This is a genomic window from Nocardia sp. XZ_19_369 (genome assembly GCF_015355715.1).
Lineage (GTDB): Bacteria > Actinomycetota > Actinomycetes > Mycobacteriales > Mycobacteriaceae > Nocardia.
This window is the reverse complement of sequence record NZ_JACVED010000005.1, coordinates 514,712-690,914: the sequence shown is the minus strand read 5'-3', so window position 1 is coordinate 690,914 and position 176,203 is coordinate 514,712. Positions and strand designations below refer to the sequence as shown.

Sequence of the window (176,203 nt, the reverse complement as noted above, 5' to 3'; positions counted from 1 at the left end):
GGGGGTATGAGAAGCCGGAACCAATTAAATAATTGGCACTGACATTCATCGACACACTATTGAGTTCTCAAAGAACACACGCACACACTTCATCCCCGGCGCTAACCGGTTCGTCCGTGAGGCAACTGTTCCAGCCTAAACGGCTTCTCTCACGGAGTCAAGTCCGTGTGATCGCCCTAGACGTCTTACTAATGGCCAGGCGCACCCCGTACTACCTCGTTTCCCAGTCCATCCGCTCAGCGTTTCCGCTGGGCTTCTCGGCTCCGGGTCGGTGTCCGTGTCGCTCTGACTTGGATAAAGTTACGCGGCGGATAACGCAGAGTCAAATCCGCTGTTCACGCCGGTGTTTCCCCAGGTCAGAGCCGCAGACCCGGGGCGAACGCGGGCTTGAATCACACGGATGTGACTCAAGCCACCGCGATCTTCATGCACCTGCCCGCAGTACCCCGGCGAGGTTCTTCTTTCCGCGCCGCAAGACCAACCACCGTCCGTGCAGGTAGTCGCTGTCGGAGGGGGTCCACTCGAGGTCGGCGACGCGCTCGTTGTTCACCGATGCCCCCCCTTCGTTCACCGCACGCCGGGCAGCACCGCGACTTTCGCTCAGCCCGGTGGCGACGAGCAGATCGACGATCGTGCTCGGCTCCCCCGCCGCCAGCTCGGCCACCGCGGCTTCCCGCAATGCGGCACCCAAGGTCGGCTCATCCAGTTCGCGCAGCTCGCCGCGACCGAACAAGGCCTGACTCGCCAACTGCACCGCGCGGGTGTTCGCCTCGCCGTGCACCAGCGTGGTCATCTCCGCCGCCAGCTTGCGCTGCGCTTCCCGCGCATGCGGGCGCTCAGCCGTTGCGACTTCGAGTTCGGCCAGTTCCTCGCGCGAGAGGAAGGTGAACCAGCGCAGGTACCGCAGCACGTCGGCGTCGGCGGTGTTCACGAAGTACTGGTACCAGGCGTACGGGCTGGTCATCTCGGGATCGAGCCACAGGCTGCCGCCGCCGGTCGACTTGCCGAACTTCTTGCCGTCGGCCGACGTCACCAGCGGAACAGTGAGTGCATGCACCGCGGCACCGTCGACGCGGCGGTTCAGTTCGACGCCCGCGATGATGTTGCCCCACTGATCGGAACCGCCGACCTGCAACGTGCAGTCGTAGTTGCGACGCAGCTGCAAGTAGTCGTTGGCCTGCAGCAGCATGTAGCTGAACTCGGTGTAGGAGATGCCCTCACCGTCGAGGCGGCGCTTGATGGTGTCGCGGGCCAGCATGACGTTCACCGAGAAGTGCTTGCCGATATCGCGCAGGAAGTCGATGGTGGACAGCTGCCCGGTCCACTCCATGTTGTTCGCGAGCACCGCGCCCGTCGGCGAATCGTCCAGGTCGACGAACCGTTCCAGCTGCGAACGGATCCGGGTGGCCCACTCCTGCACGGTGTCGGTGGAGTTCATGGTGCGCTCGCCGACGTCGCGCGGGTCGCCGATGAGTCCGGTGGCGCCGCCGGCCAGCACGATCGGCCGGTTGCCCGCGCGCTGGAACCGCTTCAGCGCGAGCAACGGCACCAGATGTCCGGCGTGCAGGCTGGGCCCGGTGGGATCGAAACCGGCATAGACGGTCAACCGTCCCGCGTCCAGGGCCGCACGCAGCGCGTCCAGGTCGGTGGATTGCGCGATCAGTCCGCGCCAGGTCAATTCGTCGATGATGTCGCCGCTCACGCTGTCCCATCTTTCCGCACGGGTAATTGGTGGCTCGAGTGCGCCTCAGTGTGTCGGCCGTACCCGCCGCTGGTCGAGCGAATTACGCGCCTTGCCGAACTTCAGGACGCCTCGGCGCGCGGTGCACGGGGACTGCGCCGGTAGGTGGAGACCGCGGGCGAGGACGGTAGCCAGAACCGCCACGGCAGGTCCGCGGCTGTGCTCACGCCGACCCGGGGACCGCTGGCAACTTCCTCGTCGAGGTCGCCGGCGAGTTCCAACCGAATCGGCGAGGACGGGTCGAACAGCGGAGTTCCGTAGTCGTTCAGAGTGATTCCCAGCGCGCTGCCGAGATTGCCCGGCCCCTTCGCCAAATCGGCATCGGTCCGCGCGGGCAGCCGCCGAGCGCGGGCCTCCTCGAGCCCGGCGACCACCTCACCCGACCTGATCAGCACCGCACTCGCCGACCCGTCCGGACCGCTGGTCACGTTGATGCACATGTGCATGCCGTAGCTCAGGTACACGTACAGCACCCCCGCCGGACCGAACATCACCGTGTTGCGCTTGGTCCGCCCGCGCCCGGAATGCGACGCCGGGTCCGGCCACGGTCCGGCCGGATCACCCCCATAAGCCTCGACCTCGACGATCCGGACGCCGACCGGCCCGGACCAGAGGGTGGCGCCCAGAACACGGCGGGCGGCGGCGGGCGGATCGACGTTCAGCTCATCGGCACACACGACCACCATTGTCCAAGACAGCTACGACAGCTTTCGATCAGCCACTGCGCCAGCTTTCGATCAGCCACTGCGCCGTCCCGTTGAGCTACAGGTAGGAGCTGTGCTGACCACTCCGCAAGGTGATCAGGTCGTCGACGATCACCGCGAGATAGCCGACCGCAACCAGCGCCGCCAGCTGTGCCCACGACACCCACACGACGCCGATCGGAGTGGTCGCCGCGACGGCGGCGGCCGCGATCAACCGGATCCACGGCCGTGGCAAATTCAAGGCCAGGCGGAAGAAGAACTGCCCGAGGAAATACAGCGCGACACCACCGGACAGCGCGGCCGCGGCGGCCAGACTGACAGATTCGTTGCCGTGCCCGATGCTCATCTGCAGACCCGCCGAGGTCACGGTGACGCCGATGAGCAGCGGATACAACGCGTAACCGTAGGCAAGGACCGCAGGCCGGGAGCGCTCCCGATCGGGTAGCGCGGCCAACGCGTGCTCGCCGCGTTCGTCGTCGAAGCCGAAGTACGCCCACCACAGCACGTAGGCCAGGCACAGCGCGAGCGACACCGTGACGATCAGCTGCGGCGTGATTTTCACCCCGGCCAGTCCGGCGCCGATCGCGACGATGGACTCACCGATCGCGACGATCACGACCAAACCGTGCCGCTCGCAGAAATGGCTCGCCCGGATGACGAAATCGCCGGTATCGGTCAGATAGGGGCTGGCGACCTGAACCGCGAACGCCAGGCCCCAGCAGGCGTATTGCGCCCAACCGTGCAGAAATCCGCCGGCCAGCACCAACCCCGCGGCCAGCAGGTTGAACGGCGCGATGTGCTTGATGGCCCGCGCAGCGGACGCGCCACCGCCGGAGGCGAACAGCGCGGTGTGCACGGCGGTCACCAGGACGTAGCCGAAGCCGAAGGCGAGCCCGGTGCCGTGGAACGCGTCCGGGATGGCCAGTGCGAGCACGAAGAAGGAGAACATCCCGATCAGCAACCAGGTTCGGCGAGCCGAGCTGTTCGGTGCCACCTCGTTGGTGAGCCACACATACCCGCTGTACATCCACCAGATGAGGCCGAACAGCAGCGCCACCTGGCCCAGAGCCTGCCAGCCCGGATGGTGGGTGAAGACGTGGGTCAGCTGGGTGATGGTGAAAACGAAGACGAGATCGAAGAAGAGCTCCAGTGTCGAAGCCCGCAGCTGGCCGCCTTCGGCGGATAGCTCTGCGCTCTGGTTGGTCACCGCAGGAGCCTAGAACGATCACCGACGACAACAGCCGACCTCGGTGCGGGCGCGCCGAGGTCATCCGACGAGGTCGGGACCCAGCGAAAGGCCTTTGAGCTTGCCCGGATTCACCTGCAGTCGCAGGTTCTGGATGCGGCCGTCGACGATGTCGTAGGTGAAAGCCGCGACCGGGTGGCCACCGATCCGGGCCACGGCGCCGAGTTCACCGTTGATGAAGGTGGGCTCGAGCTCGTAACCAGCGACGATCGGCTTGGCGAAGACGCCGAGGGTCCAGCGGGCCACATGATCCGGACCGTGCAGCGGTCGTCGGGCCGCGGTCACCACACCGCCGCCGTCGGACCAGCAGGTCACGTCGGGGGCGAGCAGATCCATCAGCGCGTTGAGGTCACCGCCGGAACAGGCCGCCATGAACCGCGCGGTGATGTGATCGCGCTGGTCTTTGTCGGTGTCGAAGCGTGGCCGGCGGGCCTGCACGTGGGCGCGGGCCCGGTGCGCGATCTGGCGGATGGTCGGTTCGGGCCGGTCGAGGGTGTCGGCGATCTCGGCATGGGTGTAGCCGAACACCTCACGCAGCACCAGGACCGCGCGTTCGATCGGGCTCAGGGTTTCCAGCACCACCAGCATCGCGGTGGAGACGGTGTCGGCCAATTCGGTCTCCTCGGCGATGTTCGGTGTGGTGAGCAGCGGCTCGGGAAGCCAAGGGCCGACGTAGCTTTCGCGGGTGGCCCGGGCGGAGGTGAGTCGGTTCAGCGCCAGGTTGGTGACGGTGCGGACCAGGTAGGACTTCGGGTGCCGCACCGTCGTCTGATCGGTGTCGTGCCATTTGAGCCAGGTGTCCTGGAGGATGTCCTCCGCGTCGGTGACGGTGCCCAGCATCCGGTACGCGGTGGCGAACAGGAGTCGCCGGTGTTCGAGGAACGGATCTTGCGCGGGCGTCGGATTCACCATCGGGTCATGCTCCTCAATGATGTACAGGTTTGCCAAGCACCACCCGGTCCTGGGTGCTGGCCTGGCGGCCTGCCCGCAGCTTGACCGGGGGATTCATTCGCCTGCTGAGCCGGAACATCGGCAGTGGGCTGGCGCTGACCGATTCCTTGTAGGCGGCCGCCAGGCGTCCGGTCAGGTAGAAACGTCCGGGGGTGTCGTCCGAGCGGGTGAACTGGATGACGCCGTCTGTGCGGCCGAGGCTGACCGGCTGGTGAAAGTAGCCGAAGCGGAACGGTTTCGGCTGCTTGCCGCGCAGCTGCCGGACGATGGCCGCGGCGGTGTAGGCGGCCGTCGGCATGCCGCTCTGGCAGGTGCCGTGAATCTGCCCCCAGGGCAAGCGGATCGAGGCGGCGTCGCCGATGGCGCGGATATTCGGATGCGAGACCGAGCGCAGGGTCTCGTCGACCACGATGCGGCCGCGCGCGTCGGTGTCGATGCCGGCCTGCGCGGCCAGTGGCGAGACGCGGACGCCGGTGGTCCACAGGGTCAGGTCGGCGGGAATCAGTGTGCCGTCAGCCAATTCGACGGCCTCGGGCAGCACCTTGGTGACGGCCTGGCCGATTTCACGGGTGACGCCGAGGCGGTCCAGCGCGCGGTGCAGGTAGGCGCGGGCCTTGTCGCCCATCATGGCGCCGGGTTCGGCGTTGCTGATCAGGGTGACGCGCAATCCCGGGTGGTCGGCGGCGATTTCGGCCGCGGCCTCGATGCCGGTCAAGCCTGCGCCGCAGACCGCGACCGTGCCGCCTTGGGCCGCAACGACATTCAGACGTTCCGCGAAGCGATGTGCGGTTTTCGGATCGTTGAGGGTCCAGGCGTGGTCGGCGGCGCCGGGGACGATGCTGGTGTCGGTGCTGCTACCGAGGGCGTAGATCAATTCGTCGTAGGGCAGCGTCATCGTGTCGTCGACCATGACCTGGTGGGCGGTCGGATCGATGGAAGTGGCCCAGCCCTGGACGAATTCGACGCCGGTGCCGCTGAGGATGTCGGTGATGCGGTGGTCGGGCAGTTCCTGGCCGGCGGCGATCTGGTGCATGCGGAGGCGTTCGGTGAACCGCGCCGACGGGTTGACCAGCGTGATCCGCATGTTCAGCGCACGGGTGCGGCGGGCGAGCGTCATGGCGGTCAACAGGCCGGTGTAGCCGGCGCCGAGGATGACGATCCGGTGTTCGGTGTTCATGGGGTTACTCCGATCATCGGGTCACCCGAGTTGGTGACGACCATGGGACAAACAACCCCGTGCCGACGTGACAGATAAGTGCTGTGACCTGAGTCACAGGAGCTGTCAGCCCTTTCCCAGCGCCTCGGTGCGGATCAACTGGAGCAGGCTGGGGTTGTCCGCCGTCGTCGCCACGCTGACGATCTTGCGCAGGAACTTGTCGTCATCGAGCAGTCGGAGCATGGCGGCCGCCAAGTCGACGCGGGCGGTGTAGCGCTTGTCGGCGTGGCCCTCGACCAGCAGGTAGTCGGTGACGGCGGGCAGTTCGTACAACCCGCCCGAACGCACGATGGTCCAGTCGAGATCCGTTGCTGCGAGCAGAGATTCCATCCGTCGCATGTCGTCGTACAGCGTTTTGCCCATCACCCGCGCGATGTAGGGCTGCAGCACGCGGTTGAACAGGAACCCGGCGTCGGTGAACGGCTGCGGATCCACCGCGCTCGACGACACCACCGCGATGCGCCGAATGTCGTTGCGGCGCATGGCGGCGACGATATTGGCGACGCCGACCGAGTAGGTGTCGATCGGATTCTTGCCGTACGGCACGCCCAGCGTGGAGAGCACCGCGTCGGCGCCCGCGACGGCGATGTGCACCGAATCCGCGTCCCGCACATCGCCACCGAAGACGGTCAGCCGGTCGTGGTCGATCGGGAACTCTTCGGGTCGGCGTGTGACCGCGACGACGTCATGGCCTGCGGCGAGCGCCTGATCGGCGAGTAGGCGGCCGGTGGGTCCGTTGGCTCCGAAAACAGTGATGTGCATGGTGGTCCTTCGCGGATTCAGGGTGCGACGCCGGCTCGTCCGAACGCCGTATCATATGAGGACCATATCAACTAATATGAGTTTCATACAATACGGAAGAGGTAGCAATGGCGGACGCTCGCCGTCGTCGGCGCTCGGCCAACGCGGTCAAGGAGTCGCTGCGCGACCTGAACACCCAGCTGGCGCTGCTCAACCGGAAGTTCGGCGGCAAAGTAGAACTCAAGGACGTCGATTGGACCTGCCTTGAACTGGTCGACCGGCACGGGCCGCTCAGCGCCAGCGCGCTCGCCAAGCTCGCGGGGCTGCATCCCGCGACGATGACCGGCGTGCTCGACCGTCTGCAGCGCGGCGGCTGGATCACCCGCGAGCGCGATCCGGCGGCGACCGACCGGCGCGCGGTCACCATTCGAGCCACCCGCGAGCGCAATACCGAGCTGTACCAGGTGCTTTCGGGCATGAACAGTCGGATGGACCAGCTGTGCGAGGGATACACCGAGTCCGAGCTCGAACTGATCGCGGACTTTCTGCGGCGCGCCGCCGCGGCCGGACACGAGTCGGCCGCCGAACTCGGCGGCGAGTGACCCTGGTGTGGCGGGGCGGAAGTCAAGGGTCGAAATAGGGACGCTTCCGGATGTGACGGGGTGGGCTCGATTCCTACCGTCAGGAGATGGTTTCGGTTTCCCGGCCGCGCAGGTGGCGGCGGTTGTTCCTGATTGTCGCTGGGCTCGTGGCATTGCTCGGGCTGGCGATCGGCGGCGGCGTCCGCCTGGTGTATGTCAACGCGGTGGTGAACACTGTCGGCCGCGCGGAATTCGGCAACGAGCTCGCGATTCCGCCGTTGGCGCCGTCGACGGTACGGCCGGATGGCACGCGGGAGTTCGAGCTCGAAATGCGCACGGGGGTTACGGAATTCCGGCCAGGACAGGCGACGGAGACCTGGGGGTTCAACGGTAACTACCTCGGGCCGACGCTGCGGGCCCGGCGTGGCGAGCAGGTCGCGGTCACCGTTCGCAATCAGCTGCCCGAGGCGTCGACGGTGCACTGGCACGGGATGCATTTACCGGCGGTGATGGATGGTGGGCCGCACCAGATGGTGCAGGCGGGTGCCGCGTGGACGCCTCGGTGGACGATCGATCAGCCCGCCGCGACGCTCTGGTATCACCCGCATCCGCACGGCGAAACCGAAAAGCATGTGCGGCGTGGGCTCGCGGGGATGTTCTTGCTCGACGACGAGGTATCCGAAAAGCTGCCGCTGCCAAGCACTTACGGCGTCGATGATCTGCCGGTCATTGTGCAGGATGTGCGATTCCGTCGGGGCGAGCTCGATATGTCGCATGCGATGTTCCGTGACGTCGGGTTTCTCGGGGATCAGACGATGGTCAACGGGACGCTGACGCCGTACCGCGAGGTCGGCGACGAGTTGATCCGCCTGCGACTGCTCAATGCGTCCACGGCGCGGGTCTACACCTTCGGCTTCGACGACGAGCGGCAGTTCTCGCTCGTCGCGACCGATGGCGGGTTACTGGAAGGCCCCCTCGCGCTTGATCGTTTGCAGCTTTCACCGGGCGAGCGCGCCGAGATCGTGGTGCGCGTGCGAGCCGGTGAACGAACGATGTTGCGCAGCAACAAACTCGACGTCGGATTGAACTTCTGGACCCAGCGTTTCGCCGGCGGTGACGACACTCTCGATATTCTCGAGCTTCGCGCCGCCGACACACTGCGCCCGTCACCGGAACTGCCTGCGGCCCTTGCCCGCCCGTCGACCCCGGACGGTTCGGACTCGGTCCAGGAACGCCGCTTCGACATCAATATGGCGGGGATCAACGGCAAGCCGATGGCCATGGACCGCATCGACCTGGCCGTCACGCGTGGCACGGCCGAGACGTGGATCGTGCACAACAACGACGGTATGCCGCACAACTTCCACATTCACGACGTGCAGTTCCGCGTGCTCGGGAGAAACGACGGCCCGCCGCCCGCGGAACTCACCGGACCGAAGGACACCGTTTTCATCCCGCCGAACAGCACCGTCCGGTTGGCTATGCGCTTCGACGGTCCCGCTGATCCGAACACGCCGTACATGTATCACTGCCATCTGCTGTGGCATGAGGATCAAGGGATGATGGGCCAATTCGTGGTGGTCGAGGCGGGTGGATCGGTAGGTGAGCCGCCGCGGCACGGGCATTGAGTGGCAGGTCAGCCGCTCATTCACGCGTCAATCGGCACACTCACTGACGCCCGCGCCAGGCAGTCAGCAGCACACACCTGCCGCCACGCGGCGCGCGCCAGTGCCCGCACGATCCGGTCGTCGCTGCAGGCGTCGCGTCATCGCCACAGACCGGACACGCGGGTCTTGCCCTCGCCGCACGGTCGCGCTAAATTCATCACACAGTGAATTCAACACTCGATGAATTGAGGCGACCATGTCGCAATCCACCTCATCAACCGCCGTCGAGGTCCGGAACCTGACGGTGCGGCGCGGCGGGCGGGAAGTTCTGCACGATGTGTCGTTGACGATTCCGCGCGGGTCGATCACCGGATTGCTCGGTCCGTCGGGGTGCGGGAAGACGACATTGATGCGGAGCATCGTCGGCACCCAGATCGTGCAGTCCGGGGAGATCTCGGCGCTGGGCCGGCCGGCCGGGGCGGCGGAGCTCCGGCGGCGCATCGGCTATGTCACGCAGGCGCCGAGCATCTACTCCGACATCAGCGTGCACGAGAACGTGGCGTATTTCGCCGCGCTCTACGGGCGCGAGCGCAGCGCCGTCGACGAGGCGATCAACGCTGTCGGGCTCACCGAGCACGCGCATCAACGCGGCGATGAACTGTCCGGTGGACAGAAGACCCGCGCCTCGCTGGCCTGCGCCCTGGTCGCTCAACCCGAGCTCTTGGTACTCGATGAGCCGACGGTCGGCCTGGATCCCGTGCTGCGCGTAGACCTTTGGAAGCAGTTCCACGAATTGGCCGCCAGCGGCACCACTTTGGTGGTCTCCAGCCATGTAATGGACGAGGCCGAGCACTGCGACCGGCTGTTGCTGATGCGCGACGGTCATCTCCTCGCCCAGCTGAGCCCCGACGAACTGCGCGCCGAAACCGGTGAGGACAACCTCGAACGAGCGTTCCTCACGCTGATCACCACGGGTCGCGCGGCATGAGCGCCGACCCGCCCCGAGACCGCAACGCATCGTCGAACACCAGGCAGGAACCATGACCACCACACTCGAGCCCGCCACCCGGCGGACGCCCACCCTTCGCACCTACGTCGCGACGACCACCCGCATTCTGCGCCAGCTGCGCAACGATCACCGCACCGTCGCGATGATCCTGGTGGTCCCCGCGCTGCTGATGACGTTGCTGTACTTCATCTATCGGGACACCCCGACCAACCCGCTGAATCCGGTGTCGCTGTTCGATCGCGTCGGCATCAGCATGCTCGGCATCCTGCCGTTCATCGTGATGTTCCTGATCACCGCCATCGCCATGCAGCGCGAACGCACCTCGGGCACGCTGGAGCGGTTGCTCACCACGCCGCTGGCGAAACTCGACCTGCTCGGCGGTTACGGCACCGCCTTCTCGTTGGCCGCGGCGGCGCAGGCTGCGGTCGCCTGCCTGGTGTCGTTCGGCCTCCTCGGGCTCGACTCGGCCGGTAACCCCGGCTGGGTGGTGTTGATCGCGGTGGTCGACGCGGTGTGCGGTGTCGCGCTCGGCCTGCTGGCAAGTGCGTTCGCGCGCACCGAGTTTCAAGCGGTGCAGTTCATGCCGGTGGTGGTGGCGCCGCAGATCTTCCTGTGCGGCTTGCTCGTTCCGCGCGGCGAGCTGCCCGGCTGGTTGGAGGCGATCAGCAATGTGCTGCCGTTGAGCTACGCCGTCGATGCGCTGCAACAGGTTTCGGTGCATCCGAATGCCACCGGTGCGATGTGGCGCGACCTGGCTGTCGTCGCCGGATTCGCGATCGTCGCGCTGTGCCTGGGCGCGGCGACGCTACGGCGGCGCACCCCGTGACGGCGACCAACGGATCACCCGGCGAGGATCGTCCCGCCCGCTCGGGTCGCAGGCCAGGACAGTCCGGTGCGCGCGAGGCGATCCTGGCGGCGGCGCGAGCGCGGTTCTCGGAGGCGGGCTTCGACAAGACGTCCATCCGCGCCGTCGCCTCCGACGCGGGAGTCGATCCCGCCTTGGTGCACCACTACTTCGGCACCAAACAGGAACTGTTCGGCGCGGTCGTCCAGCTACCGGTGAGCCCCGAACTCACCCTGTCCGCCGTCGACGCCGCCCCACTCGATCAACTCGGCGAAACCATCCTGCGTTCGGTGCTCGACGTCTGGGACTCCCCCGCAGGCCCCGGCATCGTCGCGATGGTCCGCAGCATCATCGCCGGCGGAGACGTCTCCCTAGCACGCTCGTTCATCCTGGAGGTCGTCCTCGAACGCGTCCGCCAACGCATCGCCACCCCCCACGACGACGGCCGCCTCCGAGTAGCCCTCGTCGGCTCCCAAATGATCGGCGTCCTGATGGCCCGCAAAATCGTCGCCATCGAACCCATGGCATCCTCCCCCGCCGAAGACCTCATCACCGCCATAGCCCCCACCCTCCAGCGCTACCTCACCGGCGAAATAACCACTCCCCCAACCGAACAGCCGGAACCAACCTGACCGGGACATACGGCAACAACATCGCGTTGGCCCCGCCAGCATGTCCCGCATGCCCCCGGTGTCTGCGCCCAACGGGACACGATTGCGGCAAACATCGAGTATGTCCATCGTCATGTCCCGCGCGACAACTCCGCATGCGTCGGACGGGACATGGTGGCAAGAAACACCGACGGAGCCCGCCCTGACGTCCCGCTCGGCATTTGTCTCTGGCCAGCGCCCGCGGTGACCCCGGCTCGACTCGTCATTCCCCTGGACGAAACCGGCTGTGCAAGCAATGGATAGCCGCTGGCATGTGCGCTGCACCACCGGCAGAAGGCCGTGAACACGACGAGGCGGCAAACCGTTCAGCGGGCCCACCGTCACGTCCCGCTCAATGACGGCCATCCGGAGGCCCGGCGCCGGACGGGACTATGTGGCGGCAAACATCGAGTAGGCCCATCGTCATGTCCCGCGCAACAACTCCGCATGCGCCGGACGGGACATGGTGGCAAGAAACGCCGAAGGAGCTCGCCCCCACGTCCCGCTCGGCAGCTGCCTCCGGCCTGCGCCGCCGGCCTGGCTCGGCTAGCTATGTACCGCGGACGAAACCTGCTGCGGCGACTAGTGGGTCGCCCTGGCGGCCGTCGCGCTCGACCACCGACAGTGGGCGCGAATGAGACCTAGCGGCAACCATCGAGTGGTCTTGCCGGCACAGCCGCTCGGCGGCGCCCTGTCCGAATGTCGGCTTCACACGAGACGTCAGGCGGAAAGCGTCGGGTAACGACCGCCAGCATGTCCCGCATGCCCGCGGTGTCTGCGCCCAACGGGACACGATTGCGGCAAACATCGGGTACGCCCACCGTCATGTCCCGCGCGACAACTCCGTAGGTGCTGAACGGGACGTAGTGGCGGGAAGCATCGAGTGGACCCGCCCTCATGTCCGGCTCGTCAACGCCCCGCCCTGGGTGTCCGCGCTTGGCGGGACATGGGGTGGGCAACGGCGGGTGGCTACGCCGCTACGTCCCAGAGGTCAGGCTTCTACTGGCTGTTCGATGAAGTCGGCGTGTTCGGCGTCGGTGGCGTCGCGGGCCTCGTCGATGAGCAGCACGGGGATGCCGTTGTCGATGGGGTAGGCGCGGCGGAGGCGGGGGTTGTAGAGGACGGGGCCCTCGGGGGCGCGGACCAGCAGTAGCGGGCCCTTGTCCTGGGGGCAGGCGAGCAGGCTCAGCAGGGTGGCGTCCAAGGTGTGCTCCGGCATGACCGAAAACCTACCCGACGGCGTGGTCTGCTTCGACCTGCGGGCGGCGGCGGAACGAGATGTGGCGGTGGCCGAAGTAGCTGGCGATGGCGACCAGGCCCATCACCACGACGGCGGCGGGCTTGTCGGGGAAGTGCCAGACCGAGACGGCCAGCTCGAGCAGTGCCATATTCAGCAGCAGGCCACCGGAATTGACGGCGACGAACCGCAGGAAGTCGCGCAGCAGGTGGCCGCGCACCCGGAATACCAGGGTGCGATGCAGCACGAACGCGATGACGATGCTGACGGCGTAGGCGGCCGCCACCGCGACCGACGGCGGCACATTGTCGCCGAGCACCGCGAGCCAGACCACGGTCAGCCCGATGCCCAACGCGGTATTGAACCCGCCGACCGCCGCGAACGCCACCTCCTGCCGCTGCACCAAACGCAGTAGCGGCCCAGGCTTCGCCTGCTCGGCGGTGCTGAGATCGACGGCAATCGGGTCGCTGCTCAGCACAGCGCGCCCGCTCTGCCCATCGCAGTCGTCCAACGAACGCGCGCCGCGAGTCGCCGTAGGCACGACCCCGTCGGCGCCCGCGGACACCTCACTTCGCTCATCGTTGAATTCCATCAGGTGCCCACCTCCAGTCGCGCCAGGCACTCTATCGCCCCGCCCCGTCGGCCGATCGACGGGCGCACCGATCGCGCCCGAGAACCTGCTCGCACTGGCCGTCCTGCACCCGATGTCGACACCTCGCGTCCACCGAATCTCGCCTCGGTAGGCGTGCCCACTATCAGCGTCGCAGGCCCAGCCGGTCGGCCCGAGCACGGCGACTGCACTGACCTCGATGCGTTGCGTCCACGAGATCAAGCTGCGAGCCGCCATCAGCGACAAACGCCGTCAGGTCGGCCCGAAACGGTTACTTCGCTGACCTCGGTGCGACGCCGGATCCAACTGCGCCGTCAGCTCTTCAGGTCCACCAAATCAGGCTCTGGTGTGTTCGGCTCACCCGGATCGGTACCAACCGACGCATCCACTCCATCACCGCGACGCCTGTTCCGCAGGAACACCCACTGCAGCACACCGACACCGAGCAGCCCGAGCAACGCTGCCGCCGCACCGATCTGCCAGCCGGGTGGCTGCCAGCTCAATTCCAGGTCACCATTCTTCGTCCCGGCCGGGATATCGACCGCGACAAACGTTTTCGCGACGAGTCGGGTGGGGATCTCGCGGCCGTCGAGGGTGGCGCGATACCCGGGCCAACCGAGGCGGGCGAAGACGACTTGGCCGCCGTTGTCGGAGTTCACCCGGACCTGGCTGGCCGTATCCGATTCCGACACAGAAGTGGCGGTGCTGCCTGTGGTGGCGGCGATGCGTCCGTTGCGGGTGGAGAGCAATCCGTCCACTCGTTCCAGCACGGAGATGGTTTGTTCGTGGCCGGGGTAGTCGACCCACTTCCAGCCGTCGGGGGCGGGCTGGTTGCGGGCGTCGGGGTAGAGCCTGCGCTGCAGGACCACTCGGTCGACTTTCATCAGGTCGACGATGGTCCGCCCGGTGGTCGGTTCGACCGCGAAGGCCCGGCGGTAGGCGTCGGGGCACACGCTGGTGTCCCAGAGCATGCACAGCATCTCGCCGAACCAGAAGTGTCCGTTGGGGGTGTAGCCGCTGACGTAGGTCAGCTCGAGATCCTTGGCGTAGTTCCCGAATACGAGCGATCCGTAGGCACCCTGCAGGTTTTTCTCGGCGGGCGGGATGGGCCCGCGGTCGGCGAGTTGCAGTGTGGTGCCGGGGAAGTCGGGGAAGGCGGCCTTCATGTCCGAGCGCTTCTCCGCCAGGTTCCAGCTCATCGGCGTCGGCTGGACCGCTCGCACCTGGATGTAGGCGATCGGGGACACCGCGACCAGCGTCAGCACGCAGGCCGCGACCATCCCCCTGGTCCGGCCGAGCCAGACCACCGCGGCACCGAGCGCGGCCACCGAAAGTGCCGCCAGCACATGCCAACCCAGCTCCCGCGGCGCCGCGGAGAACGAGCGCACGAACAACAATCCGATCAGCACCCCGGCGGCGATCCCGCGCCGCCGCCAGCCGTCGAAGGTGGCGTACCGCCCCAGCAGCACACAGACGAGCACCAACAGCCCGAGCGCCACCATCGGCAGCACCCGCGCGGGCCAGCGCAGCGGGCCGATGGTCCCCGGCCCGGCGGTCCACATCAGCGCCATGATCGCGAACAGCGCGATCGCAGTGAATTCCCGCCAGTTCTCCCGCGCCTTATGCCAATCGATGAAGGCGAGCGCCGGAATCAAGAACCAGGCGATGTAGACCACCGGCATCGGCTGCACATAACCCCACCAGGAGTTGTAGGCGGGCAACGTGCTCGGCAGACTCGCGTTGAGCGACTCCGACCACGGCACGGTCAAGAACTGGTCGTTGTTGATCTGCGCGGTGCCCCGCCAGGTCACCTTCGCCGACAGCATGCTCGGCAGATAGGTCGCCAGACCCGCCAGCGCCGCACCGGCGGCCGCCGCGAGCAACCGCAGCGACGGCGCCCACTTACGTTGGTAGACAACCTCTCCGACGGCCACCGCGCCGATCATCAGTCCGGCTTCGACCGCCGGAAAGATGTACTGCACCGAGATGGCCAGGTACAGGAAGACAAAAGTCGGGATCGGCCCGCTGCGCCCCCGCGCATAACGAACACCGGAGGCCCACGCGTGCGCCAGCCACGCGGTGCCGACGAACGCGGTGTACCAACTGGCTTCGTCGAAGAACAGCAGCCAGCCGGTGAACGGAATCGAGATGCCCGCTACCGCGGCCCACGGCGCGGATGCCCCGTATTCCAGGCAGATCCGGTACACCCCGAGCCCGAGGACGATCGCGAAGATCAGCTTGACGACGGTGGCGTAGAGCGCGACGTTGTCCACCGACGGCGCGATCAGATCGATCAGCAGCTGCGGCGGATTGAGCAGGCCCGCCTCTTCGATGGTGTAGTTACCGGCCATCCAGTGCTCGGGGATCATCGCCGGGAACTTGCCGTCTCGCAGGCGATTTCCGAGCATCACCCACAGCGGGGCGTACTGCGACTCGGTGTCGTCGGTGTAGAAGTGCCGGGCGTTGGCCAGCAGCACGGCCACATATCCGGCCAGCACACCGAGCGCGGTTATGCAGCCCCACTTGTACACGTCCCGCCGGGCGAGGGCGTTGCTTTCCACCACGAGTCCCAGACCCTACCCGGCGGCGGGCTGCGCTTTGGCACGCCGCCGCGACCGCACGTACAGCCACTGCAGCACGCCGGTGCCCACGACTCCGGCGGCCAGCGTGGCGATGCCGATCTTCCAGCCGGGCGGGCGCCAGGTCAGCACCAGCTCAGCGTTCTGGGTACCAGCGGGAACATCAACGGCGACAAAGGATTTCGCCACCGTGGTGATCGGAACCTGCTTGTCGTCGATGGTGACGCGGTAGCCGGGCCAGCCGAGCCGGGCGAACACCACCCGACCACCGTTCGGCGAGCTGACCCGCACCCGGCTGGTGGTGTCGGTCTCCGAGATCGACGTCGCCGTCACGTTCTTGGCGTCGGCGACCCGGCCGTTCACCGTGGAGATCGGCCCGTCCGCCCGTTCCAGCACCGAGATGTACTTCTCGTGGCCCGGATAGTCGACCCACTTCCAGCCGTCCGGCGCAGGCTGATTGCGCGCGTCCGGGAACAGGGCGCGTTGCAGCACCACCCGATCCAGCTTCATCAGATCGGCCAGGGTGCGCCCGGTGCTCGCTTCGGGGGCGAACATGCGCCGGAACGCGTCCGGGCAGACGCTGCTGTCCCAGCGCATGCACAGCAGCTCCCCGAAGTAGAAGTGACCGGTCGGGGTGTAGCCGTTGACGTAGGACAGCTCCAATGACTTGGCGTAGTTGCCGAAAACCAGCGAACCGTACGCGCCTGCGAGACTGTTGTCCCCCGGTTGCAGCAGTCCGCGCTCAGCGAGCTGCAGCGTGGTCCCGGGGAAGTCCGGGAACGCCGCCTTGGCCTCGGAGCGGTTGGTCGGCAGGTTCCACGTCATCGGCGTCGGCTGCGCGGCCTGCACCTGGAAGAACGCGATCGGGAACATCGCCACGATCACCAGCACACAGGCCGCCGCAATCCCCTTGATCCGGTCCACCCACAGCACCGCGACGCCGAGCGCGACGATCGCGGCGGCCGCCAGCACATGCCAGATCACATCGTGCGGATCGGCGGAGAACGACCGCACCCACAGCAGCAGCACCAGCACGCCCGCGGCGATACCGCGATTCTTCAGGTCCCTGGTCGTGCCGTAGCGCCCGAGCAACACGCACACCAGCACCAGCAGCCCGATGGCCAGCATCGGCAGCACCCGCACCGGCCAGCGCAGCGGACCGATCGAACCCGGCCCGGCCGCCCACATCAGCATCATCGTCGCGAAGAACGCGACCCCCGACAGTTCCCGCCAACTGTCCTTGGCCCGCCGCCAATCGATGAAGGCGAGCGCCGGAATCAGGAACCAGGCGATGTAGGTGACCGGCATCGGCTGCACATACCCCCACCAGGAGGTGAACGCGGGCAGCGAACTCGGCAGGCTGGCATTCAGCGATTCCGACCACGGCACCGTGAGGAACTGGTCGTTGTTGATCTCCATGGTGCCGCGCCAGGTCACCTTCGCCGACAGCATGCTCGGCAGGAAGGTCAGCAGCCCCGCGAGCCCGGCACAACCCCCGACCACCGCGAGCCGCGCGACCGGCCACCATTTGCGTTGGTAGACAAGCTCACCCACCGCGACCGCGAGCAGCATCAGCGCCGCCTCGACCGCCGGGAAGATGTACTGGGTGGAGATGGTCAGATAGAGGAAGACGAAAACCGGGATCGGCCCGCCCTGACCGCGCGTGTAGCGCACCGACGACGCCCACGCGTGCACCAGCCACGCCGTGCCGGTGAGCGCGGTCATCCAGCTGGCCTCGTCGAAGAACAGGAAGAACCCGGACAGCGGGAACGCGACACCCGCCACCGCCGACCACGCGGGCCGGCCACCGTAGGCGAGGCAGATACGGTAGACGCCCAGCGCCGCGATGATCGCGAAGATCAGTTTGACGACGGTGGCGTACAGCGCCATGTTGTCCACGGACGGCGCGATCAGATCGATCAGCAGCTGCGGCGGGTTGAACAGGCCCGCGTCGTCCATCGTGTTGTTGCCCGACATCCACCGCTCGGGCACCAGCACCGGGAAGGTGCCGTCGCGCAGGGCGTCGCCGAGGCCGACCCACAATCCGGTGTACTGCGACTCGGTGTCGTCGGTGTAGAAGTGCCTGGCGTTGGCGAGCAGCACCGCGAGGTAGCCGAGGACCACGCCGACGGCGGTGACCAGTCCCCAGCGGTAGACATCCCGGCGGTTCCCCTCGGGCGCGTCCGGAAGTGCGGCCCCGGCCGCCGACGCCTCGGCGACCTCGCTCGAGTCACCCCTCGTGACCTCGGCGGACCCCGGTCGCGTCACCCTCGACACTGCACTATCCGTCACGAGTTCCAAACCCTACACAGCAGTGTGGCGCTTGGCATCCGGCCGCCGACGCGTCGATGATGGGGGGATGCGCCGACCCGGAATCCGAAACCCGCACCATGCTAGAGTTCTGGGCGGCTCGGGCCCTGCTGTCCAGCGGGGAGTACCGGCACGCACCGTCATCGAAAGTCGATCCAGCTGATGCCGATTCCCTCCACCCGCACGCCCCGCCCCGCCGCGGTCACCTCGAACGGCGGGCCGTCCCGGCCGCATGCCGTGTCCGTGGTCGTGCCGATCTATCGCGGCGAGGACACCATCGGCGGGCTCGTCGCCGAACTGCACGAGTTCACCCGCCCCACCGAGACGCCGGGCGGCGCCACCTTCCAGATCGACGAGATCATCCTGGTGCACGACCGCGGCCCGGACCGTTCCGATGTGGTGCTGCAGGAACTCGAGCGGACTTACCCCGAGGTGCGCACCATCTGGTTGAGCCGCAACTTCGGCCAGGACGCCGCGACGATCGCGGGCATGTCGGCGGCCGGCGGCGACTGGATCGTCACCATGGACGAGGACGGCCAGCACGATCCCCGGTTCATCGGCAGCTTCCTCGACGCCGCGCTGACCGAGCGCGCCGAGCTGGTCTACTCCAAGCCGAGCAACACCCGTCCGCACGGCTTCCTGCGCAATCTCACCTCGCGCGGCGCGAAGCTGGTGCTCGCGACGGTGTTCGCGTTTCCCGACTCCACTCGCTTCGAGAGCTACCGGCTGATCCGCGGGGCCATCGGGCGTCAGCTCGCCGACGTCGCCTCCAACGGCGTGTATCTCGACGTCGCGCTGACCTGGGTGGTGGGTTCGGTCGCGCAGGTGCCGGTGGTGCTGCGCGCCGAGGGCCGCGAGGACTCCGGCTACAACTACCGCCGCCTGTTCTCGCTGTTCTGGAAGATGGTGCTGTGCAGCGGAACTCGCGGCCTGCGCCTGGTCAGCCTGCTGGGTGTGACGCTGGCGCTCTGCGGCGTCGTGATGGCGGGCGTCATCGTGTACGAGGCGCTCACCACCGACAATTGGGCGCCCGAAGGCTGGGCGTCGATGATCGTGGTGCTGCTGTTGGTGGCTGGCGCTATCTTGTTCTCACTCGGCCTGATCGCCGAATACCTCGGAGTGGCGTTGCATATCCTCGTGGGTAAGCCGCTCTATCTGACCGTCGATTCACCGACGCCGCGCCCGCTGACAGCGGCCGGCCCGGGGCAAGACCGGGAATTGACCACCACTACCAAGGGGAACGACCGGGTTGAGCACTGACCGCATCATCTTCAGCCGTCCGTTCCGCTCGCCACGCGAACTGGCCAACCTCGGCGCCGTGCTCGGCTCCGACCACAGCCACGGCGACGGACCGTTCACCGCGGCGGCCACCGCGAAGCTGAAGATGATCACCGGCGCACCGCACGCGCTGCTGACCACCTCGTGCACCTCCGCCCTGGAGATGGCGGGCCTGCTGCTGGAACTGGGCCCCGACGACGAGGTGATCGTTCCGAGCTTCGCGTTCACCTCCACCGCGACCGCCATGGCGTTGCGCGGGGCCACCTGCGTCTTCGCCGACATCGATCTCGCCACCGGCAATCTGGACCCCGAGTCGGTCGCGGCCGCTGTCACCGCACGGACCAAGGCCGTGGTGGTCATCCATTACGGTGGCGTCGCCGCCGACATGGAACAGCTACTGGCCCTCGCCAATACGCACGGCTTCGCCATCGTGGAGGACAACGCGCACGGACTCGGCGGCCGCTGGCGCGGGCGCCCGCTCGGCACCCTGGGCAGCCTCGGCACGCTCAGCTTCCACGACACCAAGAACGTGCACTGCGGCGAGGGCGGCGCGCTGCTGCTCACCGACGAGATCCTGATGGCGCGCGCGGAGATCATCCGGGAGAAGGGCACCGACCGGGCCCGGTTCCTGCGCGGCGCGGTGGACAAGTACTCCTGGCAGGACATCGGCTCCAGCTACCTGCCCAGCGAACTGAACGCGGCGGTGCTCGACGCGCAACTCGACGAGTTCGACACGATCCAGGCCGGTCGGCACCGGGTGTGGGACGCCTACGCCGCCGGACTGCCGGAATGGGCCGCCCGCAACGACGTTCGGCTGATGACCGTGCCGGCCGACCGCGAGCACACCGCGCACCTGTACTACCTGCGCACGCCCACCGAGGAACGCCGCGACGACCTGATCGCACACCTGCGGGCACGCAATATCGTGGCGCCGTTCCACTATGTGCCGCTGGATTCGAGCCCGGCCGGGCTGAAGTTGGGCCGCACACCACAGCCGTGCGTGCGCAGCGCCGAGTTCTCGGGAACCGTTGTGCGCCTGCCGTTGTGGCCGGATCTCACCGACGAGCAAGTCGCTCGCGTGGTCGAAGCGGTCACCGACTTCACGGTCTGAGGGTCACTCCCGACGGGTGCGCGGTCCCAGCTTTCGGCGCAACGCAAGGCGTCGAACCGGAATGTCGTCTGTGGTCGCGCCTTTCGCCGCAACGCTCACGCGTCGAGCACGTACAACTTCTCCCGGCCGCCCGCGATCAGCGACTGGCGCACCACCCGCGACTCGTACCCGCGGAACAGCTCGTCCAGCGTCTCCTCGGTGAACCGATGCGCCTGCGCGCCGTCCCCCGCATTGGTGAACCGCTGGCCGATCGCGGCGAGCACCCTGTTGTCACTGCTGGCGATATTGCGCACCGGTTCGGCGATGATCACCTGTTTACGAGCGGCCGTCAGCATCCGATCGAGCACCGGCGCGGGCTCGGGCAGGAAGTGGTACAGGCTGGCTTGCATCACCAGGTAGTCGGCCTCGGGCAGCGGGGTGTCGGAGTTCAGGTTCCAGACCATCCCGCGCCCGCCCGCCTCGGTGAGCTGGGCGACGAACTTGTCGTTGCGATCCAGTCCCGTGTAATCGACGGACTTGTCGCGCAGATACCGGGTGTACAAAGTCGCCGGCCCGCAGCACAGATCGACCACACTGGCGCCGTCGGGCACCAGCGCCTCGATCGCGCGGTACCGCGCCGTGTAGTGCCGGCCGTACAGCGCGCGAATAAGCAGCTCATACACGGTGGCGTTGCGGTAGATAAGGCTCGTACGCACCAAGGACCCCTGAAAATCGGACAGCAACGTCAGCGCTGGATGCTACGGCGCGGGCGCTCGGCGCGCGCGACCGGGTCGAGCCGCCGCACCCGGTGAATGCGGCGGCTCGACAACTGGATTCGTCGTCTCAGCTGTCGCCGAGGATGGTGGGCGCGTCGTCCTCGGTGAGAATTTCGTAGGCGTCGGAGGCTCGGTTGTACCACCAGGTGTCGGGGCCCGGCTGCGGACGACCCGCCGCCTGCACCGCCCGGGTGGACGGACGATAGGAGGAGCTACGCGGAATCTCCTCCACCACGTAAACCAGGTCGGGGCGCTGGGCCGGGTCGAGCGCGCGCAGCGCCTCGGTCACGTCCTTGGGCTCCAACCGGAAACCCTTGCGCACGCTGATCGCGGCGACGGCAATGCAGTGCTCACCCACCCCGCCGGCTCCGCCGTCTGCCGTCCCCAGGCGCTCACCGACCTCCAGGCCGTACGCGACCTCCATGTCGACCGCGGTGATGTCATTGAGGACATCGACGATCGGCTGCCCGAACACCGGTCCCCGCGGTGTGCGGATCACGGTGTCCTTGCGGTCGATCAGCCAGTAGTCGCCGTCGCTGTCGCGGCGGAACAGGTTCTCCGTCGGCATCCACGAGTCGCCGGGCGCGAACACCCCGCGCAAACCGCCCGCCGAGATGTCCACCCCGTCGGACGCCTTGCCGAGCAGCAGCCCGACCTCGTTGTCCACGCAGCGCCGGGCGTAACCGGAATCGTCGACCAGGATCTGCTCGGTGATCGGGTCGTAGCCGACCAGCTCCACCCTGGCGGTGCCCGGCACCGGCCTGCCCTTGCAGCCGCGCTTGACGCCCTTCACGTTGGCCAGCACCACGTCGCCCTCGATGGAGGCGTAGAACTCCAGCACCCTGGCCGGATCGAACTGCTCGGTGGTGCGCCGCCACAGGCCCGCGGGCATACCTGAGCCGATGAACAGCCGGATCGGGTGCCGGTGCCCGACCGGGAACACCTCGGCGTCGAGGATGTCGCGCAGCATCGTCCAGGTGTAGGTGACCACGGTGACGCCGTAGCGGTGCACCTCCTCGGCGAACTGCGCCGGATCCAGCGAACGCGCCAGCGCGATCCGGCTGCCGCCCGCGATCGCGCCGCCGAGACTCACCAGCAGGCCGGATGAATGATGCAGCGGTGCAAGGCAATACACCGTGTCCCTGCGGTTCAGGTCGGCGGTGGTCGCGGTACCGAAGGCGGACAACGCCCAGCGGTGGTTGGTGATGTATTTGGTTTCCAGCCGGTCACCGGTGCCGGTGACGAGCACGAACGCCAGCTCGCGCGCCAAGCCGGGATCGGGCCGGTACCAGGCCGGCAGTTTCACCTGAGCCGGATCGATCTGCTCGAGGTCGATCACCTGATCGCTCAACGGAATATCGAGCCGACGCGTGTCGCCGCCGCCGAGCACCAGTACCCGCGCGCCGACGGTCGAGGCGTGCCGCAGGTTCTCCGGATCCGTGACCACCGTGTCGACACCGGTGATCTCGAGCGCGCGGGCGAGCTCGCTGCCCGGGGCGAGCAGCACCGCCACCGCGCCGAGCCGGGACAGCGCGGCGACCGTGGCCAGCGCGCTCGGCCGGGTCTCCATGATGACGCCGACGCGCATCGCGGGCCGGATGCCGACCGAGATGAGCCCGCGCACCACATTGTCGATGCGGACATTGACCGCGGCGTTGGTGTGCACCCGATCCTCGAACAGGAACAGGTCTTTCAGTGGTGCGCGCCTGCCCTGTTCGGCGATCAACCGGCCCAGCGAAATACGCGTGTGCGGCTGAATCATGCCGAGCCGGGTCAGTCGCGGCAGCGCCCGTGCGGCCTCACCGGCCAGCTCGACCGAACCGCGAACGGTGTTGCTGGCAATGCCTTCCAGCGCTTTGCCGACGCCCGCGCCCGCTTCGGCCAGGGTCGCGGCGGTGTGCACCACGCGGGTAGCCGCCGACCGCGGCCGGTTGCTGTCGACGTGCTCGGCCATCGGGTGGATCTCCGGCGGCAGCGGCTTGTCGCGTTCGAGCCAGTCGACCCACTGGCGCACCAGCGGCCAGGTGTGGTTGGTCGCCGTGCTGCCCGCCACCAGGCCGAAATGCCCGGCGACCAGGGTCGCCTCGTACACCTCCGCGTTCGGCGCGGCCCGCACGATGCCGCGCACCGCGGCGGGCTGACCGATGTCGTCGACCTCGCCGACGAACGCAAGGATCGGGCACTTCAACTCGGCGAGGGAGACCGGCTGATCGCGAATCACGAAGCCGCCCAGCATCAATCGGTTGTGCGCGACGAACTGCTTGAGCAGATCCGCGGCGGCCGGACCCGCGTAGCCGACCCAGCCGTCGCTGTTGAGGAACCGGCGCTGACGCTCCTTGGGCAGCAACGCCTCCCGGTCGTGCAACTGCCGCAGGAAGTCGAACCTGGCCTTGGCGGTCTTCATCGGGTCGAGCAGCTGAAAGCCGATGCGCACCATGGAGTCGGTGATCGGCAGCCGGGTGACCACGTGATCGGCCAGGAAGTCGGCGACCTCGGACACCATCCCGTAGGGCAGGCCGAACGGCATGCCCGCGACCACGTCGACCGGGCTGCCGAACGTCACGATGCTCTGCACGCCCTTGCCGAACCGGTAGGCGGCGACCTGGTAGGCGAACATGCCGCCCTGCGAATAGCCCATCAGGTGCACGGCGCTGCCGGTCGCCTCGGTCACCGCGTCGATCGCGCTGCTGACCGCGAGGACATGGTCGGCGAGGTCACGCTGCCAGCCGCCCTCTTCGCTGGCGGGCGAGCCGAAATCGACGACCCAGCAATCGATTCCGCCGCGCTGCAGGATGCCGACGGCGCCGTCTTCGACGTTCACGTCCCAGATGTCGGCGTTCACCATGAGCGGCGGCACGAGCAGCGCGACCGGACGGCCCGGGGTGGGGTCGTCGGGGAAGTAGTGCCGCAGCCGGTACATCCGCCTTCTCTCGACCACCTCGAACGGGGACGACTCGACGTCATGGGTCAACCCACCGAAACGGATGACCTCCAGGCCGTTCTGCGCGGTTGCCATCAACCGCTGCGCCGATCCGACCAAATCCTTCGCACTGAACTTCAAGATCGCTCCTGGCCCTACCCTAGAACGTTGACCCTCATCATTCGCGTACCCGACCGAAGGGATAGCCCGCCGGCCCCCGGCAAGTACGCCGATGTGTTTGGAAGAGAGCTTCCCACACCGTGTGTCCATTATGTGTCCGCTGTGACACGATCCATGCACGTTGGCCGGGGTCAGCGCCCGATTTCGCACAGATTTCCGACGCCGCGATCGAACTCGAATCAGCGGCGGAATGCCGAGTCCGCGGAATTTCGGGTCACCGTCGAGCAGCCACATGGCGTCGCCACCGCGCAAAATAGTTATCCGGCAGCGAGCTGTCCGCTGTTCTGCGATTCCGGGCCGAAAGTTATGTCCCGGCTATTCGATCGGCGGCATGTCGTAACCATCCGCTCCGGCATCTCGTCGTTTCGCTGCACGTGACCCGCCACCCGTCCTACCATCGGTGCCAGCTCCGAACATGCTGTCGCGTAGACTATTTCGCCGGGTTCTGCGGGGACTTCTCCCGCGTCGTTTTGTGCAGAAGTAACTGATGCCGAATAACCATCGACCTTTGTCGAGGTCCGGTCGGTCTCACCTGTCGACCGCCGCGTGGACCGCCGGAAAACAGACACTGCCGCTTTGAGAGAGGGTGTATCCGACATGACCGTTCTCGAGCACGTGACCGACCTCACCGCAACCACCGTCCCGCACGGGCCGCTGCGCCCGAAAGCCGAGCTGGCGCGGCGTGCCGAGCAACCGTTCCGGACCGTGGACCAGGAGGGTTGCCGCAGCTACCCGCTGATCGCCGCCGATAAGGTGGAGAGGTGACCGAGACACTGGAGCACCCGATCACCGACCGCGAAGCCCTGCCCGTCGAGCTCGTCGACGACGCCGGACACGCGATCGGCACGTGCCCGGTGTCGCAGGCCCATCAGGCGCCCGGACAGCTGCATCGCGCGTTCTCGGTGCTGCTGTTCGACGACACCGGACGCGTACTGTTGCAGCAGCGGGCCGCGGTGAAAACACGCTTCCCGTCGCAGTGGGCCAACACCTGCTGCGGCCATCCCGCGCCCGGCGAACCCGTCGCGGCGGCGGCCGCGGTCCGCCTCGCCGAGGAGATGGGGCTCGCCACGACCCTGGCCGAGGTCGGTGTGTACCGCTACCACGCTGCGGACGCGACGACCGGGCGCGTCGAGTTCGAATGGGACCACGTGCTGGTCGGGCTGCTCAGTGCCGGTTCGCCGCACCCGGATCCGGACGAGGTCGCCGACTACGCCTGGATCCAGCCGGAGGCGCTGCGCGACGCGATGGCCGACGATCCGGACGCTTACACGCCGTGGCTGGCCGGAGTGCTCCAGGTAGCCGAACGGGCTCTCACAGAGCGGTAGTCGCGCTGAGCCGGCCGACACCGGTGCGCACACCGGGTCCGAGGCAGTCGCCGATCATCGCCGGGGTCATCATCTCGTAGTCGGCGGTGATCTGGACGCGACTGCCCTGCCCGAGCCCGTCGACGACGTCCAGCGTTCCGGTCGTCGGCTGCTGCATGGTCACCGACCAGGGTCCCGACAGCCTGCTCGTCGCGCCGTTGGACCAGAGGACATCGACGGTGATCGGGCCGTCGGCCGGGCGCAGACAGTCGGCGGTGGCGATGTGGGTGCCGGTGAAGGTGCCGCCGGTGATGCCCTCGGGTCCGCCCGTGCAGTCGCGGAGCACGCCGACGGAGGTGAAGGTGAGCACGTGCGGGGTCATGTCGATCGCGCCGTCCACCGCGGTCCAGCGGAAGTCGCCGTTCGCGCACCGGCCCGACGGCGGTAGCGCGGACGCGGGCGGGATTTCCAAGGGGATGAGCAATACGGCGGACAGCGTTGCTGTGCTGGCGATTTTCCCGAGCATCGACACCTTTTCTCGCGGAAGGTTTCCGAACGACCGATGCGCCGGCGTCGGAATGCGGACGTGCAGGTCGAGCAGGATGAGAATCCCATTCCGTCCTTGCTGTTTTGTTCCGACACGCTCAGGACCGGAGATCCCGCAATCGAGGCGACCACATATTTAGATGCGCATATCTACGTAAGACAATGTGGAGCAAACACTGAGAAAAATCAAAGGAAGGGCACAGGCTATGACCAGGTCCGCCTTGCATTGTGGGAGACGTCAGAGGTTCTCTCCCGACGTGAGGTGCGCGATGGTCGAAATCGAGGTCACGGGTACGACCGTGACGATCCAGGTGGTCGGCGGACATCAGGTACTCGCCCTGCGCGAGCACATCACCTTCGATCTAGCGAACATCACCGCGGCCACCTTGGCCGAGGTCGATCGCCGCCCGCCGTGGGTGCGCGCACCCGGCACCTTCTTCCCCGGCGTGATCGCCGCGGGGACGTTCCGCGGCAAGGGTCGTAAAGAGTTCTGGGACACCAGGTTCGACGGACGAGCACTGCGCATCGAGCTCTCCGGTGCCGACTTCACCAGGGTCGTCGTCGATGTCGACGATCCGGATGCCGTGCTGCAGACGCTGCACACCGCTGTCGCCGCGTGAGTTCTCGCCTATAGGCCGAACGAACGCAGCGGCCCCGAATACGGCTTGGGCGGCGGCGCCGCGAACTCTCCCCTACCCGACTTGCGCAGTCCGAGGGTGATCAGCGACTGCACGGTCAGCGTCGCCGCCGCCACCCCATCGATCACCGGTACCCCGATCTCGGCGCGGATGTGCGCGCACAGGTCCGCCATGCCCGCGCAGCCGAGCACGATCGCGTCGGAACCGTCCGCGTCCACCGCCGTTCGGCAGGCCTCGGTGACGATCTTGCGGGCGTCCGGGTCCGTGGCCAGCGCGAGCACCGGGAGCTCGCAGGCGTGGATGCCGCGGCAGAACCGTTGCCGCCCATACCGTTCCACCAGGTCGGCCGCGCGGCCGATGGTGCGGTGCAATGTCGTGACGACGCTGAACCCACGACCCAGGTGACTGGCCGCCTGCATGCCTGCCTCGGCGATGCCGATCACGGGGCCGCGGGCCAGTTCCCGCGCAGCGTCCAAACCCGGATCGCCGAAGCAGGCGATCACATAGCCGTCGACGCCCGCTTCCTCGCCACGTCTGATGGCGGCGAGAAGGCCTGGGACGCTGAGGGCTTCGTCATAGTGACTCTCGATCGAGGCGGGCCCCATCTCGGCGGTCACCGCATCGAGGAGGGTGCCGGGACCGGCGACGGCCCTGGCACATTCCTCGATGGTGTCGGTCATCGCCCGCGTCGTGTTCGGGTTGATCAAGCGGATCCGCATCAGGCGGGCACTCCGTGTACCGCCCACGGTGTTCTGGTGGCGACCACGTAGTACACCGCGAAGCCGAGGCCGCAGCCGATGAACCAGCTGTACTGCGCCGCCGTGTACATGCCGGGAATGTCCTTGGCCAGCACCGGGATCACCGCGACCAGCGCGCCGACCGCCGTCGCGAGCACGGCCGCAGGGTTGTATCCCTTGCTATACCAATAACTTCCGGCTTTCGACATGGTGAACAGGTCGTCGACCACCACGTGCTGTTTACGCACCAGGTAGTAGTCGGCGATGAGCACGCCGAACAGCGGGCCGATGAACGCGCCGAGCACCTCGAGGGTGTAGTGGATCACCTCGGGGTTGTTGTACAGATTCCACGGCGTGATCAGCACCGAGCCGACCGCGGCGATCATGCCGCCCGCGCGCCAGCTGATCCGCTGGGGGTCCACGTGCGAGAAGTCGAAGGCCGGGGAGATGAAGTTCGCCACGATATTGATGCCGATGGTGGCGACCGTGAAGGTCAACGCGCCCAGCACGATCGCGAAGGTGCTGTCGATGCGCGCGACCGTCGCCACCGGATCGGTGATCAGTTCGCCGTAGACCGGGACCGTCAGCGAGGCCGTGATCACCACCAGCAGCGAGAAGAGCAGGAAGTTGACCGGCAGGCCGAGCAGGTTGCCGCGGCGCACGGCGGCGAAAGTCTTTCCGTAGCGGGAGAAGTCGCCGAAGTTCAGCATCGGGCCGGAGAAGTAGGACACCACCAGCGCGATCGCGCCGAGCATTACCGGCACCGCGTCCCAGCCGGTGTACTTCACGTCGCCGAGGTTCAGATCGATGGCGCCCCAACCGGCTTTCGCGATCAGGTAGCCGCAGAGCAGGAACATCACCACGTAGACCGCGGGCCCGCAGAAGTCGATGAACTTGCGGATGGCTTCCATGCCGCGCCAGAACACGCACGCCTGCACGACCCACAGCAGGAGGTAACTGCCCCAGCCGAGGAGCGAAAGCCCCAGGAAGCCATAGTCATCGGCCACCGCGTACGGGGCGAGCCCCGGAAAGAGTTTCACCAGAACGACATCCAGCGCCGCGGAGGCAAGGAAGGTCTGGATCCCGTACCAGGCCACCGCGATCAAGCCTCGGATGATGGCCGGGATGTTCGCCCCGAGCACCCCGAAGGCGCTGCGGCACATGACTGGATACGGCACGCCGGTCACCTGGCTCGGCTTCGCCACCAGGTTGCAGAAGAAGTAGATGATGGTGATGCCGATCAGCAAGGCCGCCAACACCTGCCAGCTGGCCAGGCCCAGCGCGAACAGACTGCCCGCGGTGACATAGCCGCCGACGCTGTGCACGTCCGACATCCAGAAGGCGAAGAAGTTGTACGAGCCCCAAGTCTGCGTGCGTAACGGCGCGAGATCGGCGTTGGTGAGGCGTGGATCGTAGGCCGCAGCGACGGTGTGCGCCGGCGGCGCGATGCTCGGTGCCACAATTGTTTCGGTCATGGTTCTGCCCGTCCGGGAGGTGGAACTGTGCTCGAAACGACGGTATGGATGCGGCATTGCCCGACCATTGCCACGTTATTTCCCGGCTATTGCGCGGCCGATATATCTTCCGGCGCGAGCAACCCGGTATCCGTCGGCAATGTCGCGATGACGGTTTCCAACCTGCGGTGATGACGTTCGGCGGTGAGCAGCAGGCGATCCACGTCACGCGCGAGAAACGCGTCCATCATCAGTGCGTGGTCGGTGTGCAGGCGCACCCGGTCGCCGCGGCCGATGTGCACCATGGACTGCACCGGCTCGGTCACGTTCCAGGCCGACTCCAGCATGTGCAGCAGCCGGAACAGGCGCGACGGCCTGGTCAGCGCGACGTGGAAGTCGCGGGAACGACGGTGGTAGGCGGCCGGATCGTCGTCCCGGATCGCCTGTTCGAGCAGCGCGTTCACCGCGATCAGTTCCGCGCGGTCCGCGGCGCTCGCGTTGATCGCGGCCGCGGCCAGTGCGGCGTTCTCCAAGGTCTCCCGGACGATGTACATCTCGCGCAGCTCGGCGGCGGTCAGCTGGGCCACCACGTAACCGCCGTGCGGTTCATGGGTGACCAGCCCCTCCCCGATCAGCGTCTTCAACGCCTCACGGACCGGGATGTGGCTCACGCCGAACAGTACGGCCACCTCGCGCAGCGGTATGACGGTGCACGGCGGCACCGCACCGTCGAGGATTACCCGGCGCAGTTCGCCGAGGATGACTTGCGGTCGGCCGGGGGTGTCGACAACCAACCTCGCGAGTAGCGCCGAACGTCGTCTCGGGGGCATGCGGACACGCTAGGCCAGGCGTGTTGCGATCGAGGTCGGCTGTGTGACGCTCAGGAAACGTTCACCGAACCGACCGGTCGCGGGCTAGGCCTTGCGTCGGGGGTGTGCGTGCGGCTGCGGCGGCTCGTGCAATTCTGGAATGCGGACACGTACTACAGAGAGTTTCCGATGACGGTTTCGGCAGCACAGTTCGTAGATCGCCGGTTCGCGACCCTGGTCGCCGAGTTCGACCGGCTGTTCCGGCGACCCCTCGACGGTGGTGGGGCGCTCGCGGTCTATCTGCACGGCGAGCCGGTGGTCGACGTCTGGGCCGGCTACGCGCGGCCGGAGGTGCCGTGGGCGCACGACACCGTGGCCATGGCGTATTCGACCGGCAAAGGTGTGGCCAGTACGGTGCTGCACCGGCTCGCCGAGCGCGGCGAGCTCGGCTACGACGAGCCGGTCGCGACGTACTGGCCCGACTTCGGTGCCGCGGGCAAGGAGCGCATCACGGTGCGCGAATTGCTCAGCCACCGAGCAGGTTTGCATCGGTTGCGTGGGCTGCTGCCCGGTTCGTTCGATCGGTTCTTCGATGACGCGGCGGTGACGGCGGCCTTGGCCGCCGCGGCGCCGGACCCGCGCCACCTCGTCACCAGCGGCTATCACGGAATCACCTTCGGGCACTTGGTCGCCGAGCTGGTGCGGCAGGTCACCGGTAAGAAGTTCGCCGATGTACTGCGCACCGAGATCGCCGAACCGCTTGCCGCCGAAGAACTCTGGTTCGGGGTGCCGCAGGCGCAGCGCGAGCGGGTCGCGACGAACTTTCCCCGGCTGACCGTCGCCGGCATGAGTTGGGAGAACAGCTCCCGGCTGCTCGGCCGGACCAGGTTCTCGGCCGCGATGGACACCACACCGAAGGGCTTCGCCGACCTGGTTGCCGATCCGCGCCTGCATGATTCGGTGATGCCCGGCGTAAACGGCGTGTTCTCCGCCCGCGCGCTGGCCCGGCTCTACGGTGCTCTCGCCAACGGTGGCGAGCTCGACGGATTCCAGCTGCTCCGCCCCGACACCATCGCCGAGGTCAGTCGCCGTCAGATCTTTACCCCCGATTACGTTCTCGCCCTACGGATCCCGTGGGCGCTCGGCTATCACGGCGTGCCCATGCGTCCCTCCAAGGCGGATCCGATCTCCGCCTTCGGGCATTTCGGCCTCGGTGGCTCCGGCGCCTTCGCCGACCCCGCCACCCGCATGTCGCTAGGGTTCGTCACCAACCGTCTCGGCGGGCGCCTCACACCCCTGGGCGACGCTCGGTTAGCTCGCCTCGGCGCGCTCGCGCACAACCTCGCCAAGGCGGCCTGACCGCAGGTCCGGGTGCCTGCGGTGTGGCGTCGGCCGGAATCGTCGGACGTATTGCGGGCAGGATGGCAGCATGGGCGCCATGGAGTTGGTCGGTATGGAGCGAATCACGGCGGCGGCGGAATTACTGGCGCCGGTGATTCGGAAAACGCCCATCGTCGCTTCCCGGGTGCTGTCCGAGCGTGCGGGCACCGAAGTGTGGCTGAAGTGCGAGAACCTGCAGCGGACCGGGTCGTTCAAGCCGCGCGGCGCCTATAACCGGATTGCTAATCTGCCCGCCGAGGACCGGGCGCGCGGCGTGGTCGCCGCGAGTGCCGGCAACCACGCGCAGGGCGTGGCCTGGGCGGCGACCTCGCTGAATATCACCTCGACCGTTTTCATGCCGGTCGGTGCCTCGCTGCCGAAGCTGGCGGCCACCAAGGCCTACGGTGCCGAGGTGCGGCAGGTGGGTGAGACCATCGAAGACGCGTTGGACGCCGCCATCGAGTTCGCCGAGCGTACCGGTGCGACGCTGATCCATCCGTTCGACCACCCCGACGTCGTGGCCGGGCAGGCGACGGTGGCGCTGGAAATCCTGGAACAGATCCCCGACGTCGGCACCGTGCTCGTGCCGACCGGTGGCGGCGGACTGATCGCGGGCATCGCGGTGGCGCTGCACCATCTGGCCCCGCAGGTGCGGGTGATCGGGGTGCAGGCGAAAGAGGCGGCCGCCTGGCCGGGTTCGCTGGCGGCGGGCAAACCGGTGCGGGTCGGGAAGATGTCGACGATGGCCGACGGTATCGCCGTCGGGCAGCCGGGTCAGGTGCCGTTCGTCCATGTGGCCGAACACGTCTCGGCCATGGTGACCGTCGACGAGGATTCGCTGTCCAAGGCGCTGCTGCTGTGCCTGGAACGAGCCAAACTGATCGTCGAGCCCGCGGGGGCGGCGGCGGTTGCTGCCCTGATGAGTTGTGCCGCAGCGGATCTCGAACTGAAGGGTCCGGTGTGCGCGATCCTCTCGGGTGGCAATATCGATCCGCTGCTGCTGACCCGGCTGATCGGCCACGGCTTGAGCGCGGCGGGCCGCTATCTCGCTGTCCGCGTGACGATCTCGGATCAACCAGGCGGTTTGAGCGCACTGCTCGCCGTGGTCGGCAAAACCGGTGCCAGCGTCGTCGACGTGTGGCACGCCCGGACCGGAACCTGGCTGGCGCTAGATGAGGTCGAGGTCTCCCTCACTCTGGAAACCCGCGGACCCAACCACCGCGAAGATGTTCTCAACGCCCTGACCAACGCCGGTTACTCGGTCCGCGCGGCGGACTAGCGGCGGCGGCAACGCCGAGTAGATGCGCCACCAGGTCCGCACGAAGGCGGGCCAAACGCCAGTGCGCGCCACCTGGATTTGTGTGCCGACCGGGCGCTCGATCGCACCCGGTCGGCCCCTCATCCGGGTGTCAGCACTTGCGCTTGTAGAAGTACTTCGAGTTGGCGTCCGTGTCGGCCTGGGTGATGGCGATCATGTCGGTCTCGATCTTTCGGGTTACCGGCTTGCCTTCGATCGCCGCGGCGGCCTGGTCGACGCCCTTGGCGCCGATGCCGGCCGGGTCCTGGGCGATAAGTGCTTGCACGGTACCGGCTTTCAGGTCTTCGACCTGTTTGGGGCTGGCGTCGAAGCCGACCAGCTTCACCTGGCCGAGCTTGTTCGCGTTACGCAGGCCGGTCGCCGCGCCCTCGGCCGAGCTGAGGTTGGTGGCGAAGATTCCGGCGAGGTCGGGGTGCGCGGCCAGCGTCGCGGTGACGATCGAAGCCGCCTGGGCCGCTTCGTTGTTGTTGTATTGCACGCCGAGCGAGGTGATGCCGGGGAAGCTCTTGATCGCGTCCTCGAAGCCCTGCGCCCGCGCGTCGGTGGTGGACGTGCCCGCCTTGGTGTTGATCACCAGCACCGGCCCCTTGTCCCCCACCAGCTTGGCCAGGGTCCGCGCGGCGAGCGCGCCACCCTTCTTGTTGTCCGACGAAATCGACGACAACGCAACGGAAGTGTCGTCGAGGGCGGTGTCCACCTCGACAATCTTGATGCCCGAGTCCTTGGCCTGCTTGATCGGATTGGCCATCGCGGTGGCGTGCGTCGGCGCGATCAGGATGCCGCCTGGCTTGTTCGCCATCACGCCGGTCAGCACCGGCGTCTGCGATCCCGCGTCGAACTTCGTCGGCGCCTGGGTGTCGAGCTGGTAGCCGAGCTTGGTGGCCTGTTCCTGTGCGCCGCACTGCATCGAGATGTAGAACGGCTCGTCCGCGACGCCCGGAATCAGCACCAGCTTCTTGCTGTCGGTGCCGCCCGAATCGCCCACCTGCCCACTACAGGACACCAGCAGCGCGCCGACCGACACCATCGCGCCGATCATCACCGCCGTCCGCTTCGCCACCCTCATTCGGCTACCTCCGCCATCTTGTTTGTCACTGTCGACTCCTATTTCCGATCGCGGGCGCGGCGGCGCAGCTGGTCGAACCAGACCGCCGCGACGAGCACCACACTCACCGCGATCGGCTGCCAGAACACCGGCACCTGCGCGATGACGAACCCCTTCTTCAGCACCGACGGAATGAACACGCCGATCACGGTGCCGACGACCGAGCCGACACCACCGAAAAGGCTGGTGCCACCGATCACCACGCCGGCGATGGCATCCAGGTTGTCGGTGGTGTGCCCGCCGATGGTGGTGGTGCCGAAGTAGGCCAGGTTCATGAAACCCGCCAGGCCAGCGAGCACGCCGGTGAGCAGATACACCAGCACCAGATGCCGGGTGACCGCGATGCCGGAACGCCGGGCGGCCTCCTCGTTGGAGCCGATGGCGTAGGTGTAGCGGCCGAAGCGGGTGGTGTGCAGCACCCACGCGGCGACCACGGTGACCACGGTGGCGACCAGCACCAGATTGGGGATGCCGCCGAATGTGGTGCCGAAACCCAGTGTGTTACGCAGCTTTTCGGGCACCGTCCGTGTATCGACGCCGCCGGTGATCAGCTGGGCCGCGCCGAGGGCGGCACCGAACGAACCGAGCGTGACGATCAGCGGCGGAATCTTGGCCTTGGCCACCAGTAGTCCGTTGATCAGGCCCCAAATACCGCCGCCCACAACGGAAAGCAGGAAGCCGATACCGATGATGCCCCAGCCCGCGCCGGTCGCATCTTGGTCGGGACTCAGCGCTTCCATCGATTTGGCGCCGATCACGCCGGCGAAGATCAGCACCATGCCGACGGACAGATCGATGCCGGAGGTGATGATCACGAACGTCATGCCCACCGAAAGCACCAGCAGCACCGAGGTTTCGATCAGCAGGGTCTGAAAGGTGAAGCGGGTGGGGAACGCATCGGGCCGCACGACGCTGAACACGATGCACAGCGCGACCAGCACGACGCCGATCCAGACCGTGCTCGCGCCGAGGAGTCGCTGCAGGACAGTGCGTTCGGGTAACTCGGGGCCGCCGTTGCCGTCGACCGTCTTGACCTCGGTCATGCCCGCACCTCGCTCTGCTCCGGCATTGCTGGCGTGCTCATGCCGCGCCCTCCTGTGACAGCGCGCCGGTCATGGCGCCGACCAACTGTTCGAGGGTGGCCTCGGCCGCGGTGAACCGAGCCACCCGCCGGCCGAGCCGAAGCACCTCGATGCGGTCCGCGACGGCCAGCACCTCCGGCATGTTGTGGCTGATCAGCACCACCGCGATGCCCTCGTCGCGGACCCGGCGGATCACGTCGAGCACCCGCTCGCGCTGCACCACGCCGAGCGCGGCGGTCGGCTCGTCCATGAACACCACCTTGCTCGCCCACATCACCGCCCTGGCCACCGCGACGCTCTGCCGCTGGCCGCCCGACAGCGAGCCGATCGGCACGTCCGCGCTCTGCAGGGTGACGCCGAGACGCCGAAAGTGTTCTACCGCTTGGGCTCTCATCGCGGTCCGATCCAGCATGCCGAGCTTGCCCGCCAAGCCCTTGCGCACCAGTTCGCGGCCGAGGAAGAGGTTCGCGGCCGGGTCCAGGTCGGGGGCCACCGCGAGGTCCTGATACACCGTCTCCACGCCGAGTTTGCGTGCCGCCGTGGGCGTATTCAGCACCACCTGCTTGCCGTCGAGCAAAATCCGGCCGGAATCCGGCTGTTCGGCGCCGGAAAGGCATTTCACCAGAGTCGATTTACCCGCACCGTTGTCGCCGATCAAGGCGACCACTTCCCCCGCGCTCACCTGAAAGTTCGCGCCGCGCAACGCCTCCACCCCGCCGTAGCGCTTCACCAGTCCCTCGGCCCGCAGCGCGACGGCGGATTCGCCGGTCGGTTCGGCCTGTTTCGCGGCATCGTCCGAGGTCATCGGCCACATCCGTGCACGCACAGCTGAGCAAACGTCCAATCCATCGCCCGATGCTACGTTCGGGCTGAGGTCTCATGGGACGTATTCGGCAAAATGCGGGAGGCGCAACGCAATCCGGGTATTTAGGGTGAGAAAACAATGCACTGAACGTCCTCGGTGGCGGCTCGGCGAGTAGTGGATCTCCAGCACCCAGTTTCAGCACTGAAAGTCGCGGAGTTTTGCGGGAACCATTGGGCTGCGTCGCACGTCAAAGGAAATGCACAACGATCCCGTCGTCGAGTAGAAGGAGTTGCAGAGTGGAACGTAGCAGCCCGCGATCGAACCTCGGCTCCACATGAGCCCGCCGACCGCAGCGCGACACCTGCTGTTGGACGACCAGCAGACCGAACTCGCGCCACCTAGTTATCCTGGGGATATGAGCAGCATGGACGCCGATGTGACCCTCGCGGAGTTCGAGGTGCTGGAGCGCGCATCGTCCGAGGAAGTCGACGTCGAGCTGATCAATGGAAGGATTTACGTGGTTCCGGCGCCCGATGGCCAACACGACGCTTACGCGGTGCGTATCGGTGTCCAGATTCAATCTCACCATCCGAACCTGCACCTGTTTCACGAGCGCGGGCTGAAGATCCCCGCCTACCGCGAGGGGCGAGCGCGCGTCGACGGCGCCGTCGCGACGCTCGACTACCTCGAGGACCAGCCCTCCTGGGCCGATCCGGCCGGTGTCGTAATGGTCGTCGAGATTACCTCGGGCCGGGACCGAGACGCAGACGTGGACCGCTTCGAGAAGCGCGATGCCTACGCTCAGGCATCGATCCCGACCTATCTACTGGTCGATCGCCACCGGGCAGAAGTCACGGTCTATTGGGAGCCGGCGGACGGCACGTATCTACACACTGCTTCGGCACAGTTCGGTGCCCCGTTGACGTTGCCCGCCCCGCTCGATTTCGACTTGGATACCAGTAAGTTCCGTCGGTAGAACGATGTGCGGCTGTGTCGAGCGTCGTGCTCGGCACACCCACTCAGTGTGCGTCGTAGAACGTCGAACTCGGCGCAGCCGTCTCAGTGCGCGCCGCCGAGTTCCAGGGCGAGTACACCGATGATCACCAGAGCGATGCCGCCCACCTGGATCAGGGTCAGACGCTCGTCCAAAAACAGGACGCCGATGAGGGCGATGGCGGCTACGCCGACGGCGGACCAGATGCCGTAGGCAACGCCGATCTGCATGCCGCGCTTGAGGGCTTGGGAGAGGAACCAGAAGGCGCTGGCGTAGCCGATGACGACGATGATCGACGGGATGACCTTGCTGAATCCGTCGGAGAGTTTCAGCGAAACGGTTGCGGTCACCTCGGACGCGATGGCAATGGCGAGAAACAGCAGGGTCATGGCGGCAGCGTAACGAGTGCCGGAGAATGACGGGGCAGCGCGCTGTGGGTGGTGCGGTGGCCGGGGGGAACTCGGCGAGGGTGGGATGCGGCGGCGTCCGGCGACGAGGATGTAAGGATCGGGATGGATGTGGTGATGCTCGTCGGCGCGGCGGGGGCGTCGGTGGTTGTCGCGTTGATCGTGTTGCTCGTTGTCGCGGTCCAGCGGTCGATGCGTGCCGAGCGGGCGCGCAAGACTCAGCTGTGGGAATGGTCGCGGGCGCACGGGTGGTCGTATACCGAGCGTGCCCGCGCGGAGTGGACGACGCGGCTACCCGGCCGAAATCCGCGCGGCCTCGGCGTGGTGATGACCGGGCATCTCGGCGGCCGGTGGGTGACCGTGGCGGACTACAAGCACGAGACGTCGTCCTCGGACGGCAGTTCGACAACGCACCACTACATCGTCATCGTCGTACGCCTGGATCAGCCGCACCTGCCGGTCAGCGTGCTGTCCCGGGGCTCGCTCTCGCAACTGGGCCGCAGCCTGTTCGGCGATAAACCGACCGCCACCGGCAATCCGACGTTCGACTACCGGTACCGCGTGATCGCACCCGATCCGCACTACGCCCGCAGGTTGATCGGCCCTCAGTTGATCACCGCGCACCTCTACAACGCGGTCCCGCATTGGAGCCTCGCCGGCCAAGACCTGCTCACCTATCACAAGGGTCAGCTACGGCACCCCAAGGCGATCCCCGCCCTGGCCGCTCCCCTACTCCACGTTGCGGAACTACTTCCCCCGTGAGTGGCACACCATCGCGAGGTCTACTCGACGTTTGCCACCACCATGTGCCACTCGCCGAGGCTCAGCCCAACCAGCTGCGGAGCTGGGTTGTGGTACCGGCGATTTCGTCGAGTTGGCGGGCGACCTGGGTGCCCGCGGTGCCGCCGCGAGCGTTGCGGGAGGCGATGGAACCCTGGACGGTGAGGACCTCGCGGACATTCGGCGTGAGGGCGGGGTCGATGGCGGCGAATTCCTCGTCGGTGAGTTCGGCCAGGCCGACACCGCGGGATTCGGCGACCCGGACACAGGCGCCGGCCGCCTCGTGTGCGACCCGGAACGGAACACCCTGCCGGACCAGCCATTCGGCGATATCGGTGGCGAGAGTGAAACCGGCGGGGGCGAGTTCGGCCATCCGGTCGGTGTGGAAGGTGAGCGTCGAGACCAGGCCGGCGATGGCGGGCAGCAGCAGTTCGAGTTGCGCGACCGAGTCGAACAGGGGTTCCTTGTCCTCCTGCAGGTCTCGGTTGTAGGCCAGCGGCTGCGCCTTCAGGGTGGCCAGCAGCCCGGTGAGGTTGCCGATCAGCCTGCCCGCCTTGCCACGGGTGAGTTCGGAGACGTCCGGGTTCTTCTTCTGCGGCATGATCGACGAGCCGGTGGACCAGGCATCGGCGAGGGTGATGTAGCCGAATTCCGGTGTGCTCCAGAGGATTACCTCTTCGGCCATCCTGCTGAGGTCGACGCCGATCATGGCGAGCACGAACGCAGCCTCGGCGGCGAAGTCCCGCGAGGAGGTGGCGTCGATCGAATTGGCGGCGGACCCGTCGAAATCCAGTTCGGCGGCGATCGCCTCGGGATCGAGGCCGAGCGACGAACCGGCCAGCGCGCCGGAACCGTACGGCGACACCGCCGCCCGCTTGTCGAAGTCACGCAGCCGATCGATGTCGCGCAGCAGCGGATGCGCGTGCGCGAGCAGGTGATGGGCGAGCAACACCGGTTGCGCGGCCTGCAGGTGCGTCTTGCCCGGCATCACCGCGTCGGGATGCGCGGTCGCCTGCGCCACCAGCGCGTCGACCACGTCGAGCACACCGGCCGCGACCCGGCGCACACCGTCGCGCAACCACATCCGGAACAGCGTGGCCACCTGATCATTCCGCGACCGCCCCGCACGCAGCCGGCCGCCGAGCTCGGCGCCGACCCGCTCGATCAGCCCACGCTCCAGCGCACCGTGCACGTCCTCATCGGACTCGGCGGGACCGAACGCTCCCGAATCCACGTCGGCGGCAAGCTGTTCCAGCCCGGTGAGCATCCCGGCGAGATCGCTCTCCGACAGCAGCCCGGCCTTGTGCAGCACCCGCGCATGCGCCTTCGAAGCGCGAAAGTCGTACGGCGCCAGGACCCAATCGAACTGCGTCGACTTGCTCAGGGCCGCCATCGCCTCGGCCGGTCCGGACGCGAAACGCCCGCCCCAGAGCGCACCGGTGTTCGTGCTGCCGCTCTGCGTCATGGTGTCCTGTCTCCTCGGGTTGCGGTCATCAGTGGGTGATGTCTGTGCCGTGCCGCCGAACTCGCACACCGACCGGCCGCACCTCGCGCCACCTGCCTGCGGACGGGCCGAGAGCTGCTCGGCCCGCCACTTCAGCGCACGCGCTTACTTCTGGTTCAGATCCCGACGTGCCGCGACCTTCGAGGACAGCCCGTGGATCTGTACGAAACCCTTGGCCAGCGACTGGTCGAAGGTGTCGCCCTCGTCGTAGGTGGCAAGGTTGAAGTCGTAGAGGGACTGCTCGGAGCGGCGACCGTTGACAACCGCGTTGCCGCCGTGCAGCACCATCCGGATGTCGCCGGAGACGTGCTCCTGGGTTTCGCCGACGAACGCGTCCAGCGCGCGCTTGAGCGGGGAGAACCACAGGCCGTCGTAGACCAGCTCGCCCCAGCGCTGCTCGACCTGCCGCTTGTACCGGCCGAGTTCACGCTCGACGGTGACGGCCTCGAGCTCCTGGTGCGCGGTGATCAGCGCGATGGCGCCGGGCGCCTCGTAGATTTCCCGGCTCTTGATGCCGACGAGCCGGTCCTCGACCATGTCGAGGCGGCCGACGCCCTGCCGTCCGGCGCGGTGGTTCAGCTCGACGATGGCTTCCAGCACGCTCACCGGGCGGCCGTCGATGGCGACCGGGACACCCTTCTCGAAGGTGATGATGAGCTCGTCGGGGGCCTCGAAGTTGACCGTCGCGTCGGCGGTGTAGTCGTAGACGTCCTTGGTCGGCGCGTTCCAGAGGTCCTCGAGGAAGCCGGTTTCCACCGCACGACCCCAGACGTTCTGGTCGATGGAGAACGGGGACTTCTTGGTGACGTTGATCGGCAGCGCGTTCTCCTCGGCGAAGGCGATGGCCTTCTCCCGGGTCCACGCGTAGTCCCGGACCGGGGCGATCACGTTCAGGTCCGGCGCGAGCGCGCCGATGCCGACCTCGAAACGCACCTGGTCGTTGCCCTTGCCGGTGCAGCCGTGCGCGACGGTGGTCGCGCCGTGGAACTTGGCCGCCTCGACGAGGTGCTTGACGATGAGCGGCCGGCTGATCGCGGAGACCAGCGGGTAGCGGCCCATGTACATGGCGTTGGCCTGGATGGTCGGCAGGCAGTAGTCGTTGGCGAACTCGTCGCGCGCGTCCACCACGATGGCCTCGACCGCGCCGCAGTCCAGCGCTCGCTGGCGCACCACGTTCATGTCCTCGCCGCCCTGGCCGAGGTCGATGGCCACGGCCACCACCTCGGAACCGGTCTCCTTGGCGATCCAGCTGATCGCCACGGAGGTGTCCAGCCCACCTGAGTAGGCGAGTACGACGCGTTCGGACATGGTCTGTGTGCTCCTCGGTTTCGATGCTTGTGTTCGAAGTACGGACCGGCTTCCCGCCACAGCGGCCCGCACGTCCTACAAATGATTATGCACGATGATGCAAGCCCATTCACAACGGGGGTCCGGGAACCGCTCCCGCGGCCCCGGATCGTTCGCGAAAGTCACTGCCCATCAAGCGAATTACGTCCTTGGCGTGCCGTTCTCCGGTGTGCGACCCTGGAAACGGAATCGTCGGGCGGGTAGAAGGACGGACGTCATGAACGCACTGCTCCACCTCGTCGCGGGAGAGTTCAGCACCCTCGGCCACGGTGTCCTGGACGTCGGCCGCGCGGTCGTCGACCTCATTCAAGACATCATCGACGTGGCAACGCCGGACCATCGCACACCGCGTGGTGGCGGCGGGCAATACCCGTTCTCCTGACTGCGTCAGGCGATCTCCTCGATCTTCGCGGCCAGTTCGGCGCCGGTCAGCGGCTCGCGGGCGATGACGGCGATGGTGTCGTCGCCTGCGATGGTGCCGACGATATAAGGCAGCGCGGCGCGGTCGAGTGCGCTGGCCAGGTAGTGCGCGGCACCGGGCGGGGTGCGTAGAACCGCGATATTGCCGCTGTGATCGGTGGAGACCAGCAGGTCGCCGAGGAGCTTCGCGAGACGATCGGTGCCGCCGATGACGCCACGGATGGGATTGCCGTCCTCGGGAACGACGTAGACGCCGGCGCCACCGTCGGCGGCGCGCAGCTTCACCGCGCCGAGCTCGTCCAGGTCACGCGAGAGCGTTGCCTGCGTGGTCTCGATGCCCTCGGCGGCCAGCAGGGCCGCCAGTTCGGTCTGGCTGCGCACCGCGTGTGCGGTCAGCAGTTCGACAATGCGCGACTGGCGTCCGGCACGAGTGCGGGCGATTTCTGGTCCGGCCTTGCCCTGCTCCGGATGTGCGACGCTCACGACTGCACCTCGTCAACGCGCGCCATACCCGCGGACGCTGCGCGCCCCGTTCGCTTACTCACGACCGCACCTCGCCAACGCGCAACCGTCATGCCCACAGCCGCTGCGCCCATCGTTCGTTCGCTCACGACTGCACCTCGCCGATGCGCGCAACCGCCACAGCCGCTGCGCCTATCGTTCGCTCACTCGCGACTACTCGTCGCGGACGCTCACCTCTCATGCCGCACCATCACTTCGCTTGGCCAGTAACCACACCAGCAGCGCCTTCTGCGCGTGCAACCGATTCTCCGCCTCGTCCCACACCACACTGTGCGGACCGTCGAGCACCTCGTCGGTGACCTCCTCGCCGCGGTGGGCGGGTAGGCAGTGCAGCACCACGGCGTCGGGCTGGGCGTGCGCGAGCAGCTCGCTGTTCACCTGGAACGGGCGGAACGGGCCGACGCGGTCCAGGCCGTCGTTCTCCTGGCCCATTGAGGTCCAGGTGTCGGTGACCAGCGCGTCGGCGCCGTCGGCCGCGGCGATCGGGTCGGCGGTCAGGGTGATGGTGGCGCCGGTGTCGGCGGCCCGCTTGCGAGCGGCCTCCAGGATCCACGGCAGCGGCTCGAAACCCGTTGGCGCGGCGATGGTGACGTTGAGGCCCGCGGTGACACCGCCGAGCAGCAGCGAGTGCGACATGTTGTTGGCGCCGTCACCGAAGTAGGTGAGGTTGCGCCCCACCAGGTGTCCCTTGCGCTCGGCGAGGGTCTGCAGGTCGGCGAGCACCTGGCACGGGTGGAACTCGTTGGACAGCGCGTTCACCACCGGAACCGTTGCGGTGGCCGACATTTCGTCGAGCCGGTACTGCTCGAAGGTGCGCCACACGATCGCGTCGACGTAGCGGGAGAGCACCCGGCCGGTGTCGCCGAGGGTTTCCTCGCGGCCGAGCTGGGTGTCGCGCCCGTCCACCACCACCGCGTGCCCGCCGAGCTGAGCGATGCCCATCTCGAAGGAGAACCGGGTACGGGTGGAGTTCTTCTCGAAGATCACGCCGACCCCGCGCGGCCCCTCCAGCGGACGCTGGGAGAACGGCGCGTGCTTGAGTTCGGCGGCCAGGGTGAGGATTTCGGCCTGTTCGGCCGGGCTCACATCGTCGTCGCGGAGGAAATGCCGTACCTGCTGTGCTGAAGTCATTGCGCCGCAGCCTCCTTCGCATCTTGGGTGGCCGAGTCCAGGATCTCCGGCAGATCGGCGACGAAATTGTCGGCCTGGGTCTCGGTGAGGATCAGCGGTGGAGCGAGCCGAATAACGTTGGGCTTAGCCGGATTAATCAGATATCCGGCGGCCCGGGCCCGCGCTTCGACGTGGGCGGAGACGTCGTCGGTGAGCACGATGCCGAGCAGCAGCCCGGCCCCTCGCACGTGGTCGATCAGCGGATGCTCCAGCAGTTCGATGCCGTCGGCGAGCCGCTTGCCGACCGACTCCACATGCGCGAGCAGGTCTTGTTCGTCGATGGTGCGCAGCACAGCCAGCGCCGCCGCCGCGCACACCGGGTTGCCGCCGAAGGTCGTCCCGTGCAGGCCGGGGGTGAGCAGTTCGGCGGCCGCGCCGGTGGCCAGCACCGCGCCGATCGGCAGCCCGCCGCCGAGCCCCTTGGCCAGGGTGATCACGTCGGGCACGATGCCTGCGGCGTGGTGTGCGTAGAACTTTCCGGTCCGGCCGATGCCGGTCTGCACCTCGTCGAGGATGAGCAGCGCACCGTGGCGCGCGGTGATCTCGCGGGCCTTGACCAGGTAGTCGGTCGGCGGCACGACGACGCCGCTCTCCCCCATCATCGGCTCCAGGAACACCGCGGCGGTGTCCGCGTCGACCACGGCTTCCAGCGCGGCGGCGTCACCGTAGGGCACGTGCACGACGCCTGCGGGCATCGGCTCGAACGGCGTGCGCTTCGCGGCCTGTCCGGTGAGCGCGAGCGCGCCCATGGTCCGGCCGTGGAAGGCCTCTTCGCAGGCGATGATCTTGCGCCGTCCGGTCAGTCGCGCGATCTTGAACGCGGCCTCGTTGGCCTCGGTGCCCGAGTTGCAGAAGAAGGCACGCCCGCTGTGGCCGGCCTCGGAGGAGCCGTCGCCGAAGTGCGCGAGCAGGCGCTCGGCCAGTTCGATCACCGGTTCGTTGGCGTAGATGTTCGAGACATGCCCGAGCGTGCCGAGCTGCTCGGTGACCGCGGCCAGGATCGCCGGATGGGCGTGGCCGAGGCTGTTCACCGCGATGCCGCCGAGGAAGTCGACGTAGCGGTTGCCGTCCGCGTCGTAAACCACCGCGCCCGCCCCGCGGACCAGCGCGATCTTCGGCGTGCCGTAGTTGTTCATCATCGCAGCGGACCACCGCGCCTGGAGTTCTTGGTCTGTGCTCATTTTCTCGTTCCGTCCGGCGAGCCCGCCCCGTTCGAGGACGAGTCGGGCGTCACCATCGTTCCGATTCCTTCTCCGGTGAACAGTTCCAGCAGCACGGCGTGCGGCACGCGTCCGTCGATCACATGCGCTGTCGGCACCCCGCCCTGTACGGCGCGCAGGCAGGCTTCCATCTTCGGCACCATGCCCGCATCCAGGCGGGGCAGCAACTCCGCGAGCGCCGCCGTATCGATGCGGGTGATCAGCGAGGACCGGTCCGGCCAGTCGGTGTAGAGGCCTTCGACGTCGGTCAGCACCACCAGTTTCTCGGCGCCGATGCCCTCGGCGAGCGCGGCGGCGGCGGTGTCGGCGTTGATGTTGTGCACCACCCCGTCCGCGTCCGGCGCGATGGTGGACACCACCGGGATGCGGCCCGCGTAGATCAGGTCGAGCACCGCGTCCGGATTCACCGAGGTGACGTCGCCGACCAGCCCGATGTCAGTGGGCTCACCGTCGACCTCGACGGTGCGGCGGGTCGCGGTGAACAGCTGCGCGTCCTCACCGGAGATGCCGACGGCGTACGGGCCGTGCGCGTTGATCAAGCCGACCAGTTCGCGACCGACCTGCCCGAACAGCACCATGCGCACCACATCCATCACCTCCGGCGTGGTCACCCGGAAGCCGCCGCGGAACTCACCCTCGAGGCCGAGCTTCTTCAGCATGGCGCTGATCTGCGGACCACCGCCGTGCACCACCACCGGGTGCACGCCGACGGTGCGCAGGAACGCCATGTCGGCGGCGAACGCCCGCTCGAGTTCCGGGTCGACCATGGCGTTGCCGCCGAACTTCACCACCACGATCTTGTCCCGGAACTTCTGCAGCCAGGGCAGCGCGTCGGCCAGGATGTGCGCCTTGTCCAGCGCCGAAAGCTCGTGGCGGAGTTGGCTTGTCATGAGCTGTACGCCGAATTCTCTTCGACGTAACCGTGCGAGAGGTCGGTGGTGCGGATGGTGGCCGCGGCGGTGCCGACATTCAGCTCGATCAGCACCTCGATGTCGCCACCGGACAGGTCGACGTCGCGGGCGCCCGGTGCGCCGACGCCATCGATACAGACCGGATTTCCGTTGAACGACACCGAGATCCGGTTCGGGTCGAGGGTGACCGGCGCCATGCCGACCGCGGCGAGCACCCGGCCCCAGTTCGGGTCAGAGCCGAAAAGCGCTGTCTTGACCAGACTGTCGCGGGCGACGGTGCGCGCGGCGGCCACCGCCTCGTCCTCGCTGACCGCGCTCGCGACGGTGACCAGCACCCGCTTGGTGACGCCCTCCGCGTCGGCCATCAGCTGAGCGGCCAGGTCGTCGCAGACCGCGAGCACGGCGGCGTCGAGGTCTTCCTGGCTCGGGGTGACCTCGCTGGCGCCGTTGGCGAGCAGCAGCACGGTGTCGTTGGTCGAGCAGGAGCCGTCGACGTCGAGCCGGTCGAAGGTGCGCTCGGTGGCGTTGCGCAGCGCCTGATTCAGCTGGTCGGGGGTGGCGGCGGCGTCGGTGGTCAGCACCACCAGCATGGTGGCCAGCGAGGGGGCGAGCATGCCCGCGCCCTTGGCCATGCCGCCGACGTTCCACTTGTCGCGATGGTGGAACGCGGCCTCCTTGGGCACCGTGTCGGTGGTCATGATCGCGTGCGCCGCGTCGAGTCCGCCGGAGAGGCCGCCGCCCATCTCGTGCACGATCTCGGTGATCGCGGGGACGAGTTTGTCCATCGGCAGCCGGTCGCCGATCAACCCCGTCGAGCAGACGGCGATCTCACCGGCGCCGGTCTCGGAGCCCCAATTGCTCAGTGCCGCAGCGAGTTCCTCGGCGGTCTTGTGCGTGTCCTGGAAGCCGCCGGGGCCGGTGCAGGCGTTGGCGCCGCCGGAGTTCAGGATCACCGCGCGCAGTCGTCCGCCCGACAGCACCTGCTGCGACCACAGCACCGGCGCGGCCTTCACCTTGTTGCGGGTGAACACGCCCGCCGCCGCGCACTCCGGGCCCTCGTTGAAAACCAGTGCCAGGTCCGGCTTTCCGCTGGCCTTGATGCCTGCCGCGATACCGGCGGCACGGAAGCCGAGCGGGCCGGTGACGCCCTGGTTGCGCACCAGCTTGCCGTTGGCGGTCTGCGTCGCAGCGGATGTCGTCACGGTGCCACTCCTACGGTGGAAAGTCCTGCGGTCTCGTCGAATCCGACGGCCAGGTTCATCGATTGCACCGCGGCGCCCGCGGTGCCCTTGGTCAAGTTGTCGATCGCGCCGATCACCACGAGCAAGCCCGCGTCGGCATCCACCGCCACCTGCAGGGTGACGGCGTTGGAACCGAGCACCGCGCCGGTCTGCGGCAGTACGCCTTCCGGCAGCAGGTGCACGAATGGCTCATCGGCATAGGCTTTTTCGTAGACCGCGCGGGCCTGTTCGGCATCCACCGAGGTCGGTGCCGTGCAGGTCGCCAGGATGCCGCGCGGCATCGGTGCCAGCACCGGCGTGAACGACACAGCGACGTCGACTCCGCCCGCCGCCTTCAGGTTCTGCGCGATCTCCGGGGTGTGCCGGTGCGCGCCCGCGATGCTGTACGCCCGCACCGAACCCATCACCTCGGAGCCGAGAAGGCCGACGTCGAGCTTGCGTCCGGCACCGGAAGTACCGCTCACCGCAACGACATTCACGTTCGGCGCGACGATGCCTGCGGCGATCGCCGGTGCCATCGCCAGACTGGCCACGGTCGGGTAGCAGCCCGGCACCGCGATCCGGCGCGCGCCGCGCAGTTGCTCCCGCCCGCCCGGCAGTTCGGGCAGGCCGTACGGCCAACTGCCCGCGTGTGCGCTGCCGTAATACTTCTCCCACGCCTGCGCGTCGGTCAGCCGGAAGTCGGCGCCGCAGTCGATGATCACCGTCGACGCGGGCAGCTGCTCGGCGAGCGCCGCGGACTGTCCGTGCGGCAGGCCGAGGAACACCACATCGTGCCCGGCCAGCTCCTCGACGGTCGTCGGTGCGAGCACTCGATCCGCCAGCGGCAACAGGTGCGGCTGCAACGCGCCGAGCGGGGTTCCGGCATTCGATCCCGCCGTCAGCGCGCCGATCACCAGGCGGCCCTCGCGGTACGCCGGATGACCGAGCAGCAGTCGCAATACTTCCCCGCCCGCGTACCCACTCGCCCCGGCCACCGCAACCCGCAACGCGGGCCCTGCTGGCTCCGGCGCGTGCACCGAATCAACCATGTGATGATTATGCACGACTATGCAAGCTCATTCACCAGCTGGTCCCCTCTTGCTTGGATCCTGCTGGAAAAATCGGGGTTTCGCAGGGTTGGTACCCGACTTGGTGGGGTGCAAACGCCGGTTGGGCGCGGGCTCGTGCTGCGGCCTCGTCGCAAATTCCGGGCCGCACACACCGCTGGACGCGCACGAGTGCAGCGAGTGTTGCCGCAGGTTCTGACTCACCCTCCGATGAGGTGTGCTGCCAACACCACACCAGACGGTCCTGATTTGCAGGCATACCGCGCGGATTCGGTGGTAGTTCCCACGCGAAGGGTGCAGGCGGGCGACCGCCGCGCCACCGGAGTTATCGACCACAGGAGGATCATCATGCCGTTCACCAACCGCCGCAGCGGCTCCGACCTGCGCCGATTGACCGTCGGCGCGGCGCTGACCGTCGCGTTGATCGGCGGTGGCAGTGCGCTCGCCACCGCGGAACCCGTGAGTGAGCAGGAAGCCCTCGACGCGGCGCGGCAGGCGATGATGGGCGCGACCGTGGAATCCGTCGAGCTGGACACCGCGGACGGCGCCCCCAAGTGGGAGGTCGACGTCAAAACCCGCGACGGCAACGGGTACGAGGTGACGGTCGACGCGCGCACCGGGACGATTGTCTCGATCGACCGAGACAACGACTGACTCTCGCCCGTTCACAGAGCCCGACCCTCGCTTACCCCCAGGGCCGGGTGGCCTCTTCGAATTACATTGCTGGACAAGTGATCACGTGGAAATGGTGCAGGCGGCTTCTCGGCCGATGCCACCATCAGTTCCACGTGATCACTTGTCCAGCGGCCCTGAACCCGGACCTGGCGCCCCCTCCGCACCAGGTCCGGCAGCACCGCCGACAGTCATGATCCGGTAGCGCGGCACTCGATTGCTTGGACAAACCTGCTACGGATCAGGGGAACGCGGTAATGCGCATCGCTCGAGCGACTGCGCACGCGGCCTTGCCCGCACTACTCCAGATTCGTAGCTGCCGCGTCGTCGTTTCCGACGGATACGGCCCGCTACGCGGTTTACAACGGCGACCCCAAGTCCGGTCAGCTCCGAACAATGACGACGGATAGGCCGTCGATCTGCACCGCCGACTGCAAAAAAGCATTCAGGATTCCCGAGGAGCAACTGCGCCCGTCAGGAACGTTTCGAGTAACAACTGCGATTTGTCAGCGATGTGTTCCAGACAACAACTATTTCAGGAGGTTCGCAATGGTATCCACGAAACGGCTTGCCGCCAGCGCCGTCGTTGCCACCGCCGCCGCAGCCACCGTGCTCGCTGGCGCCGGCGTCGCACAGGCCGACGTCCCGGTATGGCAGGCCAACTGTCACGTTTACAACATCTTCAACACCGGCGGAATGGCCAATTGCGAGCTGCCGACCTGGCACCAGGTAAAGCTCACCTGCGTCGCCTGGCCCGTCCCCTTCACCTACTGGAAATACGGCCCGGTGCAATACGGACAGAATCAGTCCTGGGCCAGCTGCGACTCACTGAACGCCTTGGTCCACGTCGAGGTTATCCAAGCGTAGGTCCCGATCACCGAATTCCAGCTTTCTAAGAACCAGTCAGGATCTTGGCTTCCGGCGCGGCCGAAACTGCGTCTGTGACGGCGGATTGCGCGGTGGCTGCGTCAGTGGCCGGAGCGTGGGCGGGGTAATAGTCGGCGGTTCTGGTGCCGGTGAAAAAGTCGGTGGTCCAGCCGACTGCGAGGGTTTGCAGGGTTGAGATATTGACGGATTTCGGGTTGCCGCACAACAGGTTTCCCAACGTGTCACCGCTGTCACCTTCAGCGTCGGTGTGCACGCCGGTGCCGATGCGGACGCCGAGATAGCGACGGTGCAGCAGGCGTTGGGCGGCTGCGGTACCGACACCGAAGAGATTGCATTGCGAGGGTTTCGCGGCGATATCGAGAATCGGTAGGTCGGTGTGGTCGAGGTCGGTGAGGGCTTGATCTGTGTTGCCGCCGAGGAATGATTTCACCGGGTCGAGCAGGACGAGTCCGTGTAAGTCGGCGAAGGCGGCGGGGTGGTCGGCGTGCAGTCGGTGGGCGACATATTCGACGGCCTCGGCGCCGGCGGAGTGTCCGACGAACACGGTCTGCTGTGGCAGTCGCAGATCCGGACGGTGCGCCGCCGACGTGGCTGCGGCGAAGCTGCGGGCCAGCGGGCCGGCAGGGTCGGCTGAAGTGGCGAACAGTCCGGCGATGTTGTCGAGGAAGCCGGTGTTGTCGCCGAGGTTCTGCAGGGTGCAACCTGCCGGATCGAGGAACGGCAAGGACGGCGCGAAGACGACGTAGCCGGCGGCGGCGAAATGCTCGGCGAGACTTGCCACGTTCGCATTGCTTCGCGCGAAACCGTGTTGCAGCCAGACCAGACCGTTGGCGGGCGCCTCGGGCAGGTACCAGTCCGCGTTGCGGTGCCGGATTGCGCCCGCGCAGGCGATGTCGACAGTTTCGGGTACTCGATCGGATCCAGCATGCGCGACAGGTGTCGCGAGGGTCGCCACGGCGCAGGCGGCGGCGAACGTGGCAGTGAGCACGAGGCTCCGTAGGTTCATCTTCACTCCTGTGCGGAAACGCGCTGCTCCGAGGGGAGAGCCGAGGCTAACTGGTCACTTGACCAATTGAGACCCGCCAGCCGAGAGCTGTCAAACGGTGGGCCACAGATCACACGGCGAACGTCGTGATTGCGGCTTTTGCCTGATGACGCGGCACTTCGGCGCCCGAAACCGGCTACCCGAGGGGCGTTCGGAACACCAAAGAAGACCCGGCCCCAACAGGTTCCGGGTCTTCCGAGTGATGACGATCAGCCCGCGTTGGCGGTGCAGATCACCTCGCTGATCTCCGTCCCCGACCTGTCCGCGGATCCGACATTGGCCAGGAAGGCCGGCGGGTAATGCCGGGCAAGGCTGGCATGGGCAGCGAACAATGCGGCCGAGCGGTTGAAGCCCGCGCCGGTGGCGACCGCGCCGTCGGTGTAGACGAGCGCACCGCAGCCGTCCGCCCAGTCCACCAAAACGATGCAGTCGGCGAGGCCGCACGCGTCGAGCGCCTCGGCGATCGCTTCCTCGCGGCTCGGTGCATCGATACTGGTGCCGTAGCTCCAGTCATCACCACTGAATGCGATCGCACCGTGGAGACTGGCCGCGTTCGCCGTGCCGGCACCGATTACCGACCCGGCCGCAAGACCCATCGTCGCGATCGCGACTGCGGCCTTACTCATGAACCTCATCAAGCACTTTCCTTCGTGAGCACGTGCGTTGAACGTTGACCCGACGAATCATGGCGGACCGCTGTCCGATTCGCCCAATTCATTTCGAGAGGTCATGCTGCCGCCGACGGCTGCCGTTGAGCTGTCCGTCCGAACCGGAGCAGACGGCTGCGGGAGTTCGAAACACGCGGCACAGTGGATATATGGACGTATTGCGTGACTACGCGCTGCTCGCCCTGCGGGTCGATCGGCTGGTGGCCCAACACCCCACGGGAAGTTGGATTCTCGACTATCGGGGGCCGGCGCGGTGGCTGGACGAGGTGGCGAACGAGCCCTTGGCGAATCCGGCGGATCTGGTCCGGGCTGCGCAGGATATGGCGGTGACCGTCGCCGACAACGATCCCGCTATGGCGGAACAGGTGCGGGCGCTACACACCATCGCCCGAAGGCTGACCGGAGAGCAGTTGCCGTTTCCGGAACAGGTGCGCGGCATGCTGGGAATCGACGCCGAATGGATTCCCGATGAAGTCTTCGACGAGGCCTACCAACTGCTGGACGATGCCCTACCAGCGTCGAAAGGCACGCTCGCACAACGGTTGCACGCCTGGCGCGCCGCACACAGCCTGCCGCCCGGCCGACCAGAGCGCCTGTCCGAACTGATTCACCTGGCGCTGAGGGAAACCCGGCGGCGAACCGAGACGCTACTACCGCTGCCGAAAAAGCTAGATGTAACAGTGGAATTCGCCCCCGGACCCTTGCGTGGATTGCATCGAGGCGGAACCGCAGGCAGCGTGTTCGTCGATGCGAACCTGCCCTTCAACCTGGCCGATCTGTTCTATGTCGTTGCCCACGAGGCGATTCCCGGGCACATCTGCGAATTCATGATGAAGGAAATGCACCAGGGCCACCGCCCCGACATCCAGGTGCGATTCATGCCGTCACCGGCCTACGTGATATCCGAAGGCCTCGGCCTGCACGCCCCGCAGGTGCTGTTCCCCGACGACGAAGCCCAGCACTGGCTGCTCGACAATGTCGAAGAGCTCCAACCCGATTCGAGCAACTACGCCAAGATCCAGCGCGCCCGCAACATCCTCTGGGGCGCATATTGCAACGCCTCGCTACTGCTGGCCGAAGGGACACCATGGCCGAAGGTCCGCGACTACCTCGCCGACACCGCACTGGTAACCGACGACGAACTGACCTTCCTACAAGGCTTTCTCAGCACCCCGTTCACCGAGCCCTACATCTTCACCTACTACCACGGCTGGCGCCTGCTCCAATCGCACCTCGATGATCCGAGCTTCCTGAGGCGTGCGCTCACCGAACAACTCGCCGTCTCGTCACTGAAGGTCCGATAAATCAGGCCACACGGGCAGACCTCAACGCCTGGCCGAGCGCATCTTGTGGGTGGTGTGAGTGCCATATATGTTGGGTCGGTGAACTTCCTCTGCGGAAAGGACGCCATGCGTCCTTGCCGGTGATGCCCGGCAAGCGGCCGGTTTCCGATCGGCCGATGACAGCACGATCACCTATCGGCGACACACGTCGAGATACTGCACTACCGCAGCCCCGTGCCGATCCTTCGGCCAACCCGGATTCGACCATGGCCATCAATAACATTCGGTTCGACATGCAGGTCTGGGTCAACCGAACGCGCCCCTGGCTTCCCCCCGGCGCCCTTCCGTTCGTGCCCCGTCCACTGCCGATCGTACGAAGTGACACTGTCGTACCCCGCGTCGACGGTGTGCCGCTCACCGATCTGATCGACAGGTTCGAGCTCGCGGCAGGCATGCAGCCCGCGGGTGGCGCATACGGTGGCCTGCGTCCCGGGTCGGCGTGGAACTTTCGGATCGATGACCATTTTCACGGAAGGTCCAGCATGACAACGGGAACGAAGACACCCGTGCTCGTGTGTCAGTGCGGCGCGTGGGGCGACTGGCCGCTGCTGGCCGAGATCGTCGTCTCCGACAGCCTGGTGATCTGGCATCGCTTCGAACAGCCCTATCGTCAGGAACGCGACTATGACGCGTTCGGCCCATTCCGGTTCGACCGCAACCAATATGACGAAGCGCTGCAAGACCTGATAGACCGATCACCTCAGCCATTGCGCGGACACGATGCGCCGCCGCCGTGATCAACGCAAACGCCGACGAATCCGCCCGCGCGGCGCGTCACATCTAGACCCGCTACAAAACCTCGATCTGCGACGGGTCGGGCAGCGACTTCGGGCGCTCATCGGTGTACCAGGTGTACTCGATTCCGCCGAGCCTCCCGTCCTCGACCCACAGAATGACTTCGCCGATCGGTGCCCCGTTGCGGTCGGTGACACCTCCATCGATGAAGATCCCGTTGGTTGAATCAGATACGGCTGCCACACCAGGGGGAACCATCAGATCGACGCTCGGGGAACCCTCACCCCACGTGGCAATGACCTGTGTAAACGGGACCTGCGCCAGATAGTCACCAGCACCGGCTTTGCCCGACGAGGACAGCAGTTTGGTCACGACGCTCGTTTCGAGCTCGGTCAGCGCCCTCGGTTCTATCGGTGTAGTACCCATCGCCCTCTCCTCAGTTCTGGCGTTACGTCACGGAATGTACGCGGTGCCGATCTTGAAGACACCGTCGATCATGGCGCCGCGAATCTCGACAGTCTGGCCGTTGATCGTGCGGACCAGTGGATTCGCCCCGTTGTACACACCGTCCGGCACCCCTTGAACGCTCTCGATGAACTTCCGCATCGTCGCTTCCTGACCCCCCAGCGACTTCACCAGATCATCCAGTTTGTGCTTCGGTACGAAGACGTGACCCATCGCCTCCTTGTCGAGCGCATAGTCCAGCGAGCTCTTCAACTTGTCGCGGGCGACCCGGGCGATCTCAGCCGTGCGCTGCGCCATGAGGTCGGCGATGCGCTGCAGCGCGGCCCGTCTCGCTGCGAGGTCCTCGCCTGTCTCGGTGACCTTGTCGACGAATTTGGCGGCCCGCTTCGCAGCCAGCACTCGGTCGACGTACTTCTTCATCTTCACCGCAAGCTTGCCTGCCTTGGCAGCGGCCACCGCGGCTGCGCCGAACCCAGCTGTCAATGCACCGGCGATGACACCGAGGACGACGGTCTCGGCGACTTCTTGCGCCAGATCTTTGGCGAGATCGACCAGCAGCTGCCCTAATTGCGTCCGGAACTCCAGAATCGCGGAGCGGTGGTCACGGCAGGATTTAGCGAGATCTTTGTAGAGAGTGAGCACACCCTCTGCGGAGGCTTTCAGCTCCCGGATGTCCTCATCGACATGGGCGGCGTCGGGCGCGGTTTCGCTTTCGAATCTTTTCGCCAGCTGATCCAGCAATGTCGGAAGATTGCCTACCCCGGATTCGGAAGAAGCGAGCTTGTCCCAGGCATCGGCGGCGGTCAGCAGGTCGTGCGGCTCACCATCGGGCATCGAAACGCCGAAATTCTCGAGCGCCGACACCGCGAACCCGACATCGTCGAACAGGCCACTACCGGGCCCGCCCGCCGAGGGCGGTGGCACCAGACATGTCGACCAGGCGGGGTACAGATTCGCTGGCTTCGTCGGCTCCGGGCGCCCGGTTCCCTCGACGTAATCCGCGAGTGCGTGGTTGTATCCGAGCTGGTTCAGGATGCCGGCGTAGTTGCTCATCGCGGTGACGAGAAGCTGGGTCATACTCATCGCCGTTGTGACGGTGGAATCGTAGGACGTGGCCCATGCCTTGGATTCGCCGACATTCCCGCCCATATCGGCGGTTTCGCGCAGTGTGGCGATCTGCGTGGAGAACGTCCGATGGTATGTGGTGGCAAACGAGTACAGGGACGCTCCTGCCGAGGAATACACGGCGGGATCGACGATCAATTTCGCCATAGAGTCCTATGACCTGCCCAGCATCGCCAGGTTCGCGGCAATGGCGGCCGTATACCGATCGTGCGCAGCCTGCACGGCTCGGCGCATGGTGTCGATCCCCTCGGAAACATCGGTCGCCCCGGTGTGCCAGTCGCGATAAGCCTCGGCCTGCGCATCCGCGGCGGCACCGTTCCAGTTCTGCTGCACGGTGGAGATGCGCTGCTGCAACCCGTCGAGGCTTTCGTTGAGAAATCCGACAAACCCCGAGACCCGGGCCACCATCTGCTCGAGCTCGTCGAGATCGACACGGAACGGCTGTGCGTTCTCGACCATCACAACCCCGGCAGGTCTAGCGATCCGGTGAACTCGCGAGTTGTGCTCGCTCGCACCTGATCCTGGTCGTCGAGGGTTTTGCTCGTGACACCGAGCAGTTCAGCCATCTCGGCGAGGGCATCGAGGACAGTGTCCGCCCCTTGTTTGGTCTCGGTCCATCCCGCACTGAACGAATCGGCAGAGGTCCCGCGCCAATGGGACAGCAGCGCTGCGATATCCGTCTCCAAAGAGGTCAAGCCATTGATGAGCGATTCGGCGACCTGCTGGACATACCGGCCCGCGTCGGTGACTTCGTCGGGTACCAGGGCGAAGTCGCCCTGGGTGGAGCCGGGTTGGCCTGTCATTCAGCATCCTCGAAGATCGGTGCGGGTCAATAGGTTGGACGCCGCAGGTACCGGTTCGGTTCCATGGTCGGAGTATGTCGGCGGTCACAGGCTCGTCGGTCGCACTCGGAGAAGGGGTTGGCCGACACGGCGTCCGGCACAGCCATCCAAAACTCGATATCACTGCGGCCGAGTTCGGTCGTGATCATGGCGGGACCGGCGATTTGTGTCAGTCGGACGGCGGAGGGCTCCCCTGGACAATCCGGACCATCGGCGGCGAAGATGGCTGCATGTTCCGACGCGCCGGTGTCGACCCCGCGGTCGAACGCATCCGACAGCTGGCGATTTCGCTCGAGGTGCCGCGGCCGTGGGATCTGGCGACCTTCGTCGCGCACGTGGCCGAACGGGTGGGTAAGCCGATTCTGATTGTTCCGCAACAGGATCTGACCACGGGTGGGTTTCCGTGCGGGCTCGTCGTGGAACGCGCCGACGATATCGTCATCGCCTACGACGCGGCCAGCACCGGGTATCACACCGACCACATCGTGATGCACGAGATCGCCCATCTGTTGCTCGACCACGCCGGATTCGTGTCGCCGGGAGCTCAGCGCCGCACGCTCGCAGCACTGTTCCCCGACCTGGATATCGACAGTGTGCTGCGGGTGCTGGCCCGCAGCAATTACGACGATGTCGACGAGAACCAGGCCGAACTGTTCGCCTCGATGCTCATGTCCGACGTCGACCTCGAGGTTCAGCGGCCACGTTCGGTGCTCGGCCGCTTGGTCTTTCAACGCTGAGCGATGCTGACCTCGACGCTACCGACAGCGGTAACGCTGCCCACTGTGATCGCCGCCTGCCTGTTGCTCGCCGGTCGCCTCGTCGGCTTGCTCAACACCGAGCTCGACCGGCACGTCACCATCGCCTTCGGCTGTGTCGTCGCCACCGCGACCACCCGGGAACCGACAGTGCGCCGCCTCATCACCGATCTCTCGGGCGGATGGCTCTCTGAAGAGCTCATCCTCGAACTCGGGGCGATCGGTTTCAATGTCGGCTATGCGGCCGGGCTCCTGATCGGCGCGGCGCTGCTGTATCGCTTTCGCTCGCCGCGCGTCAGCTACGGGCTGGCCGCCGTATTCAGCGTCGCGGCACTGTGTTTCAGCACCTTCGGCGGCGGCACCGGCACGATCTTCGAACGCGCCGGGTGGGCACAGTTCGGATATTGGCTGTGCACGGCGCCGATCGGTGTCGCGATGGCGGTCCTCGTCATCCAGGCGGCCGGTGCCGAACTCCGTAACCGAGTCGGTCGCGGTGAAGCGGCGATGTACGTGGCGACCCTCCTCGCGGGCGTCGCGGTGCTCGGACGTATCGGCGCGACCATGGTGGCGTCCGCCTTTCGGATCACCGGTCAGCACAATGCTTTCACCGCCATCCAAGCCGAAATCGATCGCAACGGAGTGTTTTTCGATCTCGTGCTGTGCATGGGGCTGACGGTGATCGCCATAGTCAACCGGATGGGCGTAGACGATCTGACGCGCCACCGAAAAGCGCTGCGCCCCCTCTGGTCCGAACTGACCGCCGCCTGTCCAGAGATCGTGCACCACAGCCCCGTACCCGACGGCGCCCAGCCCAACCGATATCTCCTGCACCGCACCGTCATCGAGATCCGGGACAGCATCCTGGACCTGGGCCGCTACGCGACACCGCATCCGCCCGACATCGCGGCGGCGATCTCGCGCGCCGCCCCGACCGGCCCCGCCTACGACGCACTGGACCGCGCCGTCCTGCTCGTTCGTGCCCGAGATGCCAAGGCGCACGGCAACTCTCCGTCCGGCAGCCGCTACTTCGCGCTACCCGCCGCCGACAGCCTGCTCGGTGAGGTCACCGAACTGACCGCCATCGGTGCGCAGTGGCCGCTCGCCAAGGCCATCGCGGCCCGGGCCGGACAGCGCACCAAGCGGTAACTCGTCAATGGCCAGGCCCAGCTGAGGCGGCCGGAGGTCGAGATCAGCGCCAGGTACCGTTGGGCGGTGAATCCAGCTGATGCGCGACGCCTCAAAGACGGTGATCTCGAGACCCGCGTGGAAAATCTGCGGCTCCTGCTCGATCGGGCTGCTGACGGCGACGCTGCCGCCAAGGAAGCACTGTGCGCGCTCGTCCGGGACTATCGCGATTACCACCGGTCGCTGTACACCCGGGCGTTGAACCTGGCGGCGATCTTCGGCGACGACACGCTGCGAGAACCGCTGCTGGCGTCGCTCGCCGACACTCAGTACAACTGCCAGGCCTGGGCGGCGATGGGCTGCGCGGCGCTCGGCTTCCGCGAGGCGGTCCCCAGCTTGGTCGCGATGCTGGACCACCCCCAGGACATGGCTCGCGAGCAAGCGGTGATCGCGCTGGGCCAACTCGGCGATGAATCCGTCGTCCCGGCACTCACCCCCGTGCTGCGGGACTCGATCGCCGGAATGCGCGAACGTGCCGCCGAGGCCCTCGGCCTCATCGGTGGCGAGGCGGCCCTCGCCGCACTATGGGACGAATTCGAAAACCGCCGGTACTACCGCATCGGGTATATCGCCAGCGCACTGGCCAAATTCGCCCCGGACATCATCCCGAGATTGTGCGCGGCGGCCGACAGCGACGACCCGGACCAGCGCTACTGGGCCGCTGTCGCGCTCGGTTCGACCGGCGACGATCGCTCGGTGCCGACGCTGGAACGATTGATGGCCCACGATCGTGGTTCAACGGTCTTCGACGGCATGGTGAGCGTCGCCGCGAAGAAGGGTCTCCGCACGCTCCGCCGGATCCAAGCGGCGATCGCTGCCCGCGAATCCTGAAATACGGCTGTGCCTTTCATGCCTGCTCATCGGAATCGGCCGAAGAGCCAGGCACCCGGTTTATCGGGCGTCGGGTCCAGGCAGAACTGGCGGATAGCTGCAATCAGCTCCGCGGTGGTGACCGTGCCGGAATCGTCGGTATCGAGTCGATCGAAGAGAATGCTTGCCTCGGCCGGCGTGTGTTCGCAGCCGATGAGCAGGCCGACCAATTCTTCTCGATCCAGCACTCCGTTGCGGTCGACATCGGCCAGGTCGATGACGGATTGAGCAAGCGGGGTGATGTCTCGGTCGAATGCGTCCTCGTCCCGATGGGTTCGGAGCCATGCACAGAACTCGTCGGCGGTTATCCGCCCATCCCCGTTGACGTCCGCCCTGATTGCCATCGCTCGCCAGAGGGCGCGGTATCCCGCACGTACGGCCGCCGCCCTGGGCGAACCGGGGGCTTCGCCGTAGGCCTGCACCAGCCGCAACCCGAAGGCCTCGTAGTCGTCGGCAGCCAGGCAGCCATCGCCGGTGATGTCGAGCAGCTCGAATCCGCTTCGGGTGTTCGAGGGTTCGAACGCACTCGCCGACGCCGTCGCGCTCATGCGCTCGCCGACCCATTCGAGTATTTCCGGTACTGCGGACAGCATGCTCGTGTGGTCGGCTCCGGCGCAGGTCTCCAGATGGATATCGGTTCCCGCCCTGCGTATCTCGGCGGCGAATTGCACCACGGCGGCCATGGGCAGCACGGCATCGGCGGTGCCGGCGGCCAGCATTACCGGTCGGTCGAATCGGGCGGCGGGGACCCGGCAGGCGTTCAGCATTTCTTCGACGCCGGGGCGCCGGTTCAGACCGGTGGTCCCGATGTCCTGGTTGGTCAATACCGCGACCGCATAGTGGATATCGCGGACCGGTGCGTACTCGGCGAGTTCGATCAGTCGCTGGCCGAGGCCGGTCATGAACTCCTGGGTGGCCAGGCCGTGGGTGGTCCGCAGACCGGCCAGCAGATAGGGCAGAAACAGCGTGACCGATGCGCTGTCGTCGGCCGTCTGCATGCGCACGATCGTCGGCACTTCCACCGGCGGAGCCAGCGCCACCGTGCCCCTGAAGTCGAGCTCCGGCGCGTATTTTGTGGCCATCAGGCCGGTGAACAATGCGGCGTGGCCGCCCTGGGAGAAGCCGACCACAATCCAGCGGCGACTCAGCGGATGTCCGAGTTGGTGCGCGGCTCGAACAATGTCGACGACATCGTCGGCTGCCGCTTCGCCGTTGAAATAGGGATGCGGGCCGGGGGACGCCAGGCCTTCGTAGTCGGTGACGGTCACGACATATCCGGCTTCGAGCCAGGTGGCGACGTGGCGACTCTCCGGCCGTGACAAACCGATAACGGAGGGAGCGGTTCGGTCAGACAGCCCGGTCGTGCCATGCGCGTAACTGACCACCGGCCAGCCGTCCCGTGGTGGGTCGCCTGCGGGGACGAACACCGACCCGGAGACGATTCGACCCGAACCGTCGTAGCCGATGCCCTGATACCAGACGCGATAACCCATCCCGGCGTGGCCGGGCCAGAACGAGGTCGGGAGCTCTTCACTGCGAACGAGGGTTCCCGCCCGATGAAATGCGTTGTCCTGCAGCAGATCTTCGGTCAAAATCATCGTCGGCTCCGTTTCATGACCGATTCTGTCGATGCCGAACTGCGGTGGAGCGATCTTGCGGAAGATTCTATGGGCGGCGGTGACGGGAACTGTCTCGATTCCAGCCGACGCGGCGAGTTGCCCTCGACCGGCAAGTCGCGCAGGTACCGTCTCTCGGCGACAACAGGATGCGGTTCCTTCGATATTTCGATACAAGGAGATGGTCGATGTCGTTGGCCACTATCGCAATGCTCGTTCCCGTCGTGACGGTGCTGGGTGGTGTCGTGGTCATACGGCGTTCATTGCAGCGTGGCACTCCGGCCGAACACAACGATGTCGCCGGAACGGTGTTCCAGACGGTCGGCGGATTGTACGCGGTGCTGCTGGCGTTCGTTGTGGTCAACGAGTGGAATTCGTTGCAGGAAGCGAAACGCAATACCTTCACCGAGGCCAACGAGCTGGGCGCGCTGTACTGGAATACCCGGGCGTTGCCGCCGCAGGCAGGACGTGATCTGGAAGCAACCACCAAGCAATATGCAAGGGTGGTCATCGATAAAGAATGGCCCGGGCTCGGACGCGGCGAATACAGTCCCGAAGCCACCGAGCTGGTATACCGCATGCGCGATCAGATCAATGCTTTACCGACCGACACCCCACTTACGCACTCGATCTACGAACATTCGTTGTCGACCGTCAATGACCTCGCCGCTGCGCGGCGCGAGCGACTCAGCCAGAGTGGGCACAACGTGCCGACTGTGCTGTGGATCGGGCTCGCATTGGGAGCAGCCGTGACCGTCGGATTCATTTTCGTATTCGGCCTGCCGAAGTTCTGGACACACCTGATGCTCGGAAGCTCGCTGGCTGCGCTCATCGTGTTGGTGATGGCGCTCATCGCAGTACTCGATCAGCCTTTCCAAGGCCATATCGCGGTTGAGCCGCAGGCGCTCGAGATCTTCCTGCGCGACCTGCCGCCGCAACGTTGACGGGACCATTAGCCTGTCAATTCCCGCGTCGTCGCATGGATCGGTACAGCAACCACAACGCCAGCGCGACCGGTGTCAGGATCGCCGTGAACAGGATTCCGGCGAACATTCCGTAGCCGTGTGGGTCGGCGGACACTCCGGTGGCGCTGAGCACCGCCTTGCCGACGAACAGCACGATCAACGCGGCGGTGCAGGCGAACGCGCCGAGGACGAGACGTCGGAGCGTTGTCCGCAGTGCGCTTGTGCGGGGAGTGCTGTTCGGCGTGTCCATGTTCGGCTCCGCGGGTTGGGTTGTGCCGCAACTACTTCGGGTCGGGAGTGCAGACGGTCAGGAACGACTTCCGGTTCTCGCGTTGCACGTCCGACGCGTCCAGCCAACCGCGCTCACCGAACAGGTAACTGCCGGACGGATGCTGGGCCGACTCTCCCAAGACTCGAGCGACGTCGGCCCTGGCACCGTACGCCTCCGGACCGTCAACGGAGAAGGAGAGCGAACCTGCCTTGGTCCAGTCGTAGTCTGCGGGCAGCGGTTTCTGGATTTGGAAAGGTCCGCCGGTGCCGGGCGCGGATCCTTTGTCGGTCCGCAGCAGGTCCATGCGCTCCACCGGCACCCCCGGCCGCGGTGCGGTCCACACCTGGTCCGTGCTCTCCGAGGTGCCGGAGTCGAAGATCAACGTCAAACCGGTGACGCCCTCACACGGGGTGCCCGTCCACAGTTTCAGGACACCGTCGTCGACGCGGAACCCGGCCGCAGGCGGCAGCGACGGCGCGAACTGCGCCTGGCTGTCGCACGCCCCGGTCACCGCCGCCACGAACACGGCAGCGCAGGCGACGCGCGGCCACCTAATAGCCGCCATCGGAAAGCCCCGCTTCTTCCTCGGTCTCGTTGCCGCCGGTGACTTGCTCCCATGCGTAGGAGGCGAGGAAGCCGGCATAACCTTCCTCGGCCCATTGCTGGGAGTGGCGCTCTTCGTGGTGCAAAAAGCGGTCCAGGTCGAGTTTGCCCCGGTACGGACCATTGTCGTTTTCGTACCACGCGTGGCCCGACCGCGCGACTTCTCGAAGCTGTTGCGCAGGATCTTTCGAGTCGTCGATGTTGAGCATGAACGTGTCGCCCCAGGTGGTTCCACCGTTTTGGCTGAACTGGTCCTGGACGAGGTTCCCGCCCAAACCCATCATCATGCCGTTCGGCGTGGTCACCAAACGTCCACCGTTGCCGTGCACGAATCCCACATCGTCGTTGTAGCTCCAGGAGTTGTCCCGTTGCCGCTCGGTGATTCGCCGCAGTTCCGCGGATCCGTATGGGGTCGGCGTGAAGTCGGTCGTCTCGCCTTGGGCGCCGTAGTCGGTGCCCGCGTTCAAGATGTAGGTCATCCGCACCGCCTTGGCGGCGTCGTCCCCGCTCATGTTGTTCGGCATCAGGAAGAACGACTTGAAGATCCCGTCGCCGTCCTCGTCCTCGCGGATCTCTTCCATTCGATCCAGGATCTTGAAATCCTCCGGCGTGATCTTGTGTTCGGAGACCATCTGCTTGATCGTGTCGATCGATACGCCCCGGCGCACGGCGTTCTCGAGCCACTGCCGGTAATAACCGGTCACCGGCGGACCGGTCAGCAGCCCGGCGTCGCGCAGCGCCTGCTCCATCTCGGCCACGTTGGCGTCGATCTCCCCGCCTTTCCTGGCGCCGTCGAGGGTGGTCGCGCCGTGGTCGCTGATCTTGCGGTCCTGCGCGAGTTGCAGCACCAGGGCGACGGCGGTGTCGATGTTCTTCGCCGTGGTGAGTATCGCCTTGGTTTCCTTTTCCAACTGCGCCCTGATGGTTTCGCGATGCCGCGCGCTCTCCGCGCGGTCCTCGGCCTCGAACCGCGACTTCGGCGGCGGGTCCGGGGGCTTGTTGTCCACGATCGCGCCGTCGGCGGCGATGCCGAATTGGTAAGTGTCGGCGAGGGCGTCGTTATTGGCGACCCGGGTTTTCAGGGCGGACACGTCGTCCGACGCGTTCTGCATGGCACGGTCGACCGCGGATAGTTCCGCGATCAGGATTTCGGCGTTGTTGCGCGTAGTGCCCAGCGAACCGCGGGCGCGCTCGCTCGCGGGGCCGTGCCACTGCGGCAATCTCCTGGCGTCGTCGAGCTCGTCCTGCAGCCCGATGAGTTTGTCCCGCCGCCCACGCAGGTTGGTGGCCGACGTATCGAGCGCCTGCGAGTCCCATTTGCGGACGTCGTGATAGCCGACGGCCATTACCCGAAAGCCCTTTCCGCCTCGACCTCGTTCTCGGCGTACAACTTCGCGGCCGCGGTCACCAAATCGCCCCAGCCGCCGATCTCCTCTGCCCAGCCCTTCGCGCGGTCATTGAACGTCGTCACCAACGTCGGCGCCTTCTTCGCCGCCTCCCCACCAGGCAATGCCGCCGCGAGCCCGGCCAAGCCGCTACCCGGGTCCACCGCCCTGGCCTGGGTCGCGGCGGATCCCGCCGCTTTGGCCGCCTCTTTCAACTGACTGATCTCAACCTCGAACCCGCTCACAGTTCGTGACCTCTATCCCTGAATCCGATTGCTCTGAGGATCTTGCGCATCGCGTGGGCCGGCATCGTGTCACCGGCGTCGCGGTAAGCCGAAGGTTGCCGGGAATGGCAGTCTGCGCCGTCTACTGCGGCTGCTGAGGTTGTCATCGGCGATCGAATTCGCGAACAACCTCGGAACCGAGGAGGTCAGGCTGCACAGCTTCGTCGTCTGCCCGAAGTGTTTCTTCTGGCATCGAATATTCCCCCCTGGCGCACCATCAATTGACTGGGGCAGTGCGTGGCACCGATGCTATCGGTCATCGAGATCCACATCTTGCCCCTGGTTTCGGGGGCTAGATGAATTGCCGACGTGGCGAGATCACTTGCGCCGCATCGCCGACAGCGGCTACTCGACGCTGCTGGTGCCCGACTTCTCGCTGATGCAACCGGCGCCCGCTGCCATGCCGGCCACCGTCGCGGGAATGACCGACATGCGCGTGGGCACATGAGTGTACGCATCTGCGTCCGACCGCCTTGGTTGACGGCGTGGGAAGCGCACTCGCTGTCGTCGTTGACCGACGGCTGGTTCGAGATGGGCATCGGCACCGGGAGGCCCGGGATACGAGCAACCGAACGGATCTCGACGAGACCGAGCCTCAGCGCGCCGGAACCAATCAACCCCGGCCAGAATCGGTATCGATCGGGACGGATGAAGGGAGCCAATTGCGCACCGAGGGTGTCGACCAAACCGCATCCTATGACCGATGTCCCCGATTCTGTGGCTTAGACGACGGTCGCGCGGTCGCGATGGTGCGGAGCGATATGGCTCTCTGAGTGCAGATCTCGGAAATTTCCGAACATTAGCTACCGACTCCGAGTTCTGGTCAGGCGACCGGCTTACCGGGCGATTCGATATCGTGCACAGGGTTAGCCTGCAGTGCTGCGCGTAGACGGTTGCGGACAACCTCATCAAAAAGTGGAACCGCCGGAGAAGCTGGTACGTCAGAGTAGCCAAGACCAACTTGCTCAACGGGGACCACTGAGGAGTTCGATGTCAGACACAGCGCCGTCAGCGGTTTCGCCGAACACCTTCAACCTGGTGCCGGACCACGTCAGCGACACCGACCGCTACGTGCAGACCACCGCCCACGCCGAATGGGTCGCCACCGCCGTCTACTACGACACCGCCGCCGAGCTGACGGCGGGCGCGTCGGCCTGGTGGGCGGCGATCGACGCACGCTGGCCGGAGCTCGAAGAAGCCACCGACATGGCGTGCAGCTACGAGGATGCCCTCGCAGGGGTGCAGTCCTACGACCGGCGCGCGACCGAGATCTTCAGATGGTCGAGGCCCGGTGGTGCGCACCCAACCAGCCCTACAGCGACAAAGGGTTCATGCCACCAGCACCAAGCCGGACGGATCGACCGAACCCTGGTGAAAGGCTCCGATGTCCAAATACACATCGATGGCAAAACTGGCCGAGACAACCGCCTATACGGAAGCGCCGACGAGAAAGGGTACGCATCGCGGTGGACGCGCCCAATCTCGCCGTGACAGCGGACATGATGAGCCGGGCCACAGACGCCCTGAGCACCGGTCCACTCGACCTCGTGAGCGGGCTGACGCCCGCCATGGCCGAATGGCCCGGCAGATCGACCGAAACGTTCGACGACACATGGTCTGCGATCGCCGAGGACGCCCGCGTCTCGCGACGCCGAATCGGCATTCTCGCGGAATGGCCCGAGCACTACGCCACCGAAAACAACCCGCTGGCCGAACAGATCTGGGGCCGTAGGCCTGTTCCAGCCCATCACGAAAGCGCGTACATAGCGCCATGAGCACACCTCGAGGGGAGGCGACACATATGCACCTTGATCCGGCCGCCGTGGCGGCCTACAACGCCACGATGCAGCGAGTAGCCGCTGATCTGGTCAACGCGGCGAAGCGGGCGGCGGGGGCGCCCATCACCGCACAACTGGCTGCGGACTTGGGCCCTGTAGGGGCTCGGTTCGCTTCGGAATTCGGCATTCTGATCGAGTCCCACGCGGCCGCGCTCGCGGCCGGTGCGCACCTGGTCGGCGAGTACGGCAAGGTAATGGCCTCGTTTACCGGCGTCGCTGTCGAGGTCGACTCACACAACGCCGACGTGATCACGCAGGTGGGAGATCGGCTATGAAACCCGACCGAGACGACCACACTCCAGAGGTTCCGGCCGGGGAGGATCCTCCGATCGTGGCGGCGCTGGTCGCGCCGTTGCGGGCATTGCGCGCGGCACTCGGTACCGGTGACCCGACACCCAACCCGGCGTTGATGAGCGTTCTGCAGAACGCTACGGCGGACGCCGCCGACACCGACGGTGAACATGCCCACGGTCTGTACACCCTGGAATCGAGCCTTCAGACCAGCGCGGATGCAATCCCGACGATGCGCACGACTCGGTCCGAAATCAGCGCCATAGTCGATCAGGCGCCGCAGTATCTAGCGGTGCTGCGCGACGCGTACATCTCCAACGCCGAAGCCGCGCAACGCGTCGACGCGGTCATTGCCCGGTTCCGGCGTGATTCGCGCGAAGTCGTGGACACCGCTACGACGGAGAGCGACGCCGATCGTGTGATCGCCTTGGCGTCCACTGCTTTTCGTGATGCTCTGTCCGAGGTGACCGGGGCGCAAGAGCAGATGGACCAGTACCAATCGAAGTTGCATGGGTTGCAGCCGGTACCGCTGAGCACCCCGCCCGGTTTCACACCGACACCTGGCGTGCTGGTGGTTCCGACTCGGAACGGCGTGGACGAGTTCGGCTACGGCCAGGGCGGAAGTACCCCGAATGGCCAAGGGCCCAGCGATTTCGGCGTGAACGGCTCCCCCCAGCTGCCTGTTCAGGTGCCGGGCCAGCCGGTCGACCCTGCTATTCAGCGTGCCGCGATCGAGGCCCAGATCCAGGGGCAGCTGATCGCAGCCGGTGTGCAGCTCGCGACGGCCGTGATTGATGCCGGTGTCGAGATAGGCGTGAAGGCCATTGATCGATTGGCCGACGTGGGCGGCAAAGCTCTCGAGGTCGTCGCCGCAGGCGCGAGCGAGGCGATCAAGGAGGGACTACGTCCCGGCGGCGGCACTCCCGTCCAACCCGGCAGCATGCCGCCCGCCGCTCCGGCAGCGCCGAACGGACAGTTCGATTTCGGTGGGCCGCCCGACAAGCCCGTCGTGCCGCCACCGGCCGCCCTGAACGCCGGGCCTGGCACTTCGACACCGGAGCCGAAACCTGGACCGCCCCCCGACGATAACGGCGAAGCAGCGGAACCACCGTCCTCGCCTGCGCCGCCCACGCCACCGCCCACACCACCACTGGCGACCGCTCCGGTAGTCCCGCCGGCCTCGCCTCCTCCGCCGGGTAGTCCCAAACGCGGGCAGCTGGGGGTGACCGAAACAGCAGCGACGGAGGCTCCAGCTGGCGCGCCCGTCGTAGAGCCACCGTCATGAGCGGTAGCGACGGCGAGGAAAACAACGCCACCAGCCCTTTTCAGCTCGGTCTGCCGACTGTCGTCGAACCGAGCGCCGAGGAACTCACCGAGTCCCAGGCGACAGCCGAGGTGCTACAGCCCTACGACGACAACGACGATCACCTCGACGGCACATACCCATTACCGGACGCGGACGCGGCGCAGTCTGGGCAGTGGCAGGACTGGATAGAAAACACGCACCCAGGCGACCGTCACGGAGCCGCCAACACCTGGGATGACCCCGATCTCGACAATAGGGACGACACAGACGACGAGAATGCCAGGTACACAATCCTTTACGACAAGGACATCCCGCCGCACCTGATCGATCGGTCCGGCAGGCGGTCAGCGAGGTTACTTCAGCGCCCACGCACCCCTACGGACCCGGAACCGTCGAGAGGCAAAGGCCCACTGTTAGCGTTGATCGTGATCGGGCTGGTACTAGCTGGGGCCTCGATCGCGATCGCCATCACGGCGACCTCGAAGACCACCACTCCGCAGCCCACCGACGCTGTAGCCGGTGGCGTGACCGCGAGTACAGCCGAGCCCACGGTGCACAACCAGACGGCACCGGGTTGTACTCAGGAGAGCGCACCAGATCAGGTATCGGGCACGGGGCCCGGCGGCACCGCCAACGGGCCCGAGGCCATCCTCGCTTTCGAGCACGCCTACTACGTGCAGCGTTCTGGGGCGCAAGCCCGGTCGGTCGTGGCCGAGGATGCGTCCGCTGTTCCGAGTGCCGCCGAGATCCAGCTCGGCATCAACGCCACCGCCCCCGGTACCAGCTACTGCGCGGAGATCTCGCGCTTGACCGACGGGCGTTGGCTCCTCACCCTCACCGAGCAGGAGCCGGGCCGGAGCCCGGCGATGTTCAGCCAGGTGGTGACCACGGTCGAGCGCAATGGGCGGACCTTGATCAGCGCCATCGCACCCGCGTAAAGGCAAACATCCGTTCGATCGGTCGGCGAGGTGGCGGCCAGGGCCGACGAGAGCTGAGGGCTGTCGCGAATTTGCCTGAATCCGACTTTCGACGCGTCGCGATGATCATGTCCGAGAAATCTCGAGTTTCATGCGTCGAGGATGTCGAGAACGCTCGGGCGGCTCCGTCCCGGAAGTAAGAGCAGCCGAACGGGCCGCGCAACGAACCTGAGGAGAACATCATGGCGATCCGTCGAATGGATCACGTCGGCATTGTGGTCGAGGATCTCGCGGCAGCTGTCGCGTTCTTCATCGAACTGGGCTTGGAGCTGGAGGGCGAGGCCTCAGTCGGTGGCCAATGGGCCGACGATCTCCTCGGACTGGACGGCGTCCAAGCAGACATGGCCGTCGTTCGGACGCCGGATGGCCATGGCCGGGTGGAGCTTTCGACATTCCGCTCGCCGGCGACCAACCCCGCGCCGAAGGCACCGGTGAACACCCTGGGCATCCCCCGTCTGACGTTCGTCACCGACGACATCGACGACGTCATCGACCGCCTGCGCGCCCACGGTGGCGAACTCGTCGGCACGGTCGCCCGATACGAGGACATGCTCCGCTACGGATATGTCCGCGGTCCCGAGGGCATCATCATCGGGTTGGTCGAGGAGCTCCACTGACGACGCTCGTCGCCGCAAGACCCCGATGCGATGGCCTGGGTCTGGGACCCCAACCCCACCCGAGGCACAGCGTCGGAGCATTGGGGCGCGGTGTCAGTGCGCTGTGGCGGGCGGGGTGAGCGCGGGGCCGGCCTTGCGGGTGCACCACCAGATGATCGCGGTGATGACGGTGACGCCGAGGGTTGGGATGAGCTGGGTGGCGGAGCCGACGCCGGCGGAGCGGTCGGCGAGCGCGGCGCCGAAGTCGATACGCATCAGCGGGGCGCCGAGGAAAGCGACCGTATTGAGGACGGCGTGCAGGACGACCGCGATCTCCAGGCCGCCGGTACGCCAGGTGATGATCGCCAGGCACGTCCACAGCACGAAGTACCAGATGTTGATGTATGTGTCGGTGGACCCGTGCGCGGCGGTGAACAGGGTGCTCGAGACAAGCACTCCGGCGATCAGCCCGGCCCGACGGCTGCGAGTCCAGCTGCCGACGACCCGGAACAGGAGCCCGCGCACGCCGTACTCCTCCCCCGTTGTCTGCAGGGGGGTGAGGAGGAGGGTGCCGACGAAGATGCCGATGAGGTCCATGCGCGACCAAGGCGCCTCGGTGCTCGGGGCGAAGAATCCGATCACATTGACCAGTACCCAGGCAGGGCCGAACACGAGAAGCGCCTTGCCGAACAGATCGAACCGGAACCGTGCGGTCACCGAGTGCAGCGAGGCGCCGGGGACACCGTAGAGCCAGCGTTGGATGAGCATGCTCCACGGGATGAGCAGCCCGAGGGCGAGCAAGGAACCGGCGTGGTAGAGGGGGGTGTAGTCCGTGCCGCCGAGGATGGGCGGCGTGTTTCCCATCTGCACGTCGATGAGTCCGAGCGCCCTGCCGATGCCGGTGGGAAAGAGGATGAACCCGGCTATCAGGAGCCCGATCGCGAGAATGCCGCGACCGATGCGGCGCTTGGGTCCGGCGAGGACGCGGTGGTACTCCACCCCGCCGGGAACGGATTCCGGGTGGCGCGGTTCGCCGGAATCGAGGAGCCACCCCGGGGTGGGCATCGTCGCTGTCATGGATCTTCTCCTTGCGTGGGCAGCTGCCGGCCGTGTCGAGCAGAGGTGTGTGACGCAGGCGAAGTGGACTGCCGACGCACTAACACACTGTGCTAGTACGCACGCTAGCACAGCGTGCTAGTAAGCTGAGGACGTGGACGGCGAAGCGGTGACAGTGGGATCGCGGGAGAAGGTTCTCCGAGCGGCGGCCGAGATGATCGCCGAGGACGTGGCGGCGACGCTGAGCGTCCGGGCGGTCGCGGCGCGCGCCGGTGTGAGCACGGGTTCACTGCGGTTCCATTTCCCCACCCAGCGCGCACTGCAGGACGCCGTGCTGACGCGCGTCTACGAGCACGTGTTCCCCGGCGACTCGATCCGGGATCGGTCACTGCCCGCCCGGGACCGGTTGGTGAACTGCCTGCGACAGGTACTCGCGCCCGCCGGTGTCGGTGCGGAGGCACGCCGAGCCTGGAGCGCGGCTTATGAGGCGTTCATCGCACCCGACCCGACGGAAGAAATCCGCACCGCGTACCTCGCCTACGAACGGGCGTCGGCGGCCCGTGTCGAGTACTGGCTCGGTGTGCTCGCCGACGAAGGGGTGCTTTCTGCCGAGCATCGCCCCCGCCAGGTGAGATTCTTACTCACCGTCCTCAACGGGCTCTCCATCGAGCGCGCGCTCCCGGCCGGCGAATCCATCCTCAGAACCGAAACCGAGACCCTCTACACAGCCGTCGACTGCGTTCTCGGGACGAGCGCCACATGACCCCGACCCGCTACCGCGATTCGGCTGCCCCGGCCATCCAGTCGGCGGAGTTATTCGGTCAACTGGCGGTTTCGCGGGTCGTCGCCGCGTTCTAGGTTCGACCCGTAGCAAAGACCGACTCGGGCCCTGCGCATCACCCCAACAGGCATATCGAACCAGAGGTCAACGTCGCGCTGAAGCGACTGCTGCCGGCCCGAACCATGGACACGCTGCTGACCAGAACCATGGGCCTGCCACAGGGTTGACTACAAGCCACAGCCGCCATGTGATCATGGGCGCGGGAGCGGACGCGAGAAACGTCACGATGCGAGAAGGAGTAGCGATGGTGTCCATCGAGATGGTGCCGACGGAGGCGGCTGGCGATACCGCGCTGCTCGCGGAGCTTACCGACCTGGTGAATCGGGTGTACGAGGTCGCCGAAGCGGGTATGTGGCGTGACGGTGCCAGCCGCACAACGACATCCGAGCTGGCCGGGTTGATCACCGACGGTCATCTCGCCGTGTCGCGCGATGACGATAGCCGAATCGTTGGCGCCGTCCGCATTCAGCAATTGGCCGATGGCATAGGCGAATTCGGCATGCTGGTGTGCGCGCCCGAACAGCGCGGCACCGGAATCGGCAGTGCCCTGGTCGATTTCGCCGAGCGCCACTGTGTCGATCAGGGCGCACGGACGGTGCAGCTGGAGCTACTGGTGCCCCGCAGCTGGGCGCATCCGGTGAAGGAGTTCTTGCGCGGCTGGTATCTGCGGCTCGGGTACGCCCTCGAACGTAAGGGTGAGCTGGAGGAGAGCTACCCGCACCTGGTGCCGCTGCTCGCCACCCCGTGCGATTTCCTCATCTTCCACAAGCCGATGCGCTGACTCGCTCGCCGCATTGCCCATCCGCACCACTGTCGGCAGCAATCCAATTGATGTCAGAACATCTTGCCCCCTCTGCTGACAGTGGTTGAGGCGAGTGAGCTCTCATGGATCAAAATCCTCTGACGATAACCACCCGCGTGGGACGCCGGTGCGCATTGCTGGGAGCTGCTGCGGGTCACTGCACGCAGCGACGCGCAGTTCTGCTCGAAGGCGTGCGCCGCGGGAGAGCGCCGATGGTGGCGCGTCAGTGGCGGAGGCGGCCCTTCTTTGGGCCGCCGAGACCGGGGTGCGAGTGGTCGCATGGGTCCGTCCCCGGCCGCTGGGCGTTCGGTTCAGCAGGCGGAGACTGGGCCTTCCGATGTTTCGGCGGCGGTGATGTGGACCTCGGTTGCGCCGAGGACGCGTCCGTTGGCCTGGACTTCGATGCGGTGCGGGCCGGGGTGGATCGTGCGGACCGAGAGGCTCTGGAACCGGTGTCGGCGTGAGAAGTGGACCGCCTGGCCCGCGGGGAGGTCCCGGGCGGTCAGCTTGAACACCTTGCCCGCTTTGGGGCCGCGAACCCCTTGGTAGTGGACTATGTAGTCGATCGCCGCTCTCGTCGCTTCGGTGGTGTGCAGCGTGAAGGTGACGGTGGTCGTCTCCCCGATGGAGATGGTGGAAGGCGAGCAGTCGAGGTCGGTGATCTCGATCGGTGCATGGTGATCGAACCCGAGAATCGCGAGAGCCTCCGGGTGTCCTCGCTTGACGAGTGTCCGCAGGCCGTGGCGTACGACGAAATCGTCCTGCGTGCTGCCGCGGAGCCATCGCCGGGCTGTGACGAGGGCGAGGTCGGGGTGGTCTTTGCTGATGTCGTTGAGGTGGTTCGCCACGGAACGGCGCACGTAGACGGACTCGTCGTTGACGAGAGGCTCCAGGAGCGCCAGCGCGGGAGCGGGGTCGGCGACGAACCGCGAGAGCTGTGACGCCCAGGGCAGCCGCGGGCGCGTGCCCTCCGAGACGAGCCGCCGAACGTGTTCGTCCGGGTTGGTGGTCCACGCCCTGAGCTGGTCCATCGTGGCCTGGTAGTGGGCTTCGACGAACGGGCGGATAGCGAATTCTGCGGTGTAGCGGGAAGTGAGCGCGGCCAGCAGCGGCAGCGCGATATCGGGCCGGTCCAGCAGCGCCGAGGCGACGTAGGCGTTGACGGGCATCGAAGCCCATCCCATGAGGCCCCCGCCGCCGAGGGCGCCACGGATCACCCGGTCGGCTTCCTTGGGGGCCGTCGGCATCGTCGCCGCGAGGGCGCGGGCGATCCAGTCGATACGGGCCTTCAACTTCAGGTCACCGATACCGGTGCACGCGAGCTGCTCGAACGCCGTCCGGTCGAACGAGGCCGAGGCACTCGCGAGGTCACCTGCGAGACGCTCGATGAGTTCCGGCGACAGTTCATCTTTGAAATCGGCCATCTCAACGCTCGCCCACGGTCACGTCGAGGCCCCCGACCGCTCGCCGCGTACAGCTCTCGCCCGGCGGGAGGAGGGCCTCGATGCGCTCCCGATGTTCGTTCGGGAGCGGTGTGAATCTCGACCTGGGCGTCATTTTTGCGAGTTTGCCACCGACCACTGACACACGGCCGGTACCTCAGGAGCTTTGTGCTGTGATGTCACCCGCTCCGCGTAGCCTGCCGGGCATGAAAAATACCGATGCATCAGACCTGGAGGCCGAGGTCGTCTCTGTGAACCAGTTGCTGGCGACGTGGTTCGGAACCGACGCGGACCCGGGGATCCTCGATCGCGTCGCCGCGACCCAGGCCGAGACGTTCTCGATGCTGAGTATTGACGGCGTCCGAGTCAGCCGATCCGAGCTGCTGGCCGAACTGCGGCGGAAAGGCAATTCCCAGCCCGGCCTCGAGATCGAGATCTCCGACTTCGAGGTGCTGCTCGCCGAGGGCGACATCAGGGTTATCCGCTGTCTGGAGCGTCATCTCCTCAACGGGAAGCGCAGCGATCGCTGGACGACCGCGGTACTGACCGTCCAGCCGACAACGCCTCGATTCCGCTGGCAGGTACTGCACGAGTCCGCGGCTGGCTGAAACAACGCTGCCGCCGCGATTCCTGGACTCGGTCGCGCCACGCGTCTCCCAGGAGCGAACCTCGAGTCCGGGGCGGAGAAACGTACATCTTCGCCCCGGGCTCTCTCAAACGGTCATCTGTGAGAATTCTGCGAGAGCGGCCGGGCACGGTTCGCCGCAGGCGGACGCCACTACTGCCCCGGATACCAGTCCATTATCCAGGGCAACCAGAGCGGCTCAGTCGATGACGTGGAGGCTGGCCAGGACCTGCGGGATCATCAGAGCCACTCCCAAGCCCTGGATGTGCGGTCGGGGTGACGGTGATGGCTAGGCAGTATTTGGTGGCGTAGTCGATGACCGCGCAGATGTAAACGTGGCCACCCTGCCAAGAATCTTGGCGCACTAGAGCTGCTATCATTAGAACATGCGTTCGAACGAATCCTTTGAGGAGCAGGTCAGGGCGCTGGAGGGTGCGGTGGCTGGGGTGCGGGGGGTGGATGTTTCGCGGGCTACCGAGGATGAGTTGGTGGAGTTGCTGGAGCGGTTGGAGTCGGGGGCTCGGATGTTGGCGGGGGTTATTTCGCGGGTGGCTTATCGGCTGCGGCAGTTGCGGGATGGGGTGTAGGGGGTTGTAGGGCGGAAGGGTCGAGGGCCAGCGAAGTTTGTAGGCCGGATTCGCCTTTCGGGGTGAGGCGGATGGCGCGGCCGGTGCCGACTCGGGTGATCCAGTGGAGTTCGTGGAGGCGGCGGCAGAGGTGGGCGCCTGCGGCGCCGCCGAGGTGGGTGCGGCGTTCGGTCCAGTCGAGGCAGGGGCGGGCGAGGGGGCGGCGGGAGGCGTGCAGGGTGGCGGGGTCGATACCCAGCGGGCCGGTCAGCCAGGTGAGGCCGGCTTCGGTGAGTGCGAAACCGTTGTCCTGGTCGAGGAAGTCCTGGGTGGTCATGGCATCGGCGATGGCGACGCCCAAGCGTCCGGCCAAGTGGTCGTAGCAGGTGCGACCGTTTGCCAAAGCTGCTGCGGCAGTGGCGGTTCGGAGGTTGGTCACCGTCGGACGAGGTGGATCCAGGTGGGTGACCATGGACTCCAGTAGCTCGGCCACCTGCGGGCCCGCCAATTGGACGTAGCGGTGCCGGCCTTGGCGGCGTTCGATGAGCAGGCCGCCCGCGAGGAGGCGATTGAGGTGCTCAGTCGCGGTGGACGCGGCCACTCCGGTGTGGCGGGCGAGCTCACCTGCGGTCCAGGCGCGGCCGTCGACCAAGGCCAGGCACATGTCCGCGCGGGTGCGGTCGGCGAGCAACGCGGCGAGACCTGCTAATTCGGCTCCTCTGGATGACACCACCCCATGATGGTGCGCGAACGTTTCGGCGGCCACCGAAATGATCCGGGGCTACGGTCACGGCATGACAGCTCCTGCGATCACCGACCCTGAGCAAGTGCGCGCCACATTGATCAACGCACCGGTACCCGCCGTGCACCGGGTGGACGCGCCGGTCGGCCTCGCCTGGCTGCGCTCCCACGTGCCGCGCTTCGCCGACGGAGCCGAGCATCAGCGATTGCGCGCACTGGTCACCGCGGAACTCGACCGGCTCTCCCCCGCGGATCTGCGCGAGCGGGCAAACACCACCGCCGGACCACTTCCCCATGTCCGCGTCTTGGCGGAAGCCCTTGGCCTGCACAACATTTCCGTGGACGCAGTAGCACTGGTCGCCGCCCACTACCAACCATACGAGCCGGACAACCCCGCGGCCGACAAAGCCGTCGCCGACTTGGTAGCGGCAATCAGCGGCGTAGCCGACGACACCACGGCGGCCCGAATCTGCCTGCTGGTGCAGGCTTGTGCCGCAACCAGCGCACTGATCGCCAACGCGCGACAGCTGACCGCCGAAGGCACCGCCGAGCAGCTCATCGAGCGGACCATGATCGAGAACCCACCGCTTCGCTCGACCAGACGGTTCGTCGGCGGAACGGTCGTCGAGCTCGACATGCGGCACCCTGGACTGGGGTTCGGGGCGGGCCCGCACGCCTGCCCCGGCCGAGCACACGCCATCGCCATCGCCGCCGGAATCATCGAGGGGTCCGCATGAACAAGACGAAGGTCTTCCACGAATTGCACCACGGCGACCGACCGCTGGTCCTGCCGAACGCCTGGGACTTCGGTTCCGCGGCAATCCTTGCGGCCGAAGGGTTCCCGGCGATCGGTACCACCAGCCTCGGCGTCGCCGTCGCGGCAGGTCTGCCGGACGGCACCGGAGTCACCGCGGAGGCGACCATGGCCTTGGCTCGGATACTCGCTCGGCTGCCGGTGCCGGTCACCGTCGATATCGAAGGTGGCTTCAGCGAAAGCCCCAGCGCTGTCGCCGAATACGTCGCGCAACTAGCGGAATTGGGTATCGCCGGAGTGAATCTGGAGGATGGCCGCACGGAAACCGCACTGGCCGAACCGGATCACCAATCCGAGGTGATCGCGACGATCAAGGCCCGCTCCCCCGAGCTGTTCGTCAACGCCCGCGTCGACACGTACTGGCTGAAACTCGACCCCGACACCACCCGCACCCGCGTCGAGCAGTACACGGCCGCGGGTGCTGACGGCATTTTCGTGCCCGGCCTCACCGACCCCGACGAAATCAGCCGAATCGTCGCCGCTTCTCCACTCCCCCTGAACATCCTCTACTCACCGACCGGCCTCTCCCTCGCCGCGCTCGCCGACCTCGGTGTCCGCCGGGTCAGCACCGGTTCGCTGCTGTACCGCACCGCATTGGCCGCCGCCGCCGACGCCGCCCGAGCGGTCCGCGACGACAACCCCACCACCACCGAAGCCCCGAGCTATGGTCGAGTCCAAGCCCTCACCGATCCCGCCTGAAAAAGTTCGCCGCAGGTGTCGATTCGCTGGGTGCCCGATCGTGTAGTCGGTGAAGCCGGCAACGGGCCGGCCTGTCCGAAGGAGCACCTCGATGACGCAGTATCTGCTGAGCATCTACCAACCCGACGGTGACGGCGTACCCGACAATATCGACGAGATCATGCGTGATGTCGACGCGGTCAACGCCGATCTGCGGTCCTCGGGCGCATGGGTCTTTGCCGCCGGTCTGCATCCACCGAGCACCGCAACCGTGGTGCGCGTCAAGGACGACGAAGCGCTGGTCACCGACGGCCCGTACGTCGAGGGCAAGGAACACATCGGCGGCTTCACCGTCATCCAGGCCGCCGATCTCGACGAAGCCCTGGAGTGGGGTCGCCGACTGGCCGCGGCGATCACGCTGCCGATCGAGGTCCGGCCACTGCACGACAGTTAGATGAACCCACCCGTGACCACCGCGGCGATCGAGCAAGTGTTCGCCGAACATTACGGCCGCGCGGTCGCGACCCTGACCCGCATCTTCGGTGACATCGGTGTCGCCGAAGACGCGGTGCAGGACGCGTTCACCGCGGCGGTGCAGCGCTGGCCGTCGGACGGGCTGCCGCCGAGCCCGCCCGGCTGGATCATCACGACCGCACGCAACCGGGCGATCGATCGGCTCCGCAGGGAAGCCGCCCGCGCGGACAAGTACGCCCAGGCCGCGTTGTTGCAGGCCGACACCGAACCGGCCGAGGAGGGTGCGGTGCGCGACGACCACCTACGGCTGATCTTTACCTGCTGCCACCCCGCGCTGGCCCGCACCGCCCAGGTGGCGCTCACCTTACGACTGCTCGGCGGGCTCACCACCGCGGAGATCGCCCGCGCCTTCCTGACCGCGGAATCGACTATGGCGCAACGACTTGTCCGCGCCAAGGGCAAGATCCGCGACGCCCGCATCCCCTACCGCGTGCCCGCCGACGCCGACCTCCCGGCCCGGCTGCACGCCGTCCTCGCGGTCATCTATCTGATCTTCACCGAGGGGCACACGGCCACCGCGGGAGACAGTCTCACCCGCGCCGAGCTCTGCACCGAAGCGATCCGCCTCGGCCGCCTGCTCGCCGAGCTCATGCCCGACGAACCGGAAACCGCCGGACTGCTCGCTCTGATGCTGTTGACCGACGCACGCCGGGCCGCCCGTACCGCCGCCGATGGATCCCTGGTTCCGTTGCCGGAGCAAGACCGCGCCAGCTGGGATCGCGAACGCATCGCAGAGGGTCACGCGATCGTGCGAGAGTGCTTGCGCCGCAACCAACCTGGGCCGTACCAGATCCAAGCGGCGATCAACGCCGTACACACCGACGCCCCGACCGCGGCCGCCACCGACTGGCCGCAGATCGTCCAGCTCTACGACCAACTGACCGTGCTGGCGCCGAGTCCGATCGTCGCGCTCAACCGGGCAGTAGCGGTCGCCGAGGTCGACGGGCCCGCAGTCGCGCTCGCCCTGCTCGACGATCTAGACCTCGCGAAGTACTACCTGTACCACGCGATTCGGGCCGACCTCCTCGAACGTCTCGGCCGCACAACCGAAGCCGTGACCGCCGTCGACGCGGCGATCGCCCGCACCGAGAATTCGGCCGAGCGAGCCTTTCTCGCCCGTCGCCGTCGATCGTTGACTCGAAGCCACTGAATGCCGATCGCCCCGATGTCGGCCATCTGCCTCGCCTTTAACCCGTCCGGCACCCGACACCGCTGATATCGACCAGCCGCTCCGGATGTTGACTACCATCGATAGCAGCGGCCAATGGCCGAAAGGGGGTCGCTATGTTCGAGAGATTCTCCGATCAGGCCCGTCGGGTGATCGTGCTGACGCAAGAAGAGGCACGAGAACACGGCCACGACTACATCGGCCCGGAGCACATGCTGCTCGCCATCCTCCGCGCCTGCGAGATCGGTTCCGCGGCCACCACCGCGCGCGCTCTGGCGGAGCTGGGCATCGAGCCCGCCGCAGCCAGGGTGCAGATCGCGCTGACGCCGGGGACGGCGGACTACAGCGTGTCCGGGAACATTCCCTTCACCAAGCAGGCCAGGAAAGCGCTGGAGAACAGCCTGCGGGAAGCGCGAGCGCTCAATCACGCGCACATCGAGGCGAGCGATCTGTTGCTCGCGTTGACCAGCACGGCCGACGACGACCCTGATACACCGATCGCCGCCGCGGTCAACGCACTGGGGCTCGGGCACGAGAAACTTCGGCGAGCCCTGGCGGCCGTCGCGACGCACCATGCTTCCGCACCGGTCAACCCGCGCTTCACCCCGCTGGTGCTGCGCGCGTTGGCCCGCGCCGACACCGAAGCCCACAAGACCAGCAACAGCAGAGCCGACACGGGCCACCTGATGCTCGGACTGCTCGCCCACGAGGACGAGGTCGTGCATCCCGCGCTGCGCGCACTCGGCATCGATCCGCAACAGCTCGCCACCGAAGTGCTCAACCGGCTGCCCCGCAAGGACTGACTCGAGCGCCTCAGCGCTTCTGCACTACCCGCTCACCTTCGCCGGGCTTCCAGATGGTGATATCCAGGTGATCCGCACCCGCTTCGACGGTCGAGGCACTGGTCAAGTCGGCGACGTAGAAGTGGTCGAAGTCCTGACCCCGAATATCGAACCCGCTCTCCTCGAACAGGTCCTGCGCGAAACGCACGTGCACCTCCTTGTCCTGCAGATCCACCACGGTGCCGAACAGCTTCGCGTCGCCGTCACTGACGTTCGTATCCATGGTGGCGGTGTGCAGACAGAAGCGCGGATCGCGGGCGAGATCGCGGAACTTGGTGGTGCCGGGCATCCCCGCGAGCACCAGCATGTCCTCGAACAGCCGCGGCTCGATCGGACTGATCCGCGGAAACCCGTCCGAACGCAGGGTGCCGAGCATGCACAGGTTGCCTGCGGCGGCATGTCGGCGGACGAAGATCTCGGCGATGCGCGGTGCTTCTGCGGTGAACTCACTCCAAGTGGCCATATCCAGGACGATACGAGCAATCCTTGACATCTCCTGTCCAGTTTTCTGGCTAATCTCGACTGATGCGAGCAAGTCGACTGGTACAGCTGCTGCTGATCCTGCAAACCCGCGGCCGAACCACGGCAGGCGAGCTCGCCAAGGAACTCGAGGTGTCGGTGCGCACCGTGTACCGAGACGTCGAGGCGCTGTCCGCCGCCGGCGTGCCGGTCTACAGCGAACCGGGCCGCGCGGGCGGCGTGCGACTGGTCGACGGCTACCGGACCCGACTGACCGGCTTGACCACCGACGAAGCCGACGCCGTGCTGCTCGCCGGATTGCCCGGTGCGGCAGCCGATCTCGGACTGGGCACCGTGCTCGCCACCGCCCAGCTCAAGGTGCTAGCCGCCCTGCCGCCCGAATTACGCGGCCGCGCAACAAGAATCGCCGAGCGGGTGCACATCGACGCGCCGGGCTGGTTCCATCGACCCGACGAGACACCGACCCTGAACACCGTCGCCGACGGACTCTGGCACGACCGCAAACTGCGGGTGCGCTACGGCCGCAAGGACAAGGTCGTCGACCGCACGCTCGACCCCCTCGGTCTGGTCATGAAGGCGGGCACCTGGTATTTGGTCGCCCGCGACGGCACGGCGATCCGCTCCTACCGGGTCAGCAGAATCCTCTCGGCCGAGCCGACCGGCGAATCCTTCGACCGGCCAGCCGATTTCGATCTGGCGAACCATTGGTCCACGGCCGCCGACGATTTCGCGCAATCGATGCTGCGGGTCCGTGCCCGCTGCCGGATCGCCGCCACGCATCTACGGATGCTGCGGTTGATGAACGAGCCGGCCGCGGTCGCCGAGGCACTGGCCACGGCGACCGACCCCGACGCGGCAGGCTGGGTCGAACTGACCCTGCCTTCGGAGTCGTACGAGGTGCTCGCCCACGGCCTACTGCCGCTCGGCGAATACGCCGAGGTGCTCGATCCGCCCGAATTGCGGGCCCGAGTAGCCGAAACGGCAGCTCGAATGCACGCGCTCTACAACGACTAGCGACCATTACTTAGGACAGTACTGTTCCTAACGATCTGCCATGCTGGATCGCATGTTGGAGACGTCGGCGCGCCTGCTCAAACTGCTCGCTCTGCTACAGACCCACCGCGACTGGACCGGCGCCGAGCTGGCCGAACGACTGCACGTCACCAGCCGTACCGTGCGCCGCGATGTCGACCGGCTCCGCGAGCTCGGCTATCCGGTGCACGCAACCCAGGGCACCGGCGGCTACCGCCTCGGTGCGGGCGCGGCCCTTCCCCCGCTACTGCTCGACGATGACGAGGCGGTCGCGGTCGCGGTCGGCCTGCGCAGCGCCTCCGACGGAACCGTGGCGGGCATCGAAGAGTCGTCGCTGCGCGCACTGACCAAACTCGAGCAGGTGCTGCCCCCGCGCTTGCGCCACCGCGTCCGTACCTTGCGCGGCGCCACCGTACGAGTCGGTACCCCTGGCGAGGCAGTCGCACCGGACACCTTGATGGCCGTCGCCGAGGCCTGCCAACGCCACGAACGCCTCCGCTTCGACTACTGCGCCCACAACGGTGCCACCACCGTCCGCACGGTGGAACCGCACACTCTGGTCCACTTCAGCCGCCACTGGTACCTGGTGGCCTGGGACGTCGACCGTGCCGACTGGCGCACCTTCCGCGCCGACCGACTCACCCCGCGGATCCCCACCGGCCCGCGCTTCACCCCGCGCGAACCGCCGGAAGGTGATGTCGCCACCTATCTTTCGCACCAACTGTCCACCCGCGCCTGGCCGTACCAGGCCACCGTCCTGCTGCACACCTCCGCCGAGGCCGCCACCCCGAACATCTGGCCGGGCATGGGCGTCCTCGAACCCATCGACGCCGGAACTTGCCAGCTCCAGGTAGGTGCCGAAACCCCCGATGCCCTCGTCTGGATGATCACCTCGGTGGACATCGACTTCACCCTGCTGTCCGGCCCGCCGGAACTGGTCACCGCCCTGCGCGCCCAAGCCACCCGTTGCCACCGCGCGCTGCGCGATTTCCCTGCGCAGGACCATGATTGAGCGCCGCCGGGGCGGGACCGAGCGGAGCCGGCGGCCCGAGCGTCAGCAGGTCCAGTCCAGCACCGGCGCAAGGGATTTGGCCTGCGCCGAGGTGGGGACCAGTCGCAGCGCCGCATTGCGAAGGGCGACGAGCGGCGGCGACGACAGCTGCGCGATCGTGCCCATGCGGCGGGAACGGGCGACGATCATCTGAGTGCGGGGCCTGCGTTCTCGGTCGTATCTCGCCAGGTCGGCGTCCTCGGTGGCTACCCGGGCGAGAATGACGGCGTCTTCGATCGCCTGGCAGGCACCCTGCCCCAGGTTGGGCGTCATCGCGTGGGCAGCGTCGCCGACGAGGGCGATGCGGTCGGCGACATAGGTTTTCAGGTCGGGAAGATCGTAGAGGTCGTGTTTGAGGACGGCGGACTCGTCGGCCGACGCGAGCAGCGACGGGATCGGCTCGTGCCAGCTACCGAAGCGGCGGCGCAACTCGGCCAGGCCGCCACCGGGCCTGCCCTCGGCCATGTTGGCGACCGCGAAGCAGTAGACACGACCATCGGAAAGCCCACCGAGGCCGAAACGTTCACCACGACCCCAGGTTTCGCCCAAACCGTTGATCGGCTCGGCGGGCGTGGTTACCAGCCGCCAGGCGGTGTAACCGCTGTAGCGCGGGGTGACGTCGCCGCAGACCGCACGTCGCACGACACTGCGAATACCGTCGGCACCGACAACCAGGTCACCTGTGGACGTACCGGCGGAGTGCACCACGGTGCCGTCGGGACGTGCCTCGGTCACCGCGACGCCCGCGCGCAGCACAGCTTCCGGGAGCGCCGCGAGCAGGATGTCCAGCAGGTCGGCGCGGTGCATCATGATCGGGCTGCCGTACCGGGCGCGAATCCCTTCGACATCCATGCGCGACAGCCACCGCCCCGAGCTGTCCCGGATGCCCGACGAGCCTTCCTCGATGGCCCGCGCACGCACCTGATCGCCGAGTCCGATCGCATCCAGCGCGCGAAGTGCGTTCGGCCACAGCGAAATTCCCGCACCGACCTCGCTGATCTCGGGAGCCCGCTCCAGCACCTCCACCGTCCAGCCGCGCCGGGTCAATGCGACGGCGGTGGTCAGACCGCCGATTCCGCCGCCGACGATGATCGCCTCAGCCATCGTGACACCTCCCTCTCGGATCGTCACGAGCGTAGGCCGCCGCCCACAGAGCGGACCCTCGGGCTCCGGCGAAACGCCGAAGCGGGGCCGGACCAGGTGGCGCCGCTCGTCGCTTCCGACGGGCGGCTGTGCCACCAGTTGTCCGGCCCCGCAGCGGAGCTCGACACCGCGGACCCGAGGGTCCGCGCAATTCAGCTGACGATCGCGAACAAGATCGCCGCGACCGCGAAACTCACCACGGACAGGATCGTTTCGAGCACGGTCCAGGTCTGCAGGGTCTGCTTGACGGTCAGGTTGAAGTACTTCGCGATGATCCAGAAGCCGCCGTCGTTGACGTGGCTGAGGATGATCGAGCCCGCGGCGATGGCCATGGCGATCAACGCGATCGACATCTGCGAGTAGTGCTGGCTCGCCACCAGCGGGGCGACGATGCCGCCCGTGGTGACGATCGCGACGGTCGCCGAGCCCTGGGCGATACGCAGCCCACAGCTGATGATGTAGGCCAGCACGATCACCGGCAGCCCGGCCGCGGACATGGTGTCCGCCAGGGCGGTGCCGATGCCGGTGGCGGAGATGACCTTTCCGAAGAAGGCGCCCGCGCCGACCACCAGCAGCAGCATGCCCACCGGCCGCAACGATTCCGCGGTCAGCTCGCTGAGCTCCTGCACCGTGGACCCGCGGCGCACGCCGAGCACATAGAACGCGATCAGCACCGCGATGAGCAGCGCCACTGCGGGCGTGCCGAAGAACGTCAGCACCTGCAGCAGCTGAGAGTCCTTGTCCAGCAGCTGGGTTCCGAAGGTGGCGCCGAGGATCAGCACCAGCGGAATGGCGATGATCGCGCCGATCAGACCGACCGAAGGCGGTGTGACCGTGACGGTCTTGGTCGCGACACCACCGGAACCGTCGGAGACGCGCTCCCCCTCGTCGGGAGCGGTCTGCTCGTCTTCCTTGCGCACCAGGAACTCGTCGGGCACCTCGACATGGATCCGCTTGCCGATGTAGCTGCCCCACACGAGACCCGCCGCCACGAATCCCGGCAGGCCGCAGACGAATCCCATCAGGATCAACCAGCCGAGGCTGACGCCGAGCAACCCGCCCAGTGCCACCGGACCCGGGTGCGGCGGCAGGAAGGCGTGCGTCATCGACAGACCCGCGAGCATCGGCATCGCGTACAGCACCAGCGACCGGCCACCGCGCTTGGCGGCCACATAGATCAGCGGCGCGAGCACGAAGATGCCGATGTCGAAGAACACCGGGATGCCGAAGATGAGCCCGAGCAGGCCCATGGCGAACGGAGCGCCCTTCTCGCCGAACAGGTTCAGCAGCTTGCCGGTCAAAACGTCGGCGCCGCCGGAGCGTTCGAGTATCGCGCCGAGCACGGTGCCGAGCCCGATGATCACCGCGATGTGCCCGAGGATGCCACCGAAGCCGGTCTCCAGCAGGGAATCACCGGCCTTGATCGCGGTGCCGACGATCTTCGACACCGGCAGCCCGGCGGCAAGGGCGAGCCCCAGTCCGGTGAGCAGCAGCGCGATGAACGGCTCCAGCTTGACCTTGATGATGGCGAACAGCAACACGGCGATCGCCAACCCGCAGAGCACAAGCAGCCCCGGGGTTGTGGTGCGCAGCCAATCAACGGCGCCCATGGTGGACCTCTCAATTCATGGATCGAACGAACGATGCCGCACGACTAGCGATTTCGGACCAGCGGCCCGCGGCGACATCGGAAGGGGAAACAACGTCGGTACCCGCCGTGACGGCAATCGCGCCCGCGGCAAGGAATTCGGCGGCGTTCCCCGCATTGACGCCCCCGGAAGGGATGAGCGCCACGTCAGGGAATGGACCACGCAGGTCCTTCAGGTAGCCAGGGCCGAGCGCCCTGGCGGGGAAGATCTTCACCGCGGCCGCACCGAGATCGAGCGCGGTGAGCACCTCGCTCGGCGTGAAAGCGCCCATCACGACCGGGATGTCGTGCTGCGCGGCGACTTCGGCGACATCGGTGCGCAGTCCCGGGGTGACCAGGAACCGCGCGCCGCTGTCGATGGCGGCCTTGGCTTGTTCGCCGGTGAGCACCGTGCCGACACCGAGCACCGCGCCCTCGGCCGCGGTGGCCGCGGCAAGATAACCGAGCACACCCGGTGTGGTGAAGGTGAGCTCCAGCGCCCGAATCCCGGACGAGGCAAGCGCTTCGGCGAGCGCGACCGGATCGGGGATCTCCGGTGCGCGCACCACGCTCAGCACGCGGTCGGCGCGGATGGCCTCGATGGCCGAGGTAGTCAAGATGTCTCCTTTCGCGAGGCGTCCATGCGCAGCGCGCGTCCGGCGAGAGTGCCGGTGGGCGAGCCGTTTTCGATGGCGAACTCGCCGTTGACGAGCACGTGCCGGATCCCGCGCGCCTGCTGCTTCGGATTGTCGAAGGTGGCGGTGTCCACCACGGTGGCGGGGTCGAACACCACCAGATCGGCGGCGTAACCGGTGCGGACGAGCCCGCGGTCACGCAGCCGCAGCCGAGCGGCGGGCCGGCCGGTCAGGTGGTGCACACAGTCTTCGAGCTCGAGCACACCGAGTTCGCGAACGTAGTGACCGAGGTAGCGTGGGAAGGTGCCCCAGGCGCGCGGGTGCGGCCGAGCCGGGGCGAGCAGCGCGTCGCTGCCGCCCATGTGCCCGGGGTGCACCATGATCGCGCGCACGTTCTCCTCGTGCCCGACGTGTTGCAGGATGCTGGTGGCCAGCTGGTCGCGGCGCAGCAGGTCGAAGAACACCTCGACCGGCGCCATGTCGCGTTCGGCGGCGATCTCGTCCAGCCGCTTGCCGACGTAGTCCTCGAGTTCCACGTTGGCTACGCCGCTGATCTGGATGGTTTCCCATTCGACGGTCACGCCGTGACAGCCGTCGGACCCGTTCACGTTCACGTCCACGGCAATTCGCGCCCGCGTCTCGGGATCGTCGAGGCGGGCAAGTGCCGCGTCCGGGCCACCGGACATCGCCCAACTCGGCAGCAGCGCCGACAGTGTGGTCGCGCCGGGAAGATATGGGTACGTGTCCAGGGTGATGTCGCAGCCCTCGGCGCGCGCGGCATCGATCAACGCCAGGAATTCCGGTGCGCGACCACGATTCACGTGGAAGTTCATCGTGGCGTGGGTCAGGTGCAGCGCGCAGCCGGTGCTCTTGGCCAGCTCGATCATCTCCGCGTACGCCTCCAGCGCGCCCGCGCCGTAGGACCGGGTATGCGGCGCGTAGAACCCGCCGAACTCGGCGACCACCGTGCACAGCGCCGCCAATTCGCCGGTGTCGGCGTACATTCCGGGCGTATAGGTGAGCCCGCTGGACATGCCGACGGCGCCCTCGCGCAAGCCCTGCGCGAGCAGCTCCTGCATGCGGACGATCTCCGCCGCGGTCGCCGGACGCTGTTCGGCGCCGACCACGAGCAATCGCAGTGTGCCCTGCGGCACCAAATAGGCTGCGTTGGGCGTGATCCCGCGGTCGAGCCGGTCCAGGTATTCGCCGACGGTGCGCCAGGAGAAGTCGAGATCGGCGGGATTGCCGTTCCACCCGGCGATTTGGCGCCGCACCACCGCGAGGGTGGCGTCGTCGATCGGGGCGTAGGACAGCCCGTCCTGTCCGATCACCTCGGTGGTGATGCCCTGGCTGACCTTCGGGAAGTGCCCGGGCTCGGTCAGTAGATGCAGGTCCGAGTGGGCGTGCATGTCGATGAAGCCCGGGCACAGCGCAGCGCCCGGACCGGCATCGATGACCCGGTCGGCACCGGAGATACTGCCCGGCTCGGCGATGCGCGATATCCGCCCCTGCTCGACGAGCACGTCACCGCGAAATCGCGGTGCGCCGGTGCCATCGATGATGTCGATGTCGCGAAAGAGTAAGTCCGTCATGATCCGCGGCTCAGAAGAAGGTATGCAGGAAGTCGACGACCCGCGGCGACGGCGCGTCGGCGTCCTCGATGACCGGGATGAGCCGCCACTTGTCGAAGGCGGTACAGGGATGCGACAGACCGAGCCGCACCACGGCGCCGACCGGCAGCTCGGTGCCTGCGGGCAGCCGCAGGAACGTGTGTTGATCGTTCAGCGCGGATACCGTCGCGGCCGGGTCCAGCGCCGAACCTTCCGGTCCCGCAACGCGTTGCGGGACCGGAAGCCCCTCATCGAACGGCAGGTCGCGCCGGCCCGCGTCCAGCAGCGCCAGTTCCGGCTCCGGGCGCGACAGCGTGCGCGCCCAGCCGTGCATGGCCGAGCGGAGCGGCTTCTCGCTGCGCGTCGCGGCGAACGGGGAGATGCCTGCGTAGAAACCGTCGTCGTGGATGATGTACGCGCCGGAGCGCAGCACCACCGAGGTCGGAACACCCTGTGCACCTTGCTCATCGGCGAGGCCGGCGAGGCGCTCGACGACCAGGTCCGGATACGCACTGCCGCCGGCGGTCACGATCGCGCCGTCCGGATACTGTCCGGCGGCGGCGAGTTCACGGTGCAGGCGGGCGAGTTCGTCGAGATAGTGCCGCACCGTATCGGTGGCTCCAGGCGTGCGGTCATGTGCGAGCGCGCCTTCGTAGCCACCGACACCGGCCAGCGTCAGCCGCTGCGCCTCGGTGATCGCCGCCGCGACGTCCCGCGCCTGCTCGACCGTGCGTGCGCCGGTACGGCCATGCGGCCCACCGAGTTCCACCAGCACCCGGACCTGAGCCGTGCCCGGCGCGGTCCGCAGGTGCTCGTCCATCAGCACGACGGTTTCGACGCTGTCCGCCCAGCAGACGAACTCGAAGGCAGGATCCTTCGCCGATTCCGCGGCGACCCAGTGCAACCCGACCGGGTCGACGAACGCGTTGGCCAGCAGGATCCGGCCGACCCCGAACGAGCGCGCCACCTGCACCTGCCAGATGGTGGCCAGCGTGATGCCCCAGCAACCCGCGGCCAGCTGCTGCGCCCAGAGTTGCGGCGACATAGTGGTTTTGCCGTGCGGCGCGAGTTGCACGCCCGCGGCACTCGCCCAGTCGGCCATGACGGCGATGTTCGCCGCGACGGCCGACCGGTCGATGGTCAGCAGCGGCGTCTCGAACTGCGCGAGCTCCGGTGCGGTGGCGAGGAATTCGCGCACGGTGCGACCCCAGGCAGCGGGCGGCAGCCCTTTGTGCTCGGGACCGAGCGTCCGGTCTCCTAGTGCTGCTACGACGTCTTCGTCGATCGCCACGGCATTCCTTCCCAGCGAATTCACATCTTCTTACATAGCATCTCGCTATTGCATATCTTGCAATGCTTGTTGCGCATCGTGTTTCGTGTGGTTATTCTGCACGGGATGGCCGGTGGCCGCAAGCACAGGAAGGAGATCGGTGTGACGTGGCCTACGTCGACCCGCCCACGGGCGGTAACCGTCGGCGAGGGACTTGCCGTGCTGGTCGCACAGCCGGGACCCCTGGAGGAGTCGGAGATCTTCGAGCGGACGGCGGGCGGTGCGGAGGCGAACGTGGCCACCGTGCTGCCGCAGCTGGGGGTCGACACGGCCTGGTTGTCGCGGGTGGGCGACGACGGATTCGGCCGATACCTGCTCACCCACCTCACCGAACGCGGCGTCGACGTGTCGGCGGTCGTCACCGATCCCGGCAGGCCGACCGCGGTGTACGTCAAGGAACGCGGGAGCGGCTCGGGCAAGGCCACCGACCTGGCCGAGCGGGCGAGCCGCATGCTGTACTACCGAACCGGCTCCGCGGCCAGCGCACTCTCCCCTGCCGACCTCGAAGCGACCCCGGCGGCACGGCTGCTCGCGAACTGCGACCTGGTCCACTTCACCGGGATCACCACCGCGCTCTCGGCGTCAGCGACCGCGCTCACCGAGGCACTGCTCGTCCTTCCCCGCGACGGCAGGCTGGTGAGTTTCGACCTGAACTTCCGGCCCGCTCTATGGGCCGGGCGCGCCGAGAAATCCGCCGACGTGCTCGCACGACACGTGCGCGGCTGCGACGTGGTCTTCCTCGGCGCGGACGAGGCCGGTGCCGTGTTCGGCACCGACGACGCCGACGAACTGCGCGCGCTGTTCCCGGAACCCGCGCAGCTGATCGTCAAGAACGACGCGCACTCGGTCACCGGATTCGACGGCGCACACCGCGTCGAGGTGCCCGCGCTCGGGCTGGAGGTCACCGAACGGATCGGCGCGGGTGACGCTTTCGCCGGCGGGTACCTCGCCGCGCTGCTGCACGGCCGGCCGCTGGCGCAGCGACTGCGCTTCGGCCACCTCTGTGCCGCCGCCGCGCTCACCGGAACCGGCGACGGCGCGCAACTGCCCGCACCGGCAATACTGGAACGGTTGGCCGCGGTGGACGAAACCACCTGGGCCCAACTGCATTACAACGACACCGTCATCGAGAATGTGGCCTCATGAGCGAGCCTGCTTTGAGTCACCCTGAAGTCAGCGAGTCACAGTCATGAGTCAGAGTTTGTCGCGTGCGTTGACCATTCTTGTTGCCCTCGGCGAGGATTCGCGATCGCTGGACCAGCTGGCGACCCAGCTCGGCGTGCACAAATCGACGGTGCTGCGGCTGCTGCAGACGATGGAGGCGCAGCGCTTCGTCACCCACGACCACCAGCACCGGTATGTGCTCGGGTCGCGGCTGTTCGAACTGGCCAACCGCACGCTGGAGCAGCGCGACGTGCGCACCCTCGCGCGGCCGCACTTGAGCGCGTTGAACGCCGACACCAGGCAGACGATCCACCTCGCCACCTACGAATCCGGCGACGTCATCTACATCGACAAGCTCGACGCCACCCAGAGCGTGCGGATGTACTCGCGGGTGGGCCGACCGGCCCCGCTGCACTGCACCGCCGTCGGCAAGGTGCTCATCTCCGCGCTGCCCCGCCCGGAATGGCGGGTCATCGCCGAGAAGATCGACTTCCACCCCTTCACCGAACGGACCATCCGCACGCCCGAGCGCTACCTGATCGAGCTGGAAAAGGTTGCCGCCCTGGGTTACGCGGAGGACCACGAGGAACACGAGAGCTTCGTCAACTGCATCGGCGTCCCGGTGCGCAACGGCACCGGCGCGGTGGTCGCCGCGGTCTCCATGTCGGTGCCGGACATGCTGCTCGACCACGACCAGGTCCTGGCCCAGCTGCCGCGGGTTCGCGCGGCGGCCGACGCCATCTCCGCCGAGCTCGGCTGGATTCCCGGCCGAGCCACCACCGCCACGAAAGGCTGACCATGAGTGAGAAGATCGCCGTCCGCACCACCGACGCGCCCGCACCCGCGCACACGTTCTCCCAGGGCGTACGCAAGGGACCGTTCGTGCAGGTCTCTGGACAGGGTCCGGTGGACCCGATCACCAACGAGTACCTGTACCCGGGCGATGTTGCGGCGCAGACCATCCGCACGCTGCAAAATGTGAAGGCGATCGTCGACGCGAGCGGGGCGACGTTCGACGACGTGGTGATGCTGCGCGTCTACCTGACCACCCGCGACGACTTCGCCGCGATGAACGAGGCCTACGGCGAGTTCGTCAGCGCGAACACCACCGGCGACGTATTGCCCAGCCGCACCACCGTTTTCACGGGACTGCCGCGCGCGGAGATGCTCGTCGAGATCGACGCGATCGCGATCGTCACCGAGTAACGCGACACCGCGCACCAGAACGAAACAAGCCGCCCCGACCCACGAATGGGTCGGGGCGGCTTTGCCGCGTCGCGTAGTCAGCCGCGACGCGGAGCCTCGATTCGGCTGCCGCCGTCAGACTTTGGCAGCCAGTTCTTTGTCGATGGAATCGACGTCCGCGTCTTCGTCGGCGGCGGCGGGCACCACGTGATCCAGCACTTCGCGGCCGACCATGCCCGCGCCGGGGATCGCATCCAGCAGTTGGCGAGTGTACGGATCGGCGGGTGCGGTCAGCACCTCCTCGACCGGGCCCTGCTCCACCACCCGGCCGTCGCGCATCACCACGACCTCGTGCGCCAGCGCCCGCACCACCGCCAGGTCGTGCGAGATGAACAGATAGCTGACGCCCAACCGCTCCTGCAGCGACGCGAGCAGCGTCAGGATCTGGTCCTGCACAAGCACATCCAGCGCCGACACCGCCTCGTCACACACCACCAGCCGCGGCTCGATGGCCAGCGCACGGGCGATCGCGACACGCTGCCGCTGGCCACCGGAGAGCTCGTTCGGGTACCGGTGCGCCATCGCCGCGGGCAACGCGACCTGTTCCAGCAGTTCGGAGACCCGCGCCCGGCGGGACTCGCGATCACCGATACCGAAGGCGCGCAACGGTTCCGCGATCAACCGCTCGACCGTCCACATCGGATCCAGCGAGGCGTACGGATCCTGGAACACCGGCTGCATCGACAGCCGCGCCGCGCGCAGCTGCGGACCGCGCAGCCCCACCATGTCGACACCGTTGAGCTTGATGGAGCCGGAGGTGACGGGCACCAGGCCGAGCACCATCCGCGCCGTCGTGGTCTTGCCCGAACCCGACTCGCCGACGATCGCCGTGGTGCGGCCGCGGGCGATGGTGAACGACACATTGTCGACCGCGCGCAGCACACCACCGCGGCTGCGGATCCGGTATTCCTTGCTGATGCCGGAGACCTCGAGGATCGGGGAATCCTTGAGGGACTTGGTAACTGCGGGCTCAGCGGCGAGCTTCTCGACGGAGATCTTCTCGTCGGCGGTCTTGTCGACGGAAACCGCTTCGTCGGCAGTCTTGTCGGCAGCAACCTTGTCGACGGAAACCTTTTCCTCGGAAGGCTTCTCGTCAGCGGCCTTCGTGTCGGCGGATTCCCCGTCGACGGCCGTCGTGTCGGCGGCTTCCCCGTCGACCGCCTTCTCGTCAGCAGCCCTCTCGTCGGCAGCCTTCGCATCAGCGGCTTCGTCTTCTACGGCCTTGTCGCCAGCAGCCTTCTTGGCAGCCTTCGCCTGAGCCGCTTCGTCGCCGGCAGCTTTGTCGTCAGCCAACTTGTCGTCGGCGACGCTTCCGTCGGCAGCCACTGTGGCGCCGGCCTTCTCATCGACCACCGTCTCGTCGGCTACCTCGCCGTCGGCCGCCTTCTCGTCCGACGGCTTGTCGTCAGCCGCCTTCTCTTCAGCGGTCTTCGCGACAGCGGCTTCCCCGTCGACGGCCTTCTCGTCAGCTACCGTCTCGTCAGCAGCCTTCGCACCAGCGGCTTCATCTTCAACGGCCTTGTGGTCGGCCACCTTGCCATCGGCGATCTTTTGGTCGATGGCGTCTTCGTCGGCAGCCTTGTCGTCGGCAGCTGTTTCGTCAGCAGCCTTTTCATCCGCGGCCGTGCCGACAGTTGCCTTCTCCTCGGCAACCTCTTCAGCCACTTTCGCAGCGGCAACCTTGCCGTTGGCGGACTTCTTCGCGGCACCCTTCTTACCGGCGCTCTTGCCTTCGTCAACCTTCGTGTCGGCGGCCTCGGCAACAGCCTTGTCCTCGACCGGCTTTGCGTCATCGATCTTGTCGGCAGCCGCCTCGTCGCCAGCGGCTACCGCATCATCGGCAGCCGTCTCCGTCGCCACAGCGTCTTCGCTACCGGCACCGGCCTTCTCACCGGCACCCTTCGCGTCACCCTCGGCAACCGAACCGTCGACAACCGCGTCGTCACTCTCGGCGACCACACCTTCAGCAGCCTCGACCGCCTGATCCGCCACCACCGGATCCGCCCGCCGCGGCGCGATCAACGCCGGTGCCGCCGCGACCAACCGCCGCGTGTACTCCTCCTGCGGATCCGTCAAAACCTGTCGCGCAGGCCCGGATTCGACGATCTTGCCGTCGGACATCACGACCACCCGGTCGGCCCGCTCGGCGGCGAGACCCAGGTCGTGGGTCACCAGCAGCAGCGCGGTGCCGAGCTCCTGGGTCAGCTTCTCCAGGTGGTCCAGGATCTGCCGCTGCACGGTCACGTCCAACGCCGAGGTCGGCTCGTCCGCGATCAGCAGGTCCGGGCGGCAGGCCAGGCCGATGGCGATCAGCGCGCGCTGGCGCATACCGCCGGAGAACTCGTGCGGATACTGCCGCGCTCGCCGGGCCGGTTCGGGCAGGCCTGCCTGCCCGAGCAGCTCGATGGCCCGTTCCTTCGCCTCGCGCCGTGAGCAGATCTTGTGCGCGAGAAGGGTTTCGGCGACCTGGCGGCCCACCCGCGAGACCGGGTTCAGGTTGGACATCGGGTCCTGCGGTACCAGCCCGATCTCCTTGCCGCGCAGTCCGCGCAGCACCTTCTCGTCGGCGTGGGTGATGTCGGCACCGCGCCACCGGATGGTGCCGCCGGTGACCCGGCCGGAGCCGGGCAGCAGACCCATGATCGCGTGTGCCAGTGTCGATTTGCCGGATCCGGAGGCGCCGACGATGGCGACCCGCTCCCCCGGCTGGACCACCAGGTCGGCGCTCTGCACGGCGGTCACGTCGCCGAACGACACCCGCAGATCACTGATCTCCAAGAGTGGTTCTGTCATTGCGGGCTCCTTCAGCGCCGTGTCTTCGGGTCGAGAGCGTCCCGCAGGGCGTCGCCGAAGAGGTTGAATCCCAAGCAGATGATCGCGAGCGCCACACCGGGGAAGATGCCCGGCCACGGCGTGCGGAGCAGGTATTGCTGTGCGTCGGACAGCATGATGCCCAGGCTGGGCGCGGGCGGTTTGATGCCGAGGCCGAGGAAGGACAGGATCGCCTCGCCGAGCACCGCCGTCGGCATGATCACCGTGGCCTGCACGATGATCGGCGCCAGCGAGTTGGGCAGGATGTGCTCGCCGAGGATGCGCCAGGACGGCACGTCCATGGTGTTGGCGGCGAGCACGAAGTCGGTTTCCTTGAGCCGCAACGTTTCCGCGCGCACCACCCGCATCATGATCGGCACCTGGGCGATGCCGAGCGCGATGGCGGCGTCGGCCAGGCCGCCGCCGTTGATCGCGGTCAGCCCGACCGCCAGGATGATGAAGGGGAACGCGAGCAGCACGTCGGACAAGCGCGACAGCACCATGTCCGCGGTCCGCCAGTAGCCCGACAGCAGGCCGAGCGGCACGCCGATGAGCACCGCGCACAGCACCGAGAGCACGCCGACCTGCAGCGAGGCCCGGGTGCCGTAGAGCACCCTGGAGAAGATGTCGCGGCCCAGATCGTCGGTGCCCAACAGGAATCCGACGGTGCCGGGCTGCTGGAACGGAGTCGAGAAGTGCACCTCGCTAGGCGAATACGGCGCGAGCAACGGCGCGAAAACGCCTACGAAGATCACGATCAGCAGCAGCACCGCGCCGACCATGCCGAGCGGGTTGTGCCACAGCTGGCGCAGCACGCGGCCGCGCACCGCGGCCAGCGGCGGGGTCTGCAGGACCGGGTTCGGTTCGGCGGTGGTGGTGGTGGTCTCGACGACCGGGGTGTCGGTGACTGTCATTGCGCCCTCCCGGACACTCGCACGCGGGGGTCGATCACCGTGTACAGCACATCGACCAGCAGGTTGATCACGATGTAGGACGCGGCGATCACCAGGATGACCGCCTGGATCACCGGGTAGTCGCGGGTGAACACCGAGTCGAGGGTGAGCTTGCCCATGCCGGGCAGGCTGAAGATGCGCTCGGTGACCACCGCGCCCGCGATGAGCCCGCCGAGCTGCAGGCCGACGATCGTGGTGACCACGATCAGGCTGTTGCGCAAGCCGAATCGGAAGATGACCGCACCGCGGCTGAGGCCTTTGGCCCGGGCCGTACGGACGAAGTCCGCAGTCAGCGTCTCCACCATCGACGAGCGGGTCTGGCGCTGCACCACCGCCGCGTGCGCGAGGCCCAGAATGATCGCGGGCAGCGTGAGGAAGTAGAGGCCGCGCAGCGGATGCTCGAACGGCGAGACGTAGCCCGAGGCCGGGAACCAGTTCAGCTGCACCGACAGGTAGAGCACCGCGAGGATGCCGACCCAGAAGGTGGGCACCGACAGCGCCATCAGCGAGAACCCGTTGGCCGCCCACTCGGGCCAGCGGCCGCGGTACACCGCCGCGAGCACGCCGCCGATCACGCCGGCCAGCACCGCGATGATCATGGCGTACAGCGCGAGCTGCATGGTCACCGGCAGCGTGGTGCCGATCATGTCGATCACCGGTGTGCCGGTGCGGATCGACTTGCCGAAGTCGCCGGTCAGCGCGTGGGTGACGAACTCGAAGTACTGCACCGGCAGCGACCGGTCCATCCCCAATTCGGCACGAACCGCGGCGAGGGCGGCTTCGTCGGCCTGCTCGCCCGCCAGCGTCGTCGCCGGATCACCGGGCAGTGCGCGCACCCCGATGAAGACCACGATCGAGGCGAGCACCAACGTGACAGCGGACTGCCACAGACGGTGGAACACATACTGCAACATGGATTTTCAGCCCTTCCGATCCGCGACGAACGCGGCCTTGCCGAGCCGGACAGCGCCGTCGGCGTACACCTCGATGCCCGTCACCCATGTCGAGTGCACGGTCAAGTTACGCAGACGGTAGGTGTAGATATACGGGTTCTCCCGCTGAATGAATCGCACCGCCTGCTCATATAGCGCGCCGCGTTGCGCGGCGTTCGTACTGTGTGCGGCCCAGCCCAGGAGGTCGTCCAGGATGGGCGAGTTGTATCCGCTGTAGTTACCGTTCGAACCGGTGGTGAGGAACCGGGCGGTGTTGCCGTCCGGGTCGATTCGGCCGGACCAGCCCAGCAGCAGGGCCTCATACGTGCCGCGCTTCTGCGCGTCCAGCATCGTCGAGTACTCGGCGGGCACGAGCCGAAGATCGAACCCACCCTCCGCGACGCTGTCCCGCAACGCCTGCGCGTACCGCAGGTGGTCGGGGACGTTCATCACCTGCAACGTGATCGGGTACGGCAGCTGCACACCCGCCTCCTCGAGCAGCTCCCTGGACCGCGCCGGATCGAAGGCCGGGCACGCCGTGCTGGCGCGGGTGGCGTACGAGGTGCGAGGCGCGATCGGCGTGCAGGCGGGCTCGTACCAGTTGTTGAACGCCTTCTCGACCAGTTTCTGCCGGTCGATACTCAGCGACAACGCCAGCCGGACGCGGGCGTCCTTGGCGATCGCGGTATCGATCGGCTTGACCGGTTTGCCCGCGCCGTCGACATTGCCGATATTGATGTACATCCCCTGGAAGCCGAACGATCCCGAGGTCAGCACACGCAGCTGCGGCAGTTTGGCCAGCGTGTCCACGTCCTGCGGGGACATGGTGTCGGCCACCTGGATGTCACCGGAGCGCAGGTTCGACTCGCGCATCTTCGGATCGGTCATGATCCGGTAGGTGATCGAATCGAAGTGCACGTTCTTCGCGTCGTAGTACAGCGGGTCGCGTTCCACCTCGATCGAGGTCTGCGGGACCCGCTTGACGAACTTGAACGGGCCGACGCACACCGGGTGATCGCCGAAGTTCTTGTCCTTCTCCTTCAGCGCGGTGGGCGACATGATCATCCCGGCGCGGTCCGCGAGCGCGGCGGTGATCGGCGCGAACGGCTGGTTGTACCGGATCACCACGTGCGTCGAGTCGGCCGCCTCGATCTCGCTGATCGCACCCATCTCACCGGTGCGCTGGGAGCCTTCCATCTTCCAGTGCCTGGTCAGGCTGGTCTCGACCGCGTCGGCGTTGAACGTGGTGCCGTCGGCGAACTGGATCCCGCTGCGCAGCGGGATGGTCACCGTCAGGCCGTCCGAGGAGATATCGGGCAGAGCGGTGGCCAGCTGGGGCACCAGGTTGCCGGACGCGTCGTTGTCGTAGAGCTTCTCGCAGACCGTGCTCATGACATAGCGCATATAGAGCGAGCTGGATGTGGTCGGATCGAGCTTGTCGGGTTCGTTCGACAGGCCCATCACCAGATCACCGCCCTCACGCACCGGCTGCGTGCCTACGGGTGTGCCGTAATCGTCGACGTGCGTTGCGGTCTCGGTGGTGTGTTGCGTCGGTGCGCAGGCAGCGAGGACGGCGGCGACGACACCGAGCACCGCCATCCGAGTGGAGCGAACGAGCATGCGCTACAACATACTTCAACACGCTGCATTTTTCGCCACCACCGTTTCTTTTTGTACATTGTTCTCTTAGCAGCCATCATCGGAAATCGTGGCGGGCGGAAATCGATACGGAAAATAGCGGTCCGGCGATTCCGGACCGCTAATTCCTGTGCGGTGTTCGACTATTGCGCTGCCGCGCCTTTTCAGTCCTTCTCGTCGAGGAAGGCGGCCTTTCCGAGCCGCACGACACCGTCCGCGTAGGCCTCGATGCCGGTCACCCGCTTGGTGTGCACGGTGAGAACCCGGATTCGGTAGGTGTAGAGGTACGGATTCTCCTGCTGAATAACCTGCGTCGCCTGCCCGTACAGCTCGGCACGCTTGGCGGTGTCGGTGGTGCGCGCCGCCTGGGACAGCAGTTCGTCCAGCTTCGGCGAGCTGAAACCGCCGTAGTTGCCGCCCGAGCCGGTGGACAGGAAGCGGGTCATATTGGCATCCGGGTCGAGCCGGCCCGACCAGCCGAGCAGCAACGCCTCGTAGGTGCCGCGCTTCTGCACGTCCAGCAGCGTCGAGTATTCGGCGGGCACGATCTTGAGGTCGAAGCCGCCTTCGGCGACGTTGGCCTGCAGGGCCTGCGCATACCGAAGCTGATCCTGCGAATTGGTGACCTGCAGCGTGATCGGGTACGGCAGCTGCACGCCTGCCTCGGTGAGCAATTGCTTCGACCGCTGCGGATCATAAGGCGGGCAGGCGATTCCGGCGGGCGTCGCGTAGGTGCTCTTCGGCACGATCGCCGAACACGCAGGCTCGAACCAGTTGTTGAATACCGTGTTGACCAAGGTCTGCCGGTCGATACTCAGCGAAAACGCCTCACGGACTTTGGCGTTCTTCGCGAGCGGAGTGTCGATCGGCTTGGCCGGTTTGCCGACGCCGTCGACATTGCCGATATTGACGTAGATGCCCTGGAAGCCGAGCGAGCCCGTCTCCAGCAGGTTCAGGTCCGGGTCCTTGGCCAGCGCATCGACGTCCTGCGGGGAGATCGTGTCGGCGACCTGAATGTCACCGGAGCGCAGGTTCGACGCGCGAATGTTCGCGTCGGCCATGATTCGGTAGGTGACCGTATCGAGATGCACGTTCTTCGCGTCGTAGTACAGCGGATCGCGTTCCACCACGATGGAGGTCTGCGGGATTCGCTTGACGAATTTGAACGGGCCGACACACACCGGGTTGTCGCTGAAGTTCTTGCCTTCGTCCTTCGCGAGCGCGACGGGCGACATGATCATCCCGGCCCGGTCCGCGAGCGCCGCGGTGATCGGCGCGAAGGGCTTTTTGTAGCGAATCACAACGCGGGTCGGGTCGGCCGTCTCGATAGCCGCGATCGGACCCATTTCGCTGGTTCGCTGCGAGGTTTTCATACTGAAGTGCCGCTGCAGACTGGTCTGCACCGCGGCCGCGTCGAACGCGGCGCCGTCGGCGAATTTGATTCCGGTGCGGACCGGGATGGTCACCGTCAGTCCGTCCTCGGACACGGTGGGCAACGCGGTCGCCAACTGCGGCACCAGATTTCCGGACGCGTCGTTGTCGTAGAGCTTCTGACAGATCGAGCTCATGACATAGCGCGTGTAGAGGGAACTGGAGGTGGTCGGGTCGAGCTTGTCGGGTTCGGAGGAAAGGCCCATCACCAGGTCGCCGCCCTCACGTACCGGCTGCGATCCCACGGGTGTGCCGTATTCATCTGTGTGCGTTGCCGTTCCAGCGGGGTGCTGAACCGGTGCGCAGGAAGCGATGGCGGCGGCGGTAACGCCGAGCACCAGCATCCGTGTGAAGCGAGCGAGCATGCGCTACAAGATACTTCAAGGTTTCGTACTTTTCTCGCCGGGTATTCCTTTTCGTAGATTGTTCTCGTTTTTGTCATCGGACGAATCGGAGCACCTCTACAAATGACACGACAAATAGCGGTCCGGCGTTCCCGGACCGCTATTTGTTCGAAAGTTCAGTTATCGTCCCGCGGCGTAGCCCTGCATGCCCCGGGGATTGGCTCCAGCTGAAAGTACACCGTTCTCCCGGTCGCGGGCCACCGCGCACAACCGGCCCTCCGACCACGGACCGCCCACCGTCACCCGGTGGCCACGGCGTTCGAGGTCGTCGATGACGTCGCTGCCGATCCGCGACTCCACCACCACCGAGCCCGGGCTCATCGCCCGCGGATAGAACGAGCCGGGGAAGCTCTCCTGATGCCAGTTCGGTGCGTCGATCGCGCCTTGCAGATCGAGTCCGCCACGCACTTTTTCGCGCATGGCGACGGCCAGGAAGAAATGCAGGCTCCACTGATCCTGCTGATCGCCGCCCGGGGTGCCGAACGCCATGACGGCCTCACCGTCGCGCAGCGCCAGCGACGGGCTGAGCGTGGTGCGCGGACGACGGCCCGGCGCAAGCGAATTGGGCAGGCCCGGTTCCAGCCAAGCCATCTGTAGTCGGGTGCCGAGCGGGAAGCCGAGCTCGGGCACCACCGGATTGGATTGCAGCCAGCCACCACTGGGCGTCGCCGCGATCATGTTGCCCCAGCGGTCCACGATGTCGAGCTGACAGGTGTCGCCGCGAGTGGCACCGGAGGCGGCCACCGTCGGCTCGCCCGCGCCGCGCGGAACATCCACGGCCCCAACGGAATTGGTCTGCACGTAACCACTCAGCCTGGGGCGCTGGCCATCCGGGCTGCCCGGGCGCAGTTCGTAGGACGCCTGCGGCCCGATCAGCGCGCTGCGCTGCGCGTTGTACCAGGGGGAAAGCAGCGTCGCGAGCGACACCTGGGTGCTGTCGCCGTACCAGGCCTCGCGGTCGGCCATCGCGAGCTTCGAGCCCTCGATCAACGTGTGGTAGTACTCCGGCGTGCCGTACTCCAGGCGTTCCGGCAGCAGCGCGAGCTGTTGCAGCATCACCGGACCCTGGCTCCACAGGCCCGGCTTCGCGACGGTCCAGCCGTTCCAGGTGTAGGTGACCGGATTCTCGTAGGTGGCACTGAAATTCGCGAGATCGTCACCGGTCAGCGTGCCGATGTTCCGCTCGCCGGAGGTGTCCATGGTCGGCCGCGCGGCGGCGGCGACCAGCGCCTCGGCGATGAAGCCCTCCCGCCAGATGCGGCGCGCGGCTTCGATCTGGGTCTCCCGGTCGGTGCCTGCGGCCTCGGCCTCGGCGATCAGCCTGCGCCAGGTCGCGCCCAGCGCGGGGTTACGCAGCAATGCGCCTGCGGCGGGCGGCTTTCCGTCGCGCAGGTAGATCTCCGCGGAGGTGGTCCACTCGTTCTCGAACAGGTCGGCCACCGTCTCGACGGTCTCGCCGATCCGGTCGACCGCGGGATGGCCGCGCTCGGCATTACCGATGGCATAAGACAGCACGTCGGCGAGCCGCATCGTGCCGTGGTCGCGCAGCAGCACCATCCAGGCGTCGAACGCGCCGGGCACCGCGGCGGCAAGCGGACCGGTGCCGGGCACCAGGTCCAGGCCGAGTGCGTTGTAGCGGGCGATCGTCGCGCCGGCCGGAGCCGGGCCCTGACCGCACAGCACGCGCGGCGGCAGGCCGGCAGGTGCGAGAATGATCGGCACCTCACCGGCCGGGCCGTTCAGATGGGGCTCGACCACGTGCAAGACGAACCCCGCGGCGACCGCCGCGTCGAACGCATTGCCGTCGTTCTCGAGTACCGCCATCGCGGCGGCCGAGGCGAGCCAGTGGGTGGACGACACCATCCCGAAGGTGCCCTGCAAGGTAGGACGCGTGGTGAACACCTGGTGAGTATCTCCCCGGAGCGGTACGTACGTCCAAGACATCTATGGCACCAAACCGATAGCCTACGGTTATGGAACGCAGGCAACTCGAGTACTTCGTCGCGATCGTCGAGCACGGCGGGTTCACCCACGCTGCGCGGGCTTTACGGGTAGCCCAGCCGTCGCTGTCGCGGGCGATCGGCAAGCTGGAGCGCGAACTCGGGGTGGCGCTGTTCCATCGGGTCGGCCGCAATGCCGTGCTGAGCAATGCCGGGGAATTCATGGCCGACCGGGCGCGCCAGGTGCTGCGCGATCTGGATGCGCTGCGGGCCGCCGCGCAGGCCGTCGGGGCGGGCGTCGTCGGGCGCGTCGACGTCGCGGCCACCTCGTCCTCCACGCTGGAACCAGTGATCAGCACCATCGCGGACCTGCGCGAGCATCACCCCGGGCTAACGGTGGGCACCTGGTCGGCGCTGTCTGCGGCAGAGGTGGTCGCCATGGTGTTGCGCGGGCGCTGCGAGGCAGGGGTATGCGGCAGCGCGGAACGCCCTGCGGGGCGCGGGCTGGTGGCCCACCATCTGCGCGACGAACAGTTCCTGCTGGTGGCGCCGCCGGGCACCAAGATCGGCACCGATGGCACAGTGACGCCAGAAGACCTGCGCGGCATGAGCTTCGTGATCACCCAACCGGCCACCGCCGTCCGGGCCCGGTTCGATCGGCTCGCCGCCACCGTCGGCGATCTGCGCATCGCCGCCGAGGTCGGCGACCGCAGCGTGGTGCTGCCGATGGTGCTGCGCGGCATCGGCGCGGGGCTGATGCCCGACGGCTGGCACGACCTGGCCTGCCGGGCTGGAGCCGAGGTGTATCGGTTCGACCCGCCGGAGAAGCTGCCGCAGTGGTTGGTACACCGCGGTGGACCGCTCACCGCCGCGGCGCAGGCGTTCATCGACACCACGCTGAGCCATGCCGCCCGGGCGCGCGAGGCGGTGTAGTCCGGCTAGCCGGAGTTGCGCAGCGCGGTGGCGAGGCCGTTCATCGTGAGCAGAATGCCGCGCTTCACCAACTCGCTGTCGTCACCCGCGCGAAGCCTGCGCAGCAGCTCCACCTGCATCTGGTTCAGCGGCTCCAGATATGGGAAGCGGTTGTGGATCGACTCGGCCAGCGACGGGTTGTCGGCGAGCAGGTGATCGTTGCCGGTGATGGCGGCGTGCATGCGGATGGTCCTGGCGTGCTCGTCGCGGATCATGCCGAAGATCTTCTCCCGCAACGCCGCATCCTCGACCAGCTCGGCGTAGCGGGCGGCGATATCGAGGTCGCTCTTGGCCATCACCTGCGCCAGGTTCGACAGCACGGTGCGCAGGAACGGCCAGCGGCGGTACAGGTCGGTCAGCGTCGCGAGCCGCTCCGGATCGCCACCGATCCATTCCTCCAGCGCGGTTCCGGTGCCGTACCAGCCGGGCAGCATCACCCTGGCCTGGCTCCAGGACATCACCCACGGGATGGCGCGCAGATCTCCTACCGAGTTCGTCGGTTTACGGGAGGCGGGCCTGCTGCCGATATTCAGGTCGCCGACCTCGGCCACCGGGGTGGACTGCCGGAAATACTCGACGAAACCCGGTGTTTCGTGCACCAGCCGCGAATACGCCGCGCGGGCCCGGTCGGCCAGCTCGTCCATCAGCTCGTAGGACGGCTCCGCGTCCAGCCCGAGCCCCTCCACGTCGAGCAGCGTCGACTCCAGCGTGCCCGCGATGAGCGACTCCAGATTGCGATGTGCCGCACCGGGTTCGGCGTACTTGGCGGCGATCACCTCGCCCTGCTCGGTCAGCCGCAGCGAGCCGTGCACGGCACCGGCGGGCTGGGCCAGGATGGCGTCGTAGCTGCGGCCACCGCCGCGGCCGACGGTGCCGCCGCGACCGTGGAAGAGCCGCAATCGAATTCCGGCTTTGCGCGCCACCTCGACGAGGTCTAGCTCGGCGCGGTACAGCGCCCAGTTCGCGGCCAGGTATCCGCCGTCCTTGTTCGAGTCGGAGTACCCGAGCATCACCTCTTGCCGCATCCCGCGCGCCGCGACCAGGTCGCGGTACACCGGAACATCCAGTGCGGCAGCCAGAGTCGCCGCGCCCGCTCCGAGGTCCTCGATCGTCTCGAACAGCGGGACGATGCCCACCGAGCAGTGCGGCGGGCCGTCCGGCTCGCCGGGATCGAGCAGGCCGCCCTCCTTGAGCAGCAGCGCCGCCTCCAGCATGTCGCTGACCGAGGTACACATGCTGATGATGTAGTTGGGCACCGCCTCGGTGCCGAAGGTGTCCACCACATCGCGTGCGGCGCAGACGATGTCGACTTCCTTGCGGGCCAGCTCGCTCAGCCTGGCGTACGGGCCGAGCAGCGGGCGACGGGTACGCAGCTCGTCCGCGAGCAGCTCGACGCGCTCGTGTTCGGACAGGCTCGCGTAGTCCGGATGCACACCGGCCCAAGCCAACAGCTCGGCCACGACCTGTTCGTGCACCTCCGAGTTCTGCCGCATGTCCAGGCCTTGGAGGTGGAAGCCGAAGGTTTCGATGGCATGTCGCAGCGCGGCGAGCTTGTCGTCGGCGAGCAGCCCGTCACCGCTGGCGCGCAGCGAGGCGTCCACGGCGTCGAGATCGTCGAGCACCGCCTGTGGCGTCGGATACGGTTCGGCGCCGACATCCAGGCCGTTCGGCGGCACGTCGCCGAGGGCGCGGCGTGCGGTCGCCGTCAGCCGGGCCCGGATGCTGTGCACCGCACGGCGATACGGCTCGTCGGCATGGGTCGACGGGTCGGGGTAGCCGGCTTCGGCGAGCGCGGCCACCGCAGGCGTGACCGGGACCAAGCGCGCCGACAACGCCAGCGCCTTCTCCAGCTCGACCAGGTCGCGCAGGTACCGCGCGAAGGCGACGGTCGCGGCCTGGTGTCCGGCCTGTCGCACGACATCGGCTGTCACATAGGGGTTTCCGTCGCGGTCACCGCCGATCCACGAGCCGGGCCGCAAGATCGGCCGCGGCAGCAGCTCGACGCCGGGGAAGCGCGAGCGCAGCGCGGCGCGCACCTCGGCGTTGATCGCCGGGATCACGTCGAACAGGGTGATGTCGTAGTAGCGCAGACCCACCGAGATCTCGTCCTGGATCCGCAAGCGCGCCAACCTGATCAGCGCGGTGCGCCACAGGCCGAGCACCTGCCTGCGGATCTGCTGCTCGTACTCGACGCGCTCGCGCTCGGTGTCGGCGTAGCGCTGACGCAGCCGCATCAGCTCGGTGATCCTGGTCTGCCCGTCGAAGACGGTGCGGCGGCGGGTTTCGGTGGGATGCGCCGTGATCACCGGGGACACCAGCGCGTCGGCCAGCAGATCGGCGACCTCGGCACCGTCCAGCGCCGCCGCGTCGAGCTTGCGATAGGTGGCGGCCAGCGACGAATCCTGCGGCGGCTCACCGGCCGCCTCGTGCGCCTTGCGGCGGCGGTCGCGCTGAATGTCCTCGGCCAGGTTGGCCAGCAGCACGAAATAGCTGAACGCGCGGATCAGCGGGAGCGCCACCGCGATGTCGACACCGTCGAGCATCTCGGCGACCGCGCTGCGCTCGACCTCCGCGCGGCGCACCCGGAAGGCCTCGATGCGCACCCGCTCGATCAGATCGAACACCTCGGGGCCCTCGTGGTCCCGGATGGTGTCGCCCAGGACGCCACCGAGAAACCGGATGTCGTCGCGCAGCGGCCGGATGGCGTCCTGTTGCGTCTCGCTCGTCGATTCGCCCATGATCAAACAGTATTGCCGTCGGCGACGCGGTGGTATGCGACGGAGCCCACACCGTGTCGCCGTCGGCGGCCGGTAACGCTCAGCCGAGCACCTGGGAGAACCGCAGGTGGTTGCCCCACGGGTCGCGGAAGCCGCAGTCGCGCATGCCGTACGGCTGGGTGATCGGCTCCTGGGTGACCTCGACGCCCGCGTCGCGCAGCCGGGCGAAGGTGTCGTCGGCGGATTCGGTGGTGAAGATCAGCATGCCCGCCGCGCCGTTGTTCAGGCGGGACTCGGCCGCCTGGCGGGCCGTGTCGTCGGGCACCATCGCGGGGGTCTCCAGCAGGAACTCGATGGTGGGCTGGCCGGCCGGGCCGACCGTCAGCCAGCGGCCGCCGGGGAACGGCATGTCCTGGCGGAGCTCGAGGCCGAGCAGGTCGCGGTAGAACTCGAGGGCCTTGTCCTGGTCGCCGACGAGCACGCCGACGTGGGTGAGGGCGAGGTCTTTGCCGTTGCTCATGGTGTGTGTTCTCCTTCGGTAAAGCGGGACAACATTATCGACGGCGCGGCCGAGCGGAATTCATCGCAGGTCGTGGTGTCGCTGACCACAGCCCACCGAGGCCTACCCTTTCGGCCAGTACCAGGGCGGCTGATCCAACATGCCCTGGCCCGCGATGGTGGTCGCGCCGTTCTCCTTGACCAGCTCGATGGTCTGCAACTCCGGTGTGCTCTGCGCCAGCGCGGTGACCAGCGGCCGGGCATGGGTGACGACCACGACCTGGGTGTCCTCGGCGACGGTGGCGATGAGCTCGGCGAGCGGCACGAGCAGTTCGGGGTGCAGGCTCGTCTCGGGTTCGTTGAGGACCAGGAGTTCGGGCGGGCGCGGGGTCAGCAGCGCGGCGACCAGCAGCAGGTAGCGCAGGGTGCCGTCGGACAGTTCGGCGCCGCCGAGTGGGCGCAGCAGTCCGCGCTGATAGAGCGCCAGCTCGAATCTGCCGTCGTAGTCGACGATCTCGACCTCGCTGCCGGGGAACGCGCGGTCTATCGCCTTGTCGAGCAGGTGCGCGTCGCCGATCTCGCGGATGGTCTGCAGGGCCGCCGCCAGGTCGGCGCCGTCGTGACCGAGGACGGTGGTGCGGGTGCCGATCTGCGGCGACCTGGCGGGCGCGTCGGCGTCGGTGCGCAGGTGGTCGTAGAACCGCCAGGACCGGATGCGCTCGCGCAGCACCAGCAGATCCGGCGCGCTCTGCGGATCCGCCAGCTCGCTGAGCATGCTGTCGAACGGTTGCAGCGTGTGCGGCACCATCGCCCAGCCACCGTCGTCGGCGCGCAGGCGCACCACCGGGCCGCCGCGATCCGCGAGCAGGGTCGAGGGGCGCAGCACCGGCCCGGCCCAGACCGCTTCGGCCTTGATCACCGGGTCGAGATTGAACTTCGATTCGCTGTCGGGGGTCGGCGTGCCGAGCTCGGCCGCGTACCCGAAGTCTTCGCCGGCGAAGCCGACCCGCAATGCGGCATCACCGCTGGGCGTGCTGCCCTGCCCCGCCCAGCGCGCCGATGCCACGCCGCCTTCGCGGGCCAGCGCGGCGATCGCTCCGTTGCGCGAGAAGTCCGCCAGCAGCCGCAACGTCCGATAGAGACTCGACTTCCCACTGCCATTGGCCCCGGTCACCACGTTGAGCCGCCCCAGCGGCATCGCCAGCTGTCGCAACGATCGGTAGTTCTCGATGGCCAACGTCCGCAACATGACCCCAGGCTAACGATCCGCTACGACATGCGCCGGGCTACAACTGCCGGATCACCCGCGCCGGATTACCGGCCGCGAACACCCGCGACGGCAGGTCCCGGGTGACCACACTGCCCGCCCCGACCACGGTGTCGTCGCCGACCGTGACACCCGGGCACACGATGACCCCGCCGCCGAACCACACATTGTTGCCGATCCGGATCGGCGCCGCGGTCTCCCACCGCTGCCTGCGCAGCTCGTGATCTTCCATCGGATGCAGCGCCGTCAGCAGCTGACATCGCGGACCGATGGACACATCGTCGCCGATGACGATCGGCGCGCAATCGAGCAGGATCGCATCGTAATTCAGGAAGCTGTTCGCCCCGATCTCGATGAGATACCCGTAGTCGCATTGGAATCGCGGCATGATCCACGACCCCTCCCCCAGCTTCCCGAGCAGTTCGCGCAGCACGGCGTCGCGCCCCGCGCCCGCCTCGGACCGGTTGAACTCCGCACAGAGCGCCTGCGCCCGCTGCCGCTCCGCCACCAACTCGGCGTCGTTGTCCCGGTACAACTCCCCGCGGAGCATCCGCTCCTTCATCTCGCCCACCCCGCCACCCTAGACACCGAACGGGACATGACGGCGACAGCTGTCGCGATCATGTCCCGTTCGGCGGACAGTGGTTACGCAGGTAGTCCCTGCACGGATAGTCGATGGAAGAGGACCTGCTCGAGCAAGGCGACGAGCACCTCTTTCACCGATTCCCGGTCGCGCGCATCGCATTCCAGCACCGGGATCCAGTCGTCGAGTTCCAGCGCCTCGCGCACCTCGCCGAGGTCGAAATGCATGCCGTTGTCGAAGCGGTTGACCACCACCACGAACGGCGTCTGCTTCTCCTCGAAGTAGTCCAGCACCGGGTAGCAGTCGCCGATCCGGCTGGTGTCCACCATGATCACCGCGCCGAGCGCGCCGTCGACCAGGTCGTCCCACAAAAAGACGAATCGGTCCTGGCCCGGCGTACCGAACAGGTACAGGATCAGCGAGCGGTCCAAGGTGATTCGGCCGAAGTCGAGCGCGACCGTGGTCTGCGTCTTCTCCGCGCGCCGGCCCGGATCGTCGACGCCGATCGCGACCTCGGTCATCGCCGCCTCGGTGACCAGCGGCTCGATCTCGGAGATGGCACCGATGAACGTGGTTTTGCCGACGCCGAATCCACCGCTGATCACGATCTTCACCGAGGACGGCATCGTCGGGGCGGGCGGCGGGTTGTCAGAGTGCCCGTACAAGGTCCCTGATCCTCTCGATGGCAGCGGTGGACAGTTGATCGGCCTCACGCACCGTCGCGTAGCCCCCGGCGACGAGGTCGCTCACGACGACCTTCGCGACACCGACCGGAACGCGCAGCGCGGTACCGATTTCCGCGATGGAGTGCGGCTGCTGGCACAGCTGCACCACGGTGCGCTGCTCGAACTGCAGCGGTGCGGACAGCGCCGAAGGCGGTGCCTGCACCAGGGTTTCGATGCGCAAACCGTCCATCAACGGCGTAGTGCGCCCCGCGGTGACGACAAAGGGACGCACAAACTGTTCATCACTGTCGACAAGCTCTTCGGCCGGGGCTTCTTTTTGGCCTGGACGATCCGGATCGAACCATCCGAACATCTGGTTCATCGGGATCATCCGCGGGTCCGGCAGCCTCGGCCGGTCAGGATCTCTCATCTTCGCAACGTCTCTCGCAATTCGGAAATCAACGTCGGGTCAAGGAGCGACCCGGCGCGTTCGGCCAGCACGGCCATTTCGTAGCCGACCAGACCGACATCGCAGTTGCCGTCGGCGATGACGCCGAGGCAACTGCCGTCACCCATGGCCGAGACGAGCAGGAAGCCCCGCTTCATCTCGATCATGATCAGTTTGAGCCCATCGAACGAGTAACTGCGCGATGCGCTCTTGGCGAGGCTGGCCAGACCGGACACCATGGCGGAGAGCCGGTCGGCTGAGGTGCGGTCCAGACCATCGGACATCGCGATGAGCAATCCGTCCGAGGAGACCGCCACGGTGTCGCGGACGCCGTCGGTTTCCCGGACGAAGTTGGCGAGCATCCAGTTGAACGTGTGCGGGTCGGCGCTCGGCAAGTGAGTGGTCACCGGTTCTCCTCTGCGATGGTCTGAGCCTGATCGTCGGCGCGGGCGTCGTGGTCGCGGGCACCGACATACGGACGGGTCGTCGACGGCGGCGGCGGTACACCGCGCTCGTGTCCGGCCCGGAACGACGAGAGCATGCTACGGGTTTCCTCCGGCGAGCGTTCCGGAATCGGGGCCCGATCGCGACGTTCGTTGGCGCCGTTGGTTTCCCGGCGCGGCTCGGTGCCCGGCGCCGTGCCCGCGGAACGAGACTTCTTGTTGCGCTTGACAAGTCCGTTACGCGTGGTACGCGGTCCCGCGCCCGCCGGCGCTGCCCCGTTGACACCGTGGGGGTGCTCCGGCGGCGCATCCGGCAGCCGCCACGTGCCGGTATCGGTCAGCAACCGATCCGCATTGTCCGGCGGAGTGGAAACCGTTGGCGGGGACACGAATTGGGAGTACGCGGAGGGAGCAGGCCCGGAGGTAGGCGGTGCCGCGTGCTGCGGTCCGGTGTCGAACCGCTCTTCGCGCGGTATCGCCCGCTGTGCCGCGGTCCACGGCCCCTCGGCCTGGCGTGGCGCGCCGTTGAGCTCGTTCGACGGCGCCGCGTGTGCGGGACCACGCTGGCTCGGCACGGTCGGCTCCGGCGGGTTGTTCCCGCGGATCACCGCGGGCGAGGTCATCGCGCCGTTGGTGGGCGACGGTTCGAGTTCGGGCACGCTGGTCGACTCCGAGTCGGCGCCCCAGGAGCGTTCCAGCCCGGCGCCGGAGATCTTGGCCTGCACCGCCGCGGGCCGCCGATCCTGTTCCTGGACAAGGATGTCCAGCGGCAGCGACATCCGCGCGACGATGCCGCTGACCGGCGAGACGTTGAGCTCGACGTCGATGCCGAGCCGCTCGGCCAGCCGACCGACCACGTAGTGGCCCAGGTAGCGGGTGGGCGCGACGATGAAGTCCTGCTCGCCGCGCAGCCTGGCGTTCGATTGGATCAGCTGGTCCATCGGCATGCCGACACCGTGGTCGACGACGGCCAGCAGATACCCGTGCGGCACTCGGCGACCGTAGATCTCGACTTCGAGATCCGGTGGGGAGAAGGCGAGTCCGTTCTCGATCAGCTCGGCGAGCATGTGCGCGAGCTCACTGACCACCGCGCCGGTGATCATGACGTCGTCCACCCGGCGCAGTACCACCCGGCGGTAGTCGTCGACCTCGGACAGGCCGGCCCGGATCACGTCACTCAACGCGATGGGCTGGGCCCAGCGCCGCGGGCTGGCCTCACCGACGAGCACCAGCAGGCTTTCGGCGTTGCGGCGCATGCGGGTGGCCAGGTGGTCGAGCTCGAACAGGTTCGACAGACCCTTGGGATCGAGTTCCTCGCGCTCGAACTCGCTGATCAGGCCGAGCTGGCGGCGAACCAGGTTCTGGTTGCGCCTGGCCAGGTTGGCCATCGACTCGGTGGTGTTGCGGCGCACCAGCGCCTGCTGCGAGGCGAGTTCGAAGGCGGTGGTCTGCACCCGGTCGAGCGCGCCTGCCACGGCGGCGATTTCGGTACTCGCCCCGGGCGGGGCCTGCACCGGCATCGGCGCCTCCGGCCGACTGTCGTCGGCCCGCGCCCACGCCTCGATGACCTGGGGCAGGCGGCGCGAGGCCACATCGTCGGCCTCGCCGGCCAGCGCGGCCAGCGGACGCACGATGGCGCGCACCGAGGTGATCACCAGCACGATCATGGCGGCGATGGCGATCGCGGAGATGACGAGGAAGGCGATCAGCTTGGTGGCCGCGGCATTACGCAGGCTGTCCGCGCGCTCCTGCACATCGTTGCCGACCGCCTGCTGCACGGTGCGCTGTTCATCGAGCACGCTCGACATCTGCGTCCACCAGGTCATCGGATCGACCTCACGGACCAGCGGGCCCTCGCTGGAGGCGATCGCGATGTTCTCCGATTGCTCTGCCTTGGTGGCGTTCTCGCTCAACATCGCCGCGTCCAGCTTGGCCTGCTGGCTCTTGGTCGCGTAGCGGGAGAACGCGGTGAAGCCCGCGAGCTTGGTGGAGCGGATCTCCATGAACTGCACGTACTCACCGCCGTTGAACCGGCCCGCGGTGAAGACGCCGTTGAGGAAGCCTCGCTCCTTGTCGACCTCTTCCTTGGCCGCGCCGAGCGCGTACAGCGCCTGCAGTCCGCGCTGGATCTGCGGGTCGCGGGCCTGGTCGAGGCCGAGCGCGAGGCGGTTCAGCGCGCTCACGCCGTCGGTGTAGAACTGGAAGACGACCTGCCTGCTGACGCGGCGCGAGTCGATCTGGGTGCGGGTATTCGACAGCAGATTCAGCTGGCCGAGCGCCGAGCGCACCTGATCGGCGCCGGGGGCGTCCCCGGCCGCGTCGGCGGTCAGCGAGGCGAGCGCCGCGTCGACCTTGCCGCGCTGGTCGATCAAAGGCTGCTGCAGGCGATTGTCACCACCGAGCAGACCGTTGCTGAGCCCGAGCTCGCGCTGGATCTGGTTGGTGAGGTCCTGCACGCTCAGCGCCAGCGAGACGGCCTTCACCGTGTCGTTGGACTCGCGATAGTCCGAGATCTCCCGGAAGACAGTGACTCCCAGCAGGGCGAGCACCAAAATCAGCGCGAGCGCGAGAATTCGGGTGAGCTGACCACCGATCGTGCGCGGCCGGACGATGGCCGCCATTCTGCCGCTGGGCATCCCGGGGGAAACCGCAGATATGAGATCCGGTGTGTCCCCGGGCTTTGGTTGCCGTAGACGTGAACGCACCAACCTGCTACTCCTCCGAAAAGCCGGCCGTGACAGCTCCACGACGAGCGCACGGAAAGTCTCCGAGCAAAATCCCATATGCCCGGTCCGGCGTCAACTCGAGAACCCCGGATGGGGCACTTTGTTCATACTTTTCAACCCGAGCTGCAACCTGTTGCTACTAACTGTCCAGTTGCGGTCAGTTAATCTCGTACAAGGTTGAAGCAGAACTAATAACCCACCCGGCCGGGGGGATCAACGGGAAGAACCGTCGACACTCCGGGCGCCGACCCGAAATGCCCTCGGATAGTAGCGGAGTCGCCGCCCTGCGCGCACCTCGTGCCGCCACGGCACACACCACTTGGCGGCACCGAGAGTTACGTCTACCCGGCGCCGATCAGCAACGCGCCAGCAAGTGGCGATGGAACTACTCGCCGCCGAGGATCGCGAGGACCTGCTCCGAGGTGTAGAACGGCTCGAGCCGCTCCCGAATCAGCTTGGACAGCACGCCGTTTCGCTTCGCGCCGTCGATGACTGCGGGGCCGTAGCGCAGGATTTCAGTGGTGATGTCGGCCCCGGAGAGACCTAGCTCGGGCAGCATCGCGGCGAGCGTGTAATCGCCGTACTTGGTGAAGAACACCTCGACGCATTCCTCGACGAGCAGACCGAAGTATTCCTTCTCCCTGGTGGTGACCGCGATTTCATAGCAGAGCAGCACCAGTTCGTTCAGGTCCTTCTGCGACAGATAATCGCGCAGCCCGCTCACCGGTTCGTCGGCGTGCAGATCCCAGAATTCCATGGCGGCGTCGTGCACCGGTGCGTCGCGCAACATTTCGCGGATCGCGTTGTTGGTCCGCTTGAGCGCGAAAACCGCGCCCTTGCCTGCCATGTCGCCGATGAAGGTGCTCTCGGTCGCCTTCTTCGCGCTCTTGGCGGCGGACTGGCCCATCGAGATCAGCGAGGAGACACCGGGGATCTTGCCGGCGAACTGCTTATTGGCCTCCATGAAATCGGAGATCAACTTGTCCACGAACTTCGACGCGACGGTGGCGACCAGCGGGCTCTCGGTGAGCCGGTCCAGGATGCGCTCCTGGGCCTGGTGCATGCCGAAGATCTTCTCCAGCAACGCCTCCACCGGTTCGCGGTCGACCACCTGGCCGAGGGTGTACTCGTTGTTGTTCGCGATGTGGTCGTAGATCGAGTCGGCGAATACCCCGACCATGTCGGCGAGCACCGGACTGCCACCGATCAGGTCGATGATCGTCGCGACGGTCTGCTTGGCCTGATCCACCTCGACGATGTCGCGGAAGATCAGCGTGTCCGCGACCCCGAGCACCGACTCGACATCGCGGGCAACGACTTCGGCGAAGCGGTCGCCACTGACCTCGGCCAGCACGAAGTCGACCTGGGCATCGAGTAGTCGTTCAGCAATCTCGCGCGGCTCGGGCATCGAGTTCCACCAATCACAGTCGTAGTACGGCGCCCGGCCAGGTTACGGCCCGTGTGTTTCGGTGTCGTTGCCGCGCAACGACTTCCGTATCTGATCCAGGCGTTCACGCGCCGCCTGCTCGCGCGCGTCCCATTGCTCGTCGGCGCTGCGGCCCGCCGGGGTCTGCTGATCGAGCTCGCTCATCCCCTGCGCGGTGCCGTAGCGCTGCTCGACCTTATCGCGAACTGACCCCCAAGTAGGGACACCGGAGGAGGAATATCCGCCCGTCTCAGTCGGTGCGGCGATACCGGTCGGCGGTACCGGTACCGCGGGTACCGCAGAGGCGCCTCCGACCTGGCCGGATACGTCGTGCAGCGGCGGAGCGTCATGCACCGATGTGGGCATCGTGGTAGGAGTCACACCTGGTGAGGCGGTCGCATCACCGGTATCCAGGAGCCCGATCAGGGCCGCGTGCACCGTCGCGAAGCCGGGCCGTTCCGCCGTCGCGACCAGCAGTACGCCGATCAATTCGCGGTCGGACAGCGCCGCCAGCCGGGCCGCCATCTCGCTGTTTTCTGTCATGGCACCAGGCTACGCAGCGCACGACGCGCCGCCTCACGACCGGACGATGGCACCGGCCCAGTCACGCACCAGCTCGAACCAGGCGGAGCCGCCCACCATGATCAGGTCGTTGTGGCCCGCGCCGGGGAAGATCTGCAGGCGTTTCGGTTCGCGGGCCGCGGCGTAGAGGCGTTCGGCGTGCCGCAGCGGCAGGAGTTCGTCCTGGTCGCCGTGCATGATCAGGACCGGGGCGCGCAGGGTGCGGATGCGCCGCGCGTTCGGGTACGCGTCGGGGACGAGCGGGCCCGGCAGGAAGGGATACACGGATCTGGCGGCGTCGCGCAGGCCGGAGAAGGTCGACATCAGCATCACGCCCGCGGGCGGATGCGCCTGCGCGAGTTCGAGCACGACCCCGCCGCCGAGCGACTTCCCCAGGTAGAGAACATGATTCGGGTCGACACCGGGTTGCTCGAGCAGCACCCGGCGGGCCGCGCGGGCGTCCAGATAGGTGCCGTGCTCGGTGGGGCGGCCGGTGCTGCGCCCGTATCCGCGATAGTCGAACGCGAGCACATCGAACCCGGCCTCGACGAGCAGCGCGAACAGTGCGACCCGATCGCCGATATTGCCCGCGTTGCCGTGCGCGAACAGGATGTGACCGACCGATTTCGGCGCGGGCAACCACCAGCCGTGCAGCGTTTCCCCGTCCGCCGTGCTGATCGACAGGTCGGTGTAGGCCATGCCGAGGATGGCGGGCGTCTGCAGGATCCGCCGATCCGGCAGATAGGTCAGCGCGTTCAGAATCGGACTGGCCGGATGTCGCATGATGTCGTTCTTACTCTCCCCCGACTGTTCCGGTCACTCGACCCGCATGACTTTCGTGCCCTGCTGTCCGGCCGCATGGCTGGAGCCCGCGCCGCCGATGATGCGCAGCAGCGTGCCGCGCAGCCGGGTGACCTCGTCCGCGCCGACGATCTCGTCCAGGTGCCGATCGAAACGCTCGACCACCGCGATGCCCGCGTCGACGACGGCCCAGCCGCGGGTGGTCAGGCGGACGAGGCGGGCGCGCCGATCGGCCGGGTCCACCTCGACTTCGACGTAGCCGTGCTGTTCGAGATGGCGAATCAGTTCGCCCATGGCCTGTTTGGTCATGCCGGCCCGCTCGGCGAGGGTGGTCTGTCTGGTGCCGTCGGGTTCGATCAGCTGGAAGACCGGGGCGTGCGCGGCGCGCACATCGGTGAAACCGGCGGCGGCGATGCCCGCGTCGAGTTCGGCCGCCAAGGTGCGCGCCGCAGCGGACAGCAGACTGCCGAGTGGTGCGGGACGATCGACCAAGGGGTTAGTAAGGCGCTTGACCATAATTCTCCTTGCTCCTACTGTTGGTAAGGCACCTTACTAGCTTGAAGGGTTCTGATATGCGTACTGTCGCAGTGGGTCTTGCCTGTGCTGCTCTGGTCACCGAAATTGTCTGGCTGTTGTTCTTCGACGGGGCGCTCGGGTGGATCACCGCGACCGCCGTGGTGATCGTCGCGGTTCATGCCATTACGTTCGCGCGCTTCCACTTCGTGCGTGTTGTCGTGCGGGTGGTGCTCGGGTTGCTGCTGCTCGGTTCGGTGGCCGATCGGTTCGGCCTCTTCGGTGCGCCGGGTGGTTCGGGTGTTTCGTGGGGATCGTTCGACGCTTTCATCGACTACACGCGAACGTTGTTGCCCGGCTTCGCGAGTGGGCTCGCCGGGGCGGCCGCCATTGCGGCGACGGTGCTCGAGGTGGTGCTCGGCGTTGCACTCGTTCTGGGGGTACTCCCCCGGATCACGGCTCCGTGTACTGCTGGTCTGCTCTGCCTGTTCATGCTGGCGATGTGGACTGCATTGGGTTTCGCTGAGATGTCCGCCTACGCCGTTCCCGTTCTCGCTGCGGGAGCCGCGATGGTTGCCACTGCCGAGTGGCGTTCGGTCGTGCGCAGCTCGGCAGGCGATCACCGAGTGGTACCCGGACCCGCGTGAGCTTCGCGCGGGCCGAAGGCCGTTCGAACGTCGGGCCGCCATCATCTGCCCCGCACACCGACCGCGCCGCCGCACACCGAATTGTTGACCGACCATGCGCGCCAGGGCAATTCACGTGCGCGCGTCGACCTCGCTCGGCAGGACACTGTCCTGCCGCACACTGTCCTGCCGCACACGGAATTGCTGACAATTCCGTGTGCGGCAGGATGTTTCGTGCGGCTATCCGCGCAGGACCGCGCCGACGGCGTCCGCTGCGGCGGCTACCGCGGCGTCGCGGGCGGCGCTGGCCTCATCCTCGGTGAGGGTGCGGTCGGTGGCGCGGAAACGCAGGGCGTAGGTGAGGGACTTGCGGCCCTCACCCGCTTGCGTGCCCTCGTAGACGTCGAACAGCGCGATGTCCTCGAGCAAGTCGCCGCCGCCGGTGCGCAGCGCCGATTCCACCGATGCGGCGGGAGTGCTCTTCTCGACACTGACCGAGACGTCCTGCAGCACCGCCGGGAACGGGGAAATCGTTGGGGCGGGACGGGATTCGAGCAACGGCAGGGCGTCGAGGTCGAGTTCGACGGCGCAGGTCCTCGGCGGCAGACCGGAGCGTTCCAGCACAGCGGGGTGCAGTTCGCCCGCGTGACCGACGACCGTACCGTCCACCACCAGTTCGGCGCAGCGACCCGGATGCCAGGGCAGGTGCGCCGCCGGACGGCGTTCGATCGTGACACCCGCCGCGTCGGCCACCGCGTCGGCGAGGGCGAAGGCGTCGGCAGCCTCAGCCTGGCGGCCCTGCCCCCACGCGCCGCGCGGCTCGCGGCGACCGGTGAGAACAGCCGCGACGTGCACCGGCTGCGCGGGCAGCGAATCGATCAGGCCGGCGATCTGCTCATCGGTGGGGCGACGGTCGACCGGTAGTGCCTCGACCGGGCGCACGTTGTCGCCGGGCAGCACCACCTGAGCGATGCCGTAGATGGTGAGGTCGCGGGCGCCGCGAGAGATGTTGCGGGCGGCCACTTCCAGCAGTCCGGGCAGCAGCGTGGTGGCCAGCTCGGCGCGCTCCACGTCGAGCGGGTTCAGCACCCGGGTGGTCGCGCGGCGCGGGTCGTCGGCGTCCAGACCCCAGGTGTCGAAGACACCGGCGGGCAGGAACACCGGCGCGGGCACCTCGACGGCACCGGCGAAGGCCAGCGCGCGGCTGACCGCGCGACGCCGCCGCTGGGTGGCAGTGAGGCCGCGACCGGCCGGCGCGGTGGGCAGCACGGACGGGATCTGCTCGAGCCCCTCCAGCCGCAGCACCTCCTCGACCAGGTCGGCGGGCTGCACCAGGTCGGGCCGCCAGCTCGGCGGGGTGACCGCGAGCTGCCCGTGGCCGGTGGTCTCGTCGACGGCGACCTCGACGGTGCAGCCGATCTGGGCGAGCCTGCGCGCGGACGTACCGGTCGGGTAGATGACTCCGGCGACGCGGTCGGCCCGGTCGATGTCCATCCGGATCGGCGCCGCGGGCGCCACCGGGACGCGGACGTCGGTGAGCGCGGATTCGACGGTGCCCCCGGCGATTTCGGCGAGCAGCGTAGCGGCCCGGTCGAGCGCGGCCACGTTGATCTCCGGGTCGACCACCCGCTCGTACCGCTTGCCCGCCTCGGACACCAGCTTGTGCCTGCGCGAGGTGCGGTAGACGAGCAGCGGGTTCCAGGTGGCGGCTTCCAGCACGACATCTGTCGACCCGGTGCCGATCTCGGTTGTCGCACCGCCCATTACGCCGGCCAGTCCGATGACGCCGGAATCGTCGGCGATCACCACATCCTCAGCATCGAGGGTGCGTTCGACCTCGTCGAGAGTGCGCAGCGTCTCGCCCTTGTTCGCGGTACGCACCACGATGTCGCCGCTCAGCTTGGCACCGTCGTAGGCGTGCAGCGGCTGACCCAGTTCCAGCATGACGTAGTTAGTGACGTCGACCGCGGGCGAGATCGGGCGCACACCCGACAGCAGCAGCCTGCGCTGTAACCACCAGGGGCTCACCGCATTCGGATCGATACCGGTGACCCGCCGCACCGCGAAACGGGTGCACTGGGAGTCCGGCTCGAGCCGGACCGACCAGGCGTCCTGCTCGTCGTCCGCCAGCGTGCGCACGGCGGGATCGGCGTAGTCGAGGTCGAAGCCGCAGGCGAGTTCACGGGCCAGGCCGCGCACCGAGAAGCAGTAGCCGCGGTCGGGGGTGATGTTGAGCTCGATGACCGTATCGTCCAGCCCGAGCAGCTCGTTCGCGTCCGCGCCGGGCTCCGCGGTGCCCGGTTCCAGCACCAGGATGCCCGCATGATCCTTGCCGATACCGAGTTCGGCGACCGAGCAGATCATGCCGTTGGAGACGTGCCCGTAGGTCTTGCGCGAGGAGATGGCGAAGCCGCCGGGCAGCACACCGCCGGGCAGCACCACGACGACCAGGTCGCCGACGGCGAAGTTGGTTGCACCGCAGACGATCTCCTGAAGGTCCGGGCTACCGACATCGACCTTGCAGAAGCGGATCGGCTTCTTGAACTCGGTCAGCTCGGTGATCTCGGCGACGCGGCCGACGACCAGCGGCTTGTCGATGTCGCCGCCGATCCGTTCGAGTTTGTCGACTTCTTCGACCTCCAACCCCACCCGGACGAAGCCCGCGTCGAGTTCCTCCGCCGTCACCGACCAGTCGGGGACGGTGCGCTGGATGATGTCGGTCAGCCAGGACTGCGCTACTCGCACTTGACGTTTCGCTCTCTCGATCGAAGGGTGGTCTCGGTGGGGGCCGGCTCAGGACCGGATGCCGAAGGGCAGCGTGAAACGCACATCGCCCTCGACGATGTCGCGCATGTCCGGGATGCCGTTGCGGAACTGCAGCGTCCGCTCGAGGCCCATGCCGAACGCGAACCCGCTGTACACCTCGGGATCGATCCCGCTGGCGATCAGCACCTTCGGGTTCACCATGCCGCACCCGCCCCACTCGACCCAGCCCGCGCCGCCCTTCTTGTCCGGGAACCAGACGTCGACCTCGGCGGAGGGCTCGGTGAACGGAAAGTAGTTGGGGCGCATCCTGGTTCGGGTGTCCGGCCCGAACAGCGCGCGGGCGAACGCGTCCAGCGTGCCGCGCAGGTGCGCCATGGTCAGGCCCTTGTCCACGGCCAGCCCCTCCACCTGGGAGAACACCGGGGTGTGCGTGGCGTCGAGCTCGTCGGTGCGGAAGGTGCGGCCGGGGCACACCACGTAGATCGGCAGCTCGCGTTCCAGCAGCGAACGCACCTGCACCGGCGAGGTGTGCGTGCGCAGCACCTGGCGCGAGCCCTCCGGCGCGATGTGGAAGGTGTCCTGCATGGTGCGGGCCGGGTGGTCGGGCAGGAAGTTGAGCGCGTCGAAGTTGAAGTGCTCGGTCTCCACCTCGGGCCCCTCGGCGACCTCCCAGCCCATCGCGACGAACACGTCGGCGACCTGCTCGGAGATGACGGTGATCGGATGCCGGGCGCCGAACGGGTGCCTGCGGGCGGGCAGCGTCACGTCGATCGCCTCGGCCACCAGCACCGCGGCGTCCCGCTCTTCGAGCAGCGCCGCGCGGCGCGCCTCGAACGCCTCGGAGATCCGGGCGCGCGCCACGTTGACCCGCTTGCCCGCGTCGGCCTTCTCGGTCTTGGGCAGGCTGCCCAGGGCGCGCTGCGCCAGCGCCAGCGGTGCCTTGCCGCCGAGATGCTCGGTTTTCGCGACCGCGAGCGCGTCCAGGTCGGCGGCAGCGGCGAACGCCTTTTCGGCCGCCGCCGCGGCTGCGGCCAGTGCCTCCTCGGTCAGCGTCGCGTTCTGCTCGACTGCGTCGATGTCGTCGGCCACGGTGGTTCGACTCTCCCCTGGGGATCGGTTCGCGGACACGGCTCGTTCCCTGCCCACATTGCTGCTGGTGGAATCCTATTGGATGCGTCATATCCGATTCACACGGATTCCCCGCAGCGCCCCGCCGACCCCGATTCACCACCGGACGGACGCGAAATTGCGACCATGGTCACAGCGGAACGGGAGGCTCCCCAGCGCGGGGCAGCGCCCGAGAATACGGAGGTCCGGGGATATGAGGAGTCCGAAAGCGGCAGTGACCGTCGGTTTCACCAGCCTTGCCATGATGGTGAGCTTGCTGGCCATCACCTTGCTCGGCAGCGGGACGGCAGCAGCAAACCCGCCGGGACCCAATCCCTACGCCTGGCTACCGGCGTGGCTACAGGACATCGTCTTCTGCGTCTTCTACGGCTACTGCGGCTGACCCCGGCACCCTGGGGACAGCGGGTGGCAGCTGACACCGAGTTCCGACGTTCAGCCGGGTAAGCGGCTGACCCCGCGTTCCGACGTTCAGGCGCGTGAGCGGCTGACCCCGGCGTCCGGTGGTCAGGCCGGCGTGATGCGGGCGGGCAGCAGTAGGGAGGCGACGGTCCCGACCGCGACGACGGCGGCGCCCACCCAGAGCGCGGGAACGAGCCCGTCGACGAAACCCTGCGGGCTGAAATAGGAACCGTGCGCGGCGAATACGGACGCCAGCACGGCGATGCCCATGGCGACACCGACCTCCCGCAGCGTGTTGTTGGTGCCCGAAGCCATCGCCTGATCGTCGGGCGCGGCGCTGCCCATCACGACGGTGGCACTCGGTGCGAAGGTCAGGCCCATCCCGATGCCGCCCAGCAGGAACGGCCCGACGAAGGCGCTGTAGTCGACGTCGACGGTGGTGATCGCCGCCATCCAGCCCAGCGCGACCGTCAGCATCAGCTGGCCTGTCGTCAGCAGCGTCCGCGCGCCGACCCGGTCGACGAGCAGTCCGGCGAGCGGGGCGACCACCATCGGCGCCATCGTCCACGGCATGGTGCGCACGCCCGACTCCAGTGGGCTGTATCCCCGCACCACCTGGAAGTACTGGGCCAGCAGGAAGATCGAGCCGAAGACACCCATGGAAAAGGTGAAGCTCGTGGTGCTGCTCACCCGGTAGGCACGCGAACGGAACAGTCGTAGCGGCAGCATCGGCTCCGTGGTCTTCAGCTCCCACCCGATCAGGCAGGCCAGCAGTATCGCGCCGCCGATCAGGCCGCCGAGCACGGTGACCGAGGTCCACCCGTCATCGGCGCCGTGGATCACGCCCCACACCACCGCGAACACGCCGCCCGCCGACAACACCAGCCCGAGGGGGTCGAGCCGCCTGCTACCGCCGTACGACTCGCGCAGCACCCGCGCCGCGAACGGCAGCACGGCAAGTCCGATCGGCACGTTCAGCCAGAAGATCCACTGCCAGCTCAGCCCCTCCACCACGGCGCCGCCGACGAGCGGGCCGAGCGCGATGCCGAGTCCGAAGATGCCGCCCCAGATGCCGATGGCGGCGTTGCGCATCCGCTCCGGCACCGCCGCCGACAGCAGGGTCAGCGACAGCGGAGTGACGGCCGCCCCGCCGAAACCTTGGACCACTCTGGCGGCGATCAACATCCATGGCTCGGTGGCCAGCGCACAGGCGGCCGACGCCACCGTGAACAGCGCGATGCCGGCCAGGAAGATCCGGCGGCGACCGAGCCGGTCACCGATCGCCGAGACGGTGAGCAGTAACGCGGCGAAGGCCAGGGTGTACGCGTTGATGAACCACTGGAGGTCGGACAGGGAGGCGCCCAGTTCGGTGCGGATCACCGGCAGGGCGTTGGTCACCACCAGGTTGTCCAGCGTGACCATGAACATCGGGATACCGACGGCGGCGAGCACGGCGGCGACCGCAGGCTGGTCGACGGATTTCGCCGGTGTAGCGGAGGCGGGTTCGAGCGTTTCGGTCATGTCCAGCCTTTGTTGTAATCGACTGATAACTAATGCGCCGAAGAGTATGCATCCACTGATAACATGTCAAGGCAGTGCGGGGGTTAGAGAGCGGAGCAGAACGCGATGGCCAGTTCGACCAGGGTTCGGATGACCGCGGCCGAGCGCGGCGAAGAGGTGCTACAGGCCGCAGTTGCCGCGTTCGCCGAAGCCGGGTACTCGGCGACCCGGACCGACGAAATCGCCCGGCGTGCAGGGGTTTCCCAGCCGTATGTGATCCGGCTGTTCGGCACCAAACAGCAGTTGTTCCTCGCGGCGCTGCATCGGGTATGTGATCGAATCGAAGAGGTGTTCCGTGCGTCGCACGAGGCGGCGGGACCCGATGCGACGCCGGAGGAAGCGCTACATGCGCTCGGGCAAGGCTTCAACGCCTTCCTTGCCGACCGGGAAATGCTGCAGGTATTCCTGCACGGGTTCGCGGCGAGCGGGGATCCGGCGATCGGCGATGACGTGCGCGCCCGCTTCGGCAAGGTCTACCAGCTGGTGCGCGATCTCTCCGGCGCCGGTGTGCACGAGACCCGTCGGTTCCTCGCCACCGGCATGCTGCTCACCGTCATGAGCGCGATGCAGGTGGCGGGGCCGGACGCGGTCGAGACGCCATGGGCGGCCGAGATCCTGAACGACTGCATAGAACTCGGCGATTGAATACGCACACCTTTTGACATACGCACGCGTGTCAGTGCGGCGAGTCGGTGTGCGGGAAATCAGAAAGTGTGCGGCTCAGCCCTGGTTCGCGTAGCGCACACGGGAATTCGCGTACAGGCAAATCGCAGCCGCGGTGGCCAGGTTCAGGCTTTCGGCGCGGCCACGGATCGGTATGCGAATGCGATGGTCGGCGCGCCGCGTCACGGCGGGATCCAAGCCGTGCGCCTCGTTGCCGAACAGCCAGGCCACCGGCCCGGTGAACAGCTCGTCGGCGTCGTCGAGATCGACCTCGCCATCAGCGGCAGTCGCGAGGATCGTGATACCCGCCGCCACAAAGGAATCCAGCGTTTCGCCGACATCACGATGCCGGGCGATCGGGACATGGAACAGGCTGCCCGCGCTGGCCCGCACGCACTTGCCGTTGTGCGGGTCGACCGAGTCACCGGCCAGCACCACCCCGTCGGCGCCGACCGAATCAGCAACCCGGATGAGAGTTCCGGCATTGCCGGGTTCGGCCATCTCGACCGGTACAGCGAGCATGCGGGGCTGTGCCGCGAGTACGTCGGCCAGCGGCACGTCGATCAGCGCACAGACAGCGACAAGCCCTGGCGCGGTGACGGTCTCACCCAACTGCTGAGCAGCCCGATCGCTGACCAGCGTGGTGCGCACCCCCATCCCCGCAGCACTCGCGACCAGTTCATGCTCGCGGACCGCGGCACCGGCGGAGTGGAACAACTCCTGCACCCGTCCGGTATCCAGCGCGGCCGCCACCGAATTGGCGCCCTCGGCGAGGAACAGCCCGGTTTTTCGGCGCTGCGCACCGCGGTGCAGCTTGACAGCGGAAACGACCCGTGGATTGCGCTCGGAGAGCGCGTCCACGGGTCGTTCCGAGAGATATTCGCTTGTCACCCGGTGACTTACGCGGCGGGCGCGTTGACGTCCTGCGGGAGGGCGGCCTTGGCGATCGCGACGAGACCGGCGAACGCCTCGGCGTCGGAGACGGCGAGCTCGGCGAGGATCTTGCGGTCCACCTCGACACCCGCGGCCTTGAGGCCCTGGATGAAGCGGTTGTAGGTGATGTCGTTCAGACGCGCCGCGGCGTTGATGCGGGCGATCCACAGCTTGCGGAAGTCACCCTTGCGTGCCCGGCGGTCCCGGTAGGCGTAGGTGAGCGAGTGCAGCTGCTGTTCCTTGGCCTTGCGGTACAGCCGCGAACGCTGGCCGCGGTAGCCCTTGGAGGCCTCGAGGATGGAACGACGCTTCTTCTGAGCGTTGACGGCCCTTTTGACGCGTGCCATGGGTCAGTCCTTTGTCGATCTAGGGGGCGCATGCGGGCACCCGGAGATTGTCAGTTCGGTCGGCGTCCGGAATCCGGAACGCGGTCGCTGGCTAGGTCTCTCAGAGACCGAGCAGCCTCTTCACGCGCGGGACGTCGACGGACGCGACGGCCTCCGTGCCATCCAGACGACGAGTCCGGCGGGACGACTTGTGCTCGAGCAGGTGGCGACGGTTCGCCTGCTGGCGAAGCAGCTTGCCTCGGCCCGACACCTTGAATCGCTTCGAGGCGCCGCTGTGGCTCTTCATCTTCGGCATGGATTCCTCTAATCTGTCTCGTCCCGGCGGCCCTTGCGGACCGCCGGCTCTTATCGGTATTACTGCGGCGGGTCGGCCTGCTCGGCCGGAGCCGCGGCGGGCGCGCTGTCTGCGGTGGCGGCTTCAGCGGGCGCGGGGCTCGGCTGCGCAGCGGGCTGCTGCTGCCGCGGAGCTGCGGACTCCTGCTGTGCCTTCACTCGCGTCTTCGCACCCTTGTGGGGCGCGAGGACCATGGTCATGTTGCGACCGTCCTGCTTGGCCGAGGTCTCGACGAACCCCAGGTCCGCCACGTCCGCGGCGAGACGCTGCAGCAGCCGGTAGCCCAGTTCGGGCCTGGACTGCTCGCGTCCGCGGAACATGATGGTGACCTTGACCTTCGACCCCGCCTCGAGGAAGCGCATGACATGGCCCCTCTTGGTCGCGTAGTCGTGGTCGTCGATCTTCGGGCGGAGCTTCTGCTCCTTGATCACGGTCTGCACCTGGTTCTTCCGAGACTCGCGCGCCTTCTGCGCCGTCTCGTACTTGAACTTGCCGTAGTCCATGATCTTGCAGACCGGCGGACGTGCATCCGGAGCGACCTCGACGAGATCGAGATCTGCCTCCATGGCGACGCGTAGTGCATCTTCAACACGCACGATCCCAACCTGCTCGCCGCTGGGTCCGATCAAGCGAACCTCGGGAACACGGATGCGATCGTTGATGCGGGTCTCAGTGCTGATGGGGCCTCCTAGGTCAAGCGGTGTCGTCAAGACGACCGCACGCAATAACTGCAACCCCTTTTCAACACAAAAGCCCCGGAGCGGTATTCCGCGTCGGGGCCCGAGGTCGACCGGTCAGCGCATGCCAAAGACTCGCATGCGATCTTGTCCACGCGGTTCTCGTGAGAGAACCCCGGCACAAGAAACCCGCCTCCGAGAAGGCGGGTGACCGGACCGTTTGACCTGACGATCGCTCGTCGGTAACGGTGGGAGTCGGGCTCCACTTATCAGCCCCGGGCTCGAAATCTTGGAAGAAGACACAACCAGGGGCGGTCGTCAGCAGAAAGTCTAACATTGCGTTCGGCTATCGCCGAATCGCGGTAAACCGCTTGCCCGCGCGCACGGGTGCCTGCCACGCTCCCCCGGTGTCTACTTCACGCCGTGACCTGCTCCGATGGCAGTTCGAACTCACCTGGTCGCTCGCCGAACTCCATCTCGACGCGCTGCGCGTCGAGGACTTCGGCTGGGCACCCGCCGAGCACCACTGGCCAGTACGCCCCGACGCCGACGGCGTGTGGCGGCCGGACTGGGCCGACACCGAGCCGGACCCCATCCCGGTGCCGACCATCGGCTGGCTCAGCTGGCATATCGACTGGTGGTGGAGCGCGGCCATCGACCATCTCGCGGGCCGGACCCCACCCGACCGCGAAGACGTGCACTGGCCGGGCGACGGCGTCGCGGCGGTGGCGCAGCTGCGCTGGCTGCGCGACACCTGGCTGAGCGCACTGGACGAGCTGACCGAGGCCGACCTCGACCGGCCCGCGGCCTATCCGTGGCCCGCCGACGCGGGTTTGACGGTGGCGCACCTGGCGAGCTGGGTGAACTCGGAGCTGATGAAGAACGTCGCGGAGATCGGCCAGCTCCGACTCCTTCGAGCGGCCTCGCTAGCCTCATAGTTATGACTGAAGAGCTCGACAACTCCGTGCGCGAACTGGCCGACATCCCGGCGGTGGAGGTGATCAGCCGGGCCGCGGTGATGCTGATGAGCTCGGCGGCGGAGAAGCTCGGACTCGCGGACGAGGATCCGGAAACCAGCACGCGGCGCGATCTGGACGAGGCGCGCCGGGTGATCACGGCGCTGGCCGGGCTGGTGACGGCGTCGGTGGAGTACCTCGGGCCGCACGCGGGGCCGATTCGTGAGGGATTGCAGTCGTTGCAACGTGCGTTCCGGGAAGCGTCGGCGCATCCGGACGAGCCGGGTAAGGGGCCGGGCGAGAAGTACACGGGGCCCGTCTACTGATTCTGCACGCGTTGCGGCAGCAGTGACCTGCACTTTGCCGGTTCACTGCTCTCGATAATTTTGCCCGGCGGGAAATTTTGCCCGGCGGGCAAGTTTTTGCCGTAAGCTGGTGGCATGCCCGATGAAGAAGTGCTCGGTCTGCGCGAACGCAAGAAGCTCGATACCCGCATGGCGCTCAGCGACGCGGCGCTGGAGCTTGCCTTCGAGCGCGGTCTGGACAACGTCACCCGCGAGGACATCGCGCAGCGTGCCGGTGTCTCGGTGCGCACCTTCAACAACTACTTCACCGGCAAGTACGACGCCATCATTTACCGGCAGTCGGTCCGAATCCGGCGCAGCCTGGCGGCATTTCGCGAACGCCCGGCGGACGAACCGCTCTGGAGCGCGCTCACCGCGGCGCTGCTCGAGCCGCTCGAAGCCGAACAGGCCGAGTTCCGCGTCCCCACCGCCGCCCAGCTGGCCGAAGTCCGGAAACTGTTCCGCGCGCCCGAATTACGCTCCGCGCTGTTCACCGGAGTGACCGAGGACTGGCTCGAGCTGATCGCGGAGCGCACCGGGACCGACCCGCTGCGTGATGTCTATCCACGACTGGTGACCGGCATGATCGGCACCGTCATCGATGCGGCCATGGTGGCGTACGCGCACGCGGACCCGCCGGTCCCCATCGCCCCGCTGCTGCGCCGCGCCCTCGACCACGTCGCCGCGGGGCTGCCCGAACCGCCGCGCTGACCTGACCACTAGAACTCATCATCGAACAAGGGGTGTATTTGTCATGCCTGAAAACTCTGCCGCTGTAGTCATTTCCGGTGCCGGACCGAACGGGTTGCTGCTCGCCGGTGAGCTCGCGTTGGCCGGCGTGCGGGCGATCGTGCTGGAGGAACTGCCCGCGCCGAGTAATGAGCCGAAGGCGAACGGCCTTGTCGGCCAAGTTATTCGGCTGCTGGACATGCGCGGGCTGTATCACGAGTTCGGTGGTGCACCCGGGGCGCCGCAGCCGCTGCCCCGGTATTTCTTTGCCGGGCTGCGGTTGTCGTTCGCCGAGCTGCCGGACAATCCGATGGCCATACTCGCGATCCCGCAGCCGAAACTCGTTCGCCTGCTGGAGAAGTGGGTGCGCGGGTTGGGTGTCGAGATCCGGTGGGGGCATCGGCTCACCGAGTCCACCCAGCAGGACGCGGGCGTCATCGTCACGGTGGCCGGGCCCGAGGGCGACTATCGACTCGACACCACTTTCCTGGTCGGCGCCGACGGCGGCAAGAGCCTGGTCCGCAAGCAGGCCGGTATCGAATTCCCCGGGCACACCGCGACGGACAGCGTCGTGCGGATGGGACACGTCTGGCTGCCCGACGAGCTGCGGACCGCCGACGGTGGCGTCGAGGTGCCCGGTTTCGGGCGACTTCCATTCGGACACAACCGGCTCGAACGCGGCGGGTTCGTCTTCGCCGAACTCGAACCGGGACGGCCGCTCGTCGCGAGCATGGAGTTCGGTGTCGAGCCGGTGCCCGAAGGCACGCCGATGACCATCGAGGAACTGCGCGCGGGCGTGCGCCGAGTACTCGGCGTCGACCTGCCGATCGAGGCACCGCGCGGTCCGGGACCACATGCGTTGCGCCGCATCGACAATCAGAACACCCGGCAAGCCGAGCGGTACCGGTCGGGCAACGTATTCCTGGTCGGCGACGCGGCACACGTGCACTCCGGAATCGGCGGGCCCGGACTCAATCTCGGACTCCAGGATGCCGCCAACCTCGGCTGGAAGCTCGCCGCCGAGATCAACGGGTGGGCGCCCGACGGCCTGCTGGACACCTACCACGCCGAGCGGCATCCGGTCGGGGTCCGCGTCATGATGAGTTCCCTGGCCCAAACCGCGCTGTTCGCACCGGGCCCCGAGGTCACCGCGCTGCGCACACTGTTCGACGAGCTGCTGCGGGAGCCGGAGAACACCGCTTACATCGCGCGGTTGATGTCCGGGTCGGACACCCGCTACGAGGTGGGTGACAACCATCCGCTGTCCGGGCGGATGGTGCCGGAGCTCGCCCTCGAAACCGCCGGTGGTACACAGCGAGTCGCGGAAGTGCTGCGGAAGGCGCGGCCGGTGTTGCTCACGCTCAACGGTGCCCGCGCCGACGGAACTGCCGGTAACAGTGCCCGGGACCGTGCCGGGGTCGGGGCTTACGCCGATGTCGCAGCAGGTTGGCGCGACCGGGTCGACACCGTGGACGCGACGACTTCCGACGCACCCGCCGCGGCAATGCTGATCCGGCCGGACGGGTACGTGGCGTGGGCGGCCAACGGTGACGCGCAATCCGACGCGGAACGCCTGCGCGAAGCGTTGACCCGCTGGTTCGGTTCGCCACACAACTGATCCCCTAGCGGCAAGCACAGGGCACCCCAGGCCGCAGACCTGCGTCAGGAGGGAGTGGGCTGGGGTGCGCGCCTTTCGAGGAGGAAATCGGCTACTGCCTCGGTCTGGCCGAGGATGGCGTGGCCGACATCGGGGAGCACGCGCACTGTCGCGTTCGGGACGCACCGGCGCACGCGTTCGGCGGTGGCCGCGGAGTCGATCATGACGTCGCGGTCACCGACCAGCACCAGCATCGGCATGGTGAGCCCGCGCAATGCGTCGTCGGAGAAGATGGGGAGTCGCTCGGTGCGCGGCTTGAACTGGGTGAAGGTCAGCACGATCTCGTCCAAGGTTTCTTCGGTCAGCGGCACGTCCAGGCCGGTCATGGTGCGGGCGGTCCGCCGGACACCGCGGTGTCCGAAGAGGCTCAGGAACAAGGCTTTCGGTAGCCAGCCCATCTTTTGCGCGCCGATACCGCCGGGGCACAGCAGGGCGAGCCGGGGTATCCGTTCCGGACGGCGGATGGCGTAGTCCAGGGCCACCCAGCCGCCGAGCGACGTTGCCACGACCGAAATCGTGCTGAGCCCAAGGCCTTCCAGCACATCATCGAGCCACTGCGCGAGGCGATCGGAGTCGAGCGGCGGGCGCGACGGTGCACTGCCGCCGGGCTCACCGATGATGTCCACTGCGTAGGTGCGGAAATGTGTTGCCCAGGAGGCGATATCGCCGCGCCACATCGTCGCATTCGCGCCTGACCCGTGCAGGATCAGTAGCGGTGGCGCGTCCTGCGGGCCGGACGCCACGACGAAGGTCTCCCCCTCGCGGGTCGGCACGCGCAGGTGCTCGGCCGGTACCGGCCAGGTCTGCAGCAGTTCCGCGTAGCGCTGCCGGATCTGCGCGGCGCCTTTCTCGGACTTGTAGATCTTCTGCTCGCTCATGATGCGAGCACCCCTTCCATGTAGTCGAACAGCCGTGCCGTGTCCGCAAGACCGCCCAGGACGATGACTTTCATCCGCGCCCGCTCCGCGTCGTACATCGTCTCGATCCGCAGCGGCTCGTCATCGGAGGACCGGGTGTTGGCCGCGCCGATCAGCAGGGTCGTCAGCCGATCGGCCATCCCGGGATCGACCGCGTCGACCTGAACGATGCTCGACACCTCCACGTACCGCTGCCGCTCGACCGCCTCTCGCAGCGGTGCGGGCACCGGACGGCCGGTGAAGGCTTCCAGATCCTCGTGCGCGATCCGGTACTGCTTACCGATCCGGACCGCGGTGAGCCGCCCGTCGCGCACGTAATTGCGGATTGTGCGGACGTGCAGGCCGAGGCGTTCGGCGACCTGCTCCACGGAGTAGAGGCGATCATTCACTCAACTACCCTAAGCTTCCCTACCTGTCTGCACAATAGGGAAGTTTAAGGAAATTAGGGAAGCGTGGGTCGCCTCGCGGATGCCGACGAGGTAGGGCAAGGTAGGCCCATGGCTACACGGATAGTTCTGGTCCCCGGATTCTGGCTCGGCGCTTGGGCCTGGGACGAGGTCGCCGCCGACCTGCGCGAGCGCGGCAACGAAGTACGAGCACTCACCCTGCCGGGCCTGGATCCCGCTGACCCCGAACGGCTTTCAGCCACGCTGGAAACGCAAGCCCAAGCAATCATCGACGCTGTACCGGCCGAAGAAACCGCCGTGCTCGTCTCGCACTCCGGCGGCGCCGCACCCGCCTACCTCGCCACCGACCGCGCGCCGGACCGCTTCCACCGCGCGATCTACGTCGACTCAGCTCCCCTGCCCGCCGGCTTCGCCATCAACCCCGCACTCGCCGAACTCGGCCCCGAATGGCTGCTCCCCGACTGGCCGCAACTGGAAGAGACCGGCAACAGCCTCGAAGGCTTGGACGAGGCCGCGCTGAACCGCTTCCGCGAACGCGCCGTCGGCGAACCGACCACCATCGCCGCCGGCCCCCTGGAACTCAGCGACTCCCCCGCACGCCTCTCGATACCCACCACCATCATCTGCAACAGCATCACCGCCGAACTCGCCAAGAAGTTCCGCGACAGCGGCGAAGTCCCCGACTTCACCGAACTCACCCGCATCGACGCCGACTACATCGACCTCCCCACCGGCCACTGGCCCATGTGGTCCAAGCCGAAAGAACTCGCCGACCTCATCCACACGGTCGCCAACCGAACAGCGCAATAGCCGCACCCTCACTCGGGATCCGCACTGATTACGGGCCCCTGAAGTCACTGCGGATCCCGAGAACCGGTGCGGGACTTAGCAACCGGCGCCTGCAGACCCCGAGAACCGGCGCGTTTCCAGATAGCCGGTGCGGTTCAGCCTGCGAGCTGGCGGCGGAACCATTCAGTCAGTCCGGCGTCCACCGCGCGGGCCGTCGGCAGTTGGGGTGCGGGTTCGATGCCGGGCTCTTCGGCGAGTGGGTGCGCCAGACCGGGGATCGAGAGCAGTTCGGCACCGTCCCCGATCGCGTCGACGAGCTCGAACGCGTCGGCACGCAGCGCGGGATGATCCTCCTCGCCACTGACCACCAGCAGCGGTGCGCGGCCGGCGAGGAGGCCCGCCTTGGCGATGAAATCCAAACTGTCGACGGCTTTCTCGGACTCGGCGTCGTACGGATAGTCGCCGGGGAACAGGTCGACGACGGATCGCATCCGGATGGCGGCGTTCACGACGGCGCCGGCGAAGATCGGCGTCTCGGTTTCGGCGAGGACTCGCAGCGCGACGGCACCGCCCAGCGAACCACCGAGCACACCGATCGGGCCGTCGCCGACCGGCAACTGCTCCCGGATCGACGCCAGCGCGGCCGGGAACTCCTCGGTCGCCTGCACAACGAACGCGTGCAGGAACGACATCAGCACGTCCTCGCGCACCAATGCCATACCGGCGTCCATGCTGCCGTCGACCATCCGCGCCCCGCACATCGGCATCCCGAGGTGTACCCGCCAGGCGGGCAGACCGTGCATCGGCAACGCGGCGGCGAACGCCGCGTCCGACCTCGGCGCGTCCAGCATGTGCCAGGTGACGATCAACGGCGCGGGGGCGTCGCCGGTCGGCGGCAGCGCGGTGAACGGCACGCCCGCGGCGGTGCCCGTGATCGGTGAATGCATGCCGTCACGGTAGAGCCGCACCCCCGCGGGCGGGAACCGATTTCGCCACCAGCAGAAGCGGTTAGGCCGCACTCCGCGGGACGTTGACGGTGACGGTGTCGATGTGGCAGCGGCGCCCGTCGACGGTCGGCGGGGAGATGGTGCCGCCCGTTCCGGTGTAGGTGAGTTCCGGGTTCAGACAGCTCTGCGCGGCTTCGTCACGGAAGGTGAGCGTGGTGCCGGAGAACACCAGCCGATTGGCGAGTCGCGCGTTGTCCCATGGTTCGATCGCGAACAACGCCATGTTCTGGGCTTGCTTGCGCAGATTGATCGAGTAGCGCACCGAACCCGCTTGTCCCGTAATGGTTTGCGTCCAGAGGCCGGTCGACTGGTCCAGGGCGATGTCCATCTCCAGCACCTCCCCCACCTTCACCGACATCGCGCGCCCCGAATGGCACCCGCGGTAGCGCGGATCGTTGGAATACACGTTGACGTACTGCCCGGAGATCCACCACGTCGAGTACGTCGGCGGCTGCTGCACCGGCGCGCAGGCCGGCCCCCACGTCAGCACCGGCTGCAACACACCCAGCCCGATCGGATAGTAATTCCTCCCCCCTTCCCGAGGCTCGAGCCCCGGCCACAAAAACATCGTCCCCACCCGCGCCGGTTTCGGCGGCACCGTGAACCGCGTCTGCATCCGCACGAATTCATTGGCCACCGGAATTTTGAAATACACCCGCGACTGCTGATCCGGCTCCAGCGGCACCGGTTGCGTACTCGACGCACCAGGCGGAGCCGGCACCCCCGGTGGCTCCGCGAAAGAACTCGGCAACGCAACGAAACCCATTGCCACCGTAGCGATTACACCCGAAACAAGATACCGAGCCGCAGCCCGACGAATAAGATTCATACTTCCCCATGAAAACACAACAATTACCCCCGGTGAACGCCCCCAACTGGGGACCCCCAAACCCCCAGCCCATCCCTCCCCAATCCCCCTGACACAGAAAGGAATTCCCCGACAAATAGTCCTTCTAAATCATTGTAGTAACTGCCATTGCGCCACAAAGCGTTTCATCACACGGCGGTGTCGCTATCGGTGATCTCGTCCATCAGCATGCGCAGCGTCAGTGAATGTTTTTCGGGCGGTAGCGCATGCAAGGCCGCGCGGGCCAGGCGGACACCTTCGGGTTTGTCGCCAGCACGAACCAGCATCAAGCCGCGATGCATCGCGAGGTGGGTGGCGAAGCGGGGCAAGGTCGCGGGGAGTTCGGCGTGCGCGTCATCTTGGGCGCGTACTGCGGTGCGTTCGTCACCGAGACGCGCGGCGAGAAGGGACAAAAAGACATTCACACGCCACCAGGGCACCGCATAGTCGGATGTCTGCTCATCGGATCCGGACCGATCGAATGCTCTGCGGCCGTCCGCGATCAATCGGCGGGCGGTACCGGTGTCGCCCTGCACTGCCGCCGCGTGCGATTTGCCCCAGGTGGCATTGACCCTGCCCAGGCTAGGCCGGTCAGTGATGCCGAGGGCCTGGTCGGCGAACATATGCGCCGTGGGTAAGGCGGCACCTTCATAGCCGAGCGCGATGGCGGCACGACCACGTACCCAGACGCGCATAGCTGTATCCCCCGATCGGTCGGCGGCTTCGGCAGCCTTCCGATACCAGTTCACGGCCTTATTGCCATCCGAACCCGGGTAGGTCTTCGCGTAGAGCGTCATCAGCCGCGCGGCGACCGCCCACAGGCGCGGTGTGTCCAGTTGTTGTTGCAGGACAACGAGATCGGCGGCCAGTCGGCGTTGAATATCGGCCGCGCCCATACTCATGTAGTCGGTCCCGTAGGTGACCAGCCGGTCTTCCCATGCCTCGACATCAGGTCCGGTGGCGTGCAGCCGCGCTGAAAACCCTTGCGCCAAAAGCTCGGACGCCACCACCGGTGCGACCGCAGTCGCCCCGAGATGAGACAGGAATTCGCGCCGATGCACATCGGCCGCCAACAGTTCGGTCGGACAATCCAGCACAGCGGCCAAGTGCGCCAGCCAGAATGGCGACGGTTCGGTCGCACCAGATTCCCAACGGCGAGAAATGTATTCACGACTTATGTTGGTTCCAGAGCGATGACATAGTTCATCGGCGAGCCTGCCTTGCGACCAGCCCTTGGCCAGACGAAGTTCCCGGATGAGATGTCCGGTACTGCTGCTCATAGGTCGATCATTCCAGGGACGCGCAGCATGCGGCGCGATCGTCGCCCTGATGCCACTACCGATGCCACTACCCCTGGTGCGGGCGAAGCGGCGGGCGGAGGCACAGGCGCGCCAGAATCCGATGCCACCACCGTTGCCACTGCGATCGGTACAGCCCGACGACCAAGCTTTACCGCAGGACACCCGCACCTGCCAAAAGCCCGATCCTTGGGGCCCGCCGTGAATTCGCCGGTGCAGGACGTGTCCCGACTCGACGACAGGGGTGGCAGCGGTGGGGTTCAACTGGTGGCGGGAAGCCGAGCCGGACGGCATGTCCGTGCAAGACATCGTGGACCGCGTTCAGGCCGATGGAGAGCTGAGCGTCGGCGTGCCGAGTCCCACGGCACCGGACCCGGTCTGCACGACGCACCCGACCAGCCGCTGACTGTGTCCGATGCGCATTGGACTATGCAGCGGCATCGCGGATGCCGGATACAAGACTGCCCACGGAAGGCGGCCGCCCGGCAGGTGTTGATAGCTGCCGGGCGGATGAGCCCGGATTCGGCACGGGAGTACTGAGAAAACAGGTCCGGCACAACGTGATTCGCGCACGGCCGGGCCAGCGTTGCGAGCGTTTCCGGACACCGACGAGTACCGGGCGCCGACCGACGGATGGGCGTGAACAACGGTCGCGCCCCGGCTATTCGGCGGGGCGCGAACGCGGTGTACTCAGCGCAGCGCGGCCGCTTTGCGCGCCAAACGCTTGGTGGCGGTTTTCGCCGCCGCTTGCGCTTCGGTCGGCTTGTCGGCCGCCTTGGTGGCTTTCTTCGCGGGGGCCTTTTTGGCGGCCGCCTTGGTGGGCGATGCCTTTGCCGCCACCTTCTTCGCGGGCGCCTTCTTGGGGGCGTCAGCTTGTTCCAGCGCTTCGCGGAGGAACTGTCCGGTGTAGCTTTCGGCTACGGCGGCAACGTCTTCCGGGGTGCCTTCGGCGACGACCATGCCGCCGCCGGAGCCACCTTCGGGTCCCATGTCGATCACCCAGTCGGCGGTCTTGATGACGTCGAGGTTGTGTTCGATGACGATGACGGTGTTGCCCTTGTCGACGAGGCCGTTGATCACCTTGAGCAGCTTGCGGATGTCTTCGAAGTGCAGGCCGGTGGTCGGTTCGTCGAGGATGTAGACGGTGCGGCCGGTGGAGCGCTTCTGGAGTTCGGCGGACAGTTTCACGCGCTGGGCTTCGCCGCCGGACAGGGTGGGGGCGCTCTGGCCGAGGCGGACGTAGCCGAGGCCGACGTCCACCAGGGTCTTGAGGTAGCGGTGGATGGAGCTGATGGGCTCGAAGAACTCCGCGCCCTCCTCGATCGACATGTCGAGGACCTCGGCGATGGTCTTGCCCTTGTAGTGCACCTCGAGGGTTTCCCGGTTGTAGCGGGCACCGTGGCAGACCTCGCACGGGACATACACGTCCGGCAGGAAGTTCATCTCGATCTTCAGGGTGCCGTCACCGGAGCACGCCTCGCAGCGACCACCCTTGACGTTGAAGGAGAATCGGCCCGGCTGGTAGCCGCGCACCTTCGCCTCGGTGGTCGATGCGAACAGGGTGCGGATCTTGTCGAACACCCCGGTGTAGGTGGCCGGGTTGGAGCGCGGGGTGCGGCCGATCGGCGACTGGTCCACCTGAACCAGCTTGTCCAGGTCGTCCAGACCCTTGATCCTGGTGTGCCTGCCCGGCACCTGCCGCGCACCGTTCAGCTTGTTCGCCAGCACGGTCGCCAGAATGTCGTTGACCAGCGTCGACTTGCCGGAACCCGAAACGCCGGTGACCGCGGTGAGCACACCGAGCGGGAAGTTGACGTCGATCCCGCGCAGATTGTGCTCGGTCGCGCCGACCACGGTGAGCAGCCGCTTCTTGTCGATCGGGCGCCGAACCAGCGGCAGCTCGATCCGCTCACGGCCGGAAAGGTATGCGCCGGTGAGGGATTCGGGCTCGGTGAGCAGTTCCTGGTAGGGACCGCTGTGCACCACGCGCCCGCCGTGCTCGCCGGCCAGCGGGCCGATGTCGACCACCCAGTCGGAGGCGCGGATGGTGTCCTCGTCGTGTTCGACGACGATCAGCGTATTGCCGAGATTGCGCAGCCGGGTGAGGGTTTCGATGAGCCGCCGGTTGTCCCGCTGGTGCAGGCCGATGGACGGTTCGTCGAGCACGTAGAGCACGCCGACCAGTCCGGAGCCGATCTGGGTGGCGAGCCGGATGCGTTGCGCCTCACCGCCGGACAGCGTCGCCGCGGCCCGGGAGAGCGACAGGTATTCCAAGCCGACGTCGAGCAGGAACCCGAGCCGCGCCTGTACTTCCTTGAGCACCTGCCCGGCGATCGCGGCCTCCCGCTCGCCCAGCGTGAGCGAGTTCAGGAACTTCGAGCACTCCCCGATGGACAGGTCGCTGACCTCGGCGATGGACTTGTTGTCGCCACCGGCGTTGATGGTGACCGCGAGGATCTCCGGGCGCAGCCGGGCACCGTCACAGACCGGGCACGGCACGTCGCGCATGTACCCGTCGTAGTGCTCCTTCATCTGCTCGGACTCGGTGCTCTCCATGCGCCGCTGCAGGAACGGCATCACGCCCTCGAAATCGGCGTAGTAGGAACGCTTCCGGCCGTAGCGGTTGGTGTAGGAGACGTGCACCTGGTCGGAGCTGCCCTCGAGCACGGCCTTGCGCGCCTTGAGCGGCAGCTTCTCCCACGGGGTGTCCATCGAGAAACCGACGGCCTCGGCCAGGCCGGAGAGCAGCCGGGTGAAGTACTCCGCGGTCTGCCCGCGCGACCAGGGCGCGATGGCGCCGTCGTTCAAGCTCAGCGCCGGGTCGGGCACCACCAGATCCGGGTCGACCTCTTTGCGGATGCCGAGTCCGGTGCAGTCCGGGCAGGCACCGTAGGGCGAGTTGAACGAGAACGACCGGGGTTCCAGGTCTTCGATGTCGAGCGGGTGCCCGTTCGGGCAGGCCAGCCGCTCGGAGAAGCGGCGCTCCCGATCGTGCGCGTGCTCGTCCCGGTCGACGAAGTCGAGCACGACGATGCCGTCGGCCAGCCGCAGCGCGGTCTCGATCGAGTCGGTGAGGCGCTGTTTGGAGTTGTGCTTGACGGACAGGCGGTCGACGACCACCTCGACGTCGTGCTTCTCCTGCTTCTTCAGCTTCGGCGGATCGGTCAGCGGATACACCACGCCGTCGACCCGGACCCGGGAGTAGCCCTGGGTGTTCAACTGGTCGAACAGGTCTACGAACTCGCCCTTGCGGGTGCGCACCACCGGCGCGAGCACCTGGAACTTGATGCCCTCCTCCATGGCGAGCACCTGGTCGACGATCTGCTGCGGGGTCTGCTTGGCGATCAGCTCGCCACACACCGGGCAGTGCGGGGTGCCGGCGCGCGCGTACAGCAGGCGCAGGTAGTCGTACACCTCGGTGATGGTGCCGACGGTCGAGCGCGGGTTGCGGTTGGTCGACTTCTGGTCGATCGACACCGCGGGCGAGAGGCCCTCGATGAAGTCGACGTCGGGCTTGTCCATCTGCCCGAGGAACTGACGCGCGTACGCCGACAGCGACTCCACGTACCGCCGCTGTCCCTCGGCGAAGATCGTGTCGAACGCCAGACTCGACTTGCCGGAGCCGGACAGTCCGGTGAACACGATGAGACTGTCGCGGGGCAGGTCGAGGTCGACCCCCTTCAGGTTGTGCTCCCGAGCTCCGCGCACAGTGAGGCGTTCCGCCACCAGGTGTTTCCCTTCTCGATCGTGTTCAGAGGAACCGACAAACGGCGTCCAGACGTATCCGGCCGTCATGCTAAACGCGCCCACCGACAAGTTTCGCTCGCGCGAGGTGTACCAGCGACAACGGCGCTCGCGCCGGCGATATCGCGGTGGGTTCCGCCAGGCTCAGTGCTCGGTCCGCCGCAGGTCACCGGACAAACCGCGGACCTGCCAGCCCTCAGCGTCGACGGTGACCGACAGCACATTCGAGCCGACCCGCAGTCCGCCGACGCGTAGCGGCAGATAGCGAGCGGGGACCACCGGTGCGACCGACAGCACCCCCTCCGGAACACTCGGTTCCAGTCTCAACAGGGTACGCAAAAACAGCAACGGTGCGGCAGCCGCCCAGGCCTGCGGCGAACACGACGTCGGATAGGGCACGGGGATGTCGAATTCGGCGCGATCGAATCCGCAGAAGAGTTCGGGCAGCCGGTAGCCGAAGCGGGTCGAGGCGTCGAGCACGGCGGAGACCACCCGGTTCGCGTGGTCGGTGAAGCCGTAGCGCATCAGACCCGCGGCGCAGATCGCGTTGTCGTGCGGCCATACCGAGCCGTTGTGGTAGCTGACCGGGTTGTAGGCACCCATCGAGGTGGCGAGCGTGCGGATCCCCCAGCCGCTGAACATTTCCGGCGAGAGCAGGTGGTCGGCGACCCGCGCGGCCTTGTCGTCGTCGATGATCCCGGTCCACAGGCAGTGCCCGATATTGGAGCTGAGCGCGTCGATCGGCCGTTTGTCCCGGTCCAGGCCGATCGCGTACCAGCCTTTGTCGGGCAGCCAGAAGGCCTCGTTGAACGCGGTTTTCAACTGTGCGGCCTTGCCGCGCCAGCGCTCTGCCGCCTGGTGGTCGCCGGCACCCGCGGCGAGGGTGGCCCGGGCGAGATACGCCGCGTAGACGTACCCCTGCACCTCGGCCAGCGCGATGGGCGCCTCGGGCAACGTGCCGTCGGCGAAGTTCACCCCGTCCCAGGAGTCCTTCCAGCCCTGGTTGGCCAGGCCGTGTTCGGCGGCGCACTGGTATTCGACGAAACCGTCACCGTCCGCGTCGCCGTAGCGCTCGATCCATTCCAGCGCGCGATCGGCGTGCGGCAGCAGCTCGTCGCGGATCCGCGCGTCCAGCCCCCACCGATACAGCTCGCCGAGCAGCATGACGAACAGCGGCGTGGCGTCGGCGGTGCCGTAATAGGCGGTGCCGCCGCCGAGCAGCAGCGTGGCCGCCCGGCCGAAGCGCACCTCGTGCGGGATCCGGCCCGGCTGCTCCTCGGTCGTCGCATGCACTTTCTTGCCCTGGAGATCGGCCAGGCTCTGCAGCGTGCCGACGGCCAGCCTGCGATCCAGCGGCAGCACCATCCAGGACGTGAGCAGCGAGTCCCGGCCGAACAGCGCCATGAACCAGGGCGCGCCCGCGGCCACCACCGCGCGTTCGGGGTGGTCGGGGTCGAAGATGCGCAGCGCGCCGAGGTCGGTCAGGGTGCGTTGCAGCACCGAGGCGAGGGTCTCGTCCTCGGTGTGCACGGTCGGCGAGTTGGCGTACCACTCACGCAACCGCTGCGCCGGCGCGCTGCGGTTCACCGGCGTGCCGCAGGGGTAGCGCGGTGGTGCGATATCGGTGCCGAGGGCGGGCAGGTACTCGATGCAGGTGGACCATTCCCCGCGTCCGGGAAGGCTTACCTGCCAGCGCAATTCGCGGCCCGTCGCGGTGGCCGAGCTGCCACTGACGGTCACCGCCATGCCCAGCTCTTCACGGCTGATCTGGATGGCGCCGTCGGTCGCCCGCGCCGCGGTGACCACCTGTTCGCGACCGGTGCGCCCCTCCTTCACCTCGAACAGGTCGGCGAAATCGGCGTCCAGTTCCAGCCTGATCGTGCAGTCGAGCGGCGCGCTGGACAGGTTGCGAACCACCAGGTCCTCGCGCATGCCGTCGCCGACATGCCTGCCGATGATCACCAACGCGGTGCTGTCGGCGGTGCCCGCCCGCGGCGCGGTCCGGGCCAGCAGCGTCGCGCTGTACGGCTCGTCGTAGCGCACGGTGAGCGGTTGCGGTTCCAGTCCGTCGACGGTGAGCCGCCAGAACGACAGCACCCTGGTGTCGCGAACGAACAAGCCCGCCGCGCGGTTCGGGGTGATCGCGCCGTTGACGTCGCTGATACAGAAGGTCGAGCCCTCGACCAGGGTGACCCCAGCGTTGATGGCCGTCGGCGCCTCCGTATCCGAGCCGTCGCCCCAGGGATGGGTCACGCGCTAGGCCCTGTGTCGAAGTCCGGCCGGATGCATCCGGGGGCTGGATCGTCGCCTGGCAAGGCGGAGGAGTTGCCGATACCGGGTTTGTATCGGCGACGACGACAACGCGGCCAGGCGGCGATCCAGCCACCGGAGGCGCCGGATGGGACTTCGACACAGGGCCTCGCCCCGGGGGCGCTCGGCGAACTCACGCCACCGGAGTGGGCACCATGACCCGGGTCGTCCGCTCGGCCACGATGCGGCGGTAGAGCCGCTCGTGGTCGCGCGCCATCCGCAGCCTGCCGAACCGCTGCTCGGCCGACTCGCGGCAAGCCCGGCGGTCCAGCGTGTGCACCTTGTCCAGGGCGTCCACCATCTCGTTGACGTCGCGGCAGAGGAATCCGGTCCGGCCGTGGTCGACGATCTCCGGGGCCGCGCCGTTGGGGAACGCGAGAACCGGTGTGCCACAAGCCAACGACTCGGCCATCACCAGCCCGAAGGGTTCGGGCCATTCGATCGGATTGATCAACGCGTCGGCGTGGCGCACCAGTTCGACCCGGCGCGCGGTGGGTTCCTCGCGCGGTTCGGGGTCGTCGGGGCCCATCAGTGGACGCACCCGCTCAGTGTAGTAGCGGCGTTCCTCGGGTTCGCGCATCTTGGTGATCATGAGCAGTTTGCGCCGGGCCAGCCGGGCGATCTGCACCGCGCGGTGCACGCCCTTCTCCTCGTTCATCCGGCCCACGAACACCACGTATCCGCCGCCGCCCGGGCCGTATTTGTAAGTGTTGAGGTCGATTCCGTGATGGATCACCTCGGCGATCGGCACGCTGCCTGCCATCCGCCGCTGCGATTCGGAGATCGCGACGATGTGCGCGTGGCGCGCCATCGAGCGGAACAGTTCCTGGCGCATCTCCGAGAACGGGCCGTGGTTGGTGACCACCACCGGCGGTCCGTCCTGGATGGCGCCGACGAACGGGCCGAGTGAGGTGTGATCGTGGATGATGTCGACGTCGGCCAGCGTCTCGTAGGCGGCGAGCACGTGCATCAGCTCGGCCTCACCGACGCCGATCTGGCTGGTCGGCTGCTCGTACAGCGAGTAGCGGCGCACCGGGCAGGTGGATTCACCGACCGTGAAAAGGTGCACGTCGTGGCCGAGCATGTCGAGGCCGACGGAGAGATTGGCGACTACCGATTCGGTGCCGCCATAGGCGGGCGGTGGTACCGGTACCCATGGCGGAACTATCTGCCCGATTCTCATGGGAGCCTGCGTTCTTCGACGCCTCGGCCTTCCTCGGCGGAACCCCAATGCGCGCCGCAGCCACCGCAGCGCACGAAAATATCGGGTAGTTCATCAAAGGCATCGACTGCGTTGGATCCGCATCCCGGACAGGTGCGGGGCGATCCGAAGATCGCGCTGAAATCTAGTGTCGCTGAATATGTCATCTCGAGTTCCCACGTACATATGAGCCTTATGGCTCCGCTGCCCACGGCCCCTCTGGTTGACTTCATTGCAAGCTTACCCGGAACCTCGTTATCTACTCGAGGAATTCGCGCAGGCTCGTTTCGGCGAAAACGACGACAGGGAGGCCGCCGTGCTCGAGGTATTTCTCGTAGACGACCACGAAATCGTCCGGCGCGGCCTGGTCGATCTGCTGGAGGGCGATCCGGAGCTGACGGTGATCGGCGAGGCGGGTGACGTCGCGCAGGCGATGGCGCGAATCCCGGTGCTGCGCCCCGCGGTCGCGGTGCTCGATGTGCGACTGCCCGACGGCAACGGCATCGAACTGTGCCGCGATCTGCTGGCCGAGGTCGAGGGGCTGCGCTGCCTGATTCTCACCTCCTACACCGACGATCAGGCGATGCTCGACGCCATCCTGGCCGGGGCCAGCGGCTACGTCGTGAAGAACATCAAGGGCATGGAACTGGCCGCCGCGATCAAGGCGGTCGGCGCGGGCCGCTCGCTGCTGGACAACCGGGCGGCCGCCGCGTTGCGGGCCCGGCTGCGCGACGGCGCCCCCGACGACGACGGCCCGCTGGCCGGGCTCACCGAACAGGAACGCCGGCTGCTCGCGTTGCTCGGTGAGGGCCTCACCAACCGGCAGATCGCGGCGCGAATGTTCCTGGCCGAGAAGACCGTGAAGAATTACGTGTCCCGGCTGCTCGCCAAGCTCGGCATGGAGCGACGGACCCAGGCGGCGGTGCTGGCCAGCAAGCTCGGCGAGCGCTGACCCACGACATGACGGACGCCGTGCCGAACTCCGTGATCGACACCCTGCGCGCCATCGTGGACACGGCCACCCGCATCGCCGTCGACCACGCCAGGCTCTACGAGTGGGCTCGCACCCGGCAGGCGTGGATCGAGGCGACCAGGGACATCGCCACCGAGTTCCTGGCCGGTACCGAGTCGCAGCGGGTGCTCGCGCAGGTGGTCGAGCACGCGCGCACGTTGACCGAGTCGGCGCAGGCGATCCTCGCGGTGGTCGAGCCGGGCATCCCGCCCGAGGAGGCCACCGAACTCGTTGTCGCGCAATGGTCGCGGGCGGCCGCGCCGGACGCGCAGCGCATCGTGCGGCTCACCGACACCGCCACGGGCAAGGCCTTCGCGGAACGAACGACGGTGCACTTGGCCAATGCTCAGGGCATCGACCTGGGGGTGACGGTCGGCGCGGCCGGGCCCGCGCTGATCCTGCCGCTGCACACGGCCGGGGTCGTGCTGGGGGTGCTCATCGTGGTGCGCGCGGCCGAAGCCGCGCCGTACTCCGACGAGCTCGTCGCGCTCACGGCGGCGTTCACCGATCAGGCCGCGCTGGCCATGCAGCTCGCCGAGGCGCAGCGCCGGGCCCGTGAACTCGATGTGCTCGCCGACCGCGACCGGATCGCACGCGACCTGCACGACCACGTCATCCAGCGGGTCTTCGCGGTCGGGCTCGGACTGCAAGGCCTGGCCACGCGGGTGGACGATCCGCAAGTACGGCAACGGCTTTCGGACGAGATCGACCGGCTACAGGAGATCGTGCACGAAATACGCACGACGATCTTCGATCTGCACGGTGGTACGGGCGCCTCGCTACGGCGCCGCCTGGAGGACGCGATCCGGCAGCAGACCGCCGCGACCGCGATCCGGGCGCGGCTACGCGTCGACGGGCCGCTGTCGGTGGTCGGGTCCGCGCTGGCCGAGCATGCGGAAGCCGTTGTGCGCGAATCGGTCAGCAACGCGGTGCGGCACTCCGGTGGCGACGCGGTGACGATCGAGATCTCCGTCGGCGACGAGTTGACCATCCTGGTGCAGGACAACGGTTCCGGCGTGCCGGACGACGTAACCGCCAGTGGGCTGGCCAATCTCGCGCAGCGCGCCGTCGAATCAGAGGGGCAGTGCAGTGTCGAGCGCGCTGCGGACGGGGGTACGCGGGTGCACTGGTCGGCCCCGCTGAGCTGACCGGAGCGCTGGTCGCCGTCAGACCGGTGCTACCAGGCTCAGATCGCCGTCGTAGCGGCGGTACAGCAGCCGGCCGCGACCGTCGATCGAGTCGGTGAAGAACAGGAACGGCAAGCCGTGATGACACAGAATCTGCGCGGCCCGGTCCTCGTCCAGGGCGGGCGCTGGATCCGGATCCACCGCGATCGGTAGTGAATTCACCCGCTGCGGGTTGTTCGTCACCGCATCCTGGCGGTACAGCCGGACACCGAGCGGGTCACCCCACGCCACCACCGCGTCCACACCGGTCTCGCTGTCGGTGAAGAGGTACGCGTCGTAGTCCATCGCGTCCATCACCGCCGTCGCCTCGCCGGGAGTGCCGGTGAGTAGCTCGCATTGCTTGCGGCGCACGATCGGGCGCGGCTCGGTGACCTGAGCCAGCGGCGGACGCGCCGGATCGGGCCAATCCCGGCTCGTGCTCGTCGCGAGCCGGGCCAACTGCCGGTCCAGCCGTTCGGCGGCGAAGGTGACCGCGAACCCACCGGGACCCGTCACCTGCACTCGGGTGGCGACACCACGGCAACGAATATTGGCCTGCACCACGGTCGCCGCGTCGGTCTCCGGCGGCGCGGTGACCCGGACCCTCGTCGCCGCGTCGAGATGATGGCGGCGCAGCACCCGGCCGATCGCCCGGACCGCCCGCGTCACGTCCACGTCCGGCACCGCGCCGAAGGTGGTCACCGCCAGATCGAGATCACTTGCGGTCAGCCAATGTTGTGGTGCGGACGGATGCAGCAATCCCGACGACTTCATGTGACACGCCCTGACTTCGAATTCGACCCCGTCGCCCCATATCACCATCGCAATGCCCCGGCGAACAGGGCCGAAAGACCCCCAAGGGCGAACTAGACTGGCGCGAGGCGCAGTTCACGCGCGCACCACAAGGGGAAACCGAGATGACCGAGGACCGCGGCACCGACCCCTACTCCGTGCGCGACACCCTCTCGCAACTGCGGCTGCGCGAGTTGCTCAGCGAGGTCAAGGAGCGTGTCGAACTCATCCTGGACTCGCGCGACCGGATGGACGGTCTGGTCGAGGCGATGCTCGCCGTCACCTCCGGGCTCGACCTGGACGAGACGCTGCGCACCATCGTGCGCACCGCCACCAGCCTGGTCGACGCCCGCTACGGCGCGCTTGCCGTGCGCGGGCACGACCAGCAGGTGGTGCAGTTCATCGACGAGGGCATGGACGACGAAACCCGCAGTGCCATCGGGCGTTTGCCCGCCGGCCACGGCGTGCTGGGCGTGGTGTTCAACCAGTCGAAACCGCTCCGGCTCGACGAGCTCACCAATCACCCTGCCTCCGTGGGCCTTCCGCCGCACCACCCGCCGATGCACACCTTCCTCGGGGTGCCGGTGCGGATCCGCGGCGAGGTGTTCGGCAGCCTCTATCTGACCGAAAAGGCAGGCGGGCAACCGTTCACCGACGATGACGACGTCCTCGTGCAGGCGCTCGCGGCCGCCGCGGGCATCGCGGTGGACAACGCGCGGCTCTACGAATCGGCGCGCACCAGGCAGGCGTGGATCGCGGCGACCCGCGATATCGCCACCGAGTTCCTGGCGGGTAACCGGTCCGCCAATGTGCTGGCGCACGTGGTCGAGCACGCCCGCACGCTCACCGGCTCGCACCAGTCCTTCCTCACCGGCCCGGACGAGGCGGGCGAGCTCGCGGTCACCCAATGGTGCGGTCCCGGTGCGGGATACGCGGACAAGGCCGTGCAGACCGAGGGCACCGCGCTCGGCGAGGCGTTCACCCGGCGCACCCCGCTGCGCTTCGACGACGCGAGCGCGATCAGTGTCGGCCTCGCGCTACCCGACGCCGGGCCGCTGCTGATCCTGCCGCTGTGCACCCAGGACAGCACGCTCGGCGTGCTGACCACGGTGCGACCCGTCGGTGCCGCACCGTACTCCGACGAGCTGGTCGAGCTGACCGCCGCGTTCACCGATCAGGCCGCGCTGGCCATGCAATTGGCCGACGCGCAGCTGCGGATGCGCGAGATGGATCTGCTGGCCGACCGTGATCGGATCGCACGCGACCTGCACGACCACGTCATCCAGCGCCTGTTCGCGGTCGGCATCACCCTGCAGGGCGCGGTCGCCCGGGCTACCGTTCCCGAAGTGCGGCAACGCCTTTCGACCGTGGTCAACGATCTGCAAGAGGTGGTGCAGGAGATCCGCACCTCGATCTTCGACCTGCACGGCGGCCACGGCAATCCGCTGCAGCAGCGGCTCGAGCAGGCGATCCGCCAGCAGACCACCGAAACCCCACTGCGGTCGACCTTTTCGGTCACCGGGCCGCTGTCGGTACTGGAAGCCGAACTGGCCGATCACGCCGAAGCCGTGGTGCGCGAGGCCGTCAGTAATGCGGTCCGGCACTCGGGGGCGGATACTGTCGCGGTGGAGATCAGTGTCGACGACGATCTGACCATCGCGGTGACCGACAACGGCTGGGGCATCCCGAATCACGTGGTGCGCAGCGGACTACGCAACCTGGAGCAGCGCGCGGAGAAGGCCGACGGGCAGTTCGCCGTCGGCCCCGCGGGCAACACGACGGACGATGCCATGCCTGGGACCCGGCTGTGCTGGTCGGTGCCGCTGCCGTGAGCCGGACACCCAACGCGCCTCGGCGTGATCGAGCCGAGTACCAACGCGACAGAGTCGTGCGCCAAAGCGACGGAGCGGAACGTCGACGAGACGGGGTGGTGCGCCAACGAGGTCTAGTTGTGCTGCCAACCTCAATCGACGGGCCCGAGCAGCACAACAGAGTTGTTGCCGCCCATCCCCAGCGACAGTTTCGCGGTGATCCCACCCTCGAACGGCTGCGGTCCATCCAGCAGCCGCGGATGCGGTGCCGCGACGATCGGCGCCGCGGGCACGATGCCGCGCTCGTAGCCGAGCGCGGCCACCGCCACTTCGACACCGGCGGACGCGCCCTGACAGTGACCGACCAGCGGCTTGAGCGCATAGACGTGCGGCTGGTCGCCGAACATGGTGGCCAGCAGGTCCCGTTCCGCCTCGTCACATTGCCGGGTACCCGTGCCGTGCGCGTTGAAATAGCGCACGTCGGCGGCGGCCACACCGGCGTCGGCGAGCGCGCGCCTGGTGCATTCGCGAATCTGCTCATGCGTGGGATCGACCGACACCACGTGATAGGCGTCGTTGCTCATGCCACCACCGAGCACCGCCGCATAGGGTCGGTCCACCGAGCGGGTCAGCACGAACGCCACCGACCCCTCGCCGAAGCAGAAGCCGCGCGTGCCCTCCTGGAACGGGCGGCACCCGTCCAGCGGTTCGGTATCGGTCACCGCGGCACCCATGCCGGCGAAGTGTTCGACCATGTCGGGCGTGCCGGACAAATCGGTGGCGACGCACACCACGTCGTCGGCGATACCCGCGTCCAGCCAGAGTCGCGCGGTGATCAGCGCGGCATTGGCGGAGCTGCACGTCGCGGACACGTTCATCGCCGGGCCGTGGAAACCGTACTCCTGCATGAGTACCGAGATGGGGGTGGACGGGATCAGCGGCAGGTAGCCGCGGGATCGGCGATGGCCGTGATCGATGAGGTAGAAGTCGCGCCAGTTGACGACGTCGCCGAGCACGATCGCGTGCAACAACCCGACCGTCCGGCCGGGTCGCCAGCCGCGTGCCAGCGCGTCGGTGATGGCTTCTCTGGCCGACTCGTGCATGGCCCGGCCGTATCGGCTGGTGCTGACCGTGTGGTCGCCGCCCTCGGGCACCAGCGAAACCCAAGCATCCTCGTCGCGACCGGGCCCGTAGCCCGATTCCACCGAGGCCGCCGACTTACCGCTGAGCAGGCCCTGCCACATCGCCTCGCGACCCCAGCCGTACGCGGTGACGGCACCGATCCCGGCGAGCGTCATATGATCTTGATGCTGGTGTCGGTCGTTCGGGGTATCACCCGGCATAGCATCGCTCCTTCACCGCTCCCGCAGCCGATCTGCGGTCCAACAGATAATTCCTACAGAACAGGTTCTGTAATGATCACCAGACAGAGCCCGATTTAATGCCGGAACTGTGATCGAAGCAATAGCGTCGACGCTGTGCTCTGCTACACGTCGGCACCAGAATAATCCCATCTTCCAATGGCCATAATCGGGTCGACGATCGGGGGTTCGAGTGGGTGAGGACAAGGTAGCCGCTGCGGTCGACGCTGCCGAGCAGCTGGCTGAGCGCTACCGTTCGCTGGTCGAGCACTCACCCGATGGCATCTGCGTGCACGAGCGCGGCGTTCTCGTCTACGCCAACCCCGCTACCGTCCGTTTGCTGGCAGCCGACAGCGCCGAAGACGTGATCGGCAAACCACTGACCCAGTTCGTCCATCCGGGCTCGGTCCCCGGGATGCTGGAGCGGATCAGCCACCTCACCACCAAGGGTGCCGCCTCCAATCCGACGGAGATGACCCTGGTCCGGCTCGACGGGATGCCGGTGCCGGTGGAGACCGTTTCGGTGCTCACCGCGTGGCACGACCGCCTCGCCTACCAGGTGGTCATTCACGACCTCACCGCCCAGCGACACGCCGAAGCCGCACAGCACTTGGCCGAACAGCACTTCACCACGGTCGTCTCGCAGTTGGAGGAGGGTGTGGTGGTGATCGACCCGGAGGGGCGCATCGAGTCGGCCAACCCGGCCGCCATGCGCATCTTCGGCAGCGAGGATTCCGACAACGAGCTCATCGGCAAAACGATCCAGTCCCTGCCGATGACCCTGCTCGACGCCAACGCGCAACCCCTGCCGCCGACCCGCCACCCGATCGCCCGCACACTCGCCACCGGCGAGACCATCACCGGCTACATCTTCGGCGTCGACCGCGCCGACGGGCAGCGGCGCTGGCTCTCCGGCAGCAGCCGCCTGCTCAACCCCGACGACCCGCGCTCGTCGGCGGTGTCCTCGTTCGCCGACATCACCGAGTTCCGGGCCAGCAGGCGGCAATTGGAGTACCAGGCCACCCACGACTCGCTCACCGGGCTGGCGAACCGGTCGCTGATCCTGTCCCAGCTCGCGGGCGCGCTGGCCACCAGCGAGGACCTGCCGGTGTCCACCGTGCTGTTCATCGATCTGGACGGGTTCAAGGCGATCAACGACACGCTCGGGCACGCGATCGGCGACACCGTGCTGCAGATCGTCGCGCAACGGTTGCAGCGCGCGCTGCGCGGCGACGACCTGGTCGGCAGGCTCGGCGGGGACGAATTCCTGGTGCTGCTGTCCGGGCGCACCCGGCGGGTCGACATCGACGCGCTGGTGGCCCGGCTGCGCTCGACGATGGCCGAGCCGATCATCGCGCGCGGGCACCGGATCGAGGTGAACGCCTCGATCGGCGTCACCCCGCTCACCGTGGGCGACCGCCGCACCCCCGAGGCCGTGCTGCACGACGCGGACCTGGCGATGTACCGGGCCAAGCCGACCGGGCATCGCGAAGGCGCCGTCAGCAAGGGACGCAGGCCGAACAGCACGCACGCGTCCTGACATGCTCCACCGATGATTCTCGAACACGCGCTGCTGCCTGTCCGGCCGGAACTGGCCGATGATTTCGAAGCCGCCTTCGCCCGCGCGCGGCCGATCATCGCGGGCATGCCCGGGTTCCGGTCGCTGTCGCTCAGCCGCTGTGTCGAGACGCCCGGCACCTACCTGCTGCTGGTGGAATGGGAGCGGCTCAGCGATCACGTCGACGGTTTTCGCGGGTCGCCGGAATACCTGAAGTGGAAGGAGCTGTTGCATCACTTCTATGAGCCGTTTCCGGTGGTCGAGCACTTCATGCCAGTGATCGACTAACACAGCACACCGGACCACAACCCCACAGAGCGCGCCGACGGCGGTCGCACACCACGGCGAACCGGCGACGCGATCCCCGGTACACCAGCGGTTACGGCGAGCCCGCCGCAATCGCAGTAGACTCGACAACCTTGTTTTCCGAGCGTTCGCGTGCGCATTGCCATGCGTGTGTAGCGTTCGCTCGGCTCATCGCGGTGAAGGAGTTCAGTTTGCCCGACCTCACTCAGGATCGTGCCGCCAGTGACGGCGCGCCGGAGCTGACCCGCGAGACCGAGCAGGAACAGGCGTACCTCTCGGTGCTGTACGACCGGCTCGACGAAATGCGCGAGTACGCGCGCAACCGGTTACGCACCGTGCTGCTGGAGTCCGGCGGCACCCCGCAGGCGCGCAGCGAGCGCGAATCGTTCAGCCAGCTCTACACCGAGGATCTGGCCAAATACGATGCGGCCGAACACGGTCTGTGTTTCGGCCGGATCGATCTGGCCGACGAGTACCGCTACATCGGCAGGCTCGGCATCCTCGACGAGAAGGACGACTACGAGACGCTGCTGCTGGACTGGCGCGCCCCGCTGGCTCGCCCGTTCTACCTGGCCACCACCGCCGCACCGGACGGCGTGACCCGGCGCAGGCACATCCGCTCGCGCAACCGCAGCGTCACCGCGATCAACGACGAATACCTCGACCTGGACGCCGCCCGCCGGGCAGGCGCGACCGACGACGACGGCGGGGTCGGCAGCGAGAGCGCGCTGCTCGCCGCGCTCAATGCGGCCCGCACCGGGCACATGAACGACATCGTCGAGACCATCCAGCACGAGCAGGACGCGATCATCCGCTCGGAACACAAGAGCGTGCTGGTCGTGCAGGGCGGGCCGGGCACCGGTAAGACGGCCGTCGCGCTGCACCGCGCCGCCTACCTGCTCTACACCTACCGCCAGCAGCTGGCCAAGAGCGGTGTGCTGATCATCGGGCCGAACGCCACCTTCCTGGACTACATCGGTCAGGTGCTCCCCTCGCTCGGTGAGACCGGCGTGCTGCTGTCCACCATCGGCGACCTCTACCCGGGTGTGAAAGCCGCCAGGGAGGATTCGTTGCGGGCCGGCGAGATCAAGGGCTCGCTGGACATGCTGGAGGTGCTCAAGCAGGCGGTCCGCGACCGGCAGGAAGTGCCGGCCGAACCGATCCGGCTCAGCTTCGACGGCTACCCGGTGACGCTGGACCGCAAGATCGCCACCAAGGCCCGCGGCCGGGCGCGCTCCTCGCGCAGGCCGCACAACCTGGCCAGGCCGATCTTCACCAGCGCGGTGATCGACGCGCTCACCGATCAGCTGGCCGAGACCATGGGCGCCGACCTGTCCGGCGGCCACACGGGGATGGCAGGAGGCGGAGCCGACGGGGTGGGTAAGGAAAGCCTGTTGAGCCGCACCGACATCGCCGAGATCCGCGACGAGATGCGGGCCGATCAGGAGATCCAGCAGGCCATCGGCACGCTGTGGCCGCTGCTGTCCCCACAGGATGTGCTCGCCGATCTGCTCGCCGATCCCAAGCGGCTCGATCGGGTCGCGAGCACGTTGTCCGCCGAGGACCGCGCCGAGCTGGTGCGGCCGGACAACGGCGAATTCAGCGCCGCCGACGCCCCGCTGCTCGACGAGCTGGCCGAGCTGCTCGGCGTGGACGACACCGAGGAGCGCGAACGTTCCCGGCGCCGCTGGCGCGCGCAGCTGGCCGAGGCGCAGGACGCGCTCGACATCCTGACCGGTTCGGCGCCACAGGATCTGGAAGACGACCTCGATCCGGAAATCCTGATGGCCTACGACCTGATCGACGCCAGCCAGCTGGCCGAACGCCAGGACGTGCGCACCAGGCAGACCACCGCCGAGCGCGCCGCGGGCGACCGCACCTGGACCTACGGGCACGTCATCGTCGATGAGGCGCAGGAGCTCTCGGAGATGGCCTGGCGAATGGTGATGCGGCGCATCCCGAATCGCTGGATCACCGTGGTCGGCGATGTCGCGCAGACCGGCGACCCGGCCGGCGCCTCGTCCTGGCAGCGGGTGCTGGAACCGTATGTGGCCAAACGGTGGAAGCTCACCGAGCTGACCGTCAACTACCGGACCCCGGCCGAGATCATGGACGTGGCCGCGGACGTGCTCGCCGCGATCGATCCGGCGGCGTCGGCGCCGCGCTCGGTGCGCGACAGCGGAAACCCGCCGCGCGGGTACCGGGTCGCCGCGAGCGACGTGCGCGACCAGATCGCGAAGCTGGTCGCCGGGGAGACCGGGCCGGGCACCACCGCGGTGATCGCGCCGCACGCGCTGGTCGAGGAGCTGGCCGAGCTGGCCGGTGAATCGGTGCGGGTGCTGACCGTGCACGACGTGAAGGGGCTGGAGTTCGACGCGGTGTATCTGGTGGAGCCGCAAGCGATCCTGGACGAATCACCGCGTGGGCTCAACGATCTGTATGTGGCGCTGACCCGTGCGACGCAGCGGCTGGGCGTGGTGCACAGCGAGGAACTGCCGGAGGTGTTGCGCGCGCTGCGTTGAAAAGCGTGCCCCGCGTTGGCCTGCGCCTGCCCTGCGCTGAAACGCGCATCGGGCCGGCATGGTGCGCCCGGCCGCAGACAGCCGGGACAGCCTGGTGGACTGCCTGCCGCGCTTTCGGTGCCGATCCACTTTTCGGGCTGCACCGCGCTGAAACGCGAGAACTCCGCATCGCGCCACAGGGTGCAATGCGGAGTTCTCCGAAGTTCTACTAGCGAACGGTGTGCACGATCAGCACATCCGAGCGCGACTTGCGGGCGACGTCCGACGGGACGGAGCCGAGCAGGCGACCGGTCAGCGTGTTCAACCCGCGGTTACCGACCACGAGCAGATCGGCGTCCACTTCCTTGGTCAGCGTGAGCAGCGACTCGACCGGCTCGCCGACCACGGCGCGCTCGACGATGTCCACCGCGCCCGCGGCCGCGGCCTTGTCCCGCGCGGTGCGCAGGATCTCGTTGGTGGGGGCGGACCCGCGCACCTGGTAGGCCTCTTCCTTGAGCACATCGGCGGCGGCGGCCACGTCGCGATCGTCGGTCGGGTAGTAGGCACACGCGATGACCAGGGTCGCGGCGGACACTCCAGCCAGCGCCGCGGCCTTCTCGACGGCGACATATGACGAGTCCGAGCCATCAGTACCGACAACAATGGTCCGGTAGGCGGTCATTCTCTCCTCCAACTGTGCGGTTTAAGGGGTGCCCACGTCCGGGTTCCACACCAAGACGTGCCCCGGCGCAGCGACTTGGATCGACCCTAGCGGCAAACGGACCGGAAGTAACAGCAATCGCGACACATCACATCAGGGGTGTCCGGGTATTGGCGCCACACGTTCGCCAGGAAATGCGGGAAGGGCATCGGCAACCAGCGCGGACACAATTGTCCAGCCGGCAAACTGTGATCGAGCACAACCCCCGTGAACGATCTTGTCCCCCTGGGATATTCGTCACATACCTGGGTCGATCGAACAGACATCAGCCCGCCTCGGCGCGCGAATCTCGCACCGGGACGGGCCGTCCGAGCCTGGGACTAGCGTGCCATTACGGCCACTGCCGATAGTTCGCCCAGAATATGCCCAGAATCGCTCCGATGATGTCCATGTGTTCCTCTCCTGCAGTAAAAAGGACGCGCAATATTAGCGCGGCAAGCAAGATCAGAGGTCGAAAAGCGGTCCGGTGAGGGTCAATCCGAGGTCATCGACGTGGGCGAAGAACGCGAACAGCATCAACGCGGCACCGGCGAGCGCCACGTTCTTGTTGAAGTTGACCATTTCGCCCTGCTTGGCCTGCGGATCGGTTTCCTTCCAGAACGGGTGCATCAGCACCGCGGTCACCAGCAGCAATACCGCGAGCAGCAGCGAGCCGAGATCGGCCCACACGCCGAGCAACACGCTCAGCCCGCCGAGGCCGAACAGCGCACCCGAACCGAGCACCGAGAGCTTCGCCATCGGCACGCCCTTGCTCGCCGCGTAACCCGCCATCGCTTCGGTCTGCATGACGTGACCCAGAGCCGAGCTCAGGAACAACACCGAGAACAACACCCGTCCGATCAACACCACGACATCCATGTCCAGCTCCCTCGATTGGCTGACAGTAGGTAGTGCAACATTCAACTAAGAGTTCCGGGAGGTATTCCCGAGCCCATGGTCGAATGGTCGAATACGGTCGGCCCGGCAGCTATGTCCTGGTCGGCAACACCTTTGCCGTGACCTCGTTGCGCGAGCGTAGCGAATTCTTGGCGTATTCCAGTGGAGCCATTCCGACTTCCGCGGTGAACTCCCGCGAGAAGTGCGCCTGATCGAAGTATCCCAGTTCGGCCGCCAATGCGGCGAGATCTTCGGTGCGGCCGCGCGCGAGGAGTTCGGCGCCGTCTTGCAGCCGGTAACGGCGCAGCACCCATTTCGGGCCCGCGCCGACGTAGCGCCGGAACATCCGCTGCAAGGTGCGGGTGGGTATGCCGAATCGGTCGGTGATCTGATCGACCCTGGTCAGCTCCGCATCCCCGGCCATCGCGTCGATGATGCGCAGCACCAGGTGGTAGGTCGGGTCGTCGGCGGCGGGCCGGGCCGCGAGGAACTCGTCGAGCACGGCGCTGCGCTGCTCGTCGGTGGCTGCGTCCAGGACGCGATCGGCCAGTCCGCGGGCGTCGGGCATGACGTCGGTCAGGTCGACGGTGGTGTCGCGGAACGAACCGACGTCGAGTCCGGTGTAGGCGCCGAAGCCGCCCGCGCGGAAGCGCACGCCGAACACCTCGCCCGCTCCATGGAGTTCCCGGATGAATTTCTTCGTGCACACGCCGGTGACGAAACCGCCTGTGCGGGTTGCGGATCGCTCGAAGGTGACGTTGACGCTCGGGTAGGAGAGCACCTCCGCCCGGTATGGCGGTCCGTCGCGCAGATCCCAGCGCACCGACCAGTACCACTCGACGAAACGGTCCACGGCGGGGCCGGCCGGTAGCCGGGCCAGGGAGCGGTACTTGGCCTGTTCGTCCGGGTGCAGGATGCCGGTGGTGTCCGCGGGGGCGACCGGGTTCCTGGGCAGCCGCGCGGAATCAGTGCTGCCCGGCATGGTTTCGCTCCTGTCTGGCACCGTGTCGCTTTCTTACAAGACCGGCGCCGCCCGCCCGACCAGGATTGCTGTCATGACGAACACCGTGAACCCCATCGCCGACGGCTACCACTCCATCACCTGTTTCCTCGCGGTCGGCGACGGCAACAAGGCCATCGATTTCTACTCCGCTGTCTTCGGCGCCGAGGTGATCACCCGCAGCGATCTGCCGGACGGTCAACCCGCGCACGCCGAACTGAAGATCGGCGACTCCACGCTTCAGATGGGCATGCCCATCCCGGACAACAACGTGCTCGCCCCGAACGGCGAGTGGGTGCACACCTCGATCGTGCACTACTGCCCCGACGTCGACGCGGTGATCCAGCGCGCCATCGAACACGGCGCCCGCAGTGCCGAAGAACCCCAAACCTTCGTCACCGGAGACCGTTTCGGCGTAGTCATCGACCCGTTCGGCCACCGCTGGGCCGTCATCACCAAGGTCGAAGACGTCTCCCACGAGGAAGCCGAACGCCGCGTCAACGAGTGGATGGCCACGCAAGGCTGACGCACATTCCCGCACCCCTTCTTGCGGCGAACACGGTGTGTCGCACGGCAAGTCGGTGTGCGGGAACCCAAAGGTGGTGCGGGAACTCAGCAGGTGTGCGGCCGCACCCCTCCCCCGGGACGGAAGCGCGGCACCAACACTCAACTCAGTCCGGCGGCGTCCATGCCGCGCAGTTCCTTCTTGAGGTCGGCGATCTCATCGCGCAGCCGGCCTGCGAGCTCGAATTGCAGCTCGCGGGCCGCGTTCATCATCTGCGCGGTGAGTTCCTTGACCAGGTCGGCGAGTTCGGCGCGCGGCATCGACTTGATGTCGCGGCCCTCGTAGACGCCCGCGCTGACCGCACGCCCCGGCTCGCCCTGGGCGCGACGGCCGCGGCTGGAGTTGCGGCCGGAGCCGCCGACCTCCACCTCGGTCTCCTCGGCCTCCCGGTACACCTGGTCGAGGATGTCGGCGATCTTCTTGCGCAACGGTTTCGGGTCGATGCCCTTCTCCGTGTTGTAGGCGACCTGCTTGGCCCGGCGCCGATCGGTCTCGTCGATGGCGTGCCGCATCGAGTCGGTGATCTTGTCGGCGTACATGTGCACCTCGCCGGACACGTTGCGCGCCGCGCGGCCGATGGTCTGGATCAGGCTGGTGCTGCTGCGCAGGAAGCCTTCCTTGTCCGCGTCGAGGATCGCGACCAGCGACACCTCGGGCAGGTCGAGGCCCTCGCGCAGCAGGTTGATGCCGACGAGCACGTCGTATTCGCCGAGCCGCAGCTGCCGCAGCAGTTCGACGCGGCGCAGCGTGTCGATCTCGGAGTGCAGGTATCGCACCCGCACCCCGAGCCCGAGCAGATAGTCGGTGAGGTCTTCGGACATCTTCTTGGTGAGCGTGGTGACCAGCACCCGCTCGTCCTTCTCGGTGCGCAGCCGGATCTCGTGCACCAGGTCGTCTATCTGGCCCTTGGTCGGCTTGACCACGACCTGTGGATCGACCAGACCGGTCGGGCGGATGACCTGTTCGACGACCTCGCCGCCGACCTGGCCCAGCTCGTACGGGCCGGGGGTGGCCGACAGATACACCGCCTGGCCGATCCGCTCGGCGAACTCCTCCCAGGTGAGTGGCCGGTTGTCCACCGCGGACGGCAGCCGGAAGCCGAACTCCACCAGGTTGCGCTTGCGCGACATGTCGCCCTCGTACATGCCGCCGATCTGCGGCACCGTCACGTGCGACTCGTCGATGACGAGCAGGAAGTCGTCGGGGAAGTAGTCGAGCAACGTCGCGGGCGCCGACCCGGCCGGGCGCCCGTCGATGTGGCGCGAGTAGTTCTCGATGCCGGAGCAGAAGCCGACCTGCCGGATCATCTCCAGGTCGTACTGGGTGCGCATCCGCAGCCGCTGCGCTTCGAGCAGTTTGCCCTGCCGCTCCAGCTCGGCCAGCCGCTGCTCCAGCTCGGTCTCGATATCGCGGACCGCGCGCTCCATCCGGTCCGGGCCCGCCACATAGTGGGTGGCCGGGAAGATACGCAGCATGTCCACCTGACGGACCACGTCGCCGGTCAGCGGGTGCAGGTAGTACAGCGCCTCGATCTCGTCGCCGAAGAACTCGATGCGGACCGCGAGTTCCTCGTAGGACGGGATGATCTCGACGGTGTCGCCGCGCACCCGGAACGAGCCGCGGGTGAACGCCATGTCGTTGCGCGTGTACTGCACGTCGACGAGCAGGCGCAGCAGTGCGTCGCGGTCCACCTCGGCGCCGACCTCGAGCTGCACCGACCGATCGAGGTAGGACTGCGGGGTGCCGAGGCCGTAGATGCACGACACCGACGCGACCACCACCACGTCGCGACGCGACAGCAGGCTCGACGTCGCCGAGTGCCGCAGCCGCTCGACGTCGTCGTTGATCGAGCTGTCCTTCTCGATATAGGTGTCGGTCTGGGCGATGTACGCCTCGGGTTGGTAGTAGTCGTAGTACGAGACGAAGTACTCGACGGCGTTGTTCGGCAGCATCTCCCGCAGCTCGTTGGCCAGCTGGGCGGCGAGCGTCTTGTTCGGGGCCATCACCAGCGTGGGGCGCTGGAGCCGTTCGATGAGCCAGGCGGTGGTCGCCGACTTACCGGTGCCGGTGGCGCCGAGCAGCACGACGTCGCGCTCCCCCGCCTTGATCCGGCGTTCCAGCTCCTCGATGGCGGCGGGCTGGTCGCCGGCGGGCACGTGCTCACTGACTACCTGGAAGCGCCCGTCGGTGCGCTCGATCTCGCCGACGGGCCGGTGCTCGGAGTGCGCGAGCGGCGTCTCGGCCGCCGCCCTCTCCGCATAGCCTTCCGTCGGAATCTCGGTTGCAAATGCCATGTTCACCAGCCTAAGCCCAGCCACCGACAGATTCTCTGGTCGCGCGGGCGGTGGCGGCCACGGACCTCGGGTGAGCGGGTTCGGTCAGCGTCGCGGTAGCGTCCTCGCGCCGAGTACCCGAGTTATTGAACGACGGTCGTTGCTCGCGCATTCCCAGCAATCCATTCCTGGCAGCCCGGGCGCTGGCCGCATGTGCCCAGCCGCCATTGTTCATAGTTCCGCCGCACATGGCGAGACAACATGGGCGCACCAATGCCGTTTCACTTTTGGCGAACGTTATGTGTCCGAATTGTCCCTTGCCGCAACACAATTCGTAGCCAAAAACATATCGCGTCATTGCGCCCACCCACCATTCCCCAGGTGTACGCTGATTTGGTTGTTCGGACAACGCGTTCGGATGTGGCGAAGAACAAGAGCCATGAGAGGTCTGATTCCATTGCTCAATACCGTGCCGACCACCGGCTTCGCAGGAACTATCGCCCGGCACCTCCGCGCAGCGGTCCCCGGACTGAATCAGAACGCCAATGCCGCCGCATCGAACACCGCATTACCGCCCGGGCACCCACCGCACCGGCCGCGCGTCGAGTTCTTCAACCTCGCGGAACTCACCAGCACCGACTGCAAGGGTTTCGTCCGCCAGGTCGAGCGCTACCACCACGAACCGTGGGGCGTCTACATGGCCCGCATCGTGCCCGTCCCGCACCGCCACTACCTGGAGTGCTGGCTGCTGCCCGCGCTCTCGCTGCGCGTGACGCTGACCCGCCGCAACCCGGCGCATCACGTGGATCACGATTTCCACCTGGATATCGGCGAGTTCACCGAGATCGAGCCGAAGCATTGGAAGGCCGTCGACCACTACCTCGACATCGAGGTGCACCGCGGCCACAATGTCGAACTGCTCGGCGTCGACGAGCTGTTGGCCGCCCACGCGGCCGGTTTGGTGGACACCGCACAGGCGCACCGGGCGTTCGAGTGCGCGACGGCGGCGCTGGACGGACTCGCCGCCAACGACCACTGCGTCGAGGACTGGCTGGCCACCCACGGCATTACCCTCACCTGGATGTAACCGCCGGGTCACTCGACTCCGGCGGGGCGGCGGTAGATTCTGAATGCATGACCCAGGCACCTTCCGTCGACGTACATCGGCCCAAGGTCGAGTACTTCGACCTCGCGGCGCTGACCAACACCGATCCCAAGGGGTTCGTGCGGCCGGTCGAGCGGTACCAGGTGGAGCCGTGGGGCCTGTACATGGCGCGCACCTCGGACCACGAGCAGTTCCACTACATCGAATCGTGGCTGCTGCCCGATCTGGCGCTGCGGGCCAGCGTCTTCCACTACAACCCCGAGCACCAGCGTGACCAGGACTTCTACCTGGACCTCGGCGAGTTCCGCCAGCTGGAGCCGGACCGCTGGAAGTCGGTGGACCACTACCTCGACATCGTCGTGCGCACGGGCCGCGACACCGAACTGCTCGACGTCGACGAACTGCTCGCCGCGCACACGGCCGGGCTAGTCACCGCCGCCGAGGCCCAGGCCGCCATCGAGACCGCGACCACCGCCATCGACGGCATCGCCGCCCACGACTACAGCCTCGACCGCTGGCTGCAATCCCGCGGCGTCACCCTCACCTGGCTCTAGTTCCGGTCGGCGAGGCCGCTAGCGATCCCGCCAAGCCTGCATGCGGGGGTAGGCGGCGGCGAACCAGGGCTCTTTGACGTCCAGGTAGGCGATCGTCGCCGCCTCGCCGGTCAGCCCGGTCGCCTTCGTCTCCGCCGCGCGCTTGACCTCGAGGTATTCGGCGCGAGCGTCGGCGTCGGCGCGCAGCCAGTCACGGAACAGCAGCGCGTACTCCTGCCCGGGCGTACCGGCAACGCGCACATGCACATTGGCGAGGCGGCCGGGGTCGGCGTTCTGGTGGTAACGCTTGGTCCACAACGTGACGTCCGTGCCCGCCGGATCCTGCGCCGTCGGCCTCGGGCAGTCTTCGGTGATATCCGGTCGAACCGGAAATCCCGCCGCCCCCAACGCATCCCGCAGACCATCGGCCGCCGCGAGGTCCGCCACGGTGATCTGTAGATCGAGCACGTCTTTGGCGGGCAGCTCCGGCACGGCGGTCGAGCCGATGTGATCGATGCGCGACGCCGCCGCCCCGCACGCCACCCACAGCCTGGCGATGATCCGCTGCGCCTGCACGGCCCAGTCCGGGTTCGCCGGCACCAGCCGGATCTCTTTCTTGCGCGCCGGCGTCCCGGCACGGAGGTTGCGCTCGAACGGCACCAGCCGTTCCTGCCACAGCCGCCGCACCTCGTCCTCGATCGCCGCGGGCGCGCCACTGTTGTCGAGCAACACGTCGGCGACCGCGCGCCGCTGTTCGTCGGTGGCCTGCGCGGCAATACGCGCTCGCGCATCGGCTTCGGCGACGCCGCGGAATTCGACGAGCCTGCGCAGCCGAGTTTCCGCATCGACATCGACGACAATAACCAAGTTCATCAATGGTGCGAGACCATTTTCGACCAGCAGCGGAATATCCTGCACAACAATCGCATCGGCCGCGGCCGCGGAAATGAGTTCGGCGGTGCGCTTGCCCACCAGCGGATGCGTAATCGAATTCAGCGTCGCGCGCGATTCGTCGTCCGCGAAGGCCTTGGCCGCCAGGGCGGGCCGGTCCAGGCTGCCGTCGGCCGCCAGGATCTCGGTGCCGAAGGCGGCCACGAGCGCCGCCAGGCCCTCGGTACCCGGCGCGACGACCTCCCTGGCAATCAGGTCGGAATCGATGATCACCGCGCCGAGGTCGGCGAGAATCCGCGCCACCGTCGACTTGCCCGCTCCCATGCCTCCGGTGAGGCCGATCCGCAACATCCGACCAGTCTCGCATCCCGCGTCCGGGGCGGCCTGCGCGCCCACACCGCCGGGCAGTGCCGCAAGGACCGACGTTCGAACTCGGCGACACAATCAGCCTGATTACCCATCCAGCCCGCGCTTTCCACCTGCCGCCGCCGTAATTGCCCGATCCGTGACGAGGCCGAGACCATTTCGCAACAATTCCGGCCGGACCCGGTACTCGGGCGACAACTTTCCGACACGCCGACCCAATTACTTGCGCAAAATACTCTGCACGGCACTTTCGTTCGGCTAATCTTCGCCGTGGCGATCCAGGGCGCCAGCACCAGCAAGCAAAGGAACATCATTGGGCACCAGATACAACCAGACGGCTCGCCACCGCCTGGGCATGGCGGGTGGCGTGCACTGCACCCAGATCCCCGCCGTCGCGGCCGCGTTAGCCGAACACCGCCGCACATGGTTCAGCGCGTTGATCAGCCCGGCCCGGCACAGCTTCGCCGCTATGCGAAAACGCTCCGCCGTCCCGTCGGTCCGGTGGGTGCCCGCCACCGCGAGCTGAGGCGTACACGTCGAGAAGTGGCCCAGCCCCCGCCAGGGCTGGGCCACTCTCATGCCCGAATCAACCCGCTCGGCTTGCGCCGGGTGCCGGGTTGTTGTGTCGGCATCGAATTCGGCGGCACCGGATAAGGGATCCCGGTCTCCGCCGTACCCAACGCGATATTCGGGCCGCATTGGGCGACCGCGGCATCCATTTTCGGTTTCGGGTCCGGCAGCACCGGTTTCGCGATATCAGGTGCCGAGCCGAAATCGAAGGCGGAGGTCATATCGCCGGTGACCCCGCGTCGCCACGCGGTCAGATTCGGCACCTCCACTCCGAACCTGGTTTCCAGCAGTCGCAGCTGTGAGGTGTGGTCGAACGTCTCCGAAGCGACGAGGCCGCCCCGGGTGTACGGCGAAATCACCAGCGCGGGAACGCGATAGCCCAAACCTATCGGACCGGCGATGCCCGCCGAGGAGGACACGCGGTCGAGCGGCACGGTGAGGAACTCGCCGGGCGTACCCGGGGGCGGCGTCGGCGGGGTGACGTGGTCGAAGAAGCCGCCGTTCTCGTCGTAGCTGATGATCACCGCCGTCTTCTCCCACACCTTCGGGTTCGAGGTGAGGATGTCGAGCAGCTGCACGATGCCGAAGGCGCCGAAAGCCGCAGGCAGCGCGGGATGTTCGCAGTTGAGCAGCGACGGGATCACCCAGGAGACGGCGGGCAGCGTGTCGTTGGCGACGTCGGCCTGAAAGTCGTTGGGGTAGACCGGCGCTCTACCGCGGCGCGCCAATTCCGAATTCGGGTCGGCGGATTGGGTGAAGCAGCCGAGCATGCCGTCGAGCAGCACCGAGGACAGCGGGCCGATGTCGCGGTTGTTGTAGACCTTCCAGCTGACGCCCGCCTCGGACAGGTTCTCCGGGTAGGTGCGCCAGCTGTACACGTGCTGCGGGATCAGTGTGGGGGTTTCCACCAGCGGACCGCCTGCGCGGCCGTCCGGGTCGATGGTGGCGCTGATCCAGTACAGCCGGTTCGGGTCGGTGGGGCCGAGCACCGAGCAGTGGTAGTTGTCGCACAGCGTGAAGGCGTCGGCGAGCTCCGTGTGGATCGGAATGTCCTCGGGCAGGTAGTAACCCATCGCCGCGGGCGCGTTGGCCGGGCCGACGCTCTCGACCGACATCGGCATCCACTGGTCGTTGCCGCCGCCGTTCCAGGCGCGGTGCATGCCGCCCCAGCTGTGGTCCGGGTCGTTGATGCACTCGCCGTCGAGCGAGGCGCCGCGGGTGGTGTCGAGGCGGAACGGATTCAGGTACCCGTCCGGGCCCGGACCCGCACCCGGCGTCCAGCCGTACTGACGCCAGGCCGCCGACGGGTCGTCGAACCCGCGGACGCCGGACAGGGTGCCGAAATAGTGATCGAAGGAGCGGTTTTCCTGCATGAGCAAGACGAAGTGCTCGATATCGCCCAATCCGCCCAGGCCGGCGGGGTCGGCGGCGTAGGCCCGTTCGATGATCGGGTTGGCCCAAGAAGCCAACGCGCCCACCGCACCGGCCGCCGCCGCCTTCGCTAGGAATTGTCTGCGATTGAGCCCGCTGAACGGCCCCGCTGCGCACATCTCTTCGGCCGACCTTTCCGCCAGGGCTGTCGAGCAGAATTTCGCGATCCGCGCCGACCCTACCCGACGTGCTGCGACACCGCAGAGAAAGATCGTTTAGCCGGATCGCGACGTGGGCGAAAGCACGGTGCGAGAGGGTGATTCCGCCTGGTTGCCGGAGGGCTGCCCGAATTGTCCCGCCGTTCTGAGTGTTTCACACCTTTTGCCCGCTTTCACCGGTTCGCGGGCACGGATTCCCGCGTGGGCGTGGCCATGTCGGCGGCACCGCGCAGAAACTTCCGCCACACCAGCGCGGCGGTGGCACCGAAGCCGAGGCAGAGCCCGAGCCAGATGCCGGGCCCGTCCCACCCGAGACCGAACCCGAAGACGGCCATGGCGGGTACCCCGATGGCGAAGTAGCCGATCAGCGTGCTCTGCATCCCCGCCTTGGTGTTTCCGATGCCGCGCAGCAGGCCGATGGACAGGTTCTGGGAGCCCTTGCAGTACTGCTGGATGATCGCGAACCACAGCAGCGTCGAGGCGGCGGCGATGACGGCGGTGTCGTCGTTGTGCGAGCCGAGGAACGGTGCCAGTACCGCGCCGGGGAACAGCACGTAGCCGAGGCCGACGACGGTCATGAAGGCGAAGCCCAGCAGCACGGTGCGCCGCGCGATGGCCGCCACCGCGTGCCGGTCGCCCTGCCCGACCGTGCGGCTCACCAGAATCGAAGAGCCCTGGGACAGACCGATATTGACCTGGTAGACGATGTAGGCCAGCTGGTTGACGATATTGCTCGCGGCCAGCGCCACCGGCCCGAAGCTGCCCATCAGCACCGCCGCGATGGAGGTGATCGCCGCTTCCGCGCCGTAGGTCAACGAGATCGGCGTGCCCATCCGGACGATGCGGGTCACCGTGGCCCGGTCCGCCTGCCACCCGCGCAGGGACAGCAGGTCGCCGAGCAGCGGGTCGCGCCGGACGGTGCGCAGGTAGATGCCGAACGTCCAGAGCTGAACAAGCGTGGTGGACAGGCCGATTCCGGCGAGGCCGAGTTTCGGCACACCGAACCAGCCGTAGATGAACAGCGCGTTGAGCAGCGCGTTGACCCCGATCGACAGCAGCGTCACACGCAGCAGTGAGCCCGCCCGCCGCATGCCGACGGCGAACTGCCGCAACACGTTCAGCCAGAGCATGGGTATCAGGCCGGGCGCGAGCGTCCACATGATGGGGCGGGCCAGCTCGAGCACGTCGGGGGCCTGGCCGAGCCAGCGCAGGGCATAGCCCAGTGCGATCAGCAGCAGCGCGCCCGCTGTCGACGTCACCGTCGCCACGAAGGCCGCCGCGCGGACGAACCCACGAATCTCGGCGCGCGCTTGCTCGTCGAGATCGCCCCGCCCGGTGCGCTTTTCGCTACCACCGACGGCCTCGGCAATCATGTTCCCGACGCCGGTGATCATGCCGACACACATGGTGCGCAGCTGGTTGTACAGCAGCAGCGCGAGCCCGCCCGCGGCGACGGCGGCGACACCGAGCAGCCCCATCATCGCCAGATCGACCGTGGTCAGCGCCACCTGAGCGAGCTGGATGCCCGCGATCGGCGCGGCCAGCGCGATGATGGCTCGATACTCTCGAAACGCCATGTGACCTAAGCTCCCGTCCGAACGCCGTATGCCGCCAGCCGCACCGATTCGTCGTACGCCCGGCAGAGCCTGATGATTCGCTGTTGCGCCGCCCGGTCCAGCAGGCCGCGTTCGCGCAGCCAGTCGTCGTCGTACACGGTGTCGAGGTACTTCTCCCCCGCATCACACACCAGCACGATGACCGTGCTGCCCGCGGGCACATGCACGAGACGGCGCAACGCCACATGGATTGCGGCGCCGCCGGTTCCGCCGACCAGGATGCCGGTGCGCCGCGCGACCACCCGGGCGGTGGCGAACGCATCGATGTCGCCGACTCGGCAGTCCTCGTCGATGGCGTCGTATTTCACGTTGCCGCCCACCGGGAATCCGGCGGGGCTGCCCGCGCCGGTCTGCCAGTAGCCGCCTGCCGCGCCGCCGAAGATGATCGAGCCCCTCGGTTCGACACCGAGGGCATGGACCCGGGAGCCGAGCCTGCGGAGTTCTTCGACCGTGCCGCAGAGGGATCCGCCGGTCCCGACGGCGCCGATCAGGTAGTCGACGTCGGTGTCGATATCGGCGAGCAGTTCGTGGGCGAGTTCGCGGTAGCCCGCGTTGTTGTGTGGATTGTTGTGCTGGTCTGGGCGGTACGCGCCGGTGCGGGCCGCGATCTCCGCGGCGATCCGCCTGCGCTCGACCGTGCTCGGCCCGCCGCCGCTGCCGCTGTCCACCGAAACCAGCTGCGCACCCATCGCTTTCATGGCCCGCAGCTTGTCCTCGGCGGCGTGGCCGTCGACCACGGCGGTGAAGGTGTAGCCGCGTTCCAGGGCCATGAGCGCGAGTCCGGTGCCCGTGTTACCGGAGGTCGGTTCGACGATGTGCCCGCCGGGGCGCAGCTCGCCGCTGCGTTCGGCTTGCAGCACCATTTCCCGCGCCATCCGTACCTTCGCCGAGCCGGTCGGGTTGAACTGCTCCAGCTTCAGCAGCAGGCGGGTGCCGGTGCCGGTGCGGATGAGTTCGAGCAGCGGGGTGGAGCCGATGAGCTCGGAGGCCGAGTGGACGACATTCTCGCGACGCCGTGGGAGGTGAGCCACGGGGTCGTGCACAGCCACTTGCCGATGCGCGTCTACGTATCCCTGCGTGTCTACCTGTCCAAGCGCCACAGGAACCGGCCTTCCTGATGTGTGACGACTACCTTCGGCGGCAACGGGAGCTGGTGGAATTCGCTCTCGTTCTTGTCCATCTGGTAGCCCGCCGTATTCGGATACAGCAGCAGGTCACCGTGCGCAGGCCGTTGCGGCAGCGGCACTTTGCGCCAGGTGAGGACGTCGTACTCCATGCAGCTCGCGCCGCCGACGCAGCTGGCGATGGGTTGCGCGGCCGGGTCCGTGCGCCGGGGCACCAGGATCGGATCCAGCAGGAACTCGCTGCCTTTCCACTGCTCGGACACGCTCATGCTGAGGCCGTGCACGGTGGTGATGCCGTAGTCGGCGTTCTGCTTGAAGCCGAGGACGGGGAACACGGTGAAGCCCGCATCGATGAGCAGCGCCCGGCCGGGTTCGATGAACAGCTGGATGTCGTTGTCGCGCAGATGGCTTGCCAGTGTGCGACCGTCGAAGCCCGTAGTAAGGATGGCATCCAGCATGTCGGCGCCGGTCGGCTCCTGCGCGTACGGGTAGAACTTCTCGAATCGCTTGCCCGCATGGAACCAGTCGTCGCGCCGGTGGTCCAGGAAAGCCTGCCAATCGTCGTCTCCGACGTAGCGGCAGGCGAAACCGCCACCGATCGAGAGGCTGGTGATCGGCAAGCCTTGCGCTTTCGCCTTGGCGCACAACTGGATCAGGTCGTAAGCCAATTCTGCTCGCGGTGCGACGGCGTAACCATCGAGGTGGAACGAGAGCCCGATCAACTCGATCTGCGGCTGCCACTGCGCACACAGCGTGATCGCGGTATCGAGATCTGTTGCCGACAAGCCGAATCGACTGTGCGGCGCGTTCGGCGGCAACCGCCGCAACAGGATCCGTACCGGCCCCGCACTCCGCGCCATCTCCGCGATCCGGGCCAGCTCGTCGAGGGCGTCGATGGCGACCACGCAGTCGTGCCTGGCGGCCAGCCGCAGCAGCGCATCGGTTTTGGCCGCCCCGGTCACCCCGATGTCGCGACCGCGAATGCCGTGCGCCAGCGCGTGCACCAGCTCCGGCTCGCTGGCGACATCCACGGCACCGTCGAGATCGGCGATGGTGGGCAGCCAGCAGCCCGCCTTGTTCGCCTTCTTGCCGTAGAAGACCTGGCCGCGCACACCGTGTCCGGCCAGGGTTTTCTGGAAGGAGCGCAGGTTCCGGGCGAACTGCTCCGGATAGACGACATGGAACGGGCCGCCGACGGCGTGGTGGATGTCGAAGAGCAGCTGCGGGTCGGTGCGGACCCGGCGCTGCCATTCCTGTTCCAGCGCAGGCAGTGCGGGCAGATCGAGGAGTGCGGCGTTCAGGACCACAGTTCCACCCGCTGTCCACGTCCGGCCGCCACCGCGCGCGTCGCCAGTGCGTGCGCAACCGGGATGTCGGTGATGATCATGCCGCTGGCGAATGCGAACACCCGATCGTCGGCGCCGGACCGTCCCGGTGCCCGGCCCGCCACGATGTCGGGCAGTTCGGCATCGATCACCGGCTGCCCCTCCGGTCCCGCCAGCCGGGTGCCGGTGACGCCGAGTTGCCCTGTGCTGGTGGCGATCGCGTAGTCGGCCGCGCGTAAGGCGCCGCTCTCGACACCCTTGCTGGCTACCGAGATCAGCAGCCCGCCCGGTGGCAGCCATTCGGTGCGCACCTTGGGATGCGCGGCCCGGCCGGAGGCGACGACGACGATGTCGGACTCGGCGACCGCCGCGGGCACGTCGTCGACCAGTTCGATGTCCCGGTCCGGGAACCAGCGTTGCAGTGCCGCAATGCTTTCCGCGATGCCGACCGGGTGGGTGCCGAACAACCGCAGCCGCTCCAGGTTCGGCAGGGCGGTCAGCAAGTACGGCAACGTGTTACGGCCTTGGACGCCGGTGCCGATCATGAGCGCGCTCGTAGCGCCCTCGCGGGCAGCGTGTTTCGCGATGATCGCCGTGGTGGCCGGCGTGCGCGAGGCACCGACGCGCTGGCAGTCCATGAACGCGAACGGGAGCCCGGTGGTGTCGTCGTAGAGGCTGATCGTCGTGTAGTACTTGTCCGCGCTCTCGCTGCCCTGCCGGTAGGAGGTCTTGAAACCGAGCTGGTCGAGCGAACCGTCGTAGCCGAGCATCGAGTACGACACCGCGTCGCGTTCGGTCTTCGGGATCGGCATCATCAGCTTCACCGGGCAGCGGGAATCGCCCTGCGCGAACGCCAGGTAGCCGTCCTCGACCAGGTCGATGACCTCGGCGGGCGGGATGTCGATGTCGGCCAGATCGGTGCGCGTGAGGATGTGCAGTGCGTTGCTCATAGAACTCCGATGTCGTTGTGCGAATCGAGCAGCCGCCCGGACGGCGGCACCCCATCCACCGGGCTACGGGCCGGCGTGCTCGCCACGAATGCCGTTGGGGCAGCACACATCCCGATCCGAGAAAAAGCCATGTCAGCATCGTAGACTATCGGTAATGATTTTCATTAGCATTATAAGTGAATTCGGACACATGCACCGAGTCGGACGCGACATCCCCGCTGATCAGGTGGATCCCGGCGCAATGGCTAACCTCGAGCTAATCTCCTGGCTGTGCCGATCAGGGAGGTGGTCTCGCGCTGCGCGCCGAAGGCGAAGCTGTGGTTGTGGCTCGCCTCCGCCGTCGTGTCCCTGACGCTGGCCGCGGGCACCGTGTACTCCTGGACCCACGCCGGAAGCAGGCACGCGCCGATCGCCGAGAAGGGCGTCACGGTGTCGAGCTACGCCGAAGCGGAAACCGCGGTGACGCCGCATCTCCCCCAGGATCGCGTCGTGCCCCGGGTATCCACCGGCGTGCTGTTGAACGCGCTGCAATTCATCAACGCCCACAACGTGAAAGCCACCGGACATATCTGGCAGCACATCCCGCCCGGATTTCCGGAAGAGATCGAGCCAGGCGTCCTGCTACTCGAGGCCGAGGACCCGCACTGCCCCAAAAAGGTGTTCGAGTATCCACTCGGGGAGAACCACGTGATCGTCTGGTCGTTCTCGACGGTCATCCGGCAGCAGTTCAACTACGAGGACTATCCGCTCGATCACCAGGACATCTGGCTGCGGATGCGCCCGGTCGACATGATCCATCCGGTCCAGCTGGTGCCGTCGTTCGAATCGTTCCCGCCATGGGATGGGCGAGCCCTCAACGGCCTGGATCCCGACCTCGTATTCGGCGATTGGGAACCCGATTACACGGTGTGGAGCCTCAATCGCCAGGAATACAGCATGCTGTCCCACCCGGGACTCTCCAATACCGACGAGCTGTATTTCAACGTCGGCGTCAGCCGCGGCCTGCTCGGACCGATGCTCGGCCGGATCGTGCCGGTGCTACTGCTGGCCGTCCTGATGTTCCTGTCGCTGTTCGTGATCACCACCGACCCCGATCGCCGCCCGATCTCGGGTTTCACCGCCTTCGCGATCATCACCTTCTCGGTGTCGACCGTGCTCGTCGTCGCGGTCAACGACAACGCGGCCCGCACCGAAATCGGCTCCGCGGGCATCTCCTACATCGAGTACTGGTATTTCACCCTCTATGTGATGACCCTGCTCGTCGCACTCAACGCCACCATGTTGTTGCACGGTGCCTTCAACAAAGCCCTCGCCTGGCGCGACAACCTGCTCCCGAAAATCCTGTTCTGGCCACTGTTCACCGGCATCATGTTCGCCGCGACCCTCGGCTACCTCGGGGTCTGACGAACCCGGTCAACGGGTAGCGAGCAACCATCCAGACAACACCTGCAACGACGTCTTCACGACGACGGCTTCCCGCGGCAGTCCATGCACCGGCTACAGCCCGAGCGAGCGCACCAGGTCGAGCATCTCGAGATGGAAAAGCTTTGCGGGGTCCTGTGATTGGGGAACCAGGTGCCCGTAGACCTCCAGCGCGATCAGCCCGTGCATCCGGCCCCACATGCGTAACGCGAGACCGAGTGCGGCAGGGGGCAACTCGGGAAAGTCGGCACGGACGTGGGCGACGAGACCCGCGTCGAAGTCGGACCATGTTGTGTCGCCGCGGTTTTGGTGCTTCTCCGCGCTGGGCCACGCGGCGGCGGTCAGACCGACGAGGCCGGTGCACGCCCGCAATGCGGCGGTCGCGGCGGGTCCACCCGGCGGTGGCTGGTAGCCGGGCACCGGGTCGCCGTAGATGAGCCGGAACTCGGCGGGATGCTGGATTGCCCAGTCGCGCACAGCCTCGCCCCACGCCACGATGCGCCCGGCGGGGTCGTCGACGGGGACCGCGTCGCGCGCGGCCTCGACCCGGTCGACCAGGGCGGTGTACACGTCGGAGATCAGAGTGGAGATCAGATCGTCGCGGGTGGCGTAGTAGCCGTAGATGGCGCCGGCCGTCATGCCCATATCGCGGGCGATGGCGCGCAACGAGACGGCGTCGGGGCCGCCCTCGGCCAATAACCGCAGAGCAACGGCCTTGATCTCACCGGACGCCTGCTCGCGCATGCGCTCTCTGCGACTCTTCACGGCCTCCACCACGGTTGACACTCTACAGCGTTTGGCTACTATCACCCGTGTCGTCACTGAACGGCGTGTAGTAACTGGACAGCGTTTAGGGAGTGGATCGTGGACATCGGGATTTTCGGCGCGACAGGCGTCATCGGCAGTCGCGCCGTCGACGAGGCAACGCGGCGCGGGCATCGGGTGACCGCGTTCAGCCGGGATGCCGGTCGCTTCCCCGCCGAGCGCGGCGCCGTGACGTGGCAGGTCGCCGACTGGCTCGACGCCGACAGCATCGCGGCCGCCATCTCCGGCCTCGACGTGGTGATCAGCGCGGTCAACGCCGGGCACGGCATCGCCGATACCATTTCGCGCGCAGGCGATTTCGTGGTCGGGGCGCAGGCGATGGTCCGTGCGCTCGAACGGCACCCGCGGGTCCGGGTGATCGCCGTCGGCGGCGCGGGCAGTCTGGAGATCGCACCCGGCCTGCAACTGGTCGACACCGGCGCGGATTTCGTGCGCTCCCTCACCGAGGATCTCGGCGTGCCCGCCGAGTACGCCGAGGTCGTGCGGGCATTGCGGGACGCGTTGAACGTCTACCGGCTGTCCAATCGCAACTGGACCTATCTCAGTCCCTCGGCGGGCCGGATCAACCCCGGCACGCGAACGGGGCGCTTCCGCGTCGGCGGCGACCAGCTGCTCATCGCCGCGGACGGGGCACCCGATCTTTCCGCCGAGGATCTCGCCGTCGCCCTGCTGGACGAAGTCGAACAGCCGCGCTACCTCCAGCGCCGCTTCACCGTCGGCTACTGAAGCCGCCGTGCCCTAGCCGGCTGCGGGGGCGCGGCTATCCGAAACCTGTCGTACCCCTCTGCCACAATAGAAACCAGGTCGGACGTCGATCGAGTTGTTGCCCAACGTAATTGGCAACTCGACCGAGGAGGCGCAATGCCCGACGTTCCAGCTTCGATGCCCGACCCGCGTGAACCGATGTTTGTCGATGTCGAGCGGCTGGTCGAGCTGGCGGCTGAGATCGAACGGCATCGGTACCTGTTGCGCGCCGCCGCCGATGGCTATCGGTGGCGGGTCGCGCGGCAGGTGGAACACCTGGATCCGCCGGATCGGGACATGCGCCTCGCGCACGCCGAGCGGTTGATCGACGCCTTGATGATCGATCCGATCCGGCACAACGACCTGGACCTCGACGCCTACCGCGCCGTGCGCGACGGCGCGCCGATCGAGTTCGACGCCGAACGCAGGACCTACGTGCTGCGCAGGCCCGGCCAGGAACCACTGCCGATCCGGCCGGGCCTGCCGGAACATCGCCTCGGCGTGATCGCCCGGCTCGCCGGACTCGGCCTGCGATTGGAGCAGATCCAGGTCGTCGCCCTCACCGCGGCCCAAGCCGTCGGCCCGCTGCGGGCGCCGACCACCACGCCGCAGGTGAACCGTGGCACGACGAAGCCCTCGCGGCGAACCGGTGTCGCCCATCAAGGTGAGCGGAAGCGCCGCGCCGACAACTGACTTCGACGCGTGGCGCCTGCCCGCTGGTCGACCGATCGGCGGCATCGCCCTGGCGCACCCCCGGCCTGCCGCCGCCATGCCGATGCGGTGCGGCGGTCCCCCCACACACCCGGGCCGCCGCACCGCAGGAGGGACGAGGACCTTGCCGGACAGGCTCCCGTCATGACAGTCCCTTGCTAATTTTCCCTCGCTGTTCCTATGCTGACAGGCAGTACCTGGTAGTGACTGTCAGATAGCGATCCCTGGAGGGGCGATGGCACAACCCACCATCCTCGATCGGCCGGAACCGCCCGCGCCGACTCAGCGGTGGGGCGCGGCCGGGCGGTGGGGTGTCGCGATGGCCAGGCATCGCAATCTCGTGCTCGGCGTCTGGCTGCTGCTGGTCGTGGTGTGCGGCGCGGCGTATCCCGCGCTGCACGCCCGGCTCGGCACCCCCGACTATTCGGTGCCGGGCTCCGACTCGGTCGCGGTCGATCATCTTGTCGCGGAACACTTCTCCCGATTCGGCATCGAGCAGGACCTGATCGTCTTCCACTCGGCCGAGGGCACCGTCGATACACCGGCGTACCGCGCGACGATCGATCGGGCGATCACTGCCGCCAGGCAGACCGCGGGCGTCGCCGGGGCCATCGGCCCGTTCGACGGCAATGCCGCCCAGATATCCGCCGACCGGCACACCGCGTTCGGCATCATCGGCGTCGACGGCGACATCTCGGCCCGAGTGCGGGTCGTGCAGGATTTGCGGGCGGCCATCGAGACCGGACCGGGCGCCCCCACACAAGTCATGCTCACCGGCTACGCGCCGATCCAGTCCGAGATGATGCAGATCGAGACCACCGACCTGCAACGCGCGGAAACCCTCGGCATTCCGGTGGCGACGGTGCTGCTGGTGCTGGCACTCGGCGCATTGACCGCAGCTCTGCTACCGATCACGGTGACTGCGGCAGGCATCGCGGTAGCGGTCGGCGCGCTCTTCGGCCTGACGACTTTCCTCGCCTTCGATTCCCTGGTCCTCTCGGTGGCGACGATGATCGCCACCGGCACGGCGATCGACTACGCGATGTTCATCGTCAGCCGCTTCAACGAGGAGCTGACCCGCCGTGGCGTCCGAAACCGCCGCGACCGCAACGCCATTCACGAGGCCGTCGGCGCGGCGATGGACACCACGGGCCGGACGGTGCTTGCCTCCGGGCTCATCGTGATGATCTCGCTGTGCTCGCTGGCCGTCGTCGGGCTGCCGATGCTGAACGGCATCGCCGTCGGCGTGGTCACCGCGGTACTCGCCACCATGACCGCCGCGTTCACCCTGCTACCCGCGCTGCTCGCGACGCTGGGCCCGGCGGTGAATCGCGGAGCGCTGCCCGAGCGGATGCGTCCCGCGGAGGTGCGATCCGCGGCGGCGTCGAGCGCATGGGCGCGGTGGGCGCACACCGTAATGGCCCGTCCGGTGCTGTTCGGCACGGTCGGCGTCGCGCTCCTGATCGTGGCGGCGGCGCCGCTCACCGGCCTGCGCTACGGCGTCGACGTGGGCACCGACGCCCTCACCGATCGTCCGGCCGGGCAGGCGATCGCCCTGGTCGAAAAGAACTTCACCCCCGGCCTGCTCGCACCGATCGAGGTGGTCGCGACCGGCGCGGACGCAGCGCCGTTGACCAGCGCGGCACGCGCGGAAGCCGACCGGTTCATCAGTGAACTCTCCCGTGACCCCCGCATCGCGACCGTGCTGCCGCAGTACGCGGACGGCCGGATGTTCGCGGCCGTCGTCCCGCACGCCGCGTTCGGGTCCACCGATGCCTCCGATCTGGTCACCGATATGCGTTCCCGCGCAGCGGCTCTCGGCGATGCCGAGGTGCGCATCGGCGGCACCACCGCCCTGTTCGTCGATGTGTCCGAACGGATCACCGGTCGATTCCCCTGGGTGATCGCGCTGGTGCTGGCCGTCTCCTTCGCCTTCCTCGTCGCCGCGTTCCGCAGCATCGTGCTGGCGGTGAAGGCGATCCTGTTGAATCTGCTGGCCACCGGTGCGGCACTGGGCATTACGGTCGCGGTGTTCCAGCACGGCATCGGCGAGTCCGCGCTCGGCTTCCACAGCACCGGCTTCCTCCAGATCTATCTGCCGATGCTGGTGTTCGCGGTGTTGTTCGGTCTCTCAATGGATTACGAGGTGTTTCTCATCCGACGGATGAAGGAACACTGGGATGTCCACCACGACAACGCCGCGGCAGTCGCCGATGGGCTGCAACGCACCGCCAGGCCGATCACCGCGGCCGCCGCGATCATGGTCGCCGTCTTCGCCAGCTTCGTGACCGCGAATGTGCTGGAGCTCAAGCAGATCGGGTTCGCGCTCGCGGTCGCCATCGCGATCGACGCGGTGCTCGTGCGGCTGGTGCTGGTGCCCGCGTTCATGCGGCTGTTCGGGCGCTGGAACTGGTGGCTGCCGAAGCGGAAGACGTGACTAGCGGAACATAGTCTCGATCTGGTCGATGATCGATCCGACGGCCTCGGTGTAGACGTCCTTCAGCCGACCCGCGAAACCCGTTCCGGCCCAATGATCCAACGCAGCGACACAACCCCAGACCGCGGTCGCCGCGGCCATCCGTACCCGTAAATCGTTGGGCGCGAAACCGGTTCGTTCGGCGAACAGTGTCCGGAACTGGTCCTCCAGCTCGCGCATCTGCTTGCTCTGGCCGACCTTGATCTCCGGGATCGCCGCCGTATATTGCAGCCGCTGGCGGATGCGCTGCTCCGATTCTTCGGTCAGCAGCGATTCGATCAGCAGCGGGACGAGCATCCGTGCGACGGCGATCAGGCCCGCGGGTTCGACGGTGGTGCCGCCGCCGGCGGTACGGATCGCCTCCAGCACCTTCGGGTCCGCCTCGTCGTGCAGCACGAGCATCTCTTTGGTGCCGAAGTAGCGGTACACCGAGCTGGGCGAGACCCCGGCCGCCGCGGCGACCCGCTCGATGGTGACATTGCGATACCCGTGCTCGTCGAACAGATCCAGCGCGACCCGCTGGATCCGGCTCATCGCCTCGATCTTCCTGCGCTCCCAGGAAGTGGACGGAAGCTCCACAGCGGCATCGGACATCATCGTTCAGAATACCGGGCGGAATCGGTCGTCACGGCCCCGACATGGGCGAAGGCCCCGGTCCAGTGGACCGGGGCCTTCGTCACAGGTGTCTATCAGGCGTTGCCGGAGAGCTTCTCCCGCAGTGCCGCCAGCTGCGCGTCGCTGGCCAGCGAACCGCCGGCCGACTCGGTCGAGCTGGTGGACGAGGAGGACGCCGGCGCGCTGCCGCCGCTCTCGGAGGAGTAATTGGACGAGCCGCCACCGTTCGCGGCCTCGGCCGCGGCGTCGGCCGCCATCTTCTCCATCTGAGCGGTGTGCATCTTGTGGCGACGCTCCGCCTCGGCGTAACGGCCTTCCCACTCTTCGCGCTGCTTGTCGAAGCCCTCGAGCCACTCGTTGGTGTCGGGATCGAAGCCCTCGGGGAAGATGTAGTTGCCCTGGTCGTCGTAGCTGTCGGCCATGCCGTACTTCGACGGGTCGAACTCGGCGTGGTAGTCCTCGTTCGCCTGCTTCAGCGACAGCGAGATCCGGCGACGCTCCAGGTCGATGTCGATGACCTTGACCATCGCGTCGTCGCCGACCGCGACAACCTGGTCCGGGACCTCCACGTGGCGCTCGGCCAGCTCGGAGATGTGCACCAGGCCCTCGATGCCCTCTTCGACGCGCACGAACGCACCGAACGGGACCAGTTTGGTGACCTTTCCGGGCACGATCTGGCCGATCGCGTGGGTCCGGGCGAACTGACGCCACGGGTCTTCCTGGGTCGCCTTGAGCGAGAGCGAAACCCGCTCGCGGTCCAGGTCGACGTCGAGGACCTCGACGGTGACCTCGGTGCCGACCTCGACAACCTCGGAGGGGTGGTCGATGTGCTTCCAGGACAGCTCGGAGACGTGCACCAGGCCGTCGACGCCGCCCAGGTCCACGAAGGCACCGAAGTTGACGATCGAGGAGACCACACCCTTGCGGACCTGGCCCTTCTGCAGCTGGTGCAGGAACTCGCTGCGGACCTCGGACTGGGTCTGCTCGAGCCATGCGCGGCGGGAAAGAACGACGTTGTTGCGGTTCTTGTCCAGCTCGATGATCTTGGCCTCGATCTCCTTGCCGACGTACGGCTGGAGGTCGCGGACGCGACGCATCTCGACGAGCGAGGCGGGCAGGAAGCCGCGGAGACCGATGTCGAGGATCAGGCCGCCCTTGACGACCTCGATGACGGTGCCCTTGACGGCCTCGTCCTTCTCCTTGAGCTCCTCGATCGTGCCCCACGCGCGCTCGTACTGAGCCCGCTTCTTCGACAGGATCAGGCGGCCTTCCTTGTCCTCTTTGGTGAGAACAAGAGCCTCGACCTCATCACCCACGGAAACGACCTCATTCGGGTCGACATCGTGCTTGATGGAGAGTTCGCGGGAAGGGATGACGCCTTCGGTCTTGTAACCGATGTCGAGCAGGACCTCGTCGCGGTCGACCTTGACGATGGTTCCTTCGACGATATCGCCGTCATTGAAGTACTTGATCGTGGCGTCGATGGCGGCGAGGAAATCCTCGGCGGAGCCGATGTCGTTGACGGCTACCTGCGGCGAGGTGACGGTGGTGGGCATATGTCGGTTTGCTCCGGACGGATTGTGGTCGGTTGCGGACATTGGAACTTTCGGTACGCTGGCGAATTCACCGCGGTGGTGTGAAGACGGACACTAGGAACGTACCGCACGTAACGCACGTGAAACTCAGCGCGGGTGGTTTACTCCGGTACGGCTGTACAGAAGGCACTCGCGCGTTCAGCGTACGCGACCTTGGTCCAGGCGGGCAAACCGGTCCGGCCGCCACGCCGGGATACGCTGACGGCGTGTCGGAAGATCGCCATGCAGAGGCAAACACACTGCTCGGAACCGCGGGAACCGCGCGCACCCGGATCGGCTCGGCCGCCAGTCAACAGGCCAGTCGCCGCTGGTGGGACGCCGACGCAGGCCAGTATCACGAGACGCACGCCGATTTCCTCGGCGTGGATTCCCCAGACGGCGAATTCGTCTGGTGCCCGGAGGGGCTGCACGAAGGCGACATGCGATTCCTAGGCGAGGTCGCGGGCAAGCGGGTCCTGGAGATCGGCTGCGGGTCGGCGCCGTGCGCACGCTGGCTGGCCGGGCAGGGGGCACATCCGGTCGGGCTCGATCTGTCGATGGGCATGCTGGCGCGCGGCCGGGACGCGATGGAGCGGGGCGGGCCGCAGGTGCCGCTGATCCAGGCCGGCGCCGAGACCCTGCCCTTCGCCGACGCATCGTTCGACTTGGCCTGCTCGGCGTTCGGCGCGATTCCGTTCGTCGCCGATTCCGCCCAGGTGATGCGCGAGGTCGCCCGAGTACTGCGGCCCGGCGGTCGCTGGGTGTTCTCGGTGAACCATCCGATGCGCTGGATCTTCCCCGACGATCCCGGCCAGGCCGGGCTCACCGCCGCCATCCCCTACTTCGACCGCACTCCTTATGTCGAGGTGGACAGCGAGGGTGAGCCGACCTACGTCGAGCACCACCGCACCATCGGCGACCGGGTCCGCGAAATCGTCGCGGCCGGTTTGCTGGTGGTGGACATCGTCGAACCGGACTGGCCGGAGTGGCTCGACCGCGAGTGGGGTCAGTGGAGCCCGCTGCGCGGCGAGATATTCCCCGGCACCGCCATCTTCGTCACCGAGAAACCTGCGCGATGAAGACGACGGCGTCGGCGCCTGCGAGTGCTGCGGGGCTCAACGGGCCGTAGCGGTGGTCCGTCGAGACGCGCGCGGTGACATCCGAATCGAGGGCTGCGGTGAGTAATCGGGCGGGGAACAGTGCTCGGTCGGTGGTCGCGGCCGCAAGGACAGCGTGCAGGCTGCGCGGATCATCCTGCGGTGCCGGGGCATTCGCGCACTGGCCGTAATCCGCTGCGATGAAGACGTACTCGGTACCGAGGGTCGCCGCCGCGATCGCGCCTGCGCTCCACCAGCGCCACGACAGGTCCTTACCCTCCCAATGGCCCTGCCAGCTCGACTCGGTCCGCTGGAGGTGGCTGTTGTGGGCGAACACCAGACAGGGCCCGCGATGCTTCTCGATGCGGACGATGTCGAGCAGGTTGTCCGCCATCATGCCGTCCCGCAGCCCGAGCAGGATGGCCGCTCGGTCGGGACCGGGAGTAGCCATTGCGGCGTGGTAGCGGAGCAGGCCGTGTGCCATCCGGGCGAGCAGGTACGCGCGCTCGAAGTCGTTGTCGGAGCTGGCTTGTCGCAGACCGGGGGCCTCGGTGGTGTAGACCGCGAGTAGGTCGTCGGCGGCCAGCCGCAGTGTGCGGGCACGATCGGTCTGGCCGATGGAACGGCCCGGGTCCATCATCGCGTCGGGGTTCGTCCAGTCGGCGTCGTCGCCCAGCAGGGTGTCCAGGGTTTCGGCGTCGTGCGGAAGTCGTTCGGCGGGTAGGTGTTCGCGCAGATAGGCGTGTGCGCCGAGCAGCGTGGCTCGGGGGCTCGGCGCAGCGGTGATCTCGGTCGGGGCGTCGAATCCGTAGCAGCGCACCTGGTATAGCGGATCGCGGTCGGCGTTGTAGTCGCGCAGCCAGGCAACCAGCTCGTGGTTGGACGGCCATGCGTCGAAGCCGTGGTTCAAGCCCGCCGCAACAACCTCGGCCAATTCGCCGCGCCCGGTCCGTACATAGTCGTCGACGACAGCCGCTGCGACGCAGTCGATTTCGAGGGCGATGGAGCGGTAGCCGTGGTGTTCGACCAGATACTTCAGGAGTTCGTTGCGCAAGCGCGGGAAGGCCTCGACCCCGTGGGTCGGCTCGCCGAGGCCGAGCAGGGCGGGCGGCCAGTGGAGGGTGTCGAGGAATTGGCCGATGGTCGCGCCGGCTTCGGCGTCGCCGCCGAAGTGGAGACCGATGTCGTGCACGGAGAGTTGCCTGGTCATGCGGTGCCTTTCTGGGTGTTCCATCAGGTACCTTCGACCGTATCGTTGAACAATCGGTTTAGACTTTTCGTCGTGCTGGCTGGTAAATATGCATGTCAACCCTCAAACTAGGGAGATGGCAGCGCGAACTCTGCGGCCCGCCGACCTGGCTCGTGAGCACGGTCTGTCCACCCAGGCGGTCCGCAATTACGAAGACGAGGGAATCCTCCCGGCTGCCGAGCGCAGCGACGCCGGGTACCGCCGATACTCCGAGGCGCACGCTCGCGCGTTGCGCGCGTTCCTGGCCCTGCGGGTGGGTTACGGGCATCAGACATCGGCTGCGATGCTGCGTGCCGCGCATCGAGGCGACGAGGCGGCCCTGTTCCGTCTCATCGACCAGGCGCACGCCGACCTGCTGCACGAACGCAAGACGCTCGACGAGGTCGCCGCGGCCCTCGGCACCCTGGCCGCCGCGCCACGACCGGTCGAGGACCGGTCCCACGGCCTCACCATCGGCGCATTGGCGCATCGCCTCGGCATGCATCCCGCATCGCTGCGCAAGTGGGAAGACGCGGGAATCCTTCGCCCGCACCGCGAACGGGCCACCGGCTACCGGATCTATCCGCCCGACGTCGTGCGCGACGCCCACCTGACCCGGCAACTCCGTCGCGGCGGCTACCCGCTCCCCCGCATCAAACTCTTCGTGGATCACTTACGCGCCGTGGGGGATTCGGACGACCTATCGGATGTGCTCGAGGAATGGCGAACCCGCCTCAACCGACGCAGCCGAGCCATGCTCGCCGCCGCCCCGCACCTCGACGCTTACCTCAGCGCAGACCGGTCTGCCGAAAGGGACGTGGCGGCGACTGAACACGAGTAGGCCCCGCCGACATATTTCCTTCTGCGGCAGGGCTTTTCATAGAGAACCGGTGGCGAAGTTCGCTTCGCCACCGGTCCTCGTGTTCATGATTTAGGTTTTCGGCCCGCCTGTTCGAGCACCAGCCGTA

The 176,203-nt window shown here is 67.2% G+C and carries 167 protein-coding genes and 1 pseudogene (1 of these 168 only partly in view); 69 read left to right on the top strand and 99 right to left on the bottom strand.

Annotated elements, in window-relative coordinates; translation table 11 throughout:
* Positions 1-424 precede the first annotated feature (424 nt).
* The 6 genes from tyrS to IBX18_RS22115 form a co-directional block, all read right to left on the bottom strand.
* Complete coding sequence (tyrS, locus tag IBX18_RS22140; protein ID WP_194835440.1) at positions 425-1,702, bottom strand: tyrosine--tRNA ligase; 1,278 nt, start codon at positions 1,700-1,702, stop codon at positions 425-427.
* 101 nt (positions 1,703-1,803) lie between these two features.
* Positions 1,804-2,427, bottom strand: coding sequence for a DNA-3-methyladenine glycosylase (locus tag IBX18_RS22135; protein ID WP_194835439.1), 624 nt, complete (start codon positions 2,425-2,427; stop codon positions 1,804-1,806).
* Between the two features lie 76 nt (positions 2,428-2,503).
* Complete coding sequence (locus tag IBX18_RS22130) at positions 2,504-3,652, bottom strand: low temperature requirement protein A (RefSeq protein ID WP_194835438.1); 1,149 nt, start codon at positions 3,650-3,652, stop codon at positions 2,504-2,506.
* A gap of 60 nt (positions 3,653-3,712) precedes the next feature.
* On the bottom strand, positions 3,713-4,603 hold the full coding sequence (locus IBX18_RS22125) for an RNA polymerase sigma-70 factor (protein WP_194835437.1): 891 nt from the start codon (positions 4,601-4,603) through the stop codon (positions 3,713-3,715).
* A 13-nt stretch (positions 4,604-4,616) separates the two neighbouring features.
* Positions 4,617-5,819 (bottom strand): NAD(P)/FAD-dependent oxidoreductase, encoded by a 1,203-nt coding sequence (locus tag IBX18_RS22120; protein WP_194835436.1) that lies wholly within the window; start codon positions 5,817-5,819, stop codon positions 4,617-4,619.
* A gap of 105 nt (positions 5,820-5,924) precedes the next feature.
* Entirely contained in the window at positions 5,925-6,620 is a 696-nt protein-coding gene (locus IBX18_RS22115; RefSeq protein ID WP_194835435.1) for an NAD(P)-dependent oxidoreductase, read from the bottom strand.
* Between the two features lie 107 nt (positions 6,621-6,727).
* Here IBX18_RS22115 and IBX18_RS22110 point away from each other — a divergent pair, with 107 nt between their 5' ends.
* From IBX18_RS22110 to IBX18_RS22090, 5 genes are all read left to right on the top strand, one after another.
* Positions 6,728-7,201, top strand: a complete 474-nt coding sequence (locus IBX18_RS22110; protein WP_194835434.1) for a MarR family winged helix-turn-helix transcriptional regulator — start codon at positions 6,728-6,730, stop codon at positions 7,199-7,201.
* Between the two features lie 86 nt (positions 7,202-7,287).
* Complete coding sequence (locus IBX18_RS22105) at positions 7,288-8,808, top strand: multicopper oxidase family protein (protein ID WP_194835433.1); 1,521 nt, start codon at positions 7,288-7,290, stop codon at positions 8,806-8,808.
* Positions 8,809-9,043: 235 nt separating this feature from the next.
* The gene (locus IBX18_RS22100; RefSeq protein WP_194835432.1) at positions 9,044-9,775 is read left to right on the top strand and encodes an ABC transporter ATP-binding protein; all 732 of its coding nucleotides are present in this window, start codon (positions 9,044-9,046) and stop codon (positions 9,773-9,775) included.
* A gap of 52 nt (positions 9,776-9,827) precedes the next feature.
* Positions 9,828-10,622, top strand: a complete 795-nt coding sequence (locus IBX18_RS22095; RefSeq protein ID WP_194835431.1) for an ABC transporter permease — start codon at positions 9,828-9,830, stop codon at positions 10,620-10,622.
* On the top strand, positions 10,619-11,272 hold the full coding sequence (locus tag IBX18_RS22090) for a TetR family transcriptional regulator (RefSeq protein ID WP_194835430.1): 654 nt from the start codon (positions 10,619-10,621) through the stop codon (positions 11,270-11,272). The genes IBX18_RS22095 and IBX18_RS22090 overlap by 4 nt, the downstream gene beginning before the upstream one ends.
* Positions 11,273-12,281: 1,009 nt before the next feature.
* Here the strand turns inward: IBX18_RS22090 and IBX18_RS22085 are convergent.
* From IBX18_RS22085 to IBX18_RS22070, 4 genes are all read right to left on the bottom strand, one after another.
* The gene (locus tag IBX18_RS22085; protein ID WP_107655393.1) at positions 12,282-12,509 is read right to left on the bottom strand and encodes a Trm112 family protein; all 228 of its coding nucleotides are present in this window, start codon (positions 12,507-12,509) and stop codon (positions 12,282-12,284) included.
* 10 nt (positions 12,510-12,519) lie between these two features.
* A complete protein-coding gene (locus IBX18_RS22080) occupies positions 12,520-13,119 on the bottom strand; it encodes a GtrA family protein (protein ID WP_194835429.1) in 600 nt (199 codons plus the stop codon).
* Between the two features lie 332 nt (positions 13,120-13,451).
* Positions 13,452-15,698, bottom strand: a complete 2,247-nt coding sequence (locus tag IBX18_RS22075) for a hypothetical protein (protein ID WP_306796356.1) — start codon at positions 15,696-15,698, stop codon at positions 13,452-13,454.
* Positions 15,699-15,713: 15 nt separating this feature from the next.
* Positions 15,714-17,840 carry a hypothetical protein gene (locus tag IBX18_RS22070; RefSeq protein ID WP_306796355.1) on the bottom strand — a complete coding sequence of 709 codons (2,127 nt, stop codon included), beginning with the start codon at positions 17,838-17,840 and terminating at the stop codon, positions 15,714-15,716.
* Positions 17,841-18,188: 348 nt separating this feature from the next.
* Here IBX18_RS22070 and IBX18_RS22065 point away from each other — a divergent pair, with 348 nt between their 5' ends.
* Together IBX18_RS22065 and rffA are read left to right on the top strand one after the other, a co-directional pair.
* Entirely contained in the window at positions 18,189-19,286 is a 1,098-nt protein-coding gene (locus IBX18_RS22065; protein WP_194835428.1) for a glycosyltransferase, read from the top strand.
* Complete coding sequence (gene rffA, locus IBX18_RS22060; RefSeq protein WP_194835427.1) at positions 19,276-20,415, top strand: dTDP-4-amino-4,6-dideoxygalactose transaminase; 1,140 nt, start codon at positions 19,276-19,278, stop codon at positions 20,413-20,415. The genes IBX18_RS22065 and rffA overlap by 11 nt, the downstream gene beginning before the upstream one ends.
* Positions 20,416-20,510: 95 nt before the next feature.
* On the opposite strand, the gene IBX18_RS22055 is transcribed toward rffA, so the two are convergent.
* A complete protein-coding gene (locus IBX18_RS22055) occupies positions 20,511-21,110 on the bottom strand; it encodes a class I SAM-dependent methyltransferase (protein ID WP_194835426.1) in 600 nt (199 codons plus the stop codon).
* Positions 21,111-21,237: 127 nt separating this feature from the next.
* On the bottom strand, positions 21,238-24,186 hold the full coding sequence (locus IBX18_RS22050; protein WP_373889217.1) for an AMP-binding protein: 2,949 nt from the start codon (positions 24,184-24,186) through the stop codon (positions 21,238-21,240).
* Positions 24,187-24,867: 681 nt separating this feature from the next.
* Between IBX18_RS22050 and IBX18_RS22045 the strand changes: the two genes are divergently transcribed.
* Together IBX18_RS22045 and idi are read left to right on the top strand one after the other, a co-directional pair.
* Entirely contained in the window at positions 24,868-25,035 is a 168-nt protein-coding gene (locus IBX18_RS22045; protein WP_194835424.1) for a hypothetical protein, read from the top strand.
* Complete coding sequence (gene idi / locus IBX18_RS22040; protein ID WP_306796351.1) at positions 25,032-25,595, top strand: isopentenyl-diphosphate Delta-isomerase; 564 nt, start codon at positions 25,032-25,034, stop codon at positions 25,593-25,595. Before IBX18_RS22045 ends, idi begins: the two co-directional genes overlap by 4 nt.
* On the opposite strand, the gene IBX18_RS22035 is transcribed toward idi, so the two are convergent.
* On the bottom strand, positions 25,582-26,100 hold the full coding sequence (locus IBX18_RS22035; RefSeq protein WP_194835423.1) for a hypothetical protein: 519 nt from the start codon (positions 26,098-26,100) through the stop codon (positions 25,582-25,584). The two genes, idi and IBX18_RS22035, sit on opposite strands and share 14 nt — an antisense overlap.
* A gap of 289 nt (positions 26,101-26,389) precedes the next feature.
* Between IBX18_RS22035 and IBX18_RS22030 the strand changes: the two genes are divergently transcribed.
* Positions 26,390-26,740 carry a hypothetical protein gene (locus IBX18_RS22030; protein ID WP_194835422.1) on the top strand — a complete coding sequence of 117 codons (351 nt, stop codon included), beginning with the start codon at positions 26,390-26,392 and terminating at the stop codon, positions 26,738-26,740.
* 8 nt (positions 26,741-26,748) lie between these two features.
* Here the strand turns inward: IBX18_RS22030 and IBX18_RS22025 are convergent, their stop codons facing one another.
* The 3 genes from IBX18_RS22025 to IBX18_RS22015 all read right to left on the bottom strand — a co-directional run bounded on the left by IBX18_RS22025 (position 26,749) and on the right by IBX18_RS22015 (position 29,779).
* Positions 26,749-27,477, bottom strand: coding sequence for an aspartate/glutamate racemase family protein (locus IBX18_RS22025; protein ID WP_194835421.1), 729 nt, complete (start codon positions 27,475-27,477; stop codon positions 26,749-26,751).
* The gene (locus IBX18_RS22020) at positions 27,477-28,970 is read right to left on the bottom strand and encodes an NCS1 family nucleobase:cation symporter-1 (RefSeq protein WP_194835420.1); all 1,494 of its coding nucleotides are present in this window, start codon (positions 28,968-28,970) and stop codon (positions 27,477-27,479) included. The genes IBX18_RS22025 and IBX18_RS22020 overlap by 1 nt, the downstream gene beginning before the upstream one ends.
* An 86-nt stretch (positions 28,971-29,056) precedes the next feature.
* Positions 29,057-29,779 (bottom strand): GntR family transcriptional regulator, encoded by a 723-nt coding sequence (locus tag IBX18_RS22015; RefSeq protein WP_194835419.1) that lies wholly within the window; start codon positions 29,777-29,779, stop codon positions 29,057-29,059.
* 168 nt (positions 29,780-29,947) lie between these two features.
* Between IBX18_RS22015 and IBX18_RS22010 the strand changes: the two genes are divergently transcribed.
* Positions 29,948-31,117, top strand: a complete 1,170-nt coding sequence (locus IBX18_RS22010) for a serine hydrolase domain-containing protein (RefSeq protein ID WP_194835418.1) — start codon at positions 29,948-29,950, stop codon at positions 31,115-31,117.
* Positions 31,118-31,187: 70 nt separating this feature from the next.
* Complete coding sequence (ilvA, locus tag IBX18_RS22005) at positions 31,188-32,417, top strand: threonine ammonia-lyase (protein ID WP_194835417.1); 1,230 nt, start codon at positions 31,188-31,190, stop codon at positions 32,415-32,417.
* A gap of 130 nt (positions 32,418-32,547) precedes the next feature.
* Here ilvA and IBX18_RS22000 read toward each other — a convergent pair whose 3' ends face one another.
* From IBX18_RS22000 to IBX18_RS21990, 3 genes are read right to left on the bottom strand one after another with little or no spacing between them, the layout of a single operon-like run.
* Positions 32,548-33,522, bottom strand: coding sequence for an ABC transporter substrate-binding protein (locus tag IBX18_RS22000; protein WP_194835416.1), 975 nt, complete (start codon positions 33,520-33,522; stop codon positions 32,548-32,550).
* Positions 33,523-33,560: 38 nt separating this feature from the next.
* Entirely contained in the window at positions 33,561-34,604 is a 1,044-nt protein-coding gene (locus IBX18_RS21995; protein WP_194835415.1) for an ABC transporter permease, read from the bottom strand.
* A gap of 37 nt (positions 34,605-34,641) precedes the next feature.
* The gene (locus IBX18_RS21990) at positions 34,642-35,448 is read right to left on the bottom strand and encodes an ATP-binding cassette domain-containing protein (protein WP_228541464.1); all 807 of its coding nucleotides are present in this window, start codon (positions 35,446-35,448) and stop codon (positions 34,642-34,644) included.
* A 415-nt stretch (positions 35,449-35,863) separates the two neighbouring features.
* Here IBX18_RS21990 and IBX18_RS21985 point away from each other — a divergent pair, with 415 nt between their 5' ends.
* The gene (locus IBX18_RS21985) at positions 35,864-36,424 is read left to right on the top strand and encodes a Uma2 family endonuclease (protein ID WP_194835414.1); all 561 of its coding nucleotides are present in this window, start codon (positions 35,864-35,866) and stop codon (positions 36,422-36,424) included.
* A gap of 83 nt (positions 36,425-36,507) precedes the next feature.
* Here IBX18_RS21985 and IBX18_RS21980 read toward each other — a convergent pair whose 3' ends face one another.
* A complete protein-coding gene (locus IBX18_RS21980; RefSeq protein ID WP_194835413.1) occupies positions 36,508-36,831 on the bottom strand; it encodes a multidrug efflux SMR transporter in 324 nt (107 codons plus the stop codon).
* 123 nt (positions 36,832-36,954) lie between these two features.
* Between IBX18_RS21980 and IBX18_RS21975 the strand changes: the two genes are divergently transcribed.
* The gene (locus IBX18_RS21975; protein ID WP_194835412.1) at positions 36,955-37,611 is read left to right on the top strand and encodes a hypothetical protein; all 657 of its coding nucleotides are present in this window, start codon (positions 36,955-36,957) and stop codon (positions 37,609-37,611) included.
* Between the two features lie 61 nt (positions 37,612-37,672).
* Here the strand turns inward: IBX18_RS21975 and argH are convergent, their stop codons facing one another.
* Positions 37,673-39,094 carry an argininosuccinate lyase gene (gene argH / locus IBX18_RS21970; RefSeq protein WP_194835411.1) on the bottom strand — a complete coding sequence of 474 codons (1,422 nt, stop codon included), beginning with the start codon at positions 39,092-39,094 and terminating at the stop codon, positions 37,673-37,675.
* A gap of 144 nt (positions 39,095-39,238) precedes the next feature.
* Positions 39,239-40,441 (bottom strand): argininosuccinate synthase, encoded by a 1,203-nt coding sequence (locus IBX18_RS21965; RefSeq protein ID WP_194835410.1) that lies wholly within the window; start codon positions 40,439-40,441, stop codon positions 39,239-39,241.
* Positions 40,442-40,697: 256 nt separating this feature from the next.
* Between IBX18_RS21965 and IBX18_RS21960 the strand changes: the two genes are divergently transcribed.
* The gene (locus tag IBX18_RS21960) at positions 40,698-40,862 is read left to right on the top strand and encodes a hypothetical protein (protein WP_194835409.1); all 165 of its coding nucleotides are present in this window, start codon (positions 40,698-40,700) and stop codon (positions 40,860-40,862) included.
* Positions 40,863-40,867: 5 nt separating this feature from the next.
* On the opposite strand, the gene IBX18_RS21955 is transcribed toward IBX18_RS21960, so the two are convergent.
* From IBX18_RS21955 to argC, 6 genes are all read right to left on the bottom strand, one after another.
* Positions 40,868-41,383 (bottom strand): arginine repressor, encoded by a 516-nt coding sequence (locus IBX18_RS21955; protein ID WP_147130005.1) that lies wholly within the window; start codon positions 41,381-41,383, stop codon positions 40,868-40,870.
* Between the two features lie 216 nt (positions 41,384-41,599).
* Positions 41,600-42,553 (bottom strand): ornithine carbamoyltransferase, encoded by a 954-nt coding sequence (argF, locus tag IBX18_RS21950; protein WP_194835408.1) that lies wholly within the window; start codon positions 42,551-42,553, stop codon positions 41,600-41,602.
* Positions 42,550-43,773: an acetylornithine transaminase gene (locus tag IBX18_RS21945; protein WP_194835407.1), complete on the bottom strand. Its 1,224-nt coding sequence runs from the start codon at positions 43,771-43,773 to the stop codon at positions 42,550-42,552. Before IBX18_RS21945 ends, argF begins: the two co-directional genes overlap by 4 nt.
* A complete protein-coding gene (argB, locus tag IBX18_RS21940) occupies positions 43,770-44,702 on the bottom strand; it encodes an acetylglutamate kinase (protein WP_135236095.1) in 933 nt (310 codons plus the stop codon). Before argB ends, IBX18_RS21945 begins: the two co-directional genes overlap by 4 nt.
* Positions 44,699-45,925 (bottom strand): bifunctional glutamate N-acetyltransferase/amino-acid acetyltransferase ArgJ, encoded by a 1,227-nt coding sequence (gene argJ / locus IBX18_RS21935; RefSeq protein ID WP_194835406.1) that lies wholly within the window; start codon positions 45,923-45,925, stop codon positions 44,699-44,701. The genes argB and argJ overlap by 4 nt, the downstream gene beginning before the upstream one ends.
* Positions 45,922-46,995 carry an N-acetyl-gamma-glutamyl-phosphate reductase gene (gene argC, locus IBX18_RS21930; RefSeq protein ID WP_194835405.1) on the bottom strand — a complete coding sequence of 358 codons (1,074 nt, stop codon included), beginning with the start codon at positions 46,993-46,995 and terminating at the stop codon, positions 45,922-45,924. The genes argJ and argC overlap by 4 nt, the downstream gene beginning before the upstream one ends.
* 366 nt (positions 46,996-47,361) lie before the next feature.
* On the opposite strand from argC, the gene IBX18_RS21925 reads away from it, so the two are divergent.
* Both IBX18_RS21925 and IBX18_RS21920 read left to right on the top strand, forming a co-directional pair.
* Positions 47,362-47,667 carry a PepSY domain-containing protein gene (locus IBX18_RS21925; protein WP_194835404.1) on the top strand — a complete coding sequence of 102 codons (306 nt, stop codon included), beginning with the start codon at positions 47,362-47,364 and terminating at the stop codon, positions 47,665-47,667.
* Between the two features lie 567 nt (positions 47,668-48,234).
* Complete coding sequence (locus tag IBX18_RS21920; RefSeq protein WP_194835403.1) at positions 48,235-48,552, top strand: hypothetical protein; 318 nt, start codon at positions 48,235-48,237, stop codon at positions 48,550-48,552.
* A gap of 25 nt (positions 48,553-48,577) precedes the next feature.
* On the opposite strand, the gene IBX18_RS21915 is transcribed toward IBX18_RS21920, so the two are convergent.
* On the bottom strand, positions 48,578-49,579 hold the full coding sequence (locus tag IBX18_RS21915) for an alpha/beta hydrolase (protein WP_194835402.1): 1,002 nt from the start codon (positions 49,577-49,579) through the stop codon (positions 48,578-48,580).
* Positions 49,580-49,827: 248 nt separating this feature from the next.
* Positions 49,828-50,253 (bottom strand): DUF4189 domain-containing protein, encoded by a 426-nt coding sequence (locus IBX18_RS21910; protein ID WP_194835401.1) that lies wholly within the window; start codon positions 50,251-50,253, stop codon positions 49,828-49,830.
* Positions 50,254-50,435: 182 nt separating this feature from the next.
* Here IBX18_RS21910 and IBX18_RS21905 point away from each other — a divergent pair, with 182 nt between their 5' ends.
* A complete protein-coding gene (locus IBX18_RS21905) occupies positions 50,436-51,590 on the top strand; it encodes a hypothetical protein (protein ID WP_194835400.1) in 1,155 nt (384 codons plus the stop codon).
* A gap of 113 nt (positions 51,591-51,703) precedes the next feature.
* Positions 51,704-52,366 (top strand): hypothetical protein, encoded by a 663-nt coding sequence (locus IBX18_RS21900; RefSeq protein WP_228541463.1) that lies wholly within the window; start codon positions 51,704-51,706, stop codon positions 52,364-52,366.
* A gap of 52 nt (positions 52,367-52,418) precedes the next feature.
* Here the strand turns inward: IBX18_RS21900 and IBX18_RS21895 are convergent, their stop codons facing one another.
* From IBX18_RS21895 to IBX18_RS21880, 4 genes are all read right to left on the bottom strand, one after another.
* Positions 52,419-52,736, bottom strand: coding sequence for a hypothetical protein (locus IBX18_RS21895; protein WP_306796350.1), 318 nt, complete (start codon positions 52,734-52,736; stop codon positions 52,419-52,421).
* Positions 52,737-52,817: 81 nt separating this feature from the next.
* Positions 52,818-54,101: a hypothetical protein gene (locus IBX18_RS21890; RefSeq protein WP_194835398.1), complete on the bottom strand. Its 1,284-nt coding sequence runs from the start codon at positions 54,099-54,101 to the stop codon at positions 52,818-52,820.
* Between the two features lie 6 nt (positions 54,102-54,107).
* A complete protein-coding gene (locus IBX18_RS21885; protein WP_194835397.1) occupies positions 54,108-54,413 on the bottom strand; it encodes a WXG100 family type VII secretion target in 306 nt (101 codons plus the stop codon).
* The gene (locus tag IBX18_RS21880; protein ID WP_194835396.1) at positions 54,413-54,757 is read right to left on the bottom strand and encodes a WXG100 family type VII secretion target; all 345 of its coding nucleotides are present in this window, start codon (positions 54,755-54,757) and stop codon (positions 54,413-54,415) included. Before IBX18_RS21880 ends, IBX18_RS21885 begins: the two co-directional genes overlap by 1 nt.
* Positions 54,758-55,026: 269 nt before the next feature.
* Here IBX18_RS21880 and IBX18_RS21875 point away from each other — a divergent pair, with 269 nt between their 5' ends.
* From IBX18_RS21875 to IBX18_RS21865, 3 genes are all read left to right on the top strand, one after another.
* Positions 55,027-55,533 carry a CUE domain-containing protein gene (locus IBX18_RS21875; protein ID WP_107660244.1) on the top strand — a complete coding sequence of 169 codons (507 nt, stop codon included), beginning with the start codon at positions 55,027-55,029 and terminating at the stop codon, positions 55,531-55,533.
* Between the two features lie 3 nt (positions 55,534-55,536).
* Positions 55,537-56,697 carry a DUF6545 domain-containing protein gene (locus IBX18_RS21870; RefSeq protein WP_194835395.1) on the top strand — a complete coding sequence of 387 codons (1,161 nt, stop codon included), beginning with the start codon at positions 55,537-55,539 and terminating at the stop codon, positions 56,695-56,697.
* 66 nt (positions 56,698-56,763) lie between these two features.
* On the top strand, positions 56,764-57,567 hold the full coding sequence (locus IBX18_RS21865) for a HEAT repeat domain-containing protein (RefSeq protein ID WP_194835394.1): 804 nt from the start codon (positions 56,764-56,766) through the stop codon (positions 57,565-57,567).
* A gap of 26 nt (positions 57,568-57,593) precedes the next feature.
* Here IBX18_RS21865 and IBX18_RS21860 read toward each other — a convergent pair whose 3' ends face one another.
* Positions 57,594-59,204: a lipase family protein gene (locus IBX18_RS21860; RefSeq protein WP_194835393.1), complete on the bottom strand. Its 1,611-nt coding sequence runs from the start codon at positions 59,202-59,204 to the stop codon at positions 57,594-57,596.
* A 206-nt stretch (positions 59,205-59,410) separates the two neighbouring features.
* Here IBX18_RS21860 and IBX18_RS21855 point away from each other — a divergent pair, with 206 nt between their 5' ends.
* Positions 59,411-60,166 carry a DUF4239 domain-containing protein gene (locus IBX18_RS21855; protein WP_194835392.1) on the top strand — a complete coding sequence of 252 codons (756 nt, stop codon included), beginning with the start codon at positions 59,411-59,413 and terminating at the stop codon, positions 60,164-60,166.
* A gap of 16 nt (positions 60,167-60,182) precedes the next feature.
* Here IBX18_RS21855 and IBX18_RS21850 read toward each other — a convergent pair whose 3' ends face one another.
* Genes IBX18_RS21850 through IBX18_RS21835 form a run of 4 tightly spaced genes read right to left on the bottom strand, consistent with a single transcriptional unit; the run spans position 60,183 to position 62,691 of the window.
* The gene (locus IBX18_RS21850) at positions 60,183-60,437 is read right to left on the bottom strand and encodes a hypothetical protein (protein WP_194835391.1); all 255 of its coding nucleotides are present in this window, start codon (positions 60,435-60,437) and stop codon (positions 60,183-60,185) included.
* A gap of 31 nt (positions 60,438-60,468) precedes the next feature.
* Positions 60,469-61,023: a hypothetical protein gene (locus IBX18_RS21845; protein WP_194835390.1), complete on the bottom strand. Its 555-nt coding sequence runs from the start codon at positions 61,021-61,023 to the stop codon at positions 60,469-60,471.
* A complete protein-coding gene (locus IBX18_RS21840; RefSeq protein WP_194835389.1) occupies positions 61,010-62,407 on the bottom strand; it encodes a hypothetical protein in 1,398 nt (465 codons plus the stop codon). Before IBX18_RS21840 ends, IBX18_RS21845 begins: the two co-directional genes overlap by 14 nt.
* The gene (locus IBX18_RS21835; protein ID WP_194835388.1) at positions 62,407-62,691 is read right to left on the bottom strand and encodes a hypothetical protein; all 285 of its coding nucleotides are present in this window, start codon (positions 62,689-62,691) and stop codon (positions 62,407-62,409) included. Before IBX18_RS21835 ends, IBX18_RS21840 begins: the two co-directional genes overlap by 1 nt.
* 361 nt (positions 62,692-63,052) lie before the next feature.
* On the opposite strand from IBX18_RS21835, the gene IBX18_RS42830 reads away from it, so the two are divergent.
* The 7 genes from IBX18_RS42830 to IBX18_RS21800 all read left to right on the top strand — a co-directional run bounded on the left by IBX18_RS42830 (position 63,053) and on the right by IBX18_RS21800 (position 67,759).
* Positions 63,053-63,178 (top strand): hypothetical protein, encoded by a 126-nt coding sequence (locus IBX18_RS42830; RefSeq protein WP_255528082.1) that lies wholly within the window; start codon positions 63,053-63,055, stop codon positions 63,176-63,178.
* Between the two features lie 542 nt (positions 63,179-63,720).
* On the top strand, positions 63,721-64,221 hold the full coding sequence (locus IBX18_RS21825) for a hypothetical protein (RefSeq protein WP_194835387.1): 501 nt from the start codon (positions 63,721-63,723) through the stop codon (positions 64,219-64,221).
* Positions 64,218-64,505 carry a hypothetical protein gene (locus IBX18_RS21820; RefSeq protein ID WP_194835386.1) on the top strand — a complete coding sequence of 96 codons (288 nt, stop codon included), beginning with the start codon at positions 64,218-64,220 and terminating at the stop codon, positions 64,503-64,505. The genes IBX18_RS21825 and IBX18_RS21820 overlap by 4 nt, the downstream gene beginning before the upstream one ends.
* A gap of 26 nt (positions 64,506-64,531) precedes the next feature.
* The gene (locus IBX18_RS21815; RefSeq protein ID WP_194835385.1) at positions 64,532-64,843 is read left to right on the top strand and encodes a hypothetical protein; all 312 of its coding nucleotides are present in this window, start codon (positions 64,532-64,534) and stop codon (positions 64,841-64,843) included.
* Positions 64,840-66,144: a hypothetical protein gene (locus IBX18_RS21810; protein WP_194835384.1), complete on the top strand. Its 1,305-nt coding sequence runs from the start codon at positions 64,840-64,842 to the stop codon at positions 66,142-66,144. The genes IBX18_RS21815 and IBX18_RS21810 overlap by 4 nt, the downstream gene beginning before the upstream one ends.
* On the top strand, positions 66,141-67,103 hold the full coding sequence (locus tag IBX18_RS21805; RefSeq protein WP_194835383.1) for a hypothetical protein: 963 nt from the start codon (positions 66,141-66,143) through the stop codon (positions 67,101-67,103). Before IBX18_RS21810 ends, IBX18_RS21805 begins: the two co-directional genes overlap by 4 nt.
* A 221-nt stretch (positions 67,104-67,324) precedes the next feature.
* Positions 67,325-67,759, top strand: a complete 435-nt coding sequence (locus IBX18_RS21800) for a VOC family protein (RefSeq protein ID WP_194835382.1) — start codon at positions 67,325-67,327, stop codon at positions 67,757-67,759.
* Positions 67,760-67,852: 93 nt separating this feature from the next.
* Here the strand turns inward: IBX18_RS21800 and IBX18_RS21795 are convergent, their stop codons facing one another.
* Entirely contained in the window at positions 67,853-68,815 is a 963-nt protein-coding gene (locus IBX18_RS21795; protein ID WP_228541462.1) for a CPBP family intramembrane glutamic endopeptidase, read from the bottom strand.
* A 133-nt stretch (positions 68,816-68,948) separates the two neighbouring features.
* Between IBX18_RS21795 and IBX18_RS21790 the strand changes: the two genes are divergently transcribed.
* Complete coding sequence (locus tag IBX18_RS21790) at positions 68,949-69,557, top strand: helix-turn-helix domain-containing protein (RefSeq protein WP_306796349.1); 609 nt, start codon at positions 68,949-68,951, stop codon at positions 69,555-69,557.
* 322 nt (positions 69,558-69,879) lie between these two features.
* On the top strand, positions 69,880-70,416 hold the full coding sequence (locus IBX18_RS21785; RefSeq protein ID WP_228541461.1) for a GNAT family N-acetyltransferase: 537 nt from the start codon (positions 69,880-69,882) through the stop codon (positions 70,414-70,416).
* 332 nt (positions 70,417-70,748) lie between these two features.
* On the opposite strand, the gene IBX18_RS21780 is transcribed toward IBX18_RS21785, so the two are convergent.
* Positions 70,749-71,861, bottom strand: coding sequence for a DNA alkylation repair protein (locus IBX18_RS21780; protein WP_194835381.1), 1,113 nt, complete (start codon positions 71,859-71,861; stop codon positions 70,749-70,751).
* A 224-nt stretch (positions 71,862-72,085) separates the two neighbouring features.
* Between IBX18_RS21780 and IBX18_RS21775 the strand changes: the two genes are divergently transcribed.
* The gene (locus IBX18_RS21775; protein WP_194835380.1) at positions 72,086-72,487 is read left to right on the top strand and encodes a hypothetical protein; all 402 of its coding nucleotides are present in this window, start codon (positions 72,086-72,088) and stop codon (positions 72,485-72,487) included.
* A 554-nt stretch (positions 72,488-73,041) separates the two neighbouring features.
* On the opposite strand, the gene IBX18_RS21770 is transcribed toward IBX18_RS21775, so the two are convergent.
* Positions 73,042-73,800 (bottom strand): helix-turn-helix transcriptional regulator, encoded by a 759-nt coding sequence (locus IBX18_RS21770; protein WP_194835379.1) that lies wholly within the window; start codon positions 73,798-73,800, stop codon positions 73,042-73,044.
* A 64-nt stretch (positions 73,801-73,864) separates the two neighbouring features.
* Here IBX18_RS21770 and IBX18_RS21765 point away from each other — a divergent pair, with 64 nt between their 5' ends.
* From IBX18_RS21765 to IBX18_RS42190, 5 genes are all read left to right on the top strand, one after another.
* Complete coding sequence (locus IBX18_RS21765; protein WP_194835378.1) at positions 73,865-74,548, top strand: hypothetical protein; 684 nt, start codon at positions 73,865-73,867, stop codon at positions 74,546-74,548.
* Positions 74,545-75,324 carry an isocitrate lyase/phosphoenolpyruvate mutase family protein gene (locus IBX18_RS21760; RefSeq protein WP_194835377.1) on the top strand — a complete coding sequence of 260 codons (780 nt, stop codon included), beginning with the start codon at positions 74,545-74,547 and terminating at the stop codon, positions 75,322-75,324. Before IBX18_RS21765 ends, IBX18_RS21760 begins: the two co-directional genes overlap by 4 nt.
* A gap of 91 nt (positions 75,325-75,415) precedes the next feature.
* On the top strand, positions 75,416-75,757 hold the full coding sequence (locus IBX18_RS21755; protein ID WP_194835376.1) for a YciI family protein: 342 nt from the start codon (positions 75,416-75,418) through the stop codon (positions 75,755-75,757).
* Entirely contained in the window at positions 75,758-76,987 is a 1,230-nt protein-coding gene (locus tag IBX18_RS21750; RefSeq protein WP_194835375.1) for an RNA polymerase sigma factor, read from the top strand. It begins immediately after the preceding gene.
* Between the two features lie 134 nt (positions 76,988-77,121).
* The gene (locus IBX18_RS42190; RefSeq protein WP_194835374.1) at positions 77,122-77,808 is read left to right on the top strand and encodes a Clp protease N-terminal domain-containing protein; all 687 of its coding nucleotides are present in this window, start codon (positions 77,122-77,124) and stop codon (positions 77,806-77,808) included.
* A 10-nt stretch (positions 77,809-77,818) separates the two neighbouring features.
* Here IBX18_RS42190 and IBX18_RS21740 read toward each other — a convergent pair whose 3' ends face one another.
* Entirely contained in the window at positions 77,819-78,310 is a 492-nt protein-coding gene (locus IBX18_RS21740; RefSeq protein ID WP_194835373.1) for a pyridoxamine 5'-phosphate oxidase family protein, read from the bottom strand.
* A 62-nt stretch (positions 78,311-78,372) separates the two neighbouring features.
* On the opposite strand from IBX18_RS21740, the gene IBX18_RS21735 reads away from it, so the two are divergent.
* Together IBX18_RS21735 and IBX18_RS21730 are read left to right on the top strand one after the other, a co-directional pair.
* Entirely contained in the window at positions 78,373-79,341 is a 969-nt protein-coding gene (locus IBX18_RS21735) for a YafY family protein (RefSeq protein WP_194835372.1), read from the top strand.
* 52 nt (positions 79,342-79,393) lie between these two features.
* The gene (locus tag IBX18_RS21730; RefSeq protein ID WP_194835371.1) at positions 79,394-80,371 is read left to right on the top strand and encodes a YafY family protein; all 978 of its coding nucleotides are present in this window, start codon (positions 79,394-79,396) and stop codon (positions 80,369-80,371) included.
* Positions 80,372-80,413: 42 nt separating this feature from the next.
* On the opposite strand, the gene IBX18_RS21725 is transcribed toward IBX18_RS21730, so the two are convergent.
* The 5 genes from IBX18_RS21725 to IBX18_RS21705 form a co-directional block, all read right to left on the bottom strand.
* On the bottom strand, positions 80,414-81,514 hold the full coding sequence (locus IBX18_RS21725; protein WP_194835370.1) for an FAD-dependent oxidoreductase: 1,101 nt from the start codon (positions 81,512-81,514) through the stop codon (positions 80,414-80,416).
* A gap of 191 nt (positions 81,515-81,705) precedes the next feature.
* Complete coding sequence (locus IBX18_RS21720) at positions 81,706-83,163, bottom strand: GntP family permease (RefSeq protein ID WP_194835369.1); 1,458 nt, start codon at positions 83,161-83,163, stop codon at positions 81,706-81,708.
* A 10-nt stretch (positions 83,164-83,173) separates the two neighbouring features.
* On the bottom strand, positions 83,174-83,797 hold the full coding sequence (locus tag IBX18_RS21715; protein ID WP_194835368.1) for a bifunctional 4-hydroxy-2-oxoglutarate aldolase/2-dehydro-3-deoxy-phosphogluconate aldolase: 624 nt from the start codon (positions 83,795-83,797) through the stop codon (positions 83,174-83,176).
* Entirely contained in the window at positions 83,794-85,407 is a 1,614-nt protein-coding gene (locus IBX18_RS21710) for an amidohydrolase family protein (protein WP_194835367.1), read from the bottom strand. The genes IBX18_RS21715 and IBX18_RS21710 overlap by 4 nt, the downstream gene beginning before the upstream one ends.
* Positions 85,408-85,417: 10 nt before the next feature.
* Positions 85,418-86,716, bottom strand: a complete 1,299-nt coding sequence (locus tag IBX18_RS21705) for an alanine racemase (RefSeq protein ID WP_194835366.1) — start codon at positions 86,714-86,716, stop codon at positions 85,418-85,420.
* Positions 86,717-86,857: 141 nt separating this feature from the next.
* On the opposite strand from IBX18_RS21705, the gene IBX18_RS21700 reads away from it, so the two are divergent.
* Genes IBX18_RS21700 through IBX18_RS21690 form a run of 3 tightly spaced genes read left to right on the top strand, consistent with a single transcriptional unit; the run spans position 86,858 to position 89,125 of the window.
* The gene (locus IBX18_RS21700; RefSeq protein ID WP_306796348.1) at positions 86,858-87,901 is read left to right on the top strand and encodes a sugar kinase; all 1,044 of its coding nucleotides are present in this window, start codon (positions 86,858-86,860) and stop codon (positions 87,899-87,901) included.
* A 43-nt stretch (positions 87,902-87,944) separates the two neighbouring features.
* The gene (locus tag IBX18_RS21695) at positions 87,945-88,715 is read left to right on the top strand and encodes an IclR family transcriptional regulator (protein WP_194835365.1); all 771 of its coding nucleotides are present in this window, start codon (positions 87,945-87,947) and stop codon (positions 88,713-88,715) included.
* A 2-nt stretch (positions 88,716-88,717) separates the two neighbouring features.
* Positions 88,718-89,125, top strand: coding sequence for a RidA family protein (locus IBX18_RS21690; RefSeq protein ID WP_107655337.1), 408 nt, complete (start codon positions 88,718-88,720; stop codon positions 89,123-89,125).
* Between the two features lie 114 nt (positions 89,126-89,239).
* On the opposite strand, the gene IBX18_RS43460 is transcribed toward IBX18_RS21690, so the two are convergent.
* From IBX18_RS43460 to IBX18_RS21655, 7 genes and pseudogenes are all read right to left on the bottom strand, one after another.
* Positions 89,240-90,490: an ABC transporter ATP-binding protein gene (locus IBX18_RS43460; RefSeq protein WP_373889216.1), complete on the bottom strand. Its 1,251-nt coding sequence runs from the start codon at positions 90,488-90,490 to the stop codon at positions 89,240-89,242.
* 615 nt (positions 90,491-91,105) lie between these two features.
* A pseudogene (locus tag IBX18_RS43455) lies at positions 91,106-91,957 on the bottom strand (ABC transporter ATP-binding protein); the annotation flags it as partial.
* An 11-nt stretch (positions 91,958-91,968) separates the two neighbouring features.
* Complete coding sequence (locus tag IBX18_RS21675) at positions 91,969-92,889, bottom strand: ABC transporter permease (protein ID WP_194835364.1); 921 nt, start codon at positions 92,887-92,889, stop codon at positions 91,969-91,971.
* Complete coding sequence (locus IBX18_RS21670) at positions 92,886-93,830, bottom strand: ABC transporter permease (protein WP_246180830.1); 945 nt, start codon at positions 93,828-93,830, stop codon at positions 92,886-92,888. Before IBX18_RS21670 ends, IBX18_RS21675 begins: the two co-directional genes overlap by 4 nt.
* Before the next feature lie 18 nt (positions 93,831-93,848).
* Entirely contained in the window at positions 93,849-95,480 is a 1,632-nt protein-coding gene (locus IBX18_RS21665; protein WP_194835363.1) for an ABC transporter substrate-binding protein, read from the bottom strand.
* Between the two features lie 182 nt (positions 95,481-95,662).
* On the bottom strand, positions 95,663-97,294 hold the full coding sequence (locus IBX18_RS21660) for an ABC transporter substrate-binding protein (RefSeq protein ID WP_194835362.1): 1,632 nt from the start codon (positions 97,292-97,294) through the stop codon (positions 95,663-95,665).
* Between the two features lie 159 nt (positions 97,295-97,453).
* Positions 97,454-99,235 (bottom strand): gamma-glutamyltransferase family protein, encoded by a 1,782-nt coding sequence (locus IBX18_RS21655; RefSeq protein ID WP_194835361.1) that lies wholly within the window; start codon positions 99,233-99,235, stop codon positions 97,454-97,456.
* Positions 99,236-99,306: 71 nt separating this feature from the next.
* Here IBX18_RS21655 and IBX18_RS21650 point away from each other — a divergent pair, with 71 nt between their 5' ends.
* Entirely contained in the window at positions 99,307-100,206 is a 900-nt protein-coding gene (locus IBX18_RS21650) for a LysR family transcriptional regulator (RefSeq protein ID WP_194835360.1), read from the top strand.
* Positions 100,207-100,211: 5 nt separating this feature from the next.
* Here IBX18_RS21650 and ppc read toward each other — a convergent pair whose 3' ends face one another.
* The 12 genes from ppc to IBX18_RS21590 all read right to left on the bottom strand — a co-directional run bounded on the left by ppc (position 100,212) and on the right by IBX18_RS21590 (position 112,896).
* The gene (gene ppc / locus IBX18_RS21645; protein ID WP_194835359.1) at positions 100,212-102,983 is read right to left on the bottom strand and encodes a phosphoenolpyruvate carboxylase; all 2,772 of its coding nucleotides are present in this window, start codon (positions 102,981-102,983) and stop codon (positions 100,212-100,214) included.
* 79 nt (positions 102,984-103,062) lie between these two features.
* Positions 103,063-103,482: a VOC family protein gene (locus IBX18_RS21640; protein WP_194835358.1), complete on the bottom strand. Its 420-nt coding sequence runs from the start codon at positions 103,480-103,482 to the stop codon at positions 103,063-103,065.
* A gap of 102 nt (positions 103,483-103,584) precedes the next feature.
* A complete protein-coding gene (locus IBX18_RS21635) occupies positions 103,585-104,709 on the bottom strand; it encodes an AAA family ATPase (protein WP_194835357.1) in 1,125 nt (374 codons plus the stop codon).
* A gap of 37 nt (positions 104,710-104,746) precedes the next feature.
* On the bottom strand, positions 104,747-105,298 hold the full coding sequence (locus IBX18_RS21630) for a sugar O-acetyltransferase (RefSeq protein ID WP_194835356.1): 552 nt from the start codon (positions 105,296-105,298) through the stop codon (positions 104,747-104,749).
* Positions 105,299-105,372: 74 nt separating this feature from the next.
* Positions 105,373-105,915 carry an ATP/GTP-binding protein gene (locus IBX18_RS21625; protein ID WP_373889215.1) on the bottom strand — a complete coding sequence of 181 codons (543 nt, stop codon included), beginning with the start codon at positions 105,913-105,915 and terminating at the stop codon, positions 105,373-105,375.
* A 43-nt stretch (positions 105,916-105,958) separates the two neighbouring features.
* Positions 105,959-106,357: a DUF742 domain-containing protein gene (locus IBX18_RS21620; RefSeq protein WP_228541460.1), complete on the bottom strand. Its 399-nt coding sequence runs from the start codon at positions 106,355-106,357 to the stop codon at positions 105,959-105,961.
* A gap of 44 nt (positions 106,358-106,401) precedes the next feature.
* The gene (locus IBX18_RS21615) at positions 106,402-106,785 is read right to left on the bottom strand and encodes a roadblock/LC7 domain-containing protein (protein ID WP_107660237.1); all 384 of its coding nucleotides are present in this window, start codon (positions 106,783-106,785) and stop codon (positions 106,402-106,404) included.
* A 41-nt stretch (positions 106,786-106,826) separates the two neighbouring features.
* Complete coding sequence (locus IBX18_RS21610) at positions 106,827-109,502, bottom strand: nitrate- and nitrite sensing domain-containing protein (protein ID WP_228541459.1); 2,676 nt, start codon at positions 109,500-109,502, stop codon at positions 106,827-106,829.
* Positions 109,503-109,977: 475 nt separating this feature from the next.
* Positions 109,978-111,000, bottom strand: coding sequence for a hypothetical protein (locus IBX18_RS21605; RefSeq protein WP_194835355.1), 1,023 nt, complete (start codon positions 110,998-111,000; stop codon positions 109,978-109,980).
* A gap of 42 nt (positions 111,001-111,042) precedes the next feature.
* A complete protein-coding gene (locus IBX18_RS21600) occupies positions 111,043-111,561 on the bottom strand; it encodes a hypothetical protein (RefSeq protein WP_194835354.1) in 519 nt (172 codons plus the stop codon).
* A gap of 33 nt (positions 111,562-111,594) precedes the next feature.
* Positions 111,595-112,362: an alpha/beta hydrolase gene (locus IBX18_RS21595; RefSeq protein WP_194835353.1), complete on the bottom strand. Its 768-nt coding sequence runs from the start codon at positions 112,360-112,362 to the stop codon at positions 111,595-111,597.
* A gap of 33 nt (positions 112,363-112,395) precedes the next feature.
* Positions 112,396-112,896, bottom strand: a complete 501-nt coding sequence (locus IBX18_RS21590; RefSeq protein ID WP_194835352.1) for a MarR family winged helix-turn-helix transcriptional regulator — start codon at positions 112,894-112,896, stop codon at positions 112,396-112,398.
* Between the two features lie 56 nt (positions 112,897-112,952).
* Here IBX18_RS21590 and IBX18_RS21585 point away from each other — a divergent pair, with 56 nt between their 5' ends.
* Complete coding sequence (locus tag IBX18_RS21585; protein ID WP_194835351.1) at positions 112,953-113,540, top strand: hypothetical protein; 588 nt, start codon at positions 112,953-112,955, stop codon at positions 113,538-113,540.
* 219 nt (positions 113,541-113,759) lie between these two features.
* Here IBX18_RS21585 and pheT read toward each other — a convergent pair whose 3' ends face one another.
* Together pheT and pheS are read right to left on the bottom strand one after the other, a co-directional pair.
* Complete coding sequence (gene pheT / locus IBX18_RS21580; protein WP_194835350.1) at positions 113,760-116,264, bottom strand: phenylalanine--tRNA ligase subunit beta; 2,505 nt, start codon at positions 116,262-116,264, stop codon at positions 113,760-113,762.
* A 48-nt stretch (positions 116,265-116,312) separates the two neighbouring features.
* Complete coding sequence (pheS, locus tag IBX18_RS21575; protein WP_194835497.1) at positions 116,313-117,374, bottom strand: phenylalanine--tRNA ligase subunit alpha; 1,062 nt, start codon at positions 117,372-117,374, stop codon at positions 116,313-116,315.
* A 232-nt stretch (positions 117,375-117,606) separates the two neighbouring features.
* On the opposite strand from pheS, the gene IBX18_RS21570 reads away from it, so the two are divergent.
* On the top strand, positions 117,607-117,795 hold the full coding sequence (locus IBX18_RS21570) for a hypothetical protein (RefSeq protein ID WP_194835349.1): 189 nt from the start codon (positions 117,607-117,609) through the stop codon (positions 117,793-117,795).
* Positions 117,796-117,917: 122 nt separating this feature from the next.
* Here IBX18_RS21570 and IBX18_RS21565 read toward each other — a convergent pair whose 3' ends face one another.
* Entirely contained in the window at positions 117,918-119,333 is a 1,416-nt protein-coding gene (locus IBX18_RS21565; protein WP_194835348.1) for an MFS transporter, read from the bottom strand.
* Between the two features lie 105 nt (positions 119,334-119,438).
* Between IBX18_RS21565 and IBX18_RS21560 the strand changes: the two genes are divergently transcribed.
* Complete coding sequence (locus IBX18_RS21560; RefSeq protein ID WP_194835347.1) at positions 119,439-120,017, top strand: TetR/AcrR family transcriptional regulator; 579 nt, start codon at positions 119,439-119,441, stop codon at positions 120,015-120,017.
* A 75-nt stretch (positions 120,018-120,092) separates the two neighbouring features.
* Here the strand turns inward: IBX18_RS21560 and IBX18_RS21555 are convergent, their stop codons facing one another.
* From IBX18_RS21555 to infC, 4 genes are all read right to left on the bottom strand, one after another.
* Positions 120,093-120,896, bottom strand: a complete 804-nt coding sequence (locus tag IBX18_RS21555; RefSeq protein ID WP_194835346.1) for an RNA methyltransferase — start codon at positions 120,894-120,896, stop codon at positions 120,093-120,095.
* Between the two features lie 38 nt (positions 120,897-120,934).
* Complete coding sequence (rplT, locus tag IBX18_RS21550; RefSeq protein WP_107655317.1) at positions 120,935-121,315, bottom strand: 50S ribosomal protein L20; 381 nt, start codon at positions 121,313-121,315, stop codon at positions 120,935-120,937.
* Between the two features lie 100 nt (positions 121,316-121,415).
* A complete protein-coding gene (gene rpmI, locus IBX18_RS21545; RefSeq protein WP_135236040.1) occupies positions 121,416-121,610 on the bottom strand; it encodes a 50S ribosomal protein L35 in 195 nt (64 codons plus the stop codon).
* Positions 121,611-121,669: 59 nt separating this feature from the next.
* Positions 121,670-122,383 (bottom strand): translation initiation factor IF-3, encoded by a 714-nt coding sequence (gene infC / locus IBX18_RS21540; RefSeq protein ID WP_186818372.1) that lies wholly within the window; start codon positions 122,381-122,383, stop codon positions 121,670-121,672.
* 350 nt (positions 122,384-122,733) lie between these two features.
* Between infC and IBX18_RS21535 the strand changes: the two genes are divergently transcribed.
* The 4 genes from IBX18_RS21535 to IBX18_RS21520 all read left to right on the top strand — a co-directional run bounded on the left by IBX18_RS21535 (position 122,734) and on the right by IBX18_RS21520 (position 125,973).
* On the top strand, positions 122,734-123,264 hold the full coding sequence (locus IBX18_RS21535; RefSeq protein ID WP_194835345.1) for a DinB family protein: 531 nt from the start codon (positions 122,734-122,736) through the stop codon (positions 123,262-123,264).
* A 2-nt stretch (positions 123,265-123,266) separates the two neighbouring features.
* Positions 123,267-123,608, top strand: a complete 342-nt coding sequence (locus IBX18_RS21530) for a DUF1844 domain-containing protein (protein WP_107655315.1) — start codon at positions 123,267-123,269, stop codon at positions 123,606-123,608.
* A 114-nt stretch (positions 123,609-123,722) separates the two neighbouring features.
* On the top strand, positions 123,723-124,337 hold the full coding sequence (locus IBX18_RS21525; protein ID WP_194835344.1) for a TetR/AcrR family transcriptional regulator: 615 nt from the start codon (positions 123,723-123,725) through the stop codon (positions 124,335-124,337).
* A gap of 43 nt (positions 124,338-124,380) precedes the next feature.
* Positions 124,381-125,973, top strand: coding sequence for an FAD-dependent monooxygenase (locus IBX18_RS21520; RefSeq protein WP_194835343.1), 1,593 nt, complete (start codon positions 124,381-124,383; stop codon positions 125,971-125,973).
* Between the two features lie 44 nt (positions 125,974-126,017).
* On the opposite strand, the gene IBX18_RS21515 is transcribed toward IBX18_RS21520, so the two are convergent.
* The gene (locus IBX18_RS21515) at positions 126,018-126,890 is read right to left on the bottom strand and encodes an alpha/beta fold hydrolase (RefSeq protein WP_194835342.1); all 873 of its coding nucleotides are present in this window, start codon (positions 126,888-126,890) and stop codon (positions 126,018-126,020) included.
* Positions 126,887-127,318, bottom strand: a complete 432-nt coding sequence (locus IBX18_RS21510; protein ID WP_194835341.1) for a helix-turn-helix domain-containing protein — start codon at positions 127,316-127,318, stop codon at positions 126,887-126,889. The genes IBX18_RS21515 and IBX18_RS21510 overlap by 4 nt, the downstream gene beginning before the upstream one ends.
* A 108-nt stretch (positions 127,319-127,426) precedes the next feature.
* Here IBX18_RS21510 and IBX18_RS21505 point away from each other — a divergent pair, with 108 nt between their 5' ends.
* Entirely contained in the window at positions 127,427-128,146 is a 720-nt protein-coding gene (locus tag IBX18_RS21505; protein ID WP_194835340.1) for an alpha/beta fold hydrolase, read from the top strand.
* A gap of 134 nt (positions 128,147-128,280) precedes the next feature.
* Here the strand turns inward: IBX18_RS21505 and IBX18_RS21500 are convergent, their stop codons facing one another.
* The 3 genes from IBX18_RS21500 to IBX18_RS21490 form a co-directional block, all read right to left on the bottom strand.
* The gene (locus IBX18_RS21500) at positions 128,281-129,072 is read right to left on the bottom strand and encodes a S9 family peptidase (protein ID WP_194835339.1); all 792 of its coding nucleotides are present in this window, start codon (positions 129,070-129,072) and stop codon (positions 128,281-128,283) included.
* A gap of 61 nt (positions 129,073-129,133) precedes the next feature.
* Positions 129,134-129,853 carry a hypothetical protein gene (locus IBX18_RS21495; protein ID WP_194835338.1) on the bottom strand — a complete coding sequence of 240 codons (720 nt, stop codon included), beginning with the start codon at positions 129,851-129,853 and terminating at the stop codon, positions 129,134-129,136.
* Positions 129,854-130,128: 275 nt separating this feature from the next.
* Positions 130,129-131,259 carry a helix-turn-helix transcriptional regulator gene (locus IBX18_RS21490; RefSeq protein ID WP_194835337.1) on the bottom strand — a complete coding sequence of 377 codons (1,131 nt, stop codon included), beginning with the start codon at positions 131,257-131,259 and terminating at the stop codon, positions 130,129-130,131.
* A gap of 271 nt (positions 131,260-131,530) precedes the next feature.
* Between IBX18_RS21490 and IBX18_RS21485 the strand changes: the two genes are divergently transcribed.
* Positions 131,531-131,683, top strand: coding sequence for a hypothetical protein (locus IBX18_RS21485; RefSeq protein WP_194835336.1), 153 nt, complete (start codon positions 131,531-131,533; stop codon positions 131,681-131,683).
* Positions 131,684-131,967: 284 nt separating this feature from the next.
* Here IBX18_RS21485 and uvrA read toward each other — a convergent pair whose 3' ends face one another.
* From uvrA to IBX18_RS21470, 3 genes are all read right to left on the bottom strand, one after another.
* The gene (gene uvrA, locus IBX18_RS21480) at positions 131,968-135,003 is read right to left on the bottom strand and encodes an excinuclease ABC subunit UvrA (RefSeq protein ID WP_194835335.1); all 3,036 of its coding nucleotides are present in this window, start codon (positions 135,001-135,003) and stop codon (positions 131,968-131,970) included.
* A gap of 162 nt (positions 135,004-135,165) precedes the next feature.
* Entirely contained in the window at positions 135,166-137,274 is a 2,109-nt protein-coding gene (locus IBX18_RS21475) for an amylo-alpha-1,6-glucosidase (protein ID WP_194835334.1), read from the bottom strand.
* Positions 137,275-137,464: 190 nt separating this feature from the next.
* Positions 137,465-138,514 carry a glycosyltransferase gene (locus tag IBX18_RS21470; protein WP_194835333.1) on the bottom strand — a complete coding sequence of 350 codons (1,050 nt, stop codon included), beginning with the start codon at positions 138,512-138,514 and terminating at the stop codon, positions 137,465-137,467.
* 334 nt (positions 138,515-138,848) lie between these two features.
* Here IBX18_RS21470 and IBX18_RS21465 point away from each other — a divergent pair, with 334 nt between their 5' ends.
* Both IBX18_RS21465 and IBX18_RS21460 read left to right on the top strand, forming a co-directional pair.
* Positions 138,849-139,484: a response regulator transcription factor gene (locus tag IBX18_RS21465; protein WP_107655305.1), complete on the top strand. Its 636-nt coding sequence runs from the start codon at positions 138,849-138,851 to the stop codon at positions 139,482-139,484.
* 8 nt (positions 139,485-139,492) lie between these two features.
* Positions 139,493-140,692, top strand: a complete 1,200-nt coding sequence (locus IBX18_RS21460; RefSeq protein WP_194835332.1) for a sensor histidine kinase — start codon at positions 139,493-139,495, stop codon at positions 140,690-140,692.
* A gap of 18 nt (positions 140,693-140,710) precedes the next feature.
* Here IBX18_RS21460 and IBX18_RS21455 read toward each other — a convergent pair whose 3' ends face one another.
* A complete protein-coding gene (locus tag IBX18_RS21455) occupies positions 140,711-141,484 on the bottom strand; it encodes a sigma 54 modulation/S30EA ribosomal C-terminal domain-containing protein (protein WP_194835331.1) in 774 nt (257 codons plus the stop codon).
* 143 nt (positions 141,485-141,627) lie between these two features.
* Here IBX18_RS21455 and IBX18_RS21450 point away from each other — a divergent pair, with 143 nt between their 5' ends.
* Positions 141,628-143,334, top strand: coding sequence for a GAF domain-containing sensor histidine kinase (locus IBX18_RS21450; RefSeq protein ID WP_194835330.1), 1,707 nt, complete (start codon positions 141,628-141,630; stop codon positions 143,332-143,334).
* Positions 143,335-143,465: 131 nt separating this feature from the next.
* Here IBX18_RS21450 and IBX18_RS21445 read toward each other — a convergent pair whose 3' ends face one another.
* Entirely contained in the window at positions 143,466-144,611 is a 1,146-nt protein-coding gene (locus IBX18_RS21445; protein WP_194835329.1) for a beta-ketoacyl synthase N-terminal-like domain-containing protein, read from the bottom strand.
* A gap of 256 nt (positions 144,612-144,867) precedes the next feature.
* Between IBX18_RS21445 and IBX18_RS21440 the strand changes: the two genes are divergently transcribed.
* The 3 genes from IBX18_RS21440 (at position 144,868) to IBX18_RS21430 (ending at position 149,060) form a co-directional block, all read left to right on the top strand.
* Positions 144,868-146,214 (top strand): diguanylate cyclase domain-containing protein, encoded by a 1,347-nt coding sequence (locus IBX18_RS21440; RefSeq protein WP_194835328.1) that lies wholly within the window; start codon positions 144,868-144,870, stop codon positions 146,212-146,214.
* 12 nt (positions 146,215-146,226) lie between these two features.
* On the top strand, positions 146,227-146,520 hold the full coding sequence (locus tag IBX18_RS21435) for an antibiotic biosynthesis monooxygenase (RefSeq protein ID WP_194835327.1): 294 nt from the start codon (positions 146,227-146,229) through the stop codon (positions 146,518-146,520).
* A gap of 209 nt (positions 146,521-146,729) precedes the next feature.
* Complete coding sequence (locus IBX18_RS21430) at positions 146,730-149,060, top strand: ATP-binding domain-containing protein (protein ID WP_373889211.1); 2,331 nt, start codon at positions 146,730-146,732, stop codon at positions 149,058-149,060.
* Positions 149,061-149,268: 208 nt separating this feature from the next.
* Here IBX18_RS21430 and IBX18_RS21425 read toward each other — a convergent pair whose 3' ends face one another.
* The 3 genes from IBX18_RS21425 to IBX18_RS21415 form a co-directional block, all read right to left on the bottom strand.
* On the bottom strand, positions 149,269-149,721 hold the full coding sequence (locus tag IBX18_RS21425) for a universal stress protein (protein WP_014983412.1): 453 nt from the start codon (positions 149,719-149,721) through the stop codon (positions 149,269-149,271).
* A gap of 483 nt (positions 149,722-150,204) precedes the next feature.
* Positions 150,205-150,618, bottom strand: a complete 414-nt coding sequence (locus IBX18_RS21420) for a DoxX family membrane protein (RefSeq protein WP_194835326.1) — start codon at positions 150,616-150,618, stop codon at positions 150,205-150,207.
* A gap of 109 nt (positions 150,619-150,727) precedes the next feature.
* Positions 150,728-151,618 (bottom strand): helix-turn-helix domain-containing protein, encoded by an 891-nt coding sequence (locus IBX18_RS21415; RefSeq protein ID WP_194835325.1) that lies wholly within the window; start codon positions 151,616-151,618, stop codon positions 150,728-150,730.
* Positions 151,619-151,691: 73 nt separating this feature from the next.
* Here IBX18_RS21415 and IBX18_RS21410 point away from each other — a divergent pair, with 73 nt between their 5' ends.
* A complete protein-coding gene (locus IBX18_RS21410; RefSeq protein ID WP_194835324.1) occupies positions 151,692-152,162 on the top strand; it encodes a VOC family protein in 471 nt (156 codons plus the stop codon).
* A gap of 140 nt (positions 152,163-152,302) precedes the next feature.
* Here the strand turns inward: IBX18_RS21410 and uvrB are convergent, their stop codons facing one another.
* On the bottom strand, positions 152,303-154,495 hold the full coding sequence (uvrB, locus tag IBX18_RS21405; RefSeq protein WP_228541457.1) for an excinuclease ABC subunit UvrB: 2,193 nt from the start codon (positions 154,493-154,495) through the stop codon (positions 152,303-152,305).
* Positions 154,496-154,913: 418 nt separating this feature from the next.
* On the opposite strand from uvrB, the gene IBX18_RS21400 reads away from it, so the two are divergent.
* The gene (locus tag IBX18_RS21400; RefSeq protein WP_194835323.1) at positions 154,914-155,561 is read left to right on the top strand and encodes a DUF402 domain-containing protein; all 648 of its coding nucleotides are present in this window, start codon (positions 154,914-154,916) and stop codon (positions 155,559-155,561) included.
* Between the two features lie 47 nt (positions 155,562-155,608).
* Entirely contained in the window at positions 155,609-156,133 is a 525-nt protein-coding gene (locus IBX18_RS21395) for a DUF402 domain-containing protein (protein ID WP_194835322.1), read from the top strand.
* Between the two features lie 18 nt (positions 156,134-156,151).
* On the opposite strand, the gene coaE is transcribed toward IBX18_RS21395, so the two are convergent.
* Positions 156,152-157,354 (bottom strand): dephospho-CoA kinase, encoded by a 1,203-nt coding sequence (gene coaE, locus IBX18_RS21390; protein ID WP_194835321.1) that lies wholly within the window; start codon positions 157,352-157,354, stop codon positions 156,152-156,154.
* A gap of 328 nt (positions 157,355-157,682) precedes the next feature.
* On the opposite strand from coaE, the gene IBX18_RS21385 reads away from it, so the two are divergent.
* The gene (locus tag IBX18_RS21385) at positions 157,683-157,895 is read left to right on the top strand and encodes a hypothetical protein (RefSeq protein WP_135236016.1); all 213 of its coding nucleotides are present in this window, start codon (positions 157,683-157,685) and stop codon (positions 157,893-157,895) included.
* Positions 157,896-157,944: 49 nt separating this feature from the next.
* Here the strand turns inward: IBX18_RS21385 and IBX18_RS21380 are convergent, their stop codons facing one another.
* The 5 genes from IBX18_RS21380 to IBX18_RS21360 form a co-directional block, all read right to left on the bottom strand.
* Complete coding sequence (locus IBX18_RS21380) at positions 157,945-159,489, bottom strand: phospholipase C (protein WP_194835320.1); 1,545 nt, start codon at positions 159,487-159,489, stop codon at positions 157,945-157,947.
* A 212-nt stretch (positions 159,490-159,701) separates the two neighbouring features.
* The gene (locus IBX18_RS21375) at positions 159,702-161,105 is read right to left on the bottom strand and encodes an MATE family efflux transporter (RefSeq protein WP_194835319.1); all 1,404 of its coding nucleotides are present in this window, start codon (positions 161,103-161,105) and stop codon (positions 159,702-159,704) included.
* Positions 161,106-161,110: 5 nt separating this feature from the next.
* Positions 161,111-162,175, bottom strand: a complete 1,065-nt coding sequence (locus IBX18_RS21370; protein ID WP_194835318.1) for a PLP-dependent cysteine synthase family protein — start codon at positions 162,173-162,175, stop codon at positions 161,111-161,113.
* Between the two features lie 50 nt (positions 162,176-162,225).
* Positions 162,226-163,575, bottom strand: a complete 1,350-nt coding sequence (locus tag IBX18_RS21365) for an alanine racemase (RefSeq protein WP_194835317.1) — start codon at positions 163,573-163,575, stop codon at positions 162,226-162,228.
* Positions 163,566-164,543, bottom strand: a complete 978-nt coding sequence (locus tag IBX18_RS21360; RefSeq protein WP_194835316.1) for an ornithine cyclodeaminase — start codon at positions 164,541-164,543, stop codon at positions 163,566-163,568. The genes IBX18_RS21365 and IBX18_RS21360 overlap by 10 nt, the downstream gene beginning before the upstream one ends.
* A gap of 270 nt (positions 164,544-164,813) precedes the next feature.
* On the opposite strand from IBX18_RS21360, the gene IBX18_RS21355 reads away from it, so the two are divergent.
* Positions 164,814-165,947, top strand: coding sequence for a hypothetical protein (locus IBX18_RS21355; protein ID WP_194835315.1), 1,134 nt, complete (start codon positions 164,814-164,816; stop codon positions 165,945-165,947).
* A gap of 93 nt (positions 165,948-166,040) precedes the next feature.
* On the opposite strand, the gene IBX18_RS21350 is transcribed toward IBX18_RS21355, so the two are convergent.
* On the bottom strand, positions 166,041-166,730 hold the full coding sequence (locus tag IBX18_RS21350) for a TetR/AcrR family transcriptional regulator (RefSeq protein ID WP_306796347.1): 690 nt from the start codon (positions 166,728-166,730) through the stop codon (positions 166,041-166,043).
* Between the two features lie 99 nt (positions 166,731-166,829).
* On the opposite strand from IBX18_RS21350, the gene IBX18_RS21345 reads away from it, so the two are divergent.
* The 3 genes from IBX18_RS21345 to IBX18_RS21335 all read left to right on the top strand — a co-directional run bounded on the left by IBX18_RS21345 (position 166,830) and on the right by IBX18_RS21335 (position 170,682).
* A complete protein-coding gene (locus IBX18_RS21345) occupies positions 166,830-167,516 on the top strand; it encodes an NAD(P)-dependent oxidoreductase (protein ID WP_194835314.1) in 687 nt (228 codons plus the stop codon).
* Between the two features lie 135 nt (positions 167,517-167,651).
* Positions 167,652-168,227 (top strand): hypothetical protein, encoded by a 576-nt coding sequence (locus IBX18_RS21340; protein ID WP_194835313.1) that lies wholly within the window; start codon positions 167,652-167,654, stop codon positions 168,225-168,227.
* Between the two features lie 253 nt (positions 168,228-168,480).
* The gene (locus IBX18_RS21335) at positions 168,481-170,682 is read left to right on the top strand and encodes an MMPL family transporter (RefSeq protein WP_194835312.1); all 2,202 of its coding nucleotides are present in this window, start codon (positions 168,481-168,483) and stop codon (positions 170,680-170,682) included.
* Here the strand turns inward: IBX18_RS21335 and IBX18_RS21330 are convergent, their stop codons facing one another.
* A complete protein-coding gene (locus IBX18_RS21330; protein ID WP_194835311.1) occupies positions 170,683-171,315 on the bottom strand; it encodes a TetR/AcrR family transcriptional regulator in 633 nt (210 codons plus the stop codon).
* Positions 171,316-171,410: 95 nt separating this feature from the next.
* On the bottom strand, positions 171,411-172,892 hold the full coding sequence (gene rpsA, locus IBX18_RS21325; RefSeq protein WP_194835310.1) for a 30S ribosomal protein S1: 1,482 nt from the start codon (positions 172,890-172,892) through the stop codon (positions 171,411-171,413).
* 245 nt (positions 172,893-173,137) lie between these two features.
* Here rpsA and IBX18_RS21320 point away from each other — a divergent pair, with 245 nt between their 5' ends.
* Positions 173,138-173,989, top strand: coding sequence for a class I SAM-dependent methyltransferase (locus IBX18_RS21320; RefSeq protein ID WP_194835309.1), 852 nt, complete (start codon positions 173,138-173,140; stop codon positions 173,987-173,989).
* Here the strand turns inward: IBX18_RS21320 and IBX18_RS21315 are convergent.
* On the bottom strand, positions 173,967-175,241 hold the full coding sequence (locus IBX18_RS21315; protein ID WP_228541456.1) for an erythromycin esterase family protein: 1,275 nt from the start codon (positions 175,239-175,241) through the stop codon (positions 173,967-173,969). The two genes, IBX18_RS21320 and IBX18_RS21315, sit on opposite strands and share 23 nt — an antisense overlap.
* A 91-nt stretch (positions 175,242-175,332) precedes the next feature.
* Between IBX18_RS21315 and IBX18_RS21310 the strand changes: the two genes are divergently transcribed.
* Positions 175,333-176,076: a MerR family transcriptional regulator gene (locus IBX18_RS21310; protein WP_228541455.1), complete on the top strand. Its 744-nt coding sequence runs from the start codon at positions 175,333-175,335 to the stop codon at positions 176,074-176,076.
* Between the two features lie 83 nt (positions 176,077-176,159).
* Here IBX18_RS21310 and IBX18_RS21305 read toward each other — a convergent pair whose 3' ends face one another.
* A protein-coding gene (locus IBX18_RS21305) for a hypothetical protein (protein ID WP_194835308.1) crosses the window boundary here: on the bottom strand, positions 176,160-176,203 show its 3' end. 112 nt of this gene lie beyond the right edge of the window; the window shows 44 of its 156 coding nt (coding positions 113-156); its start codon lies off the right edge, out of view; it ends in the stop codon at positions 176,160-176,162.

What these genes read in the sequence shown, in the direction of transcription:
- IBX18_RS22135 (WP_194835439.1), bottom strand. Translation starts at nt 2,427, where the DNA reads ATGGTGGTCGTGTGTGCCGATGAGCTGAACGTCGATCCGCCCGCCGCC.
- IBX18_RS22125 (WP_194835437.1), bottom strand. Translation starts at nt 4,603, where the DNA reads ATGGTGAATCCGACGCCCGCGCAAGATCCGTTCCTCGAACACCGGCGA.
- IBX18_RS22120 (WP_194835436.1), bottom strand. Translation starts at nt 5,819, where the DNA reads ATGAACACCGAACACCGGATCGTCATCCTCGGCGCCGGCTACACCGGC.
- IBX18_RS22115 (WP_194835435.1), bottom strand. Translation starts at nt 6,620, where the DNA reads ATGCACATCACTGTTTTCGGAGCCAACGGACCCACCGGCCGCCTACTC.
- IBX18_RS22110 (WP_194835434.1), top strand. Translation starts at nt 6,728, where the DNA reads ATGGCGGACGCTCGCCGTCGTCGGCGCTCGGCCAACGCGGTCAAGGAG.
- IBX18_RS22105 (WP_194835433.1), top strand. Translation starts at nt 7,288, where the DNA reads ATGGTTTCGGTTTCCCGGCCGCGCAGGTGGCGGCGGTTGTTCCTGATT.
- IBX18_RS22100 (WP_194835432.1), top strand. Translation starts at nt 9,044, where the DNA reads ATGTCGCAATCCACCTCATCAACCGCCGTCGAGGTCCGGAACCTGACG.
- IBX18_RS22095 (WP_194835431.1), top strand. Translation starts at nt 9,828, where the DNA reads ATGACCACCACACTCGAGCCCGCCACCCGGCGGACGCCCACCCTTCGC.
- IBX18_RS22085 (WP_107655393.1), bottom strand. Translation starts at nt 12,509, where the DNA reads ATGCCGGAGCACACCTTGGACGCCACCCTGCTGAGCCTGCTCGCCTGC.
- IBX18_RS22080 (WP_194835429.1), bottom strand. Translation starts at nt 13,119, where the DNA reads ATGGAATTCAACGATGAGCGAAGTGAGGTGTCCGCGGGCGCCGACGGG.
- IBX18_RS22065 (WP_194835428.1), top strand. Translation starts at nt 18,189, where the DNA reads ATGCCGATTCCCTCCACCCGCACGCCCCGCCCCGCCGCGGTCACCTCG.
- IBX18_RS22050 (WP_373889217.1), bottom strand. Translation starts at nt 24,186, where the DNA reads ATGGCAACCGCGCAGAACGGCCTGGAGGTCATCCGTTTCGGTGGGTTG.
- IBX18_RS22045 (WP_194835424.1), top strand. Translation starts at nt 24,868, where the DNA reads ATGACCGTTCTCGAGCACGTGACCGACCTCACCGCAACCACCGTCCCG.
- IBX18_RS22035 (WP_194835423.1), bottom strand. Translation starts at nt 26,100, where the DNA reads ATGCTCGGGAAAATCGCCAGCACAGCAACGCTGTCCGCCGTATTGCTC.
- IBX18_RS22030 (WP_194835422.1), top strand. Translation starts at nt 26,390, where the DNA reads ATGGTCGAAATCGAGGTCACGGGTACGACCGTGACGATCCAGGTGGTC.
- IBX18_RS22025 (WP_194835421.1), bottom strand. Translation starts at nt 27,477, where the DNA reads ATGCGGATCCGCTTGATCAACCCGAACACGACGCGGGCGATGACCGAC.
- IBX18_RS22020 (WP_194835420.1), bottom strand. Translation starts at nt 28,970, where the DNA reads ATGACCGAAACAATTGTGGCACCGAGCATCGCGCCGCCGGCGCACACC.
- IBX18_RS22015 (WP_194835419.1), bottom strand. Translation starts at nt 29,779, where the DNA reads ATGCCCCCGAGACGACGTTCGGCGCTACTCGCGAGGTTGGTTGTCGAC.
- IBX18_RS22010 (WP_194835418.1), top strand. Translation starts at nt 29,948, where the DNA reads ATGACGGTTTCGGCAGCACAGTTCGTAGATCGCCGGTTCGCGACCCTG.
- ilvA (WP_194835417.1), top strand. Translation starts at nt 31,188, where the DNA reads ATGGGCGCCATGGAGTTGGTCGGTATGGAGCGAATCACGGCGGCGGCG.
- IBX18_RS22000 (WP_194835416.1), bottom strand. Translation starts at nt 33,522, where the DNA reads ATGAGGGTGGCGAAGCGGACGGCGGTGATGATCGGCGCGATGGTGTCG.
- IBX18_RS21995 (WP_194835415.1), bottom strand. Translation starts at nt 34,604, where the DNA reads ATGACCGAGGTCAAGACGGTCGACGGCAACGGCGGCCCCGAGTTACCC.
- IBX18_RS21990 (WP_228541464.1), bottom strand. Translation starts at nt 35,448, where the DNA reads ATGACCTCGGACGATGCCGCGAAACAGGCCGAACCGACCGGCGAATCC.
- IBX18_RS21985 (WP_194835414.1), top strand. Translation starts at nt 35,864, where the DNA reads ATGAGCAGCATGGACGCCGATGTGACCCTCGCGGAGTTCGAGGTGCTG.
- IBX18_RS21980 (WP_194835413.1), bottom strand. Translation starts at nt 36,831, where the DNA reads ATGACCCTGCTGTTTCTCGCCATTGCCATCGCGTCCGAGGTGACCGCA.
- IBX18_RS21975 (WP_194835412.1), top strand. Translation starts at nt 36,955, where the DNA reads ATGGATGTGGTGATGCTCGTCGGCGCGGCGGGGGCGTCGGTGGTTGTC.
- argH (WP_194835411.1), bottom strand. Translation starts at nt 39,094, where the DNA reads ATGACGCAGAGCGGCAGCACGAACACCGGTGCGCTCTGGGGCGGGCGT.
- IBX18_RS21965 (WP_194835410.1), bottom strand. Translation starts at nt 40,441, where the DNA reads ATGTCCGAACGCGTCGTACTCGCCTACTCAGGTGGGCTGGACACCTCC.
- IBX18_RS21960 (WP_194835409.1), top strand. Translation starts at nt 40,698, where the DNA reads ATGAACGCACTGCTCCACCTCGTCGCGGGAGAGTTCAGCACCCTCGGC.
- argF (WP_194835408.1), bottom strand. Translation starts at nt 42,553, where the DNA reads ATGACTTCAGCACAGCAGGTACGGCATTTCCTCCGCGACGACGATGTG.
- IBX18_RS21945 (WP_194835407.1), bottom strand. Translation starts at nt 43,773, where the DNA reads ATGAGCACAGACCAAGAACTCCAGGCGCGGTGGTCCGCTGCGATGATG.
- argB (WP_135236095.1), bottom strand. Translation starts at nt 44,702, where the DNA reads ATGACAAGCCAACTCCGCCACGAGCTTTCGGCGCTGGACAAGGCGCAC.
- argC (WP_194835405.1), bottom strand. Translation starts at nt 46,995, where the DNA reads ATGGTTGATTCGGTGCACGCGCCGGAGCCAGCAGGGCCCGCGTTGCGG.
- IBX18_RS21925 (WP_194835404.1), top strand. Translation starts at nt 47,362, where the DNA reads ATGCCGTTCACCAACCGCCGCAGCGGCTCCGACCTGCGCCGATTGACC.
- IBX18_RS21920 (WP_194835403.1), top strand. Translation starts at nt 48,235, where the DNA reads ATGGTATCCACGAAACGGCTTGCCGCCAGCGCCGTCGTTGCCACCGCC.
- IBX18_RS21915 (WP_194835402.1), bottom strand. Translation starts at nt 49,579, where the DNA reads ATGAACCTACGGAGCCTCGTGCTCACTGCCACGTTCGCCGCCGCCTGC.
- IBX18_RS21910 (WP_194835401.1), bottom strand. Translation starts at nt 50,253, where the DNA reads ATGAGGTTCATGAGTAAGGCCGCAGTCGCGATCGCGACGATGGGTCTT.
- IBX18_RS21905 (WP_194835400.1), top strand. Translation starts at nt 50,436, where the DNA reads ATGGACGTATTGCGTGACTACGCGCTGCTCGCCCTGCGGGTCGATCGG.
- IBX18_RS21890 (WP_194835398.1), bottom strand. Translation starts at nt 54,101, where the DNA reads ATGGCGAAATTGATCGTCGATCCCGCCGTGTATTCCTCGGCAGGAGCG.
- IBX18_RS21885 (WP_194835397.1), bottom strand. Translation starts at nt 54,413, where the DNA reads ATGGTCGAGAACGCACAGCCGTTCCGTGTCGATCTCGACGAGCTCGAG.
- IBX18_RS21880 (WP_194835396.1), bottom strand. Translation starts at nt 54,757, where the DNA reads ATGACAGGCCAACCCGGCTCCACCCAGGGCGACTTCGCCCTGGTACCC.
- IBX18_RS21875 (WP_107660244.1), top strand. Translation starts at nt 55,027, where the DNA reads ATGTTCCGACGCGCCGGTGTCGACCCCGCGGTCGAACGCATCCGACAG.
- IBX18_RS21870 (WP_194835395.1), top strand. Translation starts at nt 55,537, where the DNA reads ATGCTGACCTCGACGCTACCGACAGCGGTAACGCTGCCCACTGTGATC.
- IBX18_RS21860 (WP_194835393.1), bottom strand. Translation starts at nt 59,204, where the DNA reads ATGATTTTGACCGAAGATCTGCTGCAGGACAACGCATTTCATCGGGCG.
- IBX18_RS21855 (WP_194835392.1), top strand. Translation starts at nt 59,411, where the DNA reads ATGTCGTTGGCCACTATCGCAATGCTCGTTCCCGTCGTGACGGTGCTG.
- IBX18_RS21850 (WP_194835391.1), bottom strand. Translation starts at nt 60,437, where the DNA reads ATGGACACGCCGAACAGCACTCCCCGCACAAGCGCACTGCGGACAACG.
- IBX18_RS21845 (WP_194835390.1), bottom strand. Translation starts at nt 61,023, where the DNA reads ATGGCGGCTATTAGGTGGCCGCGCGTCGCCTGCGCTGCCGTGTTCGTG.
- IBX18_RS21840 (WP_194835389.1), bottom strand. Translation starts at nt 62,407, where the DNA reads ATGGCCGTCGGCTATCACGACGTCCGCAAATGGGACTCGCAGGCGCTC.
- IBX18_RS21825 (WP_194835387.1), top strand. Translation starts at nt 63,721, where the DNA reads ATGTCAGACACAGCGCCGTCAGCGGTTTCGCCGAACACCTTCAACCTG.
- IBX18_RS21815 (WP_194835385.1), top strand. Translation starts at nt 64,532, where the DNA reads ATGCACCTTGATCCGGCCGCCGTGGCGGCCTACAACGCCACGATGCAG.
- IBX18_RS21810 (WP_194835384.1), top strand. Translation starts at nt 64,840, where the DNA reads ATGAAACCCGACCGAGACGACCACACTCCAGAGGTTCCGGCCGGGGAG.
- IBX18_RS21805 (WP_194835383.1), top strand. Translation starts at nt 66,141, where the DNA reads ATGAGCGGTAGCGACGGCGAGGAAAACAACGCCACCAGCCCTTTTCAG.
- IBX18_RS21800 (WP_194835382.1), top strand. Translation starts at nt 67,325, where the DNA reads ATGGCGATCCGTCGAATGGATCACGTCGGCATTGTGGTCGAGGATCTC.
- IBX18_RS21795 (WP_228541462.1), bottom strand. Translation starts at nt 68,815, where the DNA reads ATGACAGCGACGATGCCCACCCCGGGGTGGCTCCTCGATTCCGGCGAA.
- IBX18_RS21785 (WP_228541461.1), top strand. Translation starts at nt 69,880, where the DNA reads ATGGTGTCCATCGAGATGGTGCCGACGGAGGCGGCTGGCGATACCGCG.
- IBX18_RS21780 (WP_194835381.1), bottom strand. Translation starts at nt 71,861, where the DNA reads ATGGCCGATTTCAAAGATGAACTGTCGCCGGAACTCATCGAGCGTCTC.
- IBX18_RS21775 (WP_194835380.1), top strand. Translation starts at nt 72,086, where the DNA reads ATGAAAAATACCGATGCATCAGACCTGGAGGCCGAGGTCGTCTCTGTG.
- IBX18_RS21765 (WP_194835378.1), top strand. Translation starts at nt 73,865, where the DNA reads ATGACAGCTCCTGCGATCACCGACCCTGAGCAAGTGCGCGCCACATTG.
- IBX18_RS21760 (WP_194835377.1), top strand. Translation starts at nt 74,545, where the DNA reads ATGAACAAGACGAAGGTCTTCCACGAATTGCACCACGGCGACCGACCG.
- IBX18_RS21755 (WP_194835376.1), top strand. Translation starts at nt 75,416, where the DNA reads ATGACGCAGTATCTGCTGAGCATCTACCAACCCGACGGTGACGGCGTA.
- IBX18_RS21750 (WP_194835375.1), top strand. Translation starts at nt 75,758, where the DNA reads ATGAACCCACCCGTGACCACCGCGGCGATCGAGCAAGTGTTCGCCGAA.
- IBX18_RS42190 (WP_194835374.1), top strand. Translation starts at nt 77,122, where the DNA reads ATGTTCGAGAGATTCTCCGATCAGGCCCGTCGGGTGATCGTGCTGACG.
- IBX18_RS21740 (WP_194835373.1), bottom strand. Translation starts at nt 78,310, where the DNA reads ATGGCCACTTGGAGTGAGTTCACCGCAGAAGCACCGCGCATCGCCGAG.
- IBX18_RS21735 (WP_194835372.1), top strand. Translation starts at nt 78,373, where the DNA reads ATGCGAGCAAGTCGACTGGTACAGCTGCTGCTGATCCTGCAAACCCGC.
- IBX18_RS21730 (WP_194835371.1), top strand. Translation starts at nt 79,394, where the DNA reads ATGTTGGAGACGTCGGCGCGCCTGCTCAAACTGCTCGCTCTGCTACAG.
- IBX18_RS21725 (WP_194835370.1), bottom strand. Translation starts at nt 81,514, where the DNA reads ATGGCTGAGGCGATCATCGTCGGCGGCGGAATCGGCGGTCTGACCACC.
- IBX18_RS21720 (WP_194835369.1), bottom strand. Translation starts at nt 83,163, where the DNA reads ATGGGCGCCGTTGATTGGCTGCGCACCACAACCCCGGGGCTGCTTGTG.
- IBX18_RS21710 (WP_194835367.1), bottom strand. Translation starts at nt 85,407, where the DNA reads ATGACGGACTTACTCTTTCGCGACATCGACATCATCGATGGCACCGGC.
- IBX18_RS21695 (WP_194835365.1), top strand. Translation starts at nt 87,945, where the DNA reads ATGAGTCAGAGTTTGTCGCGTGCGTTGACCATTCTTGTTGCCCTCGGC.
- IBX18_RS21690 (WP_107655337.1), top strand. Translation starts at nt 88,718, where the DNA reads ATGAGTGAGAAGATCGCCGTCCGCACCACCGACGCGCCCGCACCCGCG.
- IBX18_RS21675 (WP_194835364.1), bottom strand. Translation starts at nt 92,889, where the DNA reads ATGACAGTCACCGACACCCCGGTCGTCGAGACCACCACCACCACCGCC.
- IBX18_RS21665 (WP_194835363.1), bottom strand. Translation starts at nt 95,480, where the DNA reads ATGCTCGTTCGCTCCACTCGGATGGCGGTGCTCGGTGTCGTCGCCGCC.
- IBX18_RS21660 (WP_194835362.1), bottom strand. Translation starts at nt 97,294, where the DNA reads ATGCTCGCTCGCTTCACACGGATGCTGGTGCTCGGCGTTACCGCCGCC.
- IBX18_RS21650 (WP_194835360.1), top strand. Translation starts at nt 99,307, where the DNA reads ATGGAACGCAGGCAACTCGAGTACTTCGTCGCGATCGTCGAGCACGGC.
- ppc (WP_194835359.1), bottom strand. Translation starts at nt 102,983, where the DNA reads ATGGGCGAATCGACGAGCGAGACGCAACAGGACGCCATCCGGCCGCTG.
- IBX18_RS21640 (WP_194835358.1), bottom strand. Translation starts at nt 103,482, where the DNA reads ATGAGCAACGGCAAAGACCTCGCCCTCACCCACGTCGGCGTGCTCGTC.
- IBX18_RS21635 (WP_194835357.1), bottom strand. Translation starts at nt 104,709, where the DNA reads ATGTTGCGGACGTTGGCCATCGAGAACTACCGATCGTTGCGACAGCTG.
- IBX18_RS21620 (WP_228541460.1), bottom strand. Translation starts at nt 106,357, where the DNA reads ATGAACCAGATGTTCGGATGGTTCGATCCGGATCGTCCAGGCCAAAAA.
- IBX18_RS21615 (WP_107660237.1), bottom strand. Translation starts at nt 106,785, where the DNA reads ATGCTCGCCAACTTCGTCCGGGAAACCGACGGCGTCCGCGACACCGTG.
- IBX18_RS21610 (WP_228541459.1), bottom strand. Translation starts at nt 109,502, where the DNA reads ATGCCCAGCGGCAGAATGGCGGCCATCGTCCGGCCGCGCACGATCGGT.
- IBX18_RS21605 (WP_194835355.1), bottom strand. Translation starts at nt 111,000, where the DNA reads ATGCCCGAGCCGCGCGAGATTGCTGAACGACTACTCGATGCCCAGGTC.
- IBX18_RS21600 (WP_194835354.1), bottom strand. Translation starts at nt 111,561, where the DNA reads ATGACAGAAAACAGCGAGATGGCGGCCCGGCTGGCGGCGCTGTCCGAC.
- IBX18_RS21595 (WP_194835353.1), bottom strand. Translation starts at nt 112,362, where the DNA reads ATGCGACATCCGGCCAGTCCGATTCTGAACGCGCTGACCTATCTGCCG.
- IBX18_RS21590 (WP_194835352.1), bottom strand. Translation starts at nt 112,896, where the DNA reads ATGGTCAAGCGCCTTACTAACCCCTTGGTCGATCGTCCCGCACCACTC.
- IBX18_RS21585 (WP_194835351.1), top strand. Translation starts at nt 112,953, where the DNA reads ATGCGTACTGTCGCAGTGGGTCTTGCCTGTGCTGCTCTGGTCACCGAA.
- IBX18_RS21570 (WP_194835349.1), top strand. Translation starts at nt 117,607, where the DNA reads ATGAGGAGTCCGAAAGCGGCAGTGACCGTCGGTTTCACCAGCCTTGCC.
- IBX18_RS21565 (WP_194835348.1), bottom strand. Translation starts at nt 119,333, where the DNA reads ATGACCGAAACGCTCGAACCCGCCTCCGCTACACCGGCGAAATCCGTC.
- IBX18_RS21560 (WP_194835347.1), top strand. Translation starts at nt 119,439, where the DNA reads ATGGCCAGTTCGACCAGGGTTCGGATGACCGCGGCCGAGCGCGGCGAA.
- rplT (WP_107655317.1), bottom strand. Translation starts at nt 121,315, where the DNA reads ATGGCACGCGTCAAAAGGGCCGTCAACGCTCAGAAGAAGCGTCGTTCC.
- rpmI (WP_135236040.1), bottom strand. Translation starts at nt 121,610, where the DNA reads ATGCCGAAGATGAAGAGCCACAGCGGCGCCTCGAAGCGATTCAAGGTG.
- IBX18_RS21530 (WP_107655315.1), top strand. Translation starts at nt 123,267, where the DNA reads ATGACTGAAGAGCTCGACAACTCCGTGCGCGAACTGGCCGACATCCCG.
- IBX18_RS21525 (WP_194835344.1), top strand. Translation starts at nt 123,723, where the DNA reads ATGCCCGATGAAGAAGTGCTCGGTCTGCGCGAACGCAAGAAGCTCGAT.
- IBX18_RS21520 (WP_194835343.1), top strand. Translation starts at nt 124,381, where the DNA reads ATGCCTGAAAACTCTGCCGCTGTAGTCATTTCCGGTGCCGGACCGAAC.
- IBX18_RS21515 (WP_194835342.1), bottom strand. Translation starts at nt 126,890, where the DNA reads ATGAGCGAGCAGAAGATCTACAAGTCCGAGAAAGGCGCCGCGCAGATC.
- IBX18_RS21505 (WP_194835340.1), top strand. Translation starts at nt 127,427, where the DNA reads ATGGCTACACGGATAGTTCTGGTCCCCGGATTCTGGCTCGGCGCTTGG.
- IBX18_RS21500 (WP_194835339.1), bottom strand. Translation starts at nt 129,072, where the DNA reads ATGCATTCACCGATCACGGGCACCGCCGCGGGCGTGCCGTTCACCGCG.
- IBX18_RS21490 (WP_194835337.1), bottom strand. Translation starts at nt 131,259, where the DNA reads ATGAGCAGCAGTACCGGACATCTCATCCGGGAACTTCGTCTGGCCAAG.
- IBX18_RS21470 (WP_194835333.1), bottom strand. Translation starts at nt 138,514, where the DNA reads ATGAGAATCGGGCAGATAGTTCCGCCATGGGTACCGGTACCACCGCCC.
- IBX18_RS21460 (WP_194835332.1), top strand. Translation starts at nt 139,493, where the DNA reads ATGACGGACGCCGTGCCGAACTCCGTGATCGACACCCTGCGCGCCATC.
- IBX18_RS21455 (WP_194835331.1), bottom strand. Translation starts at nt 141,484, where the DNA reads ATGAAGTCGTCGGGATTGCTGCATCCGTCCGCACCACAACATTGGCTG.
- IBX18_RS21450 (WP_194835330.1), top strand. Translation starts at nt 141,628, where the DNA reads ATGACCGAGGACCGCGGCACCGACCCCTACTCCGTGCGCGACACCCTC.
- IBX18_RS21445 (WP_194835329.1), bottom strand. Translation starts at nt 144,611, where the DNA reads ATGACGCTCGCCGGGATCGGTGCCGTCACCGCGTACGGCTGGGGTCGC.
- IBX18_RS21435 (WP_194835327.1), top strand. Translation starts at nt 146,227, where the DNA reads ATGATTCTCGAACACGCGCTGCTGCCTGTCCGGCCGGAACTGGCCGAT.
- IBX18_RS21425 (WP_014983412.1), bottom strand. Translation starts at nt 149,721, where the DNA reads ATGACCGCCTACCGGACCATTGTTGTCGGTACTGATGGCTCGGACTCG.
- IBX18_RS21420 (WP_194835326.1), bottom strand. Translation starts at nt 150,618, where the DNA reads ATGGATGTCGTGGTGTTGATCGGACGGGTGTTGTTCTCGGTGTTGTTC.
- IBX18_RS21415 (WP_194835325.1), bottom strand. Translation starts at nt 151,618, where the DNA reads ATGCCGGGCAGCACTGATTCCGCGCGGCTGCCCAGGAACCCGGTCGCC.
- IBX18_RS21410 (WP_194835324.1), top strand. Translation starts at nt 151,692, where the DNA reads ATGACGAACACCGTGAACCCCATCGCCGACGGCTACCACTCCATCACC.
- uvrB (WP_228541457.1), bottom strand. Translation starts at nt 154,495, where the DNA reads ATGGCATTTGCAACCGAGATTCCGACGGAAGGCTATGCGGAGAGGGCG.
- IBX18_RS21400 (WP_194835323.1), top strand. Translation starts at nt 154,914, where the DNA reads ATGAGAGGTCTGATTCCATTGCTCAATACCGTGCCGACCACCGGCTTC.
- IBX18_RS21395 (WP_194835322.1), top strand. Translation starts at nt 155,609, where the DNA reads ATGACCCAGGCACCTTCCGTCGACGTACATCGGCCCAAGGTCGAGTAC.
- coaE (WP_194835321.1), bottom strand. Translation starts at nt 157,354, where the DNA reads ATGTTGCGGATCGGCCTCACCGGAGGCATGGGAGCGGGCAAGTCGACG.
- IBX18_RS21380 (WP_194835320.1), bottom strand. Translation starts at nt 159,489, where the DNA reads ATGTGCGCAGCGGGGCCGTTCAGCGGGCTCAATCGCAGACAATTCCTA.
- IBX18_RS21375 (WP_194835319.1), bottom strand. Translation starts at nt 161,105, where the DNA reads ATGGCGTTTCGAGAGTATCGAGCCATCATCGCGCTGGCCGCGCCGATC.
- IBX18_RS21360 (WP_194835316.1), bottom strand. Translation starts at nt 164,543, where the DNA reads ATGAGCAACGCACTGCACATCCTCACGCGCACCGATCTGGCCGACATC.
- IBX18_RS21340 (WP_194835313.1), top strand. Translation starts at nt 167,652, where the DNA reads ATGCCCGACGTTCCAGCTTCGATGCCCGACCCGCGTGAACCGATGTTT.
- IBX18_RS21335 (WP_194835312.1), top strand. Translation starts at nt 168,481, where the DNA reads ATGGCACAACCCACCATCCTCGATCGGCCGGAACCGCCCGCGCCGACT.
- IBX18_RS21330 (WP_194835311.1), bottom strand. Translation starts at nt 171,315, where the DNA reads ATGTCCGATGCCGCTGTGGAGCTTCCGTCCACTTCCTGGGAGCGCAGG.
- rpsA (WP_194835310.1), bottom strand. Translation starts at nt 172,892, where the DNA reads ATGCCCACCACCGTCACCTCGCCGCAGGTAGCCGTCAACGACATCGGC.
- IBX18_RS21315 (WP_228541456.1), bottom strand. Translation starts at nt 175,241, where the DNA reads ATGGAACACCCAGAAAGGCACCGCATGACCAGGCAACTCTCCGTGCAC.
- IBX18_RS21310 (WP_228541455.1), top strand. Translation starts at nt 175,333, where the DNA reads ATGGCAGCGCGAACTCTGCGGCCCGCCGACCTGGCTCGTGAGCACGGT.